Source organism: Sodalis sp. RH21, assembly GCF_047324175.1.
Lineage (GTDB): Bacteria > Pseudomonadota > Gammaproteobacteria > Enterobacterales > Enterobacteriaceae > Acerihabitans.
Genome location: NZ_CP178732.1, coordinates 285,214 through 514,956 on the forward strand (window position 1 = coordinate 285,214; position 229,743 = coordinate 514,956).

General features: G+C 56.4%; 209 protein-coding genes, 1 tRNA gene, 1 other RNA gene, 3 pseudogenes and 1 riboswitch (2 of these 215 cut by a window edge). Of the genes and pseudogenes, 110 read left to right on the forward strand and 104 right to left on the reverse strand.

What is annotated here, in order from left to right:
* The 5 genes in view from ACL2XP_RS01370 to ACL2XP_RS01390 are tightly spaced (at most 26 nt apart) and all read right to left on the reverse strand, a layout consistent with a single transcriptional unit that may run on beyond the window.
* On the reverse strand, positions 1–140 hold the 5' end (the start) of the coding sequence (locus tag ACL2XP_RS01370; RefSeq protein ID WP_413736794.1) for an ABC transporter ATP-binding protein. Its footprint begins 952 nt before the window's first position; 140 of the gene's 1,092 nt are visible here — the first part of the coding sequence; it begins with the start codon at positions 138–140; its stop codon lies beyond the left edge, outside the window.
* A 3-nt stretch (positions 141–143) separates the two neighbouring features.
* Complete coding sequence (locus ACL2XP_RS01375; RefSeq protein WP_413736795.1) at positions 144–1,094, reverse strand: carbohydrate kinase family protein; 951 nt, start codon at positions 1,092–1,094, stop codon at positions 144–146.
* A 26-nt stretch (positions 1,095–1,120) separates the two neighbouring features.
* Positions 1,121–1,960, reverse strand: coding sequence for a carbohydrate ABC transporter permease (locus tag ACL2XP_RS01380; RefSeq protein WP_413736796.1), 840 nt, complete (start codon positions 1,958–1,960; stop codon positions 1,121–1,123).
* Positions 1,957–2,859 (reverse strand): carbohydrate ABC transporter permease, encoded by a 903-nt coding sequence (locus ACL2XP_RS01385; RefSeq protein ID WP_413736797.1) that lies wholly within the window; start codon positions 2,857–2,859, stop codon positions 1,957–1,959. The genes ACL2XP_RS01380 and ACL2XP_RS01385 overlap by 4 nt, the downstream gene beginning before the upstream one ends.
* An 8-nt stretch (positions 2,860–2,867) precedes the next feature.
* Positions 2,868–4,115, reverse strand: coding sequence for an extracellular solute-binding protein (locus ACL2XP_RS01390; RefSeq protein ID WP_413736798.1), 1,248 nt, complete (start codon positions 4,113–4,115; stop codon positions 2,868–2,870).
* A 268-nt stretch (positions 4,116–4,383) separates the two neighbouring features.
* On the opposite strand from ACL2XP_RS01390, the gene ACL2XP_RS01395 reads away from it, so the two are divergent.
* Positions 4,384–5,556 carry an ROK family transcriptional regulator gene (locus ACL2XP_RS01395; protein WP_413736799.1) on the forward strand — a complete coding sequence of 391 codons (1,173 nt, stop codon included), beginning with the start codon at positions 4,384–4,386 and terminating at the stop codon, positions 5,554–5,556.
* 41 nt (positions 5,557–5,597) lie between these two features.
* On the opposite strand, the gene ACL2XP_RS01400 is transcribed toward ACL2XP_RS01395, so the two are convergent.
* The 4 genes from ACL2XP_RS01400 to ACL2XP_RS01415 form a co-directional block, all read right to left on the reverse strand.
* Positions 5,598–6,359 (reverse strand): amino acid ABC transporter ATP-binding protein, encoded by a 762-nt coding sequence (locus tag ACL2XP_RS01400; RefSeq protein ID WP_413736800.1) that lies wholly within the window; start codon positions 6,357–6,359, stop codon positions 5,598–5,600.
* 8 nt (positions 6,360–6,367) lie between these two features.
* A complete protein-coding gene (locus ACL2XP_RS01405) occupies positions 6,368–7,474 on the reverse strand; it encodes an amino acid ABC transporter permease (RefSeq protein WP_413739049.1) in 1,107 nt (368 codons plus the stop codon).
* Positions 7,475–7,489: 15 nt separating this feature from the next.
* Positions 7,490–8,668 carry an amino acid ABC transporter permease gene (locus ACL2XP_RS01410; RefSeq protein ID WP_413736801.1) on the reverse strand — a complete coding sequence of 393 codons (1,179 nt, stop codon included), beginning with the start codon at positions 8,666–8,668 and terminating at the stop codon, positions 7,490–7,492.
* 79 nt (positions 8,669–8,747) lie between these two features.
* Positions 8,748–9,773 (reverse strand): amino acid ABC transporter substrate-binding protein, encoded by a 1,026-nt coding sequence (locus ACL2XP_RS01415; protein WP_413736802.1) that lies wholly within the window; start codon positions 9,771–9,773, stop codon positions 8,748–8,750.
* Between the two features lie 558 nt (positions 9,774–10,331).
* Here ACL2XP_RS01415 and cspA point away from each other — a divergent pair.
* The 4 genes from cspA to ACL2XP_RS01435 all read left to right on the forward strand — a co-directional run bounded on the left by cspA (position 10,332) and on the right by ACL2XP_RS01435 (position 15,088).
* Positions 10,332–10,544, forward strand: a complete 213-nt coding sequence (gene cspA, locus ACL2XP_RS01420; RefSeq protein WP_162366208.1) for an RNA chaperone/antiterminator CspA — start codon at positions 10,332–10,334, stop codon at positions 10,542–10,544.
* 214 nt (positions 10,545–10,758) lie between these two features.
* Positions 10,759–11,121 carry a MerR family transcriptional regulator gene (locus tag ACL2XP_RS01425; protein WP_413736803.1) on the forward strand — a complete coding sequence of 121 codons (363 nt, stop codon included), beginning with the start codon at positions 10,759–10,761 and terminating at the stop codon, positions 11,119–11,121.
* A gap of 44 nt (positions 11,122–11,165) precedes the next feature.
* Positions 11,166–11,513, forward strand: coding sequence for a carboxymuconolactone decarboxylase family protein (locus ACL2XP_RS01430; protein WP_413739050.1), 348 nt, complete (start codon positions 11,166–11,168; stop codon positions 11,511–11,513).
* Between the two features lie 428 nt (positions 11,514–11,941).
* The gene (locus tag ACL2XP_RS01435; RefSeq protein WP_413736804.1) at positions 11,942–15,088 is read left to right on the forward strand and encodes a dermonecrotic toxin domain-containing protein; all 3,147 of its coding nucleotides are present in this window, start codon (positions 11,942–11,944) and stop codon (positions 15,086–15,088) included.
* 46 nt (positions 15,089–15,134) lie between these two features.
* Here ACL2XP_RS01435 and ACL2XP_RS01440 read toward each other — a convergent pair whose 3' ends face one another.
* Complete coding sequence (locus tag ACL2XP_RS01440; protein ID WP_413736805.1) at positions 15,135–16,271, reverse strand: MFS transporter; 1,137 nt, start codon at positions 16,269–16,271, stop codon at positions 15,135–15,137.
* Positions 16,268–16,810, reverse strand: a complete 543-nt coding sequence (locus ACL2XP_RS01445; RefSeq protein ID WP_413736806.1) for a TetR/AcrR family transcriptional regulator — start codon at positions 16,808–16,810, stop codon at positions 16,268–16,270. Before ACL2XP_RS01445 ends, ACL2XP_RS01440 begins: the two co-directional genes overlap by 4 nt.
* Positions 16,811–16,988: 178 nt before the next feature.
* Between ACL2XP_RS01445 and ACL2XP_RS01450 the strand changes: the two genes are divergently transcribed.
* Entirely contained in the window at positions 16,989–17,672 is a 684-nt protein-coding gene (locus ACL2XP_RS01450; protein ID WP_413736807.1) for a hypothetical protein, read from the forward strand.
* 112 nt (positions 17,673–17,784) lie between these two features.
* On the opposite strand, the gene fis is transcribed toward ACL2XP_RS01450, so the two are convergent.
* From fis to msrP, 10 genes are all read right to left on the reverse strand, one after another.
* On the reverse strand, positions 17,785–18,081 hold the full coding sequence (gene fis / locus ACL2XP_RS01455; protein ID WP_000462905.1) for a DNA-binding transcriptional regulator Fis: 297 nt from the start codon (positions 18,079–18,081) through the stop codon (positions 17,785–17,787).
* Between the two features lie 23 nt (positions 18,082–18,104).
* Positions 18,105–19,070 carry a tRNA dihydrouridine synthase DusB gene (gene dusB / locus ACL2XP_RS01460; RefSeq protein ID WP_413736811.1) on the reverse strand — a complete coding sequence of 322 codons (966 nt, stop codon included), beginning with the start codon at positions 19,068–19,070 and terminating at the stop codon, positions 18,105–18,107.
* Positions 19,071–19,325: 255 nt separating this feature from the next.
* On the reverse strand, positions 19,326–20,207 hold the full coding sequence (gene prmA / locus ACL2XP_RS01465; RefSeq protein WP_413736812.1) for a 50S ribosomal protein L11 methyltransferase: 882 nt from the start codon (positions 20,205–20,207) through the stop codon (positions 19,326–19,328).
* 21 nt (positions 20,208–20,228) lie between these two features.
* Positions 20,229–21,689, reverse strand: coding sequence for a sodium/pantothenate symporter (gene panF, locus ACL2XP_RS01470; protein ID WP_413739051.1), 1,461 nt, complete (start codon positions 21,687–21,689; stop codon positions 20,229–20,231).
* A complete protein-coding gene (locus tag ACL2XP_RS01475) occupies positions 21,679–21,921 on the reverse strand; it encodes a YhdT family protein (RefSeq protein WP_413736813.1) in 243 nt (80 codons plus the stop codon). The genes panF and ACL2XP_RS01475 overlap by 11 nt, the downstream gene beginning before the upstream one ends.
* A gap of 89 nt (positions 21,922–22,010) precedes the next feature.
* A complete protein-coding gene (accC, locus tag ACL2XP_RS01480; protein ID WP_413736814.1) occupies positions 22,011–23,360 on the reverse strand; it encodes an acetyl-CoA carboxylase biotin carboxylase subunit in 1,350 nt (449 codons plus the stop codon).
* A gap of 11 nt (positions 23,361–23,371) precedes the next feature.
* On the reverse strand, positions 23,372–23,836 hold the full coding sequence (gene accB / locus ACL2XP_RS01485; RefSeq protein ID WP_413736815.1) for an acetyl-CoA carboxylase biotin carboxyl carrier protein: 465 nt from the start codon (positions 23,834–23,836) through the stop codon (positions 23,372–23,374).
* 21 nt (positions 23,837–23,857) lie between these two features.
* A complete protein-coding gene (gene aroQ / locus ACL2XP_RS01490) occupies positions 23,858–24,310 on the reverse strand; it encodes a type II 3-dehydroquinate dehydratase (RefSeq protein ID WP_413736816.1) in 453 nt (150 codons plus the stop codon).
* Between the two features lie 241 nt (positions 24,311–24,551).
* Positions 24,552–25,151: a protein-methionine-sulfoxide reductase heme-binding subunit MsrQ gene (gene msrQ / locus ACL2XP_RS01495; RefSeq protein ID WP_413736817.1), complete on the reverse strand. Its 600-nt coding sequence runs from the start codon at positions 25,149–25,151 to the stop codon at positions 24,552–24,554.
* Positions 25,152–26,153, reverse strand: a complete 1,002-nt coding sequence (msrP, locus tag ACL2XP_RS01500; RefSeq protein WP_413736819.1) for a protein-methionine-sulfoxide reductase catalytic subunit MsrP — start codon at positions 26,151–26,153, stop codon at positions 25,152–25,154.
* Between the two features lie 244 nt (positions 26,154–26,397).
* Between msrP and csrD the strand changes: the two genes are divergently transcribed.
* The 8 genes from csrD (at position 26,398) to tldD (ending at position 38,954) form a co-directional block, all read left to right on the forward strand.
* Complete coding sequence (gene csrD / locus ACL2XP_RS01505) at positions 26,398–28,341, forward strand: RNase E specificity factor CsrD (protein WP_413736820.1); 1,944 nt, start codon at positions 26,398–26,400, stop codon at positions 28,339–28,341.
* A gap of 358 nt (positions 28,342–28,699) precedes the next feature.
* The gene (gene mreB, locus ACL2XP_RS01510) at positions 28,700–29,743 is read left to right on the forward strand and encodes a rod shape-determining protein MreB (protein WP_004385136.1); all 1,044 of its coding nucleotides are present in this window, start codon (positions 28,700–28,702) and stop codon (positions 29,741–29,743) included.
* A 94-nt stretch (positions 29,744–29,837) separates the two neighbouring features.
* Positions 29,838–30,893 carry a rod shape-determining protein MreC gene (gene mreC / locus ACL2XP_RS01515; protein ID WP_413736821.1) on the forward strand — a complete coding sequence of 352 codons (1,056 nt, stop codon included), beginning with the start codon at positions 29,838–29,840 and terminating at the stop codon, positions 30,891–30,893.
* A complete protein-coding gene (gene mreD, locus ACL2XP_RS01520; protein WP_413736823.1) occupies positions 30,890–31,378 on the forward strand; it encodes a rod shape-determining protein MreD in 489 nt (162 codons plus the stop codon). Before mreC ends, mreD begins: the two co-directional genes overlap by 4 nt.
* Before the next feature lie 8 nt (positions 31,379–31,386).
* Positions 31,387–31,959, forward strand: a complete 573-nt coding sequence (locus tag ACL2XP_RS01525) for a Maf family protein (protein WP_413736824.1) — start codon at positions 31,387–31,389, stop codon at positions 31,957–31,959.
* A gap of 9 nt (positions 31,960–31,968) precedes the next feature.
* Entirely contained in the window at positions 31,969–33,438 is a 1,470-nt protein-coding gene (gene rng, locus ACL2XP_RS01530; protein ID WP_413736825.1) for a ribonuclease G, read from the forward strand.
* Positions 33,439–33,560: 122 nt separating this feature from the next.
* On the forward strand, positions 33,561–37,385 hold the full coding sequence (yhdP, locus tag ACL2XP_RS01535; RefSeq protein WP_413736826.1) for an AsmA2 domain-containing protein YhdP: 3,825 nt from the start codon (positions 33,561–33,563) through the stop codon (positions 37,383–37,385).
* A 123-nt stretch (positions 37,386–37,508) separates the two neighbouring features.
* Entirely contained in the window at positions 37,509–38,954 is a 1,446-nt protein-coding gene (gene tldD, locus ACL2XP_RS01540; RefSeq protein WP_413736827.1) for a metalloprotease TldD, read from the forward strand.
* Positions 38,955–39,118: 164 nt separating this feature from the next.
* Here the strand turns inward: tldD and aaeR are convergent, their stop codons facing one another.
* Entirely contained in the window at positions 39,119–40,045 is a 927-nt protein-coding gene (gene aaeR / locus ACL2XP_RS01545; RefSeq protein WP_413736829.1) for an HTH-type transcriptional activator AaeR, read from the reverse strand.
* Between the two features lie 348 nt (positions 40,046–40,393).
* Here aaeR and aaeX point away from each other — a divergent pair, with 348 nt between their 5' ends.
* The 5 genes from aaeX to ACL2XP_RS01570 all read left to right on the forward strand — a co-directional run bounded on the left by aaeX (position 40,394) and on the right by ACL2XP_RS01570 (position 45,437).
* Positions 40,394–40,597 carry a p-hydroxybenzoic acid efflux pump operon protein AaeX gene (gene aaeX / locus ACL2XP_RS01550; RefSeq protein WP_413736830.1) on the forward strand — a complete coding sequence of 68 codons (204 nt, stop codon included), beginning with the start codon at positions 40,394–40,396 and terminating at the stop codon, positions 40,595–40,597.
* 7 nt (positions 40,598–40,604) lie between these two features.
* Entirely contained in the window at positions 40,605–41,537 is a 933-nt protein-coding gene (aaeA, locus tag ACL2XP_RS01555; protein WP_413736831.1) for a p-hydroxybenzoic acid efflux pump subunit AaeA, read from the forward strand.
* A gap of 15 nt (positions 41,538–41,552) precedes the next feature.
* Positions 41,553–43,511 carry a p-hydroxybenzoic acid efflux pump subunit AaeB gene (gene aaeB / locus ACL2XP_RS01560; RefSeq protein ID WP_413736832.1) on the forward strand — a complete coding sequence of 653 codons (1,959 nt, stop codon included), beginning with the start codon at positions 41,553–41,555 and terminating at the stop codon, positions 43,509–43,511.
* 104 nt (positions 43,512–43,615) lie between these two features.
* Positions 43,616–45,073 carry an NAD-dependent succinate-semialdehyde dehydrogenase gene (locus ACL2XP_RS01565; RefSeq protein WP_413736833.1) on the forward strand — a complete coding sequence of 486 codons (1,458 nt, stop codon included), beginning with the start codon at positions 43,616–43,618 and terminating at the stop codon, positions 45,071–45,073.
* A gap of 97 nt (positions 45,074–45,170) precedes the next feature.
* Positions 45,171–45,437: a hypothetical protein gene (locus tag ACL2XP_RS01570; protein ID WP_413736834.1), complete on the forward strand. Its 267-nt coding sequence runs from the start codon at positions 45,171–45,173 to the stop codon at positions 45,435–45,437.
* A 65-nt stretch (positions 45,438–45,502) separates the two neighbouring features.
* Here the strand turns inward: ACL2XP_RS01570 and yjgA are convergent, their stop codons facing one another.
* Complete coding sequence (gene yjgA, locus ACL2XP_RS01575; protein WP_413736835.1) at positions 45,503–46,051, reverse strand: ribosome biogenesis factor YjgA; 549 nt, start codon at positions 46,049–46,051, stop codon at positions 45,503–45,505.
* Positions 46,052–46,369: 318 nt separating this feature from the next.
* On the opposite strand from yjgA, the gene pmbA reads away from it, so the two are divergent.
* Together pmbA and cybC are read left to right on the forward strand one after the other, a co-directional pair.
* Positions 46,370–47,710 (forward strand): metalloprotease PmbA, encoded by a 1,341-nt coding sequence (gene pmbA / locus ACL2XP_RS01580; protein ID WP_413736837.1) that lies wholly within the window; start codon positions 46,370–46,372, stop codon positions 47,708–47,710.
* Between the two features lie 14 nt (positions 47,711–47,724).
* Positions 47,725–48,111, forward strand: a complete 387-nt coding sequence (cybC, locus tag ACL2XP_RS01585; protein WP_413736838.1) for a cytochrome b562 — start codon at positions 47,725–47,727, stop codon at positions 48,109–48,111.
* 6 nt (positions 48,112–48,117) lie between these two features.
* Here the strand turns inward: cybC and ACL2XP_RS01590 are convergent, their stop codons facing one another.
* On the reverse strand, positions 48,118–51,816 hold the full coding sequence (locus ACL2XP_RS01590; protein ID WP_413736839.1) for a dermonecrotic toxin domain-containing protein: 3,699 nt from the start codon (positions 51,814–51,816) through the stop codon (positions 48,118–48,120).
* Positions 51,817–52,519: 703 nt separating this feature from the next.
* On the opposite strand from ACL2XP_RS01590, the gene ACL2XP_RS01595 reads away from it, so the two are divergent.
* The 9 genes from ACL2XP_RS01595 (at position 52,520) to ACL2XP_RS01635 (ending at position 60,024) form a co-directional block, all read left to right on the forward strand.
* Entirely contained in the window at positions 52,520–52,864 is a 345-nt protein-coding gene (locus ACL2XP_RS01595) for a glycine dehydrogenase (protein WP_413736840.1), read from the forward strand.
* A gap of 19 nt (positions 52,865–52,883) precedes the next feature.
* Positions 52,884–53,249: a glycine-rich SFCGS family protein gene (locus ACL2XP_RS01600; protein ID WP_413736841.1), complete on the forward strand. Its 366-nt coding sequence runs from the start codon at positions 52,884–52,886 to the stop codon at positions 53,247–53,249.
* Entirely contained in the window at positions 53,249–53,545 is a 297-nt protein-coding gene (locus tag ACL2XP_RS01605; protein WP_413736843.1) for a DUF4312 family protein, read from the forward strand. Before ACL2XP_RS01600 ends, ACL2XP_RS01605 begins: the two co-directional genes overlap by 1 nt.
* A gap of 30 nt (positions 53,546–53,575) precedes the next feature.
* Positions 53,576–54,352 carry a DUF4311 domain-containing protein gene (locus tag ACL2XP_RS01610; RefSeq protein WP_413736844.1) on the forward strand — a complete coding sequence of 259 codons (777 nt, stop codon included), beginning with the start codon at positions 53,576–53,578 and terminating at the stop codon, positions 54,350–54,352.
* Between the two features lie 19 nt (positions 54,353–54,371).
* The gene (locus ACL2XP_RS01615; RefSeq protein WP_413736845.1) at positions 54,372–55,019 is read left to right on the forward strand and encodes a DUF4310 family protein; all 648 of its coding nucleotides are present in this window, start codon (positions 54,372–54,374) and stop codon (positions 55,017–55,019) included.
* 103 nt (positions 55,020–55,122) lie between these two features.
* Positions 55,123–56,265, forward strand: coding sequence for an amidohydrolase/deacetylase family metallohydrolase (locus tag ACL2XP_RS01620; protein WP_413736846.1), 1,143 nt, complete (start codon positions 55,123–55,125; stop codon positions 56,263–56,265).
* Entirely contained in the window at positions 56,249–57,367 is a 1,119-nt protein-coding gene (locus tag ACL2XP_RS01625) for a DgaE family pyridoxal phosphate-dependent ammonia lyase (protein ID WP_413736847.1), read from the forward strand. The genes ACL2XP_RS01620 and ACL2XP_RS01625 overlap by 17 nt, the downstream gene beginning before the upstream one ends.
* On the forward strand, positions 57,364–58,104 hold the full coding sequence (gene dagF / locus ACL2XP_RS01630; protein ID WP_413736848.1) for a 2-dehydro-3-deoxy-phosphogluconate aldolase: 741 nt from the start codon (positions 57,364–57,366) through the stop codon (positions 58,102–58,104). The genes ACL2XP_RS01625 and dagF overlap by 4 nt, the downstream gene beginning before the upstream one ends.
* Positions 58,105–58,107: 3 nt before the next feature.
* Positions 58,108–60,024 (forward strand): BglG family transcription antiterminator, encoded by a 1,917-nt coding sequence (locus tag ACL2XP_RS01635; RefSeq protein WP_413736849.1) that lies wholly within the window; start codon positions 58,108–58,110, stop codon positions 60,022–60,024.
* Here ACL2XP_RS01635 and npr read toward each other — a convergent pair whose 3' ends face one another.
* The 11 genes from npr to ACL2XP_RS01690 form a co-directional block, all read right to left on the reverse strand.
* Positions 60,025–60,297, reverse strand: coding sequence for a PTS phosphocarrier protein NPr (gene npr / locus ACL2XP_RS01640; protein WP_413736850.1), 273 nt, complete (start codon positions 60,295–60,297; stop codon positions 60,025–60,027). It lies immediately after the preceding gene.
* Positions 60,294–61,148 carry an RNase adapter RapZ gene (rapZ, locus tag ACL2XP_RS01645; RefSeq protein WP_413736851.1) on the reverse strand — a complete coding sequence of 285 codons (855 nt, stop codon included), beginning with the start codon at positions 61,146–61,148 and terminating at the stop codon, positions 60,294–60,296. The genes npr and rapZ overlap by 4 nt, the downstream gene beginning before the upstream one ends.
* Before the next feature lie 112 nt (positions 61,149–61,260).
* Entirely contained in the window at positions 61,261–61,740 is a 480-nt protein-coding gene (gene ptsN / locus ACL2XP_RS01650; RefSeq protein WP_413736852.1) for a PTS IIA-like nitrogen regulatory protein PtsN, read from the reverse strand.
* Positions 61,741–62,284: 544 nt separating this feature from the next.
* Complete coding sequence (hpf, locus tag ACL2XP_RS01655; RefSeq protein WP_413736853.1) at positions 62,285–62,572, reverse strand: ribosome hibernation promoting factor; 288 nt, start codon at positions 62,570–62,572, stop codon at positions 62,285–62,287.
* Between the two features lie 23 nt (positions 62,573–62,595).
* Positions 62,596–64,029 (reverse strand): RNA polymerase factor sigma-54, encoded by a 1,434-nt coding sequence (gene rpoN / locus ACL2XP_RS01660; protein ID WP_413736854.1) that lies wholly within the window; start codon positions 64,027–64,029, stop codon positions 62,596–62,598.
* Between the two features lie 47 nt (positions 64,030–64,076).
* Positions 64,077–64,802: an LPS export ABC transporter ATP-binding protein gene (lptB, locus tag ACL2XP_RS01665; RefSeq protein WP_413736855.1), complete on the reverse strand. Its 726-nt coding sequence runs from the start codon at positions 64,800–64,802 to the stop codon at positions 64,077–64,079.
* Positions 64,803–64,806: 4 nt separating this feature from the next.
* Positions 64,807–65,376 carry a lipopolysaccharide ABC transporter substrate-binding protein LptA gene (lptA, locus tag ACL2XP_RS01670; protein WP_413736856.1) on the reverse strand — a complete coding sequence of 190 codons (570 nt, stop codon included), beginning with the start codon at positions 65,374–65,376 and terminating at the stop codon, positions 64,807–64,809.
* The gene (lptC, locus tag ACL2XP_RS01675; RefSeq protein ID WP_413736857.1) at positions 65,354–65,923 is read right to left on the reverse strand and encodes an LPS export ABC transporter periplasmic protein LptC; all 570 of its coding nucleotides are present in this window, start codon (positions 65,921–65,923) and stop codon (positions 65,354–65,356) included. The genes lptA and lptC overlap by 23 nt, the downstream gene beginning before the upstream one ends.
* Complete coding sequence (gene kdsC, locus ACL2XP_RS01680) at positions 65,920–66,483, reverse strand: 3-deoxy-manno-octulosonate-8-phosphatase KdsC (RefSeq protein WP_413736858.1); 564 nt, start codon at positions 66,481–66,483, stop codon at positions 65,920–65,922. Before kdsC ends, lptC begins: the two co-directional genes overlap by 4 nt.
* 13 nt (positions 66,484–66,496) lie before the next feature.
* Complete coding sequence (gene kdsD, locus ACL2XP_RS01685) at positions 66,497–67,483, reverse strand: arabinose-5-phosphate isomerase KdsD (protein WP_413736859.1); 987 nt, start codon at positions 67,481–67,483, stop codon at positions 66,497–66,499.
* Positions 67,484–67,518: 35 nt separating this feature from the next.
* Entirely contained in the window at positions 67,519–68,475 is a 957-nt protein-coding gene (locus ACL2XP_RS01690; protein ID WP_413736860.1) for a calcium/sodium antiporter, read from the reverse strand.
* A gap of 250 nt (positions 68,476–68,725) precedes the next feature.
* On the opposite strand from ACL2XP_RS01690, the gene mlaF reads away from it, so the two are divergent.
* The 7 genes from mlaF (at position 68,726) to murA (ending at position 73,555) form a co-directional block, all read left to right on the forward strand.
* On the forward strand, positions 68,726–69,535 hold the full coding sequence (gene mlaF / locus ACL2XP_RS01695) for a phospholipid ABC transporter ATP-binding protein MlaF (protein ID WP_413739052.1): 810 nt from the start codon (positions 68,726–68,728) through the stop codon (positions 69,533–69,535).
* Positions 69,536–69,542: 7 nt separating this feature from the next.
* Positions 69,543–70,328, forward strand: coding sequence for a lipid asymmetry maintenance ABC transporter permease subunit MlaE (gene mlaE, locus ACL2XP_RS01700; protein WP_413736861.1), 786 nt, complete (start codon positions 69,543–69,545; stop codon positions 70,326–70,328).
* 4 nt (positions 70,329–70,332) lie between these two features.
* Positions 70,333–70,911: an outer membrane lipid asymmetry maintenance protein MlaD gene (mlaD, locus tag ACL2XP_RS01705; RefSeq protein WP_413736862.1), complete on the forward strand. Its 579-nt coding sequence runs from the start codon at positions 70,333–70,335 to the stop codon at positions 70,909–70,911.
* Between the two features lie 14 nt (positions 70,912–70,925).
* Positions 70,926–71,576: a phospholipid-binding protein MlaC gene (gene mlaC, locus ACL2XP_RS01710; protein ID WP_413736863.1), complete on the forward strand. Its 651-nt coding sequence runs from the start codon at positions 70,926–70,928 to the stop codon at positions 71,574–71,576.
* Positions 71,569–71,877 carry a lipid asymmetry maintenance protein MlaB gene (gene mlaB, locus ACL2XP_RS01715; RefSeq protein ID WP_413736864.1) on the forward strand — a complete coding sequence of 103 codons (309 nt, stop codon included), beginning with the start codon at positions 71,569–71,571 and terminating at the stop codon, positions 71,875–71,877. The genes mlaC and mlaB overlap by 8 nt, the downstream gene beginning before the upstream one ends.
* A gap of 92 nt (positions 71,878–71,969) precedes the next feature.
* Positions 71,970–72,230 (forward strand): BolA family iron metabolism protein IbaG, encoded by a 261-nt coding sequence (gene ibaG, locus ACL2XP_RS01720; protein ID WP_413736865.1) that lies wholly within the window; start codon positions 71,970–71,972, stop codon positions 72,228–72,230.
* A 65-nt stretch (positions 72,231–72,295) separates the two neighbouring features.
* Complete coding sequence (gene murA / locus ACL2XP_RS01725; RefSeq protein WP_413736866.1) at positions 72,296–73,555, forward strand: UDP-N-acetylglucosamine 1-carboxyvinyltransferase; 1,260 nt, start codon at positions 72,296–72,298, stop codon at positions 73,553–73,555.
* 86 nt (positions 73,556–73,641) lie between these two features.
* Here murA and ACL2XP_RS01730 read toward each other — a convergent pair whose 3' ends face one another.
* The 4 genes from ACL2XP_RS01730 to zapG form a co-directional block, all read right to left on the reverse strand.
* On the reverse strand, positions 73,642–75,342 hold the full coding sequence (locus tag ACL2XP_RS01730; protein ID WP_413736867.1) for a hypothetical protein: 1,701 nt from the start codon (positions 75,340–75,342) through the stop codon (positions 73,642–73,644).
* 210 nt (positions 75,343–75,552) lie between these two features.
* Complete coding sequence (gene degS / locus ACL2XP_RS01735; RefSeq protein WP_413736868.1) at positions 75,553–76,620, reverse strand: outer membrane-stress sensor serine endopeptidase DegS; 1,068 nt, start codon at positions 76,618–76,620, stop codon at positions 75,553–75,555.
* An 86-nt stretch (positions 76,621–76,706) separates the two neighbouring features.
* Positions 76,707–78,086, reverse strand: coding sequence for a serine endoprotease DegQ (gene degQ, locus ACL2XP_RS01740; protein ID WP_413736869.1), 1,380 nt, complete (start codon positions 78,084–78,086; stop codon positions 76,707–76,709).
* 188 nt (positions 78,087–78,274) lie between these two features.
* Positions 78,275–78,679 (reverse strand): Z-ring associated protein ZapG, encoded by a 405-nt coding sequence (zapG, locus tag ACL2XP_RS01745; protein ID WP_413736870.1) that lies wholly within the window; start codon positions 78,677–78,679, stop codon positions 78,275–78,277.
* 227 nt (positions 78,680–78,906) lie between these two features.
* Here zapG and zapE point away from each other — a divergent pair, with 227 nt between their 5' ends.
* The 5 genes from zapE (at position 78,907) to sspB (ending at position 82,616) form a co-directional block, all read left to right on the forward strand.
* Positions 78,907–80,037: a cell division protein ZapE gene (zapE, locus tag ACL2XP_RS01750; RefSeq protein ID WP_413736871.1), complete on the forward strand. Its 1,131-nt coding sequence runs from the start codon at positions 78,907–78,909 to the stop codon at positions 80,035–80,037.
* Positions 80,038–80,295: 258 nt separating this feature from the next.
* Positions 80,296–80,724: a 50S ribosomal protein L13 gene (gene rplM / locus ACL2XP_RS01755; RefSeq protein ID WP_162366274.1), complete on the forward strand. Its 429-nt coding sequence runs from the start codon at positions 80,296–80,298 to the stop codon at positions 80,722–80,724.
* Positions 80,725–80,739: 15 nt separating this feature from the next.
* Complete coding sequence (gene rpsI / locus ACL2XP_RS01760; protein WP_162366275.1) at positions 80,740–81,132, forward strand: 30S ribosomal protein S9; 393 nt, start codon at positions 80,740–80,742, stop codon at positions 81,130–81,132.
* Between the two features lie 339 nt (positions 81,133–81,471).
* On the forward strand, positions 81,472–82,113 hold the full coding sequence (gene sspA / locus ACL2XP_RS01765; protein WP_413736872.1) for a stringent starvation protein SspA: 642 nt from the start codon (positions 81,472–81,474) through the stop codon (positions 82,111–82,113).
* Between the two features lie 5 nt (positions 82,114–82,118).
* Complete coding sequence (gene sspB / locus ACL2XP_RS01770) at positions 82,119–82,616, forward strand: ClpXP protease specificity-enhancing factor (RefSeq protein ID WP_413736873.1); 498 nt, start codon at positions 82,119–82,121, stop codon at positions 82,614–82,616.
* A gap of 81 nt (positions 82,617–82,697) precedes the next feature.
* Here the strand turns inward: sspB and ACL2XP_RS01775 are convergent, their stop codons facing one another.
* Together ACL2XP_RS01775 and gltB are read right to left on the reverse strand one after the other, a co-directional pair.
* Complete coding sequence (locus ACL2XP_RS01775) at positions 82,698–84,116, reverse strand: glutamate synthase small subunit (protein WP_413736874.1); 1,419 nt, start codon at positions 84,114–84,116, stop codon at positions 82,698–82,700.
* Positions 84,117–84,126: 10 nt separating this feature from the next.
* Entirely contained in the window at positions 84,127–88,587 is a 4,461-nt protein-coding gene (gene gltB, locus ACL2XP_RS01780) for a glutamate synthase large subunit (protein WP_413736875.1), read from the reverse strand.
* 675 nt (positions 88,588–89,262) lie between these two features.
* Between gltB and ACL2XP_RS01785 the strand changes: the two genes are divergently transcribed.
* From ACL2XP_RS01785 to mtgA, 4 genes and pseudogenes are all read left to right on the forward strand, one after another.
* Positions 89,263–90,192: a TIGR01212 family radical SAM protein gene (locus ACL2XP_RS01785; RefSeq protein WP_413736876.1), complete on the forward strand. Its 930-nt coding sequence runs from the start codon at positions 89,263–89,265 to the stop codon at positions 90,190–90,192.
* 77 nt (positions 90,193–90,269) lie between these two features.
* Positions 90,270–92,724, forward strand: a pseudogene (gene arcB, locus ACL2XP_RS01790) (aerobic respiration two-component sensor histidine kinase ArcB).
* A 124-nt stretch (positions 92,725–92,848) separates the two neighbouring features.
* Positions 92,849–93,502 carry an isoprenoid biosynthesis glyoxalase ElbB gene (elbB, locus tag ACL2XP_RS01795; protein WP_413736877.1) on the forward strand — a complete coding sequence of 218 codons (654 nt, stop codon included), beginning with the start codon at positions 92,849–92,851 and terminating at the stop codon, positions 93,500–93,502.
* Positions 93,499–94,230 carry a monofunctional biosynthetic peptidoglycan transglycosylase gene (gene mtgA, locus ACL2XP_RS01800; RefSeq protein WP_413736878.1) on the forward strand — a complete coding sequence of 244 codons (732 nt, stop codon included), beginning with the start codon at positions 93,499–93,501 and terminating at the stop codon, positions 94,228–94,230. The genes elbB and mtgA overlap by 4 nt, the downstream gene beginning before the upstream one ends.
* Positions 94,231–94,753: 523 nt before the next feature.
* Here mtgA and dolP read toward each other — a convergent pair.
* The 4 genes from dolP to ACL2XP_RS01820 are packed head-to-tail and all read right to left on the reverse strand — an operon-like array spanning position 94,754 to position 98,335.
* Positions 94,754–95,329 carry a division/outer membrane stress-associated lipid-binding lipoprotein gene (gene dolP / locus ACL2XP_RS01805; protein ID WP_413736879.1) on the reverse strand — a complete coding sequence of 192 codons (576 nt, stop codon included), beginning with the start codon at positions 95,327–95,329 and terminating at the stop codon, positions 94,754–94,756.
* A gap of 9 nt (positions 95,330–95,338) precedes the next feature.
* Positions 95,339–95,929: a DnaA initiator-associating protein DiaA gene (gene diaA / locus ACL2XP_RS01810; protein ID WP_413736880.1), complete on the reverse strand. Its 591-nt coding sequence runs from the start codon at positions 95,927–95,929 to the stop codon at positions 95,339–95,341.
* Positions 95,930–95,966: 37 nt separating this feature from the next.
* Entirely contained in the window at positions 95,967–96,362 is a 396-nt protein-coding gene (locus tag ACL2XP_RS01815; RefSeq protein WP_413736881.1) for a YraN family protein, read from the reverse strand.
* Entirely contained in the window at positions 96,320–98,335 is a 2,016-nt protein-coding gene (locus ACL2XP_RS01820; protein ID WP_413736882.1) for a penicillin-binding protein activator, read from the reverse strand. Before ACL2XP_RS01820 ends, ACL2XP_RS01815 begins: the two co-directional genes overlap by 43 nt.
* Before the next feature lie 62 nt (positions 98,336–98,397).
* Here ACL2XP_RS01820 and rsmI point away from each other — a divergent pair, with 62 nt between their 5' ends.
* Both rsmI and rnpB read left to right on the forward strand, forming a co-directional pair.
* Complete coding sequence (rsmI, locus tag ACL2XP_RS01825; protein WP_413736883.1) at positions 98,398–99,267, forward strand: 16S rRNA (cytidine(1402)-2'-O)-methyltransferase; 870 nt, start codon at positions 98,398–98,400, stop codon at positions 99,265–99,267.
* 25 nt (positions 99,268–99,292) lie between these two features.
* Positions 99,293–99,669: RNase P RNA component class A (rnpB, locus tag ACL2XP_RS01830), an RNA gene on the forward strand.
* A 67-nt stretch (positions 99,670–99,736) separates the two neighbouring features.
* Here the strand turns inward: rnpB and ACL2XP_RS01835 are convergent.
* A complete protein-coding gene (locus ACL2XP_RS01835; protein ID WP_413736884.1) occupies positions 99,737–100,435 on the reverse strand; it encodes a pirin family protein in 699 nt (232 codons plus the stop codon).
* A gap of 200 nt (positions 100,436–100,635) precedes the next feature.
* Here ACL2XP_RS01835 and ACL2XP_RS01840 point away from each other — a divergent pair, with 200 nt between their 5' ends.
* Positions 100,636–101,526, forward strand: a complete 891-nt coding sequence (locus ACL2XP_RS01840; protein WP_413736885.1) for a LysR family transcriptional regulator — start codon at positions 100,636–100,638, stop codon at positions 101,524–101,526.
* 20 nt (positions 101,527–101,546) lie between these two features.
* On the opposite strand, the gene ACL2XP_RS01845 is transcribed toward ACL2XP_RS01840, so the two are convergent.
* From ACL2XP_RS01845 to ACL2XP_RS01890, 10 genes are all read right to left on the reverse strand, one after another.
* The gene (locus ACL2XP_RS01845) at positions 101,547–102,548 is read right to left on the reverse strand and encodes a glutathione S-transferase family protein (protein ID WP_413736886.1); all 1,002 of its coding nucleotides are present in this window, start codon (positions 102,546–102,548) and stop codon (positions 101,547–101,549) included.
* An 86-nt stretch (positions 102,549–102,634) separates the two neighbouring features.
* Complete coding sequence (locus ACL2XP_RS01850) at positions 102,635–103,027, reverse strand: DoxX family protein (RefSeq protein WP_413736887.1); 393 nt, start codon at positions 103,025–103,027, stop codon at positions 102,635–102,637.
* 53 nt (positions 103,028–103,080) lie between these two features.
* Positions 103,081–103,341, reverse strand: coding sequence for a hypothetical protein (locus ACL2XP_RS01855; RefSeq protein ID WP_413736888.1), 261 nt, complete (start codon positions 103,339–103,341; stop codon positions 103,081–103,083).
* A gap of 7 nt (positions 103,342–103,348) precedes the next feature.
* Complete coding sequence (locus ACL2XP_RS01860; RefSeq protein ID WP_413736889.1) at positions 103,349–103,633, reverse strand: YqjK-like family protein; 285 nt, start codon at positions 103,631–103,633, stop codon at positions 103,349–103,351.
* Positions 103,630–104,082 carry a phage holin family protein gene (locus ACL2XP_RS01865; RefSeq protein ID WP_413736890.1) on the reverse strand — a complete coding sequence of 151 codons (453 nt, stop codon included), beginning with the start codon at positions 104,080–104,082 and terminating at the stop codon, positions 103,630–103,632. Before ACL2XP_RS01865 ends, ACL2XP_RS01860 begins: the two co-directional genes overlap by 4 nt.
* Complete coding sequence (locus ACL2XP_RS01870) at positions 104,082–104,387, reverse strand: DUF883 family protein (RefSeq protein WP_413736891.1); 306 nt, start codon at positions 104,385–104,387, stop codon at positions 104,082–104,084. Before ACL2XP_RS01870 ends, ACL2XP_RS01865 begins: the two co-directional genes overlap by 1 nt.
* Before the next feature lie 355 nt (positions 104,388–104,742).
* Positions 104,743–105,126, reverse strand: coding sequence for an EnvZ/OmpR regulon moderator MzrA (gene mzrA, locus ACL2XP_RS01875; RefSeq protein WP_413736892.1), 384 nt, complete (start codon positions 105,124–105,126; stop codon positions 104,743–104,745).
* Complete coding sequence (locus ACL2XP_RS01880) at positions 105,123–105,797, reverse strand: DedA family protein (RefSeq protein WP_413736893.1); 675 nt, start codon at positions 105,795–105,797, stop codon at positions 105,123–105,125. Before ACL2XP_RS01880 ends, mzrA begins: the two co-directional genes overlap by 4 nt.
* Before the next feature lie 420 nt (positions 105,798–106,217).
* Complete coding sequence (gene exuR, locus ACL2XP_RS01885; RefSeq protein ID WP_413736894.1) at positions 106,218–106,994, reverse strand: transcriptional regulator ExuR; 777 nt, start codon at positions 106,992–106,994, stop codon at positions 106,218–106,220.
* Positions 106,995–107,240: 246 nt separating this feature from the next.
* The gene (locus tag ACL2XP_RS01890; RefSeq protein ID WP_413736895.1) at positions 107,241–108,539 is read right to left on the reverse strand and encodes an MFS transporter; all 1,299 of its coding nucleotides are present in this window, start codon (positions 108,537–108,539) and stop codon (positions 107,241–107,243) included.
* 569 nt (positions 108,540–109,108) lie between these two features.
* On the opposite strand from ACL2XP_RS01890, the gene uxaC reads away from it, so the two are divergent.
* From uxaC to ACL2XP_RS01910, 4 genes are all read left to right on the forward strand, one after another.
* Positions 109,109–110,518 (forward strand): glucuronate isomerase, encoded by a 1,410-nt coding sequence (uxaC, locus tag ACL2XP_RS01895; RefSeq protein ID WP_413736896.1) that lies wholly within the window; start codon positions 109,109–109,111, stop codon positions 110,516–110,518.
* A gap of 92 nt (positions 110,519–110,610) precedes the next feature.
* Positions 110,611–112,062 carry a tagaturonate reductase gene (locus ACL2XP_RS01900; RefSeq protein ID WP_413736897.1) on the forward strand — a complete coding sequence of 484 codons (1,452 nt, stop codon included), beginning with the start codon at positions 110,611–110,613 and terminating at the stop codon, positions 112,060–112,062.
* A gap of 14 nt (positions 112,063–112,076) precedes the next feature.
* The gene (locus ACL2XP_RS01905) at positions 112,077–113,567 is read left to right on the forward strand and encodes a UxaA family hydrolase (RefSeq protein ID WP_413739053.1); all 1,491 of its coding nucleotides are present in this window, start codon (positions 112,077–112,079) and stop codon (positions 113,565–113,567) included.
* A gap of 96 nt (positions 113,568–113,663) precedes the next feature.
* Positions 113,664–114,206 carry a YgjV family protein gene (locus ACL2XP_RS01910; RefSeq protein ID WP_413736898.1) on the forward strand — a complete coding sequence of 181 codons (543 nt, stop codon included), beginning with the start codon at positions 113,664–113,666 and terminating at the stop codon, positions 114,204–114,206.
* Here ACL2XP_RS01910 and ACL2XP_RS01915 read toward each other — a convergent pair.
* The 3 genes from ACL2XP_RS01915 to ACL2XP_RS01925 all read right to left on the reverse strand — a co-directional run bounded on the left by ACL2XP_RS01915 (position 114,203) and on the right by ACL2XP_RS01925 (position 117,134).
* Complete coding sequence (locus ACL2XP_RS01915; protein WP_413736899.1) at positions 114,203–115,144, reverse strand: TerC family protein; 942 nt, start codon at positions 115,142–115,144, stop codon at positions 114,203–114,205. The genes ACL2XP_RS01910 and ACL2XP_RS01915 overlap by 4 nt on opposite strands.
* Positions 115,145–115,380: 236 nt before the next feature.
* A complete protein-coding gene (locus tag ACL2XP_RS01920) occupies positions 115,381–116,136 on the reverse strand; it encodes a glutamine amidotransferase (protein WP_413736900.1) in 756 nt (251 codons plus the stop codon).
* Positions 116,136–117,134: a Gfo/Idh/MocA family protein gene (locus ACL2XP_RS01925; protein WP_413736901.1), complete on the reverse strand. Its 999-nt coding sequence runs from the start codon at positions 117,132–117,134 to the stop codon at positions 116,136–116,138. The genes ACL2XP_RS01920 and ACL2XP_RS01925 overlap by 1 nt, the downstream gene beginning before the upstream one ends.
* A 212-nt stretch (positions 117,135–117,346) precedes the next feature.
* On the opposite strand from ACL2XP_RS01925, the gene rlmG reads away from it, so the two are divergent.
* A complete protein-coding gene (gene rlmG / locus ACL2XP_RS01930; protein ID WP_413736902.1) occupies positions 117,347–118,474 on the forward strand; it encodes a 23S rRNA (guanine(1835)-N(2))-methyltransferase RlmG in 1,128 nt (375 codons plus the stop codon).
* A gap of 107 nt (positions 118,475–118,581) precedes the next feature.
* Positions 118,582–118,881 carry an MbeD/MobD family mobilization/exclusion protein gene (locus ACL2XP_RS01935; RefSeq protein ID WP_413736903.1) on the forward strand — a complete coding sequence of 100 codons (300 nt, stop codon included), beginning with the start codon at positions 118,582–118,584 and terminating at the stop codon, positions 118,879–118,881.
* A gap of 16 nt (positions 118,882–118,897) precedes the next feature.
* On the opposite strand, the gene ACL2XP_RS01940 is transcribed toward ACL2XP_RS01935, so the two are convergent.
* The 5 genes from ACL2XP_RS01940 to ACL2XP_RS01960 all read right to left on the reverse strand — a co-directional run bounded on the left by ACL2XP_RS01940 (position 118,898) and on the right by ACL2XP_RS01960 (position 124,883).
* Positions 118,898–120,214 (reverse strand): hypothetical protein, encoded by a 1,317-nt coding sequence (locus tag ACL2XP_RS01940; RefSeq protein ID WP_413736904.1) that lies wholly within the window; start codon positions 120,212–120,214, stop codon positions 118,898–118,900.
* A gap of 1,010 nt (positions 120,215–121,224) precedes the next feature.
* Positions 121,225–121,620 carry a RidA family protein gene (locus ACL2XP_RS01945; RefSeq protein WP_413736905.1) on the reverse strand — a complete coding sequence of 132 codons (396 nt, stop codon included), beginning with the start codon at positions 121,618–121,620 and terminating at the stop codon, positions 121,225–121,227.
* A 343-nt stretch (positions 121,621–121,963) separates the two neighbouring features.
* Positions 121,964–122,605: a glutathione S-transferase family protein gene (locus ACL2XP_RS01950; protein ID WP_413736906.1), complete on the reverse strand. Its 642-nt coding sequence runs from the start codon at positions 122,603–122,605 to the stop codon at positions 121,964–121,966.
* Between the two features lie 163 nt (positions 122,606–122,768).
* On the reverse strand, positions 122,769–123,977 hold the full coding sequence (locus tag ACL2XP_RS01955; protein ID WP_413736907.1) for an MFS transporter: 1,209 nt from the start codon (positions 123,975–123,977) through the stop codon (positions 122,769–122,771).
* 165 nt (positions 123,978–124,142) lie between these two features.
* Entirely contained in the window at positions 124,143–124,883 is a 741-nt protein-coding gene (locus ACL2XP_RS01960; RefSeq protein ID WP_413736908.1) for an SDR family oxidoreductase, read from the reverse strand.
* Between the two features lie 438 nt (positions 124,884–125,321).
* Between ACL2XP_RS01960 and ACL2XP_RS01965 the strand changes: the two are divergent.
* From ACL2XP_RS01965 to ACL2XP_RS01980, 4 genes and pseudogenes are all read left to right on the forward strand, one after another.
* Positions 125,322–125,525, forward strand: a pseudogene (locus ACL2XP_RS01965) (helix-turn-helix domain-containing protein); the annotation flags it as partial.
* Positions 125,526–125,570: 45 nt separating this feature from the next.
* Positions 125,571–125,948 (forward strand): TetR family transcriptional regulator, encoded by a 378-nt coding sequence (locus ACL2XP_RS01970; RefSeq protein ID WP_413739054.1) that lies wholly within the window; start codon positions 125,571–125,573, stop codon positions 125,946–125,948.
* A 648-nt stretch (positions 125,949–126,596) separates the two neighbouring features.
* A pseudogene (locus ACL2XP_RS01975) lies at positions 126,597–126,924 on the forward strand (integrase); the annotation flags it as partial.
* A 4-nt stretch (positions 126,925–126,928) separates the two neighbouring features.
* Positions 126,929–127,540: a Fic/DOC family protein gene (locus ACL2XP_RS01980; protein WP_413736909.1), complete on the forward strand. Its 612-nt coding sequence runs from the start codon at positions 126,929–126,931 to the stop codon at positions 127,538–127,540.
* On the opposite strand, the gene ACL2XP_RS01985 is transcribed toward ACL2XP_RS01980, so the two are convergent.
* Entirely contained in the window at positions 127,537–127,695 is a 159-nt protein-coding gene (locus tag ACL2XP_RS01985) for a hypothetical protein (protein ID WP_413736910.1), read from the reverse strand. The genes ACL2XP_RS01980 and ACL2XP_RS01985 overlap by 4 nt on opposite strands.
* A gap of 423 nt (positions 127,696–128,118) precedes the next feature.
* Positions 128,119–128,195, reverse strand: a tRNA-Ile gene (locus ACL2XP_RS01990).
* 133 nt (positions 128,196–128,328) lie between these two features.
* Here ACL2XP_RS01990 and mug point away from each other — a divergent pair.
* Positions 128,329–128,835, forward strand: coding sequence for a G/U mismatch-specific DNA glycosylase (gene mug / locus ACL2XP_RS01995; RefSeq protein ID WP_413736911.1), 507 nt, complete (start codon positions 128,329–128,331; stop codon positions 128,833–128,835).
* A gap of 120 nt (positions 128,836–128,955) precedes the next feature.
* Here the strand turns inward: mug and rpoD are convergent, their stop codons facing one another.
* The 3 genes from rpoD to rpsU all read right to left on the reverse strand — a co-directional run bounded on the left by rpoD (position 128,956) and on the right by rpsU (position 133,037).
* Positions 128,956–130,797, reverse strand: a complete 1,842-nt coding sequence (gene rpoD / locus ACL2XP_RS02000) for an RNA polymerase sigma factor RpoD (RefSeq protein ID WP_331120536.1) — start codon at positions 130,795–130,797, stop codon at positions 128,956–128,958.
* Positions 130,798–130,948: 151 nt separating this feature from the next.
* Positions 130,949–132,697 (reverse strand): DNA primase, encoded by a 1,749-nt coding sequence (gene dnaG / locus ACL2XP_RS02005; protein WP_413736912.1) that lies wholly within the window; start codon positions 132,695–132,697, stop codon positions 130,949–130,951.
* A gap of 124 nt (positions 132,698–132,821) precedes the next feature.
* The gene (gene rpsU / locus ACL2XP_RS02010; protein ID WP_001144069.1) at positions 132,822–133,037 is read right to left on the reverse strand and encodes a 30S ribosomal protein S21; all 216 of its coding nucleotides are present in this window, start codon (positions 133,035–133,037) and stop codon (positions 132,822–132,824) included.
* A 456-nt stretch (positions 133,038–133,493) separates the two neighbouring features.
* Here rpsU and tsaD point away from each other — a divergent pair, with 456 nt between their 5' ends.
* Positions 133,494–134,507, forward strand: a complete 1,014-nt coding sequence (gene tsaD / locus ACL2XP_RS02015; protein ID WP_413736913.1) for a tRNA (adenosine(37)-N6)-threonylcarbamoyltransferase complex transferase subunit TsaD — start codon at positions 133,494–133,496, stop codon at positions 134,505–134,507.
* Positions 134,508–134,541: 34 nt separating this feature from the next.
* Here tsaD and plsY read toward each other — a convergent pair whose 3' ends face one another.
* The gene (plsY, locus tag ACL2XP_RS02020) at positions 134,542–135,183 is read right to left on the reverse strand and encodes a glycerol-3-phosphate 1-O-acyltransferase PlsY (RefSeq protein WP_413736914.1); all 642 of its coding nucleotides are present in this window, start codon (positions 135,181–135,183) and stop codon (positions 134,542–134,544) included.
* Positions 135,184–135,288: 105 nt separating this feature from the next.
* Here plsY and folB point away from each other — a divergent pair, with 105 nt between their 5' ends.
* Entirely contained in the window at positions 135,289–135,648 is a 360-nt protein-coding gene (gene folB / locus ACL2XP_RS02025) for a bifunctional dihydroneopterin aldolase/7,8-dihydroneopterin epimerase (RefSeq protein ID WP_413736915.1), read from the forward strand.
* Positions 135,649–135,794: 146 nt separating this feature from the next.
* A complete protein-coding gene (gene bacA, locus ACL2XP_RS02030; protein WP_413736916.1) occupies positions 135,795–136,613 on the forward strand; it encodes an undecaprenyl-diphosphate phosphatase in 819 nt (272 codons plus the stop codon).
* A gap of 85 nt (positions 136,614–136,698) precedes the next feature.
* Here bacA and ACL2XP_RS02035 read toward each other — a convergent pair whose 3' ends face one another.
* The gene (locus ACL2XP_RS02035; RefSeq protein WP_413736917.1) at positions 136,699–137,952 is read right to left on the reverse strand and encodes a multifunctional CCA addition/repair protein; all 1,254 of its coding nucleotides are present in this window, start codon (positions 137,950–137,952) and stop codon (positions 136,699–136,701) included.
* A gap of 112 nt (positions 137,953–138,064) precedes the next feature.
* On the reverse strand, positions 138,065–138,688 hold the full coding sequence (locus ACL2XP_RS02040) for a TIGR04211 family SH3 domain-containing protein (protein ID WP_413736918.1): 624 nt from the start codon (positions 138,686–138,688) through the stop codon (positions 138,065–138,067).
* Positions 138,689–139,124: 436 nt separating this feature from the next.
* Here ACL2XP_RS02040 and ACL2XP_RS02045 point away from each other — a divergent pair, with 436 nt between their 5' ends.
* The 3 genes from ACL2XP_RS02045 to hldE all read left to right on the forward strand — a co-directional run bounded on the left by ACL2XP_RS02045 (position 139,125) and on the right by hldE (position 144,847).
* Positions 139,125–140,432 (forward strand): inorganic triphosphatase, encoded by a 1,308-nt coding sequence (locus ACL2XP_RS02045; protein WP_413736919.1) that lies wholly within the window; start codon positions 139,125–139,127, stop codon positions 140,430–140,432.
* 39 nt (positions 140,433–140,471) lie between these two features.
* The gene (gene glnE, locus ACL2XP_RS02050) at positions 140,472–143,306 is read left to right on the forward strand and encodes a bifunctional [glutamate--ammonia ligase]-adenylyl-L-tyrosine phosphorylase/[glutamate--ammonia-ligase] adenylyltransferase (RefSeq protein ID WP_413736920.1); all 2,835 of its coding nucleotides are present in this window, start codon (positions 140,472–140,474) and stop codon (positions 143,304–143,306) included.
* Between the two features lie 107 nt (positions 143,307–143,413).
* Positions 143,414–144,847: a bifunctional D-glycero-beta-D-manno-heptose-7-phosphate kinase/D-glycero-beta-D-manno-heptose 1-phosphate adenylyltransferase HldE gene (gene hldE / locus ACL2XP_RS02055; protein ID WP_413736921.1), complete on the forward strand. Its 1,434-nt coding sequence runs from the start codon at positions 143,414–143,416 to the stop codon at positions 144,845–144,847.
* 100 nt (positions 144,848–144,947) lie between these two features.
* Here hldE and ubiK read toward each other — a convergent pair whose 3' ends face one another.
* Complete coding sequence (gene ubiK / locus ACL2XP_RS02060; protein ID WP_413739055.1) at positions 144,948–145,328, reverse strand: ubiquinone biosynthesis accessory factor UbiK; 381 nt, start codon at positions 145,326–145,328, stop codon at positions 144,948–144,950.
* A 129-nt stretch (positions 145,329–145,457) separates the two neighbouring features.
* Positions 145,458–145,633, forward strand: a riboswitch (FMN riboswitch).
* Between the two features lie 117 nt (positions 145,634–145,750).
* Here ubiK and ribB point away from each other — a divergent pair.
* Complete coding sequence (ribB, locus tag ACL2XP_RS02065; protein WP_413736922.1) at positions 145,751–146,404, forward strand: 3,4-dihydroxy-2-butanone-4-phosphate synthase; 654 nt, start codon at positions 145,751–145,753, stop codon at positions 146,402–146,404.
* A gap of 170 nt (positions 146,405–146,574) precedes the next feature.
* Here the strand turns inward: ribB and tehB are convergent, their stop codons facing one another.
* The 3 genes from tehB to norV all read right to left on the reverse strand — a co-directional run bounded on the left by tehB (position 146,575) and on the right by norV (position 150,319).
* A complete protein-coding gene (tehB, locus tag ACL2XP_RS02070) occupies positions 146,575–147,447 on the reverse strand; it encodes an SAM-dependent methyltransferase TehB (protein WP_413739056.1) in 873 nt (290 codons plus the stop codon).
* A gap of 151 nt (positions 147,448–147,598) precedes the next feature.
* The gene (gene norW / locus ACL2XP_RS02075; RefSeq protein WP_413736923.1) at positions 147,599–148,759 is read right to left on the reverse strand and encodes an NADH:flavorubredoxin reductase NorW; all 1,161 of its coding nucleotides are present in this window, start codon (positions 148,757–148,759) and stop codon (positions 147,599–147,601) included.
* Positions 148,760–148,768: 9 nt separating this feature from the next.
* On the reverse strand, positions 148,769–150,319 hold the full coding sequence (norV, locus tag ACL2XP_RS02080) for an anaerobic nitric oxide reductase flavorubredoxin (RefSeq protein WP_413736924.1): 1,551 nt from the start codon (positions 150,317–150,319) through the stop codon (positions 148,769–148,771).
* A 186-nt stretch (positions 150,320–150,505) separates the two neighbouring features.
* On the opposite strand from norV, the gene norR reads away from it, so the two are divergent.
* Together norR and ygiD are read left to right on the forward strand one after the other, a co-directional pair.
* Positions 150,506–152,026: a nitric oxide reductase transcriptional regulator NorR gene (norR, locus tag ACL2XP_RS02085; protein ID WP_413736925.1), complete on the forward strand. Its 1,521-nt coding sequence runs from the start codon at positions 150,506–150,508 to the stop codon at positions 152,024–152,026.
* A gap of 148 nt (positions 152,027–152,174) precedes the next feature.
* The gene (gene ygiD / locus ACL2XP_RS02090) at positions 152,175–152,963 is read left to right on the forward strand and encodes a 4,5-DOPA dioxygenase extradiol (protein WP_413736926.1); all 789 of its coding nucleotides are present in this window, start codon (positions 152,175–152,177) and stop codon (positions 152,961–152,963) included.
* Between the two features lie 46 nt (positions 152,964–153,009).
* Here ygiD and ACL2XP_RS02095 read toward each other — a convergent pair whose 3' ends face one another.
* The 3 genes from ACL2XP_RS02095 to tolC form a co-directional block, all read right to left on the reverse strand.
* The gene (locus ACL2XP_RS02095; RefSeq protein WP_413736927.1) at positions 153,010–154,170 is read right to left on the reverse strand and encodes a glutathionylspermidine synthase family protein; all 1,161 of its coding nucleotides are present in this window, start codon (positions 154,168–154,170) and stop codon (positions 153,010–153,012) included.
* 8 nt (positions 154,171–154,178) lie between these two features.
* Complete coding sequence (locus tag ACL2XP_RS02100) at positions 154,179–154,835, reverse strand: DUF1190 family protein (protein ID WP_413736928.1); 657 nt, start codon at positions 154,833–154,835, stop codon at positions 154,179–154,181.
* Positions 154,836–155,026: 191 nt separating this feature from the next.
* Positions 155,027–156,574 carry an outer membrane channel protein TolC gene (tolC, locus tag ACL2XP_RS02105; protein ID WP_413736929.1) on the reverse strand — a complete coding sequence of 516 codons (1,548 nt, stop codon included), beginning with the start codon at positions 156,572–156,574 and terminating at the stop codon, positions 155,027–155,029.
* 223 nt (positions 156,575–156,797) lie between these two features.
* Here tolC and nudF point away from each other — a divergent pair, with 223 nt between their 5' ends.
* From nudF to ACL2XP_RS02165, 12 genes are all read left to right on the forward strand, one after another.
* Positions 156,798–157,430 (forward strand): ADP-ribose diphosphatase, encoded by a 633-nt coding sequence (nudF, locus tag ACL2XP_RS02110; protein WP_413736930.1) that lies wholly within the window; start codon positions 156,798–156,800, stop codon positions 157,428–157,430.
* A complete protein-coding gene (locus ACL2XP_RS02115; protein WP_413736931.1) occupies positions 157,430–157,855 on the forward strand; it encodes a DUF1249 family protein in 426 nt (141 codons plus the stop codon). The genes nudF and ACL2XP_RS02115 overlap by 1 nt, the downstream gene beginning before the upstream one ends.
* A 27-nt stretch (positions 157,856–157,882) precedes the next feature.
* Positions 157,883–158,710 carry a 3',5'-cyclic-AMP phosphodiesterase gene (gene cpdA, locus ACL2XP_RS02120; protein WP_413736932.1) on the forward strand — a complete coding sequence of 276 codons (828 nt, stop codon included), beginning with the start codon at positions 157,883–157,885 and terminating at the stop codon, positions 158,708–158,710.
* A complete protein-coding gene (gene yqiA / locus ACL2XP_RS02125; protein WP_413736933.1) occupies positions 158,710–159,291 on the forward strand; it encodes an esterase YqiA in 582 nt (193 codons plus the stop codon). Before cpdA ends, yqiA begins: the two co-directional genes overlap by 1 nt.
* Before the next feature lie 95 nt (positions 159,292–159,386).
* The gene (gene parE, locus ACL2XP_RS02130; RefSeq protein ID WP_413736934.1) at positions 159,387–161,282 is read left to right on the forward strand and encodes a DNA topoisomerase IV subunit B; all 1,896 of its coding nucleotides are present in this window, start codon (positions 159,387–159,389) and stop codon (positions 161,280–161,282) included.
* Positions 161,283–161,368: 86 nt separating this feature from the next.
* Positions 161,369–162,112: a GntR family transcriptional regulator gene (locus tag ACL2XP_RS02135; protein WP_413736935.1), complete on the forward strand. Its 744-nt coding sequence runs from the start codon at positions 161,369–161,371 to the stop codon at positions 162,110–162,112.
* 332 nt (positions 162,113–162,444) lie between these two features.
* A complete protein-coding gene (locus ACL2XP_RS02140; RefSeq protein WP_413736936.1) occupies positions 162,445–163,395 on the forward strand; it encodes a DUF6772 family protein in 951 nt (316 codons plus the stop codon).
* The gene (locus ACL2XP_RS02145) at positions 163,392–163,727 is read left to right on the forward strand and encodes a hypothetical protein (RefSeq protein ID WP_413736937.1); all 336 of its coding nucleotides are present in this window, start codon (positions 163,392–163,394) and stop codon (positions 163,725–163,727) included. Before ACL2XP_RS02140 ends, ACL2XP_RS02145 begins: the two co-directional genes overlap by 4 nt.
* 3 nt (positions 163,728–163,730) lie before the next feature.
* A complete protein-coding gene (locus tag ACL2XP_RS02150; RefSeq protein WP_413736938.1) occupies positions 163,731–165,029 on the forward strand; it encodes an MFS transporter in 1,299 nt (432 codons plus the stop codon).
* A gap of 207 nt (positions 165,030–165,236) precedes the next feature.
* Positions 165,237–165,851 (forward strand): methylthioribulose 1-phosphate dehydratase, encoded by a 615-nt coding sequence (locus ACL2XP_RS02155; protein WP_413736939.1) that lies wholly within the window; start codon positions 165,237–165,239, stop codon positions 165,849–165,851.
* Complete coding sequence (gene mtnC, locus ACL2XP_RS02160; RefSeq protein WP_413736940.1) at positions 165,848–166,537, forward strand: acireductone synthase; 690 nt, start codon at positions 165,848–165,850, stop codon at positions 166,535–166,537. Before ACL2XP_RS02155 ends, mtnC begins: the two co-directional genes overlap by 4 nt.
* Positions 166,534–167,106 carry a 1,2-dihydroxy-3-keto-5-methylthiopentene dioxygenase gene (locus tag ACL2XP_RS02165; protein ID WP_413736941.1) on the forward strand — a complete coding sequence of 191 codons (573 nt, stop codon included), beginning with the start codon at positions 166,534–166,536 and terminating at the stop codon, positions 167,104–167,106. Before mtnC ends, ACL2XP_RS02165 begins: the two co-directional genes overlap by 4 nt.
* 63 nt (positions 167,107–167,169) lie before the next feature.
* Here the strand turns inward: ACL2XP_RS02165 and mtnA are convergent, their stop codons facing one another.
* The gene (gene mtnA / locus ACL2XP_RS02170; protein WP_413736942.1) at positions 167,170–168,201 is read right to left on the reverse strand and encodes an S-methyl-5-thioribose-1-phosphate isomerase; all 1,032 of its coding nucleotides are present in this window, start codon (positions 168,199–168,201) and stop codon (positions 167,170–167,172) included.
* Positions 168,202–168,295: 94 nt separating this feature from the next.
* Between mtnA and mtnK the strand changes: the two genes are divergently transcribed.
* The gene (mtnK, locus tag ACL2XP_RS02175) at positions 168,296–169,507 is read left to right on the forward strand and encodes an S-methyl-5-thioribose kinase (protein WP_413736943.1); all 1,212 of its coding nucleotides are present in this window, start codon (positions 168,296–168,298) and stop codon (positions 169,505–169,507) included.
* A gap of 258 nt (positions 169,508–169,765) precedes the next feature.
* Here the strand turns inward: mtnK and ACL2XP_RS02180 are convergent, their stop codons facing one another.
* From ACL2XP_RS02180 to ACL2XP_RS02210, 7 genes are all read right to left on the reverse strand, one after another.
* Positions 169,766–171,016, reverse strand: coding sequence for an LVIVD repeat-containing protein (locus tag ACL2XP_RS02180; protein ID WP_413736944.1), 1,251 nt, complete (start codon positions 171,014–171,016; stop codon positions 169,766–169,768).
* Between the two features lie 12 nt (positions 171,017–171,028).
* Entirely contained in the window at positions 171,029–172,099 is a 1,071-nt protein-coding gene (locus ACL2XP_RS02185; protein ID WP_413736945.1) for a sugar ABC transporter substrate-binding protein, read from the reverse strand.
* Positions 172,100–172,404: 305 nt separating this feature from the next.
* Complete coding sequence (gene glpT / locus ACL2XP_RS02190; RefSeq protein ID WP_413736946.1) at positions 172,405–173,760, reverse strand: glycerol-3-phosphate transporter; 1,356 nt, start codon at positions 173,758–173,760, stop codon at positions 172,405–172,407.
* A gap of 244 nt (positions 173,761–174,004) precedes the next feature.
* The gene (locus tag ACL2XP_RS02195) at positions 174,005–175,003 is read right to left on the reverse strand and encodes an ABC transporter permease (protein WP_413736947.1); all 999 of its coding nucleotides are present in this window, start codon (positions 175,001–175,003) and stop codon (positions 174,005–174,007) included.
* A complete protein-coding gene (locus ACL2XP_RS02200) occupies positions 175,000–176,523 on the reverse strand; it encodes a sugar ABC transporter ATP-binding protein (protein WP_413736948.1) in 1,524 nt (507 codons plus the stop codon). Before ACL2XP_RS02200 ends, ACL2XP_RS02195 begins: the two co-directional genes overlap by 4 nt.
* 793 nt (positions 176,524–177,316) lie before the next feature.
* Positions 177,317–177,628, reverse strand: coding sequence for a putative quinol monooxygenase (locus ACL2XP_RS02205; RefSeq protein ID WP_413736949.1), 312 nt, complete (start codon positions 177,626–177,628; stop codon positions 177,317–177,319).
* Between the two features lie 44 nt (positions 177,629–177,672).
* The gene (locus tag ACL2XP_RS02210; RefSeq protein ID WP_413736950.1) at positions 177,673–178,254 is read right to left on the reverse strand and encodes an NAD(P)H-dependent oxidoreductase; all 582 of its coding nucleotides are present in this window, start codon (positions 178,252–178,254) and stop codon (positions 177,673–177,675) included.
* Between the two features lie 221 nt (positions 178,255–178,475).
* Between ACL2XP_RS02210 and parC the strand changes: the two genes are divergently transcribed.
* From parC to ftsP, 3 genes are all read left to right on the forward strand, one after another.
* Positions 178,476–180,764, forward strand: coding sequence for a DNA topoisomerase IV subunit A (gene parC, locus ACL2XP_RS02215; RefSeq protein WP_413736951.1), 2,289 nt, complete (start codon positions 178,476–178,478; stop codon positions 180,762–180,764).
* 162 nt (positions 180,765–180,926) lie between these two features.
* Positions 180,927–181,676, forward strand: a complete 750-nt coding sequence (locus tag ACL2XP_RS02220; protein ID WP_413736952.1) for a 1-acylglycerol-3-phosphate O-acyltransferase — start codon at positions 180,927–180,929, stop codon at positions 181,674–181,676.
* 123 nt (positions 181,677–181,799) lie between these two features.
* A complete protein-coding gene (ftsP, locus tag ACL2XP_RS02225; RefSeq protein ID WP_413736953.1) occupies positions 181,800–183,212 on the forward strand; it encodes a cell division protein FtsP in 1,413 nt (470 codons plus the stop codon).
* Positions 183,213–183,269: 57 nt separating this feature from the next.
* On the opposite strand, the gene dkgA is transcribed toward ftsP, so the two are convergent.
* Positions 183,270–184,100, reverse strand: coding sequence for a 2,5-didehydrogluconate reductase DkgA (gene dkgA, locus ACL2XP_RS02230; RefSeq protein ID WP_413736954.1), 831 nt, complete (start codon positions 184,098–184,100; stop codon positions 183,270–183,272).
* 288 nt (positions 184,101–184,388) lie between these two features.
* Between dkgA and ACL2XP_RS02235 the strand changes: the two genes are divergently transcribed.
* Positions 184,389–185,303 (forward strand): AraC family transcriptional regulator, encoded by a 915-nt coding sequence (locus ACL2XP_RS02235; protein ID WP_413736955.1) that lies wholly within the window; start codon positions 184,389–184,391, stop codon positions 185,301–185,303.
* 46 nt (positions 185,304–185,349) lie between these two features.
* Here the strand turns inward: ACL2XP_RS02235 and ACL2XP_RS02240 are convergent, their stop codons facing one another.
* Together ACL2XP_RS02240 and metC are read right to left on the reverse strand one after the other, a co-directional pair.
* On the reverse strand, positions 185,350–186,015 hold the full coding sequence (locus ACL2XP_RS02240) for a DedA family protein (RefSeq protein ID WP_413736956.1): 666 nt from the start codon (positions 186,013–186,015) through the stop codon (positions 185,350–185,352).
* 110 nt (positions 186,016–186,125) lie between these two features.
* Positions 186,126–187,337 carry a cystathionine beta-lyase gene (metC, locus tag ACL2XP_RS02245; protein WP_413736957.1) on the reverse strand — a complete coding sequence of 404 codons (1,212 nt, stop codon included), beginning with the start codon at positions 187,335–187,337 and terminating at the stop codon, positions 186,126–186,128.
* Positions 187,338–187,634: 297 nt separating this feature from the next.
* Between metC and exbB the strand changes: the two genes are divergently transcribed.
* On the forward strand, positions 187,635–188,600 hold the full coding sequence (exbB, locus tag ACL2XP_RS02250; RefSeq protein ID WP_413736958.1) for a tol-pal system-associated acyl-CoA thioesterase: 966 nt from the start codon (positions 187,635–187,637) through the stop codon (positions 188,598–188,600).
* A gap of 4 nt (positions 188,601–188,604) precedes the next feature.
* On the forward strand, positions 188,605–189,030 hold the full coding sequence (gene exbD / locus ACL2XP_RS02255) for a TonB system transport protein ExbD (protein WP_413736959.1): 426 nt from the start codon (positions 188,605–188,607) through the stop codon (positions 189,028–189,030).
* An 89-nt stretch (positions 189,031–189,119) separates the two neighbouring features.
* Here the strand turns inward: exbD and ACL2XP_RS02260 are convergent, their stop codons facing one another.
* Positions 189,120–190,019 (reverse strand): SDR family oxidoreductase, encoded by a 900-nt coding sequence (locus ACL2XP_RS02260; protein WP_413736960.1) that lies wholly within the window; start codon positions 190,017–190,019, stop codon positions 189,120–189,122.
* 237 nt (positions 190,020–190,256) lie between these two features.
* Positions 190,257–191,003 carry a carbapenam-3-carboxylate synthase domain-containing protein gene (locus ACL2XP_RS02265; protein ID WP_413736961.1) on the reverse strand — a complete coding sequence of 249 codons (747 nt, stop codon included), beginning with the start codon at positions 191,001–191,003 and terminating at the stop codon, positions 190,257–190,259.
* A gap of 205 nt (positions 191,004–191,208) precedes the next feature.
* Between ACL2XP_RS02265 and ACL2XP_RS02270 the strand changes: the two genes are divergently transcribed.
* Entirely contained in the window at positions 191,209–191,838 is a 630-nt protein-coding gene (locus ACL2XP_RS02270; RefSeq protein ID WP_413736962.1) for an acyl-homoserine-lactone synthase, read from the forward strand.
* A gap of 221 nt (positions 191,839–192,059) precedes the next feature.
* Here the strand turns inward: ACL2XP_RS02270 and ACL2XP_RS02275 are convergent, their stop codons facing one another.
* On the reverse strand, positions 192,060–192,788 hold the full coding sequence (locus tag ACL2XP_RS02275) for a LuxR family transcriptional regulator (protein WP_413736963.1): 729 nt from the start codon (positions 192,786–192,788) through the stop codon (positions 192,060–192,062).
* A gap of 253 nt (positions 192,789–193,041) precedes the next feature.
* Here ACL2XP_RS02275 and ACL2XP_RS02280 point away from each other — a divergent pair, with 253 nt between their 5' ends.
* From ACL2XP_RS02280 to ACL2XP_RS02310, 7 genes are all read left to right on the forward strand, one after another.
* Entirely contained in the window at positions 193,042–193,263 is a 222-nt protein-coding gene (locus ACL2XP_RS02280) for a hypothetical protein (protein WP_413736964.1), read from the forward strand.
* 103 nt (positions 193,264–193,366) lie between these two features.
* A complete protein-coding gene (locus tag ACL2XP_RS02285) occupies positions 193,367–194,926 on the forward strand; it encodes an EAL domain-containing protein (RefSeq protein ID WP_413736965.1) in 1,560 nt (519 codons plus the stop codon).
* A gap of 336 nt (positions 194,927–195,262) precedes the next feature.
* The gene (locus tag ACL2XP_RS02290; RefSeq protein ID WP_413739057.1) at positions 195,263–196,195 is read left to right on the forward strand and encodes an autoinducer 2 ABC transporter substrate-binding protein; all 933 of its coding nucleotides are present in this window, start codon (positions 195,263–195,265) and stop codon (positions 196,193–196,195) included.
* Between the two features lie 99 nt (positions 196,196–196,294).
* Positions 196,295–197,776 carry a sugar ABC transporter ATP-binding protein gene (locus ACL2XP_RS02295; protein ID WP_413736966.1) on the forward strand — a complete coding sequence of 494 codons (1,482 nt, stop codon included), beginning with the start codon at positions 196,295–196,297 and terminating at the stop codon, positions 197,774–197,776.
* Positions 197,769–198,749 (forward strand): ABC transporter permease, encoded by a 981-nt coding sequence (locus ACL2XP_RS02300; RefSeq protein ID WP_413736967.1) that lies wholly within the window; start codon positions 197,769–197,771, stop codon positions 198,747–198,749. Before ACL2XP_RS02295 ends, ACL2XP_RS02300 begins: the two co-directional genes overlap by 8 nt.
* Positions 198,746–199,717 (forward strand): ABC transporter permease, encoded by a 972-nt coding sequence (locus ACL2XP_RS02305; protein WP_413736968.1) that lies wholly within the window; start codon positions 198,746–198,748, stop codon positions 199,715–199,717. Before ACL2XP_RS02300 ends, ACL2XP_RS02305 begins: the two co-directional genes overlap by 4 nt.
* 594 nt (positions 199,718–200,311) lie before the next feature.
* Entirely contained in the window at positions 200,312–201,220 is a 909-nt protein-coding gene (locus ACL2XP_RS02310) for an alpha/beta hydrolase (protein ID WP_413736969.1), read from the forward strand.
* Between the two features lie 81 nt (positions 201,221–201,301).
* On the opposite strand, the gene ACL2XP_RS02315 is transcribed toward ACL2XP_RS02310, so the two are convergent.
* From ACL2XP_RS02315 to ACL2XP_RS02330, 4 genes are all read right to left on the reverse strand, one after another.
* A complete protein-coding gene (locus ACL2XP_RS02315) occupies positions 201,302–201,808 on the reverse strand; it encodes a heme-degrading domain-containing protein (RefSeq protein ID WP_413736970.1) in 507 nt (168 codons plus the stop codon).
* Positions 201,809–201,871: 63 nt separating this feature from the next.
* Positions 201,872–203,188, reverse strand: coding sequence for an MFS transporter (locus ACL2XP_RS02320; RefSeq protein ID WP_413736971.1), 1,317 nt, complete (start codon positions 203,186–203,188; stop codon positions 201,872–201,874).
* Between the two features lie 96 nt (positions 203,189–203,284).
* Positions 203,285–204,238, reverse strand: coding sequence for a 2-hydroxyacid dehydrogenase (locus tag ACL2XP_RS02325; RefSeq protein WP_413736972.1), 954 nt, complete (start codon positions 204,236–204,238; stop codon positions 203,285–203,287).
* 144 nt (positions 204,239–204,382) lie between these two features.
* Entirely contained in the window at positions 204,383–205,375 is a 993-nt protein-coding gene (locus tag ACL2XP_RS02330; RefSeq protein WP_413736973.1) for a substrate-binding domain-containing protein, read from the reverse strand.
* A gap of 342 nt (positions 205,376–205,717) precedes the next feature.
* Between ACL2XP_RS02330 and idnO the strand changes: the two genes are divergently transcribed.
* Both idnO and ACL2XP_RS02340 read left to right on the forward strand, forming a co-directional pair.
* Positions 205,718–206,482 (forward strand): gluconate 5-dehydrogenase, encoded by a 765-nt coding sequence (gene idnO / locus ACL2XP_RS02335; RefSeq protein WP_413736974.1) that lies wholly within the window; start codon positions 205,718–205,720, stop codon positions 206,480–206,482.
* A gap of 81 nt (positions 206,483–206,563) precedes the next feature.
* On the forward strand, positions 206,564–207,037 hold the full coding sequence (locus tag ACL2XP_RS02340) for a YhcH/YjgK/YiaL family protein (RefSeq protein WP_413736975.1): 474 nt from the start codon (positions 206,564–206,566) through the stop codon (positions 207,035–207,037).
* 91 nt (positions 207,038–207,128) lie between these two features.
* Here the strand turns inward: ACL2XP_RS02340 and ACL2XP_RS02345 are convergent, their stop codons facing one another.
* Entirely contained in the window at positions 207,129–207,425 is a 297-nt protein-coding gene (locus tag ACL2XP_RS02345) for a putative quinol monooxygenase (protein ID WP_413736976.1), read from the reverse strand.
* Between the two features lie 103 nt (positions 207,426–207,528).
* On the opposite strand from ACL2XP_RS02345, the gene ACL2XP_RS02350 reads away from it, so the two are divergent.
* Positions 207,529–208,491 (forward strand): DUF808 domain-containing protein, encoded by a 963-nt coding sequence (locus tag ACL2XP_RS02350; RefSeq protein ID WP_413736977.1) that lies wholly within the window; start codon positions 207,529–207,531, stop codon positions 208,489–208,491.
* 78 nt (positions 208,492–208,569) lie between these two features.
* On the opposite strand, the gene ACL2XP_RS02355 is transcribed toward ACL2XP_RS02350, so the two are convergent.
* A complete protein-coding gene (locus tag ACL2XP_RS02355) occupies positions 208,570–208,725 on the reverse strand; it encodes a hypothetical protein (protein WP_413736978.1) in 156 nt (51 codons plus the stop codon).
* Positions 208,726–209,191: 466 nt separating this feature from the next.
* Between ACL2XP_RS02355 and ACL2XP_RS02360 the strand changes: the two genes are divergently transcribed.
* From ACL2XP_RS02360 to ACL2XP_RS02405, 10 genes are all read left to right on the forward strand, one after another.
* On the forward strand, positions 209,192–209,377 hold the full coding sequence (locus tag ACL2XP_RS02360) for a general stress protein (RefSeq protein ID WP_413736979.1): 186 nt from the start codon (positions 209,192–209,194) through the stop codon (positions 209,375–209,377).
* A 290-nt stretch (positions 209,378–209,667) separates the two neighbouring features.
* Positions 209,668–210,033, forward strand: a complete 366-nt coding sequence (gene arsC, locus ACL2XP_RS02365; RefSeq protein WP_413736980.1) for an arsenate reductase (glutaredoxin) — start codon at positions 209,668–209,670, stop codon at positions 210,031–210,033.
* Between the two features lie 150 nt (positions 210,034–210,183).
* Positions 210,184–211,593 (forward strand): bifunctional threonine/serine APC transporter ThrP, encoded by a 1,410-nt coding sequence (thrP, locus tag ACL2XP_RS02370; RefSeq protein WP_413739058.1) that lies wholly within the window; start codon positions 210,184–210,186, stop codon positions 211,591–211,593.
* A gap of 679 nt (positions 211,594–212,272) precedes the next feature.
* Positions 212,273–213,265: an N-acetyltransferase DgcN gene (gene dgcN, locus ACL2XP_RS02375; RefSeq protein WP_413736981.1), complete on the forward strand. Its 993-nt coding sequence runs from the start codon at positions 212,273–212,275 to the stop codon at positions 213,263–213,265.
* A 21-nt stretch (positions 213,266–213,286) separates the two neighbouring features.
* The gene (locus ACL2XP_RS02380; RefSeq protein ID WP_413736982.1) at positions 213,287–214,147 is read left to right on the forward strand and encodes a D-amino-acid transaminase; all 861 of its coding nucleotides are present in this window, start codon (positions 213,287–213,289) and stop codon (positions 214,145–214,147) included.
* Positions 214,148–214,612: 465 nt separating this feature from the next.
* On the forward strand, positions 214,613–215,734 hold the full coding sequence (locus ACL2XP_RS02385; RefSeq protein WP_413739059.1) for a branched-chain amino acid ABC transporter substrate-binding protein: 1,122 nt from the start codon (positions 214,613–214,615) through the stop codon (positions 215,732–215,734).
* 223 nt (positions 215,735–215,957) lie between these two features.
* Positions 215,958–216,872 (forward strand): ABC transporter permease subunit, encoded by a 915-nt coding sequence (locus tag ACL2XP_RS02390; protein WP_413736983.1) that lies wholly within the window; start codon positions 215,958–215,960, stop codon positions 216,870–216,872.
* Between the two features lie 11 nt (positions 216,873–216,883).
* Positions 216,884–218,170 carry a high-affinity branched-chain amino acid ABC transporter permease LivM gene (gene livM, locus ACL2XP_RS02395; protein WP_413736984.1) on the forward strand — a complete coding sequence of 429 codons (1,287 nt, stop codon included), beginning with the start codon at positions 216,884–216,886 and terminating at the stop codon, positions 218,168–218,170.
* Positions 218,167–219,042, forward strand: coding sequence for an ABC transporter ATP-binding protein (locus ACL2XP_RS02400; RefSeq protein WP_413736985.1), 876 nt, complete (start codon positions 218,167–218,169; stop codon positions 219,040–219,042). The genes livM and ACL2XP_RS02400 overlap by 4 nt, the downstream gene beginning before the upstream one ends.
* A complete protein-coding gene (locus ACL2XP_RS02405; RefSeq protein WP_413736986.1) occupies positions 219,039–219,755 on the forward strand; it encodes an ABC transporter ATP-binding protein in 717 nt (238 codons plus the stop codon). Before ACL2XP_RS02400 ends, ACL2XP_RS02405 begins: the two co-directional genes overlap by 4 nt.
* Positions 219,756–219,934: 179 nt before the next feature.
* Here ACL2XP_RS02405 and ACL2XP_RS02410 read toward each other — a convergent pair whose 3' ends face one another.
* The 4 genes from ACL2XP_RS02410 to ACL2XP_RS02425 form a co-directional block, all read right to left on the reverse strand.
* Positions 219,935–220,672 (reverse strand): hypothetical protein, encoded by a 738-nt coding sequence (locus ACL2XP_RS02410; RefSeq protein WP_413736987.1) that lies wholly within the window; start codon positions 220,670–220,672, stop codon positions 219,935–219,937.
* A gap of 196 nt (positions 220,673–220,868) precedes the next feature.
* A complete protein-coding gene (locus ACL2XP_RS02415; protein ID WP_413736988.1) occupies positions 220,869–221,858 on the reverse strand; it encodes an Ig-like domain-containing protein in 990 nt (329 codons plus the stop codon).
* 202 nt (positions 221,859–222,060) lie between these two features.
* Positions 222,061–223,005: a hypothetical protein gene (locus ACL2XP_RS02420; RefSeq protein WP_413736989.1), complete on the reverse strand. Its 945-nt coding sequence runs from the start codon at positions 223,003–223,005 to the stop codon at positions 222,061–222,063.
* A 118-nt stretch (positions 223,006–223,123) separates the two neighbouring features.
* Positions 223,124–223,624, reverse strand: a complete 501-nt coding sequence (locus tag ACL2XP_RS02425) for a hypothetical protein (protein WP_413736990.1) — start codon at positions 223,622–223,624, stop codon at positions 223,124–223,126.
* A gap of 205 nt (positions 223,625–223,829) precedes the next feature.
* On the opposite strand from ACL2XP_RS02425, the gene ACL2XP_RS02430 reads away from it, so the two are divergent.
* Positions 223,830–224,171, forward strand: coding sequence for a hypothetical protein (locus ACL2XP_RS02430; protein WP_413736991.1), 342 nt, complete (start codon positions 223,830–223,832; stop codon positions 224,169–224,171).
* Positions 224,172–224,302: 131 nt separating this feature from the next.
* On the opposite strand, the gene ACL2XP_RS02435 is transcribed toward ACL2XP_RS02430, so the two are convergent.
* Positions 224,303–229,743: the 3' portion of an Ig-like domain-containing protein gene (locus tag ACL2XP_RS02435; protein ID WP_413736992.1), read on the reverse strand. The gene runs 1,312 nt beyond the window's last position; only the last 5,441 of its 6,753 coding nucleotides appear in the window; the start codon falls outside the window, past its right edge — the gene reads right to left on this strand; the stop codon is at positions 224,303–224,305.

Genomic DNA, 229,743 nt, shown 5'->3' on the forward strand with positions numbered 1-229,743 from the left:
CGCAGCAGGGTGGATTTGCCACAGCCGGAAGGGCCGACCAGCACGGTAAAACTACCGTCGGCAATGGTTAAATCCAGCGGGTTGAGTACGTTATGTTTGCCATAACGTTTGGCGACTTTCACTAATTCTACGCTAGCCATGGATTACTCCTCCCCGGCAAAGGATTGTAGGGAAGCCCGGTCAGGGTACTGACGTGGCGAGCTGCTGATGGCCTGGCTGGCGACACGTATGCCCCAGCGCAGCGCCTGTCGTCGGTTATAGCCGTAAAGCAGGGCGCTCAGGAAACCGGCATTAAAGCTGTCGCCGGCGCCGATGGTATCCACAATGGTCACCGCGTCGGCGGCGCAGGACAATACGCCCTGCGCATCGCATACCATGGCGCCGTCGCCGCCGCGTTTGATCACGCAGGCGCCGCCGGCGGCCAACTGCGCCGCCAGACGCTGGCCGGCCAGGGGCAAATCGGCGCCCTGCGCCAGCCCAAGCGTTTCCACTTCATTTAACAATAAATAGTCGCAATAGCCGAGCCAGCCGGCGATTTGCCGGCGCAGCCCGTCGCTCCAGCCTTCCGGCGGCCAGCCGGTATCCACCGCGATTTGAAATCCCCTGTGGCGCAGCGCGGCCAGTAGTTCGGGGTAATCGACGAATAGCCGCAGGCAGAGGAACGTGCCGCACAGCAGTACGATATCCCCCGGCGCGGCGCGGGGCGGCAGTTGCATCAGTACGTCTTGCCGGCACAGGCGCACGATATGCCCCTGGTTGCTGAAAAAGGTGCGTTCGTTGTCTGGATGGGTCAGGCCCACGGTCAAGGATGTTTCGCAGGCATAACGCGGCCAGAAGGGAGCGCTGTCGGCAAAATAACCCGCCAGCCAGCTGGAAAAATGATCGTCCCCCTGGTTGGCCACCGCCCGGTGCGGCGTACCCAGCGCCGCCAGCGCCAGCGCGCAGTTGCCGGCCGAGCCGCCCGGACGCAGCGCGCTGTGCTCCAACATCGCCTCGGTTCCCCGGGCAGGCCATTGGTGCAGCGTGCCCATAATCAGATCAATATTGATATTACCGACCACATACAGCGTGGCGTCGCTCGCAGGTTTTAGCATGGCAGTGTCCACATCATCCTTTATTTTTAACCTTTACTGCCGCCGCTGGCTAAACCGCTCACCAGGGACTTTTGCAGCCAAATAGCGATAAACAGCGGGGGCGCCGAGGCCAGGATACCGACGGCGGCGATCAGGCCATCGTCCGTCGCCCTGCCGGCGGTAAAGCCTGCAATAGTGACCGGCAGCGTTTGCGCCGCGATATTATTGGTAAACAGCAGGGCGTAAAAAAATTCATCCCAGGCCAGCAGCCAGCCGAACACCGCCGACGCGGCCACCGCCGGCTTGGCCAGGGGGAGGGTAATGCGCAGCAATACCTGCCAGAAACGCAGGCCGTCGAGGCGGGCGGCTTGTTCAATATCCAGCGGCAAGGCGTCGAACTGATTTTTCAGCATCCAGGTCAGGAAGGGCAGGATCAGCGAACAGTAAACCAGAACCAGCCCGAGATGCGTGTTAAGCAGCGACAGCTGTTGCAGGACAAAGTAGAGCGGCAGCACGAAAGCCACCGGCGGCACCATATAAATCGCCAGGCTGCCCATTAGCCAGCCTTCGCGGCCGGGATAGCGGGAAAAACCAAACGCGGCCGGCAGGGCCAGCAGCAAGGAAATCACCGTGGCGCCGGTGGCGGTAAGAATACTGTTGCCCAGGGCATGCAAAAACAGCTCGCCCGGCTGGCCCGGCTCCAGCGATAACAGCCGCATATAACGGCTGAAATCCCACTGGCGCGGCAACCATTCCAGGGGAACGCGCGCCAGGTCCGCCGACGAGCTGACGCTCATCAAAAACAGCCAGAGCATGGGCGCCAGAATGGTGATTGCCAGGATGATGGCCGCCGCGTAGCGTAAAATAACGCGAATATGACGTTTCATTCTTCGATCCCCCGCCGGCGCCGGCGCGCTAACATCAACATATAAATGGCAATCAGCACGCCGCACAAGATAGTCATCAGGATGGCATAGGCGGCGCCGCTGCCGGCGCGCAGGTAGCTAAAGGATTCCTGATAGACAAAAAAGCTCAGGGTCTTGGTGCTGTCCACCGGACCGCCGCGGGTCATGACATAAATGATGTCGAAGATTTTAAACGCGTCGATGGTTCTTAAAATCAGCGCCACGCCCAGCGGCGCCAGGATAGCCGGCAGGGTAATGGCGCGAAAACGGCGCCAGGCGCCGGCGCCGTCGATGCGCGCCGCCTCGTACAGGTCCTCTGGGATGGATTGCAGCGCCGCCAGCGTCAACAACGTCACCAGCGGGTAGTTCTTCCAAATATCGGCAATCATGACCGAATTCATCGCCGAGTCGGGGGACCCCAGCCAACTGCGGTAGTGGTCTATCAGCCCGGTTTGGGTCAGCAGCGCGTTGATGCTGCCGTAGTCGGGATTAAAATTAAGCCGCCACATCATGGCGTTAACGATGGTCGGCAGCGCCCAGGGCAGGATCACCAGTACGCGCAATACGCCGCGGCCATAGAAGTGCTGATTGAGCAGCAGCGCCACCAGTACGCCCAGCACCCCTTCCACCGCCACCGATACCACGGTGAAGTAAAGGGTACGCGCCAGGGATGCCAGGAAATCCGGATCGGTGAGGGCATACAGATAATTGGCGAAACCGATATAGGCGGGCATAACCCCGCTGTCAATCAGCGCGGCGTCGGTAAAGCTGAGCCAGAGGGTCCTGGCCAGCGGCCAGGCGGTCAGCAAAAACATCATCACCAGCATGGGTGCTAACAGCACCCATGCCTGACGACGCTCACGTTGTGGCAAACTGAGCATACACATCCTTAACGCAAACGTTCCGCGCCTTTGGTGGCCGCCTGCATGGCCGCGTCCGGCGTCGCCTGATTTTGCAGCACTTGCTGCAGATTTTGTTGCAGCAAGCTGGACAGCTGTGAATAAGCGGGGATTTCAGGACGCGATAACATCACGTTCAGGGATTGTTTCGCCGCGGCGATGACCGGTTCCTGGCCTTGCTGAACTTTCGGATCGTCATACGAGGACTTCCAGATGGGCAGGCTCAGCCGGGAGTATTTATCCTGTACCGGCTGCGACGTTATATAGCTGATGTACTGCCACGCCTGGTCGGGATGCTGGCTGGCTTTGGCAATGCCCAGGCCCATGGAGCCATTGACCGCGGAGACGCCGCCGGCCGTGGAACCCGGCGCCGGTACGATACCGACATCGCCGGCTACTTTACTTTGCTTCGGATCGTTGGCCATGTTGTACATGTAGGTCCAGTTCAGCGCAAAAGCGGCATCGCCGTTGGAGAAGGCTTTACGGACATCTTCTTCCAGATATTCGCGGGAATTAGGGTTGGTCAGGCCTTTATCCAGCGTCTCTTTCATATAATTGACGGCCTGCATGGCGCCGGGATTGGTAAAGTTCAGTTTGCCTTGTTCGAAGAATTGGCCCTTGAAGGCCGAGACCAGCGTGGTGTAATCGCAAATCAGCGCTTCGGCCTGCGACCAGCTCCAGACCAGCGGATATTTAACAATGCCTTTTTGTTTTAAAATCTCGGACTGCTGCTCCACCTGTTGCCAGGTTTGCGGCGGGGTGGCGATACCGGCCTTGGCGAGCATGGCTTTATTGTAATACAGATATTTGGTGTCCAATATCCACGGCAGGCCCCAGACTTTATCCTGATAGGTTACGGTGCTCATGGCGCCGGGGAAAATCTTTTGGCTATCGGCGGTATTAATCCGCGCCGTAACGTCCTGCAATAAGCCGAACTTGGTGAATTCCGCCGGCCAGATGGCATCGAACAATACAACATCATAACCATTGCCGCCGGCGCCGCGGGCCGCCACGATTTTATCGTGCAAGGCTTCGTAAGGTACGAATTCCAGGTTTACGTCGATATCCGGATGCTGCTGGGTGAAATCGGTGGTCATGGCGCGGATATCGCTTTCGCTATAGGCGGCCTGGGTCATAAACAGCGCGTTGATCCTGGTGTTTGCCAGGGCCGATGCCGACAGTCCCAGCGAGATGACCGACAGCGCGCACAGCGTCAGGGCGGGATATATTCTCTTCATTTTCATTATCTCTCTCCGGAATCAGATTGCAGGGGTGGTAGTTATTAAATCAATTTGATTGCTTTAATGGCCGAAAGCAATGGCCAACATCTCACCTTGTGACCGATATCTCGCCACATTTTTTTAACATTAAGGCTCATATTGCCGTTACTGGCGATAAACGGTGCAATCCTCATGCCGAAATTTGCCCAAGGCGATTAATAAATCAATTTGATTGCTATAAAACATCTGCACATACTGACGCAACGGTAGCAAGCGGTAGGGACTAATGAGAACATCGGGAACCAATCTGGAGCATGCCAGGGCGCATAACCGCCGCGTGGTCATCGAGGCTATCCGGCTGAACGGCGAATTAACGCGCGCCGAGCTGGCGCGCCTGACGGCGCTGACTCCCCAAACCGTGTCCAACATCGTGGCGGAACTCGGGCAAGCCGGAATTTTGTCCTCCCATCTGCCGCGCCGCGTGGGAGGCAGGGGGCAGCCGGCGGTACCCGTTACCCTTAATCCGGACAGCGCCTACTCCATCGGCATCCATCTCGATCATCAAACCTTATTGATTGTGCTGGTGGATCTTACCGGCAATGTGCGCTTCAGGCGCCTTTGTTTGGTGCAAAAGCCCCAGCCCGGTGCAACCCTGGGATTGATTAAGATGCTGTTGGCGGAAATGAAACAGCAGGCTCCCATCGACTGGGGCAAAATGCTGGGCATCGGCGTTGTGATGCCGGGGCCGTTTGGCGTCGAAGGGCTCTCGTCCCAAGGCCCGACCACGCTGCATGGCTGGGAAAACGTGGATGTGGAGGCGGAGCTGGCGGCCGCCACCGGATTGCCGGTCACCCTGGAAAATGACGCCACCGTCGCGGCCATCGGCGAGCGGTTTCACGGGGTGGCCAAGCAGCTGGATTCATTTATTTATCTCTATATAGGTACCGGGCTGGGCGCGGGGATCTTTACCGACGGCCATATTTATACCGGCCACGCGCATAACGCCGGAGAAGTGGGGCATATGGTGGTACAGCCGGAGGGACGGTCCTGTTATTGCGGCAATCATGGCTGCCTGGAACGCTATCTCTCCCTGCAAGCGGCTTACGAGGCCTGTGGTCTGGACCCGATGACCGCCATGCCCGAAGATTTGCTGGCGGTGGATGAAACCTGTTTTGATCGCTGGGTCGAGTCGGCGCTGCCGGCCACCCGCCAGGGGATCAATATCCTGGAATGCGTGTTTGATGCGGAGGCGGTGATTATCGGCGGCCTGATGCCCCAGGCGCTGCTGGAGAAAATCGTAAGGCGCCTGTCGCCGCTGCTGAGCTCGGTGCGCAGTAAATACCGGGACGGCAGCCGGGTAAGGATAGGTATGACCGGCACCGATACCGCGGCCCTGGGCGCGGCGGCGCTGCCGATTTTCGATGAATTCAATCCGCAGTATGAAGTGCTGCTCAAATAACCCGGCCATCCGATGGCGGATGGCCGGGCCGGCATGCGGGATCAGTGCAGGATCTGCGACAAAAAGGCGCGGGTGCGCTCCGATTTCGGCTGGGTGAAAAACTCGTCCGGCGAGGATTGTTCAACGATCTCCCCGCGATCCATAAAGATCACCCGATCGGCCACGGTGCGGGCAAAACCCATCTCATGGGTTACGCACAGCATGGTCATGCCGTCATTGGCCAAGCCGATCATGGTATCAAGCACCTCTTTCACCATTTCCGGGTCCAGGGCCGAGGTCGGTTCATCAAACAGCATGATTTTCGGTTTCATGCACAGTGACCGGGCGATGGCTACCCGCTGCTGCTGGCCGCCGGATAGCTGGCCGGGAAACTTATGGGCATGCTCGACAATCCGCACCCGTTGCAGGTAGTGCATGGCCAGCTCTTCGGCCTCTTTTTTCGGCATCTTGCGCACCCAGATCGGCGCCAGGGTGCAGTTTTGCAACACCGTTAAATGCGGGAACAGGTTGAAATGCTGGAATACCATGCCGACTTCGGTGCGTACGCGTTCGATATTGCGCAAGTCATCGTCCAGCAAGGTACCGTCAACCACGATTTTCCCTTGCTGATGTTCTTCCAGGTGATTAATGCAACGGATGGTGGTGGACTTGCCAGACCCCGAGGGGCCGCATAATACGATGCGTTCGCCGGCTTTCACATGCAAATTGATATCTTTCAATACATGGAATTGACCATACCATTTATTGACATTTTCCAGCGTAATCATCAAGCGGTCAGGCTGGTTGGCGTTATTTTCGCTCATGTGGTACCTCAATGCGTGGAGGAATGTCCGGTTTGAAAGCGCTTTTCCAAATGTTGGCTATAGCGGGACATGCTAAAACAAAAAATCCAATAAACAGCCGCGGCAAAGACATAACCTTCCGTCGACATTCCGAGCCAGGCCGGGTCAACCGTGGCCTGCTGTACGCTACTGAACAGATCAAATAGCCCGATAATTACCACCAGGCTGGTATCTTTAAACAGCGCGATAATGGTATTGACCAGGCCGGGGATTACCATTTTCAGGGCCTGCGGCAAAATCACCAGCCCCTGGGTTTTCCAATAGCTCAAGGCCAGCGACTCCGCCGCCTCGTATTGGCCTTTGGGCAGGGCCTGCAAGCCGCCGCGCACCACTTCCGCCACATAGGCGGATTGGAACATGATGACCCCTACCAAAGCCCGGATCAGCTTATCAATATTGGTACCTTCGGCCAGGAACAGCGGCAGCATGACCGACGACATAAATAACACGGTAATCAGCGGCACGCCGCGCCAGAACTCGATAAAGATGATGGAAAGCCATTTAACCACCGGCATATGCGAACGCCGGCCCAACGCCAGGATGATACCCAGGGGGAGCGCGCCGGCGATACCCACCGCCGCGATGATAAGCGTCAGGGTCAGCCCGCCCCACTGGCGGGTTTCCACCCGGGATAAGCCGAAAAATCCGCCGTACAGCATCACCCAGGTAAAAATGGGAAATACCACCGCCCAGCAGGCGATATAACGTCCACGCCTGGGCATGGCGCGCCAGAACATGGGCAGCAGGCTCAGCAGCCCGACCACCAGGGTCAGGTTAATGCGCCAGCGTTCGCCAAAGGGGTAGAGGCCATACATAAACTGGCCGAAGCGGGCGTGGATAAACACCCAGCAAGCGCCGTCGCGGGTGCAATCAGCGCGGGTGGAGCCTACGAAATTTGCCTGTAGTATCAGCCAGTTAATCAATGGCGGAATGATAATCCATAACAGCCACAAGCAAAACAGCGTCAACAGGCTATTGCCGATACTGGAAAATAAATTCTGGCGCATCCAGAGCATTGCAAGGGCCAGCCGGCTTCGCGACGCTGTCGCTATGGGTTCTTGCGGATTCAAGGTCATAGTCATAAGTGTCCCTTAGCGCTCAACCAACGCTTTACGCTGGTTGTAAATATTCATTAAAAACGAAATCGCCAGGCTGATAATCAAATATACCGACATGGTGATGGCGATAGTTTCAATGGCTTGTCCGGTCTGGTTGAGCACCGAACCGGCGAACAGGGACACCATATCCGGGTAACCGATGGCGGCCGCCAGCGACGAGTTCTTGACGATATTCAAATACTGGCTGGTCAGGGGAGGAATGATGACGCGCATTGCCTGCGGCAAAATAACCTGATTGAGGGTCACCGGATTCGGCAAACCCAGCGACCGGGCCGCTTCGTGCTGGCCGTACGGCACGGATTGAATTCCTGAGCGGATCACTTCGGCGATAAAGGTCGAGGTGTAAACCGACAATGCCAGGGTCAACGCCGCCAGTTCGGGAATCAGCACCATGCCGCCGCGAAAATTAAATCCGCGTAGCTGCGGCAAATCCCAATGGATGGCCGCGCCGGCCACTAGCTGGGCTATGCCGGGCAAGGCAATCAGCAGTACGATGATCCAGGGCCAGCTGCGCCGCAGTTCACCGGTCGCCATCTGATGGCGGCGGTTCACCCGGAACAACGCCGCCGACACGACGATGGCCAGCACTAGCGCCGCCAGCGTGGCGATAGCACCTTCGCCCGCCGCAGGCAAGGGCATATACAAACCGCGGTTGCTCAAAAACATCAGGTCAAAAGCATTAACCGCCTGACGCGGACCGGGCAAATTGCGCAGTACGGCAAAATACCAGAAAAAGATTTGCAGCAGCGGCGGGATATTACGGAAAATTTCGATATAAATCGTAGAGAGTTTGCGTAACAGCCAATTCTCCGACAGCCGGGCGAGCCCGACAAAAAAACCGATAAAAGAAGCAAATACAATGCAAAGAGCGGAAACCAATAAGGTATTCAGTAATCCGACTATAAACACCCGGCCGTAGGTGTCGCCCTGTTCAAACGGGATCAGATGTTGCACGATGCCGAAGCCGGCGGAGTCGGTTAAAAAGCCGAAACCGGAAGTAATGCCGCGGTTGTTGAGATTGGTCAGGGTATTGTGCAGGATGTAGCCGCCGAAAACGAGAAACACCACGACGGCCAATATCTGGTAAATCCAGGCGCGAACCGCAGGGTTGGTCAACGAGAAGGCACCTTTTACGGTTTGGCGTTGTTGCATGTGGGAAGCCTCAGAGTGAAATAATCTGACAGAAACACCGGCATACGATGCCGGTGTTTCTGCACTGTGGCTGGGGTGATTAACGAACCGGCGGCGCGTATTGGATGCCGCCTTGATTCCATAATGCATTCAGGCCGCGTTTGATTTTCAGCTCGCTGCCCGCACCAACGTTACGATCGAAGATTTCACTGTAATTGCCGACTTGCTTAACGATTTTAAACGCCCAATCGTTCGGCAATTTCAGCTGTTCGCCGAAGTTGCCTTCTTTACCCAGCAGATGGGCCATATCAGGATTCAGCGGGTTGGCGACCATTTGGTCGACATTTTTCGAGGTCACGCCCATTTCTTCCGCGTCCAGCATGGCATACAGCGACCATTTGACAATGGTAAACCAATCATCGTCACCGCGGCGTACCACCGGGCCCAGAGGTTCTTTGGAAATCACTTCCGGCAAGACGACATAATCATCCGGTTTGCCCAATTTGATACGTAGCGCGTAAAGCTGGGACTGGTCGGAGGATAAGGTATCGCAACGGCCGGATTCCAGCGCTTTGGCGCTTTCGTCCGAACGGTCGAAGGTCACCGGCGTATATTGCATTTTGTTGGCTTTGAAATAGTCGGCCACGTTCAGCTCGGTATCGGTGCCGGCCTGGATACATACGGTGGCGCCGTCCAAATCTTTAGCGCTTTTCAGCCCGGCTTTCTTATGGGTCAGGAAGCCGATGCCGTCGTAATAGTTAACGCCGGCGAATACCATGCCCATGGACGAGTCGCGGGAAGACGTCCAGGTGGTATTGCGCGACAGGATGTCCACTTCGCCGGATTGCAGGGCGGTGAAACGCTCTTTGGCGGTCAGGGGGGTATATTTAACTTTGGTATCATCGCCAAAAACGGCCGCGGCTACGGCGCGGCAAACATCCACATCGATACCGGTGAATTTACCGTTGGCATCGGCATAGGAAAAACCCGGCAAACCATCGCTGATACCGCATTGCACAAAACCTTTCTTTTTCACCGCATCCAACGTCGTGCCTGCATGTGCCTGGTTGGCTAGCGCAAACAGCGTGGCCGCGGCAACCAACGTAGAAATCATCATTTTTTTCATAAAGCATCCTGTGAGGCAGAAAATTAAAGCTAATGGTTTTGATGCACCTTTGCTGCGCATCCTTAAAAGGCGGTTGGCTTAGCGCCACTGACCGTACGACGAACTTGATATAGCAAATGGGATGCCAAAATGGCAGCAGCCCGCCCAATCAGTGAACTAACATATTTTTAACATGGCATTAGGTCATAAACTGGGCAATGGGGCACATTTTTGGTGCGCGCATGGAGGATTTGCACCAATGTGAGGCGGCTGGGCTTCCCAGCGGCGGGCTATTATCCGAGCTTTGGGTCTGGCGCGAGGCGCGGCGTTAGTTCCCCCTGCCTGAGCGCCTATGATAATAAAGCTTGCGCTGACCCGGGGATTATGAGTAAATAGCGTCAACGGTTTGTAGTACAGACCTATTTATGTAAGCCATTTTAGTAAAGTTGTTCAAGTAAAAGCGATAGTCTACCATCACTTCTTCGACGAATTTCCTTCTTAAGTGCCCATAAGTAATCCCTGGCAAACAGACCTCTTTAACGCCACATCGTGGCACAAATAATTATGAAGGAAGTATCTATGTCTGACAAAATGACTGGTTTAGTAAAATGGTTTGACGCTGGTAAAGGTTTTGGTTTCATCACTCCTGCTGACGGCAGCAAAGACGTGTTCGTACACTTCTCCGCTATCCAGAGCAATGATTTCAAAACCCTCGACGAAGGTCAGCGTGTTGAATTCACTATCGAAAAAGGCCAGAAAGGCCCATCTGCTGCTAACGTGGTTGCTCTGTAACCCACAGCGGACCCAGACTACCGGAAGCCATTTTACGGTATTAACCGTCTGAGTATGTTTTGTTCCCGGTATCTGAAAAAATTTAAGACCTCGACTCTGTCGGGGTTTTTTTTTGCCCTAAAAACAGCTTTTGTTCCTTGACTTAGAGCATGCTCTAAGCCGTAGCATAACTGTTGTCCGTACCATGTATGGCCGGCACACTACGAAGGCGAGTATGAAAATTGGCGACATTGCAAAACAGACGGGGCTGACGGCCCATACCCTGCGGTACTACGAACGCATCGGCCTGCTGCCCTACGTTCCGCGCGATGCTTCCGGCCAGCGTGATTATGATAATTCGGTCCTGATCTGGATTGCGTTTTTGCAGCGTTTGAAAACCACCGGCATGCCCCTGAGTGAAATGCTGCGCTACGCCCAACTGCGCGCGGACGGTCCGGCAACAAACGCCGAGCGCCAGCAGTTGCTGGAGGAACATCGCGCCAGGCTGCGGATGCATATTACCGATCTTCAGGCCGCCTTGCGGGTGCTGGATGACAAAATTGCCGGTTATGCCGGCTCACACATTAATCAGGAGTGAATATGACGATCCAAGGAAACGAATCAACCAGGTTGGAACGGGGAATGGCGGCGCTGGCCGCCATCGATGGCGAAGCGGGTAAGCACGTGGTCGACTCGCTGGCCGATATCGCTCCGGATTTTGCGCGTTATGTGCTGGAATTTCCATTCGGCGATATTTATTCCCGGCCGGGCCTGGACCTGCGCGCGCGCGAAATCGCCACAATCGCGGCGTTAACCGCCCTGGGCAATTGTGCTCCGCAGTTAAAAGTTCATATCCAGGCCGGGCTTAACGTTGGTCTGACGCAGGAGGAAGTAGTCGAGATAATTATGCAAATGGCGGTTTATGCGGGTTTTCCCGCCGCCCTGAATGGTTTGTTCGTGGCGAAGGAGTTATTTGCATCGCAGCCTTAATATTTCATTAACCACAGAACGCTAATTGCCGGCCGGTAATCATCTCTAGCGCTGATCTTATACAATGTTGATTGTTCGTAAGTTAAATAATAACTATATTCTAACTATGTACGTTAAAATAAAATGAGGGGTATATGTGGGTTTTATAATTTATTAGGCATGCATTAATGATTTCAATAAATGATAATTATAGAAAAACAATCGGAGATTATAATAACAGACGTAATGATAGATATGTTCTCCCTTGGCAAGAACAGCGGTCGATCGATCGCCTGGCGCGAAATCCGGGTGATGCGGAAAAAAGAGCCAGAGCGCTGCTGCTTATTAATCTTATCGCGGTGCTATCCAATGTATCCCAAGTCCATGGCGATCGATCCGTGGCCGACCCCTCGGCGAGCGCGCACCGATCCTCCCCGGGCCGGCGATGCGTGTCCATTGAGCCGGTTGCCCGTGCAACCGCAAGCCGCTCTGGGACCAGCGGTTCGGCTGTCGCCGCCGCGGGGCCGGCCGCCGGCTGCGGCAGCGCCGGCATTATCTATTCCGCCGCCGGTTTTACGCGGGCCAGCCATAAGTCCAGCCTGAAAAAACCGCGTGCGGTCCATTCGCTCATTAATTGGCATAGGCCACGCCGCGCCGCCCAATATGCGCAGAAACCAGTTGAACCTGCCGTCACTATTCATGATAAAGCCATACCGGTTAAAGTCCTGTTCGAACGGTATTATCAATCCTTCCCGGATATATTGAGTACGGCTGCGCAAGTAATGAAATCGGCGATAAGCCGATATACCGGACAGGAGTTTGACCCTGATAAAATATATTTCCATCGGTTTAGCTCGGCGCAAAACGACCCCGCTGCGCTCACCGGCTGGCGGCATTGCGGCAAGACCCTGATCGAGACCAGGTCTGTAACGGAATGCCTGTTGACCAATTTTCCGGCGGATGCCCAGGATAATATGGATGTGGTAGACCAAATGACGGGGATCTATAGCGTCGCCGCAGGCCGGGCGGACTATTTCGGCGGGGAGAATCAAATACCCATCCTGCCGTCTACCATTGCTAAAATAATTTTTGATATTGATTTTTACCAGCTTTTTACGGATAAACTGAACCAGTATTGGCAAAAAGATATACAGGAAATGATGAATCTCACCATCTTAATCCTGAGTCTGCATGACTTAAAATTAAAAGGAGGGGGCGAAGAGACGCTATACCTTGATGCTTTTAATCTCGGCATCAAAGAAAACCATCATATCAAAATATTCATCTTTGATATAAATGGCTATCAGGCCACCGATATGATCATGCTTACCGAAGATTCGTCTACGCGCGTGGCCGTGTATATGCCCAGGAGCAAACAGAAATTCCGTATTTTTGATCATCGGCGGGATTTCACCGGATGGTTTATCCGTTATTGCCGGGATGAAAACGGACGTGAGGACATTGCCAAGCATTTTTCTATCCGCACTCGTCAGGATGGCTGGCTATACGCGGGGATCGATTATTGGCTCGGGACCTTTGCCAAAAAGCCTGTCGCTGAAAGCCACGTGAATAAAATCTGGCGCGGGCAATACATTCTGCCGGGCGACTTGAATACCCATCTTCTTGCAAGGCAAGCACAAAGAACCTATGACGATGCTGATAACGGCATAAAGTCCAACGCCGAAATCGGTAGGGATATGGCAATACGCTATTTTTCGGTGGTGAATATGCTGCTGCCAAACCCCATAACGCCGTTTATTTCCCTGGGATTGGATATCGATAAAATGATTAATGGCGATAATGAGCTGGAGCGTAAGCAGGGTGCGTCGTTCGTGCTGAACGACGGCTTGAATATTGCTCTCATGGCGTTAAGCGAGGCCATCGCAGCCAAATTATCGCTGAAAATCCAAACGGGCGAACGGTTGGCCGGCGGCAGCCAAACCGGCCGGAGTTTCACGCAATTAATCCGGCAGGAAATGAGCGGCCTCGCTGCTGCGCCTGCCCGCTTGACTATCTCGTCGCGGTTAAAGGTCGCGCTGGACCGGCATATTCATTTAGGCATTAACGCGGCGGAACTGGAATCGGCTTTGGTGGTTGATCCTGCGGGGGAAATATTTATCGATCCGGCTACCCAGCGGCGTTATATCAAATATGCGGACAAATTTTTCCTGATCGAGGACCAGCCGCAGCAGCGCTATGTCCTGTCTGGCTTGACCAAAAAAGGCAATAAAAAATACATCTGCCGGGTTGGTTTTAGCCAAGCCGGAGGTCGGTCTTCCCTGTCCATGCAGCATGAAATGCCGAATATAGCAGCGCAACGCTCGCGGCCTTTGGCGAAGCGGCCCGCGGCGAAAGTCAGACTTACCCTGACCGACGGCGAGATCAATTCTCTGGATAAATATGTCACTCTCAATACCGACCGGGTCAATGCTTTGATGATGACCATGGCCCAGGCGCATCCCGAGGCAGCGGCCGGTGACGGGCTGATGGAGCAGATCGTGGCCATTCGCTCCGCATTGCAAAAAATGCCTTCGTTCCAGGGAACGGTGTTTCGCAGGTGCGTCATGTCCAAAGACGATTTCAGCCGGTTACAGCGGGGTGAGATGTTTTTCAACCCAAGTTTTATCCTGGCCTTTGCCGATAAATCTATGGGCAAGAAACTCGCTCCGATCGTCGAAGATGGCTTTGTCCGGGTTTTTTTTAAAATCCTGCTTAAAAACAATGCCCATGCCATTGATTACAGTAACGAGGTGCTGTCGGACCATGCTGTAATCATTAACGATCGGACCCGTTTTCAATTGGTGGATATTAAACCCCACCGATTAACCCTGAAAGAAATTGCGACGGCGCCAGATTATCATCACGTCGCGCCGGGCAAGATTAAACGGGTGCTGGATGCCGGTATCACCGATGCCGATGCATGGCGGCTACAGCAGCGGGGGGATGAAGTACGGCGGCTGTTGCAGCAGAATATTGATGACATCACGCTAACCGAGCAGCAGAGAGAGCAAATCTCCTCCCAGCTAATGGAACTGGCGCGACAGCAGGTTGCCTCCACCGCTATTGACGAATACACCGAGGCGGGCAGCGACGTTATCAACGACTGGCTGCGTTTTGGCCGCGATGCGCTCATCAATGAAATACCGACCGCCAGGGATGAAGCCCAGAATATGCTGGCCGCCGCCGGCCGGCTTAAGGATTTCGGCGGGTATGCCTATCGTTCCGTCGAGTGCCCGCGCGCCGTCTACGCCAACGCCATAAAAGAGGGCGATATGATTATGGATCGGGGGTTTATGTCCGCCTCGGCCATCCCTATCAATTGCCTCAAATGGCGCGGCGGCTGGACCAGGAATACGTCAAAAGTAACAGGGGTGTCGGTCATCACGGTTTTTGACGCGTCGGTGCCGAAGAAAATCGCCAGCACCTCTTTCCTGGTGGATCATATTCTGATTCAACCCCGCACGGCGTTGCGGGTAATGAGCATAACCTCCGCCGTGGATAATAAAGGTGAGCGCGTAACGATCGTCTGCGTCAGCAAAGGGTGGACCGGCGGCGTGATTAAAGATATTTTTTCCGGCGCGCAGATAACGCGCTAGATAAAATATGGCCGGGACGATGATGGATTATGGCCCGGTGCCGCTATCAACGTCCGTTCTTTGACGGGGGCAAAAACATCATCAGCACGGAGAGAACGGAAAATGCCGCGAGCGCCGGCGCCGCCCCCGTTTGCGCATAAAGCAAGCCGAAGATAACCGAACCCGCGGCCTGGCCCGCCGCCATCATGAAAAACACCACGCCCACGCCTGAAGCCGGCGCGTCTTGCGCCGCTGAAGCCCCACAGACCAGCAGCACGCCGGACAGCGTGACGTAACCCGCGCCGCACAGCGCAACGGCAGGAAAGAACCACCACGAGAACCCGGGACTGAACGCCAGCAGCATAAGCGGGGCGGCCATACACAGCTGTGAAATACGATAGACCTGATTCAGCCCGGTATACGCCACCGCGGGACCGGTGAGTGCGCCAAGTATTCCCGCGCCACCGCTTGCCAGCCACAGCAGACTGGTGATTTTTTCATCCACGCCCGAATGATGGCGCAGCACGTCCGGACCAAAGCTCCACCATGCCGCGCTGGCCATTCCGCTGACGAATGCGATGATGGCGAGACGCGCCAACTGACGCCGGAGAAGGGTCTCACGCCAGCTTTTTTTCTCCATACTGATATTTTGACAACCGCTGGGCAGGTACCGAATAACCGGTACCAGGCAGGTCAGCGCCGCCAGGCCAAATACCACGCAGGCCATGCGCCATCCGCCGGGTAGAAAGATCAACACCGGCACGGACAGGATGATGCCCGCCCCGGTTCCGGCGTTGATGATGGTATTCACCAGCGGCTGTCGTGATACAGCAATGACGCGGCTGACCGCGGCGGCAAGGGAAGGCGATGCCAGACCGGGACTCAGGCCGGCAATGAAAAGTCCGGCTGCCAGCATACCGGGAGAAAAGGAGAGTGCGAGCAACAGCAGGCCGGCAGCCGCGCAAAAAGCCGCCGCCGCAGCCGGTAACCGCGGGCCAAAACGTTCCGCCAATACTGATGCACAGATAATGGACAGGCAATAAGCCGCAAAGCTGCAGGCAGAAATGACGCCAGCCAGTCGGGGACTGAAGGGAATATCGCGCATTACCGCAGGCAGCATCAATCCCCATGAGAATCTGGCCATCCCGTAGGTTACCGCAATTAGCGAGAAACCGGTCATTCCGAGCGCCACGGACGCTTTCATCGCCATTCCCCGGCGCTGCCGATAAGCAGGGCGGCGGCCTCTCCCGCACGGATGGCCGCTTCGGGACCGATAATGAGCGCCGAGGTGATGGCGCCTTCGGACAACATCCATATGGCATCTGCGAGCGCGCCGCTGTCGACGCCGTGTGAATGTCTGATGCAGGCCGTTATGTACTCTCGCAGCGCATAGCGATAGTCAAGGGCCTGCGCCGACAGCCTGACATCCTGCTCCGCATATTCGCCCCAGGCTTTCAGGAAGAAGCATCCCGATGCGCCGTGTTCCCGCATCCATTGCCCGAGCACGCCAAAAAGCCTGCTGATAGCCTCAGGATGCCGGGGATGATGAAGCATCGAGAAGAACCGGTATTTACGGTCGGCCATCACCGCCTCCGTCAGTTCTTCCCGGGAAGGAAAATAACGATACAACGTGCGCGTTGATACGCCAGCCTCGCGGCAGATCCGGTCCGTGCTGGTGGCGTGAAAACCGTTGGTATAAAACAGCCGCTCCGCAGCCTGGATAATATCCTGTTTTTTATGCATGTCATCAAAAGTAAACCGATCGTTTTACTTATGCAATAATAACAGCGCAAAAAATTTCCGTAACCGGGTTATCCGAGTTGAATTTCTGTTACAGATAAATATTAATTAGCATAGATAATCAAACAAACATCATTTTTTCTGGCTATAAATACCGCTCTTTTTTGCAGGGAATTCGATCATGTCCCCATTTGATCTACCACGCTTTTCGGTCTGGTTTGCCGCGGCGGTATCGCTTTTTACCCTTCTGCTCTGGTGCGTTATGCCGACGGATGCGTTGGTCCATTTGGTCGAAGAGGGGCAATTGGTGGAAAACCTGACGTTGGTGTTTTATGCGATAACCATTGCGCTTTTAATAGTGCTGCCGATCCCGCACTTTACCCGCAAGACCCGCTGGGCGATCATTATCGCTTTACTGGCCATGATGGCGCGCGAAGCCGACCTGCACAAATATATCGATCATATAAGCATGCTTAAGCTGCGCTTCTGGACCGGCAGCCTGCCGGGGCTGGATAAAGTGTATGCGTTTCTTTCTCTTGCTCCGATTATCGTGGCCTGCCTGTATTTGGTGATTCGCTTTGCCGGTCCTCTTTGGCAGGGTATCAAAGCCGGCAAAAACTATGCGGTGACCGTGACGACGTTTATTTGCCTGATTTTCCTGACCAACGGCATCGATCGCTCATTGGGCATCATCAAGGAGATGCTGGGCTGGCATGCGCCGGAGTGGCTGGTGGCGTTGCAAACTTCCCAGGAGGAGTTTCTGGAACTGGCTTTGCCATGTCTGGCGCTGGTGGCGGTGCTGCAATATCGCCGCCAGATGGTCAGTAGCCTGGCGATCCTTGAGCGGCGGCGCGTAGGGCAATAGCGCCGCAAATAGGCGCGGCCCGGGCCCGGGACGGCCTGGCGGTGACGAAAATAAAAAGGCGCTAATGGTTGCCCATTAACGCCTTTATCTTTAATTCGTTTAAGTAATGGTATTAATTCATACCGTACTTTTTCAATTTCTTACGCAGTGTACCACGGTTGATCCCCATCATCAGGGCCGCGCGGGTCTGGTTGCCGCGGGTGTATTGCATGACCATGTCCAACAGTGGCTGTTCCACTTCAGCCAGTACCAGCTCATACAAATCATTCACGTCCTGACCGTTTAATTGAGCAAAATAGTTCTTCAGTGCTTGTTTCACCGAGTCCCGCAGCGGTTTTTGAGTTACCTGATCCTGAGAGTTAACGGTGGAAACGGTCAGTACGTCAGAATTTACGCGTTGTTCGAACATAGTTCTGTCAGCTCTTTTTTCTATTACGCAAGATTTTCAAAATATGCCTTCAACGCCTCCAGCTGTTCGCTGGCATCCTCAATGGCGTTGAATGTGCGCCTAAACTGGTTGTCGGGGGCATGCTCCTGTAAGTACCAGGAGACGTGCTTACGAGCAATGCGGAATCCCTTGCCTGGACCATAAAAGTCGTGCAGTTCCCGTACATGCTCTATCAACAAACGCTTCACCTCGCTTAACGGCAGCGGTGGCAGCAGCTCCCCCGTATCCAGATAATGCTGGATTTCCCGGAAGATCCAGGGTCTTCCCTGAGCGGCACGTCCTATCATCAAGGCGTCAGCCCCGGTGTAGTCGAGTACCGCTCTGGCTTTTTGCGGGTCAGTGATGTCGCCATTCGCGATAACCGGAATGGAAACAGACTGTTTAACTGCCCGAATACTGTCGTACTCCGCGTTGCCGTTAAACAAGCAGGCGCGGGTGCGGCCATGAATCGTGATGGCCTGTATACCACAATCTTCGGCCAATTGGGCAATTTCTACACAGTTACGGTGTTCCGGCGCCCAGCCCGTGCGAATTTTCAGCATAACCGGCACGTCTACCGCCTGTACTACGGTAAGCAGGATCTGTTTCACCAGATCCGGATACTGCAATAAGGCGGAACCCGCCATTTTCCGGTTAACTTTCTTGGCGGGGCAACCCATATTGATATCGATCAGCTGGGCGCCGTTCGCTACGTTAATAACGGCGGCGGCAGCCATATCACCTGGGTCGCATCCGGCAATCTGCACGGCCCGGATACCGGGTTCATCACTATGTACCATACGTAGACGCGACTTATCCGTGCGCCATACCTCAGGATTCGAGGAAAGCATCTCGGAAACTGTCAGCCCGGCCCCCATCGCATGACATAACGCCCTGAACGGCCGATCGGTTACTCCGGCCATCGGTGCGGCTATCAGGCAATTGTCGAGCTGAAGGTGTCCAATACGCATAGACAAAGAAAGACCATACTGTGTCCGCAAGGGCGCGTATATTACGCATTTTTTTCTTCAGATGAAAGGCCAAACTTTGAACAATCCGATGCTATAGATCAATGAAATTGTCGTTTGAATGGCCATCTTTTCACTTTTTAATGTAAATACAATAAGTTATATAAAAAAGGACCTTTTGTGCGATCAAGGTTTTTTCTCTAATCGCACAATGTTCGTTCCGGTCACGACGCCATGGCCAGACGTTTCGACGCCCGATCAGCGGCGATAACCGGTAATCCGGCACCACTCGTCTTTCTCGGCGATCGGGTCCAGTTCAAACGCGCCGGCATACGCCGCCGCCACCCCCGACGCCTGGCTGGCGAGGATACCCGACAATCCCAGGGCGCCGCCGGCTTTCGGCAGGGCGGAAAGCAGCGGTGCCAGCTCGCGCAGCGGGCCGGCGAGAATATTGGCCACCACTACGTCCGCGCTCAGCGAATCGGGTTTATCCTGCGACAAATACAGCTCCAGCCGGTCGGCTACCCCATTGCGCTGGGCATTGTCGCGGCTGGCCTGTATGGCCTGCGGGTCGATATCGATGCCGATGGCGCGCGCGGCGCCCAGTTTCAGCGCGGCAATCGCCAGAATACCGGAACCGCAGCCGAAATCGATGATGGTTTTGCCCTGGAGATCCAGCCCGTCCAGCCATTGCAGGCACAGGGCGGTAGTAGGGTGGGTGCCGGTGCCGAACGCCAAACCGGGATCGAGCATCACGTTTACCGCGCTTTCATCGGGCACCGGCCGCCAGCTCGGACAAATCCACAGGCGGTCGCCAAAACGCATGGGATGAAAGTTATCCATCCATTCCCGCTCCCAATCTTTATCTTCCAGCTGTTCGATCTTATGGGCAAAGCCGGCCCCCAGCAGCGGATGGCCCGCCAGGGCGTCTATAACCGCCGCCATATCGGCGTCGGCCTCGAATAGGCCAATGACATCGGTATCGCCCCACAAACGCGTCTCGCCCGGCAGCGGCTCGAATACCGGATTATCATGCGTATCCTGGAACGTGACCGAAACCGCGCCGCTTGCCGCCAGGGCATCGCTGAGATTTTCGGCATTGCGGCCGGTAGTATTGATTTTGAGTTGTATCCAGGGCATTAGCTGCTCCCAATTGATAAATTAAATACCCGACCGGTCTATGGGGCGGTCTATAGGCCGCTTCGCGGCCGGCGCCAGCCAATTACCGGCTAAAAACGCCATCAGGCTCAGCGCCAGGGCGGGAACAATCGGGTGGAAACCGCCGATATGCACATCAAAAGTGGCCAGCAGGGCGTAACAAACGCCTCCGACGATCATTGAGCTCAAGGCGCCGGCGGCGTTGGCGCGCTCCCAGTATAACCCCAGCACCAGCGGCCATAAAAATACCGCCTCCAGCCCGCCGAACGCCAGCAGGTTGAGCCAGATTATCATCTCCGGCGGCCGCCAGGCGGCCACCAGCAGCAGCAGCCCCAGCACCAGCGTGACCATGCTGGACATGCGCGTCAGCAGCCGCTCGTTGCGCGCCTGTTCCGGCCGCAGGCTAAGATACAGATCCTTGACGATAGTCGCCGAGGATTGCAGCAGTTGGGCGTTAATCGTCGACATAATCGCCGCCAGCGGCGCCGCCAGGAAAATACCCGCGACAAACGGCGGCAATATGGTGATCATCAGCGTCGGGATTACCTGGTCGGGGATGGCCAGGTCGGGCAGTATGGCCCGTCCCAGCGCGCCGGACAAATGCATGCCGAGCATTAAAACGCCGATCACCAGGGTGCCGAGAATCATACCCCGGTGCACCGCTTTGCTGTCTTTGTAGGAGATACAGCGTACGGCGGTATGGGGCAGGCCGATCACCCCGAAACACACCAGTATCCAGAACGACGACATAAACTGCGGCGTCAGGATATGGTCTACGCCGGTGGGTGAGATCAGCGCCGGTTCTATGTGCTGCAATTTCTCCACCGCCGCGGATAGCCCGCCGGCGGCATGAATTACGGCATACAGCAGGATAAAGGTGCCCAGCAGCATCACCAGCCCCTGGAACGCATCATTGAGCACGCTGGCGCGAAAGCCGCCAAAGGACGTATACAGCGCGATGCTGACGCCGAAGATCAGCAGGCCGGTATCATAAGGAATGCCCGCCGCGGTTTCCAGCAGGCGCGCGCCGCCGATAAACTGTACCGTCATGGCGCCGATAAACGCCACCAGCAGGCTGATGCTGGCCAGCCAGACCAGCAGCGGGCTGTTATAGCGGGCCAGCAGCATATCGTTGAGCGTCACCGCGTTATAGCGCCTGGCGAGGATGGCGAATTTCTTGCCCAGCACCCCGAGCGACAGCCAGACGGTAGGCACCTGAATCATCGCCAGCAGCACCCAGCCGAGTCCATATTTATAGGCCGCTCCCGGCCCGCCGATAAACGAGCTGGCGCTGATATAGGTGGCGGTCAGCGTCATGGCCAGCACAAAGCCGCCCATCGACCGGTTGCCCAGGAAATACTCGGCCAGGAACTCACCTTTCTGGCGGCGCCGGTAGGCATAGAAGGAAAGCGCGAACACCAGCGCCAGATAAGCCACCAGCGGCGCTATGACCTCAATTTGCATCATGGTCCTCCAGGGGGATATCTCGATAAATAACGCGTACCATCAGCCAGCAGAGCAGCAGGAAGACCAGCGGCACCAGCAGGCAGGCCATTTCAAACCAGTGGGGCAGGCCGGTGATGCCCTGCTGGCTGTCCGGCAGATAAGCCGCCAATGACCAGGCGATCAGATAAGCTACCGCCAGGCCAAACGCCCACCGGGCTTCACGGTGAGCCTGAAGAAATCGTTTATCCATGATGTATGTATGCCGAAATGATTAATATGGAAAAGGCCGGTGAAAACCGGCCTTAACGACTGTCTGAACAACTCCGGATATGGTTGGGTTTATTTTTCCACTAAACCGAGTTTTTTCTCCAGATAGTGGATATTGGCGCCGCCATGCTGGAAGTTTTCGTCGTTCATGATTCTCAGTTGCAAATCGATATTGGTCTTGATGCCGTCGATAATCAGCTCCGCCAGCGCATTTTTCATACGGGCGATAGCCACATCGCGATTTTCACCGTAACAAATCAATTTACCAATCATCGAATCATAATACGGCGGTACGGTATAACCGGCGTAGATATGGGATTCCCAGCGTACCCCGAAACCGCCTGGGGCATGGAACCGGGTAATTTTGCCGGGACTGGGCATAAACGTATTGGGATCTTCGGCATTGATACGGCATTCCACCGCATGGCCCTTGACCACCACTTCTTCCTGCTTGATGGATAAGGGCTGGCCGGCGGCGATGCGCAACTGCTCTTTAATCAGATCCACGCCGGTAATCATCTCGGTTACCGGATGCTCCACCTGGATACGGGTGTTCATTTCGATGAAATAAAACTCGCCGTTTTCATACAGGAATTCAAAGGTGCCGGCCCCGCGATAGCCGATATCCCGGCAGGCTTTGGAGCAGCGTTCGCCGATGTAGCGGCGCATATCTTCGGTAATGCCCGGCGCCGGCGCTTCTTCCACCACTTTCTGGTGACGGCGCTGCATGGAACAGTCGCGTTCCGCCAGGTAAATCGCGTTGCCCTGGCCGTCGGCCAATACCTGTATCTCGATATGCCGAGGATTTTCCAGGTATTTTTCCATATAGATGACGTCGTTATTAAACGCCGCCTTGGCTTCGGCGCGTGTCATTTTCAGCGATGATTCCAGCTCATTGTCGCTTCTGACCACGCGCATGCCGCGTCCGCCGCCGCCGCCAGAGGCTTTGATAATCACCGGATAACCGATGCGCTTGGCCACCGCGCGGTTTTTTTCCATATCGTCGCCGACCGGACCGTCGGAGCCCGGGACGCAGGGCACGCCGGCTTTTTTCATCGCGCTGATGGCGGAGACTTTGTCCCCCATCAGGCGGATGGTTTCAGCCCGCGGGCCGATAAAAATAAAGCCTGAACGCTCCACCTGCTCGGCAAAGTCGGCATTTTCGGAGAGAAAACCGTAGCCGGGGTGGATCGCCACCGAACCGGTGATTTCCGCGGCTGAAATAATCGCCGGGATATTCAGATAGCTTTTGACCGAGGGAGGCGGCCCGATGCAGATGGTTTCATCCGCCAGCAGGACATGTTTAAGATCGCGATCCACCGTGGAATGTACCGCCACGGTTTTAATGCCTAATTCCTTGCATGCGCGCAAAATACGCAGCGCAATTTCACCACGGTTGGCGATAACAATTTTATCTAACATGTGGCGCCTCGTTATTCGATGACGACCAGCGGCTCGTCAAATTCAACCGGTTGACCGTTATCCAGCAAAATGGCTTTTACCACTCCTGCTTTATCGGATTCAATCTGGTTCATCATTTTCATCGCTTCGACGATGCACAATGTGTCGCCGACGTTGACCTTTTGTCCGACTTCAACAAAAGGCTTGGCATCCGGGCTCGGGGTGCGATAGAAAGTGCCAACCATCGGGGAGCGCACCAGATGGCCGCTCATGGAGGCGGGTACGGCCGCGGCTTGTTCGGCGGCGGGCGCGGTGGTGGCGACCGGGGCGATTTGTTGCTGGGCGGCGGGGATATAAGCCTGTTGCATCATCGGATAGGCCGGCGCTGCCGGAGCGCGACTGATACGAACCGATTCTTCACCTTCGGAGATTTCCAGCTCTGAAATGCCGGACTCTTCTACCAGTTCAATCAGTTTCTTGATCTTACGAATATCCATGAGTGGGGTTCCATACTCTAATTAATTGGATGCAGATAGGCGTTTAACCGCCGTCTGAAAAGCAAAATTATAACCATCGGCGCCTAGGCCGCAGATAACGCCAACCGCAATATCGGAGAGATAGGAGTGATGACGGAAAGGCTCACGCGCATGCACATTGGATAAATGGATCTCGATAAACGGGATGTTTACCGCTAACAGCGCATCACGCAGTGCTACGCTGGTATGGGTAAACGCCGCGGGATTGATTACGATAAAATCAGTATTGCCCCGGGCCTGATGGATGCGATCTATCAGGACGTGCTCCGCGTTGGACTGCAGATGACTTAACGTCACATCGAGTGCCTGCGCCTGTATCTCAAGACTCTTGATGATATCGGCGAGCGTGGTATGGCCGTACTTATCCGGCTCGCGTGTCCCCAACAGATTAAGGTTTGGGCCATTTAGGAGCAAAATGTGTAATTTATCCGCCATCGTGCCGCTATCTCCGGTAAATTAACGATGCCCCGTAAAAAATAACCTCAGGCGGGGGATTTGTCACCTGTTTGATGAAAAATCCGTCCCAGACTGTTAGCGGGGTCATGCATTATAATGATATCGCAACTTTTCGCAGCTAAATACTGGTGTTTTCTGCGAAGATGACCTGGACGTGGTCTCCAAAGTGGGAAGCAAGATAGCGCATTTTGAATGGGGATTGAAATAAAAAATTCTGCTTTCACCGCCGCCATAGCCGGAATTTTTTGTAACGCAGCGCCAACAGTACCGCCGCGATCAGTGCGTAGAACACCGGTTGCGGCGACAGGATTTTCACCGACCAGAGATAATGAATCGGCGCCAGTATGGCCACAACATAGATCAGGTTATGCAGCGTTTGCCACCGGTTTTTCAATTTACGCTGGGCCCGCTGGGTGGATGTAGCCGCCAGGGCCAGCAAAATCAGCCAACTGACGATCCCAAGCGTCAGGTATGGACGGGTAATCAGCTCCCGGCCAAGCAAACCGATATTATCGATGCCGAGTTCCAGCAGCGAATAACTGACCAAGTGCAAGGTCACCCAGGCGAAACACCATAAGCCAATCAGGCGGCGGCACCGGATCAGCAAAGGCTGGCGGGCGTAGCGCGCCAGGGGAGTGACCAGCAGCGACGCCAGCAACAGCTTCAGGGCCATCCGGCCGGTAAAATGCTGAATATCCTTAGCCGGATCGGCGCTGAAATCCCCCTGGCCGACCGCATAAATCAGCCAGAGAAAGGGCAGGAATGCCGCCAGGTGGATCAGGACTTTGAGCCAGAAAATGTGCTTGAGGTTCAGTCGCACTTAGAAATTCTCCCGCAAATCGAGTCCATGATAAAGGCCGGCCACCTGCTCGGCGTAGCCGTTAAAGAGCAGGGTGGGCTGGCGTTTGACATCCAGAATGCCGCCGGAACCGATGACGCGTTCCGTCGCCTGCGACCAGCGCGGGTGGTCCACATGGGGATTCACGTTGGCGTAAAAACCATATTCATTGGGCGCGGACAGGTTCCAGGTGGTGGGAGGCCGTTCGCGGGTCAGGCGGATATGGACAATGGATTTAATTCCTTTGAAGCCGTATTTCCAGGGGGTGATCAGGCGAATAGGCGCGCCATTTTGCGGCGGCAGGGTTTTACCGTAGACGCCGACGGTCATCAGCGCCAGCGGGTGCATGGCCTCATCGAGGCGTAGTCCTTCCACATAGGGATAATCCAGGCCGCCGCCGAGATAACGGTCTTTCTCGCCGGGCATCTGCTGCGGATCGTCCAGGGTTTGGAACGCCACGAAGCGCGCCTGGCCGGTTGGTTCCGCCAGTTTAATCAATTTGCCCAATTCAAACCCGATCCAGGGCACCACCATTGACCAGGCCTCGACGCAGCGCAGCCGGTAGATGCGTTCTTCCAGCGCGAAACGCTTAAGGATATCGTCGATATCCAGCGTCATCGGCTTGGCCACCTCGCCGTCGATGCGTACCTGCCAGCCTGCGGTTTTCAAGCCGCCGGCGTTGGCGGCCGGATCGGCTTTATCCAGGCCGAATTCGTAAAAATTGTTATAGCCGGTCACTTTATCCAGCGGCGTCAACGGCAAATCGGCATGCCAGGCCGGCGGCTTGGTAAAGGTCAGATCCTTGCCGGGCGCCGCCTTAGGCGGCTTATCGCCCTTGAACCAGGATAAGACGTCGGCCCGGGCCGATAGCGGCAGGCTGAGCGAAGCGGCCGTGATGCCCAAGGCCTTTAATACTTTGCGGCGCTGAAAAAACACCTCTTCAGCGGTAACGTCGGCGTCCCGCAATTTGCGGTATCGGGTCATGGTAGGCTCCATCAAGCTGGAATAGTGGATCTGCACTAAGTATGACGTATAAGCGTCGTTTTTATTCCCGCGCCGCGCCGACTATTTTTCACCCGGCGGCGGCATGCGCCGCGATTGGCCGTGCCAGCAGTCATATTCTGCGCATAACGGCCGAAAATATGTCATTTTAGCCCGGGTGCCGATAAAATAAATCCGGACCGGCTAGCCCGGCTCTACCCCAACACTCATTTTTCAGGGCACAGGGATGCGATTACAAGTCAGACTGTCCGCGATGGTGGCCTTGCTGTGTTCGCTGGTGATGTTATTGATGCTGGCGGGCAGCGCGTTGAGTTTTTTTTACCTCAATCAACACCGCACCGATCGGCAAATGGCGGCGCTCGCCGCGCTGCTGGATGGCGCGCTGCCGACCCAAACCCCGGCGGAACTGGCGCGGTGGCTGCCCTACGTCATGCAAACCAACGATATCAGCGAGCTGGAGGTACGCCAGGGCGAGGCGGTGATATACCGCTTTTCGCCCCCCGCAGGCGAGACGACCGCCCGTACGCCCGCCGATTACCGCCAGCGGCGTCTGGCATTACCCCACCATCCCGACTGGCAAATTCAGCTGACGTATCCGTCCGCGTTGCTAAGCGAGGCCCGAACGCTGGCGATCACCGCGCCGGTCAGTATTGCCATCGCCTTGATAATATTGTCGTTATTGGGCGGTTTACGCTGGCTGCGCCGCCAAATCCAGCCGCAGGAGACCCTGGAATACCGGGCCAGGCGCATTATGCACGGCGAGCGCGACAGCGTACGCGAGAACGCGGGCGCGCCCCCGTCGTTGACCAGCAGCGCCATCGATCGTCTGCTGAGCGACCTGGCCCAGGCCCGTGAGCAGCGTAGCCGGATCGATATCCTGATCCGGGCTTTCGCGGCGCGGGATGCGAAAACCGGCCTGAGCAACCGGCTGTTTTTCGATAACCAGCTGGCATTGCAACTGGAGGAAGACCAGGAGATGGGCACCCATGGCGTGGTGATGATGCTGCGCCCGCCGGATCCGGAAATGCTGGAGGCCCGCATGGGGTCGGCCCAGGCCAACGAACTGCTGCAATCGTTGATTAATCTCATTTCAGCCTATGTCATGCGTTATCCCGATGCCTTGCTGGCACGCTATTTTCGCCGTGATCTGGCGGTTTTGCTGCCCCATTGTTCCCTGAAAGAGGCGGAATCGCTGGCGGCGCAGCTGGTAGCGGCCCTGGACACCTTGCCGGGGGGGCCCGGGCAACATCGCGAGGATGTGCTGCATATCGGAATCTGCGTCTATCGCAAAGACCAGACGGCGGTGGAGGTGATGGAATCCGTGGAGCAGGCGACCCGCGAAGCGGGGTTGCAGGGCAGCAACAGCTGGTCGGTTTACGATCAGCGGGTGCCGGAGCAGGTACGCGGCAATGTCAAATGGCGCACCCTGCTTGAGCAGACGCTGGCGCAGGGCGGACCGCTGCTGTTTGCGCGCGGGGCATATAGCCGCGATGGACGGCTTGATCACTACGTGATTATCAATCGCATCCAGGAAGGGGGACAAACGCTGGCCGCCGCCGAGTTTTTACCGGTTATGCGGCAATTGGGCCTGCTTGAGCGCTTCGATCGGCAGCAGTTGACCCGGATAATACCGCTGCTGGCGAAGTTGCCGGGCCAGGTGTTGTCCATCGGCCTTAGCGTGGAGTCCTTACTGCGGCGCGACTTTTTGCCGTGGCTGCGCAATACCCTGATGCAATGCGAAAAAACGCAGCGCCGGCAAATTATGTTTGAACTTGTTGAGGCAGATCTGTGTCAACACTTGGTGCAGTTGCGTCCGGCGCTACGTTTGCTGGATGCGCTGGGTTGTCGTCTGACCGTGGTGCAGGCGGGTCTGACCGTGATCAGCACCGCGTATATTACCGCCGCGCCGATATCGATGATTAAATTGCATCCGGGACTGGTCAGGGAAATCGACCGCCGCGCGGAAAACCGGCTCTTCGTCCAGAGTCTGCCGGAAGCCTGCATCGGCACCGCGACGCAGGTTTTCGCCACCGGCGTCAGAAGTAAACTGGAATGGCAAACGCTAACGGATAATGCCGTGGCGGGGGGACAAGGGGACTTTTTCGCGCCGATTGAGCCTCTGGAAGACTTGGTAAAAAAATATTCACGTCAGGATGCGCGATTAGTATAAAAGTTCGTGAAAATTTAACGTACAATACGCCCATTAACCGAAATGGTTAGTAGGCACTTACATTACCTGGATTCAGGTGCTCTGCCAGATTTCCCGCCTATTGTTGTTGATAACCGACCGTTGGTGACTGATAGTTAGCAGCGTGATAGTTAGTAATATGACGACAACCGGCGCAAGACATAATCTCGCATTTCATCTGACTAAAAACCGCGTCAGGGATTTCTTCGGTGTGTGGGAATGTTAACGAGGACGTATTTTCATTGAAGTAGCGCGTTTTTGCGCCTTGTCGCTGCTTCTCGTGGTTGGTAAAGTAGGCGGATTTTATTTTCGCCCCAGCTTGCAGGATTATCCTTCAGTTATGTTTAAAAAATTTCGTGGCATGTTTTCCAACGACTTGTCCATCGACCTGGGTACAGCCAATACCCTGATTTATGTAAAAGGACAGGGCATTGTCCTGAACGAGCCTTCTGTCGTCGCGATTCGTCAGGATCGCGCCGGCTCCCCTAAAAGCGTTGCTGCCGTAGGCCATGAAGCCAAACAAATGCTGGGGCGCACCCCCGGTAATATTGCGGCGATCCGTCCAATGAAGGACGGCGTCATCGCCGATTTTTTCGTTACCGAAAAAATGCTGCAACATTTTATCAAGCAAGTTCATAGCAATAGTTTCATGCGTCCCAGCCCGCGCGTCCTGGTCTGCGTCCCGGTCGGCGCCACCCAGGTGGAACGCCGCGCCATCCGTGAATCGGCCCAAGGGGCCGGGGCCAGGGAAGTCTTCTTGATCGAAGAACCCATGGCCGCCGCTATCGGCGCGGGGCTGCCGGTGTCGGAAGCCACCGGTTCGATGGTGGTGGATATCGGCGGCGGCACCACCGAAGTCGCGGTCATCTCCCTTAACGGGGTGGTGTACTCTTCTTCGGTACGTATTGGCGGCGATCGCTTCGATGAGGCTATTATTAATTATGTGCGCCGCAATTATGGCTCGCTGATCGGTGAAGCAACCGCTGAACGCATCAAGCATGAAATCGGTTCGGCTTATCCGGGCGATGAAGTCAGGGAAATCGAAGTGCGCGGCCGTAACCTGGCCGAAGGCGTGCCGCGGGGCTTTACCCTGAATTCCAATGAAATTCTTGAAGCGTTGCAAGAGCCTTTGACCGGTATTGTCAGCGCGGTTATGGTTGCGCTGGAACAGTGCCCGCCCGAGCTCGCCTCCGATATTTCCGAGCGCGGCATGGTATTGACCGGCGGCGGCGCGTTGCTGAGAAATCTCGACCGCCTGCTGATGGAAGAGACCGGCATACCCGTGGTGGTGGCGGAAGACCCCTTGACCTGCGTCGCCCGTGGCGGCGGCAAGGCATTGGAGATGATTGATATGCACGGCGGTGATTTGTTCAGCGAAGAATAACCAGCCTCGAAAAGGGGGGGACCACCCGGGTGAACGCTGAGATTTCTCATCCTGGTCGGCGCCCCCCTTTTTTGTTGAGGAAAATGCATAGCCTATGAAGCCGATTTTTAGCAGGGGACCGTCTCTGCAACTCCGACTGTTCCTGGCCGTAATGGTCGCCATTGCCGTCATTATCGCCGACAGCCGGCTCGGAACTTTTGTTCAAATCCGCACGTATATGGATACCGCGGTCAGTCCGTTTTATTTCCTGGCGAACGGCCCGCGCAAGCTGCTGGATCATGTTTCGGAAACGCTGGCCACGCGCGAACAGCTGGAACTGGAAAACCACACCCTGCGCCAGGAATTGCTGCTAAGAAACAGCGAGCAGCTGCTGCTGGGACAGTTCCGCCAGGAAAACGCCCGCCTGCGCGAGCTCCTGGGATCGCCCCTGCGCCAGGATGAGCAAAAAATGGTAACGCAGGTCATCTCCACCAGCACCGATCCCTACAGCGACCAGGTGGTGATCGACAAAGGGCTGGACAGCGGCGTGTACGTCGGCCAGCCGGTGATAAGCGATAAAGGCGTGGTCGGCCAGGTCGTCGCGGCCAGCAAGATGACCAGCCGGGTGTTGCTGATTTGCGATGCGTCCCACGCCTTACCCATCCAGGTGCTGCGTAATGATATCCGGGTGATTGTGGCCGGTAACGGCTGTACCGAAGATTTGCAGTTGGAGCATCTGCCGGGCAATACCGATATCCGCGTCGGCGATGTGCTGGTGACCTCCGGCCTTGGCGGCCGTTTTCCCGAAGGGTACCCGGTGGCGGTGGTTTCGACGGTCAAGGTCGATACCCAGCGCGCTTATACCGTCATCCAGGCCCGGCCGACCGCCCAGCTCCAGCGCCTGCGCTACCTGCTGCTGCTCTGGGGCGCCGATCCCCGCGGCGAAGTGCCGCTGCCGCCCGCTGAAGTTCATCACGTGGCCAATGAGCGCCTGATGCAGATGATGCCGCAGGTGCTGCCGTCCCAGGACAGTATCATGGGGCCGAACCCGCCGGCCGCGGCGCCTGAAACGACGCCCGCCGCGCAGCCCGCCTCCCCGGCAGCGAGCGGCAAAGCCGCGGCGCGCCCCGCCGCGCCGGCGCCTAACCGGGCCGCCGGGGAGCGACGATGAACCGTTATCGTCGCAACGGCGGCTGGGTAATTTGGCTCTCCTTTTTGATTGCCATCATTTTGCAAATCATGCCTTGGCCCGAACAGCTCTATTTGTTCAGGCCGTCATGGCTCAGCCTGGTATTGATTTACTGGGTCATGGCGATCCCGCACCGGGTCAATGTCGGCACCGGTTTCCTGCTTGGCCTGGTGATGGACTTGATCCTCGGCTCCATCCTGGGCGTCAGGGCGCTGGCGCTGAGCATCCTGGCCTATCTGGTGGTATTTAAATTCCAGCTGTTCAGGAATATGGCGTTATGGCAGCAATCGCTGATCGTGGTCTTGCTGTCGTTGACGACGCACATCATTGTGTTTTGGGCTGAATTTCTGGTAATTAATATTTCATTCCGGCCGGAAATTTTCTGGAGCAGCGTAGTGGACGGCGTATTGTGGCCATGGATGTTTTTACTGATGCGTAAAGTCCGCCGTCAATTTTCGGTGCAATAAGGGGCGTAATGACTGCAATATATTTAGCCTCCGGCTCCCCCAGGCGCAGGGAATTGCTAACCTTATTAAATTTGCCGTTCGACGTGCTGGATGCGCCGATTGAAGAACGGCGGCGGCCCGATGAACCGGCGGCGGATTATGTGCGGCGTTTGGCGCAGCAAAAGGCGCTGGCCGGGGTGGCGGTCGCTCCCGAACCTCGCCCGGTGCTGGGTGCCGATACCATCGTGGTGCTGAACGGCGAGATTCTGGAAAAACCCCGCGATGCCGCCCATGCCGCGTGCATGCTGGCCGCCTTATCCGGCCAGAGTCACCAGGTAATGACGGCCGTTGCGATTGCGGACGGCCGGTTTCAACTTTGCCGCAGCGTCGTGACTGAGGTCACTTTCCGGCGGCTGTCGGCGCAGGAGATTGATCGCTATATTGCTTCTGGTGAGCCTATGGATAAGGCCGGAGCCTATGGCATCCAGGGCCTGGGTGGAGTTTTTGTCAGGGCGATCAATGGAAGTTATCACGGCGTAGTGGGATTGCCACTGGTGGAAACCTCCGAATTGCTTTGTCAATTCATTGCGTTACGTAGTTAAGAGGACAACATGGCTGCTGAATTACTGGTCAATATCACGCCTTCCGAAACCCGGGTTGCCTACATTGATGGCGGCATCCTGCAGGAAATTCATATCGAACGCGAAGCCCGGCGGGGTATTGTCGGTAATATTTATAAAGGCCGGGTCAGCCGCGTCCTGCCGGGGATGCAGGCGGCATTTGTGGACATCGGGCTGGAAAAAGCGGCATTTTTACATGCCTCCGATATCATGCCGCATACCGAATGCGTCGCCGGCGAAGAGCAGAAAAATTTCCATGTGCGCGATATTGCCGAGTTGGTAAGGCAAGGGCAGGACATCATGGTTCAGGTGGTGAAAGACCCGCTGGGCACCAAAGGCGCGCGCCTGACCACCGATATTACCCTGCCGTCCCGTTACCTGGTCTTTATGCCGGGCGCGTCCCATGTCGGCGTATCGCAGCGTATCGACAGCGAAGATGAGCGCGAACGCCTCAAGCGCACCGTGGCGGAGTATTGCGACGAGCATGGCGGTTTTATTATCCGCACCGCCGCCGAAGGCATCGGCGAGGAAGAATTATCCCAGGACGCGGCGTTTCTCAAGCGTCTGTGGACCAAGGTGATGGAGCGTAAACGCCGCAACCAGAGCAAATATATGCTGTACGGCGAACTGGCGCTGGCCCAGCGGATATTGCGCGATTTCGCCGGCGCGGCGCTGGACCGCATTCGGGTTGATTCGCGGCTGACGTTTGATTTGCTGGTGGAGTTTACCAGCGAATATATTCCCGAAATGACCCATAAGCTTGAGCATTATAACGGCAAGCAGCCTATCTTTGATCTCTATGATGTGGAAAATGAGATTCAGCGCTCCCTGGAGCGTAAAGTCGAGCTTAAGTCGGGCGGTTATCTGATCATCGATCAAACCGAGGCCATGACGACCATCGATATCAATACCGGTGCGTTTGTCGGACATCGCAATCTTGATGAAACCATTTTCAATACCAATATCGAGGCTACCCAGGCGATCGCGCGCCAACTGCGGTTGCGCAATCTGGGCGGCATTATCATTATCGACTTTATCGATATGAATAACGAAGAACACCGGCGGCGGGTCCTGCATTCCCTGGAGCAGGCCATGAGCAAAGATCGGGTGAAAACCGGTATTAACGGCTTCTCGCAGCTCGGCCTGGTGGAAATGACCCGTAAACGCACCCGAGAAAGCATTGAACATGTGTTATGCAGCGAGTGTCCAACCTGCCATGGCCGCGGTACGGTGAAAACCATCGAAACCGTCTGCTATGAAATCATGCGGGAAATTGTGCGGGTGCATCATGCCTACGAATCCGACCGGTTTTTGGTTTACGCTTCGGCCGCGGTGGGCGATGCGTTGAAAAGCGATGAATCCCATGCCCTGGCGGAAGTGGAAATTTTCGTCGGCAAACAGGTCAAAGTACAGATCGAACCGCTCTACAGCCAGGAGCAGTTTGACGTTGTGATGATGTAAGGTTGATGGAGTGATGATATAGCCCAGATTAGCCCGGCCGCCAAACCAGCCAACCTGCGGATACGGGATAAAAATAAAATTTTTCCCGCGGGCGTTATGCGGCGGGAAGCAAGGAGAAAGGCGTGAAGCGACTGCCGGGGATATTGTTGGCCCTATGTGCAACCCTAATTGTCCTGGTGGCATTAGCGGTCAGTGGGTTACGCCTGGCTTTGCCCCATTTGGATACTTTTCGTCCGCGTATCGTCGCGGCGCTTAATTCCTCCACCGGCCTGGATATCCGCATCCGTGAGATGCACGGCAACTGGCAGTCGTTTGGCCCCACCCTGGATATCCGCGCCGTCGAGTCCGTCACTGCGGATGAACAGCTGCGCATCCAGCGCGTTACGGTGGCGCTGGATGTCTGGCAATCCCTGCTGCACTGGCGCTGGCAATTTCGCGATGTCACTTTTTACCGCCTGCAGCTCGATCTGAATACCACCCTGCTGGGCCGCGATCATCAGGGCAGCCCGATTAAATCCGATCGGCTCACCGACCTGTTCTTATACCAGTTCGACCATTTTATCCTGCGCGACAGCGAACTGTCTTTTCTTACCCCCTCCGGCGATCGCACCAAACTGTCGGTGCCGCAACTGACCTGGCTCAATACCCGTCAACGGCATCGGGCCGAAGGGCAGATCGCCTTGTCCAACGTGGACGTGCAGCAGGGGGCCATCCAACTGCGCATGGACTTGCATGACGAAAACGGGCTGCTTAATAACGGCAAAGTCTATTTGCAGGCCGACGACATCAATCTTAAACCCTGGTTCAGCCAATGGCTGCAGGACCAAACCGGCCTGAAAAACGCCGATTTCAGCCTGGCAGCCTGGCTCACCCTGGAGCATGGCGATATCACCCGGGGCGATGCATTTTTTAGCCAGGGCGCGGCGCGTTGGCAGGAAGGCGATCGGGAACATCGCCTGGACGTGGCTAAACTGGCCTTGCATCTCACCCGGCAAGGCGACGGCTGGCAGTTGGACGCGCCGGTGCTCAATATCAGCGCCGACGGCGAATCCTGGGCCCCCGGCGCGCTGTCCCTGTTCTGGCTGCCGGAAAAAAACCAACTATTCACCCCGGACCGCGCCAGTGAGATTCGCCTGCGGGCCAAAAATTTACGGCTACAGCAATTTACCCCATTCATGCCGCTGGTCTCTTTTATCACGCCGAATCTGCGCGCCCGCTGGCAGGACTTGCAGCCGCAGGGCACTTTATCCACCCTGGCGCTGGATATTCCGCTCAATAATCCCGAGCAGATCCGTTTTCAAAGCGACTGGCGCGACCTCAGCTGGCAGCAGTGGCAACTGCTGCCCGGCGCCGATCATGTTGCCGGCTCGGTGGCGGGTTCACTGGCCACCGGCCGGTTAAATCTAGCGCTCGCCAACAGCACGCTGCCCTATAAAGATATGTTCCGCGCGCCGCTGGAAGTGCAGGGGGCGCATGCCACGCTGGACTGGCAAAACGGCGATCGCGGCCTGGAACTGTGGGGCAAAAATATCGACCTGCGGGCCAGCGCGCTGTGGGCGACCGGCGATTTTTATTTTCATCAGCCGGTTAACGGCGCGCCGTGGCTGGATATCCTGTCCGGTATCCGCCTGTATGACGCCGCCCAGGCTTGGCGGTACTTCCCTGAGCCGCTGATGGGGACTCATCTGGTCAACTATCTCACCGGCGCCTTGAAAAGCGGCCGGGTGGATAACGCCACGCTGGTATTTGCCGGCAATCCCAAGCAATTCCCCTTTAAACATAACGATGGACAATTTGAAGTCCTGGTGCCGCTGCGCCACGCGGATTATGAATTTGAACCGGGCTGGCCGCTGCTGACCAACCTGGATATCGATTTGGATTTCCTGAATGACGGGCTGTTTATGCACACCGCCCAGACGCAACTGGGGGACGCCACCGGCACCGATGTCGCCGCGACCATACCCGATTATTCAAAACAATTGCTGCTGGTGGATGCGGGCATTAAAGGGTCGGGCAAGGCCATCGGGGATTATTTTAATAACACGCCGCTGCAAAAATCCCTGGGCGAGGCGCTGGAAGAACTGCAGATCGGCGGCGATGTTAGTGGGGACTTACATCTTTCCATTCCCTTGACCGGCCAGCCGGTCACCGCATCGGGTAAAGTCAATTTAGCCAATAACAGCCTGCTGATAAAACCGCTGGGCACCACCATGAAAGATCTGAGCGGCCAGTTCCGGTACAACAACGGCAACCTGGACAGCGATCTGCTGACCGCCCAATGGCTGGGGCAACCGGTGAATGTACGCTTTACCACCCAGGAACAGGAAAAAGGTTTTGATATCAAGGTAGACATGCAGGGCGACTGGGCGGTGAACCGCCTGCCCGGCGTGCCGGAACCCATTGAAAAGCTGGTAGGCGGCCATGCGTCGTGGCAAAGCATCGTGGCGGTGACCTTGCCGTTTAAAGGCAAAACCACCTACAGCGTCGATGTGACCAGCGATCTGAGAAATGTAAGCAGTCACTTACCTCCACCCCTGGATAAACCGGGCGGACAGGCATTTCCGTTGGCCGTCAAAGCCCAGGGCGGCCTGTCCGGTTTTAACTTAAGCGGCCGGGCCGGCAAGAACAATGCGTTTAACAGCGAATTTTTGCTGGGCAAACAGGTGGCGCTGACGCGCGGCGCGTGGGCCACCGATGGCGGCAAAATCCCGCCGCTGCCGGCGGGAAAAAGCCTGACCCTCGATTTGCCGGCGCTGGACGGTGAAAAATGGCTGGCGTTAATGACGCCACAGTCCCGCTCGACGGGCAAGGCGATGGCCAGCCGCTTCCGCTTCCCGGACGCCCTGACGCTCAACACCCCCGCATTAACCCTGGCCGGGCAGCAGTGGCGCGATCTGACGCTGACGCGCAGCAATACCCTGGGCGGCAGCCTGATCGAAGCCAAGGGCAAAGAAATCAACGGCAAACTGGCCATGGCGGATAACGGACCGTGGCATGCGGATCTCGGCTACCTTTACTACAACCCCATGTGGGCCAAAGGCGCGCAAACCGCGCCGGATGCGCCGCAAAATAGCCTCTTCAGCGACGACGATCCGACGATCTCCTTCAACGACTGGCCCGCGGTGCAACTACGCTGCCAGGAATGCTGGATCATGGGACAAAACCTGGGCAAGGTCTCCGGCGATATCGCGCCGCAGCAAAACACCCTGGCGCTTAGCCACGGCGTGGTGGATACCGGTAAAGCGCGCCTGACCCTGGACGGGGGCTGGACGCGCAACGGCAAGCACAATTTGACCTCGCTTAAAGGCAAACTTAGCGGTAAAAATATCGGTGAAGCGACGGATTATATCGGCTTTGAAACCCCGCTGCGCGACGCGCCCTTTGACGTGGACTACGATCTGCACTGGCAGGCGCTGCCCTGGACGCCCGATATACCCAGCCTCAGCGGCGTATTACACGCCGATCTCGGCAAAGGCAAAATAGACAATATCAGCAGCGGCCAGGCGGGGCGGTTATTACGGCTGGTAAGTTTCGACGCGCTGTTGCGTAAACTGCAGTTTGATTTCCGGGATACGTTCGGCAAAGGATTCTATTTCGATTCCATCAAAGGCACCGCCTGGCTTAAAAGCGGCGTACTGCATACCAACGATTTACTGATCGACGGACTGGAAGCGGACATTGCCATGAGCGGCAACGTTGATTTCACGGCGCAGCAAATCGACATGGAAGCGGTAATCGCGCCGGAAATCTCGGCCACCGTCGGGGTCGCCGCCGCCTTCGCCATCAATCCGGTGGTGGGGGCCGCGGTATTCGCCGCCAGCAAGGTGCTGGCGCCGCTGTGGAACAAAATCTCGGTAATCCGCTATCATATTACCGGCAGCCTGGACCAGCCGAGAATCGAGGAAGTGTTGCGCCAACCGCGCCAGCCAACCGCTAAAGGCAAATAATCAGTACCTATTTGACGTTGCCGGGGAATTGCCGCAGTCTATAAATATGACTATACAGATTGTTTGCAATTTTATTATTCCAGCCGTTGCTGGCCAATCCATCTTAAAAAAGAGTGAAAACCTATGAGTCTGGCATTTGTCAGTGAGCAATTACTCGCGGCCAACAACCTGAGTCACGAAGACCTTTTCTCCCTACTGGGCCAGATGACCGAACGCCGTCTGGATTATGCCGATCTCTATTTTCAATCCAGCTACCATGAATCCTGGGTCATCGAAGACGGCATCATCAAAGACGGCTCGTACAATATTGACCAGGGCGTGGGCGTGCGCGCGGTCAGCGGTGAAAAAACCGGCTTCGCTTATGCCGATCAATTAACCCTGAACGCGTTACAGCTCAGCGTCAACGCGGCGCGCAGCATCGTCAGCGAACAGGGCAACGGACGCGTACACACCCTGGGGGAAGTTCCCTATAAAACCCTCTACCCGCTGCTCGACCCGCTCAACAGCCTGCCGCGCGAAGAAAAAATCGCCTTGCTGCACCGCGTGGATCAAGTGGCCCGCGCCGCCGATGCCCGGGTACAGGAAGTCACCGCCAGCCTCTCCGGCGTCTACGAACAAATCCTGGTAGCCGCCACCGACGGCACGCTGGCGGCGGATGTACGGCCGTTGGTACGCCTGTCCATCAGCGTACAGGTTGAACAGGACGGTAAACGCGAACGCGGCTCCAGCGGCGGCGGCGGCCGTTTTGGCTATGACTTTTTCCTGGCGACCGCCGACGGCGACGTCCGCGCCGACAGCTGGGCCCGGGAAGCGGTACGCATGGCCCTGGTCAACCTCTCCGCCATAGCGGCGCCGGCCGGCGCCATGCCGGTGGTACTCGGCGCCGGCTGGCCCGGCGTACTGCTGCACGAGGCGGTAGGACACGGCCTCGAAGGCGACTTCAATCGCCGCGGCACTTCGGTATTCAGCGGCCAAATGGGCCAACTGGTGGCCTCTCCGCTCTGCACCGTGGTGGATGACGGCACTCTGGCCGGCTTGCGCGGCTCCCTGGCCATTGATGACGAAGGCGTGCCCGGCCAATACAACCTATTGATCGAAAACGGCATCCTCAAAGGCTATATGCAGGATAAACTCAATGCCCGCCTGATGGGCGTCCCCCCCACCGGCAACGGCCGGCGTGAATCCTACGCCAACCTGCCCATGCCGCGCATGACCAACACCTACATGCTCGCTGGCGCATCCACTCCCGCGGACATCATCGCCAGCGTCGAATACGGCCTCTACGCGCCCAACTTCGGCGGCGGCCAAGTGGACATCACCTCCGGTAAATTCGTCTTCTCCACCTCCGAAGCCTACCTGATCGAAAACGGCCGCGTCACCAAACCGGTCAAAGGCGCCACCCTTATCGGCTCCGGCATCGAAGCCATGCAGCAAATCTCCATGGTCGGCAACGACCTGGCGCTGGACAAAGGCGTCGGCGTTTGCGGCAAAGAAGGACAAAGCGTACCGGTGGGCGTCGGCCAACCCACCCTCAAACTCGACAACCTCACCGTCGGCGGCACCGCCTAACGCCGACCCGCGCTCGCCGCATCCGCGGCGAGCCGTATTAAAGGGAGACCGTGCCGTGGGGCCGAAGCGGGCAGGGTTTTCCCGCCCGCCGGAGCGCTCCCCGGTGCGGTAGGCCCGCCATCAGCATACTCGCGGCGAACCGTGTTAAAAGGCACCCGCGCCATTCACGAATTATTATCCTGCCGGAACGCCTGATACACCGACGCCACATTATTAAAATATTCCTGCAAATAATTAATACACACCTGCACCTTAAGCGGCAGCTTATCCTTCTGCGTATACACCGCATATACCGGCCGCGGATCCGAAAGATAACGATTAAACAAAATCTCCACATTCCCCTGCTTAATCTCATCCAGCACCCACATAATCGGCACATACGCAATCCCGGCCCCCGCCGTCAGCCAACGAATCAGCGTCTGCGAATCATTAGTAGCGAACCGCCCCTGCGGCGCCAAATGCAACGTAATCCCCTCCGGCGCAATCAGCTCGAACTCGCTATCCGGCCTTACGTCATACTCCAGCCACGAAAAATTCACCATATCGCTCGGCTTCTCCGGCGCACCGTGCGCCGCCAAATAACTCTTGGCGGCGCAAACCACCATCGGCATCGCCCCCAGCCGCCTGGAAAACAGACTCGAATCCTGCAACGCTCCCACCCGCACCACCAAATCCAAGCCATCGGCAATCAAATCCGGCGCGGGAATCCCCGTCACCAAATTCACCGACAACCCCGGATACTCCTTCAACATATCCGCGGTCATGGCCGCCAGCACATTATGCGCCATGGTGGACGAACTACCGACGCGCAGCGTCCCGATCGGCGTATTGTTAAAAGCATATAACTGTTCGTGCACCTCATTAAACTCCAGCAACATCCGCCGGCAACCCTGATAATAAATCTTCCCCGCTTCGGTCAGCCCGATACTGCGGGTACTGCGGTTCAGCAGCTTCACCTGCAGCTCGTTTTCCAGCTTGGCCACGGTCTGGCTTATGGACGAAACGCTCATCTGCAACTGCCGGGCCGCGGACGTAAACGATCCTCCCTCCACCACTTTGGCGAAGACCATCATGCGCTTCAGTCTTTCCATTATTAACTCTGAGTGAAAAGTGATTTAGATCACATAACATTGAAAATGTCAGGTATTAAGGGCTATTATACATCCGTCGGTTCATCAGATCGCGCACCTTCCCCGCAATGACTTTACTGTATTTATTGATTTGAAATAAACAGTAACATTCTGGGTAGGTCTTAGCCAATCTATCTTGACCCGCTACATCCGCCGGAAACCTCCATCGGTCAACTTCCTGAGAACTACACTCATCCGGCGCGTATGCCGGCAACCGCGATCCATGGCCGCGGGAATTATTGACGCTGGCAGACGCCGAACAGTGCGCAACGCCAGCCATGGGTCTAAAGGGAAAGGTAAGGAAAAGTAATGAGTTTGCTCCCGGTTATGGTGATATTCGGCCTGTCATTTCCCCCGGTATTTTTTGAATTGCTGGTCTCGATGATCCTGTTTTTTCTGCTACGCCGGTTACTACAGCCGACGGGCATTTATGACTTTGTATGGCATCCGGCTCTGTTTAATACCGCCCTGTATTGCTGTTTGTTCTATCTGATTTCTTGTCTTTTCGTCTGAGGTCGCTGTGAAAACTGTTGCAACAAAAATAATCAGAATCGCGATAACTCTGTTACTGGTGCTCATTGCCGCCATCGCTATTTTCCGGGCATGGGTGTTTTATACCGAATCGCCCTGGACGCGCGATGCGAAATTCAACGCCGACGTGGTGGCCATCTCCCCCGATGTCAGCGGCTTGCTCACCGAAGTGCGGGTAAACGATAACCAACTGGTGCAGCGGGGACAGGTACTGTTCGTGGTCGATCAGCCACGCTATCAGCAAGCCCTGGACGAAGCCCAGGCCGACGTGGACTACTACCAGTCCCTGGCGGCCGAGAAACGCCGCGAGGCGGGCCGGCGGCTGCGCTTAGGCACCAGCGCCATGTCGCAGGAAGCCATCGACCAGTCCAGCAATGACTCCACCATCGTGGGCCATCAGCTTGCCAAGGCGATTGCCGTGCGGGATTTGGCCAAAATCGATCTGGAGCGCACCACCGTGCGTGCCCCGGCGGAAGGATGGATCACCAATCTTAACGTCCATGCCGGCGAATTTATCACCCGCGGCACCGTCTCGGTGGCGCTGGTGAAGCGCAACTCATTTTATCTGCTGGCCTATCTGGAAGAGACCAAACTGGAAGGCGTGCGGCCGGGTTATCGCGTGGAAATCACTCCCCTGGGCAGCAACCGGGTATTCTACGGCACGGTGGACAGCATCTCCGCCGGCGTCACCAATAGCAGCAGTTCGGTGGATGCCAAAGGTATGGCCACGGTGGATTCCAATCTGGAATGGGTGCGTCTGGCGCAGCGGGTGCCGGTAAAAATCCGTCTCGATGCGCAGCAAGGCGACCTCTACCCCGCCGGCACCACGGCGACGGTGGTCATCACCGGCAACAAAGATCGCGATCAAACCCAACTCTCGCCGATGATGAAACTGATCCATCGCCTGCGCGAATTCGGCTAAGCGGATGACCCACTAATGTTCCAGCCGCTGTTTATCCGCTGCCGCTTCGCGGTCAAACTCACCTTCGCTATCCTGCTGGCGCTGTTTCTCGGCTTTCATTTTCAATTGGAAACGCCGCGCTGGTCGGTGTTGACCGCCGCCATCGTGGCCGCCGGACCGGCCTTCGCCGCCGGCGGAGAGCCCTTTGCCGGCGCCATCAGACACCGCGGCATGCTGCGTATTATCGGCACCTTCATCGGCTGCATCGGCGCGCTGGCCATCATCACCCTCACCATTCGCGCGCCGGTGGTCATGCTGCTGCTCAGCTGCATTTGGGCCGGGGTTTGTATGTGGATTTCCTCGCTGGTGCGGGTGCAAAACTCGTATGCGCTGGGATTGGCCGGCTATACCGCGCTGATTATTATCGTCAGTATTCAAAGCCATCCCCAGGTCACGCCGCAGTTCGCCATTGAGCGCTGCAGCGAAATCGTCATGGGGATCGTCTGCGCCATTCTTGCCGACATCCTGTTCTCGCCCCGGTCAATCAAACGGGATATCGACCGGGCGGTGGATACGCTGCTGCTGGATCAATACCGGCTGCTGCTGCTGTGCGTCAATCAGGCGCCCAAGGAAGATATCGATAAATCCTGGGGCGATCTGGTCAAATTCACCACCGCCCTGGACGCCATGCGCGGCAACCTGTTGATGGAATCAGCGCACTGGCAGCGCTGCAACCGGCGCCTGAGAGCCATTAATACCCTATCGCTGACCTTGATCACCCAAGCCTGCGAAACATTTTTGATTTTGCAGGTCCGCCCCGGATTTATTAAACCCCACCTGGTGCAACTGCTCAACGAACCGGTGGAAACCATGGCCGATATCCATAAACGCATGAAACTGATGCGCCAGGTGATTGCCAGCACCCCGTCCAAAGATACCCCGCAGACGCTTTATACCTGGGTGGGAACCGCCACCCGTTATCTCCTGCTGTCGAAAGGGGTCAAGAACAATTCGCGCATCAGCAAAATCGAAGAGCAGGTATTGGTCGATCAGGTGGTTATCACCGCGCCCTCGGCCGAACGCCATCATGCCATGATCAACGGCCTGCGCACCGGCGTCGCCACCGCGCTGGGCTGCCTGTTCTGGCTGTGGACCGGCTGGACTTCCGGCAGCAGCTGCATGGTGATGATTGCGGTGGTCACGTCGCTGGCGATGCGTTTGCCCAATCCCTGGATGGTATGCAAAGATTTTATGATCGGCATGTCGCTGGCGCTGCCCATCGGCGCCCTCTATTACATGTTTATCATGCCCGCCACCCAGCAAAGCATGCTGTTGCTGTGTATTGCGCTGGGCGTACTGGCGTTTATCATCGGCATCGAGGTGCAAAAACGCCGGCTCGGCACCCTCGGCACCCTGGCCGGCACCATTAATGTGCTGGTCCTGTCCAATCCCATGACTTTTCCGATCAATACTTTCCTGGACAGCGCCATCGGGCAGATCGTCGGCTGCGGCCTGGCGACGCTGGTGATTTTACTGATTAGGGACAGCTCCAAGGCGCGCATCGGCCGGGTGCTCCTGAATCGGTTTGTCTACGGCGCGGTATCGGCGCTATCCACTAACCGGGTCCGGCGGCAAGAAAACCATTTGCCGGCGCTTTACCAGCAGCTGTTTCAATTACTGACGCTATTTCCGGCGGATATCGCCAAATACCGGCTGGCGCTGACCCTGATTATCACCCACCAGCGCCTGCGTACGGCGGACATTCCCGTTAATGCGGATCTCTCGGCTTATCATCGGCAAATCCGCGCTACCGCCGATCGGGTGCTGGTGGCGCGCAACGAATTTCGCCGCAGCGAGCATTTTAACCAACTGCTGGACGAACTGGGCGTTTATCAGGAAAAACTGGCGTTATACCATGCGTCCGCGGATGTCACCGAACCGGTACAGCGCATGGCCGACACGCTGCGGCGCTATCGGCACGCCCTCAGCGATTAGCCTGGCGCCGGCCGATCATTCCCCACCCAGCATCTATACTTACTCCCAGCGTCCATGGCCTTTTCCAGGCTAATGGCCGACCCGCATATACCAGGAGGATAATAATGAGCGAACACACACATTTGCAGGACCATCCGCTGTTTAAGACCGGTTATCTGGTCAACGGGGAGTGGCGGCGCGCTCAGGATACCTTTGACGTGATCAATCCGGCCACCGGCGCGCTTATCGCCCAGGTGGCCAAAAGCGGCCGGCGGGAAACCGATGCCGCCATCGACGCCGCTTATGCGGCGTTTCCCGCCTGGCGCGCCAAAACCGCCAAGGAACGCTCGGAAATCCTGTACCGCTGGTATGCCCTGATTATGGACAACCAGCGCTATCTGGCCGAGCTGATGACGGCGGAACAGGGCAAGCCGGTAGACGAGGCCGCCGGCGAAGTGGCCTACGCCGCCAGTTTTATCCAGTGGTTCGCCGAACAGGCCAAACGGGCTAATGGCGAAATTATTCCCCCCGCCAAAGCCGGTTCCCGCATTTTGGCTACCCGTGAACCGGTAGGGGTGGTGGCGGCCATCACGCCGTGGAACTTCCCGCTGGCCATGCTGACCCGCAAACTCGGTCCGGCGCTGGCGGCAGGATGCACCGCGCTGATTAAACCGGCCAATAATACCCCGCTTTCGGCCTTCGCTTTACTGGCCCTGGCCCAGCAGGCCGGCGTGCCCGCCGGCGTGGTCAACGGCGTGGCGGGGGATACCCACGCCATCAGCGACGCCATCATGGCCAGCGGCAAAGTCCGCAAGGTCACTTTTACCGGCTCCACCGCGGTGGGTAAAACCCTGATGCGCAATGCCGCGGAAACCATGAAGAAAATTTCCATGGAACTGGGCGGCAATGCGCCCTATATCGTCTTTGACGATGCGGATATCGACGCCGCGGTAGCCGGCGCCATCGCCAATAAATTCCGCAACGCCGGGCAGGTCTGCGTCAGCGTGAACCGCTTTTATATCCAGTCGGGCGTTTATGATGACTTTGTTAGCCGGCTGGCCGATAAAGTCAGCCGGTTGAAGGTGGGCAACGGCATGGAGGAAGGCGTGGTGGTCGGCCCGTTGATCAACGGGGACGGCGTCGAAAAAGTGACGGCGCACGTTAACGACGCCCTGGCCAAGGGCGGCCGGGCGGTTACCGGCGGACAACCCCATGCGCTGGGGGGCAATTTCTACCAGCCGACGGTGATTGCCGAGGCCAACGAGACCATGACGCTGGCCCACGAAGAGACTTTTGGCCCGTTGGCGGCCTGCTTTCGTTTTGCTACCGAAGAAGAGGTTATCAACCGCGCCAATGATACTCCCTTTGGCCTGGCGGCTTATTTTTATACCCAGAATCTCCAGCGGGTGTTTCGCGTGGCGGCCGCGCTGGAAAGCGGGATGATCGGTATCAATGAGTGCGCGGTGTCCACCGAAGTGGCGCCGTTTGGCGGAGTCAAAGAATCCGGGCTGGGCCGTGAAGGGTCGGTGCTGGGAATGGATGATTATCTGGAAGTGAAAACGTTGCATCTGGGTGGTTTATGATAACTCTTTTTGCCATATCGCCGATAACCTGGGTGTGGCATGCTGGCAGGATAGTGGGTAATAGAACATTGATAACCTGTATTGCGGAGAACGCTTGATGGGGAAAGTATCCTTTGATTTTAACCAGATTCCCGATCTACCGGCTTTTTACCGTGATTTTGGCCGTCAGTTCGCACTGGCGGAACCGTGCGACGCCAATCTGGATGAGTTATGGCATACGGTGACCAGCCGGGTGCCGCTGCCGGTGGAGATAGAATTTATCCACCTTAGCGCCTCGAAAAAACGCCGTTTCGGCGCGCTGATATTGCTGTTCGATGAAGCGGAAGAAGAGCTGGACGGCCGGTTGCGCTTTAATCTGCGCTAGGCCGGATTTTCCGGCGGGCGCAGGGGGTGGGGATGTCGCGGTTGCTGCCCGCGGGGCGGCGGGGGTTATTTGTCCCCGGCGACGGCGCGCAGGTATTGGAAAATCTGCCGGGAGGTTTTGGCGGGTTTATTGGCCGCTTTCTCTTTTTGGGCATTACGCACCAGCGAGCGCAGCTGTTGCCGATCCGCGTCCGGGTAGAGCGCTATTACATCGTCCACCGCGTCGTCGCCTTTTTCAATCAAACGGTCGCGCAGGTTTTCCAGCTTGTGAAACAGGGTGATTTGCTGGTTGTGGCGGTTTTTGAGCTTGTCCAGCGCCTGTTGGATCGGTTCGGCGTCGCGGCTGCGCAGCATTTTGCCAATCAGTTGGATCTGGCGGCGGCGGCCTTCTTTTTTGATGCGCTGGGCCAGTTCGATGGCCGCGAGCAGCTCTTCATCCAGCGGAATTTTTTCCAGGGCGTTTTTACCCAGCTCGACTAATTCGACGCCGAGGACTTTCAGGGCTTCGGCGTCGCGTTTGATTTCGCTTTTGCTGACCCAGATTATCTCGTCGTCGTCTTCTTGCGCAGGGAGCTGCGGGTCTTCGTCTTGCCAGTCTTCCGGTTGCTTGCTCATGATACGGTTCCTCAAAAAGAGGCTAATCCTAACAGGTTGCGGGGGATGATCAACGGCATTATTGCACCGCGTCCACGTCATCGATAGCGGAATAGGGTTGGTATTCCAATTTTGGCAATAATAACACGGCTTGATGCCGGTGTGGTGATGGGGGCTCACGGTGCGCCGCGGGGAAAGTGAGTGCGGGCATGCCGTGCGAAATGTGGTGCGGACTGATAGACTGGATCAATAACCACGCGGCAGCGGTTTCAGGCCGGCTGGCGGCAATAATCGATTTTGTCCTCTCCGGCGGATAACCCAATAAATGATGGCGGATCAATGAACTTAGTCAATCAAGTTGCAGAACAGCGGAAATTATTGGAAAACGCGGTAGCGCAGGCACTGGAGTTGGCCGGCGCAGGGTCTGACGCGGCGGAGGTGGCGGTGACCAAAACCACCGGTATTGGCGTCAGCACGCGTTATGGCGAAGTGGAGAATGTGGAGTTCAATAGCGACGGCGCGTTAGGTATTACCGTCTATTACCAGCAACGCAAGGGCAGCGCGTCGTCGACGGATCTCAGCCCGGATGCCATTGCCCGCACCGTTGGCGCGGCGCTGGATATTGCCCGTTTTACCTCTCCCGATCCGTATGCCGGTACGGCGGATAAAGCGTTATTGGCCTTTGATGCCCCCGATCTGGATTTGTTTCATCCGGCGGATTTGGATGCCGAGCGGGGCGCCGATCTGGCCTCCCGGGCGGAGCAGGCGGCGCTGCAGGCGGATAAGCGTATCACCAATACCGAAGGCGGCAGTTTTAACAGCCATTACAGCACTAAGGTGTACGGTAATAGCCACGGGATGTTGGCAAGTTATAACAGCAGCCGGCATTCCATCTCCAGTAGCGTCATCGCCGAAAGCGGCGGCAATATGGAGCGTAACTATGCCTATACCATCGGTCGGGCGGTGGAGGATTTACGCACGCCGGAGTGGGTGGGCGAGGAGTGCGCGCGCCGCACCCTGGCGCATCTGAATCCGCGTAAAATCGCCACCATGCAGGCGCCGGTGCTGTTTGCCGCCGAAGTGGCGACCGGTCTGTTCGGCCATCTGGTCGGGGCCATCAGCGGCGGCAGCGTGTATCGCAAATCGACTTTTTTGCTTGATGATCTGGGTAAAACCATATTGCCGGATTGGCTGACGATTGAAGAACGTCCCCACCTGCTCAGGGGATTGGCTTCCTCCCCGTTTGACAGCGAAGGCGTGCGTACCGAGGATCGGGCCATTGTCAAAGACGGCGTGTTGCAAACCTGGTTGCTGAGCAGTTATTCGGCGCGTAAATTGGGCATGACCAGCACCGGGCACGCCGGCGGTATCCATAATTGGCGTATTGCCGGGCAGGGACTGGATTTTGCGGCCTTGATCAAAAAAATGGATAGGGGACTCGTAGTTACCGAGCTAATGGGGCAAGGTGTAAGCGCCATCACCGGAGATTATTCCCGCGGAGCCGCGGGTTTTTGGGTTGAAAACGGCGAGATCCAGTATCCGGTCAGTGAAATCACCATTGCCGGCAATCTGAAGGATATGTGGCGCAATATTGTTACCGTTGGCGATGATATCGAAACCCGGAGCAATATCCAGTGCGGGTCGGTGTTATTGCCCCAAATGAAAATCGCAGGTATTTAACTGGAAGCTCCTCCATGAAAATTAAAATAATAGCCTTATTGTCGTTTACTTTACTTATGAGCAGCCCCCTGGCGCTGGCGCGCGATCTTGGCGAGGATATGGATATCCTCGCGGCCAACTACGGCGCGGTGCAAAAAAGCGATGACGCCGCGACCCTCAAAAAGGCCCTGGCCGGTATGCATGAAGCGGCGCTGGACGCCCGCGAGGGCACGCCGCCCAAGCTCAAAGGGCAGCCGGCGGACAGTCCGCAGATGAAGGATTTCCGCCAGGGAATGACCAATCTGATCGGCCAGATTGAGCAGGCGCAGGCGCTGGTGGAGAAGGGCGATGTCAAACAGGCGAAGGTCGTGACCGCGCAATTCCAACAAACCCGCAATGAAAATCACGCCAAATTCCGTTAAGCCGCTTTACGCGCGATTGGATTGAAACGCAGTAGCGAACAGCAGCGTTTTTACCCAGCGGTCATGCTGAGAGTCGCCACGTTCGGCATTGACCGTCCGGTGCAGGTGGAGTAACAGCAGGCTGAACAGATCGGCGTGCTCCACGATCATCGCGATCCGGGGCACGGCGCGATGGCGAAATAGCTGCCGGGCCAGTTCCCGATCCGTCAGCAGGGGGGAGTTGTTTATTTTATGGACCTGCGGCTGGCCGATCAGGAAATTAACCTCGTTTTGCGTCATTTTTCCGTTCCACAGGCGCCCGAAGGCCGCCGGAAAATCCTCGCCCTCATCTTGCGGGGTATCGGACCCTGGCGCCAGGGTATCGATTCTGCCTGTCGCCGTGCCCAAGGCGGCGATGCCTCCATCGTCGGGGATTTCATGGCAGGCAAAACGGCAAAAGCGGATCTCGCGTTTTGCCGGCTTGCCGCCGGCGCGATCGCCGGATCGGCTATGGATCATTATTCTTGCCAGCGGATCGGTTTTAATTGCCAATATGTCGATATCTTCCTGCCGGAAAGCGGCCAGCCAAAGCCGGGAAAATTCATCCGCGGTATGGCTGTCGATGAGCGCCAGCATTTTTTCCATGCCCTGATTAATTAACCGCAGCGTTTTTTGCCGGAGCTTGTCCGACGCGCCGTGTAATTTTAACGATGAATATACTGTCTGCGTTAACCGGGACTGTTCGGCCCGCCCGGTGCTATAAAGGAGATCCCGGAGCAGATGCGCAGTAGTGGCCAGCGCTGTTTTCACCGTCAGGGCCAACACCATATGCGACGTATTATTTTGCGTTTCCAGCGGTGTTAAACCGTAATAAATAATATCCCGGACGCCGGCCTTGCGCATTATTTCATCCGCCGCCAGCGCGCGGCGGCATTGTTCCTCATCCGAATGCCTGAATCCCTGGCGATAGCCGAGCGTGGCGTTGATTCCGGCGGCGATAGTTATAGCGGGTATCGCGGCGGCGATGGAATTTTCCGGTAGCAGAACGAATTTTTGTATTTTGCGCTCTAATGCCACCCGCAGATGAAAGCGTTCCGGCGTCCCGAGTAAATAAATATTACCCCCCGCTAACTTTTTAATATTAATATAATGAGTGCCCAATTTTAAATAGGCGCGCCCCGCCGGGGATTGAGCGATGCCCAGGCTATTAATCGGCGACAAGGCCTTCACTTTACAACATAAGCTGTCCAGATTATTCATAATGAGATTAAACAGCCGTACCGAAACAAAATCGTAGTTGGCCATGGGGATTTCGCCATGACGGTGCCGGATATGGCGCTCGTCGGTCGCGCGGCCGAACCGCCACTGCCCATTATCGGGCGGTGGCGCGATATAAACCGGATAGCCCGGCCGGTGGCTATGGTTAATGTCATAGATCTCATAGAGCTTGAGACGATCGTTATAGCGCAGCGGGACCAGCGCGTAATGGATTCGAATCGCCATAACCTCCGCCTTGCGCCTGCCATTGGCCAGCGTCAGGCTGATGCTGAGATGCGTATGTAGTTTATCCTGTGGCCAGATAAAGGTTTGGCGCTTATAACCCTCGGGGGTCACGGCGAGGGGGGCGAGAATGCGCATTTCCACGGCGGTGGGCGGGGACATGGCTTGCCATAACGCGATCTCGTGATTGACGATCTGGATATAACCGGCGATATCCGGCCGCGCCGCGGCGGTCGATACCAGGTCGCCCGCCGCATCCCGGGGCAGCATTTCACCCAGGGTGGCGCTGAGCAGGGTCAGCGCACAGCCCAACGCGCTGTGTCCGGCGCCGGGCCCGCAAGCCTCGCCCATGGTGGCGTTGGCATCAATGATCCCGTGGTTGATAGCCAGCCGCGGTGCGATATAAGGCACCAGCGGTTGGGCAAACAGGGTTGCGGCGTGATAAATGGTTGTTTTGCCGGTTTGCCGCAGCGCCGCGGCGCCCGACGGGGTTAACCATTCGGCGTCGCTGGCGCAGCGGGACCGCTGGCGGTTGGTCAGGATGTCTTGCCAGTCCTGCGTTAGCGGCTCATTGCGTTGAAAAATACGCCCGGGATATTCGTAAATATGCGTTAACCACCGGTCGACCCCCCATTTACCCAATAGCGTACTACCGTCCATCCGCTCGTTTAACGCAAAGTGCCTGGCTATTTCTTCACGCCCGGTTTCGTTGGCGCAGTGGTCTATTATCCATTGTCTTAAGGCCGGCAGTCCGTCGAATACTCTGAAGTGAACGGTAGCATGCGGCAGAAACAGAATATAATTTTCATTATGCGTAAGGTTGAATACCAGTAAATCAGTAGCTTGATAACCATTAATATCAAACAGATGCAGCGTCGACCGGTCGGCGCTGCCGATATCCAGGCCCAGGTGCCGGGATAAAGTAATGGTCGACCGTTCGGTAAGTACGTCCCGTGCGGCATAGAGCTGGGTTAATACATTCAGCAGCGTGCCCAGGCGATGATATTCATGGTTATGTTGCCAATAACCATCCAGGGCGCGGGTATAAGCGGCGATCGGTTCCTGTTGCCCGGCCGTCGCGGCCGGAACGGACGGGCTGACTATCGGAAACGCGTGGTGCAGATAGCGGTTGAGCCATTCATTGTTTAACGGTATTGACGCATCGCGCCGGGGAATGTAGGCGGTAGCCAGCGTTTTTCGCCCATCCGCGCCGGCGGGGAGGTCCACGGGCGCGGCTTGCGCCGCCGGCAGCAGGCATAAATCCAGCGGGAGCCAGCGCCGGCGCGAAGCGGGGATTGGCACTACCTCCCCCGGCGGCGTGCAATAGCCCGGGCCGTGCTGCGCCGCGGGCGCATAAAGCGGCCGGATTAATCCACCGTTACCGCCGGATACGCCGCCGCGGCCGGTAATTTGGCCGATGCCATAATAACGTTCGGCCGCGCGTTCAACCCAGCTCTGGTTGTGCCTGGACCGTTTGGCCCAGTTCCGGGCCAGATAGCGCCCCTGTAGCTGCCGGTTTTTTTCCAGCAGATCGAGCTTAAGCCGACCGTGCCCATCGACCGGTTGCGGCATATTACCGGCGGCGTTACATAATAGCTGCCAATAAAGGCAAGCCCGGGTAAATAGCCCCGCCAATATCGGCGGTAATGATAAATAACCGCGCTCGGGCAACGGATGCGGGCGGCTGTCGCAGAAATATTTACTGACCAGCGCCAGGATGCCCAGCCAGAGATAGCCTTGTCCATGTTCGATTTGGTTGTTGGTCAAGGTATTCATCAGCGCCACGCTAAGATGTTGTTCAAAGTAATCCTTAATCTGATTAGCCAAACCCTGCAAGCGATCCGTATAGGGTAAAATATCATGGATAAACAGCGGCAGGCCCGCCGCCAGCACGCTGCCGACGCCGTTACCCAGGGTAATGGCCCGATACAGCGCGGCCGACGTGTTTAAAACGCACAGCGGGATAGTCAGACCCGTTTTATAGAGCATTTCATTGCAAAAGCGATTGGCCTCATAGCCCACGGCTATTTTCAGCAAATGAAATAATGAACGCTGAATATCTTCAGACAAGCTTATAGGTTGAGTAGCGGTATTATCAATGATATCGATACAATCATGATATTCAGGTTCCGGCCATGCCACCTGCTCGGCGCAATCGAAAAATACATCCTGGCAATGATCGTCGGAAATATAAGCGTTCCTGTTTTCTCCAACAATAATTGGCATTGTTATTCTCCTTGAATTTATAATTTTTTATTTCAGTATTTAATTCGTAAATATAAAAAATGAATGATATTTAGAACAAAGTGTTGGTCACCGTAACGTTATAATAACCGGTTAAGCCATAGGGAAACACCGCGCCAGGCGGTAATAAGTCTTTTCTTCCCGAGGTCCTTCCAGCCGCAGCGGGTGGTTTTTATGCTGGCCATTTTTTGTTGTATTCATTAGCCGCCATTTCCGGCAGGACGAGGCAGCGCCATAATTTCCCTGGCTTGCCATTGTTTTGTCTTATCACCGCCGGGGCCCTGGTGCCGTTGCGTTATCCTGTCCATGCCGGCGCGGGATATATTATCCGCCTGATGGCGGGTAATGTGCCGATTCGATGCTACAAAAGTGGAAGATTTTAAAAATAAGTTATACTTATGGCATTATTTTGAAGCAATATCCCCTATCGCTGCCTTTACGCAACGCAATGAACTGCCTACTGGTCATGTGGCAGCGATATTGGCCGGTTTAAGGCAATTATGCGAATGAGATCACTTAACCCGTAATTATTTCCGTTTCAAAGTGGAAATATAACGGCTACAAACCCCAGAGCGCAAAAGTTAGGGTGAATCATCGTTAAAGCCGGTTGGAAGGTCGTTCTTAACCATACTGGATCAATATCATGCCGAATCAATTCTTATTATGGACGACGTAGGAGTAAATAGTGGGCGATAAAGCCGTATCCCCGGGCGAGCAAAACGATCGTGGCGACTTATCCGCAGCCCTGACCCAAAAGGTATTGGCGGAAATCATGACGATGATGCGGGAGCGACATATTCAGGTCAACCAGGTGCAGGAACAGATGCTGAACTCTCATGTCCGCGCCATGGTTATGCGTTCGCTCACCGGCGAGCCGTTGCCGGAGGTTGATATCAGCTTATTTGACGAAATTTCGGCAGATTCAATGGTAATGGCGCAAAACGTGGTGAACATATTCGATAACTTACCGATAGAAGAGGCTTATTTATTATCGGTGCACTTCGAAGTTGCCAAAGATAATAATCCTTAATCACAGCGGAGATAACCCCATGGCACAAGTTACGGTAGCGATTGGCGACAGATTGGGTAAAGGTCAGAAAGTGGCCCAGGGCGTAGAGGCGGCCGGTGGCAAAGCCATCGTGGTGCCGGGCATGGCGGCGGATATGAAACTTGGCGATGTGATGAACAGCGAACAGGTCGATTTCGGTATCTCATTTTGCGGCAGCGGCGGCGCCGGCGCCATTACCGCGCAAAATAAATACGGCTATAAAGCCAAATACGGCATGCGCTCAATCGATGAAGGCGTCACGGCTATTCAGGAAGGGTGCAAGGTCCTGGGCTTTGGTTTTATGGATAAAGAAGAACTGGGCCAGAAATTAGTGGAAGCCTGGTTAAAAAAATATGGCAGTGCCTGATGAAGGCGCAGTCGGTTTTAACCGTCCAGGTCGCGGGTAAGGGCGAAACGAAAAACAGCGCTTTCGCCGCCGCGTTAAGCCAGGTGCAAACGGCGGTAATGAAATCTACCGGTTATGTTCTGTTACGCATTGAACCGGAGGACGTCAAAATCATTAAGGCGGAAGAGCAGCGCACTACCGAAAAATTTCTTTTTTTCTTTCTGCCCCGCGAAAAGAAAAGCTTCAGCGTCGTGTTGGATATTACCGTCAGTATCACCATGATCGATACCGAAAAAGTCCATTTTACCCTGCGATAAAGCGCGGGTAGATAATGAAAGGATAATCCGATGTTTCTTATAATCTTAATAAAATCACTAATTATCGGCGGGTTGGTGGGCGTTGGGGTAGGGGCGGGGGCGGCGCGTATGTTCCATGCGCCGACCGTACAAGGCATGGGCGCCTTCCGTACCCTCGGGGAATTAAACTCCTGCGAAGGCGACCCCGCTTCCCACTTCTCTTTCGGCCTGGGCTTTTTCTTCAACGCCTGGGCATCGTCCGTGGCCGCCGGGTCATTTACCCAGGATGTCGATCATCGCATTATCCCCCATTGGGGCGCCGCGGCGTTGATGATCAAAAACCGCCAGCTCGGCGAAACGATGCACGATCCCAAACGCATGGCTATCGCCTGCGGCATTATCGGCATGCTGGTGGTGGCGTTCCTCAATACCACCGCGTCCGCCGTGCCGGCCGCCCTACAGGTTACCGCCGTTAAAGTGCTGGTGCCCGCCGCTAATATCCTGGTTAACACCGTGATGCCGGTTATTTTCTGGCTGGCGGCCATCGATGCCGGCAAGCGTTCCGGTTTCTGGGCCACCATTTTTGGCGGTTTGGCGCAGCTTATCATGGGCAACGCCGTGCCTGGCCTGGTATTGGGCATTCTGATCGGTAAAGGCGTCGAAGAGGGCGGCTGGAACAAAATCACCGGCATTATGATGGCCGCGATTATCGCGCTATTTGTCCTGAGCGGTTTCTTCCGCGGTTTTGATGTGAAAACTTTGCAGTCCTTCAGTCTGGGTGTTCCCGTCTGGCTGGACGCTATCCATAACACCCTGAGCGGTAAATAACCTCCCGAGGAGCCAGACAATGGAAGAAACAAAACGCGGCTTTTGGTATGCCGACTGGTCGTTCCCGATTTTCGTCGGGATACTGTCATCCGGTATTTTTGCCGGGACCCATATGTATTATCTCTATGGCATCGGGGCGTTTAACGAAGTGGCGTTCGTCGCCATGCTGCGCACCGGTATCGATACCGGTGTGTATGGCGCGGTGGCCGCGTTCGGCGCCAGCTTTCTGTTTGCGCGCATCATCGAAGGGTCGCTGGTGGGTATTCTGGATATCGGCGGCGCGTTGCAGACCGGGGTCGGCCTGGGCGTGCCGGCGCTGCTGCTCGGGGCGGGCATCGTATTCCCCCTGCAAAACTTTATCGCTTCCCTGGCCACCGGCATGGTGCTGGGCCTGGCGATTGGCGGCCTGATTATCCTGGCGCGCAAATTCACCATCAATCAAAGCAACTCCACCTATGGGGCGGATGTGATGATGGGCGCGGGCAATGCCTCGGGGCGTTTTCTTGGGCCATTGATCATTTTGTCCGCCATTACCGCCTCTATCCCCATCGGTTTGGGATCGCTGGTCGGGGCGCTGCTGTTTTACCTGTGGAATAAACCGATTACCGGTGGCGCGATTCTCGGCGCGATGCTGCTCGGCGCGCTGTTTCCAGTGGCCATCGGCTAGTCCCCGTTTTGGGCGTCCCATGGGCGCCGGATGGGCGTAATGCCTGTAGTCAATACCCTGCGCCGCCGCCCATGAGCGTGGCGCTGGGCGGTCAGGAGGAAATGTGGCACCCTTATATGACGTTATAATTAAACAAGCGAAACGGGTGGACGGTACTCTGATTGATATCGCCATCCATAACGGCCGCATCGCCGCCATCGGTTCGTTATCATCCGCCGCGCGGCGGGAAATCAACCTGGGGGGGCGTTGTTATGTGAGCGCCGGCTGGATCGACTCCCACGTCCATTGCTATCCCGCTTCGCCGATTTATCACGATGAGCCGGATCGAGTGGGCATCGACGGCGGCGTCACCACGGTGGTGGATGCCGGCAGTACCGGCGCCGATCAAGTGGACGACTTTTATCGCCTGGCGCACACCGCCAAAACCCGGGTCTATGCCCTGCTCAATATCGCCCGTACCGGCATTGCCACCCAGGATGAGCTGGCGGATATGGCGCGTATCGATAAACCGCTGGCCGCCGCGGCCATTGCCCGCCATCCCGGTTTTATCATCGGCATCAAGGCGCGCATTAGCAGCAGCGTGGTGGGCGCCAACGGCGTCAAACCCCTGCAGCGCGCCAAGGAGATCCAGCGCGAGAACGGTGATTTGCCGCTGATGGTGCATATCGGCAATAACCCGCCGGATTTGGGGCGCATCGCCGATTTGCTAACCGCCGGCGATATTATTACCCACTGCTACAATGGTAAACCCAACCGTATCCTGACCCCGGCGGGTGAACTGCGCGCCTCGGTGCGCCGGGCGCTGGGGCGGGGAGTGCATTTGGATGTCGGCCACGGCACCGCCAGCTTCAGCTTCGAGGTGGCGCGCCTGGCGATAGCGCAGGGCATCTACCCCCATACCATCAGTTCCGATATTTATTGCCGCAACCGGATCAAGGGGCCGGTGCATAGCCTGGCGGCGGTCATGTCCAAATTTTTTACCCTCGGCATGACGTTGCCGCAGGTTATTGATTGCGTCACGCAACATGCCGCCGGCATGCTGCGGCTGACCCAAAAAGGGCGTCTCGAACCGGGCTTCGACGCGGATTTAACCCTATTCGAGGTACGCCGCGCCCCCTGCGTCTTTACCGATGCACAAGGCCTGTCGGTCGATGGGGAACAACAATTAATCCCCCTGGCGGCCGTAGTGGCCGGCGAATGTCTGTTAACGGACGAAGGAAAAGCATCCCATGTCTTCAATTTATGAAAAATACCAGCTTAAGCAAGTTATCAACGCATCGGGCCGCATGACTGCCCTGGGTGTTTCCACCCCCCGGCAGGATGTGGTGGACGCCGTTAACCTCGGTTTGAATCATTATTTTGAAATCAAGGATTTGGTGGATAAGACCGGCGATTATCTGGCCGGTTTGCTGGGTGTGGAAAGCGCGGTGGTGGTATCCTGCGCCTCGGCGGGCATTGCCCAGTCGGTGGCGGCGGTGATCGTTAAAGACGATGCGGATCTGCTGGTTAATCTGCACAGCGCCCCGCTCGCCGTATCCCATGAAATCGTGCTGCCCAAAGGGCACAACGTCAATTTCGGCGCGCCGGTGGGCACCATGGTGGCCCTGGGCGGCGGTAAAGTGGTGGAAGCCGGTTATGCCAACGAATGCTCCGCCGAGCAATTGGCGGCGGCCATAACCCCGCGCACGGCGGCGGTGTTGTATATTAAATCCCATCATTGCGTGCAAAAAAGCATGCTGTCGGTAGAGCAGGCCGCCGAAGTGGCGCATCATCATCAACTGCCGCTGATTGTCGACGCCGCCGCGGAAGAGGACCTGCGGGTATATTATGGCCAAGGGGCCGATTTGGTGATTTACAGCGGCGCCAAGGCCCTGGAAGGGCCGACCAGCGGACTGGTTATCGGCAAACAACAGCCGGTGGCGTGGGTGAAACGCCAGGGGAACGGCATCGGCCGGGCGATGAAAATCGGTAAAGAAGGCATTCTCGGCCTGACCCAGGCCATTGAGAGTTACCTGGTGCGGGAAAAAGAATCCGGCAAAGAAATGGTGGAGAAGATGACGCCGTTTATCGAGGCGCTTAACTCTCTGCCGGGTATCAAGGCGCGCGTGGTGTGGGACAGCGCCGGACGGGACATCGCCCGTACGGAAATCCATTTCGACGAGCAGGCGTTCGGCCTGGCCACGCCGGCGATTATCGCCGCGCTGAAAAACGGCGACCCGGCTATTTATTTTCGCGGTTATAAAGCCAACGAAGGCATTATCGAAGTGGACGTGCGCAGCGTAACCCCTGAACAGTTAACTATTATTTCTTCACGTATCGCCGAATTAGGAAAAGGACGCCGCTCATGAAATTAACCCCCAATTATTACCGCGACCGGGTTTGCCTGAATGTCCTGGCCGGCTCCAAAGAGAATGCCAGCGCTATATATGCCGCAGCCGAAGGCCATGTGCTGGTGGGCGTACTGTCGAAAAACTATCCTGATGTCCCCAGCGCGATAGCCGATATGCGCGCCTATGCCGGTCTTATCGGGAATGCCTTGTCGGTGGGGTTGGGCGCGGGCGACCCCGGCCAATCGGCGATGGTGAGCCAGATTGTCGGCTCGGTGCAGCCGCAGCACGTCAATCAGGTGTTTACCGGGGTCGGCGCCAGCCGCGCGCTGCTCGGCCAATCGGACACCCTGGTCAACGGACTGGTTTCCCCCACCGGCCGCGTAGGCATGGTGAAAATATCCACCGGCCCGCTCAGCGCTAAAGCCCCGGACGGCATCGTACCGATCGAAACGGCTATCGCCCTGCTTAAGGATATGGGCGGCAGCTCGATTAAATTCTTCCCCATGGGCGGCCTGGAACATGAGGATGAATACCGCGCCGTGGCGCAGGCCTGCGCGCGCCATGATTTTTATCTGGAGCCGACCGGCGGCATCGATCTGGAGAACTTTGCGACGATCTTGCAGATCGCGCTGGACGTCGGGGTGAAACGGATTATCCCGCATATTTACAGTTCAATTATTGATAAAGCCACCGGCAATACCCGTCCTGAGGATGTGGCGACGCTGCTGGCGATGGTAAAAAATCAGGTGAAATAACCCATGGTAAGATTCCCTAATCAGCGATTGGCCAACTTATTCGACGCCCTACAGGCGGAATCGCTGCCGCAGGAAGAGCTGGCCAGGCGTTTTTCCGTATCGACCCGCACGGTGCGGGCCGATATTCACGCGCTTAATGCCATCCTGAACGGGCACGGCGCGCAATTTATTCTCAGCCGCGGCAGCGGCTACCAGCTCAAAATCGACGATGAGCAAAGCTTTGCCTCTTTGCGCCGGCAAACCCCGCGCCGCAACCGCACCCCGCGGTCCAGCGCGGAGCGTATCCCGGCCCTGATGGTGCGGTTCCTGAACTCGGCCTATGCCTTTAAAATGGAAGATTTGGCCGACGAATGGTATGTCAGCCGCGGCACGCTGCAAAGCGATATGGCCGAGGTGCGCGACCGTCTGGCCCGTTACGATTTGACTATTGAAACCAAACCCCGCCACGGCATGAAGCTGTTCGGCAAGGAGGCGGCTATCCGGGTTTGCCTGACGGATCTGATGTATTCCCTGTCGCTCGACGAGAGGGATAGCTATCTGCTGGCGAGCGGGATGCTGCCTTTTGAGATCCTGCCCCAGCTTACCCCCACCTGGCATCATTGCCTGGCCGCCGGAGGCGTCAAGCTCACCGATGAAGGGGAGCAATATCTGGCCCTGTACTGCGCCGTGGCGATTAAACGCATCCAGGAGGGGTATCCTTTACCGGATTTGCCGATGGAAGAGGTGGACGATCGGATCAAAGCCACCTCGGCGCAGCTGGCGCAGCTTATCGAGCCGTTAACCGGCAAGGGGTTTTCAGCGGCGGAAGAGAATTATCTGCGCATCCATATTGCGGCCCGCCGGGTGCAGGAAATCAATCCTTCGGCCATTAATGCCGACGATGACGAAGCGCTGGTGGATTATATCCTCAGTTATATCAACACCCATTATAATTACAATCTGCAAAACGACGCCCAGCTGCGGGCCGACCTGCTGACCCATATCAAAACCATGATTACCCGGGTGCGCTATCAAATCACCATTCCCAATCCCCTGCTGGCCAATATCAAGCAGCATTATCCCATGGCCTATGACGTTACCCTGGCGGCGGTAAACAGCTGGGGCAAATATACGCCGTATGTGATTAGCGAAAATGAAATCGGCTATCTGGTGTTGCATATCGGCGTCGGGCTTGAGCGGCATTACAATATCGGCTACCAGCGCCACCCCCAGGTGCTGCTGGTATGCGACAGCGGTAATTCCACGGTGCGCATGATCCAGGCGATGCTGGCGCGTAAATACCCGCAAATTGCCGTGACCCAGGTTATCTCGCTGCGCGAATATGACAAGCTGGCGACGCTGGAAGAGGATTTTGTTATTTCCACCGTCAGGCTCGGCGAAAAGAATAAGCCGGTAATGGTGCTGGCCCCGTTCCCCAGCGATTACCAATTGGAACAACTGGGCAAGCTGGTGCTGGTGGATCGCACCCGGCCCTATATGCTGGAAAAGTTTTTTGCTGAAGAACATTTCATGATCGTCGACCGGCCGATGACCCAGCAGGCGCTGTTTAAGCAGGTGTGCGCGCAGCTGAAGCGCGAAGGCGTGGTGGGGAAGGATTTCTATCCGTCGGTGGTGGAGCGCGAAGCCATTGTCAGTACACTGCTGGGGGAGGGGATTGCGCTGCCCCATTCCCTGGGACTGCTGGCCAGGCAAACGGTGATTTATACCATTCTGGCGCCGCAGGGCATCCCCTGGGGGGATAATGAGACGGCCTATGTGATTTTCCTGCTGGCGATCAATAAGACCGATTATGAAGAGGCGATGGCCATCTATGAATTATTCGTCACCTTCGTACGCGAGCGTTCCATGCCGCGCCTGCGTGACAGCCAGGACTTCGCCGGTTTTAAAGCGGTGGCCATCGACAGCCTGAGCCGGGTGTGATCAATCTTCGTCAAAGCCGGCGTTAAACAGCTCGATCACCGCCGCCAGGGCCTTGATTTCATCCGGGCCGCTGGCTTCCACTTCAATCACGCGCCCTTTGGCGGAGTCGAGCATCAGCAGGGCGATGACGCTGCTGGCTTCCGCTTCGGTACCGCTGTCGTTGCGCAATAATACCTCCGCGTCAAAGCTCTGCACCAAATCGAACAGCTTCATCGCCGGCCTGGCATGCATCCCCAGGCGATTTTTGATTTCCACCGATTGCTTGACCGTCATGATTTACGCTTTTCCAGGGTCCGATGTCTGGACTGAACATTTTTGCCGCGGGAACGAAAATAATCCGCCAGCTGTTCGGCGACGTAGACCGAGCGGTGCTTGCCGCCGGTGCAGCCAATCGCCACGGTAAGATAGCTGCGGTTATTGGTTTCCAGCATCGGCAGCCATAATTCAAGATAGCTGCGGGTCTGGTAAATAAAATTATGCACTTCGGTATGGCGATCGAGAAAGGCCGCCACCGGTTTATCCAGCCCGGTCATCGGCCGCAGTTTGGGGTCCCAGTGGGGATTGGGCAGGAAACGCACGTCAAACACGTAATCGGCATCAATGGGCAGCCCGTGTTTATAACCGAAAGATTCGAATACCATGGTCAGCTCGCGTTCGCGTTTGCCCAGTAAGCGGGTACGCAGCATCTCAGCCAGTTCATGCACCGACATTTCCGAGGTATCGATAATCAGGTCGGCCCGGGAACGCAGCGGTTCCAGTAGTTCGTTTTCCTCGTCGATGGCGCTTTCCAGCGACAGGTTTTTGCTCGATAGAGGATGCAGGCGGCGGGTATCGCTGTAGCGCCGTATCAAGGTATTGCGTTCGGCATCCAAAAATAACAGCTGCGGCGAAAAGCACTGCGGCAGGCTGTCCATGGCATGTTCGAAAATCTCCGGCGACTCAGGCATATTGCGCACATCGATACTGACCGCGGCGGAAATATTACGATCCGCCAGGGTGGTGGCCAACTGGGGCAACAACACCACCGGCAGGTTATCGACGCAATAAAACCCCATATCTTCCAGCGCGCGCAGCGCAACTGATTTCCCTGAACCGGATCGACCGCTGACAATCATCAGCACCATGACGACTCCCCTCTGGCATTTTTATTGACCCACATTGGCGACCACATCCGTTATCGCACCAATCATACCCCGCGGGTCGGTGCGGCGCCGGGCGGGCATCCGACCCGGCGCGTTACGACCCGGCTTCCGTTTCTGTCATTATGGCATACAGTTCTTCATCGCTTTGCGCCGCGCGCAGGCGGCGACAGACCGTTTTATCGGCCAGGCGCTTGGCCACCAGCGACAGGGTGTGCAAATGGGTTTTACACTGTTCGGCCGGCACCAATAACGCGAACAGCAAATCCACCGGCTGGTTATCTATCGCATCAAAGGCAATGGGTTGCTCCAGGCGGATAAACACGCCGACCGCACGCAGGGTGTCTTCTTCCAGTTTACCGTGCGGAATGGCGATGCCGTTGCCAATGCCGGTGCTGCCCATGCGTTCGCGGGTTAATACGGCGTCGAACACCACCTGGGGCGCCAGGTTAAGCTGCTTGGCCGCCAGCTCGCTGATAATTTCCAGCGCGCGTTTTTTGCTCTGGCAGTGGATGGAGCCGCGGGTGCATTCAAGGCTCAACACCGTATTTATTTGCATTGCTGTATCGTTAGTCATTTCATTTCACTTAGGCTCTGTATCACCTTTATGACTCATCAACCCGTCTTACCCGTCATCTTTCGGGCCGCAGGTACGTTGGCTACGTTCGTTCACCCGAATCACTTACCTGGGTAAGCTCATCGGGATTCACTCGCTTGCCGCCTGCCCGCAACCCGAAATCTATAGGGTAACCCGTCATCTTTCGGGCCGCAGGTACGTTGGCTACGTTCGTTCACCCGAATCACTTACCTGGGTAAGCTCATCGGGATTCACTCGCTTGCCGCCTGCCCGCAACCCGAAATCTATAGGGTAACCCGTCATCTTTCGGGCCGCAGGTACGTTGGCTACGTTCGTTCACCCGAATCACTTACCTGGGTAAGCTCATCGGGATTCACTCGCTTGCCGCCTGCCCGCAACCCGAAATCTATAGGGTAACCCGTCATCTTTCGGGCCGCAGGTACGTTGGCTACGTTCCGCCTGCCTGCAGCCCGAAATCTTTCGGGCGTTTTATCTACATAACGAGCCGATGTGAGGTTAGGTAGCGATGATGGCTACAGTGAATTTAGTACTGCTTCAGTTTGTCTTTATGTTTATTCAATTGGCGCGTCAACTTATCGATCAGCAGATCGATGGCGGCATACATATCATCCGCTTCTGACGTCGCATGCAGCTCACCGCCGTTAACGTGGATCGTCGCTTCGGCAATTTGCTGGACCTTTTCGATCTTCAGAACAATATATACCTGATTGATCCGGTCGAAGTACTGTTCCAGCTTGGAAAATTTCGTGGTCACAAAATCGCGCAAAGCATCGGTAATATCAACGCGCTGTCCGGTAATATTCAGCTGCATAGTGTCTTCCTTCTCTGTAGAGGTCAAACCAACTGTTTACGCTGGTTTGACGGCGGGATGGATAAAGACTCTCGGTATTTTGCTACGGTTCGCCGCGCCACCATGATGCCCTGGTCGGAGAGCAGGGTGGTCAGCTTGCTATCGCTTAGCGGCTTCGCCGGGTTTTCCGCGGCGATTAATTTTCTCACCAGTGCGCGAATGGCCGTGGAGGACGCTTCGCCCCCCCCTTCGGTACTGACGTGACTGGAGAAAAAATATTTAAGTTCGAATATACCGCGCGGACTGTGCAGATACTTTTGCGTGGTGACCCGCGAAATCGTTGATTCATGCATATCCACCGCCTGGGCGATATCCGCCAGCACCATGGGCCTCATGAACTCTTCGCCTTGCTCAAAAAAGGCCTGCTGCTGTTCAACGATGCACCGGGTGACTTTCAATAAAGTATCATTACGGCTTTCCAGGCTTTTAATCAACCAGCGGGCTTCTTGCAGATGGCTGCGGATAAACTGCCCGTCCGCGTCGCTGCGCGTGGTATTGCCCAGGGCGGCGTATTGCTGGTTGATCTTGAGACTGGGGACGCTGTCGGTATTGAGCTCCACGGTCCAGCGGTTGTGCACTTTGCGCACCAGCACATCCGGGATGACATACTGCGATTCGGTGGTATTGATCGATTGGCCCGGGCGGGGATCGAGGGACTGAATCAGCGTCATGGCGGATTTCAGCGCCTCTTCCTTGAGCCGGGTCGAGCGCAGCAGCGTGCGAAAATCATGGCTGGCCAGCAAATCGAGGTGTTCGCTGACAATCAGCCGGGCTTCGTTGATATAAGGAAAATCCTTCGCCAACTGGGAGAGCTGGATCAACAGGCAATCGCGCAGATCCCGCGCCGCCACGCCCACCGGATCAAAACGCTGCACGCGCTTGAGCACCGCCTCCACTTCATCCATGGTGACATTGTCATCGCCCAGGCACTCCAGAATATCTTCCAGCGGCACGGTGAGATACCCCGTTTCATCCACCGCGTCGACGATGGAGGTGGCGATGGCGATATCGGTATCGGAAAACGGCGTCAGTTCCACCTGCCACATCAGGTAATCCTGCAGGGTCTGGATGGTTTCACCCTGGTAAATCGGCAGTTCTTCATCGCGGTAGTCGGTACCGGTGCCGGACGGGGTGCCGGCCGAGTACATTTCGTCCCAGGTGGCATCGAGCGGCAGTTCTTCCGGCATGTCTTTTTGTTCCATCGCTTCGCGGGTATCAAGCGATTCGCTATCCGGGGTGTCGTGGGCCTCTATTTCCTCATGGACATCGGTTTGCTCAAGCAAAGGATTGCTTTCCAGCGCGGTCTGTATTTCCTGCTGGAGTTCAAGCGTAGACAGTTGCAACAGACGAATCGCCTGCTGTAACTGCGGAGTCATGGCCAACTGTTGACTAAACCTGAGTTGCAAACCTTGCTTCATATAATGCGTCAATTAACCTCATCGGCCTTTCACTTCAGGACACCTTATCAGAGGCGGAACTCTTCGCCCAGATAAACACGTTTCACCTGCTCGTCCTGCAGTATTTCCGCCGGAGTACCGTGGGCGATCAAATGCCCTTGGCTGACGATATAGGCGCGTTCGCAGACATCCAATGTCTCACGCACGTTGTGATCCGTGATCAGCACGCCCAGTCCGCTATCGCGCAAATGTTCAATGATTTTTTTAATATCGATAACGGAAATCGGATCTACCCCCGCAAAAGGTTCATCAAGCAGGATAAATTTTGGATTGGCCGCCAGGGCGCGGGCAATTTCCACGCGCCGCCGCTCGCCGCCGGATAACGATTGACCGAGGTTATCGCGCAGGTGGGCGATATGAAACTCCTCCATCAGGGCATTGGCCCGGTCCGCGCGCTGCGCGGCGCTGATATCGTTCCTGATTTGCAATACCGCCATCAGGTTATCATAGACGCTCAGGCGGCGGAAAATCGACGCCTCCTGCGGCAGATAGCCGATGCCGCGGCGCGCGCGGGTATGCAGCGGCAGCAGGCTGATATCGTCGTCGTCGATGATGATGCGTCCGGCGTCGCGCTGGATGATGCCCACCACCATATAAAACGTGGTGGTCTTGCCTGCGCCGTTGGGCCCCAGCAGCCCCACAATCTCCCCGGAGCTGACCTTAAGGCTGACGTCTTCCACCACGTGGCGGCCTTTATAGGCTTTGGCCAGGTTTTCTGCGATTAATGTAGCCATGCTCTTATTTTTTTCCGGTTTGGGGCGCGGGCGTCGCGGGCGTTGCCTTTGCCGGATTCTTATCCTGCAACTGGGACGGAACCAGCACGGTGGTGACCCGTTTGCCCTTGTCGCTGAAGGCTTCCATCTGCTGTTTTTTCACCAGATAGGTAATGCGGTCGCCCTTGACGTTGCTATCCAATTGCTCAAGGTAAGCGTCGCCGGTCAATACGACAAAATCATTGGCCAATTCATAGCGAACTTTCTGCGCGTGGCCTTTGACCGGCTTGCCGTTGTCCTGGAGCTGATAAAAGGTGACGGGATTGCCGTAGCCTTCCACCACTTCCTTGCCCTGCTCGCCGTTGGGACGGGTAATCACCACTTTGTCCGCCCGGATATCGATGGAGCCTTGCTTGACGATAACCGTACCGGTAAGGGTGACGGTGTTGGTCTGCATATCGACGGCCTGCTGCGCGGAATCGATATTAATCGGCTGATTGGTATCGTCGGTGAGGGCCAGGGCATTGGCGCTCACCAGCAGCAGCGCACCGGCGGCAAACGCGCTATGGATTTTATTTTTGGTTTTGGATTTCATAAGAGGTCTTGACCTTTTCAATCAGCTCGGCAGTCTTATTTCGCAGATTTCCGCGCATTTTCATGCCTTTAGAGTTAAAGCCGGTACCATATAAGGTTACCTCGTCATCGGAGGAGACATCCTGCGTAACAAGATTCACCACGGCGTTATCGGTCCTGATATGCTGCAACTGCGAGGTCGGCGTCAGGCTGTCCACCTCGACATGGCCATATAAATAAAGCATTTTATCATTGGTCAGCTTGGCCCGATCGGACCTGACTGTCCAGGTTGCAACCTTGTTCTCATCGTACATCGTCGCCACCGGGCGGGTAAACCAGGTGATCTGCTCAACGGCGAACTGCTGGACGTGTTCGGATATCAATTTGTAATTCAGGCCGCCCACCGGGTTGTACACCAGGGTGACGGTATGTTCGCTCTGATAAGTGGGCTCGCCGGTATCCGCCACCACCTGCTGGGCGTCGCCATCCGAATCGGTCAGATTCAGGCCGATCAATACCAGCACCACCAGCACCAGCAGTAAGGTAATCCACCATTTCGTTTTACTCATACCGACTGCCCTTTGGCATCCTCAAGCTTCCCTTGCGCCAGCAACACCAGGTCGCAGACTTCGCGAACCGCGCCGCGGCCGCCGGCTATGCGCGTTACGTAATCGGCCTTCGGCAGCAGCAGCGGGTGGGCGTCGGCCACCGCGACGCTCAACCCGACCTGCGCCATGACCGGCCAATCAATGAGATCGTCGCCGATATACGCGACCCGATCCGCGGTTAATGACAGTTTACCCAATAGGGCCTCAAAGGCCAAAAGCTTATCCGACTGTCCCTGGTAAAGGTGGGTAATCCCCAACGTTTGGCAGCGATCTTCCACCAGCTTGGCGGAGCGGCCGGTAATAATAGCGACCTCGATACCCGCTGTCAGCAAGCATCGGATACCGTAGCCGTCACGCACGTTAAAGGCTTTGAGTTCCTCGCCCTGGTTGCCCTGGTAGATCAGGCCATCCGACAGTACGCCGTCCACATCGCAGATCAGCAGCCGGATTTGGCCGGCGCTTAATAATACCTGCCCGTCAACCGGACCATAACAGGTGTCTATGCGGGGAGTATCATGCATGGCGCTTTCCTTGTTAAATTACGCCGGCTCGTAGCATATCATGCATATGCACCACGCCCACCAGCCGGTTGTTATCCGCCACCAGCACCGAGGTGATGTGACGGGATTGCATTAAATTGAGCGCATCGACCGCCAGGGTATTGGGGCTGACCCGGATGCCGCCGGCGGTCATCAGATCGACGATGCGCGCCTGGTTCAGGTCGATGCCCATATCAAACACCCGGCGCAAATCGCCGTCGGTGAAAATACCCTCGATGTTTTGCCGCTCGTCGCAAATAACCGTCATGCCGAGGTTTTTACGGGTCATTTCCAGCAAGGCGTCGCGCAGGGTCGCATTGCGCGGGGTCAGCGGAATTTCGTCGCCGTTATGCATGATATCGGCTACCCGCAGCAACAATTTACGCCCCAGCGCGCCGCCGGGATGCGAAAGCGCGAAATCCTCGGCGGTAAAGCCGCGGGCCTGCAGCAGCGATACCGCCAGCGCGTCGCCCATCACCAGGGCGGCGGTGGTACTGGTGGTCGGCGCCAAACCCAATGGGCAGGCCTCCAGGGGCACGTGAACGCAAATATGGATATCCGCCGCCTTGCCCATGGTGCTTTCCGGGTTGCCGGTCATGCAGATCAGGGGAATTTGCAGGCGCTTGAGTACCGGGATCAGGGCCAGGATTTCGTTGGACTCGCCGGAATTGGACAAGGCGATCACGATATCCTGGGTCGACACCATGCCCAGATCCCCATGGCTGGCTTCGCCGGGATGGACAAAAAAGGACGGCGTGCCGGTACTGGCGAACGTGGCCGCTATTTTGCGGCCGATATGGCCGGATTTGCCCATGCCCATCACCACGATTTTACCGCTGCAATAGAAAATCTTTTCGCAGGCGCGGCGAAAATCGTCATTGATATATTGATCCAGCTGCGCCAACCCCGCCCGCTCGTCGGCGAGAACCTGCTTACCGGCGGCCGGAAAGTCAAAGTCCGGCGCTAATGACATATGTGACATAAATTCATCCTGATCCGCCCGTCGGTCTGTCCGGGCTAAATAAACAACACCGCAAGATAGGCGGCAAAACCACATAATAACAGAGCGCCCATGGCGGAGTTGATCCTACGGCGCTTTCTCAGACAAAACGCCGTTAATATCACGCTCGCCGCCAGCATGACCCAATAATCCCGCGTAAACGCCACCGGATTAAACGGGCCGGGAGAGAGCAGGGCCGGCACGCCCAGCACCATAACACTGTTCACGATATTGGAGCCGATGAGATTGCCCAGGGCGATATCGTTTTCGCCTTTTATCGCGCCGGCGATGACGGTGGCCAGCTCGGGCAGGCTGGTACCGACCGCCAGCACCGTCAGGCCGATGACCAAATCGCTGACCCCGAGGTGGCGCGCCACGACGCTGGCGTTATCAATCACCATATGGGCTGAAATCGGCATGATAATAAAGGCCAGGGCCAGCCACAGCACCGCCACGGTATTGCTGCTATCCTGAGGCAACTCCGCCAGCTGTTCGCGGGTCAGGCTGTCATTGCCGTCGTTCAACGCCGGGCGGGAAATTTTCACCACGGCGGCAATATAACCCATCGCCGCGAGTAACAATATCACGCCGTCCAGGCGGCTCAGGTTGTGATCCGCCAGCACCAGGCCGCACAGCGCCGTCGCGATCAGCATCAGCGGCAGTTCCCGGCGCACGATATCCGAATGGAAGGCGATGGGTTTGATCAGCGCCGCGCCGCCCAATATCAACAATATATTGGTGATATTCGAACCGATGATATTACCCACGGTCATATCGATTTGATGATTCAGGGCGGCGGTCACCGAAACCAGCAGCTCGGGCAACGACGTACCTAACGCCACTACGGTGCATCCTATCAGCCAGGGCGCGACACCCAGCGAGCGGCTGATAACGGCAGCACTGTAAACCAATCTATCCGCGCCATAAACCAGTAGAATAAGGCCAATAACTAATAATGACGTGGCAAAAAACATGTAAAGTCCTTGATTCTTAAATAATCCTGAGCTATCTACGCCATCGCGGCTCCCTGCGCGGAAGACTATGTGGCAGACAAATTTGAACAAGGCCTAATTTTGACTGCCCGCCGGGCAAAAGTAAAATCGCGTAATTTCCTCTATCTTAGCCCCGATAGGGTAATTTTTTGTAAAAGTTCGATGAATCGGTCCTATTGCTTTAATATCTAGGGCAATGGGTTTCAGCGAGAAAGCAATGATCAGTGAAAACATGAATCACTCGGAGCATTTGGTGGACATCCGCGGCTTGAGTTTCCGGCGCGGCAATCGACCGATATTCGATAACATCACCTTGCAGGTCCCCCGGGGTAAAATCACCGCCATCATGGGCCCGTCGGGTATCGGTAAAACCACGCTGCTACGTCTGATCGGCGGCCAATTGCCTCCGGACAGCGGCGAGATTTGGTTCGACGGCGATAATATTCCCGCCTTGTCGCGCCGCCGGCTGTATGAAGTGCGCAAAAAAATCAGCATGTTGTTCCAGTCCGGCGCGCTGTTTACCGATATCAATGTTTTTGAAAACGTGGCGTTTCCGCTGCGCCAGCATACCCGCCTGCCGGAAGCCGTACTACGCACCACGGTGTTAATGAAGCTTGAGGCGGTGGGCCTGCGCGGCGCGGCGTCCCTGATGCCGTCCGAACTGTCCGGCGGCATGGCGCGGCGCGCAGCCCTGGCGCGCGCCATCGCCCTGGACCCTGAGCTGATCATGTTCGACGAGCCGTTTGTGGGCCAGGACCCCATCACCATGGGAGTGCTGGTCAAATTAATCGACGAACTGAATCACGCGCTGGGCGTGACCTGCATCGTGGTTTCCCATGATGTGCCGGAGGTATTGAGTATCGCCGATTACGCTTATATCGTGGCCGAACAGCATGTGATAGCCGAAGGAACGCCGGCCGAGCTGCGCGCCAACCAGGACCCGCGGGTACGCCAGTTTTTGGACGGTATCGCCGATGGTCCCGTGCCGTTTAATTTCCCCGCCAGAGATTATAAATCGCAGCTTTTAGGTTCAGGGAGTTAACCGAGCCATGCTATTACAACAAGCATTAGCGGCGCTGGGACGCCGGGGCATCAATGTCTGCTACGCTTTCGGGCGCTCGGGCGTGATGCTATTTAACGCGCTGGTGGGTAAACCCGCCTTCCGCCAGCAGTGGCCGTTGCTGATCAAGCAGCTGTACAGCGTCGGTGTGCAGTCGCTGATTATTATCATTGTTTCCGGCATGTTTATCGGCATGGTGCTTGGGCTGCAGGGTTATATCATCCTGACTACCTACAGCGCCGAAGCCAGCCTGGGCATGATGGTCGCCCTGTCGCTGCTGCGTGAACTCGGCCCGGTGGTTACCGCCTTGCTGTTTGCCGGCCGCGCCGGTTCGGCGCTGACCGCGGAAATCGGCCTGATGAAAGCCACCGAGCAGTTATCGAGCCTGGAAATGATGGCGGTGGACCCGCTGCGCCGTATCGTGGCGCCGCGCTTTTGGGCCGGGGTGATCAGTATGCCGCTGCTGACGGCGATTTTCGTCGCGGTGGGTATCTGGGGCGGCGGTATCGTGGGCGTGGATTGGAAGGGTATCGACAGCGGTTATTTCTGGTCCGCCATGCAAGGCGCGGTGGATTGGCACCAGGATTTGATTAACTGCCTGATAAAAAGCGTGGTCTTCGCTATCACCGTTACCTGGATCGCGCTGTTTAACGGTTATGATGCTATTCCGACGTCCGAAGGAATCAGCCGCGCGACCACTAGAACGGTCGTCCATGCGTCCCTGGCCGTGTTGGGACTGGATTTTGTGCTGACAGCACTGATGTTTGGGAATTGAGTTAATGCAAACGAAAAAAAGTGAAATCTGGGTCGGCGTATTTATGATTATCGCCCTGCTCGCGGTTATTTTCCTGTGCTTGAAAGTGGCGGACATCCGCTCGGTGGGCAATGTGTCCACCTACCGTATCTCAGCCACCTTCGATAATATCGGCGGCCTCAAGGTGCGCTCACCGGTGAAAGTGGGCGGCGTGGTCATAGGGCGGGTGGCGGATATCACCCTCGATCCTAAAACCTATGCCCCGCGGGTAACGATGGATATCGAAGATACCTATAACCAAATCCCCGACACCAGCTCGCTGGCCATCCGTACGTCGGGGCTGCTGGGCGAACAATACCTGGCGCTGAATATCGGTTTCGAAGACCCGGATATGGGAACGGCGATCCTTAAGGACGGCGGCACCATTCAGGACACCAAGTCCGCGCTGGTATTGGAAGACCTGATCGGTCAGTTCCTGTACAAGAGCGGCGGCAATGACAAAGATGCTCCGGCGGATGCCAAAAGCTCCCCGGACGGCAACGCCGACAGCACCCAGGCACCTGCAACCGGCGACGGCGCAGCTCCCGCCGCGACGGCTCATTAAGAGGAAGATAACCTATGTTGAAACGTTTATTGATGGCGGCCCTGCTGGCGATAGCGCCCCTGGCGCATGTACAGGCGGCGCCGGCGGTTGACCAAACCAACCCCTACGCGCTGATGAATGCGGCGGCGGATAAGACTTTCACCCGTTTGAAAAATGAACAAAGCCAGATTCGCCAGAATCCGAATTACCTGCGTAATATCGTACGCGAAGAGCTATTGCCGTATGTGCAGGTAAAGTATGCCGGCGCGCTGGTATTGGGCACCTACTACCGCCAGGCAACCCCGGCGCAGCGCGACGCCTACTTCAAAGCCTTCCAGGCTTATCTGGAGCAGGCATACGGCCAGGCTTTGGCCATGTATCACGGTCAAACCTACCAGGTTGCCCCGGAAAAACCCTTTGGCGACGCCACGATTATCGCTATTCGCGTGACCATCGTCGATCCGGGCGGCCGCCCGCCGGTGCGGTTGGATTTCCAATGGCGCAAGAACAGCCAGACCGGTAACTGGCAGGCTTACGACATGATTGCCGAAGGGGTGAGCATGATCACCACCAAGCAAAATGAGTGGGCTTCGACGCTGCGTCAGAAAGGTATCGACGGCTTGACCCAACAGCTCCAGTCCGCCGCCGCCCAACCGATTTCCCTGGATAAGCAGAACAATGGCTGAAACCCTGAGCTGGCAAGCGGAAGACGACACGCTGGTATTGCGGGGCGAACTCGATCGCGTCACGCTGCTGCAGTTTTGGGAGCAGCGCGACGCCGCCCTGGCGGGTATCCGTTTTCTGGATGTTTCCCGGCTGGAGCGGGTGGATTCCGCGGGCGTCGCCATGATGTTGCATTTATGCGCCCTGCAGACCCAGCGGGGCGGATCGCTGTTGCTGACCGGCGTCACCGAGAAATTACGTACCCTTATCGCCTTGTATAAGCTGCATAATATCCTGCCCTGCGCCGACGATCGCCCCGGCTGACGCGATGATTGAATGAATCCCTGTTTCCGATGACGGCGTATTCATCTAAGATATCGGCTTGATTCCCGACCCATGAAAGTGATTTGACCCTTATGGAAAACCACGAAATCCACGAAATATTGATGAGTGCCAATGACCTGGCGCTGCAAGAGGCCCATGTGACGGGTGACGGCAGCCATTTCCAGGTCATTGTTGTGAGCGAACGGTTTGACGGCATGAGCCGGATTAAAAAACAGCAGGCGGTATATGCTCCATTGATGGAGTATATTTCGGACAATCGTATTCATGCGCTCTCCATCAAGGCTTATACCCCTGATGAATGGCGGCGCGATCGCAAATTAAACGGTTTTTAAGCTGCTGAACCCGTCGTTTCACGACGTTCGGCAGCCCAGCCCCCGATAAACAGAGAGCAGTTGTGATGGATAAATTTCGTGTCCAGGGTCCAACCCGGTTAAGTGGTGAAGTGACAATTTCCGGCGCCAAAAATGCGGCATTGCCGATTTTGTTTGCCGCGCTGCTGGCTGAAAAGCCGGTGGAAATACAAAATGTACCAAAGTTAAAAGATATTGATACCACCATGCTCCTGCTCAGCCAACTCGGGGCGAAGGTGGAGCGTAATGGGTCGGTCCATGTGGACGCGAGCGGCGTTAATGTGTTCTGCGCACCCTATGATCTGGTGAAAACCATGCGCGCTTCCATCTGGGCGCTGGGACCCCTGGTGGCGCGTTTCGGCCAGGGCCAGGTTTCCCTGCCCGGCGGCTGCGCCATAGGCGCGCGACCGGTGGATTTGCACATTACCGGCCTTGAACAGCTGGGCGCGACCATCAAGCTTGAAGAGGGTTACGTCAAGGCTTCCGTCGACGGCCGCCTGCGCGGCGCGCACATCGTCATGGATAAAGTCAGCGTGGGCGCCACCGTGACCATCATGAGCGCGGCCACCCTCGCGGAAGGCACCACCATTATTGAAAACGCCGCCCGCGAGCCGGAGATTGTCGATACCGCCAATTTCCTGATTACGCTGGGGGCGAATATCAGCGGCGCCGGCACCGATAAAATTACCATTGAAGGCGTGGCCCATTTGGGCGGCGGGGTTTACCGCGTGCTGCCCGATCGCATTGAAACCGGTACTTTTCTGGTGGCGGCGGCCATTTCCGGCGGCAAGGTATTATGCAAGTCTACCCGTCCGGATACGCTGGACGCGGTGCTGGCAAAGCTGCGCGAAGCCGGGGCGGATATTGAAACCGGTGAAGACTGGATCAGCCTGGACATGCACGGCAAGCGGCCCAAGGCCATCACGGTGCGCACCGCGCCCCATCCGGGGTTCCCCACGGATATGCAGGCGCAATTCAGCCTGTTGAACCTGGTGGCGGAAGGTACCGGCGTGATTACCGAAACCATCTTTGAAAACCGCTTTATGCACGTGCCCGAACTGATTCGTATGGGCGCGCGCGCGGAAATCGAAAGCAATACCGTGATATGCCACGGAGTCGAGACGCTGTCCGGCGCACAGGTCATGGCTACCGACCTGCGCGCTTCAGCCAGCCTGGTACTGGCCGGTTGCATTGCGGAAGGCGTCACGGTGGTCGATCGTATCTACCATATCGATCGCGGTTATGATTGCATCGAAGCGAAGCTGCGCAAGCTGGGCGCCAATATTGAACGTATTTCCGGCGAGTAATCCGCGTTTACCGTGCCGATAGCCTCCCACGGCCATATTTGCCGCCGCGGGGGACTATCGCATATTCTTTCCCGGTCCAGGCCGGGTCAGTATTCCGGCTGGCCTTGCCCCGGCAAAGGTGCGTCAGCCATTGCCATTCCTTCCTCGAAATACCGCTGCAGCTTTTCCATATTGGCCGGTTCGCTAATGCCATATTTCTTGGCGATGAGCAGCGGATGCTCGCCGCGTAGGGCCTCAGTTCTGCCGACGCTGTTGGTGGAATAGGACTCCAGCAAGCATAATGTGGTCGATATCATGGATAATGTTGGGTGCGGCATTTTAAGTATCGTGGCCAGTCCATATTTTTCAGCCACTCGCCAGCAATGAGCGCCTTGCTCCACCTCTTTGCGGGCGACGTTTTCAACGCAAAAAATCTCAAGCTGAATAATGGACGGCGGGGATGAGATGCCATATCGCGCGGCTACCGCGGCACAGTTTATGCCTGCCGCGATGTCCCGTTTGCCGCAATATTCTACAGAAAGCGACTCCAGCATGCGGCGGGCGGGGGCAAACCGTATCCCGTACATCATGGCTATTTCATCGCAGCGGCGGCCGGCCCTGGCTTGCTCCCCCGCCGGTCCGTTTACGGCATGCCGCTCCAGTATTTCGCGGTTTGCCTGGGTCACTATGCCGTAGCGATGGGCCACTTCCTGGCAATTACCGCCGTTTATCACCTGCCGCGCGGCCACATGTTCGATACTGACCTGTTCCATTAACTGGCGCAAATGCAGTAACGAGATGCCGTAATGCAGGGCGATTTGGTTGCAGTTGTCTCCCGCCTCCACCGCAAGCAGGCCATGGCGGCTTAAAACCGTACTTTCCAGCTCATGCAGCGCGCCGGCAGAGTTGATCCCATAGCGGGCTGCAATGATAAAGCAGCTTACCCCGGACACGGCGTGATGCAGAGCCGGCCCCTTGAGGGCGAACCGCTCAAGCAATTCTATTCCCTCGCGCGTGCTGATGGCATAGCGGGCGGCAATGTCCCGGCAATTGCCGCCCGCCAGGGCTTCTTCCCCCGCCAGGCCGTCGATAAAGTGCTTTTCGAGCAATATCAGCACCGGATTGTCCTGGCCAATACCGAACCTGGCCGCCAGGCTCCCGCAATGGCGCGCGGCGATGGCCTGGGTCCCCAGCCATCGGGCGAAGACTGCTTGGCCGCTATTGAGCGCCGCCAGCAGTTCCGCCATGGCCGGAACGGTTGACAGCAGGGATTGCGCCGTGGTTGAAAACAGCCGTAGCGCCTGGCGCGCGTCATTAGCGGCCGTTACGTCCTGCGGCGCTAAACCGGCGCATAACCGAAACATTTTACCGCTGAGCAGCAGCAGCGCCGTGTTTTTAAGTCCGGCGGGCAGGGTGGCAATCTGCTTCAGGGCGGCCGCGAAGTCGGCGCCGGTCATCACCGCCGGGATCGTTTCAGCCATAATCTCGCCAAACTTGACCTCGTTGGTTATATAGTGCTGCTGCGGGAGCGGCAGCACCTCGGCGAAAGCCCGACGCATCCCGTAAGGCAGGTACCGGACGATATGCCCGATGACCAGCGGCGGCATGTCCGCCAGCGTCCGTCCGGGACGGCAATCGATCGCGGCGCCCGCGGTCTTGCGCGGGTGGACGGCGATGTTGGCCGCATGGGCAAGCGTCGCCAACGGCGATAATGCGGCATTTTTATGCCGGCCGGGGGCTGATTGGGTTAACGGGTGAAGGGAACCACAGAACAACGTACCGGCTATCGCATGATGGGCCACGAGCATGGCATTTTCCTCTTCATCATTACACCTGAGTTGCCGATTTTATACGACGGCGAATCCCTACCGGCAGGTAACATTGACATGAGCATACATATCAGGAGCGACGGCGATATGTGTCCGAACCGCCATTTTGACGGGGGTATTCTATAGGGCGGGGAAAGCGTTTCGGGATATTTTCGCGGTTTGTTTGTGAAATGTTTGGAATATCCGGCGTCAATCGGATGCCGGATATTCCTGAATGGTGACTTTTAATGTCAGTTTGGTACCGTTGCGCATAATCACGACCGGGATCGCGGACCCCGGTCTTATTTCCGCCACCTGATCCATGGTTTCGATAGCCGAAATCGCCGCTTTGTTATTGACGCTGAGGATGACATCGTTGATCTGGATGCCAGCCTGCGCCGCCGGACCGCCCGGCGTGACTTCGTTAACGATAATGCCTTGAATCCGGTCCATATTGGCGCCGGTGGTGTGCAACGGCGCCACTTCACGTCCGCCGATACCGATGTACCCGCGGATTACCCGGCCGTCGCGAATCAGCTTATTCATCACCTTGCTGGCCAGGGCGGTGGGAATCGCGAAGCCGATGCCTTCCGGGGTCTCGCCATTATTGCTTTTGTCGAACGACAGGGTATTAATCCCCACCAATTCGCCCAGTGAATTGATTAACGCGCCGCCGGAGTTGCCGCGGTTAATGGACGCGTCGGTTTGCAGGAAATTTTGCCGCCCGGACGGGCTTAGCCCAATGCGCCCGGTGGCGCTGATGATGCCCTGGGTGACGGTCTGGCCCAGGTTGTAGGGGTTGCCGATGGCCATGACCACATCGCCGATATGGGGGGCGCGGCGGGGATTGATGGGGATCACCGGCAGGTTATTGGCGTCGATTTTCAGCACGGCCAGATCGGTGAGGCTATCGGAGCCAACCAGCAGCGCCTCATAGACACGGCCATCCTGCAACGCCACGATAATCTGCTCGGCGTCGTTGATAACGTGTTTATTGGTTAGCAGGTAGCCTTTCTGGTTCATGATAACGCCGGAGCCCAGGGTATGGATCTCCAGTTCGTTATGGGAGTTGGTGTTCATGCTGCGATTATAGACGTTAACTACCGCCGGCGCGGCGCGGCGCACCGCCAGATTATAACTGACAGGGGTCTCGTCATCGCTGTCGTTGTGGCCCGCCAGCAGGGCGCCGGTGGTGGAACGCAGCGCAGGCACCGCCAGCAGCAAAATGCCCGCGATGATAAGACCAAAAATAACCGCACGTAACAGCTTAACCAGCATGATATCCGAACATGAGTATGACGATAGCGGCAGGATAGCATGAGTTAATCGGACACCCCATGGTCAGTGTCCGATTTTTTGTAAGATCAACGCAATAACAAGAAAATGCTCTCATCGCCGCGCATGATATTCAGCGCTATTACCGCGGGTTTGGCTTCCAGCACCTTGCGTAATTGCAGAATATTTTCCACCCGTTCGCGGTTGATGCCGACGATTACGTCCCCTTTGTGCAGGCCGATTTGCGCCGCCGGGGTGTCCTTGGCCACATCATCCACCATCACGCCCTTGGTGGTGCCGTCCTTCAATTGGCCGTTGCTCAGTGAGGCGCCTTGCAGGGCCGGGGTCAGGACTTCCGCGCTGGTGGTGGTGGCGGCGCTATCGTCCAGGGTTACCGTGACATCCACCGGTTTACCTTCACGCAGCAGGCCGAGCTTGACCGCTTTACCCGGCGCGGTGGTGCCGATTTTCACCCGCAGTTCCGCAAAGCTGGTGATGGGTTTGCCTTCGATGGAGACGATGATATCACCGGCTTTAACCCCGGCTTTGGCCGCGGCGGTGCCCGGCAGCACTTCGCTGACAAATGCGCCGCGCTGGGTATCAATCTTGAACGCCTTCGCCATGTCGGCGGTCATTTCACTGCCCTTGATGCCCAGCAGGCCGCGTTTCACCGCGCCGAATTCAATTAACTGCTGGCTGAGGTTCTGCACCATATTGCTCGGGATGGCGAAGCCGATGCCGATATTGCCGCCGCCGGGAGCCAGAATGGCGGTGTTGATGCCGATCAGCTCGCCGTTCAGGTTAATCAGCGCGCCGCCGGAGTTGCCGCGGTTAATCGAGGCGTCGGTCTGGATAAAGTTTTCCAGGCCTTCCAGGTTCAGCCCGCTGCGCCCGAGCGCCGAGATAATACCGGAAGTCGCCGTCTGGCCCAGGCCGAAGGGGTTGCCTACCGCCACGGCAAAATCACCGACCCGCAGGGTGTCGGAGTCGGCCATTTTCACCTGGGTGAGGTTTTTCGGCGACGGTAACTGCAACAGCGCCAGGTCGGTCTGCTCGTCGCGCCCCACGAGCTTGGCGTCGAATTCGCGCCCGTCGTTCAGCTGGACTTTGATTTTATCCGCGCCGTTCACCACGTGGTTGTTGGTGATGACATAGCCTTTTTCGGCATTGATGATGACGCCGGAGCCCAGCCCTTCAAACGGCCGGGAATCACCGGGCTGCTGGTCGGTCGGGGCGTTCGGCCCGAAAAAGTATTTAAATTCCTTGGGCAGATTTTGGCGCTGCACTTGCTGCGTGCCTTCGACATGCACGCTGACCACCGCGGGAAGCACTTTTTCCAGCATGGGCGCCAGGCTTGGCATGGTCTGGCCCGGCACCGCGGCGGGAAGCGCCGCTTCGACGGGCATGAACGAAGTAAGGCCGAGTCCGATACAAAGTGCCAGTGCGCTGAATAAAGGTGTTGTTTTCATTAAACTTGTTACTCTCTTGCTGTCCGTGAACGACGCCATTAATCATTAACCATGTTAAAACGCCACTTTGAGATACTTTATGACCCTGCCAAAGCGGCTAAAGTTCACTACCGGCGCGCGAAGATTGCCCCGACGGGAGCGTAACGCCGTCCGTCGGGCCGCCGGGTTTTCTTGCCGGCCCGATGCGCCTACTTGCGCGGTTCCCGGGTGGTTCTCAGCAGGCCGGTGGCGCTTTCGGGGTAATCGCGCGGCTGCATGCCCGCCGGGATCTGATCGTTATCCGCTTCGGCTTCGGTCAGGCGATAGCGGAACGGATTGTTTTCACCGGGCATATTCGGCAGCAGGCTGCTGGAGCCTTTCGCCATATGCTGATACAGCTGGCGATAATCATCGGCCATATTATCCAGCAGCTCCGCGCTGCGGGCGAAGTGCCCGGTCAATTCCTGGCGGTACTCTTCCAGTTCCGCCTTGCTCTTTTCCAATTCATGCTGCAGCGTCTGCTGCTGACGAAGTTTACGGTTGCCAAACCGCATTGCGACCGCACCGATGATGATACCGACCACTAATCCAATCAGCGCATATTCCCAGGTCATAATGACTCCTATAATTGACTTCGTTGTCCCGCGGGGATTCCTACACTCTATACTACCCACTATAACCGTTTACCCCGCCGGTGGGGAATCCCCATAGTATGATAGCCAGTATGGCGGCGGATAACGGCAGAAATTTGTGACTATTGTGTTCCGGCGCAGTGCTGTTTAGGATGTTGGCTCACAACAAAATCGTTACAATTATTCTTTGTCAGGGAATGTTGCCTACCATGCATGACACATCGCCGTTATCCCTTTATCAGCGGATGCTGGCGGAGGGGGAGTATCAGGCCGATGCCGTCCAGGCCGCGGCCGTCGCCAAACTGGACGTAATCCACCGCGCCTTGCTGGCGCGCCCCGCCCAGGCCGTCCCGGCCGGCGGCGGCCTGCTGGGGCGGCTGGGTAAAAAACTGCTGGGCAAAACTTCCCCCGCCGTATCCGAACCGGTCCGGGGATTATATATGTGGGGCGGGGTGGGACGCGGCAAGACCTGGCTGATGGATCTCTTTTTCCACAGCCTGCCCGGCGAGCGCAAGCTGCGTTTGCATTTTCATCGCTTCATGCTGCGGGTGCACGAAGAAATGAACCGGTTGCAGGGACGGGCGGACCCGCTTGAAATCGTCGCCGACGGTTTCAAGGCGCAGGCCGATGTGCTGTGTTTTGATGAGTTTTTTGTCTCGGATATCACCGACGCCATGCTGCTGGGTACGCTGATGCAGGCGCTGTTCGCCCGGGGCATCACCCTGGTCGCCACGTCCAATATCCCGCCGGAGAACCTCTATCGCAACGGCTTGCAGCGCGCGCGTTTTTTGCCGGCCATCGATCTCATCACCCGCTATTGCGAGGTGATGAACGTGGACGCCGGCATCGATTACCGCCTGCGCACCCTGACCCAGGCGGGCATCTATCTGACGCCCTTAAACAATCGCACCGCCGCTGAGATGGCGCGCATCTTCACCCGGCTGGCCGGTGAAAAGCCGGACGGCGCGCCGGTGCTGACGGTGAATCACCGCCCCATGCCGACGCTGGGCGCCCGGGCCGGGGTGGTGGCCCTGGACTTTACGACGCTGTGCGCCGAGGCGCGCAGCCAAAATGACTATATCGCGCTGTCCCGCCTCTATCACAGCGTCCTGCTGCATAATGTCCACGCCATGGGCCCCCAGGAGGAGAATACCGCGCGGCGGTTCGTGGCCCTGGTGGATGAGTTTTACGAGCGCCAGGTCAAGTTGGTGATAGCCGCCGACGTACCGCTTGAGCAGCTATACCAGGGCCAACTGCTGGCCTTCGAGTTCCAGCGCTGCCTGTCCCGCCTGCTGGAGATGCAAAGCGAAGAGTATCTCGGCCTGCCGCATCTTCCCTGATCCCGCGCGCGCCGGGGCAACTGGCCGGGGCATGAATAAGACAATACGGTAAATAACTGTCGACCTTTGGCGCGGTCTTCTCTATAATCTTGCGACCCCACGTTACAAGAAGTTTTTTTCCCAAAAACTTCGATCGCGCCAGCAACGGCTATTCGAAGGGGTAGGTTTGCTGGACTAGATAGCCGTGTGAGCCTCATAACTGTTCTTTGAAGCGTTTGGGTGTTCACCAACGTGTAACTTAATTTGGGTAAGCTTTTAATGAAAACATTTACAGCAAAACCAGAAACCGTAAAACGCGACTGGTATGTTGTCGACGCCAGCGGAAAAACCCTGGGTCGTCTTGCTACTGAACTGGCTAGTCGCCTGCGCGGGAAGCATAAAGCGGAATTTACGCCGCACGTTGATACCGGTGATTACATCATCGTATTGAACGCTGAGAAAGTCGCCGTTACCGGCAAAAAGCGTACCGATAAGATTTATTATCACCATACCGGTTTCATCGGCGGTATTAAAGAAACGACCTTTGAAGAGATGATTGCCCGCCACCCTGAGCGTGTGATTGAAATCGCGGTTAAAGGCATGCTGCCAAAAGGCCCGCTGGGTCGTGCAATGTATCGTAAACTGAAAGTTTACAAGGGTACCGAGCACAACCACGCGGCTCAGCAACCGCAAGTTCTGGACATTTAATCGGGATTATAGGCAATGGCTGAAAATCAATACTACGGCACTGGTCGCCGCAAAAGCTCTTCCGCACGCGTCTTCATGAAGCCGGGTAGCGGTAATATCGTTATCAACCAGCGTAGTCTGGATCAGTACTTCGGTCGCGAAACTGCCCGCATGGTAGTTCGCCAACCGCTGGAATTGGTCGACATGGTTGAAAAACTGGACCTGTACATCACCGTTACTGGCGGTGGCATCTCCGGTCAGGCAGGCGCAATCCGTCACGGTATTACCCGTGCACTGATGGAATATGATGAATCGCTGCGCGCAGAATTGCGTAAAGCCGGTTTCGTCACCCGCGATGCCCGTAAGGTTGAACGTAAGAAAGTCGGTCTGCGTAAAGCACGTCGTCGTCCGCAGTTCTCCAAACGTTAATTCCCAGCTGTTTTTACAGCTAGCAAAGCCCGGCACGGTCCGGGCTTTTTTATTGCCGCAGCGTTGATTTAACGCCAAATATCTGATTGCGTCCTTTTTTTCGACGTGATTTGCCACTCGCCACCCCCCTAAACGTGCAAAAATCTGGTAAACTGTTAAGCACTTTTATGCCTGTTTACTTAGCTGGCGTTTTGTCATGATGCCGCAAGAGGGTGCAGCAAGTCGGTTTTGCGGCGGGTGCGGTGGGCAAAAGCAATAGGTTAACGGTCAAACATTTCAGGATAGTAGCCGGGTAAGTTGGCTATTCGCGGTATTTTCTAGATAAACTTGGAGGTTTTCATGGCTGTCGCTGCCAACAAACGTTCGGTGATGACGCTGTTTTCCGGCCCGACCGACATTTTTAGCCATCAAGTACGTATCGTACTGGCGGAGAAAGGTGTCAGCGTCGAAATTGAGCAGGTAGAACTTGATAATCTACCGCAGGACCTGATTGACCTCAACCCTTACCGCACCGTACCGACGTTAGTCGATCGCGAGCTGACGCTCTATGAATCGCGCATCATCATGGAATATCTCGACGAGCGCTTCCCCCATCCGCCGCTGATGCCGGTATATCCCGTCGCGCGCGGCACCAGCCGTTTGATGATGCACCGCATTGAAAGCGACTGGTATTCCCTGATGCGTAAAATCGAGCAGGGCACCAACCAGGAAGCGGAAAGCGCCCGCCGCCAACTGCGCGAAGAGCTGCTGGCGGTGGCGCCGGTGTTTAACGAAGCCCCGTATTTTATGAGCGAAGAGTTCAGCCTGGTGGATTGCTACCTGGCCCCGCTGCTGTGGCGTTTGCCGCAAATGGGCATTGAACTGTCCGGCGCCGGCGCCAAAGAACTCAAAGGATACATGACGCGCGTATTCGAGCGCGATGCATTCCTGGCGTCATTAACCGAAGCTGAGCGCGAAATGCGCCTGCAAACCCGGGGCTAAGGGTCATGGAGGTCTCTCAACTTACCCCGCGCCGTCCGTACCTGCTGAGGGCGTTTTATGAATGGCTGCTGGATAACCAGTTAACGCCTCATCTGGTGGTTGATGTGGCGGTTGAGGGCGTATCGGTGCCAATGGAATTTGCCCGCGACGGCCAGATAGTCCTGAATATCGCTCCCCGGGCCGTGGCCAATCTGGAGCTGACCAACGCTGAAGTGAGTTTTAACGCGCGCTTCGGCGGCATCCCGCGCCAGGTGAACGTGCCCATCGGGGCGGTGCTGGCCATTTATGCCCGTGAAAACGGCGCCGGCACCATGTTTGAGCCGGAAGTCGGTTATGAACAAAATGGCGTGGCGGAAGATGCGTCGACCGTGGATAACGGCACGGAAACGGTGATGTCGATTATCGACGGCGATCGCCCGGATAACAGCGACGACAACAATCCGGATGACGAACCGCCGACCCCGCCGCGCGGCGGAAGGCCGGCGCTGCGGGTCGTCAAATAGCGGTAACAGCTTGACATTGCGCTTTTCCCGCCCATCCCGGGCGGGAAATATTTCATCCCGCGCTTCTTACACGCCGGTGCCTTACACTTCCAGGTAGTTCATGATGCCGTCGGCGGCCTTGCGGCCCTCGGCAATGGCCGTCACCACCAGATCGGAACCGCGCACCGCGTCCCCACCGGCGAAGATCTTCGGATTGCTGGTCTGGAAGGCGCTTTCACTGTTTTCCGGCGCGATAATCCGCCCCTGGCTATCCAATTCCACGCTGAAATCGGCCAGCCAGCCCATGCTGTGCGGGCGAAAACCAAACGCCATCACCACCCTGTCCGCCGCCAGCACGTGCTCGGAACCGGCAACGATTTCGGCGCGGCGCCGGCCGTGCGCGTCCGGTTCACCCATCTGGGTACGGACCATTTTCACGCCGCACACCTTACCGGCGGCGTCGATTTCAATACTCACCGGCTGCAGATTGAACATAAATTCAACCCCTTCTTCCCGCGAGTTTTTCACCTCGCGCTTAGAGCCGGGCATGTTCTCTTCGTCGCGGCGATAAGCGCAGATGACATGCGTTGCGCCCTGGCGAATGGAGGTGCGTACGCAGTCCATGGCCGTATCGCCGCCGCCCAGCACCACTACCCGTTTGCCTTCCATGCTGACATAGGGCGCTGATTCCGGGTTTTCATAACCCATCAACTGCTTGGTATTGGCGATCAGGAACGGCAGCGCGTCGACCACGCCCGGCGCGTCTTCATTTTCCAGGCCGCCGCGCATGGATTGATAGGTGCCGACGCCCAGGAATACCGCGTCGAATTCACCCAGCAGGTCGCTCATCATGACATCTTTGCCGACTTCGGTATTCAGGCGAAACTCAATGCCCATTTCGCTGAAGATTTCCCGGCGTTTGACCATCACGTCTTTTTCCAGCTTGAACGACGGGATGCCGAAGGTCAGCAGGCCGCCGATTTCCGGATGGCGGTCAAACACCACCGCCTGCACGCCGTTGCGGGTCAGCACATCGGCGCAGCCAAGCCCGGCGGGGCCCGCGCCGATAATCGCCACCCGCTTGCCGGTGGATACAATACCGGACACATTGGGCTTCCAGCCCATTTCAATGGCTTTATCGTTAATATAACGCTCGATATTGCCGATGGTCACCGCGCCGAATTCGTCGTTAAGCGTACAGGACCCCTCACACAGCCGGTCCTGCGGGCAGACGCGCCCGCACACTTCCGGCAGGCTATTGGTCTGGTGCGACAATTCCGCCGCCTCGATAATCCGCCCTTCGTTGGCCAGCTTCAGCCAGTTGGGAATATAATTATGGACCGGGCATTTCCATTCACAGTAAGGGTTGCCGCACGAAATGCAGCGATCCGCCTGTGCCTTCGACTGCGATTCCGAGAACGGTTCGTAGATTTCCACAAACTCAATTTTTCGGATCTTCAGCGGTTTTTTCGGCGGATCAACGCGCTGCAAGTCGATAAATTGATAAACATTTTGACTCATCTTTAACCTCTTACTGCGCTTGCACGCGAAGCTCAGCCGCGGAACGGCTGCGGTGGCCCAGCAACGCTTTCACATCACTTGATTTTGGTTTTACCAACGTAAATTTGGATGCCCATGCCGGCCAGTCGGCCAGAATTTCTTCCCCACGATGGGAACCGGTCAACTGTACGTGTTCCGTAATCAGACCGCGCAGATGCTCTTCATGAATGGCCAGTTGCTCGACGTCCAGCACTTCCACCAGCTCGTTATTCACCCGCTTGCGGAAATCGCCCTCTTCATCGAGAACGTAGGCGAAACCGCCGGTCATGCCCGCGCCAAAATTGACGCCGGTGCGGCCCAATACGCAGACGATGCCGCCGGTCATATATTCACAGCCATTGTCGCCGATGCCTTCCACTACGGTGATGGCGCCGGAGTTGCGTACGGCAAAACGCTCGCCCGCGCGGCCCGCGGCCAGCAGTTTGCCGCCGGTGGCGCCGTACAGGCAGGTATTGCCGATAATCGTCGCCTCATGGCTGCGGAACGCCGAACCTACCGGCGGGCGGATCACGATGCTGCCGCCCGCCATGCCCTTGCCCACATAGTCATTGGCATCGCCGGTCAGGGTCAGCTCCACGCCGCCGGCGTTCCATACGCCGAAGCTCTGGCCCGCGGTGCCGGTGAAATAGGCCTTGATCGGATCGGCGGACAAACCCTGGTCCCCGTGCCGGGCGGCGATAGCGCCGGACAGCGAGGCGCCTACCGAACGATCGGTGTTATGGATATCGTAATAGAACGTTTTGCTCTGGCGATTTTCCACATAAGGCATGGCCTGTTCCAGCAGGGTCTTGTTCATCAGGCCCTTATCGAACGGCGGATTGCTGCTCTCGGTGCAATAGAGCGCTTTGCCCTGATGCGGGGTGGCGGTCTTGAGCAGCGGCGACAGATCCAGCTTATGCTGCCGGGCTGAAATGCCGTCCAGCTCCAGCAGCAGATCGGTGCGGCCAATCAGATCCACCAGACGCGTAACCCCCAGTTCGGCCATGAATTCACGGGTCTCCTGGGCGATAAAACGGAAGTAGTTGGTAACCAGTCCCGGCAGGCCGTGATAGTGGTCGCGGCGCAGTTTCTCATCCTGGGTCGCCACGCCGGTGGCGCAGTTGTTCAAATGGCAAATCCGCAGATATTTACAGCCGAGCGCCACCATAGGGCCGGTGCCGAAACCAAAGCTTTCCGCCCCGAGAATGGCCGCCTTGATAATGTCCTGGCCGGTTTTCAGCCCGCCGTCCACCTGCAGGCGGATTTTATGGCGCAGGCCGTTGGCCACCAGGGCCTGCTGGGTTTCCACCAGCCCCAGTTCCCAGGGGCAACCGGCATATTTGACCGAGGATAGCGGACTGGCGCCGGTGCCGCCGTCGTAGCCGGCGATGGTGATTAAATCCGCATAGGCTTTGGCCACGCCGGTGGCGATGGTGCCGACGCCGGGTTCCGACACCAGTTTGACCGAAATCAGCGCCTTGGGGTTCACCTGTTTTAAATCGAAAATCAGCTGCGCCAAATCCTCGATGGAGTAGATATCGTGGTGAGGCGGGGGCGATATCAGCGTGACGCCGGGCACCGAATACCGCAGCTTGGCGATATAAGGCGTGACTTTATCCCCCGGCAACTGGCCGCCTTCGCCGGGTTTCGCCCCTTGGGCCACCTTGATTTGGATAACGTCGGCATTGACCAGATACGCCGGAGTCACGCCAAAGCGGCCGGACGCAACCTGCTTGATGCGCGAGACTTTATCGGTGCCGTAGCGCGCCGGGTCCTCGCCGCCTTCGCCGGAGTTGGAGAAGCCGCCGATGCTGTTCATCGCCTGCGCCAGGGATTCATGGGCATCCGGGCTCAGTGCGCCGATGGACATCGCGGCGGTATCAAAGCGTTTATACAGATTTTCCGCCGGTTCCACCTGATCCAGGGCGATCGCCTGACCGTTGGGTTTAATCGCCAGCAAATCGCGCAGCATGGCGACGGGACGTTCGTTCACCAGCCTGGCGTACTGCTGGTAATCGCGATATTCGCCGCTTTTCACCGCCAGTTGCAGGGTTTTAACCACATCCGGGTTGTAGGCATGGTATTCGCCGCCGTGCACATATTTAAGCAGCCCGCCCTGATCCAGGGGCTTGCGTTTGAGCCAGGCGCGTTTTGACAGGTTCAGCAAATCTTGTTCAAAATCACTGAAGCTGGCGCCGCCGATACGGCTTACCACGCCCTGGAAGCACAAATCGGTCAGTTCGCGATGCAGGCCCACCGCCTCGAATAGCTTGGAACAGCGGTACGACGCCACGGTAGAAATGCCCATTTTGGACATGATCTTGTACAGGCCTTTATTGATGCCGTTACGGTAGTTCAGCATCACGGTGCGGTAATCTTTTTCGATGGTGCCATTATCGATCATGGCCGCCAGGGTTTCATAAGCCAGATACGGATAAATCGCCGTCGCGCCAAACCCGATCAGTACCGCGAAGTGGTGCGGATCGCGGGCGCTGGCGGTTTCAACGATCAGGTTGGCGTCGCAGCGCAGGTTTTTTTCCACCAGGCGGGTATGAATCGCACCCACCGCCATCGGCGCGGGCACCGGCAGGCGGGTAGGGGAGATCGCCCGGTCGGTGAGCACCAGCAGCACCGTGCCCTGGCGTACTTTTTCTTCCGCGTCGTCGCACAGCTTCAACAGCGTCTGGTGCATATCCATCTGGCCGGGTTCGTAGGTAATATCCAGCTTATCGGCGCGGTAATGGTGCTCTTCCTGGGTGGTGAGCTGGGTAAAATCGGAATACAGCAGGATCGGCGATTTAAACGCCAGGCGGAACGCCTGGCCCTCGGCTTCGCAGAATACGTTCATTTCCCGGCCGATACAGGTGGCCAGCGACATCACGTGAGCTTCGCGCAGTGAATCGATGGGCGGGTTGGTCACCTGGGCGAACTGCTGGCGGAAATAATCGTAAATCACCCGCGGGCGGCTCGACAGCACCGCAAAGGGGGTATCGTCGCCCATGGACCCGGTGGCTTCCTGGCCGTTTTCGCCTAACACCCGCAATATGGAATCCAGCTCTTCGTTGGAGTAACCGAACTGCTTCTGATAGGTTTCCAGCAGGGTATCGTCCAGCTCGCGGTGGCCGACCTGATCGTCCGCCAGATCTTCAAACGGCGTTAAGCGACGGACATTCTTCTCCATCCATTCTTTGTACGGATGACGGCTTTTCAGGTCGTTATCGGTTTCCGCCGAGTGCAGTATGCGCCCGTTGCGGGTATCGATGACCATCAGTTCGCCCGGTCCGACGCGGCCCTTTTCCACCACTTCATCCGGCTGGTAATCCCAGATGCCCACTTCGGAGGCGCAGGTGATCAGCTTGTCGGTGGTAATGACATAGCGGGCCGGGCGCAAACCGTTGCGATCGAGGTTGCAGGCGGCAAAACGGCCGTCGGACATCACCAGGCCGGCCGGGCCGTCCCAGGGTTCCATATGCATGGAGTTAAAGTCGAAGAAGGCCCGCAGCTCCGGGTCCATGTTCGGGTTGTTTTGCCAGGCCGGCGGCACCAGCAAACGCATGGCGCGGATCAAGTCCATGCCGCCGCTTAAAAACAGCTCCAGCATGTTATCCAGGGAACTGGAGTCGGAGCCGGTTTCGTTAACAAACGGCGCGGCATCCTGCAAATCGGGAATCAGCGGCGTCTTTAATTTATAGGCGCGGGCGCGGGCCCACTGCCGGTTGCCGGTAATGGTGTTGATTTCGCCGTTATGGGCCAGGTAGCGGAACGGCTGGGCCAGCGGCCAGCGCGGCACGGTATTGGTGGAGAAGCGCTGGTGGAACAGGCAAATGGCCGACTCCAGCCGCAAATCCGCCAGATCCAGATAAAAGCGCGGCAAATCCGCCGGCATGCACAGGCCTTTATAAATCGTCACCAGGTTGGAGAGGCTGCAAACATAGAAGCTGTCGTCCGCCACGCGTTTTTCGATACGGCGCCGCGCCACGTACAGGCGGCGTTCCATATCGCGCGGACGCCAGCCGGCCGGGGCGTTAACGAAGATTTGCTCGATGCGGGGCAGCGAGGAGAGCGCGATTTCACCCAATACATCCGCATTGATGGGAACTTCGCGCCAGCCGACGATCGACAGCGTTTCGTTTTGCAGTTCCTCTTCGACAATCCGGCGGCTGGCGCGGGCTTCTTCTTCATCCTGGCTGAGGAAAATCATACCGACGGCGTAGTTCTTGGCCAGCCGCCAGCCGCGTTCCTGCGCCACCATGGTGAAGAAGCGATCCGGCTTTTGCAGCAGCAGGCCGCAGCCGTCTCCGGTCTTGCCGTCGGCGAGGATAGCGCCGCGATGCTGCATCCGGGCCAGCGCGTGGATAGCGGTGCGAACCACCTTATGACTGGGCTCGCCTTCTATATGGGCAATCAGGCCGAAGCCGCAGTTGTCCTTCTCTTGGGATTCATCGTACAACATATCATGGACCTCCCCAGGCTCCAGGTGACTCTCACAACCTCCGGCGAGAAGGCGTATCGGTATTGAGCGGCAGCGGGGTACTACTCCTGCTGTTCCACTCTCTCCGGGTTACCTTATCGTGGCGGTCTTACTTGATAAACGACTTGCTTTAAGAAGGAGTCTTCATAACTGCATAACTATGACGAGTCGTTGGCCCGTCCAGAATTCTTCCAGCGGCCTTCCAAATTAACGACAAACACCACGCAGGTCAAATCTCTCCGCCAAGCGTGTCGAAAGATACCTTATTATAAGTAGGTGATTGATTATTATTAAATTAATGACCTATTAACGGTGTTATACGCTGCCAAAGCATCCCCCGGCAATATGCGCTGTCTCACTATAGTGCAGCCTTGCTATCTCTGCACCATGCTAGTGCTCACGCCCACAATAGCAGGATGTGCTGGTTATCGCTATTTTTGCCCTTTATGTCACTGTTTTGACTGAACAGTGACAATATGAATAATTTACCCGTTGGGAATAAGAATTATTAATCAACGGTTGGTGATTTTATTTTCATCCAACTTGCATAAATATGCGGTTGTCAGAGGGCCGGTCGCGAGCATTGATCGATATCATCATCCCCAACGGCCGGATAAGGTAGCCTTTACGGCCTCGGCAGGCCAGGATAAACAGAATATGCAGTTGCTCCAGGTAGTCAATATGTTTGGCGGCGATCTCCTGCGCCGCTATGGGCAGAAAGTATTTAAACTCTCGCTGCATGGCGGGTTTAGCTGCCCTAACCGCGATGGAACCCTGGGGCGAGGCGGCTGTACGTTTTGCAATGTCGCCTCTTTTGCCGACGAACAGCGTCAATTCCAGAGCATCGGCGAACAGCTGGCCGGGCAGGCGGGCAGCGTCGATCGGGCGAAACGTTATCTGGCCTATTTCCAGGCTTATACCAGTACTTATGCAGAAGTCGCGGTTTTGGATCGTCTCTATCGCGAAGCGCTGGCGCAGGCGGATATCGTCGGGATCTGCGTGGGCACCCGGCCGGATTGCGCGCCGCCCGAAGTGCTGGAGCTGCTGGCCGGCTACCAGCGGCAGGGGTATGAAGTCTGGCTCGAACTGGGGCTGCAAACCGCGCAGGATAAAACCCTGCACCGCATTAACCGCGGCCATGATTTTGCCTGTTACCGGCAAACCGTCATGCGGGCGAGGCGATTGGGCCTGCGCGTCTGTACCCATTTAATCGTCGGCCTGCCGGGCGAGACGGCGATCGACTGCCGATCCACCCTGGAGCAAGTGCTTACGGCGGGGGTGGACGGCTTGAAGCTGCATCCGCTGCTGCTGGTGGACGGCAGCGTGATGGCGCGGGCATGGCGGGCGGGGCGGCTGGCGGAGCTGACCCTGGAAGGATACACGGCTATCGCCGGTGAGATGATCCGCCATACGCCGCCGGAAATTGTCTTTCACCGCATTTGCGCCAGCGCGCGGCCGCCGACCCTGCTTGCCCCATTATGGTGCGCCAACCACTGGACCGGCATGAATGCCCTCTATAATAATCTGCGCACCGAGGGCGGCCAGGGCGCCGCGCTGGGGACGCCTTTCCAGCCGGCGGCGGGTTAGTCGCGCCAACGCTGTCGCCCATTCAAAAGGTTTTTTTTACGGTATGATTGACGGTCTGGATATTCAAGGAAATCGCTATGAAGCAAATCCGCCTGCTGGCGCAATATTATGTCGACCTGATGGTCAAGTTGGGGTTGGTCCGTTTTTCGCTGCTCCTGGCTTCGGCGCTGGTGGTGCTGGCGATGATCGTGCAAATGGCCGTGACCATGCTGCTGCGCGGCGAGGTGGAAAGTATCGATGTGGTGCGCTCGATATTCTTTGGCCTGCTGATTACCCCCTGGGCGGTTTACTTCCTGTCGGTGGTGGTCGAACAACTGGAGGAGTCGCGCCAGCGGTTGGCCCGGCTGGTGGATAAGCTTGAGGAAATGCGCAACCGCGATTTGCAGCTTAACCAGCGGCTGCAGGACAATATCGGCCATTTAAACCAGGAGATCGCCGATCGCGAGAAGGCGGAAGATGCGCGCCAGCGCGCCATGGCCAAGCTTACCGAAGAGATGGCGCGGCGCGAACAGGCCCAGGTGGAGCTGGAGCAGCAATCATCGCTGCTGCGCTCTTTTCTCGATGCCTCCCCCGACCTGGTCTATTACCGCAATGAAAACAAAGAATTCTCCGGCTGTAACCGGGCGATGGAACTGCTGGTGGGGAAAAGCGAGAAGCAGTTGGTCGGCCTGACGCCCAGGGACGTGTATGCGACGGATATCGCGGAAAAAGTCATCGAAACCGATGAAAAAGTGTTTCGCCATAATGTCTCGCTCACCTATGAGCAGTGGCTGGTTTACCCGGACGGACGGAAATCCTGTTTTGAACTGCGCAAGGTGCCTTTTTACGATCGGATGGGCAAGCGGCACGGGCTAATGGGGTTTGGCCGCGATATAACCGAGCGTAAGCGCTACCAGGACGCGCTGGAGAACGCCAGCAGGGAGAAGACCACCTTTATTTCAACCATCAGCCATGAGCTGCGTACGCCGCTTAACGGCATCGTCGGCCTGAGCCGTATCCTGCTCGACACCCATCTGGATAAAGAGCAGCTCAATTACCTGAAAACCATTCACGTCAGCGCCATCACCTTGGGTAATATTTTTAACGATATTATCGAAATGGATAAGCTGGAACGCCGCAAAGTCCAATTGGATAACCAGCCGATGGATTTCACCGCCTTCCTGACGGATTTGGAAAACCTCTCCGGCCTGCTGGCGCAGCCCAAGGGGTTGAAGCTGGTCATGGAGCCGGAAGAGGCATTGCCGCGCAATATCGTCGCCGACGGCACCCGTTTACGCCAAATTCTCTGGAACCTGATTGGCAATGCGGTGAAGTTTACCCAGCGGGGCGAAATTATCATTCGCATCCGCCGCGGAGCGGGCGATTTGCTGTGCTTCGACGTGCAGGACTCCGGTATTGGCATTCCCGACGACGAGCAGGACAAGATTTTCGCCATGTACTATCAGGTTAAAGATCGGCAAGGGGGCAAACCAGCGACCGGCACCGGTATCGGCCTGGCGGTGTCAAAACGGCTGGCGCAGGCCATGGGCGGCGATATCCAGGTGAAGAGCCGGCCGGGGGAAGGTTCCTGCTTTACGCTGTCCGTGATGGCCCCGGAGGGGCTGGCCGCCGCGGAGGACGAGGAAGAAGACATGCCGCTGCCGGCGCTCAACGTGCTGCTGGTGGAGGATATCGAGCTGAACGTGGTGGTGGCGCGCTCGGTGTTGGAAAAGCTGGGCAGCAGCGTGGATGTGGCGATGAACGGCCGCGATGCGCTGGCGATGTTCGATCCCGATGAATACGATCTGGTGCTATTGGATATCCAGTTGCCGGATATGACCGGCCTGGATATTTCGCGGGAATTGCGCAAGCGTTATCAGGGGCAGCAGTTGCCGCCGCTGATTGCCCTGACCGCCAATGTCCTTAAAAATAAGCAGGAGTATCTGGACGCCGGCATGGATGATGTGCTGAGCAAGCCGCTGGCGGTGTCGGCCCTGACCGGCATTATCCAGAAATATTGGGACCGGCCGGACGATGGGCCGGAGGGCAATGGCGATGATGCCGCGCCTGTCCCGGCTACTCAGGCGATCCTCGATACCGCGATGCTGGAGCAATATATGGAGTTGGTCGGGCCGTCGCTGATCCATCAAGGCCTGGCGATGTTCGAGAAGATGATGCCGGGGTACATGGCGATTCTGTCGTCCAATATGACCGCCCGCGATCGCCATGGCATCACCGAAGAGGGGCATAAGATCAAGGGTGCCGCCGGTTCCATCGGGCTGGTGCATTTACAGCAGTTGGCGCAACAGATTCAGTCGCCCGATTTGCCGGCCTGGTGGGATAACGTTCAGGAGTGGGTGGATGAGTTGGGTCACGAATGGCGCAATGACGTGCAAACGCTGCGGGATTGGGTGGAGCAGGCTGAAACAAAAAAGGGAAAAAAATGACCCCGACCTAAGCCGGGGTGCGCGAAGATTGCGCCAACACCAGGGAAATCGATACTCGCCGTTAATTATGTGGCGTTTTGGTTGGCAAGGTAAAAAAATTCAGTAAACGTTATTTAACAACATAGCAAAAGAACACAGTAATGTTACAAGAACCATTAAAATTTGGGATGTAGAATAGACTTTGTCAATAGAAATAACATTTTCACCGGCGTGAGTTGAGAGGGGAATTTATGAAACGTGTTGGCGTCGTTTTGAGTGGATGCGGGGTAAATGACGGCAGTGAAATTCACGAAGCGGTGCTGACGCTGCTGGCGTTGGACCGGGCCGGGGTCGAGGCGGTTTGTTTTGCGCCTGATAAATTGCAATCCCATGTTATTAATCATTTTTCCGGCGATGAGATGAACGAGCAACGCAACGTGTTGGTGGAGTCCGCGCGTATTGCCCGCGGTCATATCCGACCGCTGTCCGAGGCGCGGGCCGACGATCTGGATGCATTGATCGTGCCCGGGGGTTTTGGCGCCGTCAGGAATCTGAGCGACCTGGACGTCAGGGGCGAAGAGGGCGAAGTGGATGCCGATTTGCGGCGTTTGACCCAGGCAATACATAAGCAATCTAAAGCTATTGGGTTCATTTGCATCGCGCCGGCGTTATTGCCAAAGCTTATCGATACGCCGCTGCGCTTGACCATCGGTACCGATGGGGATGCGGCTGAATTGGTCGAAAATATGGGCGGGATTCATGTGACGTGTCCGGTGGACGATATTGTGGTTGATGCCGAAAATAAGGTGATTACCACGCCGGGTTATATGCTGGCGACCTCCATTACCGAGGCGGCGAAAGGTATCGATAAGTTGGTGGCCCGGGTGCTGGACTTTACCCAATGAGGGGAAGGCAAGGCGCCAGGGGGCGGGTTATCAGGGGGGCGAAGTGGCTGCTGGCCGGCGCCGGGATTATTCTCGGCGTCTGGCTGGCGGCGGTGATCCTGTTTGCGTTTTTGCCGGTGCCGTTTTCGGCGGTTATGATGGAGCGCCAGGCGAGCGCCTGGCTGCATGGGGACTTTAGTTATGTCGCCCATTCCGACTGGGTGGCTATGGATGAGATTTCCCCGCATATGGCGTTGGCGGTGATTGCGGCCGAGGATCAGAAGTTTCCGACGCATTGGGGGTTTGATATTGACGCCATCCAGGCCGCGGCGGCGCATAACGAGCGCAGCCAGCGGATGCGCGGCGCGTCCACTATTTCGCAGCAGACGGCGAAGAATTTACTGTTGTGGAATGGCCGCAGTTGGACGCGCAAGGGGCTGGAGGCCGGCATTACCCTGGCGATGGAGGGGATCTGGACCAAGCGGCGTATTTTGACGGTGTATTTAAATATCGCCGAGTTCGGCGCGGGTACGTTTGGGGTGGAGGCCGCGGCGCGGCGTTATTTCCATAAGCCCGCGGCCCGCTTGACGCCGTCCGAGGCGGCGCTGCTGGCGGCGGTGTTGCCTAATCCTTTGCTGTTTCGCGCGGATGCGCCTTCCCGTTATGTGCAGATGCGCCAGCAGTGGATTTTGCGGCAGATGCGGCAGATGGGCGGGGAGGCGTATTTGCGGGCCAATCGGTTGCATTAAGGGACGCGCCCCTAGGCACGGTCTCCCTTTAACCGGCTCGCCGCGGGTGCGGTGATTGCGGGCATACCGCACCTAGGGGCGCTCTGGCGGGCAGGAAAACCATGCCCGCTTCGACCCCTAGGCACGGTCTCCCTTTAACCGGCTCGCCGCGGGTGCGGTGATTGCGGGCATACCGCACCTAGGGGCGCTCTGGCGGGCAGGAAAACCATGCCCGCTTCGACCCCTAGGCACGGTCTCCCTTCAACCTGGCTCGCCGCGGGTGCGGTGATTGCGGGCATACCGCACCTAGGGGCGCTCTGGCGGGCAGGAAAACCATGCCCGCTTCGACCCCTAGGCACGGTCTCCCTTTAACCGGCTCGCCGCGGGTGCGGTGATTGCGGGCATACCGCACCTAGGGGCGCTCTGGCGGGCAGGAAAACCATGCCCGCTTCGACCCCTAGGCACGGTCTCCCTTTAACCTGGCTCGCCGCGGGTGCGGTGATAGCTGTGGTGGTCCCCGCCGGTGGCGGCGGGGCGGGGGAGATTATTGTAGGTAGGTGAAGGCGGTGGTGACGTGTTTTACGCCGCTGACCTGGCTGGCGATTTCCGCTGCCGATTTGCCTTCCGCGTTGGTTACCAATCCCAGTAAAAAGACTTCGCCATTTTCCGTGGTGACTTTGACATTGGATGATTTCACCGAGTCGCTGGCCAGGAGCTGGGAGCGGATTTTGGTGGTGATCCAGGTATCCACGGAGGCGCGCCCCAGGGTGACCGGCTGGCCCTGGCGGATTTCGTTATAGACTTCCGTGGCGCCGTCCACGCCCATTACAATCTGTTTGGCCCGGTTGGAGAGTTCGGTGGTCGGGGATTGCCCGGTTAACAGCACTTTGCCCTGGTAGGCGGTGGCCACTATCCGGGTTTCTTTCTTGATTTGCTCATCTTTGGACAATGCGTTGGCTACGCGGGCTTCGAGCGTGCCGTCGTCGACCTGGGTGCCGACCGTTCGCGGGTCGGTGGCGGTTTTGGTCGCCACCGCGGCGCTGCCGACCACTACCGCACCGACGCATCCCTGGAGTAGCAGGGCGGTGAATAGCAGTACAAATGGGAAACGAACCTTCATTTGAGCTCCTTAGTCGTCCTGGTGAGGAAACAATGAATTATCAATAAGATCGCATAAGCAATTTACCGTCAGCATGTGCATTTCCTGTATGCGGGCGCTGCGATGGGAAGGAATTCGGATTTCGACGTCCTGTTGGCCGAGCAGCCCGGCCAGTTCCCCGCCATCGTAACCGGTCAGGGCAATAATGGTCATATCCCGGGTCACGGCGGCTTCGACCGCCTTCACGATATCACGGCTGTTGCCCCGGGTGGAGATGGCGAGCAGAATATCGCCGGCCTGGCCCAGTGCGCGCACCTGCTTGGCGTAGATTTCCTGATGCAGCCGATCGTTGGCGATGGCGGTGAGCACCACGCTGTCGGCGTTTAATGCCACGGCCGGCAGGCTGGGCCGTTCGGTTTCGTAACGGTTAATCATGCTGGCGGCAAAGTGTTGAGCGTTGGCGGCGGAAGTACCGTTGCCGCAGCATAAGATTTTATTGCCATTGAGCAAGGCCTGCACCAAGGCCGTAGCGGCTCGCGATATCGCGTCGGGTAGCGCTTCCGCCGCGGCGATTTGGGTTTGGATGCTCTCTGTGAAACAGCCTTTTATTCTTTCCAGCACGGTAATTAAGCCTAATAGGTTATAAATGGATTAGCAGTTATCCCGATTCGCCGAAGGCGTTGATCAGCCATTCTACGCGGCAACCGGTGATCGCCAAAATATCGAAACGGCAAGCGGATGTGTCAAGGCTTTCCCCCCGACGCGCCAGCCAAACCGCTGCCGCCAGCAATAAGCGGCGTTGCTTGCGTGACGTGATGCTCTCGGCGGCGCTGCCGAAGGCGCTGTTTTTGCGATAACGCACTTCGACAAACACCCAGGTGTGGTCGTCTTGCATGATTAAATCGATCTCGCCGCCGCGCACCCGCATATTGGCGGCGACGAAGCGCAATCCGGCCTGTTCCAGGTATAGGCGCGCCCGGCGTTCGGCCCGCGCCCCGGATTGCTGCCGATTTACAGCATTTGGGTCAGTTTCCCCTGTTGGTATTTCAGCCAAGACAATTTCCTGTTGATGACGCATTCCGGTGTCGCCGTCAGGACGCCGGTATCGCCGCTGACCTGGAAACCGGGGATTTGGCGCATTTCAGAGAAATGGTTGACCAATGTCCAGGCATCCATGCCCATGGCGTACAGCCTTACCAGCGAGTAGTCTTCCTTAAATTGCGCGCTGGTCTGCTGCAATAAGCCCGGATTGGCCCCTGCCAGCAAGGGTATATCGCTGAATTCCAGCCCTTCCATTTCCAGGCGGTAATCGGGGCCGGCGTCGGCCTGGTAGCTGCGCGAGCTGGCGAACAGCCCCAGCCTGGACCGCGAACTGCTGCGCATGTCGATCATGGGCTTGATCAGCGCCAGTTCGGACGGCGTGGCGATAATATAAACCGCGTCGACGCCGCCGTTACCGGCGGCGGAAGGAGAGATCGCCGCATCGCTCGGCGGGGCCGGGATGGTCAGGCCGGCAATGGTGACCGCCTGGGGCGCGGGGGCGGCAGTGGCGGAGGATACGGGCTGGCCGGCGAGCTGAATGCCCGCGCCGCTGTTAATCGCCTGTTTCAGTTCGCTGACCGAACCGATGCGCTGCTCCAGTACGGTACCGCCGCCCGCCTTGGTCCAGGCATCGGCAAAGGCTTTGACTACCCGATCGCCAAGGGAGCCGCGCGGAACCAGCAATAACGGCTGCTGCCGGTGCTGCTGGAAGATATGGTTGGCCGCATCGCGGGCCTCGTCTTCCGGCGACAGTGAGAAATAGCAGATGTTCGGCCGGTTTTGCAGATTCTCCGGCTGGTTCAGCGCCAGGATATTGATGGTGCTTTGGTTGGCATAAAGCTGCTCGACCTCGTTTTTCAGCAGCGGGCCGACAATCATGGTGGCGCCGTCCTGCTGAGCCTGGGCCAGCAGCGCCGGCAGCGGCTGGCTGGAGGTGTCATACACTTTTACCGGCGCGCTGCTGGCGGCATTGGCCGCTGGCGCCGCGACCGGGGTCTGGGCGGCGACAGGAGTGCTGCCGTCAGCGGGCGGTTCGGCGCCGGGCGCGGTCAAGGGCGCGGCCGCTGCCTGGTCGGGCGCCGAACCGCCGTCGGCCGGGGCGGGGGCCGGGGCGCTGGCGGCGGGCAGGCCGTTTTTGGCGGCGTTAAACCCTTGCTGGATGGCGTTGGAGAACACTTGCGCCTGGCCGTTCATCGGCAGGAACAGCGCGATCTGGCCCACCGACGAGGGCTGATAATTCAGCACCTGGTTCAACTGGGTGGGCAGGGTTTTGGCCGCCGGATTTTGCGGGTAGCGGGTTTGCCAATCCTTGATGCCGGCTTTGAGCAAAGCAGGGTCCTGCTTGTTGTCCTGGTAGACGTGCTGCAAATCCAGCCAGCCCTGCAAGACGTTTTCATTGGCGTTGATCACCAGGCTGGTTTGCGGCTGCGCCGCGAAAGCCAGCAAGGCTTGCCAGGTCTGGTCGATATTTTGCTGGTGGGCCTGGTCTTTCAGCAGCGGCTCCTGGGCAATATAGGCCCGCAGCAGTTCCAGGGACGGCTGGCCCTGATTGGCGGCGATGCGCACTTGCAAGAACCTGGCCTGCTGGTCGGAGGTAAGTTGGCCGGGGTCCAGCTTTTGCAGCGCGGCGGTGGCATCCTGCGGCCGATTCTGCGCCGCTGCCAGCTCGGCGGACAGCAGAAGTTGCTCGCGCTGTTGGACATCGCTCAGCGCTTGGGGTAGCGTGCCGAGCTGCTGCTGCGCTTGATCGGTCTTGCCTTCGGAAATCAGCGCGCGAATGGCGAGTAATTGAAAGTCGGTCTTGCTATCATTGCCCGCCTGCTGCATTTGCTGTAGGTAGTAATCTGAGTTGGCACCGGCTTTGGCTTGCGCACCGCCGGCCGGGGTTTGCGGCGCCTGGCCGGAACATGCAGCCAGAATCAATGCAGCCAGCACGGCGGGGAGAACACGCCCTGTTTTAAAACCCATGACATATGAGTAAAGCATTCTGTATCCAGTGATGTTTTTTTCAAGATGCTCAATATTAAATCGGCAATCCGGATGAGACAATGAATCAACACCAACAAGCAGATATTTCCGCATCAACGCTTTATGTGGTACCGACTCCCATTGGTAATCTGGAAGACATCACCCAACGGGCGCTGTCGATACTTCAGCGGGTTGATTTGATTGCTGCCGAAGATACCCGTCATACCGGTCTATTGTTACAACATTTTGCCATAAATGCGCGCCTGTTCGCGTTACATGATCACAACGAACAGCAAAAAGCGGACGTTTTGCTGGCAAAATTGCAAGAAGGACAGAGTATCGCACTTGTCTGCGACGCAGGCACGCCGTTGATCAACGATCCTGGTTATCATTTAGTCCGGCGCTGCCGCGAGGCCGGCATCAGGGTGGTCCCGCTACCCGGGCCCTGTGCAGCCATTACCGCGCTGTCCGCCGCCGGCCTGCCTTCGGATCGCTTTTGCTATGAAGGCTTTTTACCGGCCAAACGCAAGGGGCGCACCGATATCCTGCTGGCCCTGGAGCAGGAACCGCGCACCCTGATTTTTTACGAATCCACCCACCGCCTGCTCGACAGCCTGCAGGATATGGTGGCCGTGTGGGGGCCGCGGCGCTATGTGGTGCTGGCGCGGGAACTGACCAAGACCTGGGAAAACATTCGCGGTGCGCCGGTGGGAGAGCTTTTGGCCTGGGTCAGCGAGGACGAACACCGCGCCCGGGGCGAAATGGTCTTGATCGTCGAAGGCTTCCAGGCGCAGGAAGACGGCTTGCCGCCGGAGGCGCTGCGCACTCTCGGGCTGTTGCAAAAGGAACTGCCGCTGAAGAAAGCCGCCGCGCTGGCCGCCGAAATCCACGGGGTGAAGAAAAATGCGCTCTATAGTTATGCCCTTGGGCAGCTTGGGGATGACAAGTGAAGCAAAAGCACTTATACTCCGCGCCGGAGTTGACTAGACAATCGCCGCTTAACCGACCTTCTTTCGGGAAGCAAGGTTTTGGGGAGGAAAGTCCGGGCTCCATAGGGCAGGGTGCCAGGTAACGCCTGGGGGGTGCAAACCCACGACAAGTGCAACAGAGAGCAAACCGCCGATGGCCCGCTTTTGCGGGATCAGGTAAGGGTGAAAGGGTGCGGTAAGAGCGCACCGCGCGGCTGGCAACAGTTTGCGGCATGGTAAACTCCACCCGGAGCAAGGCCAAATAGGGGTTCACAAGGTACGGCCCGTACTGAACCCGGGTAGGCTGCTTGAGCCAGCGCGCGAGCGCTGGCCTAGATGAATGATTGTCCACGACAGAACCCGGCTTACCGGTCATCTCCACCATTGCGTTAACCCCATGCCCGACAATGGCATGGGGTTTTTTTTCGCCCGGCGTCCCTGCCCCGCGGCCTTATCCGGCCAAATCAATCAGCAGCGCCCTGAGCGGCGTCTGCGCCTGCAGCCTGACGTGTTGTTCATTGTGAATAAACGCCCCGTCCCCGCAGACCAGTATTTTAGGGTTCGCCTGCTGATTATCGATTTGCAGCGTGCCGTGGATGGATTGCAAATAAGCGCGGGAACCCCTGATATCCACCGCCAGGCTCTGGCCGGCGGCCAGCTCCACGTGGTGTACCCACGCCTGCTGGCGTAACTGCAGGCTGCCGCCTTCGCCGTCTGGGGACGCCAGCAGCGTATGGGGCCGCTCTTCTATCGCCAGACGCTGGGTTAACGGATTTTCCCTGTTGGGACAGGCATCCAGCCATAATTGCAAACGGGTCAGCGGCACCGTACCGATATTGTGTTCGCTATAGGTGACGCCGGCCTGCGCGGCCAGCAGGAGGGCATGGCCGGTTGCCGCCTGGATATGGTTGCCCAGGCTGTCGCGGTATTCCGCCTGCCCCTGCAGAATAATATTAAGAATATCGGCCTGTGGATAAGTCCGGGGCTGGAACGAGGCGCCGACGGCCAATATCTCCTGGTTTAGCACGCGCAGCGAGGCATAGCCCAGCATCTGCGGGTCGAAGTAATGGCCGAAGGAAAAGGTATAGCGCGCCTGGAGCCAACCGTAATCGGCATGGCCGCACTGTTTAGCCGTTCTGTTTGTAATCATGGCTCGGTCTGCTTATTGTTGTAATGAGCATGGCGCTCATTTTTTGCCCGTAGGTGAGGTTGGGTGCATGTCCCGATGTCGACGTGACAGGATGACCGCGGCACCAAAATCTTTACTTGATAAATAGTAAGGGTATGGACGCCGGATTGTTAGCAAGTTAATCTGGTCAGTATATTCAAAAATCCTGAATGAGAATGGGCATGGCTAGAGAACGGGCACTGACGCTTGAAGCATTACGGGTCATGGACGCCATAGACCGGCGCGGCAGCTTTGCCGCGGCGGCCGATGAGCTGGGCCGCGTTCCCTCCGCGCTGAGTTATACCATGCAGAAGCTGGAGGAAGAGCTGGACGTGGTCCTGTTCGATCGTTCAGGGCACCGCACCAAGTTTACCAATGTGGGCCGGATGCTGCTGGAACGGGGCAGGGTATTGCTGGAAGCGGCGGATAAACTGACCACCGATGCCGAAGCGCTGGCGCGCGGTTGGGAAACCCATTTGACGATAGTAACGGAAGCCCTGGTTCCCGCCGAAAGGCTATTTCCCCTAATAGATAAGCTGGCGCATAAAGCCAATACGCAGGTTTCCATCCTGACCGAAGTGCTGGCGGGGGCCTGGGAGCGCCTGGAGCAGGGGCGGGCCGATATCGTTATTGCGCCGGACATGCACTTTCGCGCCTCGTCTGAAATCAACAGCCGCAAGCTTTACAAGATACTCAATATCTATGTGGCCGGCCCGGATCACCCTATCCATCAGGAGCCGGAACCGTTATCCGAAGTGACGCGGGTAAAATACCGCGGCATCGCCATAGCCGATACCGCCCGTGAAAGGCCCGTGCTGACCGTGCAACTGTTGGATAAACAACAGCGCCTGACGGTCAGCACCATGGAAGATAAGCGCAGGGCGCTGTTGGCCGGCCTGGGCGTGGCGACCATGCCCTATCCGCTGGTGGCGGAAGATATCGCCGCCGGCAGGCTGCGGGTGGTCGGCCCGGAATATAATATGGAAAATGATATCATCATGGCCTGGCGCCGCGACAGCATGGGCGAGGCCAAGTCATGGTTTTTGCGCGAAATCCCCAAACTGCTTAACTGAACGGCTGGCGCCCCGTGCCGCTAGATATCACCGGCCTCGCCGAAACGGTCGTCCCGCCCGTGCGGTTCGTTCAGGTCTTGTTCCGGCCCGATGGATATGATGCCGTGCGGGTTGATCGTGGCATGGCTGCGGTAATAGTGGTTGCGGATATGGGCAAAGTCCACCGTATCGCTGATGCCGGGTATCTGGTAAATATCGCGCAGAAAGCCGGATAAATTCAGATAGTCGCCGATCCGGCGGCGATCGCACTTAAAATGGGTGACATAAACCGGATCGAAGCGGATCAACGTGGTCCACAAACGCAAATCCGCTTCCGTCAGCCGGTTGCCCGTCAGGTAGCGGTGGCGCCCCAGTATTTGCTCCAGCCGGTCAAGGGCGGTAAATACTCCTTCCACCGCTTCGTCATAGGCCGGTTGGGTGGTGGCGAAGCCGGCTTTGTATACGCCGTTATTGACCTGGTCGTATACCCACGCGTTGATTTCATCAATTTCGGGCCGCAGCGCAACGGGATAATAATCGCCCGCGTGGGCGCCCACCCCATCGAAAGCGCTGTTAAACATGCGGATAATATCCGCCGACTCATTGCTGACAATGGTGTGTTCCGCGGTATCCCATAATACCGGTACCGTGGTGCGGCCACTGTAGCGCGGGTCGGCCTGGAGATAGATCTGGTAGAGATAATCTTTATGATAGATCGGATCGCCGGTGGCCCCGGGAAAATCGGCGCCGAAGGTCCAGCCGTGTTCCAGCATCAGGGGGTGTACCACCGAGACCGGAATAATGGACTCCAGCCCTTTGAGCTTGCGCATCAATAGGGTGCGGTGCGCCCATGGGCAGGCCAGCGAGACGTACAGATGATAGCGGTGGTTGGCGGCTGCGAAACCGGCGCGCCCGGCGGGGCCGGCTGTACCGTCGGCGGTAACCCAATTACGGAACTGCGCGGCCGAACGCTCGAAATGTCCGCCGGTGGCTTTGGTATCGTACCATTCGTTTTGCCATTTACCCTCTACGAGCAGTCCCATAATGTGATCCTTATTTGCCAGAGATTAATGGGCGCCTTAGGCGCCCATTAAGTGTAAGTGTAGTCAATGTGTTTAACTGCGGCTTATTACCATTTTTTATTCAGGATGCGGTCGATACTGAAGTAGCCGGGTCCTTGTACCGCCAGCAGCAGGTAGCCGCCCGCGATGGTGAGGTTTTTCATAAAGTTGATCTGATTGCCCGCCTGGGCAAAATCGCTATGGAAAATAAAGGCGGTCAGTAGCGTAAAGACTACCGTAATCAGCGCCACCGAGCGGGTCAATAAACCGAACAGGATAGCCAGGCCGCCGCCAAACTCCAGCAAGATGGTCAGGGGCAGCATAAAGCCGGGGACGCCCATTGCTTCCATATATTGCTGCGTAGCGGCATAACCGCCGATTTTGCCGAAGCCGGCTACGATAAACAGGATTGGCATCAGGATACGTGCTACCAGAATTGCGCTATCATCTAATTTTTTCATCTTCTTCCCATCTCATTTTTTTCAGCGGCATTCATGATGAAAGCCAGATAACATTAGGTATTAAAGGCAGTTAAACCGTCTGTAATGGCCTTTACGTTTGATGAGGGGATATTATCCGTGAAATGATTTGGTGGATAGCGATTAAAATTGTCTGTTTCAATCAAAAAAACTGAGATAGCAATCGCAGGATAAAAAAGGCGGATTTTTCGCGCAGCTCGCAGGGCTTTTATCGCGGGAAGGCTTATGGAGGGTATGCCGGCGTCAGGAAAATCCGCGGCGGTGCAGGCGGACAAACGGCGTTTGCCCGCCTGCACCCAAAAATCAGCGGGATTGCAGGGTGGAGCGCAGAAGCTTGATGGTGCCTAAAATGCCCAGAACCCGTTTGGTCCAGCGGATCATGCGGCTGGGATGACTGATATTATACAGCGCCAATATGCTGGAACCGGCTATCAGATATTTGCGTAAACTCAACACGGTGTTCCAGCCGCGATCGTAACGGGACGTGGCGAGATACCATGCCCGTTTCTCCGCCCCCAGATCCAGCCGTTGTTGATGAATTTTGCGCAGCAGCTGGGTTTTGGTCGCTTTAGGATTCTGATGGCTCATCTGTTCTCTCGCTCCTTATCCCTTTTACGCGCTTTCTCTTCTTCCGCAATTTCGTCCTGCACTTTTTCCAATATATTGCGATCCACCTGCAATTCTTCGCGGGTGGAGCCCAGCAAGGTCGATTTGCGCGCTTTGCCCAAGGTCCAGACCGCGCCGATAATCGCCAACAGGAATAATACCCCGGTGGTGGTGGCTATCGCCGTCAACCGATATTGCGGGTCAATGGCCCAGATAACCAGGACCAGCAGGCTCATTAAACCGAAAGCGGCCAGCAACAGCGTAATGCCGGCCATCATCAGCATCTGGATGATATTGGATTTTTCTTGTTCCAGCTCCACCACTGCCAGACGCAGGCGGGTCTCCACCATACTTACGACAATGGTAACAATACGCTGGCCTATGGTGAAAATGCCCTTGCCAGGGCCTTGGCTTTGCTGTTCTATCATCATTAGCGCCGCGTAATCAATGCACCGAGGACAAAGCCGATCGCGGCGCCAATGCCGATGCCGGCCCACGGATTATCGTGGACATACTCATCGGCCTTTTCCGCAACCACTTTGGTTTGTTCGGCCAAACGCTCGCTGCCGTCGCCCAAACGGGTCCGGGTTTCTTTAAGGGCGCTTTCCGCTTTGCTGCGTAATCTGTCAAATTCAGCTTTGGGTTTCTGAGAGGAGCCGCGCAGCACTTCTTCCAGCGTATCCGCCAAAGATTTTAATTCGGCGCGTAAATGTTCAGAGGTGGTGTCTTTAACCATCTTGTTACTCCTTCGACGTTTACGAATGGTATTGGCCGTCCGGGGAGCTGTCGGTCGCGCTCTGCCGCCGGGCCGTTGTGTCGTTATAAATTATTTCTGCACTATTTATTTATTAGGTTATTTGGTTTTTTGGCTGTTTCTATGCCGTTGTTTTTACACAGCAAAACTGACTGGTAATGTTTCTGCAATTAAGCATGACAGCATTGGCGTCTACCGTTTGGCGCTTTAAGTAAGCTTAGCCGCGGATTTACCAAACCGCAAAAAAGTTATAGCGATTTCTTAGGGTTAATCAGGTTCCGGCGGGGAATTCCCGCGTACCCGCAGCCGCTTTAAACACCGCCGGCGCGTAATGCCGTCAGCCCAGGCGGGCGTTTTGCCCATGCCAATATGAAAGCCAGCGCCAGCGGGGATATTGGCGGCTGCGCGAGATGTAATAAGTGGACGGCAGAAGGTCCTGCAGGGCGTTTTGCGCCTCTACGGCTTGCTCGGGGGAGTCGAGTAAGATCACCAGGCTGCCCTTGGCCGGCGTAATACTTTTGATACGGATGCCGCGCTCGTCAAGCCGTTGATAAATGTAGAAACCATCCGGCAACGAGCCTTTTTCGCTGGCCAGCGTGATTTCCAGCGACGTTTCGTTGCCCAAACATAACGGCAATAGCAGTACCAAGGCCAACACAGACGCCAGCAGCACCATACCCGTTCGCCAGGAGAATCGGCCGGCGAGCCATGGGATTTTCACGGTTTATTCCCAAGATCCGGCGTACGCTTTTTGCGCCACAGGATCAGCAGCGATCCCGCCAGGCCTATTACCAGGAAAAACAGCGGCAATAACATCAGCCCGAGCATCAGCTCATCTTCGTAGTACTGGAACAGGGCGGTTTTGCCCAGCAGAAACCCAACGGTGGTCAGGATAAACACCCAGATAAATGCGCTTAGCCAGTTGAACAGCTGGAAGCGGGCATCGCTCAGACCGGACAGGCCGGCGATGGTCGGCAACAAGGTGCGCACAAAAGCCACGAAACGCCCGATAAGCAGCGCCGAAAGCCCGTGCCGGTGGAACATCAGGTGCGCCCGCTGGTGATATTGCGCGGGTAAATGCGACAGCCAGCTTTGCACCAGCCGCGTATTGCCCAGCCATTTACCCTGGATATAACTGATCCACGAGCCCAGGCTGGCGGCGGCGGTAAGCACCAACAGGGTCAGGGGAAAGTTCATGGTTCCTTTGGCTATCAGCACGCCGACCAGGATCAGCAGGCTATCGCCCGGCAAAAACGCCGCGGGCAGTAAGCCGTTTTCCAGAAATAATATGACAAACAATACCAGATAAATGGTCCAGACCAATGTCGGGTCGGCAAGCGTTTCAAAATCCTGTTGCCAGAGCGCATGTACCAGGGATTTTAGTATATCCATTCAGCATTCCTAACATGAAAGAGCATTTATTTTCTTCCCCATCCGCGCATCTTGAACGTGGATTAAGCCTGGGGTCGGCATTGCGAAAAGACGTCTTTTCTGAAAAAAATTCACCCGCTGAAAGGGTGCGATCGCGGCCAGTCCGGCTCAACGCCAGGCTTTGCATACGCATGCGATGGAATGGCAAGCGCAGCGCTGGGATTTAATGCTGACAACCGTTAAAATGTAAAAAAAGCGGTCTCACTGTAACAAAATCGAACTCATTGAGACAGGGAAATATACCCGACAATCGTGCCGAGAAAAGGATTAGTTGCATGAAAAAAGGGGGATTTTGCGATCCTTTACATGCCCTGACAGAAAAATAACACTTATTGACCCGATCCGGCCACGGTACCGCGGCCGGACCGGCGGGAAGGGGGATTACTTGGTGCCGTTGGCCAGGTTATCCAGATGGACCACCGGGTTTTCGGTAAACATGTAGCGATCGACGTTGAATTCGAAGTCATCGGTGGTGGCATGGAACAGCATCTGCTTGGTATTTTCCAGATGTTGCCACATGGCCAGTTTGGCCGCGTAGGGGTCTTTACGGATTAACGCCTTCAGAATGTGGTCGTGATCTTCGCACCAGCTTTCAATGGATTTATCATCGATATGCTCATGCAGTTTACGCCAGTATGGGTTATGCAGCCGCTGGCTCCACATTTGCTCGACGATGGTGGCCATGGCGGTATTTTGCGTCGCCAGGGCGATTTGCACGTGGAATTTCAGATCCCATTGCGAATCGCGGAATTTGTCTTCCAGCCGGGCGTTTTCCTGGATTTCCATCAGCAGCACGATGTCCTGGCGGGTCACCTGCGTGGCGGCGAATTCGGCGATATTGCTTTCAATCAGCTGACGCGCCTGCAGCAGCTCGAAGGGACCGGCGGTGGTGAACTGGAATTCTCCGGTGGGCAGCAGCAGGTTTTTTTGCTGGTTGGAAATAACGTGGATACCCGACCCTTTACGAACCTCAATGTAACCTTCCACCTCAAGCATAATGGTCGCTTCACGCACCACCGTGCGGCTGACATTCATTTCTTCCGCGATGTAACGTTCCGCCGGCAGCTTTTCACCTACCGGATAGACCCCGGATTCGATGCGTTTTTTAAGCTCTGCGGCCAACTGTTGATATAATCGTTGGGTTTCAGTGAATTCCATAATACATGCTCTTAAAGGTAGTGGAACGTTTCATCGGCCGTTGCGCCACTCATGCCCGGCTCGTCAAATTTGACTTATTTGTTATACCACTTATCAAAGTGTGCGCCTAGATGGCGAACTCTCATCCTGCGGTCTTTTCTACGGACTTTTGAAATGAAAATCCCCGGCGATGCTGTACGCATGTGCCGGGGAGATCTAACACGTTCAGATTGCCGCGCCCCGAGGATAACCGCCGGGCGCGGGCATTCAGCTATGGGCCGGTTTAAACGGCTCCTGCCCGGGAACCAGTTCGGCCACCGGACGGTTTTGCAGGATGGTCCACACGGCCAGCACGGCCAGCAGGTCAAATACCGACAATACCGCGAACAGCGGGCTGAAACCGAGGGTATCGGCCAAGGCGCCGACCACCAGGGCAAACATCGTACTGGCCGTCCAGGCCGCCATGCCGGTCAGACCGTTGGCGGTGGCGACTTCGTTACGGCCAAACACGTCGGAGGACAAGGTGATCAGGGCGCCGGACAGCGACTGATGGGCAAATCCGCCGATGCACAGCAAGCCGATGGCAACATACGGGCTGGTAAACAGACCGATCAGGCCAGGGCCAATCATCAGGAAACCGCCAAGCGTAACCACTAATTTACGCGAGACGATCAGGTTGACGCCGAAAATGCGCTGGAATAACGGAGGCATATAACCGCCGAGAATACAGCCGAGATCCGCGAACAGCATCGGCATCCAGGCGAACATCGCTATTTCTTTGAGATTAAAGCCATAAGCCTTGAACATGAACAGCGGAATCCAGGCGTTAAAGGTACCCCAGGCCGGTTCGGCCAGGAAACGCGGAATCGCGATGCCCCAGAACTGGCGGTTGCGGATAATCTGCCAGGCCGACATCTTTTTGGCGTTGTTCACCTGATGCTGCGCTTCCTGGCCGCCCAGAATATATTCGCGTTCTTCGTCGCTCAATTTTTTCTGGTTTTTCGGGTGCTTGTACAGCACCAGCCAGGCGATGGCCCAGGCCAGGCTCAGCGCACCGACGATGACGAAGGCCAGTTCCCAGCTATGGATGATAATCGCCCAGACCACCAATGGCGGTGCGAGCATCGCGCCGATTGACGAACCGACGTTAAAGTAACCCACCGCGATGGAACGTTCTTTGGCCGGGAACCATTCGCTGCTGGCCTTGAGGCCGGCGGGAATCATTGCCGCTTCCGCCATGCCGACGGCGCCGCGGGCTATCGCCAGGCCGCCCCAGCTACTGGCCAGCGCGGTCGCCATACACATCAGCGCCCAGACGATGGCGAACACCGCATAACCGACTTTCGTTCCCAGCAAATCCAATACGTAGCCGGCTACCGGCTGCATAAGCGTGTAGCATGCAGAGTAGGCGGCAATAATATAGGAATATTGCTGGGTGGTGATATGCAGTTGGTCCTGGAGGGTAGGAGCTGCCACTGCAATGGCGTTACGCGTCAGGTAACCCAGCACCGTACCAACGGTGACCAGGGCGATCATATACCAGCGTAACCCTTTTATTTTACGCATTACCACTTCTCCCAATGAGTATGAACCGTCATCACCATTACCCAGATATCATAGGGATGACGGATATAGAGTCAGCCGGAGAGCGCAGCACCCTCCGGGTATTGTTATAATCTGACGGCCCGTTTACCGCGCTTTAGCCACCCGCGCCTTGCCAACGCGTATGCCGCCGCCGTGATAACACCGTGCCGGATACCGCTCTTAGCACTCCCGGCCGATAACCGCCGGAAATCCTCATCGCCCTGGCCCGCCAGATACATTCATGACCCGAATTGCGGTCACTAAGACAAAATGATTGAGTCCAGACTCAATGTGGCGCTACGATAACTTGTCATACAGATTTAAAAGTTGAGAGCCATCACAAAAACCATTTTTTATTTAAGGGATAATAAATCGTCCCGTTAGCTGGGCGAATGCCCGTAAGCTGACTTATAAATGTTGAGTTTTTGTTGATTTCGACAGGAAATGGTATATCAGCCCCAGTAGGTACGGTAATTTTCTGCTAAATTGGTATAACATCTTTCAACAATTTAGATACATTGCTCAATAAAGATGAAGGTGAGGAGCCTGAAATGTCCCAGTTTTTGACTGAAGATTTTTTGTTGGATAGCGAGTTCGCCCGCCGTTTGTATAATGACTACGCCGTTGACCAGCCGATTTATGACTTTCATTGCCATTTGCCGCCGGAACAAATCGCCGGCGATTACCGTTTCAAGAATTTGTATGATATCTGGCTGAAAGGCGATCATTATAAATGGCGCGCCATGCGCACCAACGGCGTGGCGGAGCGTTTTTGCACCGGTGACGCCGGGGATTGGGAAAAATTCCAGGCCTGGGCAGAAACGGTTCCCCACACCATCGGCAACCCGCTGTTTCATTGGACGCATCTGGAATTGCGCCGTCCGTTCGGTATTACCGACAAACTGCTTTCCCCATCCACCGCGCGTGAAATCTGGGATCGCGGCAATGAAATGCTGGCTCAGGATAACTTCTCCGCCCGCGGCATCATGAAACAAATGAACGTGAAACTGGCCGGCACCACCGATGATCCGGTTGATTCCCTGGTCCACCACAAAGCCATCGCGGACGATGCCGGTTTCAACATTAAAGTATTGCCGAGCTGGCGCCCGGACAAAGCCTTTAATATTGAAGCTGCCGGCTTCAATGACTATATGCAGCGCCTGGAAGCCGCTTCCGATACGGCTATTACCGGTTTCGCCCAATTGTGCGACGCGCTGAAAAAACGCCTGGACCATTTTGCCGCCCTGGGCTGCAAGGTTTCCGATCATGCCCTGGACGTCGTGGTCTACGGTGAAGCGGATGAAAGCACCCTCAACGGCATCCTGACCCGTCGCCTTGACGGCACGCTGCCGTCCCAGGAAGAAATCGCCCAGTTCAGAACCGCCGTCCTGTTATTCCTGGGCAGCGAATACACCCGCCGCGGTTGGGTGCAGCAATACCACATCGGCGCGTTGCGCAATAATAACAGCCGTTTGCTGGCGCAGCTCGGTCCTGATACCGGTTTCGATTCCATCAATGATCAGCCGGTCGCCATGGCCTTGTCCCGTTTATTGGATGCGCAGGCTAAAAATAACGCGCTGCCGAAAACCATCCTTTATTGTCTGAATCCGTCGGATAACGAAATTATCGGTACCATGATAGGTAATTTCCAGGGGGAAGGCATGCCGGGCAAAATGCAGTTCGGTCCGGGCTGGTGGTTTAACGATCAGAAAGACGGCATGGAGCGCCAAATGCTGCAATTGGCCAACCTTGGCTTGCTGAGCCGCTTCGTCGGCATGCAAACCGATAGCCGCAGTTTCCTTTCCTATACCCGTCATGAATATTTCCGCCGCATCCTGTGCCGCATGCTGGGTCATTGGGTCGAGGCTGGCGAGGCGCCGGCGGATATTAATCTGCTGGGTGAGATGGTTAAGAATATCTGCTTCGATAATGCGAAAAGCTACTTCGCCATCGAACTGTGATTATTGGGGGCAGGCCGCAGGCCTGCCCGGTTATAGCTGTTGAGTTCTATTTTATTACCTGCAAACGGGTAATTTCGTAAGGTAAATTTCGCATGCAAACGTTAAATCGTCAAAACTTTCCTGGTCGCCAGTATACGGATCGCGTGATTCAATTCGGCGAAGGTAATTTTTTACGGGCTTTTATCGATTGGCAGCTTGACCTCCTCAATGAGCACACCGATCTTGATGCCGGCGTCGTGATCGTCCGGCCGATCAATACCGATTTCCCGCCGTCGCTGAGCACTCAGGACGGTCTGTACACCACCGTTATCCGCGGCCTGAACGAACAGGGCGAAGCGGTTCGCGAGCCGCGGCTGATTCGCTCGGTTAACCGCGAAATCAACATCTACCAGCAATTTGATGAATATCTGGCGCTGGCGCACGATGCCAATATCCGTTTCGTGTTTTCCAACACCACCGAAGCCGGCATCAGCTACCATGCCGGGGATAAATTGACCGATACGCCGCCCGCCAGCTACCCGGCCAAATTAACCCGCTTGCTGTTTGAGCGTTTCAGCCATTTTGACGGCGCCGCCGATAAAGGCTGGGTGCTACTGCCCTGCGAACTGATTGATTATAACGGCGAGGCGCTGCAGGAACTGGTGCTGCGTTATGCCCGCGAATGGGCGCTGCCGACGGAATTCACCACCTGGCTGCATGAGAACAATACCTTCTGTTCCACCCTGGTGGACCGCATCGTCACCGGTTATCCCCGCGGCGAAGTGGAAGAATTGCAGGCCGAACTGGGTTATCAAGATACTTTCCTCGATACCGCCGAATATTTTTATTTGTTTGTGATCCAGGGACCGCAATGGCTGGCCAAAGAACTGCGTCTCGACCAGCTTGACCTGAATGTACGCATTGTCGATGACATCAAACCCTATAAAGAACGCAAAGTCGCCATCTTGAACGGCGCCCATACCGCGCTGGTGCCCGTGGCGTTCCTGGCCGGCCTGGACACCGTCGGCGAAGCCATGAACGATAAGCTCATCAGCACCTTTGTGGAAAAAACCATTGCCGAGGAGATTGTCCCGGTGCTGGACTTGCCCCACGACGAACTGACGTCGTTTGCCCAGGCGGTATTAAGCCGTTTCCGCAACCCCTTTATCCAGCATCAATTGTTGTCGATCGCGCTCAACGGCATGACCAAATTCCGTACCCGCATTTTGCCGCAGTTGCTGACTTATCGCGAGCAACACGGCGAACTTCCTGCTCGCTTGACCTTTGCCCTGGCGGCGCTGATTGCGTTTTACCGCGGCAAGCGCGACGGCGAAGGCTACCCGTTGCAGGATGATGAAAAATGGATCACCCGTTACCAATCGCTATGGAGCGGTGTGGACCAAGGTGAAGTTGCGTTAAGCACATTAGTGAATGACGTATTAGGTGACACAGAGCATTGGGAACAGGATCTGCTCCAGGTTCCCGGCCTGGCGAAACGGGTAGAGCAGCAGTTGCAAGCCATTCTCGATCAAGGCATGCGAGCGGCCGTCTCCGCCTATTGCTAAAAGCAAAAAGGTTAATCATGAATATTATTAAAATTCATTCTTTAGACAATGTGGCGGTCGCCCTGCAAGACCTGGAAGCCAATGAGTCGGTAGAAATGGGGGGCGCGACGATCACGCTGCCCCAGCCCATCGCCCGGGGGCATAAGTTTGCCCTGGCGGCGATCGCTGAAGGCGAAATGATCGTCAAGTATGGCCTGCCCATCGGCCATGCGTTATGCGACATCGCTCCCGGGCAGCATATTCATTCCCAAAACGCCAAGACCAATCTCAGCGATTTGGATGAATATGAATATCTGCCGGACTTCAAGACCCTGCCGGAGCAAATGGCCGATCGCGACATCCAGATCTACCGGCGCGCCAACGGCGAGGTGGGTATTCGCAACGAATTGTGGATACTGCCCACGGTGGGCTGCGTCAACGGCATCGCCAAGCAAATTCAGCAGCGTTTTCTGAAGGAAACGTTTGGCGCCGAAGATATCGACGGCGTCCATTTGTTTACCCACCCGTTCGGCTGTTCGCAACTGGGGCAGGATCATGAAAACACCCGCACCATGCTGCAAAACATGGTGCGCCATCCGAACGCCGGCGCGGTGCTGGTCATCGGCCTGGGGTGCGAAAACAACCAGGTCGACGTATTCCGCACCACCCTGGGCGAATATGACCCGGAGCGGGTGACTTTTATGGTCTGCCAGCAGCAGGATGATGAGGTGGAGGCCGGCCTGGAATGTCTGCGCGCGCTGTATTTGGCGATGCGCGGCGATAAACGCCAGCCGGGTAAACTCAGCGAGCTGAAATTCGGCCTGGAATGCGGCGGTTCCGACGGACTGTCCGGTATCACCGCCAATCCTCTGCTGGGACGCTTTTCGGATTATGTCATCGCCAACGGCGGTACTTCGGTATTAACCGAAGTACCGGAAATGTTCGGCGCGGAACGCATTTTGATGAGCCGCTGCCGCGATGAAGCCACGTTTGAAAAAACCGTTCATATGGTCAATGACTTCAAACAATATTTCATCGCCCATGAACAGCCGATTTATGAAAACCCGTCACCGGGAAATAAAGCCGGCGGCATTACCACCCTGGAGGAAAAATCTCTGGGCTGTACGCAGAAAGCGGGCCAAAGCAAAGTGATGGACGTGCTGAAATATGGTGAACGCCTGCATGTCCACGGGCTAAACCTGGTCAGCGCGCCGGGCAACGACGCGGTGGCCACCAGCGCGCTGGCGGGCGCGGGTTGCCATATGGTGTTGTTCAGCACCGGTCGCGGCACGCCTTACGGCGGTTTTGTTCCGACGGTTAAATTGGCTACCAATAGTGAATTAGCCGCTAAAAAGCCCCATTGGATTGATTTTGATGCCGGCCAGTTAATTCACGGCGTGGCGATGGATGACGTATTGGCAAAATTTGTCGACCTGATTGTCGATATTGCTAATGGCAAACATACCCGTAATGAAGTCAATGACTTCCGTGAATTAGCCATATTTAAAAGCGGCGTAACGTTGTAATAACTTGGTTAAATCTTTAGAATAAGAACGGTGTTTCATTAATTTGAAGCACCGTTTTTTTTCGCTATTTCTCTGGATTAACAGGAATTTCAAGTCATGAGCCTATATTGGGTCGCCCAGGCGGTGGGGGGGTTGGCGTTTATCGTTGGCATCACCATGTTTATTAAACGTGACGATCGCAAATTCAAGCTACAGCTCGCTTTATACAGCTTCATTATCGGTTGCCATTTCTTTTTAATGGGCGCCAACGCCGCGGGCATGAGCGCGGTGCTTAACGCGCTGCGTACGGTGATCTCCACCCGTACCCGCAGCATTATCGTCATGTTCATCTTTATTGCGCTGACGCTGTCCCTGGGTCTATCGCAGATAAAATATGCCGTTGAACTGCTGCCGATCGCCGGCACGGTTATGAGCACCTGGGCGCTGTTCCGCACCCGCGGGCTGACCACCCGCTGCGTAATGTGGTGCTCCACCGCCGGCTGGGTCGCCCACAACATTTGGCTGGGTTCCATCGGCGGGTCGCTGACCGAAGGCAGCTTTTTAATCGTCAACGGCATTAATATTATCCGCTTCCGCCGTATGCAACTGCGCGGCATCGACCCGTTCCAGGCGGAAAACAAGGCCATCAAGGCGCGTTAAAGCGCCCGGCGATGATTGACCCAGGCGTTAATCAACAACGTGCCGGCCAGTATAGCGGCCACTACGCCGAGCGACAGGGCGATGGGAATATGAATAAAGTCCACGATCATCATTTTGACGCCGATAAACACTAAAATCAGCGCCAGCCCATATTTCAGCAGTGAGAAGCGTTCGGCGACGCCTGCCAGCATAAAATACATGGCGCGCAGCCCTAAAATGGCGAACAGGTTCGAGGTCAGGACAATGAAGGGATCGGTGGTGACCGCAAAAATGGCGGGAATGCTGTCAACGGCGAAAATCACGTCGCTGAACTCCACCAGGATCAACACCAATATCAGCGGGGTGGCGTACAGCAGCCCGTTTTGCCGGATAAAAAAGCGTTCGCCGTGCAGTTCGTCGGTCATGCGCAGATGGCTGCGCAGCCAGCGTACCAGCGGCTTCTCGCCCAAGGCGGCATCATCCTCTTTCGACCACGCCATTTTTATACCGGTAAACAGCAGGAACGCGCCGAACAAATAAAGCAGCCATTCAAACTGGGTCACCAGCCAACTGCCGCCGAAGATCATGACGGTGCGCAGGACTATCGCCCCCAATACGCCATAGATCAGCACGCGGCGCTGCATCTGCGCCGGTATGGAAAAATAGCTGAACAGCATCAGCCAGACAAACACATTGTCCACCGCCAGCGCTTTTTCAATCAGGTAGCCGGTCAGGAACGCCAGCGCCTGGGTATCGGCGACGGCCCGGCCTTGGGTGGTGGAGAGATACCACCAAAAGGCGGCATTGAACAGCAGCGACAACGAGATCCACACCAGCGACCATACGGCCGCCCGCTTGAACGTCATGGTACGGCCTTGCAACAACAAATCGATGGCCAGCATGATAACGACCACCACCGCAAAACCGCCCCATAGCAAAGGTGTGCCAACGGTATTCATAGCGATATCCTTTAAACAATAAAAAAACGGCTGACGTCGGAAGACGCGAGCCGTTTTTTCCCGATCCAGGATGTAAACAAACCTCGCCTTCCGGCAAGGTCTCACTTACAACGCAGATGATATCGCTTGGTCTGGTTGCCCGGTAGCCGGATGCGCGAGCATCGTATTGACGGCAAACCGACGAAGAAGTTACTCCCCTTTGCTGATGGTAACTGTAATGTAAAAAATTGCTACGGTCAATCCTGCCCCGCCGGGCGCGGCGACGGGCCGGTGCCGATGCATTGGCGCACGAACCGGGCCATCAGGGACTCGCTGTCGGGAGTATCGGCGATATCCAGGCCGATGCGCGCCAACTCAGGTTGCCGGTCCGGCTGCTGCTGCGCCATTTCCTGTAAAAAGTCCTGCATTACCCCGGCGGTGAATTCCGGATGAAACTGCGTAGTCACCACATTGGGCCGATAACGCAGGATTTGGTGCGGATCGCGGGCGGAGCGGGCCAGCACCGTCGCGCCGGCGGGTGGCGACACCACCGTTTGGGAATGGATAAGATTGGCCGCGAATTGCCGGGGCATGGCCGCCAGCAGCGGATCGTCCTGGGCATCGGGCAGTAGCTCGATAGGGTGGGTGCCCAGCTCCATGCCCCCGTCGAGAAAGTCCACCTTGCCGCCCAGCGCATAAGCCAGTAACTGATGACCGTAGCAGACGCCGAAGATCGGTATCTGCTCCGCCATGGCCGTCCGCAGCCATTGCGCGGCGAATTCGCTCCAGGCCAGCCGTTCGGTAACCATGGCCGCCGAACCGGTGATCAGCACGCCGCAATACGCCTGCGGCTCGTCCGGCCGCCCGCCGCTGGGCAGATGGATCACCACCACCCGATCCGGGGCCAGGCCGGCGGCGGCCAGGAACATGCGATCGTAATTGCCGTTGGCCTGGCGGACATCCGACGGCGCATCGCCGGTTTGCAGGATTAATATGGGTTTGGCCGCCGGCATTACGCTACCTTATCGATATCGGGATTATCGGCGGGAAAGACCACCCCGGTTTGGCGGCGAATTTCGGTCAATAATTTTGCCGTGCTGCGCGAGAGCGCCAAACCGGCATGATCAACCTCGCCGCCGTCCACCAGCGCGGCAAACCGTTCCGCCTCGTAGAGCATAGTATTAATATGCTGCGGTTCTGTCAGTTCTTGCTTGTTGCCGCCGCGGGGCACCAGGACGATCTGCTGGCATTCGGACATTTTTTCAATAATCAGCGAACCCTCCTCACCCTGGATTTCGCTGGGCAAGGCGGTCTGGCTAACCTTGGAATGGCATAGCGTGACGTCAAAGTCGCCATAATCCAGACATACCGTGCCGTGGCCGTCCACGCCGCTGGCCAATAAAGCGGCCGTCGCATGCAGGGCCAGCGGCTCGCCCCATAAAGCCACGGCGCTCGCCAGCATATAAAAACCGATATCCATGATTGAGCCATTGGAAAAGGCCGGATCAAAGGTATTGGGATGCTCCCCGGCCAGATACGCCGGATAACGGGACGAATATTGGCAATAATTCAGCAATACTTTGCGAATTTTTCCCACCCGGGGCAGCGCCTGCCGCAACGCCAGGAAATTGGGCAAATAGGCGGTCTTGAACGCCTCGAACAGCACTACCTGATGATCGCGGGCGCAGGCGATCATCCGCTCCACCTCCTGCAGGTTGGATGCCAGCGGTTTTTCGCAAATGACATGTTTTTTATGGCTGAGAAACAGCAGCGCCTGCGGGCAATGAAAAGAGTTGGGGCTGGCGATATAGACCGCGTCAATTGCGTCCGATGCCGCCAGCGCGTCCAGCGAATCAAAATAGTGCTGTACGGGATAATCCGCGCCGAGGTTATGGGCCTGCTCGATCCGGCGGGAGTAGATGGCGGTCAGTTTCAGTTTGCCGCTCTCATGCGCAGCATCAATGAATTGGCGGGTGATCCAATTGGTACCTATCACAGCGAAGCGAATCATACCGAATTATTTTCCTGCGCAATAAAAAAGTTTTTTTAGATTACCATGCTAATTGTATCAGGCAAGCATTGCGGTGCGGGGGAGGGCACGTTACCGCTTTGTGCTCAAATCCGCCCGATCGTCGACTTTCCGCCGGTTAACGCAAAAAGATGTTTACTGGCCCGGAGTTTTCAAGGATAAACACCACAATTTTATTTTTTCAGGAATGGCTTATGAGCCGCTTTGACTATGCCACCGGTGCGCTGGAGCTCGATCGTTATCCTCCCGATACGGCCGATGACAATTTACAGGCCTGGGATGCGGCGGATGAATATCTGCTGCAGCACTGCGCAACCCTGGCGCCGGCGGCCGGACCGACGCTGATATTCAACGACGCCTTCGGCGCGTTGGCCTGTGCGCTGCAACAGCGCTCCCCTTACAGTATCGGCGACTCCTACCTTAGCCAGCTGGCTACCCGCCATAATCTGCAAAAAAATCCGCTGGCCGGCGGCAATGTCCTGTTCCTGGACAGCCTGGCGCCATTACCGGCCGCTCCGGGGCTGGTCCTAATCAAATTACCCAAGACCCAGGCCCTGCTGGAGCGGCAACTGTATACCCTGCGCCTGGTCGCTACCCCTGACACGCTGATTATCGCCGCCGGCAAGGTGCGGGATATCCACAATTCCACCCTGCAGCGCTTTAGCGATATCCTCGGGCCCACCCGCACGTCCCTGGCCAAAAAGAAAGCCCGGCTGATTTTTAGCCAGCCCACGGCGCCGCTGGGAACAGTGCGCGAGCAAATCTGCGTCTGGTCCCTGGAAGACAGTCCGTATCAGATTCATAACCACGCCAACGTTTTTTCCCGCGCCTCGCTGGATATCGGCGCCCGCTTTTTTATGCAATATTTGCCCGCGGGGCTGGAAGGCACGCTGGTGGATTTAGGCTGCGGCAACGGCGTATTGGGCTTAACCGCGCTCGGGCTTAATCCGCGGGCGCAGGTGCATTTTGTCGATGAATCTTATATGGCAATTGCTTCAAGCCAGATTAATATTAAAACTAATCGTCCCGACGATCTGGCACGTTGCCAGTTTAACATAGGGAGCGCCCTGGCCGGTTATGAGGCGGATTGCTTACAGGCGGTGTTGTGCAATCCGCCGTTTCACCAACAGCAGGTTATTACCGATCATATTGCCCGTGAGATGTTCAGGGAGGCGAAACGGTGTTTACGCGCCGGGGGAGAATTGCGTATCGTTGCCAATCGCCATCTGGATTATTATCATAAGATCAAACAGTTATTTGGTAATTGCACTACACTTGGGTCGAATCAGAAATTCGTGGTATTACGCGCGGTCAAAACGTAATCCGCCTGGACGGGTCAAGGGTAAAAAAAGAGCGGCGAATTATAACGGATTTGTTGATAGGTTTAACAATCATTATACTTCGCCAATGTCATCTTTAAGGAACCATTATGTTGTTGCAAGAGTTCGAAACACGGCTAAACGATGCATTGACGGAACTGGAGCAGAGCTTTGGCCGTCACCATCAGCTGTGGCAGCAAGACCATCAGACTTTACAACACCAGTTGGATCAAAGCCTGCGCCGCGAAGCGAAACTGCGCGAGCAAAATGCGCTGTTGATAAGCCAGCTCAATAACCTTGATAGCTCTCCCGACCGCAATCCGCTGATTCATAAAATTAAAATCTTAAGCTCGCATATCGATGCGCTGGCCAGGGATGCATCGGCATTCCGACAATCCCTACCCATTTAGACAGCGTTCGGGCCGGTCAGGACTCGCTGTTCTTGCGCCTGGTCCAGGCATTGAGATTAAATGACGAACTGCGGCGCAACCTGCTCCATAGGCTGTCGATGCGGTTAAAGCAGGCCTTTTCCTCCTGCGTTGTCGTATCGGGTTCTTGCGAATCGTAAATCTGCGACAGCAAACAGGGATCGTTATATAAATTCCCCGTATAACCGGTTCGGATGCAATCCAAGGCGAAATAAATACGCAGCAGGCTGCTGGACGCCGTGGTATCGCCGTGCAGCCGGTCCCGGATCGTGGTTAAATTCGCGATATAGTCCTCAAAAACTTTTTGCATAGCGGTGGTTTCGCTAACCACGCCGGCCGGCGCGGCGCAGCATAATCTAAAGAAATTATACGTATGGATACCGCAGTCGTTATGCCATTGAAACTGTTGTCCATAATAAAACAGCTCACTATGACTGGATTGTTCGATCAGTTCATCGATTAGCCGCTCTTTATCCGTATGTTGAATGGCGTCATCGTTGCTATCAAAGATATTAAATCTGAAACCGCCGGCGACCCGTATGGCTAATATGGCGCTGAAATGGCTACCGGATGGATATTGGCCAGGCTGGCCCACCGAAAGCGATAGTAAAGGCATCATCAATTTTTGACCCGGCGCCAGCCGGACCAATTTCTTACGGGCCATATCTTTAAACCATTGTACATTCTCCAGCAGATGGGTGTGCGCGCTACCGATATCGTTTTCGCCGCCGGCGCTAAACAACAGCGCAGGCGTGGAAAAATAAGCATCATGTCCATTTGCCAGCAAATTAATAGCTATGTCTAACAATACCTTGTCGATAAGCTTGCCGGCGCGGATCACCGATTTCAATTCAGCGGGTGTCGTGTCGATACCATCCCCGAGCGAAGATGCGTGCCCAGTCGGGGATGCGTCTGTGAAATATGCAAATTCTTGGATCAAATCGCGGGACACGGCGTAGAATTTATGCCGGGTGTCTTCATCCGCCGCTATCGTCTCGAACCAGGCGATAAGTATTGAATCTAAAATCTCTTTTACCGCAGCAAGGGTTCCGGCCGATGGTGGTTTAACGCCATCCTCAGCGGGCGCGTGGGGGGGAAGTTGCAAGCCCAAGGTAAGATAATCCTCGGTTGCGGGACTGGCTGGCGGATCGGGCAATGCACTATTTTTCGAATTATATATATTTTTTATAATCTCTATATTCTTGCGTAAAACGTTGTCATTATATTTATTTTCCATTGATTGTTGTTCTAGGGAGGGATTGGAAGGAGGAGTGTTATAGTGGGTTATACCTTTACTGAGGTTGGAACTGAACATATTGGCCTCGTGTTATACTATGTTTCTTTATGTTATAAAAATGACGATGGTATCGACTGAGGTTACGGCGAGTCAACCATAAAAATAAGGTGTCCGCCTTATCGAATCATACCCTAAATAAATTAAAAAAAACGCCATTGGCGATGAAAATACATTTTACGCATTGACAAGCAATAAATCCGTAGCGCCGATCTTCACCCAAAAGCAAGCTGGCGGAGCATAGCCACGGCGTAATATTCCAGGCACTGGCATGGCATTTTTGTCCGGGCAGCGTTGGGTCTGTGCTGGGCTGCATGCTACCCTTTTCGGCAATCACCCCGACCTGATTTGCCTGCGGCCATCTGCCGGATAAAAGAAGCCCTGGCCATGAATAACGCCCATAGTAATATAGAAAGATAATATAAATTTCATATTATTTATTTGAATAACAATTGATGAATATGGTGTTGGCATTGATATATTTTGCTTGAAAATTTGTTTTTTTTAATTTATTTCCATATAAGATATCACGAAAAGGCGTGAATTTGATGGCAGTAAAAATATGTAAGGCATTAACATTTGTATTAATTGCAATGTACTTCAGATTAAAAATAATGGAGTCAATAAAGAATCGATTTTATGGGTTATATGGTGTTTATTTTTAGAAGACTTTATAGTCTTGTCTGATAATTTACTTATAGATAATAGCACCACAATCGATGTTGTTCTTTATCTCTTATCATCGATAATCACTATATTAATTGCGGTATGTTAATTGCGTTGGCAGTTTTGTTATTCTAGCGGTTTATCAAAAATGCGAAAAAATAATAATCAAATTTTAAGAAAAATAAGCAACGTAGAAAAAGCGGCACGACAGCGTGGTGGCTTGGCCGATGTTTTCGGGCAATACGGCCCCTGGCCAAGGCCTTGGGGCAAGTAAACGTTTAATCTGCCATTTGATTGCGTGGTTGACCGACGGCGCGGGGCATCGCCTTAAGTTCCTTTTCAGGTGGGTTCCGCTGTCGCTTTGGTCAATTCCGCTGTACGGCCACGCATTTGATCTCAACCAGCAAGCCCGGGTGCGCCAGTTCCGCTACGCCGATACGCGTCCAGGCGCAGGTTGCGCGGGGGAATACCCGGTTTTTAACTTCCCTGAAAATGTCCATATGCTGGCTCATATTGACGTGATACGTGGTCATTTCAACCACATCCTCAAAGGTGCAGCCGCCGGCTGCCAGTACCAGTTGCAGGTTTTCCCAGCAGGCAATAAATTGCTGCTCGGCATCCGCTATCACTTCCAGTTCGGCAGTACGCCCGATTTGACCGGCGCAGTACAGCACCGGACCCACTTTTACCGCAGGCGCGTATCCAGCGCGTTCAACCAGCTGGCGCATTGATTCGGGGATGATAATTTCACGATCGGGCATAAGGGGGTCCTGGGATGCGATTGATGATAAAAGGATAGCGATAAGCTTGAGAGCGAACGTGCTGAACCATTTGCTGAACTATTTGCTGAACTATTTGCTTAAAAACGTGCTGTCATCATGCCATGGCAACTTACGATATTTACCGCTTGGCGTGAATTTTATAAAACTATAACCGGAAATTGATGAGTAATACGGCTTGGCCCACATGTTTGTTAAATGACCTAATCTAATTAAAACCCGGAGCACGCTTTCTCCGGGTTTTCAGTGCCAGTAACGCTTGGTTTGCCTCGGGGTAATTAAACCAGCCCGCGCCATTCTTACTGGCATCCTCTTACGGATAAGGTTATAGCACCCTTAACTCTTCATATGCGACCATCACATGTTCCTGATAAGCCGGGCGGCAGGCCAGGCGATGATAATACTCATCCAGGTAAGGCATCGCGGGGCGGGGGATATCGATGTCATAATAGCGATAAAGAATGTGCCCGAACTGAATGTCAGCCAGGGTAAAATCATCGCCGGCCAGATAACGGTGCGCGGATAAACGTTTTTCGGCGATATTCAGCAGGGCCGCCAGTTTTTCCGCCGCGGCATTAATCGCCTGTTGATCTCGATGTTGAGGCGCGGTCCGCACTACGCGCCAGAATATCGGCGCGGTGAAACCAAGCGCCACATTAATTTTGGACCACTCCGCCCACATATCCACCTGCGATCGGCGGCCAGCATCCTGCGGCCAAAAAGACCTATCGCCATAACGCGCGGCAAGATAGCGCAAAATAGCGCCGGTTTCCCATATAGCCGGGTCCCCATCATCTTTCAACACCGGGACGGTACCGTTGGGATTCATGGCTAAAAATTCCGGCGTATCATTGCCGCCGTGCTTGTGCCCGACATCATAGCGCCGATAGTCAAGGGCCAGCTCGCCAACGCACCACATCAGCGCCTGTACATTGGACGAGGTTTTCCTTCCCCAGATTTGTAGCATCAACAATCTCCTGGCGATAACGGGAATCACAGATGGCTGGTGTATTGCAATTCATCCTATCAGAAACGAAATGCCTTTACGCTCGCCATGCTTCCCGCATACGCGGTACTACTTCATGCGGATGAGTGGCATGCCAGCGCAAAACTTCCTCGCGCCAGTCCGATCACCCTGACTGACCGCTTTGCGTTCGTGGATGGCCTGACCGTATCTGTCGAAGGTAAAGCGCCATCAGGAAACCAGCAACCGCCGCAATAGCGCCAACCAGAAATGTGCTGCCATAACCCGCGCGGTCAGCAATAAGCCCTGCCAGCGGACCGGTCAGTCCATAAGCCAGATCCTGGAAGGCGATGAAACCGCCTAAAGCCGCGCCGCGCAAGTGGGACGGGATCAGATGTACGACCTCCCGCCCCATGGCCGGAAAAATCATGGAGCAGCCCAGACCGGTAAGGAATGCGCCGACCAGAGCAAGCATCGGGTCGTAGGCCCCCCAGATTAGGAACTGTCCAATCGCCTCCATGGCGAGCGATCCAATGGCAACCGCTAGGCCGCCTAAACGATCCGGGAGGTGGCCGAAGAGCATCCGCATCAGCACAAAGCCTACTCCGAATGTGGTGAAACCAAACGCGGCATAGCTCCAATGTTGTTCAAGAAAATAAAGGACGAAGAATGCTTCAAGCGCCGCAAAACCGATGCCTTGCAGGCATACGATAAGCCCATACCACCTGATTTGGCCTATAACGCTAAAAAACGATGGGCGATCGGTATGGGGGGGCGGGGCGATACCTGGCAGACTCCAGATGGCCAATAGCCCCAGGCATGGCAGCAGCGCGCTAATGGCCATGGTCATCACAAAGCCGAGGCGCTCGAACAACGCCAGGCCAATCGGGGCGCCAACCGCGTAGGCACCATAAACCGCCGCGCCGACGAGCGCCATAACCTTGCCGGATTGAGCCGGCCCGACAATTTCTATGCCCCAGGCCACGATTCCGACACCGACCAAACTCTCGCCCAAGCCAATCAGTAGCCGCCCAATCAGCATTATCAGGTAAGCGGAGGTTGCCGCATCGTAGCGTATCCCGGCGCCTAATGTGACGAGGGCGCCGGCAGCATAGATAGCTAAACCGCGCGTCACCGCAACTTTAGCGCCTTTGCCATCCGCTAAGTTACCCGCGTGCCCGCGGGTGGCGATGGTCGATACAAAAGCGCTTCCCACCGCCAGCCCGGCCCAGACATTGCCAAGGCCGAGTTGCGCGGTTACGTATACGGATAGAATGGGAATGGGGATGGCGACGCAAAGATAAGAAACAAACAGAACCACGGTCAACAGCAGCAAGCGTGACTGCGCGGCTTTTGGTGTTAATGATGTAGCCATAGTATTCTCAGTATTCTTCGGACTGTACCCGCATCGGCGAAAAGCAATGCATGCATTTCCGTCGATGACAGGCGCTGGTTGCGTTGAATAACGTTGAACGCTTACGGCTTGAAAAAATCTGGCGATATTACCAAAGGCGCATACCCGGCCCGGACTTACACCTCGTCAGTTGCGGCCCCCATTCGCCTTAATCACCTGTCCGTTGATCCAGCCGCTCTGCGCGCTGGCTAAAAATGACACGATACGGGCGATATCCTCGGGTTCACCGAGTCTGCCCAGCGGGATGTCGTTGATCAGGCGCTTGATTAATTCTTCGGGCCGGTCGGCAAAAAGCAACTCGGTAGCCACAGGACCCGGCGCAACCGCATTAACGGTAACGCCGCGCGAACCCAGTTCTTTGGCGAGGGTATGCGTCAGCGCTTCCACCGCCGCCTTGGTCGCCGCGTAGATGCCATGGCCAGGGAGGTAGTTGCCGATAATGCTCGTCGATAGGTTGATGATGCGCCCGCCGTCGCGCACGCGCCTGGCCCCCTCGCGCATACCGTTGAACGTGCCCGTGAGGTTGACCGCAATCAGGCGCTGGTAATCTTCGTCAGTAACCTGCGACAGCGGCGACATCTTGCTGACCCCGGCATTATTCACCAGGACATCTACGGGGCCGTACTCGGCCTCTGCCCGGTCGAACAGCATCTTGATCGCCGATGCATCGGCGACGTCTGCTTTAATCGCTTTCGCGCGCCCGCCGGACGCCGCTATGACGGCAACCACCGCCTCGGCATCGGTGGCGCTGGCAGAATAGTTGACGATGGTCTGAAAACCATCCGCAGCCAGCCGCTTGGCCAGCGCCGCGCCGATACCTTTGGCGGCTCCGGTTACGATGGCGGTACGATTTTCTTGGTTGATCATATATCTTCCTTAAATTGGGGATTTGCGCCGTTATCAGATCCTGACCGAGCGGAGCACTTCACGGGCAACGCATAAGTACCGGCGGATCGAACAAGACGCTCGTTCATTAATTAATCAAGAATACGATTAATTAATCGCATTTCCAATTCGCATTCCTTTTGCCTCGTCAATCGTCCATGATCGGTGGCGCAATTCAATGTATTTACTACAAAAATCGGCCGGGTTGGGCCGTTGGGCCGGACTCGCAATCGCGATTTATGCAGTCGCTGCTCAGGTTTGGCGGCGGTGCCCGTTAAGCCATCGCCGTGAGGCCTCGTCAGCCCGAATTTTCGCTAAATTTGAGTGCTGGGTTGGCACAGGGCTGAAACAGGATGAATAATTCGCCCCGCCAGATTATGATTAATTCATCGCATTTTCATTACGCACCGGTATTCATTCATGACCAGCCTCCCGTCACCGCGCATTTCCTCGCGCAAACAGCCGAAACAGGCCCGTTCTACTGAACTCGTAGCCGCGATCCTTGAGGCCGCAGCCCGGGTGTTGGCGACGGAGGGCGCAAACAGGTTCACTACCGCGCGGGTAGCTGAGAAAGCGGGTATAAGCATTGGATCGCTGTATCAGTACTTTCCGAACAAGGCTGCGATCCTCTTTCGACTCCAAAGCGACGAATGGCGGCAGACGACGGAAATGCTGGGCAGTATTCTTGACGATGCCGGCAGTCCCCCGCTGCAACGGCTACGCAGTCTGGTTCACGCTTTTATTCGTTCCGAATGTGAAGAAGCCGAGATGCGCGTGGCGCTCAGTGATGCCGCCCCGCTGTATCGCGACGCACCCGAGGCCCTGGAGGCGCGGTTGTCGGCAGCGCGCGCCATGCAGGCCTTCTTGCAGCAAGCGCTGCCCAAGGCAACGCCGCAAAACTGCGAACTGGCCGCGGATTTGATCGGCACGACGCTCAGCGCCGCGGGAAAGCATTTTTCGGAAAGTCCCCGTACACCAGCGGAAATCGGCGCCTACGCGGATGCCATGGCGGATATGTTCTGCGCTTACCTGGAAAAGCTTGAGTAGGGGGACGACGTTCAGCGCATAAAACTGGAGTGTCTGATCTTTACTAATGAATACATCATCATCAATTTGTGCTTAACACATGATGAAATGTTTTGCTAACGAGCAGGATGCCATGCATCAGCAGAGTATGATAATGTTTGCAACTTCAGGTTGCTTAATTCTGGCCCGGCTTCGCTACTTTTAAAAATTATATAGTCACGTAATTAATTAATTTTAATGTTTTTATTTTTTTCTGCCATCAGCGTTAAGCAAAAGGGCTTGAGTTAGCCATTTTTCTCTCTTGCATTATGTCATATGGTTTTTTATCAAGAAATATATGCCATGATGATTTATAAGTCCTTTTTTTCTTATCCCATTCTGAATAATCTAATTTATCTATAATTGCAAAGATTAATGTTTCCTGGAAGGTTCTGAAAAAAATTGGTTCAAATATTGATGTTATAACCGATTATTTATTAATAATTATTACCTGTCATATGATTTTTATCGTGTGATTTTTTTTGAGTTACTGGAAGGAGCAAGCGTGATGGGGTCGGCTCCGCGCTGACAGTTACAAAGTAAGTTAAGCTGTTTCATAACAATTTTAACCGTGTTAAGGCCGTATAGCCATTAAGCACTGGATTTTTTTGTGCCCCTTGCTGGACTTGAACCAATGGCCAGCGCCCGGTGCGTACCGATAGTCTTGCTCGTTCCATCATGTATTTCCGAGCCTGCAACCCGGAGTTCAAGGTTTTCACGGCACTCGATTTACGCTGTACCTGTAAAATCCCGATGGGGGAGGCGGGCATTAGTCATTAGTAAGGAGATCCGTGATCGTATCCAGAATCACGCTCTGAATGATGTCAGTCCTAAACATTCTGATCGCTATGATTACCCAACCGAAAAGCGTAAGGCGCGTGAGTGTTGGGAGTCGCAGGTTAACAATCATCAACAGCAGCAAGAAAACAACGTTGTGAATTTGTTCGAACGGAGGTAAGTGTTTGTCAAAATATGAGCTTAATTCAGCGGAAGAGCGATATCAGCCAGGCTCCGGTGATACGGTGCTTGCTAACAAACTGGGCATTATTGATGAGCATGAAATGGAGGCGCTGGAGTCTGGCCTGCTGGTGATGCTGTATGAGAAGCTTTTTATCAGCGCTCAGCCGCCGGCAACGCTGGCTTTTAGCCATATCCGTGGGCATCGCCAATGGCTGGGGAATGTGTACGAATGGGCTGGGAGGCCGCGTAACGCTAATTTGACAAAAGACGGTTTCCAGTTTGCCGCTGCCGACCGAATTCCACTGTTAATCGCTGGCTTTGAGAAACAGTTTTTCTCTCGATCTGGTGAGTTGAAATCTTTACTTCGCCCAGACTTGGTTAGCTATCTAGCTGAATGCCATGTGGAATTTATTCTTATCCATCCTTTTCGGGAGGGGAATGGGCGTTTGTCGCGTTTGCTTTTTGTCGTCTTGGCGGTACAGGCAGGAGCGGGATTACTGGATTACAGCTTATGGGATGAGCACAAAACGTTTTATTTTAAGGCGATTCAGGCGGGTGTATCGGGCAACTATGCACCCATGGTAAGGTTGGTAGGTGATATTTTGCCAGATTAGCGGGCTAGACCGACGGCTTTTGCCTGCGCCTGATAGCGTTTGAGTTGTTGCTCAATTTTTTTTACAGAAACGCCTGTCTCGATAGCGGTTGAGCTGGCAACGGCACGGTAGATTTGAGTTTTAGTAATCTGATCATGTGCTGTTTTTTTTGTCATGCTAAGAGCCTCGTTATTTAAGCTTTGATTCTAGTTCGAATAGGGGCAGCTCGCAAGGCTGTTATCAGTCGGTAATTTCCCAGGGGGGAACTTAGGTTTTTCACGAAATTGGACTGCCCCCCAAAACCGTGGACATATCCTGTCCCCACGATGGGGCCCGTTCAAAGGCCTCGGGACTGACCCCGGCCGCGTAAATCCGGCGCCGCCCCATCCCAGGGCCAAGCAAGATGCGTTTTGGTTCTGAGCCAAGCCTGCGAGAGCAGGTTTTTTTACGCCTGCCGTTTGCCCGTTTCCGGTGTCAAAACTGCGTCACCGCTGAGGCACGATTTTTTCTGGTGAGACACTTTTGCGACACTCGGGTAAAACAGGGGAAATCGAAGCGAGGAAGGGTGGTTGTAATATGATGATTTATAACGTTTTTCTTGGTGGCCCCTGCTGGACTTGAACCAGCGACCAAGCGATTATGAGTCGCCTGCTCTAACCAACTGAGCTAAGGGGCCGAGTGGGCGTTGATTATAGAGTAACTCAGTTGCCAGATCCATAGGGCGGCGGTTTGCTTGGCGGATTTATCGCCAATTACGCGCTATTATTAACCGGCGATGATAGCATGCTGCATTTTCAGGAGTTTTCAAGATGATAGAGGACATTCTTACCCCGGGCCTAAGGGTGGTGTTCTGCGGTATCAACCCCGGGTTTTCCAGCGCCCACATGGGATTTCATTTCGCTAATCCTAATAACCGCTTCTGGAAAGTGATTCATTTGGCCGGGTTTACCGAGCGCCAGCTTAAACCCGAAGAGGAGCGGCAATTACTGGTTACCGGATGCGGCATTACCATGCTATCCGAGCGGCCAACGGTGGAGGCGACGGAGCTTACCCGCGAGGAATACCGCGAAGGCGGCAAGCGGCTGATTGAAAAAATCCAGGAATACCAGCCCACGGCCCTGGCGGTGCTGGGCAAGCAGGCCTATCGGCAGGCGTTCCGGGTGAGCAATGCGATCTGGGGCAAGCAGGAAGTCACCATCGGCAAGACCGAGATTTGGGTGCTGCCCAATCCCAGCGGCCTGAACCGCATGGGGTTCGAGACGCTGATTAAATCCTATCGCGAGCTGGATGCCATTCTGGCGACGCGCGGTCGTTAGCCGCCCGGTTAATCCGGGCGAACAAGATCGATTACGCATAAAAAAAGCCCCGCCGATGAGCGCGGGGCTTTTTAATGCCGTGAAACGCCGCGGCAGGCCTGGCTACGGGCCTGGCGGGGTTTAGTCGTCCAGGAAGCTGCGCAGCACTTCAGAACGGCTGGGATGGCGCAGCTTGCGCAGCGCCTTCGCTTCGATCTGACGGATACGTTCGCGGGTAACGTCAAACTGTTTACCCACTTCTTCCAGCGTATGGTCGGTATTCATATCAATGCCGAAACGCATGCGCAGCACCTTGGCTTCACGGGCGGTCAGGCCGGCCAGTACATCATGGGTGGCCGAGCGCAGGCTTTCCGAAGTGGCGGAATCCAGCGGCAGTTCGAGGGTGGTATCCTCGATAAAATCACCCAAATGCGAATCTTCATCGTCGCCGATCGGCGTTTCCATGGAGATAGGCTCTTTGGCGATTTTCAGCACTTTGCGGATTTTATCTTCCGGCATCAGCATACGTTCCGCCAGTTCTTCAGGGGTGGGCTCGCGGCCCATTTCCTGCAGCATCTGGCGGGAGATGCGATTGAGTTTGTTAATGGTCTCAATCATATGCACCGGTATACGGATAGTGCGCGCCTGGTCGGCGATGGAGCGGGTAATGGCTTGACGAATCCACCAGGTGGCATAGGTCGAGAACTTATAACCGCGGCGGTATTCAAACTTATCTACCGCTTTCATCAAGCCGATATTCCCTTCCTGGATTAAATCCAGGAACTGCAAACCGCGGTTGGTGTACTTCTTGGCAATGGAGATCACCAGGCGCAGGTTCGCTTCCACCATTTCCTTCTTGGCGCGGCGGGCTTTCGCTTCGCCAATGGACATGCGGCGGTTGATATCCTTCACCTGCTCGATGGTCAGGCCGGTTTCTTCTTCGATCTGACGCAGTTTTTGCAGGTTGCGATGGACGTCGTCGTCCACTTCGCGCAGTTTTTCCGACCACGGCTTGTTCATCGCCAGCGCGGCTTTGAACCAGGCTTCGCTGGTTTCGTTGCCGGCAAACAGCGTGACGAAGTTTTTCTTCGGCATTTTGCTGACTTCGACGCACAGCTTCATGATCAGGCGTTCTTGCGTGCGCACGCGATCCATCATGGAGCGCATGTTGCTGACCAGATAATCAAACTGTTTCGGCACCAGCCGGAACTGTTTGAACACTTCTGACAGTTTCAGAATTTCATCAGCCGATTTGGCATGACTGCGGCCGTTGGCTTTAATCACGTTGCGGGTGGCTTCGTACTGATCGCGCAGGTCGACGAATTTCTGGCGCGCCAGTTCGGGATCGATACTGTTATCGTCCTCGGCGTCGTCGTCTTCTTCCTCTTCGTCTTCGTCGTTATCAGCCAGCTCCGCCGTAGTTAACTCCGAGCCGATATGGGTCGCGGTAGGCGCCATTTCTTCTTCGGCGTTCGGATCGACAAAACCGGTGATCAGGTCGGACAGGCGCGCTTCGCCCGCTTCCACCCGGTCATATTGTTCCAAAAGATAGGTAATTGCCTCAGGGTACTCGGCAACCGAGCACTGCACCTGATTAATCCCGTCCTCGATACGCTTGGCGATATCGATTTCACCTTCACGGGTCAGCAATTCAACCGTACCCATTTCGCGCATATACATGCGCACCGGATCGGTGGTGCGTCCGATTTCGGACTCCACGCTGGATAAGACCTGCGCGGCGGCCTCGGCGGCATCCTCGTCGGTGTCGGAGGTGTTTTCGGCCAATAGCAGATCGTCGGCATCCGGTGCTTCTTCCATCACCTGGATGCCCATGTCGTTAATCATCTGGATGATGTCTTCGATCTGGTCGGAGTCGACGATATCCTCCGGCAGATGGTCATTGACCTCGGCAAAGGTCAAATAGCCTTGCTCCTTACCACGAGTGACAAGTAGCTTGAGCTGTGACTGCGGGTTTTGCTCCATAAGACGGTATCCACACTTCAGAGTATAATTCGGTGTTGGTCGGTGAAATTTCATCACCAACAAGAGATCAGGCCTTTGTTTAACGCCGCAGCCCAGTACGGCATCGCACAGGGCATTGCCCTGCCATTTATAGGCAATTAAGCCTCGTCATTCATTTTTTTCTGGCCAAAGCCATGTTCAAAGACCAAAGCTCTTTTCGTTCTTCGGCCGTCAATCCGTGAGTTCTGTCGCGTGCTATCAGCTCTTCCTGACGCTGTTCCAGTATTGAATCATAGAGACTGGCCAGGGTATCGACAAATGTCGCTTCGATCATATCTTCTATGATCATATGGTTCCAAACGGCCAGGGTTTCAAGCTGCGGGCTGGATTTATTATCCCGGTAATGCTCAAGCAACTGACCCGTGGTCAAGCCCGGCTGCGCCTGGCATGTCTGCACTAATTCGATAAACAGGGGCACGCCCGGTTGCTGGGCCTGCTCTAAACCTTGCACTGATGGTATAAGCGCGCTTAAGCGCGGGTTTTGCACCAGCAACCCTATAAGTATACGCATGGTTGTGCGTTTTATCCGGGGCTGCGGCGAAATATTTGTATTGCCGGCCTGCTTGGGCAGCAGCTTTTCCAGCTGATTATCGTCCAAAATGCCCAATTTATTACCCAACTGCTGGCGTAAATACATCCTCAACGTTTCGCCCGGCACCTGGCCGATAAGCGGCAGCGCCAGCGTACTGAGTTTGGCGCGCCCGTCCGGGCTGCTTAAATCCACCTGCGGCATCAGCGTCTCGAATAAAAACACCGACAGCGGCTGCGCCTGTTCCATACGCTGTTCAAACGCCTCTTTGCCAATCTGGCGCACCAGGGTATCGGGGTCTTCCCCGTCCGGCAGAAACATAAAGCGCAGCTGGCGCCCGTCGTTCAGGTAGGGCAGGGCGGTTTCCAGCGCCCGCCAGGCGGCTTCACGGCCAGCGCGGTCACCGTCGTAGCAGCAAATGACCTGGTCGGTGGCGCGGTACAGCAACTGAATATGTTCGGCGGTGGTGGCGGTGCCAAGGGATGCCACCGCATAATCGATGCCGAACTGCGCCAGCGCCACTACGTCCATATACCCTTCGACCACCAGCAGGCGCGATAATTCCGGGTGTTTCCGCTGTGCCTCATAAAGCCCGTACAGCTGGCGGCCTTTATGGAATATCTCGGTTTCCGGCGAGTTCAGGTACTTCGGCTGCCCGTCGCCCAGGATGCGCCCGCCAAACGCGATCACCCGGCCGCGCCGGTCGCGAATCGGGAACATCACCCGCTCGCGGAAGCGATCGTAGACCCGGCCCTGATCGTTAGTCACCAGCATTCCGGCATCGTTCAATGCGGTGCGATCGTCTGGCGACCGGCCGAAACGCTTTAACACGGTGTCCCAGCCGGCGGGCGCGTAGCCAATGGAGAAATGGCTGATGATCTCGGCGCTCAATCCCCGCTTGGTCAGGTAGGCATGCGCTGGCGCCGCCGTGTTTTGTTGCAACGCCTGTGAATAATAATCACTGAGCTTTTCCATTACCTGATACAGGCCCTGGCGCTGATGGCGTTCCTGCTGGTTTGGCCCGGCGCCCGCTTCGGACGGCACTTCCAGACCGTGCATGGTAGCCAGTTCTTCGATGGACTCGACAAATTCGAGCCGGTCGTAATTCATCAGGAAATCAATGGCGTTACCGTGCGCGCCGCACCCAAAACAATGATAGAACTGTTTTTCGCCATTAACGGTAAACGACGGGGTTTTTTCATGGTGAAACGGACAACAAGCGTGATAATTCTTGCCTTGTTTTTTCAGCTTCACCCGGGCATCGATGAGATCGATGATGTCGGTGCGAGCCAGCAAGTCGTTGATAAATACGCGTGGGATTCGTCCAGCCATAAGCCCTGATTGGTTAGCCTATAAACGAGAACAAGCCGCGCAATCCTTCCGGATCGCACGGCCTTCGTATGCAACTACTGAGTCTGCGGATTAATCACGCGGTTGGGGCTTTCACCCCGAAAAATTAATACAGACGAGTGCGGCGTGCGTTTTCGCGAGCCAATTTTTTTGCATGACGTTTTACTGCGGATGCTTTGGCGCGTTTACGTTCGGTAGTCGGTTTTTCATAGAACTCACGACGACGAACTTCGGCCAGGACACCTGCTTTTTCGCATGAACGTTTGAAGCGACGCAGTGCTACGTCGAAGGGCTCGTTTTCACGTACTTTAATTACCGGCATGTAACTCTCACCTCGATAGAATTCGGATTTTGCTGCTGACCTTGTGCCAGCCGTTTCAAAATGGTGCGGAATTTTACTTCAACCGCGACTGCTTTGTAAAGCGCCGCGGACAATGATCTTGCAAGCGCTGCGGCTATTGACCGCGCAATTTAACATTTCTGGGACTGATTATAGCGCAAATCGGCCAAATTTGCCGCACTCGATTGGCCTGCTCGATTAAAAAAGGCAAAATCAAGCGGTCTGGCCTTTCGATCCCGATGCCGATCCGCGATCGTTACCGCGATCCGGGATCGTATTCCCGCTCAAGGGAAGCGCGAGGGCAATACTTGTATCACGGTGTGAACGATAAAGACACTGAATTTACGCTGGCGGATTGCGCGCCTGGCGCCCACGGTGCGTGATTATGCTAGACTATGCGCCGCACTAAGCGGAGTTGGGTGGAATCGGTAAAAAATTATGCGTGTATTGGGTATTGAGACGTCCTGTGACGAAACCGGCGTGGCGATTTACGATCGGCAGGCGGGATTGCTGGCCAACCAGCTCTATAGCCAGGTGAAGCTGCATGCCGACTATGGCGGCGTGGTGCCGGAACTGGCCTCAAGGGATCATGTGCGCAAAACGGTGCCGCTGATCCAGGCCGCGCTGCGGGAAGCCGGGCTGGGCGCGGGGGATATCGACGGGGTGGCCTACACCGCCGGTCCGGGACTGGTGGGCGCCCTGATGGTCGGCGCCACCGTGGGGCGCGCCCTGGCATATGCGTGGCAAAAACCGGCCATGGCGGTACATCATATGGAAGGTCATCTGCTGGCGCCGATGCTGGAACGGGACCCGCCGGCGTTTCCTTTCGCCGCATTGCTGGTATCGGGCGGCCATACCCAACTCATCGCCGTGCAGGGAATCGGGCAATATGAATTGCTGGGCGAATCCATCGACGACGCGGCCGGCGAGGCGTTTGATAAAACCGCCAAATTGCTGGGGCTCGATTATCCCGGCGGCCCGATGCTGTCGCAAATGGCGCGGCGCGGCGCGGCCGGCCGTTTTACCTTTCCGCGCCCGATGACCGACCGGCCGGGGCTGGATTTCAGTTTTTCCGGTTTGAAGACCTTTGCCGCCAATACCATCCGCGCCAACGAGCAGGACGAGCAGACCCGCGCGGACGTGGCCCGGGCGTTTGAGGACGCCGTGGTGGACACGCTATTGATCAAATGCCGGCGCGCCTTGGATCAAACCGGGCTGCAACGGCTGGTGATTGCCGGCGGCGTCAGCGCCAACCGCACGCTGCGCGAACGCCTGGGTGAAATGATGCAAAAGCGCGGCGGCAAGGTGTTTTATGCCCGGCCGGAGTTTTGCACCGATAACGGCGCGATGATTGCTTATGCGGGGATGATGCGTTTGCAGGCAGGCACGCTGGGCGATTTGGCGATAACCGTGCGTCCGCGCTGGCCCCTGTCCGAACTGCCTGCGGTGTGACGCGCTGCGCGGTCCCTAATACGGGCAGGAAGGGTTATTTCCCGTTCTCCTGCCCGTCTTCGTGCCGATCGATATCCCGGTCTTTTTTACGTTTACGCCAGATGCGGCTCTCCTGGCCGCGCCAAAGCCGCTGGATATTGTCGTGATGGCGCAGCAGCACCAGGCATGACAGCATCGATACCGGAAAAGTGAACTGCGGTTTAAACCACCAGACGTAAAACGGCGCGATCAGCGCGCTGATAATGGCGCCCAGGGAAGAATAGCCGCTCAGCAGCACCGTCAGCAGCCAGGTGCCGGCCATCAGGCCGGTAAGATCCCAGCCGATGGGAGCGATGGCGCCAAACGCGGTGGCGACGCCCTTGCCGCCCTGGAAATGGAAGAACACCGGATAAATATGTCCGATGCAGGCGGCAATGGCGATCAGCCCCAGATAAAAAGGCGGAATCCCGAGCCGGTAACCCAGCCACACCGGCAGCATCCCTTTCAGAACGTCAAACACCATCACGCCGGCCGCAGCGGCCTTGCCGCCAAGACGCAGCACGTTGGTGGCGCCTGGGTTGCCTGAACCATGGGTTCTGGGGTCCGGCAGGCGGGCCAGTTTGCAAATCAGAATCGCGCTGGAAACCGAGCCGCAAAGGTAGGCGAAGATTATCATGCCAATCGCAATAGCATTCATAACCAAGTTCCGTCCCGTAATCATCGTTTTATTTGTCTAACTGTGGATAATACGCATATTCCATTGGAAGTGGTATCCGACAACCACAAAAACCGAGTATCGCGCATGGACATTGTATTTATAGAAGAGCTGACGGTAATGACGGTCATCGGCGTATATGACTGGGAACAAAACCGCCAGCAAAAGCTGGTGTTCGATATCGAAATGGGGTGGGACAACCGGCCGGCGGCGCGCAGCGATGATGTGGCGGACTGCCTGAGCTACGCCGATGTCAGCGAAATCGTGCTCTCTTTCGTGTCGTCCAACCGGTTTGCCCTGGTGGAACGGGTAGCGGAGGAGGTGGCCGATTTGCTGATGGCGCGTTTTGCCTTGCCCTGGGTGCGTATCAAGCTGAGCAAACCCGGCGCGGTGCCCCAGGCAAAAAGCGTTGGGGTGATTATCGAGCGTGATAACCGAAAAGTCTGAAAGTTTATGACTCTTAATCTAAAATTCATGCAGCCGAAACCTTTTTACCGTATGTTTGTCTCATTTTCCGTACTGTTTTAGCGGCTGGGTTGGTATTACTGAACCGCCGCTTTTTTGTTGTCGGTTGATTGAGGGGAACGTGTTGTATGGCAGACCTGCATGATTTGTTCATCGCATTTATTCTTGGGGTGGTTGAAGGGTTAACGGAATTTTTGCCGGTCTCCTCGACGGGACACATGATTTTAGTCGGCACCCTGCTGGGCTTCACCGACGATAAAGCGAAAACCTTTGAAGTTATTATCCAGTTGGGTTCGATCCTGGCGGTGGTGGTGATGTTCTGGCGCCGGCTGTTTGGCCTGATCGGCATCCATTTCGGCGAGGTCAAACATGAAGGCATCGGCACCGGGCGCCTGCGGTTAGGGCATATCCTGCTGGGGATGATCCCGGCGGTGGTTATGGGGCTGGTGTTTCATGAGCAAATCAAAGGATTGTTTGAAGCCAAATATGTCGTCTACGCGCTGGTGGTGGGCGGGGTTTTGCTGCTGGCCGGCGAATGGCTGAAGCCTAAAGTTCCGCGGGCGGCGGGGATCGATGATATCACCTATCTGCAAGCCTTCCTGATCGGCTGTTTTCAGTGTCTGGCGCTGTGGCCGGGTTTTTCCCGCTCCGGGGCCACGATCAGCGGCGGGATACTGGTGGGTGTCAGCCGTTATGCGGCGTCGGAGTTTTCTTTTATCCTGGCGGTGCCCATGATGCTGGGCGCTACGGTACTGGATCTATATAAAAGCCTGCCGTTTCTGTCCTGGCACGATTTCCCGATGTTCGCGGTGGGTTTTGTCACCGCGTTTGTCGTGGCGCTGATCGCCATCAAGCTGTTCCTGCAAATCATCAAACGCATTTCGTTTGTGCCCTTTGCCATCTATCGCTTTATTTTGGCGGCGGTGGTGTACTGGGTCATGCTGTAGGGCTCCAGGGAATAAAAAAAACGTCGCGACCGGTTAAGGGTTGCGACGTTTTTTTATGGGGCAAGCGGGACGCGATCGCGCCGTATCAGTCTTCTATAACCTCGGCCCGCGACCGTTCCTGCTGGCTTTTCCATTCCGTCAGGGCGCCCTGGCGGCGGCGGCGGATTTCGTCGCCAATCTCCGCGCCGCTAAAACCGGCTTCGATCACTTCGCGGTTGGTGATGGTTCCCGCCACGCGGAACGCTTCGCGCAGGTAGTCCCCCTGCGGGTAGGGGTTATTCTCGAACCCGGTGCGGCCGCGGGCGTCGGCTTCGCTGCACATAATCATTTGCTCCAGGCGTTCCGGCTTGCGCCAGGCGTCGATTACCCCGAACAGTTTCATCAGGGTTTTTGGCGTCAGGCGATCCACCGTGTGGATCAAATCGTGGTATTCGGCGACGATTTTTGCCAAATCCCGCACCTGATTTGGCACCCGCAGGCGGTCGCACAACGCCTGCACCAGCTTGACCCCCGCCGGACCGTGGCCGTGATGATGTGGCCATTGATCGCGCGGCGTCAGGCCTTTGCCCAGGTCGTGGCAGAGGGTGGCAAAACGTACGGCGATATCGGGCGTAAGCTGCGCCACCACCGACACCGTCATTAACGTATGAATGCCTGTATCGATTTCCGGGTGCCATTTCGCCGGCGCGGGCACGCCGAACAGCTGGTCGATTTCCGGGAACAGCGCCGCCAGGGCGCCGCAATCGCGCAGTACCTGAAAATAAACCTGGGGGTTGAGGGTGGCCAGCGCTTTTTCGGTTTCCTTCCAGACCCGTTCCGGCGAAATAAGCGGCAGTTCGCCGCTGTCCGTCATCTGCCGCATCAGCGCCATGGTTTCCGGTGCGATACGGAAGTTAAGATGGGCGAAGCGCGCGGCGAAGCGCGCCACGCGCAGCACGCGCAGGGGATCTTCGCCAAAAGCGTCCGAGACATGGCGCAACGTGCGCCGCTCAATATCTTCGCGGCCGTGATAAGGGTCGATCAGTTCGCCGTTCTCATCCTGGGCAATGGCATTGAGGGTCAAATCCCGGCGCAGCAAATCCTGCTCCAGCGTGACATCGGGAGCGGCGTAGCAGGTAAAACCGGCATAACCCCGGCCGGATTTACGCTCGGTGCGCGCCAGCGCATACTCCTCGCGCGATCGCGGGTGCAGGAATACCGGGAAATCCTTGCCCACCTGCTGATAGCCTTCGGCCAAAAGTTCGTCAGGGGTGGCGCCCACGATCACCCAGTCTTTTTCATGCACCGGCAAATGTAATAACCTGTCGCGCACCGCGCCGCCGACCAGATACTTTCTCACTATGAACTCCCGTTTATGTCGGTTTCGCCATCATCTATTAAGTGTAGTCGCATCCGCAATGCCGTTTTTCCACATTACGCGCGGTCAACACGAAACGTCCGGCTGGCCGGCCCTAGTTCATCCAGCGATTATCTTTTTTGCGGCGCGGGACCACGTGGGGCAGCAGTAACCCGAGGATCAGGCCGACGCCGGCAACCCCGCCGCCATACAGGAACCATTGCATAATAATGGCGCGCTGTTTGTCATCAAGCTGTACCGCTACGGCGTCCACTTTTTTCTTGGCCACTACGAGTTGATCTTTCAGGCTTTGATTTTCGTCACGCAGACCCTGGATGGTAGCGTCGCTTTCGGTAACTTTTTTTTGCATTTCCGCCGTACGCTGGTTCCAACTGGCGTCAATGGTATCGAGTTTCTGGGTCAGGGTTTGCACCTGCTGCTCCAGTGCGGGAACTTTTACCCGCAGGCTGGGCTGGTCGCTCAGTTGATCGAGCGGTATCCAGGCGGTGCGCCCTTTGGAATCGCGGACCTGGCCGTAGCTGTTTGCTTCGCTGACGCCGAGCAGTTCGACTTCTTCCCCTGAATTGAGCGTGCCGACAATGCGGTATTGATTGCCCGGCCCGCTGTGGATATAGGTAATCAGCTCATCGGAGATGTAGCGCTTCTCATCGGCGGCATGAGTGCTAGCGGCGAAGCTTAGACTCAATAACGCGAAGCAAATATGGCGTAATTTGTGCATAGTTCCGTCGTTTTTAATCAAAGGTGGGACGATAGTAGAGGGATCAGTTTGACGACGCAATGCTTAAACAGAAATGGGAACTATCTTACTATCAGGCGGCGCAGGGCGTCTGTTGCCGGGCCGCTGGCAATTAAGCCGGGGCCAAACCCGCTTGCGAACCGATCTTGAGCGATAAATTTGCGGCTCATGCCAATAAATTGGGTTGTAAGAGATAAAAAAGGCAGTATGGCCGTTTGGCTTGATGTATTTTTTGACATAAATTGGCATTTAAATTATTAACTGACTTGTCCCTATGAGGCATTAAGGTGATGATTATCTTATCAGATAGGATGCCAATGCTGGTTTATCGTCTTGCCCGGCGTAACGGCCGGGCGCCGAATCCCGCTTTCTCGTACAGCAACTACACGTACAGCAACTAATAGGTGTGGCCGAAGCTATGAGTGAAGAAATAGAATTAAAATTTATCGTCCATCCGGATGCGGTATCGTCGCTGGGGGAACGGGTTTCCGCCACCGGCGGCGTCCATTCGCCTGCGCAACACCTGGTTAATATTTATTTTGACACCGCCGGGCTTGATTTGCGCCGTCACGGCGTGGGTCTGCGCGTGAGGGGCAATAACGGTGGCTATGAGATGACGGCCAAAACCGCCGGCAAAGTCGTCGCCGGCCTGCATCAGCATCCGGAATATAATATTCCTTTGCCCGGCCCGGAGCTGGATATCGCGCTGCTGCCGGCGGAGGTTTGGCCGGAGGGCGTGTCCGCCGCTGCCTTGCAATCGCGCCTGGAACCGCTGTTTCGCACCGACTATCAGCGCGAAAAGTGGGTGGTCACTTATGGCGACAGCGAGATTGAAGTAGCGTTTGACCGCGGAGAAGTGGTGGCCGGCGATGAACGGGAGGCCATTTGCGAGCTGGAAATGGAATTGCTGCGCGGTAGTATTACCGATCTGCTGTCGTTCGCCCGGTCGCTCACCACCGACGGCGGTCTGCGACCGGGCAGTCTGAGCAAAGCCGCGCGCGGCTACCATTTGGCCGCGGGCAATCCGCCCCGGGAAATCCGCGCCTTGCCGCTGCTGCGTCCCGCGCCCAAGGCCACCGTGGAGCAAGGATTGAGCGAGGCGCTGTCGCTGGCATTATCGCACTGGCAGTATCATGAGGAACTGTGGCTGGCGGGCGTGCCTCTGGCCCGTGAAAGCATCCTCACCGCCATCACCCTGATCCGTGAAACCTTCGTGGTGATGGGCAATATGATCCCGCGCAAGGCCACCACCGTGCTGCGCGCCCAATTGGCGGAGGTCAGCGAACGTTTAGCGCTGCCGGACGGCGATCCCCGCATCCTGTGCTACGAGGCGGTTTATTTGCAATGTAAGTTGGCGCTCACCACATGGCTGATCCTCGCCGGCTGGCAAAGCAGCGTTACCGATGCCGCCCGCAAAAAATTGGACGGTTCCTTTAAACGCTTCGCCGATGTCATGTTGTCGCGCTGCGCCGCGGAACTGAAGGTCGCGTTCGGCCGGGCGCTTTCCCCCGAGGAATATCACCAGCAATTGCCGCGCCTGGAACGGCGGATCATGGCTTTTCACCTGCTCTCCGGCTCTTATCCCGCGAATAAGGTGTTGTCCTATATCCTGCATTGGCAAGGACTGCAGCAGGCCATTGTCCTGCCCGGCACCAACGACCTGGAGTTTATGCGCCGCCAGGCGGTGACGCAGGCGGGTTTTTGGCGCAGCGTCAATAATCGTTAGGCCATAGCCCGGGCGCGGCCCGCCATCAGGAGTTTGAACATGAAGCTGCCTTTACCGCCCCCGTTAAGCCGGCAGGCGCAGGAGATATCCGCCAGGCTGGCCGCGTCCGCGCGGGTGGATGACGCCATGGCCGTGCCGCTGGCCTTGAGCGATTTTATCAGCGAAACGCTGATTGCCCGGCCGGACTGGCTGGACGAGCTGCGCCAGCACCCGCCGGCCGCCGGTGAATGGCGCGGTTATGGTGACAGTTTGCGGGAGCAACTGGCGCAGGTGCGGGATGAAGCGGACCTGATGCGCGAGCTGCGGCTGTTCCGCCGCCGCGTCCTGGTGCGGATCGGCTGGGCGCAGGCGCTGGACCTGTGCGCCACCACCGAGATCCTGACCCAGCTCAGCCAACTGGCCGAAACCCTGATTATCGCCGCCCGCGACTGGCTTTACCGGGCCTGCTGCCTTGAATGGGGGACGCCGGGCGACGCGCAGGGGGCCGGGCAGCCGCTGCTGGTGCTGGGCATGGGCAAGCTGGGCGGCGGCGAACTTAATTTTTCTTCCGATATCGATTTGATTTTTGCCTATCCCGAGAACGGCCATACCCGGGGCGGGCGGCGCGAAATGGATAATGCGCTGTTTTTTACGCGCCTGGGGCAGCGGTTGATCAAAGTCCTGGACCAGCCCACCGCCGAAGGGTTTGTGTATCGCGTGGATATGCGTCTGCGCCCGTTTGGCGACAGCGGGCCGCTGGTGCTGAGTTTCGCCGCGCTGGAGGACTATTACCAGGAGCAGGGCCGCGACTGGGAGCGTTACGCCATGATTAAAGCCCGGCTGATGGGCGATGGCAACGATGGGTACAGCCGCGAACTGCACGGCATGCTGCGGCCCTTTGTGTTCCGCCGTTATATCGATTTCAGCGTTATCCAGTCCCTGCGCAATATGAAAATCATGATTGCCCGCGAAGTCCGGCGGCGGGGATTAAAGGACAATATCAAGCTGGGCGCCGGCGGTATCCGCGAAATCGAATTTATCACCCAGGTATTCCAACTGATCCGCGGCGGGCGTGAACCCCGCTTGCAGCAACATTCCCTGCAGCCCACCCTGTTGGCGATCGGCGAGCTGGGCTTGCTCACCCCCGATCAGACGGAGCGGTTAAGCCGGGCCTACCTTTATCTGCGCCGGCTGGAAAACCTGCTCCAGGCCATCAATGATGAGCAAACCCAGACCCTGCCCGCCGATGCGCTGAACCAGGCCCGCCTGGCCTACGGCATGGGCGTGGTCGATTGGCCGGCGTTGGGCCTGGAGCTGGATCGGCATATGCGCGGGGTGCGGGACATCTTTAATGAGCTGATCGGCGATGACGCGCCCGATCCGGCCGATCCTGCGGATTATGGGCGCTGCGGCGCAATGTGGTTTGATGCGCCGCAGCAGGATGCCGGACGGCCGGAACCTCAGTCGCCGTCGGACGACGCCGACGGCCGCGGGCAATTGCCGGCCCTGCTCGGCGAGTTCCGGCGCGATGTGGCCAAACGGACCATCGGGCCGCGCGGGCGCGAGGTGCTGGATCAGCTTATGCCCCGGCTACTGGCGCAAATTTGTATACAGCCCGCGCCGGATGCCGCCTTCGGCCGGGTGGCGCCGATGTTGCTGAATATCGTTTCCCGCACCACCTATCTCGAACTGCTGGTGGAATATCCCGGCGCATTGACCCATGTGGTCCGCCTGTGTTCCGCCTCGGCGATGATCGCCACCCAGCTGGCCCGACATCCGCTGCTGCTCGATGAATTGCTCGACCCGGCGACGCTCTACCATCCGCTGGAGCCGCAGGCGTACGGCGACGAATTGCGCCAATATTTAATGCGGGTGCCGGAAGAAGACGAAGAACAGCAGCTCGACGCCATGCGGCAATTCAAGCAGGCGCAGCATCTGCGTATCGCCGCCAGCGATATTACCGGCGTGCTGCCGGTGATGCGGGTCAGCGATCATTTAACCTATCTGGCGGAAGCCATGATCGCCGCCGTGCTCCAGCAGGCCTGGAAGACCATGGTGGCGCGCTACGGCCGGCCGTCCCATCTCGATGAACAAGGCGGGCAGGGGTTTGCGGTCATTGGCTACGGTAAGCTGGGCGGCTGGGAGCTGGGCTACGGCTCCGATCTGGACGTGGTGTTTTTGCATGATTGTCCGGCCGAGGTTATGACCGACGGCGAGCGCTGCATCGACGGCCGTCAATTCTACCTGCGCCTGGCGCAGCGGATCATGCATTTGTTCAGCACCCGCACGCCGTCGGGCATTTTATATGAAGTGGACCCGCGGCTGCGGCCTTCCGGCGCCGCCGGCATGCTGGTCAGCACGCTAGGGGCATTTGAAGAGTATCAGCAGCAGGAAGCCTGGACCTGGGAGCACCAGGCCCTGGTCCGCGCGCGGATGGTGTATGGCGACGAGGCGCTGCGCTCCCGCTTTGTGGCGATCCGCCGCGCCGTATTGTGCCGCGAGCGCGACGGCGAGGCTTTGCGCGCCGAGGTTAGCGGCATGCGCGCGAAAATGCGCCAGCATCTGGCCGGTAAAAGCGGCGGCATGTTCGATATCAAGGCGGACGAGGGCGGCATTACGGATATCGAGTTTATGGCGCAATATCTGGTGTTGCGCCACGCCGCCGCGATCCCCGAACTGACGCGCTGGTCCGACAATGTGCGCATTTTTGAGCTGATGGCCCGTAACGGCATTATCAGCGATGGGGAAGCGTCATCCCTGACCCAGGCGTATATCGCCCTGCGCGACGAGATCCATCATTTAACCCTGCAGGACCTGCCTAGCCGCGTGGAAAATCATCGGTTCCGGGCCGAGCGGGAGCTGATTACCGGTTACTGGCATAAGTGGCTGGAGTGAGATCCCCACGGCATGAAAAAGCGCGATTCTGCCGCCGTGAGCGAGAGAAATCACGCGGGCTATGCTACTATCTCGCGCAATAAAAAGGTTGAGTCTGGAGTAAGTGGATGAAAGTTACGTTGCCTGATTTTCGCCGGGCGGGCGTGCTGGTTGTGGGTGATGTCATGTTGGATCGTTACTGGTACGGTCCGACCAGCCGTATCTCACCCGAAGCGCCGGTGCCGGTGGTCAAAGTCGATACCATCGAGGAGCGTCCCGGGGGCGCGGCCAACGTGGCCATGAATATCGCCGCGCTGGGCGCCGCTTCGCGCCTGGTGGGCCTGACCGGCATCGATGACGCCGCCCGCGCCCTTGGCGCGCGTTTAAACGAGGTCAGCGTCACCTGCGACTTCGTGGCGGTGGCCACTCATCCGACGATTACCAAACTGCGGGTGCTGTCGCGCAACCAGCAGCTGATTCGCCTGGATTTCGAGCAGGGGTTTGCCGACGTGGACCCGGCTCCGATGCAGGAGCGGATTAAACAGGCGTTGCCGGCCGCCGGCGCCATGGTGCTGTCGGACTATGGCAAAGGGGCGCTGGACCGGGTGCAGGAGATGATCCAACTGGCGCGCGCCGCCGGGGTGCCGGTGCTGGTCGATCCCAAGGGCACTGATTTCGCCCGCTACCGCGGCGCCACGCTGCTTACGCCCAATCTTTCCGAGTTCGAAGCGGTCGCCGGGCGTTGTCGCGACGAAGCGGATCTGATTAGCCGCGGCATGCGGATGATCGCCGATTTTGCTTTGTCGGCATTATTGATTACGCGCTCCGAACAGGGCATGACGCTGCTGCAGCCCGGCCAGGAGCCGCTGAATCTGCCGACCCAGGCGCAGGAAGTGTATGATGTCACCGGCGCCGGCGATACGGTGATCGGCGTGCTGGCGGCGGCGCTGGCGGCCGGACGGCCGTTGGAAGAGTGCTGTTTCCTGGCCAATGCCGCCGCGGGCGTGGTGGTCGGCAAGCTGGGCACCTCCACCGTTAGCCCCATTGAGCTGGAAAATGCGATCCAGGGCCGCGGCGATGCCGGGTTCGGCGTCATGACCGAGGCCGAATTGCAGCAGGCGGTGGCGCAGGCCCGGCAGCGCGGCGAAAAGGTGGTTATGACCAACGGTATTTTCGATATCCTGCACGCCGGCCATGTGTCTTATCTGGCCAATGCCCGGCGGCTCGGCGACCGGCTGATCGTGGCGGTGAACAGCGATGATTCGACGCGGAGGCTGAAAGGCGAGTCCCGCCCGGTGAATCCGCTGGCGCAGCGCATGATCGTGCTGGGCGCGCTGCAGGCGGTGGATTGGGTGGTGGCCTTTGACGAGGATACCCCGCAGCGGCTGATTGGCGAGATACTGCCCGATTTGCTGGTGAAGGGCGGCGATTACCGGCCCGAACAGATTGCCGGCAGCCAGGAAGTATGGGCCAACGGCGGCGACGTCAAGGTGCTGAATTTTGAAGACGGCTGCTCCACCACCAATATCATCAACGCCATTAAAAGCGGCAGGCGCGGTTGATTCGCCGCGCACAAGCCGGCCGGGTTGGTGCTCTAGGCTCCGCCCGGAGGCTTGACGGTACGATGGGCGGCGGCGCCTATATCGTGGCGGCCGCGTCCGGTTAGAGGTCCTTGCCGGTTTGTTTGATGCCGTTCACCGTGGCATCCACCGACGCTTCGGCGTTGGTTTCATCAGCGGCCGGAGTCGCGGGGGCGGCGGTTGCGGCGCCCGCCGGAGTCGTTGGGGCAGGCGCAGCGTTGCCCGGCATGGTTTCCAGCGCGTTGATCCGCAGTTCCAGCTGGCTTAATTTTTCACGCGTGCGCAGCAATACCTGCGTCTGTACATCAAATTCCTCGCGGCTGACCAAATCCATACGGCTAAATTGGCTTTGCAATATTTGGCGGATTTTTTTATCCATATCATCTCCCAGATCGCGGATGCCCTTGGGCAAGGATTCATGGATCTGACGGGCGAGCTGTTCGATTTTTTTAGTGTCAATCATCATGGTTCCCTAACGGGTTAGTTTTGGTTAAGTGTAATGCCAGATCGGTAGATTAGAAACTAAAAGAACAAGCCAGAAATTATACGTTTGCTAATTGCCCTGATTATCCAATGGCGTTATAGTTATGGCGTTTATTCTCAGGGCGGGGTGTAACTCCCCACCGGCGGTAAACCTGTGTAATTATTGCTTAATGTGATTATCGCACAGGAAGCCCGCGAGCGCTCGGATTGCACCACAATCCGAGGTCAGCAGATCCGGTGTAATTCCGGGGCCGACGGTTATAGTCCGGATGGGAGAGAGTAGCGGTTTACAATGAGTCAAATTACCAACTCATTCTCGTTATCTTTTCAGCCTGTATAAGGCTCACTCCTAAGTCTGCCCTGGTTCTGGTAATCCATATACTTTATGAGGTTTTACTTACCATGAATCAGACGCTTCTTTCCGAATTCGGTACGCCGACAGAACGCGTGGAAAACGCGCTCGATGCATTGCGCCATGGCCGCGGTGTGTTGGTGCTGGATAATGAAGATCGTGAAAACGAAGGCGATATGATTTTCGCCGCCGAAAATATGACCGTTGAGCAGATGGCGCTGGCCATTCGTCACGGCAGCGGCATTGTATGCCTGTGCCTGACCGAGGAACGTCGCCAGCAGTTGGATTTGCCGATGATGGTGGAGCGCAACTCCAGTCATTATCAGACGGCGTTCACCGTGACCATCGAAGCGGCCGAGGGCGTGACCACCGGCGTTTCCGCCGCCGATCGCCTGACCACTATCCGTACCGCCATCAAGGATAACGCCAAGCCGAGCGATCTTAATCGTCCGGGCCACGTTTTTCCGCTGCGCGCGCAGCCGGGCGGGGTGTTGACCCGCGGTGGCCATACGGAAGCCAGTATTGATTTGGTGACATTGGCCGGGCTTAAGCCGATGGGCGTGTTGTGTGAAGTGACCAATGAAGACGGCAGCATGGCTCATGCGCCGGAGATTGTGGCTTTCGGCCGGGAGCATGGGATGCCGGTGGTGACGATTGAGGATTTGGTGCAGTATCGCCGGTCGTTGACCCGACAGGCGAGCTGAGGGCACTCACTTTTTCCCTTCAACACGGTTCGCTGCGGGTCCGGTGGCGGCGGGCCTACCATGCCATGAGGCGCTCTGGCGGCCAGGAAAACCATGGCCGCTTCGGCCTCGCTGGCATGGCCTCCCTTCAACACGATATTCTGTCGGTCCGCCGTTGGCTGGGCTCGCTGTTAATCCCCGGCTGGGCGTTTTTTGGCCAAGAGCGTGGCGAAGCGCAGTTTGATGCGGTTGCCGTCGGCGTCGGTTTTATGTAATTGCCCCATGTCTTCGTTGTATTTGATGATTTCCCAGTCGCGATAATAATTTTTCAGCTCGCCGGTGCCAAAGGTGAACGGGAAGGGCAGCGGGCAGGGGTAATCGTCGGTGGACATGGCGGCGACGATCAGGTTAAGTCCGCCGTCGTTGGTGCTTTGCTGGATATTGCCAATGACCCGCTCGATTTTGTCGGCCTGTAAAAACATCATCACCACCGTGGAGAGGATAAAATCATAGCGTCCGTCGATGAGCTGTTCGTTGATATCATAGATGCCGGTGCGGATATTGTGCAGTTGTTCCGTGGCGATAATGCCGTTGAGGGTGTCGATGCCCAGCGGGTTTTTATCGTAGGCGGTGACGTCGAAGCCCAGTAAATTAAGGTATAAGGCATTGCGTCCGGAGCCGCAGCCCAGGTCCAGGGCTTTGCCCGGCGGCAGATATTTGGCCGCTTCAATGACTTCGGAGTGCGTGCGGGTCAGATCGTGTTTTAAATGATAGAAGTCTTCCGGCAGGCAATAAAACGCCAGTTGGCATTCCATGTCCGGCGAAAAACCGGCAATGCGGTGCCATTGCTGCGGTTGCACCAGCGGCGGCGGGTTCTCCGGGGTGAATACCGCGGTTTCAAGGATTTCATCGTCGTCAGTTAAAAAGGCGAAGGTCAGCGTGCCTTGCAATACCTTGAGTTTGGCCCAGGCGCCCTCTTTGGTATTGTGCCGTTGTTGGAATACTTCCGGCAGGGTGCCGGCGTTCCAGACGGGCATGGTTTTATAACAGATCAGATCGCGCATGCCGGGTTGCATGGCCGGCTGAGGAACTATTTGAGTCTTATCCTGCATGGTTATCTCCGCCGTCCCGCAGGACGGTCAATAGCATTTAGCAAAAAATATCCCAATTCAGGGGCCGGGTAAACGTTTACCGGCCCGTATCGCGGGTGTGGGCTTAAACTACCGCAATGGGTTGATGGGCATTGATATCCAATTGCCGCAGCATTAAAAACGCTTCTTTCATGCGCGCCTCGCCCGCCACAAAGGCACAAAGTCGCCGCTGGTCATCCCAACCCCGGGCCAGTATGCCCTGGGCGTCAAAATCAACCTGCCAGCGCAGATCCGCGCGCTGGGTTTGCCCGGCCAAGTGCAGCGGCATGTCCGGGGTTTTGACTTTTATCAGCATCGGCGGCAGCAGCAGGCTGTCGGCACCCCCCAGCAGATTTTTCGCCAGTACCGCGGCGCTTAGCTGTATTGGCTGTAAAAAAGGCATTAACGCGCCGTTGATCTCCGCGCCATCGCCCAAGGCATAGATATAAGGGTCGGAAGTGCGCAGGCGGTCGTTAACCCGGATGCCCCGGCCGGTGGCCAGACCCGCCGCCGCGGCCAGGGCGGTATCGGGCCGCAGGCCGATGGCCGAGATGGCCGCATCCACGGTTAGCCGGCGGCCGCGCGGGAGGACCGCCGTCAGGCCCGATGCGTGTTGCTGCAGGTTCAGCAATCGGGTATTAAGGATCAGTTCCACTCCCTGTTCCACCAGCCGGTGCTGGAGGCGCGCGCTGACTTCCGCGGGCATCAGGGCGGCGAGGATGCTGGCGGCCCGATCGACCAGGGTCACCTGTTTGCCCGCCCGGGCCAAATCCATGGCCAATTCGGTGCCAATCAGGCCGGCCCCCAGCAGCAGTATCCGCTGTGACTGCCGCAGCTGGGTTTCGATTTGCCGGTATTGTTGCTGGCTATTGAGCGTCAGCAGCAGTTCCCGCCCTTCGATAGGCGGAACAATGGCTTGCGCGCCCGTGGCCAGAACCAGTTGCCGGTAGGGATAATCGCCGCTCTCTCCGTAGATCCGGCGGGCAAGGGGATCGATGCGGTTAATCCGCGAATGGCTGTGCAGCGCCAGCCGGTAAAGTTCGGCGAATTGCGCGGCGGTCATGCGCGTGAGGTCATCCGCGTTTTGTCCCCGGCTAATGACATGGCTCAGTTCCGGCTTGTGGTATTCATCGCAGCTATCGTCGGCGATCAGGCGGATAGGTACGGCGTCGTCCAGCTTACGGATATTTTTAATCAATTGCCGGGCGGCGAAACCCGAACCGATGATCACAATGTCCTGGCTCATGGCGTTTCCTTATCGCAGCGCGTCAAAAACATCTTTGCCCAGCCCGCATTCCGGGCATAAAAAGGTTTCCGGCACCTGCTCCCAGGGCGTGCCCGCGTCCACCGCCTGCATGGGTTCGCCGACGGCCGGGTCGTATATCCATTGGCATACGCTGCACTGCATTTTTACGCTGTCTGCGGCGGCGGGTCGCTCCAGGGTGGCCTGCGCTACGTCCGCAGCGGTGTTTTGCGATAGGGTTGCCGCGGGCTCTATTTGCGCCGGAGCCAAGTGCGCCGGGGTCTGGGGGCGGTATTGGCCCTGCACGGGTTCACGTTGTGCCGGAGACTGGGGACGCGCCGCGGTCCGTACCGGGGCGTCGAGGGGATGAAGCGCCCATTGGCGGGCGATTTCCCGGCCGTGTTCCCGGCAAATTTCCAGCGCAGCGCCGTCCGGGCGCCATTTGGTTTTTAGCGGCAGCGTGGTTTCAAAACCGGCATCCATCAGGCGCGTTTGCACCCGGTCCACCGCGCCGCCGTTCCAGCCGTAGCTGCCGAAGGCCGAGGCCTTTTTATCGCGAAAACGCAGGCCCGCCAGTTCTTCGAGCAAAGCGGCCACCTTGGGCATCATGACATTGTTCATGGTGGAGGACCCGGCCAGAACCCCCTTGGAACGGAACACCTGGGTCAGGATTTCATTTTTATCATGGCGGGCGACGTTATAGATTTTAACGTCCACGGCCGGGTCGGCCTCATTGATGCCCTGGGCGATCGCGTCGGCCATCATGCGGGTATTATTGGACATGGTGTCATAAAACAGGGTGATGCGATCTTCCTGGTAGCTGTCCGCCCATTGCAGATATTTGGCGACGATTTGCGTCGGGTTGTCGCGCCATACCACGCCGTGGGAGGTGGCAATCATCGCTAACGGCAGGTTGAACCCCAGTATCTCGGTGATTTTGGCGGTCACCAGCCGGCTGAATGGCGTCAGGATATTGGCGTAGTAGCGCAGGCACTGTTCAAATAATTCGTTCTGATCCACCTCGTCGTTAAACAGATGTTCATCGCAATAATGTTGGCCAAAGGCGTCATTACTAAACAATACCGCGTCGCCGGTGATATAGGTCATCATACTGTCCGGCCAGTGTAGCATCGGCGTTTCCACGAATATCAGCTGCTTGCCGTTGCCGATATCCAGGCTGTCGCCGGTATTAACCGTATGGAAATCCCATTCCGGATGGTGATGATGGCCGGTAATGGAATCAATGGCGTTGGTGGTGCAGTAAATCGGCGTATTGGGAATGCGCGCCATCAGCTCGCTGAGCGCGCCGGCGTGATCCTCTTCCGCGTGATTGATAACGATATAGTCGATATCGGCCAGATCAATTTCCTGCGCCAGGTTTTGTACAAAATCACGGCTGAACGAAAAGTCCACCGTATCAATCAAAACGGTTTTTTCTTCGCGAATCAGGTAACTGTTGTAGCTGCTGCCTTTGAGGGTTTTATATTCGGTGCCGTGAAAATCACGCACTTCCCAATCCCGCTGTCCTACCCAATAAATATTGTTCTTAACGTGAACCGTCATGATGTAAACCTTTTGGCTTAATGGGAAAAATGTTGTCTGGCAATAACACTGCATAACCGATGCCAATTAATAATTTATTGATTTTTAATAGTTTTTATTTTTATTTTGTCAAAATGAATATGGACTTATAGAGTCAATTTGATATAGTAATTATCATTTTGACAAAGCCTGACCAGGTACTTAGCCATGGCGTTATCCATCCAGACCCTGAGCCGTATCGCGATTGAACTCCAGGCGGGCATTTCCAGCCAGGACCGTTTTCAGCGGCTGACCGACAGCCTGCGGCGTCTGCTGGATTGCGATGCCTGCGCGCTGTTGAGCTATGAGCAGCAGCTGTTCCGCCCGCTGGCGATCGCCGGGCTGTCTCCCGACGTGCTGGGGCGCCGCTTCCGGCTGGCCGAACATCCTCGGCTGGAGGCCATTGCCCGCGCCGGGGACGTCGTGCGTTTTCCGGCGGATAGCCAATTGCCCGATCCCTACGACGGGCTGATTCCCGGTCATGAGACATTTAAAGTACATGCCTGCATCGGCCTGCCGCTGTTTGCCAATCAAAACCTGATCGGCGCGCTGACCATTGACGGCATGGACCCGCATCAGCTCGATCATTTCAGCGACGAAGAGTTGCGCCTGGTGGGAGCGCTTTCGTCGACGGCGCTGGGCAACGCCCTGCTGGTGGAGCGGCTGGAAAGGCAGGAACCCACTCCGGCGCCCGCTAATCGCCGGCCCGATACCGATGATGAGGACGAAATGATCGGCCTGTCCGCAGGGATGGCGCAGTTGAAAAAAGAGATCGATATCGTCGCCAATTCCGATCTGAATGTGCTGATCACCGGTGAAACCGGCGTGGGTAAAGAGCTGGTGGCGCGCGCCATCCATCAAAAATCTCCCCGGGCGGCCAATCCGCTGGTTTATCTTAACTGTGCGGCGCTGCCGGAGTCGGTGGCGGAGAGCGAGTTATTCGGCCACGTCAAAGGGGCGTTTACCGGGGCCATTCACCATCGCATCGGCAAATTTGAACTGGCGGATAATGGCACGTTGTTCCTGGATGAAATCGGTGAGTTATCCCTGACATTGCAGGCGAAATTATTGCGGGTACTGCAATATGGCGATTTGCAGCGGGTGGGCGATGACCAAAGCCTAAGGGTGAATGTGCGCGTTCTGGCCGCCACTAACCGGGTACTAAAAGATGCGGTATTGGACGGGCAGTTTCGCGCCGATTTGTTTCACCGCCTGAGCGTCTTCCCTATTCATGTGCCGCCCTTGCGCGAGCGCGGAGGTGATATCGCGCTTTTGGCCGGCTTCTTTTGCGAACGCAGCCGCGCCCGCCTGGGATTGGGGCGGGTGGCGCTCGCTCCAGCCACCCTGGCGCTGCTGTCGGCAAGCCATTGGCCGGGCAATGTGCGCGAGCTTGAGCACGCGATTTATCGCGCCGCGATATTGGCGCGCGCGGGCCAGGGCAATGGCGAAATATTGCTGCAGCCGGATAATTTCAGCCTGGAGACCGCGGGGCAGGGCATCCGTCCGGTCCAGCCGCCGGAGGATGCCGTGGAACCGGCCACGCTGCGGCACGGTACCGATGAGTACCAGCGCCGGCTGATTCGCCTGACGCTGGCGCGCTGCGGCGATAACTGGTCCGCTTGCGCCCGCGCCTTAGCCGTTAACCCTGGCAATCTGCACCGCCTGGCCCGGCGGCTGGGGCTTAAGTAGCTATTTTAATTTATCGTTTGCATAGAATTTTAGTTCAAATTAATTGAATATCATTATCATGCTTATCCGAGTTTATTTATTGCCCGCTTGGCGTAACGTAATCATCAAGATGCGCCTGGCGCGGCAAGATGATGAATAAGGAACCAACATGAGCGAACCCCGTATGCCCGCACTGTTTCTTGGACACGGCAGTCCGATGAATGTGCTGGAAGATAATGACTTTACCCAAACCTGGGAACGGCTTGGGCAAACCCTGCCCCGTCCTCGCGCCATCCTGGCGGTGTCCGCGCATTGGTACACCCGCGGCACCGCGGTTACCGCGATGGAAAACCCGCGCACTATCCATGATTTCGGCGGTTTTCCGCAGGCGCTGTTTGATGTGCGCTATCCGGCGCCGGGCTCCCCCGAACTGGCGAAAACCATCCAGGAACTGCTGCTGCCGATTGCGGTAACCGCGGATTTGTCAGAGTGGGGTTTTGATCACGGCTCGTGGGGCGTGGTGAAGAAAATGTATCCGGAGGCGGATATTCCCATGGTGCAGCTCAGCATCGACGGTACCCGGCCGCCGGAATATCATTATCAATTGGGACAACAACTGGCGGCGCTGCGCGACCAGGGCGTAATGATTATAGCCAGCGGCAACGTGGTGCATAATTTACGCATGGTGCGCTGGCAGGGCGACCCGGCGCCTTATCCTTGGGCCGAGTCATTCAATCAATTTGTACGTGATAATATCGCCTGGCGCGGCGAAGCCGGCGCCCATCCGCTGGTGAATTTTATGCAGCATGAAGGCGCGGCGCTGTCCAATCCCACCACCGAGCATTACCTGCCGCTGCTGTACGTCCTGGGAGCCTGGGATGGACGCGAACCGATTTCAATACCCGCGGACGGCATTGTGATGGGATCGCTGAGTATGATGTCGGTGCAGGTGGGGTAGCAATCTTCACGCAGCGGTTCAGGGCGCCGCCGCGTGAACGCCGGCGTCAGCCTAGGATAATATGCGGATAAAAACGCGACAGATCCTGCGTGATCATTTCTTTATCTTCGCGGATGCTGAGGCCGCAAGGTTGATCGTTAACCAGCCAGCTGCCGATAACGGTGTAGCTGTCGCCAAAGCGCGGCAGGGGGCAAAACTCCTGCACGATGGTCCCCTCTTCGCCGTAAGGTCCGTCCACATGGGCGGTTTCCTTGCCGTTTTCCACGATGCGGATATTGGCCCCTTCGCGGGAAAAAAGCGGCTTGACCACGTAGCGATCCATGGGAGGCGGGTTATCTTCGGCGAAATAGGCCGGCAGCAGATTGGGATGCCCCGGGTACATTTCCCATAGCATCGGCAGCAGCGCCTTGTTGGAAATGATGCTTTTCCAGGCCGGTTCCAGCCAGCGCACGCCGGCGTCTTCCAGTTTGGTGGAAAATATTTCCTTAAGCATGAATTCCCACGGATACAGCTTGAACAGGTTGCTGATAACCTGGTTTTCCGTATCGGTGAACTGGCCCCGCTCACCCAGGCCGATCTCTTCGATAAACAGGAACGCGTTAGGCAGGTCGGCTTCCAGCGCGCAGTCTTGCAAATACTGCACCGTGCCGCGGTCTTCGATGGTGTCCTGGCAGCAGGCGAAATGCAGCGAGCTGAAACCGTGCTGGTCTTTTAATTCCCGGAAGCGTTCAATCAGTTTTTCCTGCAAACTGTTGAATTGGTCGGCTCCGGGCGGCAGTTGGCCGGCTTTGAGCTGATCTTCCAGCCAGATCCACTGGAAAAAAGCCGCTTCATACAGGGAAGTGGGCGTATCGGCGTTATTTTCCAGCAGCTTTGGCGGCTGGCGGCCGTCATAGACTAAATCCAGCCGGGAATAGAGCGAAGGCTGATTGGCGTGCCAGGAATTGCGCACAAATTGCCAGGTGTGCTTGGGAATGCGGAACTTGGCCATCAGCGCATCGCTGGCCACCACCTTTTCCACGACCTTCAGGCACATCTGGTGCAGTTCGGCGGTGACGTCCTCCAGCGTTTCGATCTGGGCCAGCGTAAACTGGTAATAGGCGTCCTCGCACCAGTAGGGCTCGCCGTACATGGTATGGAACTCAAAACCATATTCGGCGGCTTTCTCACGCCAGTCCGGGCGTTCGTTCAGGGTGACTCGTTTCATGGCTGCCGTTAACCGCCCATGCTGCGGCGCGGCGCGGTGCTGCTGCTGCGCTGCATGGTGGCGTTCTGCTTGGCCACCGTCTCGCCGAACCCGCCGCGGGTCACGGTATTGGTGGTCGGCGCCTTGGGCGCCATGGCGGTTTTGGGCACGTTCATGCTGCGCCCGCCGGTGGCCGGGCCGTAATTGCGGCCGGTGGCGTCGACAAACTTGCCGTTGGCGGGGCTATTGGGCGCGCGGGAGGTGAACAGCGGCTGCTGCGAATAACCGCCGCCGCCCATCATGCGGCCCATCATGTAACCGGCCATCAGCGGCATCCAGAAGCTGCCGCTTTGCTGGGATTCGGCGGCCATGCCGGCCTGGGCCGGCGCCTGGGTACATTGCCCCTCGCCGAACTCGGCGATACAATCCTCGCGCGAGGCGTATTTGGGCGCGGTTTTCACCGCTTCTTTCTGCGCGTTGTTAAACGCGGTGGTGCACTGTTCGCTCATGGACGGATTGGCGCGGGTACAATCGTCGCTGTTCTGATACAGCGAGACGTTTTCGTCGCTTTTTTCGCAGCCGGCCAGAATGAACACCGCGCTGACCGCCAGCGCCGCCGGCGCTATGCGATAAGCACGCCATTGCTTGCGGAAACTGGCGTGGTTGATGTCTTTTGTCCGTTTCATTATTATCCTGCTTTATTAATGATTTAACATTCCCAGAGATCTTGTCTTAGAATAGGCGAAAACCGCCTAAATAAGAAGCATCCGCCGGCGTGGCGGAAACATCTTTACATAGTTATACATAACAATGGGACAGGCGCGGGCCCGCTGGCCGCCGGGAGAGCCAGGTGGACGCGTGGTCCACCTGTTCGGCCTTAGTTTCTGAAAGGATTGCGGCCGGTGGTGCCGGCGGATGATGCCGGCGCGGCGGCGCTGACCGCGGTGGCCTGCGTCCCCGAGGTTTGCTGCTGGGACTGGCTGCCCGCCCGGCTTTGGTTGGCGCGCGGCGCGCTGGCGGTCTGGCTGGGGCTTACGCCTTCGGCCTTGGCCACCTGGTCTGGGTTTTCCGGCGCGACCTGCTCCGGGCTGGTGGCGATGGGCTGGCCCAGCGACGCGCTCAGCGCCTGGATATCCCCTTCATTGAGGGTGCCGAGGGCCGATTTCAGGCTCAGCTGGTTGATCACATAGGTATAACGGGCATTCGACAGTTCGCGTTTGGCGTTATATAAGGTCGTGGTGGCATCCAGTACGTCGACGATGGTGCGCGTGCCCACTTCATAACCCGCCTGGGATGCATCCAAAGAGCTCTGCGCCGATACCACGGCCTGCTGGTACGCATCGATGGTGCTGATGGACGCCGAAATATTATTGAACGACGAGCGTACCGTCTGCACCACGCTGCGATGGGCGCTTTCCAGCTGCTCGCTGGCGCCGACAAAGCTATATTGGGCCTGCTTGACCTGGGACGTCACCGAACCGCCGGAATAGATTGGCACGCTCAGGCTTAGGCCAATGGCGTTCTGCCCGATGCGCTTGTTACTGTAAGTGGCGTTATTATCGGTTCTGGAACCGTTATAATCAGTGTTGGAAACCGACGAAGACGCGGTAAGGCCCAGCGTTGGATAATGGCCGGTTTCAGCCAGGCGAATCTCTTCGCGCGCCAAATCCTGCGCCAGGCGGGCGCTTAACAGGTTCAGGTTACGGTTTTCCGCCTGTTTGAGCAGGCCGGCGATGGGCTGCGGACGCTCGGTGGCGAAACGCTGGATATCCAGCGACGCCAGCTGCGGATAAAAGTTGCCGCTGACCTGGCGCAGGGTTTCCAGCGCATTGTCCAGATCGTTGCGGGCGGTGACTTCGTTAGCCAGCACCAGATCGTACTGGGCGCGGGCGTTATGCACGTCGGTAATGGCCACCAGCCCGACGTTAAAGCGCTGGGTGGTCTGGTCCAGTTCGCGATAAATCGACTGCTTTTGCGCTTCGGTATAAGAGAGGGTATCGATGGCGCTTAACACATTGAAATAGGCGGTGGCGGTATTGAGGATCAGGTTTTGCTGCGCGGTCTGGTAAGTGACGTCCTGCACCCCGGCGGTTTTTTCCTGGATCGTCAGCGCGCGCCACTTCGACATATCGAATATGGTTTGGGTCAATTGCAGCGAGCCGCTGGCCGCGGTGGAGTTGACATCCTTCATATCACGAAAACCGTTATTATAAGTGTAATCCGCGCCCAGGCCGAGCTGCGGTAATAGTGGACTGCGCGCTTCGTTAATCTTTTCAAATGCCGCGTCGCGATCGGCCGCGGACTGGCGCAGGTCCGGGTTGGACAATCGTGCCTGCTGATACACCTGTAGCAGATTTTCTGCCTGACTTACAGCACTGAAGCCGACGAGGCCCAGTCCAATAAGAAGGGGGAGCAGTTTCTTCATTTGCATTCCTTTTGATACAGCAAAATTGCTATGGTAGCGCTGTCGACAAAAAAGCCAGTAAATAGTGCCCGATTCTATCAGAGTCTGCCAGAAGTAGGAGGTGGCTTAATGTGCCATCTTAGATCTGTGATGCAAATTTATCACAATCCGGCTATTTAGCGAGAAATGTGATTTGCCCACCGGTGGCGATCTTGACAAATTAATCCCCCAAGGAGTCTTTAACATGACCTCACCAAAAAATACACCGGTAACTTTTGGTAAAAAAGATGTAGAAATTATTGCGCGGGAAAAATTATACAGCGGTTTTTTTTCTTTGGAACGCTACCGGTTTCGCCACCGCCTGTTCAACGGCGAAATGAGCGGGGAAGTGATCCGGGAAATTTTCGAGCGCGGACACGCCGTGGTCTTGTTACCCTATGATCCGGTACGTGATGAAGTTGTATTATTGGAACAAATACGAATTGCCTCTTATGATAGCAGTCCGACCCCCTGGCTGTTGGAGCTGGTAGCCGGTATGATCGAACCCGGCGAAACGCTGGAAGGCGTGGCCCGGCGCGAGTCGCAGGAGGAGGCGGGACTGGACATCGGGCGTTGTAAACCCATGCTAAGCTATTTGGCGAGTCCCGGCGGCACCAGCGAACGCCTGACCGTCATGGTCGGCGAGGTGAACGCCCTGGCTGCCGAAGGCATCCACGGATTGGTGGAAGAAAACGAAGATATCCGGCTTCACGTGGTCAGCCGCGAGCAGGCTTACCGCTGGGTTGAAGAAGGCGTCATCGATAACGCGGCCTCCGTCATTGCCTTGCAATGGCTGGCATTGCACCATGAATCCTTAAGAAAAGAGTGGGCCGATTAATGATCAAGCGCTACACCCCTGATTTCCCTGAAATGATGCGTTTGTGCGAAACTAACTTCGCCCAGCTGCGCCGCCTGTTGCCGCGTACCAATGAAGTGGGCGACCAGATAACCTATCAGGTCAACGGCGCGAGTTATCGCCTGACTATCCTGGAGGCGACCCGGTATACTACCCTGGTGCAGATCTTGCAGACCGAGCCGCTGGTCAGTTTCTGGAGCCTGCCGTCCATGAGCGTGCGGCTCTATCGCGACGCCATGGTTGCGGAAGTGTGTTCCAGCCAGCAGATCTATCGTTTCAAGGCAAGGTATGATTACCCTAATAAAAAGTTACATCAACGTGACGAAAAACATCAAATCAACCAATTCCTTGCGGATTGGCTACGCTATTGTTTAGCGTATGGGGCGATGGCGGTTCCTGTTTGTTAGACAGATTTCAATAATCAAGGATACCCTTTGGAAAGCCTGTTGACACTTCCTGCGGCGCATGGGGCCATTATCAGGATTTTACAAATCACAGACACTCATCTGTTTGCCGGTGAGGATGAAGCGCTGCTCGGGGTTAATACCTACCGGAGCTATAGCGCGGTGCTGGATGCGGTTGAAGCCGAAGGGCTGCCGTATGATTTGGTGGCTGCTACGGGAGATTTGGCTCAGGATCATTCGCTTGAGGCCTACCAGCATTTTGCCCGGGGCATTGCCCGCTTGCCCGCGCCCTGCGTCTGGCTGCCCGGTAATCATGATTTCCAGCCGGCCATGGTCAAGGCGCTGGATGAATGCGGCATTTCGCCCTCAAAGCACGTGTTGCTCGGGGATCAATGGCAATTGATCCTGCTCGATAGCCAGGTGTTCGGCGTTCCGCACGGCGAACTCAGCGACTATCAGCTGGAATGGCTGGATAAAGCCCTGCGTTCGCAACCGGAGCGCTATACGCTGCTACTGCTGCATCATCATCCGTTCGCGTCGGGCTGCATCTGGCTGGACCAGCACAGCCTGCGCAATGCGCATATGCTGGCGGCGGTGCTGGAGAATTTCCCGCGCGTCACCACCTTGCTGTGCGGCCATATTCACCAGGAACTGGATGTCGACTGGCATGGCCGGCGCGTATTGGCTTCGCCTTCCACCTGCGTGCAGTTTAAACCCCACTGTACAAATTTCACCATCGATCCCATCGCTCCGGGCTGGCGTTACCTCGATTTGCACCCTGACGGCACGCTGACGACCGAGGTTCATCGGTTAACCGCCGCCGAGTATTTGCCTGATACCGATTCGGAAGGCTATTAATGGCAGTCCTGCTTTATCTTCACGGTTTCAACAGCTCTCCCGCTTCCGCCAAAGCCACATCCTTGAAAGCCTGGTTGCAACAACACCATCCGGGCATCGAGATGCTCGTTCCGCAGTTGCCGGTTTATCCCGCCGAGACGGCGGAATTAATCGAGTCGCTGGTGATGGATCGGGCGGGCGAACCCCTTGGCATTGTCGGCTCTTCCCTGGGCGGCTATTACGCTACCTGGCTGTCGCAATCCTTTATGGTGCCGGCGGTGGTGGTCAATCCGGCGGTGCGTCCTTTCGAGCTGCTGGCGGACTATTTGGGCGAAAACCAGAATCCCTACACCGGCGAACGTTATGTGCTAGAGTCGCGTCATATCTATGATCTGAAGCTGATGCAGGTCGAAAAGCTGGAGTCGCCGGATCTGATCTGGCTGCTGCAACAAACCGGCGACGAGGTGCTGGATTACCGGCAGGCGCAGGAGTATTACACCCATTGCCGGCAAACCGTGGAGTCGGGAGGCAATCACGCTTTTGTGGGGTTCGACCATTTTTTCGCGCCCATTATCGACTTCCTGGGGCTGAACCCGGCCTGAATCGCCGCCGTCCGAGCCACGCGAATAACGCTTCCCGAGCGGGTGCGCTTTGCGGTAGGCTCTCCAACAATTTGTCACGAAATACGATCTAAGCCATGACTCAATCAAGTTATAACGCCGATGCGATAGAAGTGCTAAGCGGTCTTGAACCGGTACGCCGCCGTCCCGGTATGTATACGGATACCACCCGCCCCAACCACCTGGGGCAGGAAGTCATCGATAACAGCGTGGATGAAGCGCTGGCCGGGCACGCCCGGCGCGTCGATGTGATTTTATACCCCGACCAATCGCTGGAAGTCACCGATGACGGCCGCGGCATGCCGGTGGATATCCACACCGAAGAGGGCGTGCCGGCGGTGGAGCTGATTATGTGCCGGCTGCATGCGGGCGGCAAATTCTCCAACAAGAGCTACCAATTTTCCGGCGGGCTGCACGGCGTCGGCATTTCGGTGGTCAATGCGCTGTCCACCCGGGTGGATGTCACGGTGCGCCGCGACGGCAATATCTACGCCATCGCATTTGAGAATGGCGACAAGGTGGAAGACCTGTCGGTGATTGGCACCTGCGGCAAGCGCAATACCGGCACCAGCGTTCATTTCTGGCCCGACCCGCAGTTTTTCGACAGTCCGCGTTTTTCAGCCTCCCGCCTGGCCCATTTGCTTAAAGCGAAGGCGGTGCTGTGCCCGGGCGTGGAAATCGTGTTTGACGATCGGGTGAATAACACCGTAACCCGCTGGTGCTACGAGGCGGGCCTGACCGATTACCTCAACCAGGCGATCAATGGGTTGATTACCCTGCCCGAGGCGCCGTTTGTCGGCGCGTTCGCCAGCGAAACCGAAACCGTGGATTGGGCGCTGCTCTGGCTGCCGGAGGGGGGCGAACTGCTCACCGAAAGCTACGTCAACCTGATCCCCACTCCCCAGGGCGGTACCCATGTCAACGGGCTGCGCCAGGGGCTGCTGGACGCCATGCGCGATTTTTGCGAATACCGCAATATTCTGCCGCGCGGCGTCAAGCTGTCGGCGGAGGATATCTGGGAACGCTGCGCCTATGTCCTGTCGGTGAAGATGCAGGACCCGCAGTTTGCCGGCCAGACCAAAGAGCGCCTGTCATCGCGCCAGTGCGCCGCTTTCGTGTCCGGGGTGGTGAAAGACGCCTTCAGCCTGTGGCTGAACCAGAATACCCAGATCGCCGAGCAGCTGGCTGAATTGGCCGTGGCCAGCGCCCAGCGGCGCCTGCGCGCCTCGAAAAAGGTGGTGCGTAAAAAACTCACCAGCGGCCCGGCGCTGCCCGGCAAGCTGGCGGACTGCACCGCGCAGGATCTGGCGCGTACCGAGCTGTTCCTGGTGGAAGGGGACTCCGCCGGCGGATCGGCCAAGCAGGCGCGGGATCGCGAGTACCAGGCGATCATGCCGCTCAAGGGCAAGATCCTCAATACCTGGGAAGTGTCCTCCGACGAAGTGCTGGCCTCGCAGGAAGTGCATGATATTTCGGTGGCGATCGGCATCGATCCCGACAGCGACGATCTTACCCAGCTGCGTTACGGCAAGATCTGTATTCTGGCGGATGCCGACTCCGACGGCCTGCATATCGCTACCCTGCTGTGCGCGCTGTTCGTGCGCCACTTCAGCGCGGTGGTGAAAGGGGGGCATGTGTATGTCGCCATGCCGCCGCTATATCGCATCGATTTGGGCAAAGAAGTGTTTTATGCCCTCGACGAGAGCGAAAAAGCCGGGGTGCTGGAGCAACTGAAACGCAAAAAAGGTACGCCGAACGTGCAGCGCTTTAAAGGGCTGGGCGAAATGAACCCGCTCCAACTGCGCGAAACCACGCTCGATCCCAATACCCGCCGGCTGGTGCAACTGACCATCGACGAAGCGGATATGCAGCAGACCCTGTCGATGATGGATATGTTGCTGGCGAAAAAACGTTCTGAAGATCGGCGCAACTGGCTCCAGGAAAAAGGCGACGAGGCCGAAATCGACGTATGACCTCAACGCGGGCAGCGGATTTATAGAACTGCCCGCACCGCGTTTTGGTCCTGGCCATAACTCTGTTTAGCCGTAATGGAAATGCGATGAGACTCTACCAGCAGATCGGTCATAGATTGCGCGAAGCGATTAACCGGGGCGATTACCAGTCGGGGGACAAATTACCCCCCGAACGCACTATCGCGGCAGATTTTAATGTCAGCCGTACCGTGGTGCGCGAAGCGTTGATTTTGCTGGAGCTGGAGCAGGTGGTCGATATCCGCAAAGGCTCGGGGGTTTATGTCCTTCCCCCCCGCCCCCAGGCGCCGTCATCCGCCCCGGCGGCTTCCGACAGCGTCAGCTGCGGCGTTTTCGAGTTGCTGCAGGCCAGGCAACTGCTGGAAAGCGAAATCGCTTCGTTTGCCGCCCTTAATGCCACTAAATCGGATATTCTGGAACTGCGTAAGGCGGTCGAAGCAGAGCGCGATCAGCTGTCCTCCGGCATCATCACCGACGACACGGACGAACATTTCCACTATCTCGTCGCCGTCGCGACACAAAATAGCGCGCTGGTGGCCATTGTTGCGGAAAGCTGGAAATTGCGCCAGCGCGCCGGCATGTGGCAGGGACGGCATCACGATACCAGCGATTTCAGCGCGCGCTGGGAGTGGTTTGAAGATCGCCTGCGTATTTTGCAAGCTATCCAGCATCGCGACGCGAAAGGCGCAAAACGCGCCATGTGGCAGCATCTGGAAAATGTTAAAAATAAAATGCTGGCGCTGACCGATCGCGGCGCCGACGATTTCGACGGCTACCTTTTCCCCTCGACCCCGCTGGACCCCGACCGTTAACCCCGCCGTTTGCCGCTTGGGGCGGCACGCGATTATTGGTTTGACCAAAATAACAAGATTACCCTTTTGGGCGCCATTTTGCGTGCTATCTCTCATATTTTCATAAATTGGCTGTACCAAAATTTAGGTTCCAGGCTATGCTGGTTTATATCCCGGCCTCAAAGTCCCGATATGATGAAATAATACTTTCGTAATCCAGACCATGAAGTTTAACGCTGCCCTTTATATTGACCGGCAGACAATAATCACATCCGGACGTCAATACCCAATGCCATTACCAATTAACTATGGCAGCCATTGCTGCATCCATAATATGCCACAGGGGAAACATCATGCTCGACCCTTTATTATCAAAGTACAACCCGCTATCGCGTATTATTACGTCAGACCAATTTAATAACGGCTATTGCGGCTGGCTGGATCTACGGCCTAACTTTGTCAAAGCCGGGTTTGCCCCGCATTCGGAAGAAATCGATTTAATCCACTGGGGGCCGACCATGCTCTCTTCCGCCACGTTTCCGATGATGGGCACCCATGGCGCGATGAGCGGCGGCCGGTCGTTGAAATTAACCACCCGCGCCAACAGCGCTCCCATCGATCGGCCGCCGGCCCCGGGCAGCATGGGACTGGCTATCAAACGGATGGCGGTGCCGGGCAGCCTGCATTTATTACAGTTGGAAACCTGGTTTACCTATACGCCCGAGCCATCGGTGGCGGGGCTGGGGGACAGGGATGTACGGGCGTTTGGCTGCTTTTTCGACCTGCAGAGCCAGGGCAATCGCTGGATGCCCGGCGTTCGTTATGTTAATGCGGCGGATGGGGAATACATTAAGCGCTGGCAATATTTCCATGTGAATGAAGAGGTGGATCATCGGCGCTGGAATTACGGCCATGATGGCTGGCATAAGGTGGGCGTGGATGGGCAATGGTACGGGCAGCGCCAGGCCGACGGGTCCGGCGATGGGTTTCAGTGGATTGAAAATGGCGGCCAGGATTTAGTGGCTAACGAGGCTGACGATAAAATCAACTGGATGTATTTACGCCTTACCATTGATGTTTCGCGTCGCGAATATGTCGAATTGCAGTGTATGGATAAAGTCATGGATTTACGTGGCAAGCAACCGACCTTGGCTCCGGAATATAAAGGCATCACGGGATTATTAAACCCCGTATTCTTTATTGAAACCGGCGCCAACCGCCGGGTATTCCTATTCCTGGATTCGGTCGTTATTTCCACCGACGGCTACGTTGATCAAATTAATCGGCCAGGAGCCGGATCATGAAAGAGTTTTATACCTCAGTCGTAGAATTGCGCCAGCCCATCAATGCCGCCTTTGCCAGTGAACCCTATGAATGTGGTTGGGCCAATGAGGCGATTTTTTTTCTTAACCTGCATCCCGACCAGGCGAACTTCGAACGGGCTCTGGTCCAGCCGCAAATATCCCCCGATGGTATTCATTGGGTGGATGCGCCCGCAGGGGAACTTACCGTGGCGCACAGCGGGCTGTACGCATTGCGACAAACCCATTTCGGCGGCTGGCTGCGGGTGAAATTAACCCTGGAAGGCGCGGCCCGCACCGCTATGATTACGCTGCATCTTGCTCTCAAGGGGTAATGTATGTCCGATAGAAGACGTTCCGCACTGGCTTCCACCGTCGGCACCGCTTTGGAGTGGTACGACTTTGCGCTCTATGGCATGGCGAGCGCGCTGATTTTCCCGTATGTATTTTTCCCGGAGATGACCGGCGCGTATGCCATCCTCGCATCCTTCGCTACGTTTGGCGTCGGCTTTTTCGCCCGGCCTTTCGGCGGCCTTATCGTCGGATCGCTCGGTGATAGATTCGGGCGACGCGGCATGCTGTTTTTCACGCTGGTGCTGATGGCGGTGTCCACTACGGCAATTGGCCTGATCCCCGCTTATCACTCCATCGGCATAGCCGCGCCGGTGTTGCTGGTTATCTGCCGGCTGGGGCAGGGATTCGCGGCCGGGGGAGAATACTCCGGCGCGGTGCTGCTTTCCGCTGAGCACGCCGGGAAAAAAAATCGCGGCCTGTTCGCGTCGATTCCCGGCGCCGGCAATGCGCTGGGTTCGATTATAGCCAGCCTCGCCATTATCGCCGTTCAGCAGTTACCCAAAGACGATATGATCGATTGGGGCTGGCGTATTCCATTTGTCGCCTCGTTGCTGATCGGCATTGTGGGGATCTGGATTCGAACCGGCGTGGCGGAAAGCCCGGAGTTCCGCGCGGCCAAAGCGTCGGCGCCCCCCAAGCGTATGCCGCTGGTGGAAATGATCCAGCGTAAACCGCGTAATTTCATCGGCGCGTTTTTATTGAGCATCGGTCCCAACGTCTCCTCCTATTTGCCCTCCGCATTTGCCCTGACTTATCTGGTGACCCAGGTCGGAGTGGATAAAAATATCGGCGTAGTGGGGGTGATGATCTGCAATTTCATCAAGTTCGTTACCATTCCTTCCGCCGGCGCGCTGAGCGATAAATTCGGCGCTAAACGCGTGTTCCTGGCGGGGGCGCTGGGTCTGGCTCTGTTAATGGTTCCGTTCTTTTTATTGCTCAATACCGGCGAACAAGGCCTGATCTGGCTCGGCATGTTTTTGATTTATTGCCTATGCAACGATGCGATGCTGGGCGCGCAGGCCGCGATATTGTCGGAAGCTTTTCCGCCGCATATCCGCTATACCGGCATGGCGAGCAGTCGTGAACTGGCCGGGGCGATCGCCGGAGGTACGCTGCCCTTTATCGCACTGGCCCTGCAAAGCAGCGCCGGCGGTTCGTGGCTGCCCGTGGCATTTTACGCCATTGCGCTCGGCGTGCTGGCGGCGATTGGCGCCCTGATACTGCGCGGCGACGGCGCAAGCGAACCGGAGCGCATTACCCAAACCGCAACATCCGAATATTAACCACTCACCGCCCGTCGGGCGGTGGCAGGTTTTAACCGCTCGCCGGCACGTCTTTTACCTATAATCCTCCTTTGCTAACGTGGTGTTGCCGCCGCATTAGCCCGATGTTACTATTTGGCTATCAAGCCATTCAGATGGTTAAACGGCTAAAAACAGGCCTTACGGAAAATTCGTTCGGGGAAATAGCGCAACGGGAGAGGGACGAACATGGCAGACAATGGGCAATTAGCCGCGCTGGTGGACGCATGCCATTGGATCGGAGCCCGGGGATGGTGCCCGGCGACCGGCGGCAATATGTCGGTACGTTTTGACGCGCAGCGCTTCCTGATCAGCGAATCGGGTAAAAATAAGGGCGAATTGGGGGCGGACGATTTTCTGCCGGTGGATATCGCCACCGGCCGCGTCGACGACCCGCGCACGCCGTCCGCCGAGACCGGCCTGCATACCCTGGTTTATCGCAGCCTGCCGGCGGTGGGGGCCATTTTACACACCCATTCGGTCAACGCCACGGTGCTGTCCCGGGTTGAGCCGGGGCCGGGGCTGATATTGTCCGGGTACGAAATGCAAAAATCCCTCGCCGGGGTGCGCAGCCATCTGGAGACGGTGGCGATTGCCCTGTTTGACAACGACCAGGATATCGCCGCGCTGGCGGCGCGGGTGGCGTCCCGCCATGAAGCCGACCCGCTGCGTTTTGGTTTCCTGGTGCGCGGACACGGCCTGTATTGCTGGGGGCGGAACGTGGAGGAGGCGCGCCGCCATCTGGAAGGCCTGGAGTTCCTGTTTCAATGCGAGTTGCAGCGCCGGCTGCTGGAGGCAAAATGATTGCGGCCATCGTTACCGATATTGAAGGCACCACCAGCGATATCCGGTTTGTCCACCAGGTGCTGTTCCCGTACGCCCGTGAACGGCTGGCGGGTTTTGTGCGGCGGCATGCCGCGCTGCCGGAAGTGGCGCGGGCGCTGGCCGGGCTGCGCCAGGAAATCAGGCAAAGCGGCGCCAATACCGAAACCCTGATTGCCACGCTGTTTGGTTTTATGGATGAAGATCGCAAGTCCACCGCCCTGAAAGCCTTGCAGGGCCTGATTTGGCGCGAAGGTTACCTGCAAGGCGACTTTCTCGGCCACCTCTATCCCGATGTGGCGCCCGCGCTGGCGCAATGGCAACGGCAAGGGCTGCGGCTGTATGTTTACTCATCGGGTTCGGTAGAGGCGCAACAGTTGCTATTTGGCTATAGCGACGCCGGGGATTTGCGCCCGCTGTTCAGCGGTTATTTCGACACCCGCGTCGGCGCCAAGCGGGAGGCGGCCTCCTATCGCGCCATCGCCGGCAAACTGCGGCTGCCCGCCGGCGAAATACTCTTTCTTTCGGATATAACCCAGGAACTGGATGCCGCCCGCGCGGCGGGCTGGCGCACCTGCCAGCTGGTGCGCGACGAGCCGGTTGCCGGCTCTCTTCATCCCCAGGTTAACCGTTTTGACCAGATTGACTTACAGGAGATAGCCCGATGAGCGCATTAACCGTTTTTACCGATACCGATCCCGGCCAGCCGGTATGGCACAGCCGCGACGCCGACGCCATCCGCCAGCAGCTTAACGCGATCGGCGTGCGTTTCGAGCGCTGGCAGGCCGACCGCGATCTGGGCCAAAGCCCGCAGCCGGCCGACGTGCTGGCCGCTTACCAGCATGCCATCGACCGGCTGGTGGCGGAAAAAGGCTACCAGAGCTGGGATGTGATCGGCATGCGCGCCGATCATCCCCAGCGCGAGGAGCTGCGCGCCAAGTTTTTGTCCGAGCATACCCACGGCGAGGATGAAGTGCGCTTCTTTGTGGAAGGGGCCGGTCTGTTTTGCCTGCATTTGCAGGGCAAAATTTGGCAGATCCTGTGCGAGAAAAATGATTTGATCTCGGTACCCGCCGGTACGCCCCATTGGTTTGATATGGGGGCCGAGCCCCACTTCACCGCCATCCGCGTTTTTGATAACCCGGAAGGCTGGGTCGCCAAATTCACCGGCGATGCCATCGCCGATAGCTATCCTCGCTTAGAACCGCGCGTGGGGCGCGAGGCCGCCCCCCGGTAAACCTCGTCCGCCGGCCCGGCCTTCAGACCCCGTCCCCTACCGGCACGGGGAACGGGCGGCCCCCTACTGCGCCAGCGCCTGGCGGAAGATCCCCCCCTGCGCCTGCTGCGGCGTGACGATGCCGGTATCCAGCACCCAGCCGCTGATTAAAGCGGCGGGAGTTACATCAAACGCCGGGTTATACACCTGCGCATTATCCGGCGCCCAGCGGCAACTGCCGAAACTACCGCTGACCCCGGTCACTTCGGCGGCGGAGCGCTGCTCTATGGGGATGGCGGCGCCGTCCGGGCAGTGGGGGTCGTGCGTGGTGTGCGGGGCGGCGACATAAAACGGTATCTCGTGAAAACGCGCCAGCACCGCCAGGCTATAGGTGCCGATTTTATTGGCCACGTCGCCATTGGCGGCAATGCGATCCGCTCCGACCCAGACGGCATCCACCTCGCCCCGGGCCATCAGGCCGGCGGCCATGGCGTCGCAAATCAGCGTATACGGGATGCCCAGCTCGCCCAGCTCCCAGGCCGTCAGGCGCCCGCCCTGCAGCAACGGACGGGTTTCATCCACCCAGACTTGCCGCACCTTGCCCTGCTCTGCGGCTTGTCTGATAACCCCAAGCGCGGTGCCGATACCGGCGGTGGCCAGCCCGCCGGTATTGCAGTGGGTCAGCAAACGGCTGCCCGGCCCCACCAGCCCCGTGCCGTGCCCGGCAATGGCCAGGCACAGCGCCCGATCTTCTTCTACTAATCGCTGCGCCTCGGCGACCATGGCCCCGGCATATGCCTCCTGCTCCAGCGCCTGGCCCATGCGCGCGAGATTATTCATCAGGTTCACCGCGGTGGGCCTGGCGTCGCGCAACACCGACAGCGCCTGGCGCAGTTGCGCCCGCGCCATGCCCTTTTCGGCCAGCAGCGCCAGCAACAAACTGGCGGACAGGCCAATCAGCGGCGCCCCCCGCACCCGCAGTGCGCGAATATGATCCACCAGTTCCGCCACCTGGTCGGTGGCGCACCAAATCTTCTCCTGCGGCAATGCCTGCTGGTCCAGAATCCATAATCGGTTATCGCGAATTTGCAGGCTGGTGGCGTTAAGGGTTTGCATCAGATGTTAAGTCCTTTTGGGTTATTGCATCTATTTGCGTATTCTGCCAACATGGCGTAAAGAAGTATAGACGTCTAAACGTTTGAGGTGTTTTATGTCGGATTACCATACCCTTACCGCCGCCGGGGCCGTGGAATATGCCCGCCGTCATGCCCCCCGCTACAGCGGACTCGACGATCCGGCCAGCCTGGTGGATGCCCTGGAAGTGGGCGACGGCAACCTTAACCTGGTATTTAAGATCCTCGACGGGCAGGGTATCAGCCGGGTCATCGTCAAGCAGGCGCTGCCCTATGTGCGCTGTTTCGGCGAGTCCTGGCCGCTGACGCTCGACCGGGCCAGGATCGAAGCCGAAACCCTGCTGGTCCATGGACGCTTTTGCCCGCGGCATACGGCTAAAGTATTACATCATGACCCGGCGTTGGCGGTAATGATTCAAGAAGATCTCTCCGATTTCATGATCTGGCGGCAAGAATTGCTCAAGGGCGCTTATTACCCCCAGGCCGCCCGCCAATTGGGGGAATATCTGGCGCAGGTGCTGTTCCATACGTCCGATTTCCATCAGCCTCCCCAGGTAAAAAAAGCCGAGGTGGCTCGTTTTATCAACCCGGAAATGTGCCAGATTACCGAGGATCTGTTTTTCACCGAGCCGTATCGCGTCCACGAACGTAACGCCTATCCGTCCGCGCTGGAGGCCGAAGTGGCGTCCCTGCGCGGCGACGGCGCGCTTAAAGCGGCGGTCGCCGGGTTAAAGCACCGGTTCTTCAGCAAAGCGGAAGCGCTGCTGCATGGCGATGTTCACAGCGGATCGGTGTTTGTCGCCGAGGGCCGGTTAAAGGTGATTGACGCGGAATTTGGTTTTTACGGTCCCATCGGCTTTGATCTGGGCGTCGCCATCGGCAATTTACTGCTCAATTACTGCGGTCTGCCGGGCCTGCTGGCCATGCGCGAGGCGGCGGCCGGACGCGAGCAGCGGCTGCGGGACGCGCGCGAGCTATGGCTGGCGTTCAACGAAGGTTTTTTGGCGCTGGCGGCGGAGCAAACCGCGGACGTCATGCTGGCCGAGCCGGGCTATGCGCAGCGGTTTTTATCACAGGTCTGGCAAGACGCGGTGGGGTATTGCGGCACCGAGCTGATTCGCCGCACCATCGGTTTCGCCCATGTGGCCGATTTGGACGGCATAACCGATGAGGCCATGCGGCATGAATGCCAGCGTCACGCCCTGAGCCTGGGCAGGACGCTGATCCTGGCCGCGGGGCATATCCCCGATGCCGATGCGCTGATTGCCCGTATCCGCCAAAACGGATAACCCGGGCGGGCCGGCATTTTTTCCGCCGGTCCGCTGCATTTCCATTTTCTTCTTCTATACTGAAATAACGATATCATCGACTTAAGTACGATATAACAACAACCCAACCAAGAAGGAAAGGGAATGAAAATATTTCTGTGGATTATTGCGATTATCTTTATTGTTGGATTGCTGACCCTCACCGGTGTGTTTAAACTGATTTTCTAAGCCCTGCGCGGCGTCCGCGGGCCAACCTGCGGACGCCTGTCACCCCATGCTTCATCCCTGATATTCAATAATCGACAGCCCCGCGTTGTAATCCGTACAGTAGATAATTCCCTGTGCGTCCACAAATACGTCGCAAGACTGGATAACCTTCGGCCTGCCCGGACGCTGGTCCATCAGGACCGCCGGCGCCGCCGGCACCAGTGCGCCGGTCTCCCGGGGATGGTAGGGATCGCTGATATCATAGGCCCGCACCCCGGCATTTTGATAAGTGGCGAAGATAAGCGTAGAACTGATAAAACTGCCCGGCCGGTTTTCATGCAGGTTATGCGGGCCGAAATGCGCCCCTTTTTGCACGTAATCGATTTCATCGGGTTGGGGAAAGGTGGCGATGCTCACCGGGTTTGACGGCGTGCGAATATCAAATACCCAAATCAGTTTCTCCCCGTCCTCCTGGTTATCCAGCACCGCCTCGTCCAGCACGATCAGCAGATCCCGATCCGGCAGGGGCAAAGCGGTATGGGTGCCGCCGCCGAACGGCGGACTCCAGTTGCGATGGGCGATCAGCTTGGGCTGCGTGCGATCTTTAATATCCAGCAGGGTCAGACCGCCGTCGCGCCAGCTGCCGTAGGCGGTGTCGCCGCTAATAATGGCATGATGCAGCGCATAACGCTTGCCCTGGGGCCAACCAGGCTGCTCGCCCCCGGCGGTATACATGCCGGGCAGCCAGTAGCGTCCGGCCACTGCGGGTTTGGTCGGGTCCGCCAAATCGATGGTCAGGAAAATATAGTCGCTATAACCGTCCAGCAGGGCCGAGACATACGCCCAGCGCCCGCCTACGTACCAGATGCGGTGAATGCCGATACCGTTGAGGGACAAAAAGCCGATTTCACGCGGCCGATCGGGCACTGAAATATCAAAAATACGCAGCCCGGCGCTCCAGCCCCGTTCGGTACGGCCCGCGCTGACGGTATCCGCGACCGAGCGGGTGTAATAGACCTTTTCATCGGCAAAACGCGCGTCGGCAAACAGATCGCGCGCGTTGATCACCAGCAGCAGATCGTCATGGGCCTGTAAATGCACGTTCCAGGTACCGGGCGGGGCGGCGATAAAACCGGCCGGTCGCGGATGTTTCACATCGCGCACATCCACGATGGACACCCCCTGCGAAACCATATGCCCTATATAAGCATAACCGCGATGCACCATGACCTGTACGCCGTCGGGTTTACCGCCCTGGTCGCTGTGGCTAAGCAGCCGCATATTCCGGCTATAGTCGGGAGCGGCGAATTGCTGGTCTGCCATGGGGATGACTCCTTACTTCGTGGCGTGCGCCGCTTCAAGGGTGGCGAACCAGGGGGCGACGAAATCATCCGTCTGGCCCCATCCCGGAATAATTTTAGCCAGCGAGGCCATATTCACCGCGCCCGGCTGGCTGGCCACCAGGGCCTGGGGGATGGTGGCCGCGCCAAAATCATAGGTGGCCGGCGTCGCTTCGCCGGCGATTTTATTGGCGACCAGGCGCAGGTTGATCTTGCCGATCAGCTTGGGGTCAACCGCGACGCTGACTTTCCATGGGCTGCCGGATTCGCGCATGAGTTGCAAATCCTGATTGGAGATATCGATGCTGTAGAGTTTGATCTCCGTGCGGCCGTTTTCTTTCAGCGCCTTATAAGCGCCCTGGCTAAAGGCATCCCAGGTGCCCCAAATCGCGTCGATTTTCCCTTTGGGGTACTTGGCCAGCACCGCGCCGACTTTATTGGCGGTATCGCCCTGGACGTCGGACGACACGGCGCCGATGGATTCCAGTTCATGTATGCCCGGATTGGCCTGCAACAGGGTTTTGTAGGCGGCCTGGCGTCGCTCCATAGGCGGGAATCCGGCCACCCAGAGTTTGATGATATCGGCTTTGCCGTTGAAATCCTTGACCAATTGGCCAAAGGACGCCTGGGTGAGCGACGCGTCATCCTGCTGGGTGACGGTGACGCCCGGCACCGTGCCGTTAACCGCCGTATCGAATACCGACACCGCGATGCCGCTGGCGGTAATGCGTTTTACCAGTTCGGTGGAATACGGATCGCGGCCCTGGGACAGGATAATGCCGTCGTATTTCTGGGTAATGGCCTGATTAACGAAATCCTGGAAGCGGGCGTCGTCGCCGTTGCTTAAAAAGGTGCTGACTTTAAAGCCCAGCTTTTTCCCTTCCTCGATAACCCCCGAAACAAACTGCGTGGTGTTGTCATCCGATCCCAGGTTGCGGATGACCGCAATGCGGATCGGACCGTTATGCTGGGCAATGGCCGCGGGGATAGGCGCGGGGGCGGCGGCAAAGGCCGGCAGGCCGGCCAGCAGGCTCAGGGCCAGCAGCGGGGACAATATCTTTTTCATCAACGGCTCCGTCAAGTGTGCAAAACCATGCCAGGGTGCGGGCAACTACAACAGATGCCTTTATGTCTGGATGTCTGTTTGATAATGCCTTGCATCATAGCCGGAGCCCGGGTTACAGGAAATGCTTTCCCTTATGACTTTTTGGATGACGTTATGCCAATTAGTTTGTTTGCAACGGAAAAAAACCGTGGCGTTTCAATGCCACGGTTAGTGCCACGGTTAATGCCGCGGTTGCGCGGCCGGCTTCAGGCACGCGTCCGGCCAGCAATCGCGCCGCGCGGGGTCCCTGCCGGGGAGGACCGGCTTCAGGGCGTCGCCAGGGCTATCATCCGGCGATGTTTTTTCTCGCTCAGCATCGTCATGCCAAGCAGGATCACCGCCAGCAAACATCCGGCGATCATGACGATAAAACCGCCGTTCCACCCGCAGTAATCCACGGTATAACCCACGATGGCGCTGGCGGCCACCGAACCGCCAAGATAACCGAACAAGCCGGTAAACCCGGCGGCGGTGCCCGCGGCTTTTTTAGGCACCAGCTCCAGCGCATGCAGCCCGATCAGCATCACCGGGCCGTAAATCAGAAAGCCGATGACGATCATGCACAGCATATCCAGGCCGGGATTGCCCACCGGATTGAGCCAATAGACCACCGTGGCCAGGGTCACCAGCGCCATAAAAAACATACCGGTGGCGCCGCGGTTGCCCTTGAACACCTTATCGGACATCCAGCCGCACAGCAGCGTGCCCGGGATACCGGCATATTCATAGAAAAAATAGGTCCAGGAGGATTTATCCAGGGTGAACTGCTTCACTTCCCGCAGATAGGTGGGCGACCAGTCGAGGATGCCGTAGCGCAACAGGTAAACAAACACATTGGCCAGGGCGATGTACCATAACAGTTTGTTTGGAAATACATATTTTTGCAGGATTTGTTTAGTGCTGAGTTCAGCTTCGGCGGATTGCTTATCGTAATTGGCCGGATAATCGTGCTTATATTCCTCTATGGGGGGTAAGCCGCAGGATTGCGGCGTATCGCGCATCAGTACCAAGGCCGCCGCCGCGATGACGATGGCGGCGATGGCCGGCATATAAAACGCGCTGTGCCAGTCATTGAACCATATCATCCCCAACAGCAGCAGCAGCGGCGGAATACCGCCGCCGACGTTATGGGCGCAGTTCCACACCGATACCACCGTACCGCGTTCCTTATGGGACCACCAATGGACCATGATGCGCCCGCAGGGCGGCCAGCCCATGCCCTGAAACCACCCGCAGGCGAACAGCAGTACGAACATAATGGCGATACTTGAGGTGGCCCAGGGTACCAACCCCATAAACAGCATCACCGACGCGGCCAAAACCAGGCCGGCCGGTAAGAAGACCCGCGGATTGGAGCGATCGGAAACCGATCCCATGACAAATTTGGAGATACCGTAAGCAATGGAGATGGCCGAGAATGCGACGCCCAGATCGCCATGGCTGTAACCTTGCTCCACCAGAAAGGGCATCGCCAGGGCAAAATTTTTACGCACCAGATAGTAGGCGGCATAACCGAAAAAGATACCGAAGAAAATTTGCCAGCGCAGGCGGCGGTAGAGAGGGTCGATCCGTTGGTCTGATATGCGGGGTTTATGCACGGCGGGTTTAAACAAACTTAGCATTGAGTCTCCGGTGATGTTGAAAATGGTCTGTTCGAGGCATGACAGGGGCGAAAGTATGACGGGGGAGGGAGGCAAAGTCGCGCATCGGCGTCCCGAACCGTGGCGCCGGTCGGGGCGGATATTCATAAGCTGATAGAACCGGAGGGAATTTTGATAGTAACAGCGGCGGCGCCAGGGTTATCGGGCCGGGCCGTGCTCCGATGGTGGGCGACGCAGGCCGGTTATGGCGCGCGCCGCAACCGGTTTAGCGGCGCTGGATATAGGTGATGGCCAGCGCGGCGGCCAGCACCAGGCCCTTGATAATATCCATGGCATAATAGGGCACCGATATCATCACCAGGCCATTTTGCAATACGCCCAGGATGACCGCGCCGACCAGGGTGCCGAGCGCGTTGGGCTTGCCGGAACCGGCCAGCGAAAAACCGATATAGGCGGCCGCCACCGCATCCATCAGATAACCGCCGCCGGCGTTGACCTGGGACGAGCCGATGCGCGAGGCCAGCAAAATGCCCCCCAGCGCGGCCAGCAGGGAGGAGATGACGTAGGCGAGTACGCGGTAGCGGGCGGTGCGGATGCCGGCCAGCCGGGCCGCTTCGGGATTGCCGCCGATGGCGTACATCCGGCGCCCGTGTTTGGTCAGGGATAAACCGAGCTGTACCACCACCGTGACCGCCAGCATGATGATTACGATCACCGGTACCTGGCCCAGGGTCGAGAATATCGCCGGGATTTCCCCTTCCGCCATATCGCCGCTCGGCAGCACCATGTTTTGGGTAATCGAACCGCCAAAGCTGTAGGTCATGGCCACGCCCTGCACTACGAAGAGCGTGCCGAGGGTGGCCAGCATATCGGGGATCTTCAGCACCACGATCAAGAAAGCGTTAAACAGGCCCACCAGGGTACAGATGGCCAGGGTGAGCGCGATGGCGAACGTGGTATCCAGTCCATGCCAGACAAACATGGAAATCACCAGCGCATTGGCCAGCGAGGCGGTGGACCCCACCGACAGATCAAACCCGCCTACCGAGAGTGAAATGGACACGCCGATGGCAATCACCGTGACGATGGCGATGGAGCGCAGAATATTGATGATATTATTGGGATCGAGGAAGTTATCGGACGCGAGCCCAAACAGCGCGATCAGCGCGACCACCGTGAGCAGCATGCCCCAGCGGTACAAAAATTCGAATAGCTGATGACGCCATGGCAGGGCGCCTGCCTTCAGGGGTATCTCTTTGCTCACGGTAGCGTTCCTCCGGTTGAATACAGTAACAGCGTCTCTTCGTCCGTTGCATGCGCGTCCACCTGGGCCACGATGCGGCCGTCCCACATAACGCAAATGCGGTCGCACAGGCCCAGCAGTTCGGAGAATTCGCCCGACGCATAAATAATGCCCTTACCCTGGCGCGCCAATCCGTCAATCAGCACAAACAGATCCTGTTTGGCTTTGATGTCCACCCCTTTGGTCGGTTCATCAAAAATCAGCACGTCGGCGTGGCCGCGCAGCCATTTGCCGATGGCTACTTTTTGCTGATTGCCCCCCGACAAGCGCTGTAGTTTTTGATCCAGCCCGGCGGCGCGCACCCCCAGGCGATCCACCACTTGCTGCGCCCAGCGCCGCGACTGGCCAGCATTAAACCAGCCCCAGCGGGAAAAGGTATTGTCGGCGCTGACGCTGAGGTTCATGGGGATGGCTTCATGGATAAATATCCCTTCTTTGCGCCGTTCCTCGGGGATCAGCGCCAGCCCCTGCCTGACCGAGGCGTGCGGTGCGGTGGGCTTCCAAGGTTTGCCCAGCAGTTGGCCGCGGTTTATCCGGGCGGGCGAGGCGCCGAACAGGGCCTTGCACAGTTCGGTTTTGCCGGCACCCGCCAGGCCGGCCAGTCCCAGGATTTCGCCTTTGCGCAGGGTGAGGGAGATGTCGCGCAGCAGGGCGTCGTCGTGCAGTCCTTCGACCTGGAGCAGTGTTTCCCCGCCGCCGCCGGCGGGGCGCGGGGGCGGAAAAATGGCGTCCAGCGGGTGGCCGAGCATTTTCTCTATAATCTGTCCGCTGCTTAAGCCATCCATGGGGCCGTCGCTGACCCGGCGGCCGTCGCGCAATACCGTCAGCCGATCGCAGGTTGCGGCCAGTTCGTGAATGCGATGGGAGATAAATACGACGCCGATGCCTTCGGCCCGCAGACGCCGCGTGACGGCGAATAGGCGTTCGCTTTCATGCTGGTCCAGCGGGGCGGTGGGTTCGTCGAGGATCAGGAAGCGGCAGCGGTGGGACAGGGCGCGCGCCAGTAAGATTTGCTGTTTTTCCGCCAGGGTACAGCGGTCGATGCGCTGATGGATGTCGATGTCGGCCTGGAGCTGGGCCAGCAGGGCGCCCGCCTGGCGGTAGATCTGCGGCCAGCGGCAAAGCTGGCCGCCTTCCGCCAGCCGATCGAGCATGATATTTTCCCCGACGGTGAGGGTGGGCACCAGGGCGATATCCACTTCCTGTTGTACCAGGTGGATGCCCAGTTGTTTAGCCTGGCGCGGGGAGTGGATGGCGACCGGTTCGCCGTCGATCAGGATTTCGCCCTGATAGTGGTTGTGGGTGCCGGAGAGGATGGCCATCAGGGTGGATTTGCCCGCGCCGTTGGCGCCGATAAGTGCGTGAATCGAGCCGCCTTCGAGGGTGAAGTCCACCCGCTCCAGCGCCTGGAAACCCGCGAAGGCGATGGAGATGTTACGCATTTCCAGCCGGGCCGGAACTGTGGATGGGAGTGTAGCCATGAGCGCGAAGAACTCTTTTTCAGACAACCATTGCCAGGGAGAGCGTTAGGGAATGGAGGAATCTTTCATGAAAGCGGCGGTTTTGGCAATAACGGAAATGGCATAAGCTACATAAAAATGGTCTTGACCCGGGAGCGCTCTCCGTTGACCCGGCTCGCTGCGGGTCCGGTGGTCGCGGGCCTACCATGCCATGAGGCGCTCTGGCGGCCAGCAAAACCATGGCCGCTTCGGCCTCATTGGCATGCTCTCCCTTTAACACGGCTCGCTGCGGGTCCGGTGTTCGCGGGCCTACCATGCCATGAGGCGCTCTGGCGGCCAGGAAAACCATGGCCGCTTCGGCCTCATTGGCATGCTCTCCCTTTAACACGGCTCGCTGCGGGTCCGGTGTTCGCGGGCCTACCATGCCATGAGGCGCTCTGGCGGCCGGGAAAACCATGGCCGCTTCGGCCCCACTGGCATGCTCTCCCTTTAACCCGGCTCGCTGCGGGTCCGGTGGTCGCGGGCCTACCATGCCATGAGGCGCTCTGGCGGCCGGGAAAACCATGGCCGCTTCGGCCCCACTGGCATGCTCTCCCTTTAACCCGGCTCGCTGCGGGTCCGGTGTTCGCGGGCCTGCCATGCCATGAGGCGCTCTGGCGGCCAGCAAAACCATGGCCGCTTCGGCCTCATTGGCATGCTCTCCCTTTAACACGGCTCGCTGCGGGTTCGGTGGTCGCGGGCCTTGGGACGGCGTTTTGGGCAAAATAAAGGGGGAGCAGCCTGCTCCCCCTTTATTATTACCCGCCGTCGATAATCAGTCCGTACGTTTTTCCAGGATATGAAAAGTGACGTCCATTACATCGTTTCTGATATGAGCGCGGTGGTCATCCATATGCTGCGCTTGTTGGTGCTGTTCAAGATGGCGGATGCTTTTCCACTGCTCCAGCATAAAAATGGAGTCTGGAGCGGTCTTGCGCCACGGCACTTGCGCCTTATAGTCGGTCAGCAAAGTATATTCACTGCAACCATCTTCGGCCAATACGTTGGGCCGAAGGGCCTGGATGGCAGCTAAAACCGCTTCTCTTCGTCCCGGTTTCACTTTGATTTCTGCAATTACCGTGATCATCGATTCCTCAGTCTATGGGTGTATATGTCGGTTCGACGACATAGTTAACCAAAGACGCGGCCGAGATGCTCGCGATATTTTACGATGTCTTGCTCTATTTGCGGTTGCTTTATGACGTCGTTCAGGATAAAGGTCGGCAGCATCGACATGCCGAGGAACTGATTGGCCTTATGAAACGGCAGGTAAACCCCGTCCACGCCGACGCCGGTAAAGAATTGTTCCGGATCGGTGAAGGCTTCCATCGGCGCGTTCCAGGTCAGCGACAGCATATAATGGGTGCCCTGCAGCAGGCCGCCCGAACCATATTTTTTCGAGGCGTCCGAACGGGTGCGCCCGTCGCTGGCGTACAGGCGGCCGTGGCCGGCGGTGAAAACCTCATCGATGTATTTTTTCAGTATCCACGGTTGGCCCATCCACCAGCCGGGCATTTGGTAAATCACCGTATCCGCCCACAGGTAGTTATCGACTTCCTGTTCAACGTCATAGCCTTTATCCACCACCGTGACGCGCACGTCGTGACCGGCGGCGGTCAGCGTCGTCATGGCGACATCGGTCATGGTGTTATTGAGCGCGCCGTCGGAGTGGGCGAATTTTTTACCCGCGTTAATAATCAGTATCTTTTGCATAATATCCCGCCTTAAGTTCGATAACGGGCAGTGTAATCCCTAACGCGCCGATGAAAAAGCGCGCGGCAGGCAGAACATTTTTGCATCTGGCGCAATAAAGGCGCGCCATCAAGGCCTGTGACAGCCGGGGGGCGGATAAGGTAGTATCATGGGCTATTACACCAAACCAAAGGGCGTGGCTATCCACCAGACCACGCCGCGGTGAGAGGAAACAACGATCAATGAGTGATTTGGCTCATGACGGCGCAGAACGCCTGGCGCTGCATAAATTTACCGAAAACGCATACCTCAATTACTCCATGTACGTCATCATGGATCGCGCGTTGCCGTTTATCGGCGATGGCCTCAAGCCGGTTCAGCGCCGCATCGTTTATGCGATGTCGGAGCTGGGGCTCAACGCCAGCGCCAAGTATAAGAAATCCGCCCGCACCGTGGGCGATGTCTTGGGTAAGTATCATCCCCACGGCGACAGCGCCTGCTATGAAGCCATGGTGCTGATGGCCCAGCCCTTTTCTTATCGCTACCCGCTGGTGGACGGACAGGGCAACTGGGGCGCGCCGGACGATCCCAAATCCTTCGCCGCCATGCGTTATACCGAATCCCGTTTGTCCAAATACGCCGAATTGCTGCTGGGCGAGCTGGGGCAGGGCACGGTGGATTACGCCCCCAATTTCGACGGTACGCTGCAAGAGCCGAAGACGTTGCCGGCGCGGTTGCCCAATATCCTGCTGAACGGCACCACCGGTATCGCGGTGGGCATGGCCACGGATATTCCGCCCCATAATGTCGCTGAAGTCGGCGCCGCGATTATCGCGCTGCTGGAAAAACCCTCCACGCCGCTTGAAGAATTGCTTAATTATGTGAAGGGGCCGGATTTTCCCACCGAGGCGGAAATCATCACCCCGCCTGAGGAGATCCGTAAAATCTACCAAACCGGACGGGGTTCGGTGCGTATGCGCGCCCTGTGGAAAATCGAGGACGGCGAAGCGGTGATTATCGCCTTGCCCCACCAGGTTTCCGGCGCCAAGGTGCTGGAGCAAATCGCCGCGCAAATGCGGGCGAAAAAGCTGCCGATGGTGGAAGATCTGCGCGATGAGTCGGATCACGAGAATCCCACCCGCCTGGTGGTGGTGCCGCGTTCCAACCGGGTTGATTTGGAGCAGGTTATGCATCATCTGTTCGCCACTACCGATCTGGAACGCAGCTACCGCATCAATATGAATATGATTGGCCTGGACGCCCGTCCGGCGGTTAAAAATCTGTTGGAAATCCTGACCGAGTGGCTGGTTTACCGCCGCGATACGGTACGCCGCCGCCTGAATTACCGTCTGGAAAAAGTGCTGCGCCGCCTGCATATCCTTCAGGGGTTGCTGGTCGCCTACCTCAACCTGGATGAAGTGATTCATATCATCCGCACCGAGGACGAGCCGAAGCAGCAGCTCATGCAGCGCTTTGCGCTGAGCGACACCCAGGCCGATGCTATCCTCGAATTAAAACTGCGCCATTTGGCCAAGCTCGAAGAGATGAAAATCCGCGGCGAACAGGCGGAGTTGGAAAAAGAGCGGGATAAATTGCAGGGCATCCTGGCGTCGGAACGCAAGCTGAGCAATTTGCTGAAAAAAGAAATCGAAGCGGATATCGCCGCCTTTGGCGATCCCCGCCGTTCGCCGCTGGTGCAACGCGGCGAAGCCAAGGCCCTGTCCGAGAACGAACTGACGCCGTCGGAGCCGGTGACCATCGTGCTGTCCACCATGGGCTGGGTGCGCAGCGCCAAAGGGCATGATATCGACCCCAGCGCGCTGAACTATAAGTCCGGCGATAATTTCCTCAGCGCCGTGCATGGTAAAAGCAACCAGCCGGTGGTGTTTATCGATTCCACCGGGCGCAGCTACGCGCTGGAACCGTCGGTACTGCCTTCCGCCAGGGGGCAGGGCGAGCCGCTGACCGGCAAGCTGACCCTGCCGCCGGGCGCCACCGTTGAGCAGATGCTCACCGGCACCGAGGATCGCAAACTGCTGCTGGCGTCCGACGCCGGTTATGGTTTTGTCTGTACGTTTGACGATCTGGTGGCGCGTAACCGGGCCGGCAAGGCGATGCTGAACCTGCCGGATAACGCCAAGGTCATGCCCCCGCTGTGGGTCAGCGATACGATAGAACAACTGCTGCTGGTTATCACCGAAGCCGGGCGGTTATTGTTATTCCCCGTAAGCGATTTGCCGCAGCTGACCAAAGGCAAGGGCAATAAGATCGTGTCCATTACCGCGGCGGACGCGGCGGCGGGGGTCGATCGCCTGACCAGGATGTTGCTGCTGTCCACCAAGGCATCGGTGACGTTTTATGTCGGCAAACGTAAACTCACCTTACGTCCGGAAGACTTGCAGAAATACCGTGCCGAACGCGGCCGCAAAGGTACGCTGCTGCCCCGCGGCCTGCAGCGCATCGACCGGGTGGAAGTGGACGATCCGCTGGACGCGGCCACTAGCGACGACGCGCCGCCGTCAGGCCAGTAGCGATCCGCTTGCCGGCGCGCGCATCCAGCAGGGTGCGCGCGCCGGACTTGGGAGGACCAAAGCGCAGTTTTGCGCAAGTGTTATCGGCGCCGCGCCGGGAATAACCGTGTATTTTGTCATGAAGCCGGTATACTAGCGGCGGCTGATGGTTAAGAGGTTAATATGTTAGCGATAATTCGTACCATTGTGGTGGTGCTGCTTTCTATTTGTATCTGCGTATTTGGTTTGATTTATTGTCTTTTCAGCCCAAGAAATCCACGCCATGTCGCCACCTTCGGCCGGATGTTTGGCCGTATGGCGCCGCTGCTGGGGCTGAAAGTGGAACTGCGTTATCCCTCCTCCATGGTGACCCGGCAAAACTGTATTTATATCGCTAATCATCAAAATAATTACGATATGGTGACCGCCGCGAGCATGGTGCAGCCGCGCACGGTGACGGTGGGCAAAAAAAGCCTGCTGTGGATACCCTTGTTCGGCCAGCTTTACTGGTTGACGGGCAATTTACTGATCGACCGCGAAAATCGCTCGCGGGCGCACGGCACCATTACCGAAATCGTCAAACACATCAAAAAGAAAAACATCTCCATCTGGATGTTCCCCGAAGGTACCCGCAGCCGGGGCCGCGGGCTTATGCCGTTTAAAATGGGCGCATTCCATGCGGCCATCGCCGCCGGGGTGCCCGTGGTGCCGATTTGCGTCTCCAATACGTCCAATAAAATCAAGCTGAACCGCTGGTCGAACGGCCTGGTAATCGTTGAAATCCTGCCGCCGGTGGATACCGCGCCTTATGGCCGGGACCAGGTGCGCGCGCTGGCCGAACATTGCCGCGACATCATGGCGGCCAGGCTGGCGGAGCTGGATGCGGAAGTGGCCAGGCGCGAAGGGCGGCAAAAAACAGGGCGCAACAAATAGTCCGGGCAGTTTATAGTCAATACATTGTGATTTTATGGCCGATCCGGCCATCGATGAATTACCCCGGCAGCGGTTGGCGGGCGTAAGGTTGCATCGGGTTTACAGGCTTTTTACGGAGCAGATATGTCACTCAGTCGGCGTCAGTTTATTCAGGCATCAGGCGTTGCGCTTTGCACCAGCGCAATACCGCTGAGGGCACGTGCCAATGGGCAACCGACCGCTTTACCCATTCCGCCGCTGCTGGAGTCGCGCCGCGGCCAGCCGCTGTTTCTCACCCTGCAGCGGGCGCATTGGGAGTTTATTCCCGGCCGGCGCGCCGCCACCTGGGGCATTAACGGCGGTTATCTCGGCCCGACGGTGCGGGTGTATAACGGCGACGACGTCAAGCTTATCTATAACAACCGCCTCAACGAACCGGTGTCCATGACCGTCAGCGGCCTGCAGGTGCCCGGCACGCTGATGGGCGGCGCGCCGCGCATGATGTCGGCCAGCGTGGATTGGTCGCCGGTCATTCCGATACGCCAGCCGGCGGGCACCTGCTGGTATCACGCCAATACCCCCAACCGCATGGCGCCGCATATCTATAATGGACTGGCGGGGCTGTGGCTGGTGGAGGATGAAGTCAGTAAATCATCGCCGCTGCCCAATCACTATGGCGTGGATGATTTTCCGGTGATTATCCAGGATAAACGCTTGGATAACTTTGGCACGCCGGTGTATAGCCCTCCGGCCAACGGCGGCTTTTTCGGCGATACCCTGCTGGCGAACGGGGCGCAAAGCCCCTACGTCGAAGTCTCCCGGGGCTGGGTGCGGCTACGGCTGCTCAATGCCTCCAATGCCCGCCGCTACCAGCTGCAATTGAGCGATGGCCGCATTATGCAGGTGGTCGCCGGCGATCAGGGCTTTTTGCCCGCCCCGGTCCCGGTCAGCCAACTTTCGCTGGCCCCGGGCGAGCGCCGTGAAATCCTGATCGATATGTCGAAAGGGGAAGAGGTGTCCATTACCGCCGGGGTAGCCGCGGGGATCATGGACCGGGTGCGGGGCTTTTTCGAGCCTTCCTCGATGCTGATCTCGACTATCGTGCTGACCCTGAAACCCACCGGCCTGCTGCCCCTGGTAACCGATAATCTGCCGATGCGCTTATTGGCGGATCAGGTTATCGACGGCAATATCAGCCACACGCGCGAGTTCCGTCTGGGCGGTAGCCAGCCTGAGATCAATGGCGCGTTGTGGGATATGAACCGTACCGACTTCCAGGCGCGGCAGGGCAGCTTTGAGCGGTGGATCGTTCGTACCGATTCGCCGCAATCGTTCCATATCCAGGGCGTGGCGTTTTTAATCAAGCGGGTGAATGGCAATGCGCCGCTGCCGGAAGATCAGGGTTGGAAAGATACGGTGTGGGTGGAAAGCGAGGTGGAGTTGATGGTGTGGTTTCCGCAAGTGGCGGGCGATCATTTCCCTTTCCTTTATTACAGCCAGACGCTGGAAATGGCCGATCGCGGCAGCGCCGGCCAGTTTACCGTCAGCGCGCGGTGACGCGCCCGATCGCAGAAAGCCCCGGCGGCTCTCGCCGCCGGGACCTCACGGTACGGCTTAAGGTTTAACGAAGGTATCCGGGTTTGGCCCCAGGCGTTTGCCGCTATCCAATTGGGCGATGGCGTCCAGCTCGTCTTGCGCCAGTTTGAAATCCAGCACGCCGAAGTTTTCCTTGATGCGCGCCGGCGTGACCGATTTGGGGATCACTACCAGGCCCGAATCCAGGTGCCAGCGAATCACGATTTGCGCCGGGCTTTTGCCATATTTTTCCGCCAGTTTGCGAATGATTTCCTGATCGAACACCCCTTTGCCGCCTTGAGCCAGCGGGCTCCAGGATTCGGTCAGAATATGATGGGCGGCATCCCACGCGCGCAATTCACGCTGTTGCAGCAGCGGATGCAGTTCGATCTGGTTGATGACGGGGACCACGCCGGTTTCATCCAGCAGGCGCTGCAGGTGCGGCGCATGGAAATTACATACCCCGATGCTTTTCGCCAGGCCTTCTTCCTTAAGTTTCACCATATCGCGCCAGGCCTGGACATACGTATCCTGCGCAGGAACCGGCCAATGCATCAAATACAGATCCACATAATCAAGGCGCAGTTTCTTCAAACTCTCTTCCAGGGCCTTGGGCGCCACGGTTTGATCGGCATTCCAGAGCTTGGTGGTGATAAACAGCTCCTCCCGGGGAACCGAGGCCGCTTGCAGGGCCTCGCCCACGCCGGTTTCGTTCTTGTAGATAGCTGCGGTATCAATGGAGCGGTAACCCACTTTCAGCGCTTCCTGCACCGCCGTCAAAACCTCTTCATTGCTGGCTTGCCAAACGCCCAGACCCAGCTGCGGCATGGTACGTCCATCATGAAATTTTACCGTTGGTTGCGTTGACATCATTTCTCCTTGTATATCCATTTACCGCCCCGTAACCGGGCGGCCTAGGTTTATCGTTAGATCATTTATTCTAGTAGATGCTGCGTGGCTATGTGGCAAGTAAGGGTAAGTCGGTGGTCGGTACGCAGCAGATATGCGGCAGAAGATATAATGTATTGTGGGTAATTACGGGGGTGAACTCAATGCATATTCCTGCCTGCAATTTGCCTATTTCTCCAAAGGGCTATAGAAAAGTGGGCGAAAATGGCAAGATAGCTGCCGGATTATTCAAATCAGAGAATTCAGGCGATGACAGAAAACCTCTCCCTATGTACCCGCTTATCGCTGCGCGCCATGCAATTGCTGCAACAAAACAATCTGGTGGCCATCCCGCACGTCAAGCTACTGTTTGCCGATACGTACTATGCCCGTACGCCGGTCATGTACGAACCGGGGATCATCATTTTGTTTCAGGGAAGGAAAACCGGTTATCTGGGTAATAAGATTTTTACCTATGACGCCAGCCACTATCTGTTACTGAGCGTGCCGCTGCCATTTGAATGCGAAACCTTCGCCTCGCGGGACGAACCGCTGGTAGGCATGTCAATCGGCGTGGATACCCTGATGCTGCAGGATTTGATTATCGATATGGGCGACGAAGCGCAGTTCAAGCCGGTCACCCCCCGGTCCAGCGGCATCAATGCGGCGCCGCTGACCGAGCAATTATTCTGCGCCGCCGAACGCCTGCTGGATATCATGGACAAACCGCTGGATGCGCGGGTTCTTGGGCCGGCCATCGTGCGCGAGATTATCTATTATCTCCTGCAGGACGTCTGCGGCGACGCGCTATACGCGCTGGCGAACCGGCAATCCCATTTCAACCAGATTGCCAAGATCCTTAAAAAAATCGAGCGCCAATTCGCCGATAACCTGACCATCGAACAATTGGCCGCCGATGTGAATATGAGCCTCTCGGCGTTTCATCATAATTTTAAAGCGGTCACCAGCACTTCTCCCCTGCAATACCTGAAAACCTACCGTTTGCATAAGGCGCGTATTCTGATGCTTCACGATGGTTTTAACGCCGGCACCGCGGCCATGCGCGTGGGTTACGAAAGCCCGTCGCAATTCAGCCGGGAATTTAAACGTTATTTCGGCGTATCGCCGCGGGAAGACGCGGCGCGCATCCGGGTGCCGGGGCAGAGTCCCACCCTACAGGTCTAGGCGCAGGGCAGGAGACGGGGAAGGCAGGTAAAACGGGGAACGGGACTCAGGCGGCATCCTTGACTTTGCGTCTGCGCAAAAATAGCACCACGGTGCCCAGCAGTCCGCTGCACAGCAGCACCAGGGGCAGGATCATCAGAACCATCATCACCTGATCTTCATGATGCTTGACCAGCGGCACGTGGCTGATGGAAAACCCCAGCGAGAGCAGCGTGCCGACCCATATCAGCGCGCTTAACCAATTAAACAGCTGAAAGCGGGTATTGCTTAAGCCGGCGATGCCGGCCATCGTCGGCAGCAGCGTGCGGACAAACGCCAGGAAGCGGCCGACCAGCAGCGCCATTAAGCCGTGCCGGTTGAACATGGTGTAGGCGCGCTGGTGGTAATGGGCAGGCAGATGCAGCAGCCAGCTTCTGACGACGCGGGTATCCCCCAGCCAGCGGCCCTGCAAATAACTGAACCAGCAGCCCAGGCTGGCCGCCACGGTCAGTATGATCAGCGTGGGGAAAAAACCCATCACCCCTTTGGCCACCATGGCGCCTGAGAGCAGCAGCAGGCTGTCGCCCGGTAGAAAAGAGGCGGGTAATAAACCGTTTTCCAGAAATAGCGTAATGAACATCACACAATAGACAATCCAGATCACCCGCGGATGCGCCAATGCGGCAAAATCCTGTTGCCAAAGTGCGCGGACAATCTCATGTAATACGCTCATCTCAACCTGCTCATCTCATTTTATTGACAGCTTAGCGCCGATATTCCGGGCTGTCCTCGATCGCGAACGCAATTGAACAATTTTATTAACTATTTTAGACCGGTTTGGCATTATCGGCGATTAACCGCGCCGGCGGCTTGAATGCGGGCGAACCCGGCGGCCAGATCGGCGATCAGATCGTCGGTATTTTCCAGGCCGACATGAATTCTCACCAGGGTGCCGGTAAAATCCACTCCGCCGGCAGGCCGGATGGCCGCGATTTCTTCGGGTTGATTGGCTAAAATAAGCGATTCGAAGCCGCCCCAGGAATAGGCCATGCTGAAATGCTCGAAATTATCCAGGTAATGCTCCAACTGGGCCTGCGTCAGCCGATCTTTTAAGATAAAAGAGAACAGGCCGCTGGCGCCGGTGAAATCGCGTTTAAAAAATTCATGGCCTTTACAGCCAGGCAGGGCCGGATGATTGACCACCGCCACCTCGGGACGCTCGGCAAGCCATGCGGCCACGCGCATGCCGTTTTCGGCATGCTGCTTAAGGCGCACGCCCAGGGTGCGCAGGCCGCGGGCCGCCATATAGGCCGTATCGGCATCCACCATTTGCCCCATTAAATAGGACTGCTCGCGCAGTTGGTCCCAGCAGCGGGCATTGGCGACCGCCGTACCCAGCATGGCATCGGAGTGGCCGATAATATATTTGGTGCCGGCCTGGATGGAGATATCCACGCCCAGCGCCAGCGCCGGCAGAAGAATCCCGGCTGCCCAGGTATTATCCAGCATAATTACGATCTCGGGATTGATCGCGCGTACGGCTTTGACGATCGCCGGAATATCCTGCACCTCCATGGTGATCGACCCGGGAGACTCCAGAAATACCACTTTGGTATTTTCCTGGATCAGTCCGGCGATTTCCGCGCCGATGGTGGGCGCGAACCAGGTGGTGGCGACGTTCAGCTTACCGAGGATATGGCGGCAAAAATCGGTGGTCGGCTCATAAACCGAACCGGTAACCAGAATATGATCGCCGGCCGACACAAAAGAAAGGATAGCGTTGGTCACCGCCGCCGCGCCGCAGGGATAAAGCGCGCAGCCCGCGCCGCCTTCCAGTTCCACCATGGCTTGCTGCAGGGAGAAATGCGTCAGGGTCCCGCGTCGGCCGTAAAACAGTTCGCCGTTGGCGCGCTGCGCGGCGGCCTGTTTTTTTGCCTGCACCGAATCAAATACTAACGAGGAAGCCCGCTGAATTACCGCATTCACTGAACCCTGGGTATATTTCTTATCTCTGCCCGCGGTAATCAATGCCGTTTCAATTTTTTTTGCCGTCATTATCTGCGCTGTGCCTTTTACGAAATGTATTTTCTAAGGAGATCCCCAAGCCGAGCCATGCCTGGATGGACCCTGCTACGTTAGCATGAATGCGCGCCGCCGGCAGACGTTTTGCTGCCGCAGAAATGATTAAACACGATATTAATTCTTCCATAAAAAGACCGGGAACGGCAAAGCAAAATCGGTTCGCTATCGATACAAATAATAATGAGAACTACTATCAATTCCCGTCCTGTTTGCTATCATTCTCCCTGGATTATTTTTTAGTAAAGAATCAGGTGGAGGCACAGCGTGAAGATGGCTGTCATAAATTTTGTCCAGGACCTTGTGCGCCCGGCGCTTGGACGCGTTTTTTCGTTACTCGCACTGCCGCGCGGAATATTTGCCGCGGCGCTGCTGCTCTTCGGTCTGGCTGTATTCGGCCTGGCCGGGACGGCCATGGCCGCCCCGCCGAGCGTCGCCGCGCCGGACAACGCGACCGCTCTCGCTGCCCCGCAAATGCTGCCGCAAGTGGCGCCGACCGTCCCCGGGCAGCAGCAACTGGCGCAAATGGATTTATCAGTCTGGGGCATGTATCAACATGCCGACGTTGTAGTGAAGACGGTTATGATTGGTTTGTTGATCGCATCCATCGTCACCTGGGCGCTGTTTTTTGGCAAAAGCGCCGAACTGATGGCGGCTAAACGCCGTCTGCGCCGCGAGCTGGACGCGCTGAAAGATGTGCGCAACCTGGATGAGGCTTTCGCCGCCGCCGCGTCGTTTTCCGCCAATAGCGTCGGCGGCCGGTTGCTGGCCCAGACGCAAAACGAACTGGAACTGTCGGCCGAATCGTCGGACAGCAATGGCATTAAAGAGCGCACCGCGTTCCGCCTTGAACGCAGCGTCGCGGCCACCAGCCGGGCGATGGGCAAAGGGAACGGGTTCCTGGCCACCATTGGCGCCATATCGCCCTTTATCGGGTTGTTCGGCACGGTATGGGGCATCATGAACAGCTTTATCGGCATTGCCCATACCCAGACCACTAACCTGGCGGTGGTTGCCCCGGGTATCGCCGAAGCTCTGCTGGCCACGGCAATCGGCCTGTTTGCGGCTATTCCCGCCGTAGTGATTTATAATATCTTTGCGCGGACCATCGCCGGCTACAAAGCCATGGTCGGCGACTGCGCCGCGCAGATTCTATTGCTGCTTGGCCGCGATTTGGATCTGGCCGCCAGTTCCGATCGCCGTGCGACCCAGCCCATTGCTAAATTCCGGGTAGGCTAAACAGATGGCGATGCATTTAAACGAAGATATCGACGGCGACGGTGAAATGCATGATATCAACGTGACGCCGTTTATCGACGTCATGTTGGTGCTGCTGATTATCTTTATGGTGGCGGCGCCGCTGGCGACGGTCGATATCCGGGTGGATTTGCCCAACTCCTCCGCCGCGCCGCAGCCGCGCCCGGATAAGCCGATATACCTGTCGGTCAAAGGGGATAAGCAGCTTTATCTCGGCGAACAGCCGATCGCCATGGATACGCTGGGCAATACCCTTGACCAGCAGACCCAGGGCAATAAAGAGACCACCATCTTTTTCCAGGCCGATAAGAGCGTGGATTACGAAACGCTGATGTCGGTAATGGATAATCTGCGCAAGGCGGGTTATTTCAAAGTGGGTTTGGTCGGCGTGGAAGCCGCCGGGCAGCATTAAGTCGCTTTTTTCGCCGGCGACAAATAACCCCCGCAGCAGTAATGATGCGGGGTTTTGCGTTTCAGGCCGGCGGCATAGGCGCCGTCGCGTTAGCCTAAATGGTGGCCGCCGGTGACGCCGTGGACTTCCGCCGTAACGTAGCTGGATTCTTGCGACGCCAGGTAAACATAAATAGGCGCCAGTTCAGCCGGCTGGCCGGCACGGCCCAGCGGGGTTTTGGAGCCAAACGACGGTAGCGCGTCGGTGGGTTGTCCGCCGGATACTTGCAGCACGGTCCAGATAGGGCCGGGCGCCACGCAGTTAACCCGGATACCTTTTGCCGCCACCTGTTTCGCCAGCGCGCGGGTATAAGTGAGAATAGCGGCTTTAGTCGACGCGTAATCCAGCAGCGAAGCGCTGGGCTGATAAGCCTGTATGGACGAGGTGGTCACAATAGACGCGCCCGCCGGCAGAAACGGCAGCGCGGCCTTGGTAATCCAGAACAGCGAAAATACGTTGGTTTCGAAGGTCTTGCGGAACTGGTCGGTGGTCAGTTCGGCAATATCTTCAACCGCGGTCTGCTTACCAGCCACCAGCGCCAGGATATCCAGGCCGCCGAGTTGGTTGGCCGCATCTTCCACCACTTTCACATTCACCGACTCGTCGCTTAAATCGCCTGGGAGCAGCACGACTTTACGTCCGGCTTCTTTGACCAGCTCCGCCACCTGATCGGCATCTTTTTGTTCGTCGGGATGATAGGAGATGGCGATATCAGCCCCCTCGCGGGCATAAGCAATCGCGACCGCACGTCCGATACCGGAATCCGCACCGGTGATCAATGCCTTGCGTCCCGCCAGGCGACCGCTCCCACGATAAGTCTTTTCGCCGCAATCCGGCACCGGCGTCATTTCTGATTGTAATCCCGGCGCTGGCTGGCTCTGTTTTGGAAACTCTTCCTGAGTATATTGAGTCACGGGATTTTGCATTGTATATTGATCTAAATCGGCCATTGTTGTCTCCTTGTACTAATAGGCTGTCTATGCTAGAGATAAGCCTAGTCGATTTTCCGGGTTTGTCGAATAATCATGATTTGTTATAATAACATTTCTTATTTTTGTAATTTAATAATTAAAAATAAACCTGACGCCAGGCGTATTTGAAATTAATATAGCGACTTATGGAATTTTAATTAATATGAATTCGTGGATGGGCCAGGCAAGCGGCACATAAATAAGAATACTATTATATTAAAGTGAGCACCTGCCGGCACCGGGAGAAGGTTCGGGTTTTTCGTCCGTACCGACTTCTTTTAGTGCGGAATAGAGCGGGCAACGGAAGCTCTGAATAAATTGCAAATTATTATCATGCCAGCGCGTCACGGATATCCGCCGCTGGTTTTTAAAAATGCCGCGCGGGCACTGGCATGACGGCGCGGCGGCGTTAAGCTTGCCGCCTAAATCGGGATACTCTTTTAGCCTGCCTGCCGGGGATGGGGCGCGCCGATCGGTTCCATACCCCTGTTCGGACGGGGAAACTCCCTCGTCAATGGAATCCTCGACAACTATATGCTTCGCCATTTCAGCGGGTTGCTTTGATTGATCGTCTTCGGTGACCAGCGTCAGGTTCCCCTCGGCATCTTCATAGATGATGCAAAAATTACCTTTTAACAGCTCGATAATTTTCATGCCGTAGCGTTTGACGGCAAAACTAATTATTTCCTCACTAATTAAATCACCAGCGGAAGGGTAATAACTGAACAACAAGTAATTTAACAGCGGTAGATTGTCAATATGCCCTATGATATGCCATGATCCATCTTCCTGGTCATAGGATTTATAGGGGGTATGTTCACCAATCAGCAGGTGTCCCTGACGGAGCTTATGGAGTTTATCATGGGGGTATTTTAATACGGTTAATATATTATTTCCTTGGTTAAGAATGACACAGAAACGATTGCTCATACATCCTCTTATAACTATTATCAGTAAAAACAATTATCAGTAAAACAATGTCTGGAAAAAAATGACGTAATAGGCAGACGATACACGTTAATAAAATATATATAAAGCTGGTATTAAGTGTAGCTGTTAGCCTGAACTTTAGTACAGGTTGTTACGATTTTCTGTTACTGATACTATCAATTCACTTTGTATTTTGTTGAAGCAAAGGGTAGTCATTAATAATGATAAAGGATAGGTTATGTTTAATTTAATCAGTGTTAAGTACCAGGATATCATTAATGATAAGCTCGATGAATTGTATCTGCTCAGAAAAAAAACTTTCAAGGATCGTTTGGACTGGCAGGTCTCCTGCGTCGGCGAGCGTGAATTCGATCAATATGATAATGAGAACACAGATTATTTGCTAGGGTGTTATGACGGTTATATTGTTTGCAGCGTACGCTTTATCAGCATGAACCTTCCCAACATGATTACCGGCCCATTTAAAGAATTTTTCGATTACCAGGCGCCCGAGGATGAAATGCTGCTTGAGTCGAGCCGTTTTTTTGTCGATAAAGCCCGCGTGCAAAGCCTGGCGGATACCAGACTGCCTTTTTGCCATCTGCTATTCCTCGGCATGGTTAATTATGCCAGAACCCTAGGAAAAAACGCCATCATGACCGTGTGCAGCAAGTCTATGTATACTATCCTTAAGCGCAGCGGATGGAATATCACGGTCGAAAGCATCGGATTATCGGAAAAGAAAGAACCGGTTTATTTGTTGCGGCTTGGCATAGACGAAGGCAGTCAGGACGCCCTGATTAAATATATCCGGCGACGCCATTATTGTGAGGGGAGCTATCTGAAAAAATGGCCTATTTATCTTTAATAATGTATCGTCACTCGCTGTTACAGACAATATCGCCTGAATCCAGTTTTATCCAGCATGACCATCGATAAAATAAGGCCACTATATCATCAAGCCTTTCGGGTAATCATGCATCAATGGCGTGTATCTGCCGCAATGGCATGGATTAAAATTTATCCATAGATCATATTAACAATGCTCGCTGGATAATGCCGTTCATGCCATTGAATACCTTTAGGCCATTATTCATAAGCCGTGAAAAGCCGCAGATCTGACGCTTTTTTAATAGCATGTTTCGCGTTCACTACATCAAGTTTAACTATCAAATTGCCAATATGAAATTTCACGGTACTTTCGGTAATTCCCATAATGATGGCGATTTCACTGTAGGTTTTGCCAATGCTGGCCCAGCGCAGCGCCTCGATTTCCCGCGCAGTCAGTTTTTTTTCAATTATTTTCCGCTGTTCTTTATAAGACTGTACCCTGCCCAAAAGATACTTCTCATGAATTGACAGCAGCAGTAGCTGCATATTCGTTTTGTGTTCGTCAACGCATTGTTGCAACAACCCGCCGTCATCCTCAATATAGAGGCTGAGCGTTGCTAAATTGTTCTCATGGTCGTGCAGGGGGAAAGTATAGCCGCTGGAAATATTGTATTTTTTCGAAGATGAAAAAATATCATTATCATCTCTTCGGTCGAACGACTGCGTGTCGTCGCTCCATGGGAAGGGCATGATACGTTTGGTGGCAATAAGAATTACAGGATCATGTTTATATAATGTCATCCTTATGTATTTCTCTATCCATTCTTGCGGATAATTGGAATAAATGGCCGGCGTTTCAAAATATCGCTTATTAATGACGGAATAAGCGAAGCGGGTATGCTCCGGAAAGTTTAACTCACTGAAAATAAAATCGCTTATCTCATCGGCAATGAGCTGTTTGTCTCTGTCATTAATTGATGTAGGCATAAGGTGCATATGATGCTTATTATTTGATTTTAGCGGCATAGTGGAGTAATCAAAAGTAGCAGAAAGGAATTAGCATAAAATATTTTATTATCTAATATAATTAAACTTTATAATAAATTAAATACAGAAATTGGTCAATGAAATATTTCAACGTTAGATTAACGTAAGTGATATAAAGTTACCACCATAATTATGTGTTTTTTGAATATATTAGTCAACTTTATAATTAGCTATTATAGCTAAAGTAATATAATTGAATATCCGCATATTTTATGCCGCCCTTCACCCAGATCCTGATAAACGCGTAACGGCGGGTACGATTGGCGCGATTTTTGCGCGGTTTGGCGCCAGGCGCAGCGACTATCCAGGAACAACGGCGCTTGCCGGCTTACATGGCCACCCGTATAATCCGATCTTAACGGCATTTTTTCCAGCGGCTTTTCTTTTTCAAATTGCAATATTCAGTATTAAATAATTAGCTGCGTGTATACTTACATCCACTGCCAGCGGTTTCGCTCAGGCGGATAATCGGGATAATCTCTGCACCGCGCAAAGGGTTGACGAGTAGGGAACATTGAATGCCCATAAGTCTTAAAGCCAGGATCATCGCCTTCATTGCCGATAAACATCGCTCGATATTTTGGGTGATCATCCCTTTATGTTTTTTCGTTTTTTCCATTGCCATCATCGCTTTGTTCGCGCAGCAAGCGCTGAAAAACCGCGCGCAAAGCGAAGTGATCGGCACTATAGGTTTTATCGACACGGTGTTAAGCGATGCTGACGACACCGCTACCGAAGCCTTGACCTTATTAGGCCGACCTTGCGCGGCGGTAGTGGACCAGCTCAGGATCATGGGGATGCAGCACTCTTTGGTGCGCACGGTGAACCTGGCCCACCAGGGGCGTGTCTATTGCGCCCCCATTCCGCTAAAGCAAACCATGACCACCGTGCTTTATAATTCGGCCAGCGAAGATAAAATCCCCGATATCGGCTTTCGCACCGGCACCGCGTTATTTCCCGGCAGTACCGTTATTGTCTTGCGCAAACATCGGGGCGAGGATGGGGTGGGGGTGGTGGTCGATACCCAATACATGCTTTATCTGATGAACATTGTCGATACCAACAATAGTACGACCGTGACCATTAAAGAGAACTTTCTGACGCCTCAAGGCAAATTGCTGCCGGTGGCCGCTATGCGGGCCGGCTTTATCTCGGTGGCGCGCGGCTCGGAAAAATTCCCTTATAAAGTCGATATCAACGTATCAAGACAGCAATACTTGCATTACCTGACCGATACCTATGGCCTGGTTATCTTGCTGTCGATCATCGTCTGCCTCATCATGTCGCTGCTGATTCGCAACTGGCTCAAGGCGACTACCTCCATCCATTCCAATATGGCTCAGGGGCTCGAACGCGGAGAATTCGAACCTTTTTTCCAACCGGTAATGGATGCGCAAAGCAATAAGTGCGTCGGCATGGAAATTCTGACCCGCTGGCGCCATCCTACCGACGGTTTTGTTTCTCCGGATGTGTTTATCCCGTTAGCCGAAGAATCGGGTCTGATCATCCCTCTGACGCAGCAACTGATGCAGCGGGTGGCGGGAGTGGTCGCCGCCAGCCCGGCGCGGTGGGAGGAGCATTTGCATATCGCCATTAACATCTCCGCGGTGCATCTTGCCAACCGGCAGATCGTGGATGATTGCGAGACTTTCCTGCGGGCGGTAGAGGATAAGAATATCCGGCTGGTGCTGGAACTGACCGAACGGCAGCTAATCGAGGTCAACGATATCACGCTTGATGTCCTGGCCGCCTTGCAGCGGTTAGGGGTCGCTATCGCCATTGATGACTTCGGCACCGGCTATTCCGGCCTGTCCTACCTGAGCAAAATGAATATCGACTTTTTGAAAATCGATCAATCTTTTGTGGCGATGATTGAACAGGAAACCACGACGCGGATTATCGTAGATGTGGTGATTGATTTAGCCAATAAGCTTAATATGCAGCTGATCGCCGAAGGCGTGGAAAACGCGCGGCAAAAGAGCTATCTGTTGGATAAACACGTGGTGCTTCAGCAGGGATACTTTTTTGCCAAGCCGATGCCCATGATGCAATTTACCCACTACCTGGAGCAGCAATAAGCGGGACCGGCGGCAAGGCGCTAGCAGCATAATGCCATTTGCGCAGTGGAAACCAATCAATTTGTGAGCTTTAGCCCAAAGCCAAACAGTGGCTTTTTTATCCATGTATACAGCCAATATGTACATGGATAATTTCTTCGTCTTCATCCATATTCCAATCGACTTCGCCGTTAATTATTATTTTTTTTCAGAACGTTGCTAAAAAATACGGCAATTCCATATCGTTTATAAACGCTCTTTTTTTACCCTCTGTTGTTACACCCTATTTTGCTGCGTGAGGTTAAAATGAAAACCAAAACCCTGCAACACTGGCTTACCGCGGGCTGTCTGGGCCTGATGGTCAGCGCGGCTTCTGCGTCGGCGGCGCAGACCGAAATCGTCAATATCTCCAAAATCGCCGGTATGCCCTGGTTTAACCGTATGGGCGAGGGCGTAACCCAGGCCGGTAAAGATTTTTCCGTTAACGCCTACCAGGTCGGGCCGTCCAGCACCGATGCGCCGCAACAGGTAAAAATCATCGAGGATTTAATTGCCAAAAAAGTCAGCGCCATCACTATCGTGCCCAATGACGCCGACGTGCTGGAACCGGTGTTCAAAAAGGCGCGCGCCGCGGGCATCGTGGTACTGACCAACGAATCGCCGGGGCAACCCAGCGCCAACTGGGACGTGGAAATTATCGATAACCAGAAGTTTGCCGCCGATAACGTGGAGGAAGTAGCCAAGGTCAATGGCGGCAAAGGCGGCTATGTGATTTATGTCGGCAGCCTGACGGTGCCGCAGCACAATCTCTGGGCCGACCTGTTTGTAAAATACCAGAAAGAGCACTACCCCGATATGCATGAGGTGACCAGCCGAATGCCGGTCTCGGAAAGTATCGACGATTCCCGCCGTACCACCCTGGATCTGATGAAGGCCCACCCGGATATGAATACTATCGTGGCTTTTGGCTCCCAGGGACCCATCGGCGCCGGCCGCGCGGTAAAAGAAAAGCGCGCCAAAAACAAGGTGCATGTCTATGGCATGATGATTCCTTCCCAGGCCGCGTCGCTGATCAAAAGCGGTGATATCACCATGGGGGTCACCTACGATCCCGCATCCGCTGGTTACGCACTGACGGCGGTGGCGGCCGAATTGCTAAAAGGCTCAACCATAGGGCCGGATTTTGCAGTGAAAGACATGGGTAAAGCCGAGGTCGATAACGACAAAAAAGTCATTAAATTCCATAAAGTGCTGCGGGTAACCAAGGACAATATCGACAGCTTGTACTGATCCGCTACTGTTAATGGCGGCCTGACGCCAGCATCTGGCGAGGAAGGGCAGTATCTTCCCCGCCGCTTATTTGCCCGTACGCCGGACGGCGAGGTTGCCATGAAACCATTAATTGCCATTGAGAATATCAGCAAGACGTTTTATGGGGTGAAAGCGCTGGATAACATCGCCCTGACCCTGCTGCCCGGCGAGGTCCATTGCCTGGCGGGACAGAACGGCTGTGGCAAGTCGACGCTTATCAAGATTATTTCCGGCGTCTATCAGCCCGATCCGGGGGCGAAAATCACCATTGACGATCGGCTGTTCTCCCACCTTACGCCCGGGGAGTCGGTGAAGCGCGGTATCCAGGTTATTTATCAGGACCTGTCATTGTTTCCCAATCTCAGCGTAGCGGAAAATATCGCCATCAATCTTTACCATCACCAATTATGGGTAAACAAAGGCAGCCTGGCCAAGCTTGCGCGCCGCACGCTCGATGACATCGGTATTCAGCTGGATTTACATGCCCCCCTGGAAACGCTGTCCATTGCGCAACGGCAATTGGTGGCGATTTGCCGGGCCCTGGCGCAGGATGCGCGGCTGATCATCATGGATGAACCCACGGCTTCGCTGACCATGGTGGAAGTCAAAGGACTGCTGCGCCTGGTGCGCCAGCTCAAAGATCGGGGTATTTGCGTCGTGTTCGTCAGCCACCGCCTGGATGAAGTGATGGCGGTGTCCGATCGCATCACCGTGCTACAGGACGGCGAATGGATCGGTACTTTCCCGGCGGCCGAAATGGGCGGCAAGCAACTGGCCTTCCTGATGACCGGGCTGGCATTTGATTACCGGATATTGCCGCCCTATCCGGGAGGCCGGCCGGTGGTGCTTGAGGCGGCGCATTTATGCCGCCGCGGCCAATATCATGACGTGTCGCTGCGGATTCACCAGGGTGAAATCGTGGCCATCACCGGCCTGCTGGGCGCAGGACGTACCGAATTGTGCCTGAGCCTGTTCGGGCTGACCCGGCCGGACAGCGGCACGATCAGCATTGACGGCCGGCCGGTCGCGTTGCGCAGTAATCGCGACGCCATAACCGCCGGTATCGGTTATGTCTCGGAAGATCGCATGAGTACCGGACTGGTTATGGAGCAGTCCATCAGCGACAACATTATTTCCACGGTGCTGGCGCAGGTGAAAAGCCCCTGGCATTTGATCGATCGCCGGCGGGCGCAGGCGGTGGTGTCCGAAATGGTCGAACGCCTGACCATCAAGACGGATAATACCGCCCTGCCGGTAAACACGCTATCCGGCGGCAATGCCCAGCGGGTGGCCATCGCCAAATGGCTGGCCACCCATCCGCGGCTGCTGATCCTTGACTCGCCGACGGTGGGGGTCGATATTGCCAATAAAGCCGGTATTTATCATATTATCAACGTGTTGGCAGAACAGGGCATCGCGGTGTTATTGATTTGCGATGAAATCGAGGAAGCCTATTACAACAGCCATCGCATCCTGGTCATGCGCGCCGGCGAACTGGTGGCGGAATTTCTGCCGGCCGAAACCTCCGAAGCGGCGCTGGCGGAGGTGGTCAATGGTTAACAAGGCCGGATTACATCGCCAGGAGGGAATGCTGGCATTGACCATTTTGCTGTTGGGAGCGGTATTTAGCATCTCAAGCAGTGATTTTTTCACCTTCGGCAATTTCTACGATCTGGTCAACACGTATGCCATGTTGTTGATTCTGGCCTGCGGTCTGTTCATCGTCTTGATCTCCGGCGGTATCGATATCTCCTTTCCGGCGATGACCATTATTGCCCAATACATCATGGTCACCGTCCTGATGGAATATGGCGGTAATTTCCTGGTGGCCTTTCTGGTGGCCGGCGGGGTGGGCGTGGTGCTGGGCTGCGTTAACGCCATCCTGGTCAATCGCCTGAAAGTGCCTTCCATCATTATTACCATTTCAACGCTGAATATTTTCTACGGCCTGTTGCTCTATTTTTCCAAAGGGGTGTGGTTGTACAAATTCCCCGACTGGTTCGAAGGCGGTCTGACCCTGTTCAGTTTTACCGCCGCCGATGGGTATGACTATGGTCTGAATTTACCGATCATGACGTTAATCATAGTGCTGGCGGTTACCGGACTGCTGATGAAATACAGCAGCATCGGGCGTCAAATCTATGCGCTTGGGGGTAACCGGGAGGCGGCTTCGCGGCTGGGTTTCGGCATCTTCAAACTGCAGTTGTTCGTTTATGGTTTTATGGGGCTGTTGTCCGGCATGGCCGGGGTGGTGCAATCCTATACCGTGATGACGGTAGCCCCCGATTCCCTGCTCGGTTATGAGCTGACCGTGCTGGCGGCGGTGGTGCTGGGAGGAACCAGCATCATCGGCGGACGGGGCACGCTGCTCGGTACGGTGCTGGGGGTGGTACTGTTGGCCGTATTGCAAAACGGCATGAACCTGCTGGGCATTTCCTCTTACTGGCATACCGTGATTACCGGCCTGGTCATCGTGGTGAGTATCAGCACTACCGCCTGGAGCCAGCGCAGCCAAACGGAGACCTTGTCATGAAAAGCATCAATGTAAAAGACAATGTAGAGCTGTATATGGTGGTCTTATTGCTGGTGGTGATGCTGACTTTTAGCGCGCAAATCCCCGGCGTTTTCTGGTCGGCCTCGAATTTCCAGTCCATCGCGTCGCAAATGCCGGTATTGGGCGTTTTGGCTTTTGCCATGGCCATTACCATGCTGACCGGCGGCATAAATCTATCGATTATCGCTACCACTAACTGCTGCGCGCTGGTCATGGCCTGGGTGGCCACGCATTTTGCGCCATCGCCGGGCAGCGCGCTCCTGATGCTGCTTGCCGGCATCGGCATGGCCTGCGTGATCGGCACGGTGAACGGCATGCTGATTGCCGTTATCCGGGTGTCGCCCATCCTGGCCACGCTGGGCATGATGACCCTGCTAAAAGGCATCACCATTCTACTGTCCAAAGGGTCGTCGATTGCCAATTTCCCCGCCTATATCTTGTGGCTTAATAACACCAACTGGCTGGGCGTGCCGTTGCCGCTATACCTGTTTATCGCGGTAGCGCTGGGCCTGTGGGTGGTGCTGGAGCGCTCGCCCCTGGGGCGGCGTATCTATCTTATCGGCTCCAATCAGCGGGCGGCGCATTATTCGGGCATTAATACGCCGCGGACGCTGGTGGGGGTCTATATTATTTCCTCGCTGCTGTGCGTGGTCGCCGCGCTGCTGATGATGTCAAAACTGAATTCCGCCAAGGCGGCCTATGGCGAGTCGTATTTGCTGACCAGTATCCTGGCGGCGGTATTAGGGGGAATTAACCCCGACGGAGGGTTTGGCCGCATTATCGGCATGGTATTGGCGCTGATTCTGCTACAGATGCTGGAGAGCGGGCTTAATATCATGGGGGTAAGCAGCTATATCACCATGGCGCTGTGGGGCTGCCTGTTGCTGGCTTTCCTGGCTCTCAAAGGCGTCCGGATGCCTTTTTGGAGGCGCCAGGGCGACCGCTGAGCCTGGGGGGATGGGTTATTGACAAAATAACTTTTTCCATTATTCATTAACTATATTAAATATGTTATTTTTATTATTACCAGATTATTTAGTTTGATCTGCCATAAGCCTGCGCTAAAATAACATCGCATTGAAATAATGTGCACTATCAAGTGCGCTTTGCATCGGCCCTGCCTGGATAATTGTTGATATTAAATGGAAATAATTTTTTAACAATTTGAATAATTAAATTGCGAAGTAAATATAAGCGTGGTTAAGTCGTTGAACACAATGAATATATTGCGATACAATAGGCCTCAATTAGCGGAATCGATAAAAACAAATCCGGGTTAATAATATATTTCTTTTAAAAAAGACCAATAGGAGTATTTTATGTTTTAACCGTCTCGCTGAGCGAAGCTGAGTGCCGGAAGGTCTGTCGGCCAATAATTATTTATATAATAATTATCATGGAAATCATATGCCGGAACTTTAAATATATTTCAACGATTATTATTGGCTTAATAGAGTAATTAATTATGGCCGTTCACACCCCTTGGCCTTTTTTATCGCAATGATCGCGATTACGCGTGAATTATTTTATAAGGAGAAAATATGATGCATATTGAGCGACACTATCTGGACGTTAAAAACCCGGACGCGCAGCGTTTGACCACCGACCCGGTTAAATTGGCGGTACGGTTGCATCGCGGCGCGCGGGACCCCGAGTCGTCCCCCCTGCCGGCCATTCTGCTGTGCCACGGGTTCTGCTGTATCCAGGATGTACTGTTACCCGCTTTTGTACGGCTGTTCGCCGACGCCGGCTATAGGGTCGTGACTTTCGACTACCGGGGATTTGGCGATAGCGATGGCGAGGTCGGCCGCATCGTGCCCGAAGAGCAGATCGATGACATTATCACGGTGTATGAATGGTGTAAAACCCACCCCGGCATCGACGGCCGGCGCATCGCGTTATGGGGAACGTCCCTTGGCGGCGGCCATGTGATTGAAGTCGCCGCCCGCCGGCCGGATGTGAAGTGCGTCATTAGCCAGTTGGCGTTTGCCGACGGGGAGCAATTAGTGACCGGCGATATGGGCGCCGAGGAAAAAAGGCGCTTTACGGCGACCATGGTCCGCATGGCCGCCAAGAAAAAACAAACCGCCAGAGAGTTGTTCGTGCCCATTATCAAAGTTATGACGGATGAGGAATCTCGGGTGTTTTTTGAACGGCAAAAACAGACCTATCAGGCGCTGGATATTAAAATACCTTATCTTACGGTATGGGAAACCATGTGTTACCGCCCCATCAACGCCGCGCCCAGGGTAACCCAACCCACCTTTATGGTATTTGCGGAACAGGATAAGGTGATTGCGCTGGAATACGGCCTGGCCCTCTATGAGGCGATAAAGGCGGTCAAAGGTTGCCATATTCAGCCCAAGGCGCGCCATTATGAAGTTTTTGCCGGCGACCATCTCGACCAAATCAGCGAGCGGCAGTTGCATTGGCTGCGGGAATATCTCTAAATGGCGGCGGTAGGCATCCGCCGCGCCAAGGCTTAACCCGGAAATCTTCCGGGTTAAGCCTTGGCGCTCGTCGCCATGCCTTTATCTTTCGGGTGTGGTCAGCATCTCGATACTGCCGGCCGGCAACCCGCAGAATTCCGCCAATACGACCAGCAAAATATTATGATCTTCCAGATGCGGCGCGCCGGACACGGTAACGCTGCCCACGATGCCGGCGTTCGCCACCTGCAGCGGATACCCGCCACCGAGTGCGGCGAAGTCGCGGCTAGCCACGCCGTAGCGTTGCTGTAAGGTTTCCTGACGCAGTTCCAGCATCAGACCCGCCGTATAGGAACCCATGGCCAATAAGTCCACGACATTGCGTTTGCGCCTGGCCCAGTCCAGGTTTTCGGCAGTGGTGCCGGGCATGGCATAACTGAATATCCGGTGCTGGTTAACGGTAATATCAATTGCCAGCGCCAGCCCTTGATGTTCAGCATAGTGCTTGATGCGCTCACCCAGCCGCCAGGCAAGCTGGTGGGAAAATTGCGGCAAATAGAGCAACCGCTGGTGATGTTGGCAGAGGGCGAGCTGCTGTTGCACATTCATAAATGTTACCGTTGCGTGGTTATGTCAGGTGCCCAGATTTATTCGGGACACCTGTCGGGAGGATTAAAGGCGCTTGGCCCCGTCAATGGCATCAAGGGACAGCGCAGCCGGCGGCTGGGATGATGCGGGATCGCACTCTTTTGGCAGCCACAGGGTGATCAATCCGGCGATAATCAGCGAACCGGCCAGTACGCATACCGCAATACTCTGGCCGTAAAAAAAGATCATCACGCCGACGATATAGGGGCCGCAAAAACCGCCAAGATTACCCAGCCCATTGATCACGCCCCGGGCGCTGCCCGCAACTTCCGGCGCGGCAATCCTGCCGGGGATACTCCAAAACGGGCTGGTGGCCGCTTTGAGGAAGAATCCGCACACCACCAGCGAGATGTAGGATGCCACCACATTTTGCCTGAACCATACCGAGGCGAGCAGGCCGGCGGCGAAACAGAATAACGACAGCATGATAAAGGTTCGTCTTTTACCGGTTTTATCCGACAAGGCGGAGATGACGTAAATACCGATAATTGTCGCCACGAACGGCAGGATAGCCAATAAACCCACCGATGCCATGTTGGCGCCGGTCAGGTTTTTCAGGATGGTGGGCAGCCAGAGGGTATAACCATAATCGCCGGTTTGATAAAAAAAGTTGAGCAACACCAATTTTATCAGCCCCTTATTGCGAAATACGTCTCTTAGCGGCGCGTTGGAGATTTTTTTATCCAGGCTGCGCGCGGCTTTTTCCCGCGCCAATTCGGTGACCAAATAATCCCGCTCGGCCGTGGAAAGCCATTTTGCTTCCTGCGGACGGTCGCTTATCAGCGTCCACCATAGAATGAGCACGATAATCGACAGCAGTCCTTCAATAATAAATAACCACCGCCAATCCAGCACGTTAATGATGTAACCGGATACCGGCGCGGTAAACATGCCGCCAATAGGAGCAAACATCATGACAAAAGCGTTGGCGCGGCCGATTTCCTTTTCAGGAAACCAGTTGTTAACCATGGTCAATACCACCGGCAGCATACCGCCTTCGGATACGCCGAGGATAAAACGCAATACCAGCAACTGATAATGGTTGGTCACAAAGCCGGTGGCGATGGAAACCACCGCCCAGGCGGTAAGCGAATAAGCGATAAAACGTTTACCGCTGCCGTTAACCGCGGTACGGCCGCCCGGAACCTGCAGGAAAAGATAGCCGATAAAAAAGATGCCGCTGGCCAACCCGGCCATTTGGCTGGTGATGCCCAGGTCGCTTTCCATTCCGCCCGGCAGCGCAAAACTGATATTAACCCGATCCATAAAAGAAATAATACAGGCAATTAATATCGGTACAATCACGCGCAGCCAGCGGGCTTTAGGGATTTTATTATCCATGATGAACTCGCTTTAACATAATAGAGGATAACCTCTTATCCCAAACAGGGTAAGGGTAATAATAACGTTTAATAAAGTAATTATTATGAGGCGTGCTTAATACTCGACTGCCGTAGGCGCGGCGTTGCCGTTAAAAAAAGCCTCGATATTTTCATAAACTATATCGCTCATCTGAATACGTGTTTCCACCGTAGCGCTGGCTACGTGCGGTTGCAATACCACATTATCCATGGCTATCAGCGCTTGGGGAACATTAGGCTCGTCGGCGAATACATCCAGGCCGGCACCGCCAATCTCCTTATTTTGCAAGGCGCTGATTAAATCATCCTCATTAACTAGAGTGCCGCGCGCGATATTTATTAAAATAGCGTGTTCGGGCATTACCGAAAATATTTCCTGGTTAATAATGCCGATGCTGTTTTTACCGCCGGAGATGGCCACGATGAGAATATCGCTGCGCGCCGCCAGCGCCGGCAAATCCGGCAAATAAGTATAGGGTAGCTCGGTAATCTGCTGGCGGTCGGTATAACCGATCTGCATATCAAACCCGGCGGCCCGGCGGGCGATGGCCTGGCCGATTTTACCCATGCCGAATATGCCAAGTTTCTTGCCGGTGACTTTGGCGGCTAGCGGCATGCCGCCGTTAAGCCATTTGCCGGCCCGGACAAAGCCGTCTCCCAGGCATAGGCGGCGCGAGGTGGCCAGCACCAGGCCCATGGCCATATCGGCCACATCGTCGGTGAGTACGCCGGGAGTAATAGTGACGGTTATGCCGCGCTGCCGGGCGTAATCGAGATCCACCGCGTCGGTGCCGACGCCGAATATCGCGATTATCCCCAACCGCGGCAACCGCTCCAGTACCGAATTGCCCACGCCGATATCGCCGCGGGTCACGATACCCACGATCTCCTCGCCCTGGCGGGCAAGGAAAGATGCGCTATCGTCCATTTCGAACAGCTTGTAAACCTGATAATTGGCCGCCAGCTTCTCCATGAGATAATCCATCACCGGTGCCAGAATAAGTACTGCCTGAGTGTTCTTGCGGTTCATGATTAATCGCCCTGATAAATAACATGGCGTAATCAGACCCGTTTTTACGAGTTGGTTTTGTGATGGAGATCACTTTAAATTATGTTAAAAAATCATGTTACCCATAGCGTGATCTGCCCCTGTTTGCGCGACTTCCGTCCTGCCCTACAACGTGCCGCCAAGAGAGAGGCGATAGTGCAAATCTACATGACCAATGGTGGATATTTTATTGATTTTTTTAATTAATATTTCAGTCGCCACCTGACCCATCTCAAAACGTGGCGTAATGACGCTCGCCAGAGGAGGGGTGGTCACCAGGCCGATATCCAGGCCATGGAATCCGGAAATCGCCATACGCTCCGGCACCGGTATCTGCAAGCGCAGGCACTCTTGCAGCACGCCCACGGCGATATCGTCATTGGTGCAAAATATTCCATCCGTTTGTGGATACAGCTGGCGCGCCAGCGATAACATGCCGGCGCCAATGGACACGGACGATACGGTATTGGGGGAAATATTGCGGGGGAGCAACCCGGCGTTTTCCATCGCTTGCGCATAGCCCAGATAGCGTTTTTGATCGCGCACATCCGACATCGAACCGAAATAGACGATTTGCTTTTTTCCGCTGGCAAGCAGGGTGGAGGTCATATCAAAAGCCGCCTGGAAGTTATCGAAACCCACCGTGATGCGGTTGGCCTGCGGCTCGATATCCATTAATTGGGCGACCGGGATCTCGGCGGCATTCAGGTACTTATCGGCGCGCAGCGTATGGACCGATTCCGTCAGGATCAGCCCGGCGATATGGCACGAGAGCAAATGGATAATTTGCTCCTCTTCCCGATCTTTATTGTAGTCATAGTTCACCACCAGCGTCTCGTAACCGTGGACCGAGGTGACCGATTCAATCCCGGCCAGCAAATCGGAGAAAATCTGATTATTAAATGAAGGTACTAAAATGCCCAGGCGTGGATTTTTGGCGGCGGCAAATATCCTGTTTTCCGGATCGGCGTTGTAATTCACCTCTTCCATTACCTGGGCGATACGCTGGGCGGTTTCCGGTGCCACCTTATCAGGAGTGCGCAGATAACGACTGACGGTCATTTTGGTTACGCCGGCGAGTTGTGCGATATCTTGCAGAGTGACACGTTGAGCTTTCATGCAACCGACCTGAACCGGGATAGAGGGGAACGTAATTATGCACCGTTAACGCTGTTATGAGAATCCTGTTACGGACGCTGCGCCGGGCCATTCCGCTACATTACATTTTTAAATGATATAAATCAATAAATTATCTATTACTTCACGCTATTTGTTCGCTGTTGCCACCCGCCTGCCGGTACGTTTGCCGCCGTAACCTGCAGGCCGGATCACGTTACGGGTAACACCCCGTAGTAACATCATTTTAAGTGATCTTGATCACAGTTCATGGCCGGTTAAAACGTTTTGATAATACGCAGTTTCGCTCATTCAAATAGTTATATTGGCGGTCGGGTATAATCCATGAAAAATCTATTCTCATTGCAAAATAAAAAAGTATTAATCACCGGTTCCGCCCAGGGTATTGGCTTTTTATTGGCCAAAGGGTTGGCGGAATACGGCGCTGAAATTATTATCAACGATATTACGCCAGACCGGGCGGAGCATGCTGCAGCCCAATTGCGCGATAGCGGTTATATTGCCCATGCCGCGGCATTCAATGTCACCAATCATCAGGCGGTTAATGATTCCATCGCGGAGATTGAACAGAATTATGGCGCAATCGATGTATTAATCAATAATGCCGGCATCCAGCGGCGCCATGCCTTTACCGATTTCCCGGAAAAAGATTGGGATGATATTATCGCCGTGAATCAAAAATCCGTATTTTTGGTATCACAGGCGGTGGCGAGATATATGGTTAAACGCCAGCACGGTAAAATTATTAATATTTGCTCGATGCAAAGCGAATTAGGCCGCGACACTATTACGCCTTATGCCGCATCCAAGGGCGCGGTAAAGATGCTGACCCGCGGAATGTGCGTTGAGCTGGCTCGTTATAACATCCAGGTCAATGGCATTGCCCCGGGCTATTTTAAAACCGATATGACCAAGGCGCTGGTGGAAGATGCGCCTTTCACCGATTGGCTTTGTAAACGTACGCCCGCCGCCCGCTGGGGCGATCCGCAGGAATTGGTCGGCGCCGCCGTATTCCTCTCATCCCGGGCATCGGATTTTGTTAACGGCCATTTATTGTTCGTCGACGGCGGGATGGTCGTGGCGGTTTAACGCCATACCCGCAGCGCGTTGTCCCGGTTCCCGGATGTTGGTGATTGCGCTTGAACCCATTTTTGAGGCTATACAATTATTATGATTCTAGATGAATTGAAACTGGCGGTGGAAAACCCGCTCTATCACCCGGTTATTCGCCGCACCCTGCAAGCCATTGATCGGCTGGATTTAACCACCTTGCCGGCGGGGGAAGCGGAAATCGAAGGCCGGGATATCTACCTTAATCACATTCTGGCGCAGACCAAGCCATTGGCTGAACAGCGGCCGGAGCTGCACCGGCATTATATCGATGTGCATATTCTTATTGAAGGGCGGGAGATTATCGGCGCGGCGCCGAGCTGCCAGGGGGAGCGTCCGGCGGGTGATTTTGATCGGGAGAAGGATTTCGGCCTATATGAAGGCATCAGCCATGAAACGCTGTTTTGCCTGGCGCCCGGCGATATCGTGCTGCTGTTTCCTGGAGAACTGCACCGGCCGATGGCGACGCTGTCACAGTCCGCGCCCATTCGCAAAATCGTAGTGAAAATCGCCCAGCATCTGCTGCATGCCTGACGAAAAGCGGACGCTCGCCTTGGGCGGCCGCCTGTTATTTAATCCCTGCGCCGATAGTTTTTATGTGCAAGGCAGCCAGGGATTTTCTGCATTAAAACAGCTTTTTCAATACCGACACTTCCAGCGGCGTAGCCGTCAGATTGGCCAACCCATCAGCCAACGCTTTAAGGTGCGGCGCCTTGCTGTGCTTTTCCAAAACATCCTGGCTTGCCCAATGTTCGACAAAAATAAAGCGATCGGGACGCGCCTGGTCCTGATGAAAATCGTATTTCAGGCAGCCTTCTTCTTTGCGGGTGGTTTCGATACAGGGTTGGACCACGGCCTTGATAGCCTCGGCGCTGCCGGGTTTGCCTTCGATTACTGCGACGACATGTAGATCTGTTGACATGAACTTCTCCAAAATTACTTAGGTGATTTATTAACATTCTGGTTATAGCCTGCTTTAATCATAACGAGACTACATAAAAAAAACATAATTTAAGGAAAATGATATGGCTGGAACCAGCCTGCTGGCGCTGCTGGATGATATCGCCTCGCTATTGGACGACGTGGCGGCCATGAGCAAGGTGGCGGCGCGCAAGACCGCAAGCGTACTGAGCGACGATCTGGCGCTAAATGCGCAACAGGTCTCCGGCGTCAAGGCCAATCGCGAATTACCGGTGGTCTGGAAAGTCGCGAAAGGATCGCTGGTTAATAAAGCGATCCTCGTTCCCCTGGCGCTGATTATCAGCGCATTTATCCCCTGGGCGATTACGCCGCTGCTGATGCTGGGCGGCTGTTACTTATGTTATGAGGGCGTGGAAAAACTGGTGGAAAGCTGGCACCGCTATCAACGTAAAAAACACCCCGGTACCGGCGACGCGCCGCGGGTTGACGTACCCCCGGTCGCGTCAGCGGCGCCGGATGTGACCGTGACCGCGGCCGATGTGCTGGCGCTGGAGAATAAAAAGGTTAAAGGCGCGGTGCGCACCGATTTCATCCTCTCGGCGGAAATTATCGTTATTTCATTAGGCATCGTGGCCGGAGCGCCGCTGCTTAACCAGGTGGCGGTCATGGTGCTGGTCGCGGTGGCCATGACTGTTGGAGTATATGGCATCGTGGCGGCCATCGTTAAAATGGACGATGTGGGGCTGTATATGAGCGAACTTCCCGGCGCGGGCGGCCTGCGCGGCCCGTTGCGCGCCACCGGCCGGGGCGTGGTCCGCGCCGCGCCGCTGTTAATGAAGGCCCTGTCGATCATCGGCACCGTCGCCATGTTCCTGGTGGGCGGCAGCATTCTGGCGCACGGCCTGCCCTGGACCCATGGCTTATTGGACAGCATAACGGCGGGACACCAGGGTATCGTCGGCACGTTGATGACCAGCGCCACCGATATGCTGCTGGGGCTGGCGGCCGGCGCCATCCTCGCAGCGGTGGTGGGCCTGGGCATGAAGATGGCGGGTAAGGGGCATTAAGGCCGGGGCGGACGCTCTTGGTTCAAGGTTACAACGGCGATAACATGAGCGGGCGGCGTTTAGCCCGCAGTTATTTTATTATGGCTTATCAGGCAGTTTATCTCCGGACTCAGGCGCATCTGCCGGGTCGTCTTTGGGTTTTTTATCCGCGGGGTTTAATGGTGCCGACTGCCGGTCCTGCGCCACCGGCAGAGCGGTATTATGTGTGGCAGAGTAAGGTTGACGATAAGTCATAGCGTTCTCCTGTGAAATCAATTGCGGGGCTTAACTTAAGGTTATTCATCGATAATTTCATAACGCTGCTATAAGTATAGCTATAAAGCAGCGATTAAGCAGAGGTCCATCGGGATAATTTCGCGGTGGATTATTTTTCGTTTGTGTTGCCTGGCTGTGGAAATAATTCCCGGGCTGATTTTGTTTCAAGGTGTGAATATTCCTTGCCAGCCCGGGGTGGGCGTCTAGTATTAAAGGTACCGTCAGCATGAATTATGAATTTAACTACTGTTGTACGGTATAAATAATAGGGTTAACAATATGTATGATTGGCGTGAATTTTATAGTTATTTTATAAGGTTAACTTATAGAGTTATCTTGTTCCGTGCGATTAAACAGCGTTAACATCAGGCCTTATTGTTTAAAATAAAGATAATATTGCGAGTGAGTAATGAGTATGAGATTTTAATTCAACCGGAGGTTAGATATGGCAACGCACCGTGGTGGTTCAGGTAATTTTGCCGAAGATCGCGAAAAAGCATCCAGCGCAGGCAAAAAGGGCGGCCAGCAAAGCGGCGGCAACTTTAAACACGACCCGCAGCGCGCATCCGAAGCCGGCGAAAAAGGCGGACGCAACAGCCGCGGCGGCGGCAGAAAGCCCGCTAATTCATAGGTTACTACCGGCGGCTCAGGTCGCGGCTACATAATTATATTCTGTGCAGGCATCAGCCAGGTCATTTTTACAGAGTAATTAATTATGTATCAGCTAACGCAGCTACTTGCCGGGTAAAAGCCCGGCAAATTTATGATTCCCGCCCTACGCCCCCAATTTCCCTGCATGACCGCATACCCTGCCGTTCAAGCTTATTCTTGTGGCGCTTTTACGCGCGCATTGCGGTGTCCGCTTAACGATACTAATATCGGCCTTGGCCCCGCATTCCGCTAAACCATCAGGATAACGTTATGACTGACATTACCATTTATCACAATCCTAGCTGCGGCACGTCCCGCAACACGCTGGCCATGCTGCGCGATCGCGGGCTGGAACCCACGGTGATCGAATATTTGAAAACCCCGCCCAATCATGGGCAGTTGGCCAAGCTTATCAGCGATATGGGCCTGACGGCCCGCGCCCTGATCCGGACCAACAATGAACCCTACGAACAACTGGGGCTGGCGGAAGATAAATGGACCGACGATCGGCTGATTGATTTTATGGTGGAGTATCCCATATTGATCAACCGGCCCATTGTCGTTACGCCCGCCGGTACCCGCCTGTGCCGCCCGAAAGAACGGGTGCTGGAAATACTGCCGCCGGATGCTAAATAATCCGGTGTCGCGCGCCCGTCGATAAAAAGCGGGCAGGGCGGCTGAATCGGATCATGTTATGTCGCAAAAAATGCGGTAATCTCCTGTCCCTCGTTAATAATCAATGCAGCCCGTTCCGGCGGGAAGCAGGTCAATACCAACCGAGGGATGATAGTGGAACCGAAACAGGAGTTACAGCGCGGCCTTAAAGCCCGGCATATTGAACTGATCGCCCTGGGCGGCACCATCGGCGTCGGGCTGTTTATGGGGGCGGCCAGCACCTTGCAATGGGCCGGGCCCTCGGTGCTGCTGGCCTATATCATCGCCGGTCTGTTTGTATTTTTCATCATGCGTTCCATGGGCGAAATGCTGTATCTGGAGCCGGTCGCCGGGTCGTTCGCGGTTTATGCCCATCGTTACATGGGGCCGTTTTTCGGTTACCTCACCGCCTGGAGCTATTGGTTCATGTGGATGGCGGTCGGCATTTCCGAGATTACCGCTATCGGCGTCTACGTCCAATTCTGGTTTCCCGATTTGCCCCAATGGCTGCCGGCGCTGGCAGCCGTCGGACTGGTGGCCCTGGCCAACCTGGCGGCGGTCCGGTTGTATGGGGAAATCGAATTCTGGTTCGCCATGATAAAAATCACCACTATCGTGGTGATGATTGTCGTTGGACTGGGGATTATTTTCTTCGGTATCGGCAATCATGGCCATGCGGTCGGCCTGGCGAATCTTACCGCGCACGGCGGTTTTTTTGCCGGCGGCTGGAAGGGATTGCTGTTTGCCCTGTGTATCGTGGTGGCCTCTTACCAGGGGGTGGAACTGGTGGGCATCACAGCCGGCGAAGCCAAAGACCCGCAGGTCACCCTGCGGCGCGCGGTCAGTAAGATTTTGTGGCGGATATTGATATTTTACGTCGGGGCGATTTTTGTCATCGTTACCCTGTTTCCCTGGAATGAAATCCACCAGAACGGCAGCCCTTTTGTTCTGACCTTCGCCAAAATCGGTATTACGGCGGCGGCCGGCATTATTAATTTCGTTATTTTGACCGCGGCGTTATCGGGGTGCAACAGCGGCATGTACAGCTGCGGACGCATGCTTTATGCATTGGCCAACAACCGCCAGTTGCCCGCCGTAGTGGGGCGGGTATCGCGCAACGGCGTGCCGGCGGTGGGGGTGATGCTATCGATTTTGATGCTGCTGGCGGGGTCATGCCTGAATTATCTCATCCCCAATCCGCAGAAAGTGTTTGTGTATGTCTACAGCGCCAGCGTCTTGCCCGGCATGGTGCCATGGTTTGTAGTATTAATCAGCCAACTGCGCTTTCGCCGCGCCCACCGGCAGGCGATGGCCGCCCATCCGTTCCGATCGGTGTGGTTTCCCTGGTCTAACTACCTGACCATGGCCTTTTTGATCTGCGTACTGGCGGGTATGGCCTTCAGCCCCGATACCCGGTCATCGCTGATCGTCGGCAGCGGGTTTTTAGTGCTGGTATCGGTGATTTACCGCCTGCTGGGTTTTAATGGCAGCGCCATTACGCCCATACCCGCGGCCAAACCGAATGGGAAGCCCTGTGATTAATTTTTGAACATCATCACATAATGCAACCCTGCTCTCCTGCTGCGCTTGTGTAATCGCGGCGCCGGCGGCATTATCTAACCAGCTTTAGATTGTGCCGTTAATATTATGTAGTTGATGTACAGGTAAAACCTAAACTTCCTGTCGCTATCGCTCCCCCTGTGGACGGTGGTCGACAAGCGGTTTAGGTTTTTTTTCGCCTGCGGTTTTAGATCAAATAATCACCATCTCATAAGGCATCCAACCCATTTTTATCTGATTTTCAGCGCCGGAACCGGCCTTTACCCTATAAAACACGGCAAACCGCGCCGGAAAATGAGTTTTATATCGAACATGCGATTTATGTTCAGCCGTTTATGCCGTTAAAGCGCCGCTGGGTCAGCGTAATCTCGCGCTATTTGTTAATAAATTATTAATTATCACCATTACGGCGCAAAAAAGCAGTGTTAATGCCTGATGGTGGTGCAAAAAAACCGCCGCCGGCTGCGATTTGCGCGCTTCAGCAGCATAATGGCTTGTTTAATATATTGATATTATTATAATTTATCGAAATTCGCCAATCTGGCATAACCTGTGCTTGTTACTCTTATCGCGCTCGTATCCGCATCGGCCAATCGATCGTTGACCGCGGGCAAACGGCGGCGCGCACTTTTCACCAAGACTGTTAAATGAGGCGTTGATAATGGAAATTCAAAAACCTTACCTGCTGTTCCTGGCGGATGCGCACGACCGGCTGGCCGCCAAGGTCGCCACCGGCATTCGCCACTGGCACCCGGAATACTGCGTCGGCCAACTGCGTATGGCAGGGTGTCAGGTGGATTGCGGCCTGCCCGATCTTGATATCGCCGCCGCCAGGGCCAAGGGGGCCAAAACGCTGGTAATCGGGGTCGCCAATCGCGGCGGCGTAATTGCCGAAGGCTGGGTGTCGGTACTGCGCCAGGCGCTGGAAAACGGCATGGATCTGGCTGCCGGCTTGCACAACCGGCTATCGGATGTGCCGGGGCTCAAAGCCTTAGCCGACAGTTTGGGCCGCTCGCTGTTCGATGTACGCCATAGCAGCGCCGTCTTGCCGGTGGCCAGCGGCCGCAAACGCAGCGGTAAACGCCTGCTGCCGGTGGGCACCGATTGCTCATGCGGGAAAATGTATACCGCGCTGGCCATCGAAAAAGCCATGCTGGAACGAGGCATGCGGGCCACTTTCCGCGCCACCGGGCAGACCGGCATTCTGGTGAGCGGGGCGGGGATCAGCATCGATGCGGTAGTGGCTGATTTTATCGCCGGCGCGGTGGAGCAGCTGGCGCCGGACAACGAGCCGGAACATTGGGACGTCATCGAAGGGCAGGGATCGCTGTTCCATCCGTCGTTTTCCGGCGTCACCATGGGCCTGATCCACGGCGCCCAGCCGGACGCGCTGGTGCTATGCCACGAACCAACGCGCACCGCCATGCGCGGCGTGGATTATCCGCTGCCGGACCTGGGCGATTGCATGGCGCTGAACCTTAAAGCCGCGCAGCTGACCAATCCGCGGGCGCGCTTTGTCGGCATTTCCATTAACAGCGCCCACTTATCCGAGCAGGCGGCGCTCGATTATATGGCGGATCTTGAGCGGCGTTACGGCCTGCCGGCGATCGATCCATTTCGCCAGGGCGTCGGCCGGATCATCGATCAACTTTAACTGACAAGGCAAGGTATTGCGATGACCAGAATTGTGTATATCAACGGCGACTTGGTGCCGGAACATGAAGCCAAGGTCTCTATTTTTGATCGGGGCTTTTTATTCGCCGATGCGGTATATGAAGTGAGTGCGGTATTAAACGGCAAACTCTTGGAAAATGCCGGGCATATCGCCCGGCTGGTGCGCTCCTGCCGTGAGCTTAAGCTGGCGTTGCCCGTGACTCCGGCGCAGTTGGAAGCCATTCAACAGGAGCTTATCGCCGTCAACCAGCTTAAGGAAGGGGCGGTTTACCTACAGCTGAGCCGCGGCAGCACCGGCGATCGGGAATTCGAGTTTCCCGCCGCCGACGTTACGCCCACCCTGGTGCTATTTACCCAGGCGCGGCCGGTAATCGATCACCCCAAGGCGCTTACCGGCATTAAAGTGGTTACCCTGGAGGATATCCGCTGGCGGCGCCGCGATATCAAAGTGGTGGGGCTGCTGGCGCCCTGCCTGGCCAAAGAGTATGCCCATGCCCAGGGGGCGGACGATGCTTTTTTGGTGGAGCATGGCCTGATAACCGAAGGCAGCGCCTGCAATGCCTGGATTGTCACCGCGCAAGGCACATTGGTGACCCGCCCGCTCAGCAACGACATTCTGCACGGCATCACCCGCCAATCGCTGCTGGAGCTGGCAAAGCGCCATGATATCCCCTTCGAGGAGCGGGCGTTCGGCGTCGAGGAAGCCTATAACGCCCGCGAGGCGTTCATCAGTTCCGCCACTACATTTATCTGGCCGGTGGTGCAAATTGATGGCCGGGCGGTGGGCGACGGGACGCCCGGCCCGGTAACCCGGGCGCTGCGCGGGATTTACGTGGAAATGGCGCTGCGGGCTACCGCCTGAAACGCTATGTGCCGGCGGTCCGGATGTTTAAGTCGGAATATTCGTCCTCGCCGGCAGTTTTAAATGTGATAGATCTCTAGATTGTTAGCAAAATAAGCTATGTATGTTAAGGAAATGGTCTTTAATAGACTCTATCCCCTAACCGGGTCCTAAAGCCCCTCATTGGTGCAAGGGTATCGCCGCCGCGCCGAAGACCCGCGAAAACGCACCGCGGCAGTGCGTCGCGCCGGCCGCGCTAACCGCGGCTAAGCCCGGTTAAAGGGTTACCTCATGCAACATTGGCATACATTTGCGGATATGGCAGACAAATTGCTTAGCATTACTGCTTGGCCTGCATGCTGCCGTTTCCGCCAGCGGGCGGGCAGTCAGGCGATTGCCGCCGAATATCGGGTTGTACGTTTTAAGCTTCAGGATGATGGTCCACGCCCCGGGCGTTTTGCTAAAACTGTATAAAGGGTCCAGATGATGTCAATGAAACTGATAAAAACACCACTTTCCGTTTTGCTTCTCGGCTGTCTGGCGACGGCTTTCGCCGCTCATGCCGATATCGTCATCGGCGTCGCCGGGCCGTTTTCCGGGCCCAATGCCACCTATGGCGATCAATATTGGCGCGGCGCGTCGCAGGCGGCGGAGGATATCAACGCCGCCGGCGGGATCAAAGGTGAAAAAATCACCCTGGTCCAGGGCGATGACGCTTGTGAACCCAAGCAGGCGGTGGCCGTCGCCAACCGCCTGGTGGATCAATCCCATGTCAAGGCGGTGATTGGCCATTTCTGCTCGTCTTCCACCATGCCGGCGTCGGAGGTCTATGACGAAGCGGGCATTATCGCCATTACCCCCGGCTCCACCAACCCGCAGATTACCGAACGCGGCCAGACCGCCATGTTCCGCATGTGCGGCCGGGACGACCAGCAGGGCCTGATTGCCAGCAACTACATCATCGATAAGCTGAAAGCCAAGAAAGTGGCGATTATTCATGATAAAGACACCTATGGCCAAGGACTGGCGGACGCCACCAAAGCGGAGCTGAATAAGCGCGGCGTCAAGGAAGTGCTGTATGAAGGCTTGTCCCGCGGCGAAAAAGATTTTAACGCCCTGGTGACCAAAATCCGCGGGCTGGACCCGGATGTGGTCTACTTCGGCGGCTGCCATCCGGAAGCCGGCCCGCTGGTGCGCCAGATGCGTGAGCAAGGGGTGAAAGCCAAATTTTTCTCCGGCGACTGCGTCGTCACCACCGAACTGGTAACCGCCGCCGGCGGCCCGCAGTACACCAACGGCGTATTGATGACCTTTGGCAAAGATCCGCGCGTGATCCCGGAAGGCAAGGCGGTGATTGAAAAATTCCGCGCCGGCAAGTTTGAGCCCGAAGGTTATACCCTCTACTCCTATGCGTCGGTACAAGCGATAGCCGCGGCTTTCAACGCCGTCGGCGGCAGCGACTCCGCCAAGGCCAGCGCATGGCTGAAAGCCAATGCCGTGGATACGGTAATGGGCAAAAAAGCCTGGGACAGCAAAGGGGATCTGAAAGTTTCCGATTATGTGGTCTATCAGTGGGACGATCAGGGTAAATACCACGAATTACCCTAAATCAATGGCTTAGGGTGATGACGTCAGGCAAGGCCACGGCTCCGGCTGGCGTTATGCCGACCGCCATGGCCCGGCAGCGGGACATGCCCGCAGGCATTCGCCGTTGCCGGGCCTGCCCTGGCGCCACGTTTCCTCAGGTTGCACATTCTGCCCACGTCGTGCGGCCCCTTGCGGGCCGCACGGCCGCCGGGCTGCCGGCCAAACCAGACGAGACAGCTTAATTATGGATTCTTCCTTTCTGCAACAAATGTTTAATGGCCTGACGCTCGGCTCGGTTTACGGTTTGATCGCCATCGGCTACACCATGGTGTACGGCATTATCGGCATGATCAACTTCGCCCACGGCGAGGTGTATATGATCTCCGCATACCTGTGCGCCATCGCGCTGGCGCTGCTGTCCTTTTTTGGCCTGCACTCCTTTCCCCTGCTTATTCTCGGCACGCTGGTGTTTACCATCGCGGTCACCGGCGTCTATGGCTGGGTGATTGAGCGCATCGCTTATCGCCCGCTGCGCAACTCCACCCGCCTGGCGCCGCTGATTTCCGCCATCGGCATGTCGCTGATTTTGCAAAACTATGCGCAAATCAGCCAGGGGCCGCGCCAACAGGGCATTCCCACCATGCTTGACGGTGTGCTGAGGTTTCATATCGGCGACAGTTTCGTCCAGCTCACCTATACCAAAGTCTTTATCCTGATCGCCTCCCTGCTGGGCATGCTGGCGCTGACCTATATCATCGGCCATACCAAACTCGGCCGCATGTGCCGGGCTACCCAGCAGGACCGCAAGATGGCCTCGATCCTCGGCATCAATACCGACCGCGTGATCTCCTGGGTGTTTGTGATCGGCGCCGCCATGGCCGGGCTGGCCGGGGTATTGATTACCATGAATTACGGCACTTTTGATTTTTACGCCGGTTTTATCATCGGCATCAAGGCCTTTACCGCCGCGGTGCTCGGCGGCATCGGCTCCTTGCCGGGAGCGATGCTGGGCGGGCTGATCCTGGGCGTGGCCGAGGCGCAATTTTCCGGCATGGTTAACTCCGATTACAAAGACGTGTTCTCGTTTTCATTACTGGTGGTCATTCTTATTTTTCGCCCGCAGGGTCTGCTGGGCCGCCCCATGGTGGCTAAGGTGTAAAGGGAGGATTTATGTCGTTACCCGCAAAGCGCGCCGCGTTGAATATCCGGCAAAGTATTACCGAAGCCGTCCTGGCCGGGCTTATCGCGCTGATTGTCTTCGGCCCGATGGTGGGCGTGGTGCTTAACGGCTACAGTTTTGATTTCCACGCCCTGCGGTTGGTCTGGATTATTCTCACCGTGATGGCGGGCCGGCTGTTGATCGGCCTGTTTTTGCAAACCGCGCCGGGGCGGCGCTGGCTGTCGCGCTTCACCAGCGATAATGGCGGGGTCTATGTGCGCGAACCGGGCTATAAAAGCCGCCTGCGCTGGCTCCTTCCCCTGCTTATCCTCCTGGGCGCGCTGTTCCCGTTCGTGGCGACCAAATATCTGCTGACCGTGGCGATTCTCGGTTTGATCTATGTGCTCTTGGGGCTGGGGCTGAATATCGTGGTTGGCCTGGCCGGGCTGCTTGATTTGGGGTATGTGGCGTTTTATGCCATCGGCGCCTACGGGCTGGCGCTGGGTTATCAGTACCTCGGGCTGGGATTTTGGTCGATGCTGCCGCTGGCGGCCATTATGGCGGGCCTGGCGGGAGCCATTCTGGGTTTTCCGGTCTTGCGCATGCATGGGGATTACCTGGCTATCGTCACCTTGGGATTCGGCGAGATTATCCGTCTGATTTTAAATAATTGGCTGGCGTTTACCGGCGGCCCCAACGGGGTATCGGTACCGTCGCCGACATTCTTCGGCCTGGAATTCGGCCGCCGGGCCAGGGAGGGCGGGGTACCGATCCATGAGTTCCTCAATATCGCCTATAACCCCAACCTTAAATTTATCTTTATTTATGGCGTATTGATCCTGGTGGTATTGATGGTGCTGTACATTAAACACCGGCTGACGCGTATGCCTATCGGCCGGGCCTGGGAGGCGCTGCGCGAAGATGAAATCGCCTGCCGGGCCATGGGTCTTAATCATGTGCTGGTCAAGCTCTCCGCTTTCACGCTGGGCGCATCCACCGCCGGTATCGCCGGCGTGTTTTTCGCCACCTACCAGGGGTTCGTCAATCCCACTTCGTTTACTTTTTTCGAGTCGGCGCTGATCCTGGCCATTGTGGTACTGGGCGGCATGGGGTCGACGGTGGGGGTGGTGATTGCGGCCTTTGTGCTGACGGTGGCGCCCGAACTGCTGCGCAGCTTTGCGGAGTACCGCGTTTTGCTGTTCGGCATCCTGATGGTGGTGATGATGATTTGGCGCCCGCGCGGCCTGATTCGCATTAGCCGCAGCGGTTTTGCGCCGCGCAAGGGGGTGGCGCCATGAGCGATGCCATTCTCAGCGTCGAGCACCTGATGATGCATTTCGGCGGCATTAAAGCCCTGAACGATGTGAACCTTGAAGTGCGGCGGGGGTCGATTACCGCGCTGATCGGCCCCAACGGCGCGGGGAAGACCACGGTGTTTAACTGCCTGACCGGGTTTTACCAGGCCACCGGCGGCAGCATTATGCTCAATACGCGCCAGCGTCCCACGGATATTATCCAGGTGCTGGGACAAAAATTCCGCGCCGGCGACTGGATACATCCGGCGCGGCTGGCGACCCGCATTTTTTTCAAGATGTTCGGCGGCACCCACCGGGTCAACCGCGCCGGCTTGGCGCGCACCTTCCAGAATATCCGCCTGTTCCGGGAAATGTCGGTAGTGGAGAACCTGCTGGTGGCCCAGCATATGTTGACCAACCGCAACCTGCTGGCCGGCGTGCTCAATACCCCGGCCTACCGGCGCGCCGAAAGCCGCGCCTTGGACCGCGCCTTTTATTGGCTGGAAGTGGTGGATTTGGTGGACAGCGCCAACCGCCTGGCCGGGGAGATGTCCTACGGCCAGCAGCGGCGGCTGGAGATTGCCCGGGCCATGTGCACCAACCCCGAAGTCATTTGCCTGGACGAGCCGGCCGCGGGGCTCAACCCGGTGGAAACCCGCCGCTTAAGCGGCATCATCCGTTTCCTGCGCGATACCCACCGGATAACGGTATTGCTGATCGAACATGACATGGGCATGGTAATGGAGATTTCCGACCATATCATCGTGCTCGATCACGGCGACGTGATTGCCCGGGGCACCCCCCGTGAGATCCAGAATAATGAGAGCGTGATCGCCGCCTACCTCGGCGCCGACGAGGAAGAGGTGACCCTATGAGTGAACCTATGCTGGAATTTCGCGCGGTAGATGTGTTTTATGGTCCAATCCAGGCATTGCAGCAGGTCTCGCTGCAGGTCAACTCAGGGGAGACGGTGGCGCTGATTGGCGCCAACGGCGCCGGCAAGTCGACGCTGCTGATGTCGATCTTCGGCCAGCCGCGCATCGCCGCCGGGCAGATTTTATTTCGCGGCGCCGATATCAGCGCCAAATCCACCCATTATATCGCCGCCAACGGCATTGCCCAGGCGCCGGAGGGGCGCCGGGTGTTCCCGGATATGACGGTGGAGGAAAACCTGCTGATGGGCACCATTCCCATCGGCAACCGCTATGAGGCGGAGGATTTGCAGCGCATGTTCGAGCTGTTTCCGCGCCTGAGGGAGCGGCGCAACCAGCGGGCGATGACCATGTCGGGCGGCGAGCAGCAAATGCTGGCCATCGCGCGGGCGCTGATGAGCCGTCCCAAATTGCTGTTGCTGGACGAACCCAGCCTGGGGCTGGCGCCGATTATCGTCAAACAGATCTTCCAGACCCTGCGCGAGTTAGCCCAAAACGGCATGACTATTTTCCTGGTGGAGCAAAATGCCCATCATGCGCTTAAGTTGTCCGATCGGGGTTATGTGATGGTGAACGGGCAAATCCGCCTGAGCGGCACCGGAACAGAGCTATTGGACAACCAGGAAGTGCGCAAGGCGTACCTGGGGGGAATTTAGGCCGGCAAGGATTACGCGGGGTAATAGTTTGGACGATAAAGAAAGCAGGGATGATTTTCAGTAATCCATCATCCCTTTTCCCAATGGTTCAGAGTCAAAACCCACAGCGCCTAACGGGTGCGGCTACGTGTGTCCTCGCCGCTATTTTGCTGAGAACGGTTTATGTTCGCCAGCGGTTTTCAAAAGCCGCCAGGCGGAACGGTGTCGATATTGGCGCGAATCGTCCTGGAAACGAGATCGGCGCCGACGGGCTTGTCGATTTCATAATAGAAATCGCCGAATACCCCATCGTATCCCTGTAAGAAGGAATAAGCGACAACGACCGGAATGGCTGCGGTGCCGGCGATCGTACCAGTGTCAATCTGACGAAGATTGATTTCCGTGCCGCTATACTGGCTGGTGCGTAAATAGAGTTTCCAGGTATCGCCATCTGCAATTCCCGGCTGACCGCCCGGAATGGTTACCGTATAGTTATTTTGCGCGCTTTGCTGATTGATAATATTGTAAGATCCGGCGGGAAGGGTGGGCGCTAGCAGCGTCGGCGCCGTTACGGTGCTGCCTTGCACCGTAATGACAACAGGATCTGCACTTTGCTGATTGCCGACATTGTCGATGATATCATAAATTACATCATAGGTGCCGTCGCTTAATACTTCAGTGGTAACGAATGATTCCTTGATGTCAATTACCCAAGGAACATTACCGCCAACGTAGGCTTTTTCCACAAATTTATCGCCCCAATGGAAAGTAATGCGGTTACCAATCACGATATTGGTGGGCATATAAACAATGGCCTGAATGCCGGCGGCAATACCTTGAGCGTTAATAATATTACCAGGCGCGTTGGTGACATATACCGGGCGTAAATCACTTGCGAACGGATCGGGTGGTGTTGTATTAATAATATGGTTTGCCATGATGATTCCTTTATTAATAATGAGCGATTAACAGGGAAGCCATTACTTATTTCTGCATTGCTATTTTATATTCAACCAATAAAACAAAATAATCAATTTCCATTTTTGCCGCAGTTTACCTTTAAAAAAGGAAATTGCCTTAATTGCAAAGATTAGAATGAGTTTTGTATTTTATGCCGGCATTGTCTGAGTAATATTAGTATGCCGCTAATGCCACGCTGGTGGTAAATGAAACGAGCTTTTGTTCACCTCTACTTATTTCATAAAAAAATTGCCCCGATGCTGTATCATATCCTTGCAGCTCTTTGAGATTAACTGGTATTGCAATATCTGCTGCGTCCCCGAACTTTCCCTCTTTGACGGTAGTGCTGCGGATGGTTTTACCCCTGGGGTTTTTTATCACTAAAATCAGGCGATAGTCGTCATCCACCGCAACGGCAGGCTGATCGCCAGGGATAATAATATTCATATCGGCGGCGGTATCGGAAATATTCACCAAACCCTGGTGCTCCGTCGGCACCAACGGCGCCAGTAATGTCGGCACGGCCGCTGGCGAACATCGGACTTTTATTTCCAGCGGTTTGGCATCGGCGGTGTTGCCGACATTATCGCTTAAGCTATAAAACACCAGATAATCACCATTGCTTAATATATCGGCATCGTCGAATACCTCGGCGATATCTATGATCCAGGGAAAATTATCGCCATTATAAGCACGCTGAACGGATTTGGCACCCCAAAACAGAGTAATAATGTTACCCGGCAAGACGCTGTCAGGAATATATATAATGGCCTGAACACCGGCGGCAATGGACCTGTCATTAATAATATTGCCTGGCGCCAAATTGGTTATATAGGCCGGACGCAGGGCGCTGCTGTATAGGATTAACTCTACCGATGCGCCGTTCCCGCTGATGGATGCGCTGATGGGGAGGGTGGCACTTCCGCCCGTGCCGGGAGTAGCCGGGTAAGTTATAGTCGTATGCGCGATACCCTGACGATCGGTGGTTACCTGGGTATGGCTAAACCCCACCTGCGACACGCTGCTGTTAAAACCGACCTGGACGCCGGCCACGGGCTGATGGGTGCGGGGATTACGCACCGTTGCGGTAATATTGGCGGTGACGCCCGCAGGTCGCGCCTCCTGGAATTTGGGGTTGGCGGTAATGGTAATCTGGTTCGGCATGATGACTCCCTTAAGGTGAGCTAAACATTGATAACTCTCTCTATATAGATCTAATGGGTAACAGATAGAAATTCAATGTTCTTTTTTGCGTTTTGGGCCGGTTAAAAAAAGCATTTTCATCCGTTTATTTAGGGACTTTTTATTATTGTCATTTTTAACTAACCCCCTGATGCGTTATGCGGGAGATACCGGGTTACAGTCGTTAATTCCTTCCGGGCGGGACGGTATCTATAATGGCACGGGTGGAAAACGATAAATATCGCTGGGCGTTTTGTTTTACGGCTTCATAATAAAAATCGCCATAAGCGCCGTCATAACCTTGCAAAGCAGCATAAGGAACCGTGATCTCCAGGTTAACGCCGAGGGTTGTCACCGGTATGCTGCCCAACGCTATGCTGCGGACGTAAGCGCCGTTAAATGTGGAGGTCACTAAATTGATATAACATATATCATTTAACGCCAATTGCGCCTGCCCGCCGGGGATTACCACCCGGGTGCCCGCCAGCGCCGCGGCCTGGTTGATAATACCGTACGGATTGTCTGGCAGCGCCGGGCGTAACAGCACCGGTTGGGTGTAGGGGCTGCCGGTGACTTCAACGGACAGGGGAAATGACCCCATAATATTGGATACATTATCTTGAATGGTATACCATACTTTATATCTGCCATTGGATAATACCTGCGCTGGGATAAAAACCTCTTGTACATTTATCACCCACGCCGTATCTACACCAGTGTAGATTTTTTGTAAGGTGAAATTTTCCCAATGAAAATTTATAATATTGCCTATATTGATGTCAACTGGATAATAGACAACTGCCTGAATGCCGGCTTTAATGGAGTTAGCATCTATCTTAGTTATTCCCAAGTTATTCGAGGGGGCATTGGTAATATAAATCCGGCGAAAGTCAATGCTGTAAAAATTAATTAATATACCGGCACTTGCGCCGGTAATTGATGCGGTAACCGGTATCACCCCCTCCCCTGAAAGGCCTATGGCATTGCTGGTGGGATAGGTCAGCTGCGCCCGCGCCTGGCCTTGCGCATTAGTCATTCCCATGGCAGGGTTAAGATAGGTATAGCGCACGGTGGTGGTAAAATTTACCTGCGCGTCCTTCACCGGTTGGCGAGAAGAGCTGTCGATCACCGTTGCTATTATCTCAGCGCTGTTGCCGGCCGGTAGCGGCGCCAGCGACTGCGGCTGTGCGCTAAGGGAAATTTGTTGAACCATTATGCCCTCTGCGGTTAAAAAAATAACGGGCCGATCAGGCCACGGTGTCGATAATGGCCCTGGTGGTAAATGATGTTAAGAGTTTACCCGCAGCATTATTATAAATTTCGTAATAGATATCGCCATATACGCCGTTATATCCCTGCAAGTTATTAAACGGAATGGGTACCGTTATATTAACATTAGGCGTTGCGATTCCTATCCCGAACATAACGCTATTGAGCCGGGTACCGCTATAAGTGGAAGTAACTAAATAGGCTCTATATCTGTCGCCCGTTACAATATCAGGCTGGCCGCCGGGAATGGTGATGCTGACCCCCGCCGTCGCGGTGGCCAGGTTAATGGTATTGTACAGGCCGGCGGGCAGCAGGGGGCGTAGCAGCGTAGGGGTACTGAAAGGGCTATTGCGCACTGTAACCTCTATGGGTTCCGCGCCTGATATATTTCCAAATGGGTCTAGCAGGGTATACCATATAAGGTAAGCACCGTTGGATAATACCTGCGCGGAAATAAATGAAGCCAAAATGTCGATCACCCATACCAGGGCGCCGCCAGTATATACGTGCTGGACCGAATGCGCCCCCCAGTGTAAATCAATCACGGTTCCGATGCTAATCGTAGGGGGGAAATATACGATCGCCTGGATTCCAGAGTTAATGGACTCGGGGGTAATTATATTATTAAATGCATTGGTGACGTAAACCTTGGAGAGATCGGGGCTATAGAAATTCAGTAATACCGTGGCGCTGCCGTCGGCTATCGTGCCGGTCACGGGGACAATGCCTTGCCCTGTTTGGCCTGCCGCCGGTACGGGGAAAGTTACGCCGGTCTCAGCCACTCCTGAAGCGTTGGTAGTCGCATTAGGGGTGGCAATTACGGCATTGAATGTGGTGGTGGAGAATCTTACCGGTACGTTGGATTGCAGTGCGCCGGTTAAACTATCCGTGACCCTGGCAAATACCGTGGTTAATTTGGTCTCATTCGGGTTTGGCCTGATTGCCACAGGGATGGCGTATACCGTAACTTGGTTAGGCATGATGTTTTCCTTAGCATTTAATAAACCGGATGAAATTTTTAATTAATATAGACTTTACCGGGTGCATTGGATTATTCAATGTCCTTTTTTACCGCCGCGTCGGCTAAAAAAGGCATTGCCGATGATGAAACGGGCACAATGGTTAATTTATTGTGCCCGGTTCATCATCAAGTTGTATTAATAAAATTCAATCTCCTGGTTAGAACCCGTGCTATTCATCGTGCCGGTACCGTCTTCGTTTACATCCGGCATTGAGAAAATAAAGAAAAGATTGAATCCTGGGGTGAAGCTTACCGCTTCGGCGAAAGCTTGCCCCTGTCCATCGGTCGTGATGATCGCGGTGACCGGCGTAGCGGGGAAAGCAAATAATTGACCGGCCTGGCTGCGCATTATACTCACCGTCAGCCGGGTATTAACCGCCGGTTGGCCTCGCGCGGTGGTTACCGTAGGTATCGCCGAGGCGCGATCGGTGCCGTTGGCGGCGGCGAAATCTACAACGGCCTGTACGGATATGGTTGGGCTGGTAAATTGCCCGCCGGGGCCGGACAACGTTGCTCCCGCAGCGTCGCTGGCCGTTACGGTCAGGGAGCCCAGGCGCGTATACGTATATTGCAGGTTGATAATTCCCTGGGCGTTGGTCCTGGCGTCCGGCGGGGAAATCACCCGGAACGTGCCGGCGCTGTTATCAGCCGTTAAGCTGATGGCCACGTTCGCAGCAGGTAGGCCATGGGCATTGGCGACATGGACTTCCACGACGTTGGGTTCGATACCATCGGCCGTGGCGTTATCTTCCAGCAAATTAATGGCGGTAATAAAGATATTTTGGGCAAAGACGACACCCACCTGCCTGAATTTGCCGTTGTCCAAGGTGGCGGTGACCACGCTACCTCCCGCCGTACTGCTTACCAGATTGGCGATGGCTTCCCCATTGGCATTGGTGGCGACCTGCGCCACCAGAGCGGAGGCGCCGTTATTGGCGGTAAACGTCACTACCTGGCCTGGCATCGGCTGGCCGAAGGCGTCGGTCACGACTGCGCGCACCGTATTGGGGGTGGTGCCGTCCGCGGGTGAGTTATTGGTGGTTACCGTCAAGTTGGCCTCCAGTATTTCCGCGCCGGCGCTGTCGGGAATAAACGTCGTGTTCTCTGTCAGGGTGGCGCCGTTGCCCAGGGTGGCGGTTACCGCGCTGGTTCCGGCGACAGTATTGGTCAGGCTATTGTCGGCGATGCCGCCGGCTCCGGTGGTCACGCTGCCAAGGGCCAGGGCGGCGCCGTTAGTGGCGCTAAAGGTTACATTGATACCGATCAGGGGGTTGTTATGAGCGTCGGTGACCACCGCCTGCACCGTGTTGGCGTCGCTGCCATTAGCCGCCGAGCCGTCATGGGTAACCGTCAGGGTGGCGAGACGCGCGGTGGACGGGTCGGCATTAAAGCTGACAGAAGCCGTCTGGGTGCTGCCGGTAGCAAGGCTGGCGGTGATCACGCTGTCGCCGGCCAGGGTATTGGTCAGGCTATTGTCGACGATGCCGTCCGTCCCGGTGACCACGCTGCCCTGGGACAGGGTGGCGCCGTTGGTAGCGTTAAAGTTCACGTTTACGCCGATCAGCAGGTTGTTATGAGCGTCGGCCACCACCGCCTGCACCGTATTGGCGTCGCTGCCGTTAGCCAGGGAGCCATCGCGGGTGACCGTGAGGGAGACGATGCGCGCGGTGGCCGCGTCGGCGATAAAATGGGTAGTTTTCATTTCGCTTTGGCCATTGCCAAGGCTGGCGGTGACTACGCTGTCGCCTGCGACGGTACTGGTCAGCCCATTGTCGGCAATGCCCCCCGGCCCGGTGACCACGCTGCCCTGGGCCAGGGTGGCGCCATTGGTGGCGCTAAAGGTCACGTTAATGCCGGTCAGGGGATTGTTATGGGCGTCGGCGATAGTCACCCGCACCTCGTTGGCATCGCTACCGTTGGCCGCCGAGCCGTCTTGGACGACCGTCAGGGAGACGATACGCGCGGTGTTGGCGTCAGCGACAAAGTTTACATAGGCCGTCTGGGTGCTGCCATTGCTCAGGCTAGCGGTAACCGCGCTGATGCCGGCGGCGGTATTGGCCAGGGTGATGTCCGCCAGTCCGCCTGCGCCGGTGGTGACCATAGTCTGGGTCAGCGTCGCGCCGTTAGTTGCGCTGAATGTAATCTCTATCCCTGCCAATGGGTTGCCGTGGGCATCCACCACCAGGGCGCGCGCACCGTTGGTGGAGGTACCATTAGCCGCCGCGCCGTCATTCGTTACCGTCAGGCTGATGATGCGCGCCGTGGCGCTGTCGGCGATAAACGTGGTGTTGACCATCTGGTTGCTGCCGCTGCCCAGGCTGGCGGTAACCGCGCTGATGCCGGCGGCGGTATTGGTCAGGGTTTCGTCGGCCAGGCCGTCGACGCCGGTGGTGACCGTGGTATGGGCCAGGGTCGCGCCATTGGCGGCGCTGAAGGTAACGACCTGCCCGGTTAACGGGTTGCCGTTGGCGTCCATTACCAGGGCGCGCACGCCGTTGGCGTCAGTGCCGTTAGCCGCCGCGTTGTCTCTGGTCACGGTCAGAATGCTGATATGTGCGGTATTACTGTCCGCGACAAAATTGGTAAAGGCCATCTGGCTGCTGCCGTTGGCCAGGCTGGCGGTCACTGCACTGGTGCCGGCGACGGTATTGGTAAGGGTGGCATCGGCCAGGCCGCCGGGGGTGGTGTTGACCATAGCATTACTCAGGGTGGCGCCGTTGGTGGCGCTGAAGGAGACGGCCAGATTCGTCAGCGGATTGCCATGGGCATCGGCCACTTCCGCCCGCACCCCGTTGCTGGCGCTACCATTGGCCGCCGCGTCATTGTGCGTCACCGACAGACTGACAATATGGGCGGTGGCGGCGTTGGCGATAAACTGCGAGTTTTCCGTCCGGCTGCTGCCGTTACCCAGGCTGGCGGTGACTGCGCTGGCACCAGCCACAGTATTGGTGAAGGTGTTGTCAGCGATGCCGTTGGCATCGGTAACCACGGTGGCATGGGCCAGTATGGCCCCGTTGGCGGCGCTGAAGGCGACGGTCTGGCCGCTCAGCGGATTCCCCTGGCCATCAACGACCAGGGCCCGCGCCTCGTTGGCATCGGTGCCGTTGGCCACCGAGTTATCTTTTGTCACGGTCAGGATGCTGATATGCGCGGTATTACTATCTGCTATAAAGTAGGTGTCGACCGTCCGGCTACTGCCGTTGGCCAGGCTGGCAGTCACCACGCTGGCGCCGGCGGCGGTATTGGTCAGAGTGGCGTTGGCCAGGCCGTTGGTTCCGGTCACCACGGTGGCATTGACCAGGGCTGCGCCATTGGTGGCGCTGAAGGTCACGGCCTGGTTGGCCAGCGGATTACCATGGGCGTCGACGATCCTCGCCTCTACCACATTGGTATCCGTGCCATTGGCCAGGACATTGTTGGTGGTCGCCACCAGGCTGATGACGTGCGCGGTATTGCCGTCGGCGACAAACTCGACATCCGCCGTTTGAGCGCTGCCGTTGGCCAAGCTGGCGGTGACCGTGCTGGCGCCGGCGGCGGTATTGGTCAGGGTAACATCCGCGAACCCGCCGGCCACGGTGGTCACGCTGGTATGGGCCAGGATAGCCCCGTTGGTGACGCTGAAAACCACCGTCTGACCGACCAGCGGGTTGCCGTGGGCGTCAACTACTACCGCACGCACGCCGTTGGCACTGGTACCGTTGGCTACCGCGCTGTTTTCCGTTACCGTCAAATTAACGATCCGCGCGGTATTGCCGTCGGCGATAAAGTGAGCGTCAACCGCTTGGCTGCTGCCGTTGGTCAGGCCGGCGGTGACCGTGCTGGCGCCGGCAGTGGTACTTGTCAGGGTCACATCGGCGAATCCGCCGGTCACGGTGGCCACTGTCGCCTGGGACAGGTTGGCCCCGTTGGTGGCGCTGAAGGTTACCGTAAGACCGGCCAGCGGATTGCCGTGGGCGTCGACGACCTGCGCGCGCACCCCGTTGGCGTCGGTAGCATTGGCCAGCGCGCCGTCTTTGGTTACCGTTATACTGATGATGCGCGCAGTGGCGACGTTGGCGATGAACCGGGTGTCCACCGTCCGGTGGTTGCCGTTACTGAGGCTGGCCGTTACCGCGCTGGTGCCGGCCAGCGTGTTGGTCAAGGTAACGGCCGCGATGCCGTCCGCCCCTGTCACCACCGTGGTGGCGGACAGGTTGGCGCCGTTGCCGGCAATAAATGTCACGGTCTGATCGGGCAGCGGATTGCCTTGGGCATCGGTGATCCTCGCTTGCACCCGGTTGGCGTCATGGCTGTCGGCCAGCGCGTCGTTTTTGGTCACCATGAGATCGCCGTCCGCGATCCTGGCTGTGACGTTGTCGGCTACAAACCGGGTATCCACCGACTGATTGTTGCCGTTAGTCAGGCTTGCGGTGATATTGCTGATGCCGGCCACCGTGTTGGTGAGCGTCGTTTCGGCAATGCCGTGCGCGTCGGTAACCACTTGGATTACGGCCAGGGTGGCGCCGTTGGTGGCTTTGAACGTGACGGTCTGGCCGGCCAACAGGTTGCCTTGGGCATCGGTCACCTTTGCCCGCACGGCATTGGTTTGCGTACCGTCGGCGGCCGCATTGTCGCGTAATACCGTCAGATCGCCAGCGGCGATGCGTGCGGTGGCGATATCGCCGATAAAGGTGGTATCCACGCTCCGGTCGCCAGCGTTGCCGAGCGTGGCGGTGACCGTGCTGATACCGGTGCGGGTATTGGTGAGGATGACTTCGGCGCTACCGTCGGCGCCGGTCACCACGGTGGCGTGGGCCAGGGCCGCGCCGTTGGCGGCAGTGAAGGTAACCGTCTGGCCGGCCAGCGGATTGCCATGGGCATCGGTGACTTTAGCCTGCACGGCATTATTGTCGTGCCCGTTGGCCACCGCGTTATTTTTGGTCACCGTCAAATTGCCGTCGGCGATTTGCGCGGTGCCGCTATCGGCGATAAACGTGGTATTTACCGTTTGCCGGCTGCTGTTCAAGGAGGCGGTGACCGAGCTGACGCCGGCCAGGGTATTGGTCAGGGTGGCGGTGACGATGCCGTCAGCGCCGGACGTCCCGATAACCGTGGTGATGCTGGCGCCGTTGGCCGCCGTGAATGTGACGGTCTGCCCGGCCACCGGATTGCCGCCGGCGTCGGTCACCACCGCGCGCACCGCGTTGGCGGCGCTGCCGTTGGCCACCGAGCCATCCTTGGTGACGGTCAGGTTGGCGGCGGTAATTTCAGCCGCGGCCGGCAAGACTTCGATCCGCGTGGTAGCGCGGTTGGACGCGTTCTGTTTTATATCGTGGGCCACCGCGCTCAGGTCATAGATATTACTGGCCGCGCCGGCGCGCTGATAGGGCGGCAGGGTTATCGCCAGCGTGTTTTGCCCAATCTGGGTTATCCCGCCCCCGGCGGCTACCAGCGCCGCGGTATCCCAATCTATCCGATCCAGGCCGTACTTGCTGGTAACCTGGGCAACCACGGTAGCTTGTTCCCGCTCGCTGCCGTTCACTTCAGCCGGTAATCTCAAATGGATAACCTGCTGTTTCTGGTATTCCAGCACAATAT

Excerpts from the sequence above, each read along its gene's own strand:
- ACL2XP_RS01375 (WP_413736795.1), bottom strand. The coding sequence starts at position 1,094 with ATGCTAAAACCTGCGAGCGACGCCACGCTGTATGTGGTCGGTAATATC.
- ACL2XP_RS01380 (WP_413736796.1), bottom strand. The coding sequence starts at position 1,960 with ATGAAACGTCATATTCGCGTTATTTTACGCTACGCGGCGGCCATCATC.
- ACL2XP_RS01385 (WP_413736797.1), bottom strand. The coding sequence starts at position 2,859 with ATGCTCAGTTTGCCACAACGTGAGCGTCGTCAGGCATGGGTGCTGTTA.
- ACL2XP_RS01390 (WP_413736798.1), bottom strand. The coding sequence starts at position 4,115 with ATGAAGAGAATATATCCCGCCCTGACGCTGTGCGCGCTGTCGGTCATC.
- ACL2XP_RS01395 (WP_413736799.1), top strand. The coding sequence starts at position 4,384 with ATGAGAACATCGGGAACCAATCTGGAGCATGCCAGGGCGCATAACCGC.
- ACL2XP_RS01400 (WP_413736800.1), bottom strand. The coding sequence starts at position 6,359 with ATGAGCGAAAATAACGCCAACCAGCCTGACCGCTTGATGATTACGCTG.
- ACL2XP_RS01405 (WP_413739049.1), bottom strand. The coding sequence starts at position 7,474 with ATGACCTTGAATCCGCAAGAACCCATAGCGACAGCGTCGCGAAGCCGG.
- ACL2XP_RS01410 (WP_413736801.1), bottom strand. The coding sequence starts at position 8,668 with ATGCAACAACGCCAAACCGTAAAAGGTGCCTTCTCGTTGACCAACCCT.
- ACL2XP_RS01415 (WP_413736802.1), bottom strand. The coding sequence starts at position 9,773 with ATGAAAAAAATGATGATTTCTACGTTGGTTGCCGCGGCCACGCTGTTT.
- cspA (WP_162366208.1), top strand. The coding sequence starts at position 10,332 with ATGTCTGACAAAATGACTGGTTTAGTAAAATGGTTTGACGCTGGTAAA.
- ACL2XP_RS01425 (WP_413736803.1), top strand. The coding sequence starts at position 10,759 with ATGAAAATTGGCGACATTGCAAAACAGACGGGGCTGACGGCCCATACC.
- ACL2XP_RS01430 (WP_413739050.1), top strand. The coding sequence starts at position 11,166 with ATGGCGGCGCTGGCCGCCATCGATGGCGAAGCGGGTAAGCACGTGGTC.
- ACL2XP_RS01440 (WP_413736805.1), bottom strand. The coding sequence starts at position 16,271 with ATGAAAGCGTCCGTGGCGCTCGGAATGACCGGTTTCTCGCTAATTGCG.
- ACL2XP_RS01445 (WP_413736806.1), bottom strand. The coding sequence starts at position 16,810 with ATGCATAAAAAACAGGATATTATCCAGGCTGCGGAGCGGCTGTTTTAT.
- ACL2XP_RS01450 (WP_413736807.1), top strand. The coding sequence starts at position 16,989 with ATGTCCCCATTTGATCTACCACGCTTTTCGGTCTGGTTTGCCGCGGCG.
- fis (WP_000462905.1), bottom strand. The coding sequence starts at position 18,081 with ATGTTCGAACAACGCGTAAATTCTGACGTACTGACCGTTTCCACCGTT.
- dusB (WP_413736811.1), bottom strand. The coding sequence starts at position 19,070 with ATGCGTATTGGACACCTTCAGCTCGACAATTGCCTGATAGCCGCACCG.
- prmA (WP_413736812.1), bottom strand. The coding sequence starts at position 20,207 with ATGCCCTGGATACAACTCAAAATCAATACTACCGGCCGCAATGCCGAA.
- panF (WP_413739051.1), bottom strand. The coding sequence starts at position 21,689 with ATGCAAATTGAGGTCATAGCGCCGCTGGTGGCTTATCTGGCGCTGGTG.
- ACL2XP_RS01475 (WP_413736813.1), bottom strand. The coding sequence starts at position 21,921 with ATGGATAAACGATTTCTTCAGGCTCACCGTGAAGCCCGGTGGGCGTTT.
- accC (WP_413736814.1), bottom strand. The coding sequence starts at position 23,360 with ATGTTAGATAAAATTGTTATCGCCAACCGTGGTGAAATTGCGCTGCGT.
- accB (WP_413736815.1), bottom strand. The coding sequence starts at position 23,836 with ATGGATATTCGTAAGATCAAGAAACTGATTGAACTGGTAGAAGAGTCC.
- aroQ (WP_413736816.1), bottom strand. The coding sequence starts at position 24,310 with ATGGCGGATAAATTACACATTTTGCTCCTAAATGGCCCAAACCTTAAT.
- msrP (WP_413736819.1), bottom strand. The coding sequence starts at position 26,153 with ATGACCCGATACCGCAAATTGCGGGACGCCGACGTTACCGCTGAAGAG.
- csrD (WP_413736820.1), top strand. The coding sequence starts at position 26,398 with ATGCGATTACAAGTCAGACTGTCCGCGATGGTGGCCTTGCTGTGTTCG.
- mreB (WP_004385136.1), top strand. The coding sequence starts at position 28,700 with ATGTTTAAAAAATTTCGTGGCATGTTTTCCAACGACTTGTCCATCGAC.
- mreC (WP_413736821.1), top strand. The coding sequence starts at position 29,838 with ATGAAGCCGATTTTTAGCAGGGGACCGTCTCTGCAACTCCGACTGTTC.
- mreD (WP_413736823.1), top strand. The coding sequence starts at position 30,890 with ATGAACCGTTATCGTCGCAACGGCGGCTGGGTAATTTGGCTCTCCTTT.
- ACL2XP_RS01525 (WP_413736824.1), top strand. The coding sequence starts at position 31,387 with ATGACTGCAATATATTTAGCCTCCGGCTCCCCCAGGCGCAGGGAATTG.
- rng (WP_413736825.1), top strand. The coding sequence starts at position 31,969 with ATGGCTGCTGAATTACTGGTCAATATCACGCCTTCCGAAACCCGGGTT.
- tldD (WP_413736827.1), top strand. The coding sequence starts at position 37,509 with ATGAGTCTGGCATTTGTCAGTGAGCAATTACTCGCGGCCAACAACCTG.
- aaeR (WP_413736829.1), bottom strand. The coding sequence starts at position 40,045 with ATGGAAAGACTGAAGCGCATGATGGTCTTCGCCAAAGTGGTGGAGGGA.
- aaeX (WP_413736830.1), top strand. The coding sequence starts at position 40,394 with ATGAGTTTGCTCCCGGTTATGGTGATATTCGGCCTGTCATTTCCCCCG.
- aaeB (WP_413736832.1), top strand. The coding sequence starts at position 41,553 with ATGTTCCAGCCGCTGTTTATCCGCTGCCGCTTCGCGGTCAAACTCACC.
- ACL2XP_RS01565 (WP_413736833.1), top strand. The coding sequence starts at position 43,616 with ATGAGCGAACACACACATTTGCAGGACCATCCGCTGTTTAAGACCGGT.
- ACL2XP_RS01570 (WP_413736834.1), top strand. The coding sequence starts at position 45,171 with ATGGGGAAAGTATCCTTTGATTTTAACCAGATTCCCGATCTACCGGCT.
- yjgA (WP_413736835.1), bottom strand. The coding sequence starts at position 46,051 with ATGAGCAAGCAACCGGAAGACTGGCAAGACGAAGACCCGCAGCTCCCT.
- pmbA (WP_413736837.1), top strand. The coding sequence starts at position 46,370 with ATGAACTTAGTCAATCAAGTTGCAGAACAGCGGAAATTATTGGAAAAC.
- cybC (WP_413736838.1), top strand. The coding sequence starts at position 47,725 with ATGAAAATTAAAATAATAGCCTTATTGTCGTTTACTTTACTTATGAGC.
- ACL2XP_RS01590 (WP_413736839.1), bottom strand. The coding sequence starts at position 51,816 with ATGCCAATTATTGTTGGAGAAAACAGGAACGCTTATATTTCCGACGAT.
- ACL2XP_RS01600 (WP_413736841.1), top strand. The coding sequence starts at position 52,884 with ATGGCACAAGTTACGGTAGCGATTGGCGACAGATTGGGTAAAGGTCAG.
- ACL2XP_RS01605 (WP_413736843.1), top strand. The coding sequence starts at position 53,249 with ATGAAGGCGCAGTCGGTTTTAACCGTCCAGGTCGCGGGTAAGGGCGAA.
- ACL2XP_RS01610 (WP_413736844.1), top strand. The coding sequence starts at position 53,576 with ATGTTTCTTATAATCTTAATAAAATCACTAATTATCGGCGGGTTGGTG.
- ACL2XP_RS01615 (WP_413736845.1), top strand. The coding sequence starts at position 54,372 with ATGGAAGAAACAAAACGCGGCTTTTGGTATGCCGACTGGTCGTTCCCG.
- ACL2XP_RS01625 (WP_413736847.1), top strand. The coding sequence starts at position 56,249 with ATGTCTTCAATTTATGAAAAATACCAGCTTAAGCAAGTTATCAACGCA.
- dagF (WP_413736848.1), top strand. The coding sequence starts at position 57,364 with ATGAAATTAACCCCCAATTATTACCGCGACCGGGTTTGCCTGAATGTC.
- ACL2XP_RS01635 (WP_413736849.1), top strand. The coding sequence starts at position 58,108 with ATGGTAAGATTCCCTAATCAGCGATTGGCCAACTTATTCGACGCCCTA.
- npr (WP_413736850.1), bottom strand. The coding sequence starts at position 60,297 with ATGACGGTCAAGCAATCGGTGGAAATCAAAAATCGCCTGGGGATGCAT.
- rapZ (WP_413736851.1), bottom strand. The coding sequence starts at position 61,148 with ATGGTGCTGATGATTGTCAGCGGTCGATCCGGTTCAGGGAAATCAGTT.
- ptsN (WP_413736852.1), bottom strand. The coding sequence starts at position 61,740 with ATGACTAACGATACAGCAATGCAAATAAATACGGTGTTGAGCCTTGAA.
- hpf (WP_413736853.1), bottom strand. The coding sequence starts at position 62,572 with ATGCAGCTGAATATTACCGGACAGCGCGTTGATATTACCGATGCTTTG.
- rpoN (WP_413736854.1), bottom strand. The coding sequence starts at position 64,029 with ATGAAGCAAGGTTTGCAACTCAGGTTTAGTCAACAGTTGGCCATGACT.
- lptB (WP_413736855.1), bottom strand. The coding sequence starts at position 64,802 with ATGGCTACATTAATCGCAGAAAACCTGGCCAAAGCCTATAAAGGCCGC.
- lptA (WP_413736856.1), bottom strand. The coding sequence starts at position 65,376 with ATGAAATCCAAAACCAAAAATAAAATCCATAGCGCGTTTGCCGCCGGT.
- lptC (WP_413736857.1), bottom strand. The coding sequence starts at position 65,923 with ATGAGTAAAACGAAATGGTGGATTACCTTACTGCTGGTGCTGGTGGTG.
- kdsC (WP_413736858.1), bottom strand. The coding sequence starts at position 66,483 with ATGCATGATACTCCCCGCATAGACACCTGTTATGGTCCGGTTGACGGG.
- kdsD (WP_413736859.1), bottom strand. The coding sequence starts at position 67,483 with ATGTCACATATGTCATTAGCGCCGGACTTTGACTTTCCGGCCGCCGGT.
- ACL2XP_RS01690 (WP_413736860.1), bottom strand. The coding sequence starts at position 68,475 with ATGTTTTTTGCCACGTCATTATTAGTTATTGGCCTTATTCTACTGGTT.
- mlaF (WP_413739052.1), top strand. The coding sequence starts at position 68,726 with ATGAATCACTCGGAGCATTTGGTGGACATCCGCGGCTTGAGTTTCCGG.
- mlaE (WP_413736861.1), top strand. The coding sequence starts at position 69,543 with ATGCTATTACAACAAGCATTAGCGGCGCTGGGACGCCGGGGCATCAAT.
- mlaD (WP_413736862.1), top strand. The coding sequence starts at position 70,333 with ATGCAAACGAAAAAAAGTGAAATCTGGGTCGGCGTATTTATGATTATC.
- mlaC (WP_413736863.1), top strand. The coding sequence starts at position 70,926 with ATGTTGAAACGTTTATTGATGGCGGCCCTGCTGGCGATAGCGCCCCTG.
- mlaB (WP_413736864.1), top strand. The coding sequence starts at position 71,569 with ATGGCTGAAACCCTGAGCTGGCAAGCGGAAGACGACACGCTGGTATTG.
- ibaG (WP_413736865.1), top strand. The coding sequence starts at position 71,970 with ATGGAAAACCACGAAATCCACGAAATATTGATGAGTGCCAATGACCTG.
- murA (WP_413736866.1), top strand. The coding sequence starts at position 72,296 with ATGGATAAATTTCGTGTCCAGGGTCCAACCCGGTTAAGTGGTGAAGTG.
- ACL2XP_RS01730 (WP_413736867.1), bottom strand. The coding sequence starts at position 75,342 with ATGCTCGTGGCCCATCATGCGATAGCCGGTACGTTGTTCTGTGGTTCC.
- degS (WP_413736868.1), bottom strand. The coding sequence starts at position 76,620 with ATGCTGGTTAAGCTGTTACGTGCGGTTATTTTTGGTCTTATCATCGCG.
- degQ (WP_413736869.1), bottom strand. The coding sequence starts at position 78,086 with ATGAAAACAACACCTTTATTCAGCGCACTGGCACTTTGTATCGGACTC.
- zapG (WP_413736870.1), bottom strand. The coding sequence starts at position 78,679 with ATGACCTGGGAATATGCGCTGATTGGATTAGTGGTCGGTATCATCATC.
- zapE (WP_413736871.1), top strand. The coding sequence starts at position 78,907 with ATGCATGACACATCGCCGTTATCCCTTTATCAGCGGATGCTGGCGGAG.
- rplM (WP_162366274.1), top strand. The coding sequence starts at position 80,296 with ATGAAAACATTTACAGCAAAACCAGAAACCGTAAAACGCGACTGGTAT.
- rpsI (WP_162366275.1), top strand. The coding sequence starts at position 80,740 with ATGGCTGAAAATCAATACTACGGCACTGGTCGCCGCAAAAGCTCTTCC.
- sspA (WP_413736872.1), top strand. The coding sequence starts at position 81,472 with ATGGCTGTCGCTGCCAACAAACGTTCGGTGATGACGCTGTTTTCCGGC.
- sspB (WP_413736873.1), top strand. The coding sequence starts at position 82,119 with ATGGAGGTCTCTCAACTTACCCCGCGCCGTCCGTACCTGCTGAGGGCG.
- ACL2XP_RS01775 (WP_413736874.1), bottom strand. The coding sequence starts at position 84,116 with ATGAGTCAAAATGTTTATCAATTTATCGACTTGCAGCGCGTTGATCCG.
- gltB (WP_413736875.1), bottom strand. The coding sequence starts at position 88,587 with ATGTTGTACGATGAATCCCAAGAGAAGGACAACTGCGGCTTCGGCCTG.
- ACL2XP_RS01785 (WP_413736876.1), top strand. The coding sequence starts at position 89,263 with ATGCAGTTGCTCCAGGTAGTCAATATGTTTGGCGGCGATCTCCTGCGC.
- elbB (WP_413736877.1), top strand. The coding sequence starts at position 92,849 with ATGAAACGTGTTGGCGTCGTTTTGAGTGGATGCGGGGTAAATGACGGC.
- mtgA (WP_413736878.1), top strand. The coding sequence starts at position 93,499 with ATGAGGGGAAGGCAAGGCGCCAGGGGGCGGGTTATCAGGGGGGCGAAG.
- dolP (WP_413736879.1), bottom strand. The coding sequence starts at position 95,329 with ATGAAGGTTCGTTTCCCATTTGTACTGCTATTCACCGCCCTGCTACTC.
- ACL2XP_RS01820 (WP_413736882.1), bottom strand. The coding sequence starts at position 98,335 with ATGCTTTACTCATATGTCATGGGTTTTAAAACAGGGCGTGTTCTCCCC.
- rsmI (WP_413736883.1), top strand. The coding sequence starts at position 98,398 with ATGAATCAACACCAACAAGCAGATATTTCCGCATCAACGCTTTATGTG.
- ACL2XP_RS01835 (WP_413736884.1), bottom strand. The coding sequence starts at position 100,435 with ATGATTACAAACAGAACGGCTAAACAGTGCGGCCATGCCGATTACGGT.
- ACL2XP_RS01840 (WP_413736885.1), top strand. The coding sequence starts at position 100,636 with ATGGCTAGAGAACGGGCACTGACGCTTGAAGCATTACGGGTCATGGAC.
- ACL2XP_RS01845 (WP_413736886.1), bottom strand. The coding sequence starts at position 102,548 with ATGGGACTGCTCGTAGAGGGTAAATGGCAAAACGAATGGTACGATACC.
- ACL2XP_RS01850 (WP_413736887.1), bottom strand. The coding sequence starts at position 103,027 with ATGAAAAAATTAGATGATAGCGCAATTCTGGTAGCACGTATCCTGATG.
- ACL2XP_RS01860 (WP_413736889.1), bottom strand. The coding sequence starts at position 103,633 with ATGAGCCATCAGAATCCTAAAGCGACCAAAACCCAGCTGCTGCGCAAA.
- ACL2XP_RS01865 (WP_413736890.1), bottom strand. The coding sequence starts at position 104,082 with ATGATGATAGAACAGCAAAGCCAAGGCCCTGGCAAGGGCATTTTCACC.
- ACL2XP_RS01870 (WP_413736891.1), bottom strand. The coding sequence starts at position 104,387 with ATGGTTAAAGACACCACCTCTGAACATTTACGCGCCGAATTAAAATCT.
- ACL2XP_RS01880 (WP_413736893.1), bottom strand. The coding sequence starts at position 105,797 with ATGGATATACTAAAATCCCTGGTACATGCGCTCTGGCAACAGGATTTT.
- exuR (WP_413736894.1), bottom strand. The coding sequence starts at position 106,994 with ATGGAATTCACTGAAACCCAACGATTATATCAACAGTTGGCCGCAGAG.
- ACL2XP_RS01890 (WP_413736895.1), bottom strand. The coding sequence starts at position 108,539 with ATGCGTAAAATAAAAGGGTTACGCTGGTATATGATCGCCCTGGTCACC.
- uxaC (WP_413736896.1), top strand. The coding sequence starts at position 109,109 with ATGTCCCAGTTTTTGACTGAAGATTTTTTGTTGGATAGCGAGTTCGCC.
- ACL2XP_RS01900 (WP_413736897.1), top strand. The coding sequence starts at position 110,611 with ATGCAAACGTTAAATCGTCAAAACTTTCCTGGTCGCCAGTATACGGAT.
- ACL2XP_RS01910 (WP_413736898.1), top strand. The coding sequence starts at position 113,664 with ATGAGCCTATATTGGGTCGCCCAGGCGGTGGGGGGGTTGGCGTTTATC.
- ACL2XP_RS01915 (WP_413736899.1), bottom strand. The coding sequence starts at position 115,144 with ATGAATACCGTTGGCACACCTTTGCTATGGGGCGGTTTTGCGGTGGTG.
- ACL2XP_RS01920 (WP_413736900.1), bottom strand. The coding sequence starts at position 116,136 with ATGCCGGCGGCCAAACCCATATTAATCCTGCAAACCGGCGATGCGCCG.
- ACL2XP_RS01925 (WP_413736901.1), bottom strand. The coding sequence starts at position 117,134 with ATGATTCGCTTCGCTGTGATAGGTACCAATTGGATCACCCGCCAATTC.
- rlmG (WP_413736902.1), top strand. The coding sequence starts at position 117,347 with ATGAGCCGCTTTGACTATGCCACCGGTGCGCTGGAGCTCGATCGTTAT.
- ACL2XP_RS01935 (WP_413736903.1), top strand. The coding sequence starts at position 118,582 with ATGTTGTTGCAAGAGTTCGAAACACGGCTAAACGATGCATTGACGGAA.
- ACL2XP_RS01940 (WP_413736904.1), bottom strand. The coding sequence starts at position 120,214 with ATGTTCAGTTCCAACCTCAGTAAAGGTATAACCCACTATAACACTCCT.
- ACL2XP_RS01945 (WP_413736905.1), bottom strand. The coding sequence starts at position 121,620 with ATGCCCGATCGTGAAATTATCATCCCCGAATCAATGCGCCAGCTGGTT.
- ACL2XP_RS01950 (WP_413736906.1), bottom strand. The coding sequence starts at position 122,605 with ATGCTACAAATCTGGGGAAGGAAAACCTCGTCCAATGTACAGGCGCTG.
- ACL2XP_RS01955 (WP_413736907.1), bottom strand. The coding sequence starts at position 123,977 with ATGGCTACATCATTAACACCAAAAGCCGCGCAGTCACGCTTGCTGCTG.
- ACL2XP_RS01960 (WP_413736908.1), bottom strand. The coding sequence starts at position 124,883 with ATGATCAACCAAGAAAATCGTACCGCCATCGTAACCGGAGCCGCCAAA.
- ACL2XP_RS01970 (WP_413739054.1), top strand. The coding sequence starts at position 125,571 with ATGCTGGGCAGTATTCTTGACGATGCCGGCAGTCCCCCGCTGCAACGG.
- ACL2XP_RS01985 (WP_413736910.1), bottom strand. The coding sequence starts at position 127,695 with ATGACAAAAAAAACAGCACATGATCAGATTACTAAAACTCAAATCTAC.
- mug (WP_413736911.1), top strand. The coding sequence starts at position 128,329 with ATGATAGAGGACATTCTTACCCCGGGCCTAAGGGTGGTGTTCTGCGGT.
- rpoD (WP_331120536.1), bottom strand. The coding sequence starts at position 130,797 with ATGGAGCAAAACCCGCAGTCACAGCTCAAGCTACTTGTCACTCGTGGT.
- dnaG (WP_413736912.1), bottom strand. The coding sequence starts at position 132,697 with ATGGCTGGACGAATCCCACGCGTATTTATCAACGACTTGCTGGCTCGC.
- rpsU (WP_001144069.1), bottom strand. The coding sequence starts at position 133,037 with ATGCCGGTAATTAAAGTACGTGAAAACGAGCCCTTCGACGTAGCACTG.
- tsaD (WP_413736913.1), top strand. The coding sequence starts at position 133,494 with ATGCGTGTATTGGGTATTGAGACGTCCTGTGACGAAACCGGCGTGGCG.
- plsY (WP_413736914.1), bottom strand. The coding sequence starts at position 135,183 with ATGAATGCTATTGCGATTGGCATGATAATCTTCGCCTACCTTTGCGGC.
- folB (WP_413736915.1), top strand. The coding sequence starts at position 135,289 with ATGGACATTGTATTTATAGAAGAGCTGACGGTAATGACGGTCATCGGC.
- bacA (WP_413736916.1), top strand. The coding sequence starts at position 135,795 with ATGGCAGACCTGCATGATTTGTTCATCGCATTTATTCTTGGGGTGGTT.
- ACL2XP_RS02040 (WP_413736918.1), bottom strand. The coding sequence starts at position 138,688 with ATGCACAAATTACGCCATATTTGCTTCGCGTTATTGAGTCTAAGCTTC.
- ACL2XP_RS02045 (WP_413736919.1), top strand. The coding sequence starts at position 139,125 with ATGAGTGAAGAAATAGAATTAAAATTTATCGTCCATCCGGATGCGGTA.
- glnE (WP_413736920.1), top strand. The coding sequence starts at position 140,472 with ATGAAGCTGCCTTTACCGCCCCCGTTAAGCCGGCAGGCGCAGGAGATA.
- hldE (WP_413736921.1), top strand. The coding sequence starts at position 143,414 with ATGAAAGTTACGTTGCCTGATTTTCGCCGGGCGGGCGTGCTGGTTGTG.
- ubiK (WP_413739055.1), bottom strand. The coding sequence starts at position 145,328 with ATGATTGACACTAAAAAAATCGAACAGCTCGCCCGTCAGATCCATGAA.
- ribB (WP_413736922.1), top strand. The coding sequence starts at position 145,751 with ATGAATCAGACGCTTCTTTCCGAATTCGGTACGCCGACAGAACGCGTG.
- tehB (WP_413739056.1), bottom strand. The coding sequence starts at position 147,447 with ATGCGCGATCTGATCTGTTATAAAACCATGCCCGTCTGGAACGCCGGC.
- norW (WP_413736923.1), bottom strand. The coding sequence starts at position 148,759 with ATGAGCCAGGACATTGTGATCATCGGTTCGGGTTTCGCCGCCCGGCAA.
- norV (WP_413736924.1), bottom strand. The coding sequence starts at position 150,319 with ATGACGGTTCACGTTAAGAACAATATTTATTGGGTAGGACAGCGGGAT.
- norR (WP_413736925.1), top strand. The coding sequence starts at position 150,506 with ATGGCGTTATCCATCCAGACCCTGAGCCGTATCGCGATTGAACTCCAG.
- ygiD (WP_413736926.1), top strand. The coding sequence starts at position 152,175 with ATGAGCGAACCCCGTATGCCCGCACTGTTTCTTGGACACGGCAGTCCG.
- ACL2XP_RS02095 (WP_413736927.1), bottom strand. The coding sequence starts at position 154,170 with ATGAAACGAGTCACCCTGAACGAACGCCCGGACTGGCGTGAGAAAGCC.
- ACL2XP_RS02100 (WP_413736928.1), bottom strand. The coding sequence starts at position 154,835 with ATGAAACGGACAAAAGACATCAACCACGCCAGTTTCCGCAAGCAATGG.
- tolC (WP_413736929.1), bottom strand. The coding sequence starts at position 156,574 with ATGAAGAAACTGCTCCCCCTTCTTATTGGACTGGGCCTCGTCGGCTTC.
- nudF (WP_413736930.1), top strand. The coding sequence starts at position 156,798 with ATGACCTCACCAAAAAATACACCGGTAACTTTTGGTAAAAAAGATGTA.
- ACL2XP_RS02115 (WP_413736931.1), top strand. The coding sequence starts at position 157,430 with ATGATCAAGCGCTACACCCCTGATTTCCCTGAAATGATGCGTTTGTGC.
- yqiA (WP_413736933.1), top strand. The coding sequence starts at position 158,710 with ATGGCAGTCCTGCTTTATCTTCACGGTTTCAACAGCTCTCCCGCTTCC.
- parE (WP_413736934.1), top strand. The coding sequence starts at position 159,387 with ATGACTCAATCAAGTTATAACGCCGATGCGATAGAAGTGCTAAGCGGT.
- ACL2XP_RS02135 (WP_413736935.1), top strand. The coding sequence starts at position 161,369 with ATGAGACTCTACCAGCAGATCGGTCATAGATTGCGCGAAGCGATTAAC.
- ACL2XP_RS02140 (WP_413736936.1), top strand. The coding sequence starts at position 162,445 with ATGCTCGACCCTTTATTATCAAAGTACAACCCGCTATCGCGTATTATT.
- ACL2XP_RS02145 (WP_413736937.1), top strand. The coding sequence starts at position 163,392 with ATGAAAGAGTTTTATACCTCAGTCGTAGAATTGCGCCAGCCCATCAAT.
- ACL2XP_RS02150 (WP_413736938.1), top strand. The coding sequence starts at position 163,731 with ATGTCCGATAGAAGACGTTCCGCACTGGCTTCCACCGTCGGCACCGCT.
- ACL2XP_RS02155 (WP_413736939.1), top strand. The coding sequence starts at position 165,237 with ATGGCAGACAATGGGCAATTAGCCGCGCTGGTGGACGCATGCCATTGG.
- mtnC (WP_413736940.1), top strand. The coding sequence starts at position 165,848 with ATGATTGCGGCCATCGTTACCGATATTGAAGGCACCACCAGCGATATC.
- ACL2XP_RS02165 (WP_413736941.1), top strand. The coding sequence starts at position 166,534 with ATGAGCGCATTAACCGTTTTTACCGATACCGATCCCGGCCAGCCGGTA.
- mtnA (WP_413736942.1), bottom strand. The coding sequence starts at position 168,201 with ATGCAAACCCTTAACGCCACCAGCCTGCAAATTCGCGATAACCGATTA.
- mtnK (WP_413736943.1), top strand. The coding sequence starts at position 168,296 with ATGTCGGATTACCATACCCTTACCGCCGCCGGGGCCGTGGAATATGCC.
- ACL2XP_RS02180 (WP_413736944.1), bottom strand. The coding sequence starts at position 171,016 with ATGGCAGACCAGCAATTCGCCGCTCCCGACTATAGCCGGAATATGCGG.
- ACL2XP_RS02185 (WP_413736945.1), bottom strand. The coding sequence starts at position 172,099 with ATGAAAAAGATATTGTCCCCGCTGCTGGCCCTGAGCCTGCTGGCCGGC.
- glpT (WP_413736946.1), bottom strand. The coding sequence starts at position 173,760 with ATGCTAAGTTTGTTTAAACCCGCCGTGCATAAACCCCGCATATCAGAC.
- ACL2XP_RS02200 (WP_413736948.1), bottom strand. The coding sequence starts at position 176,523 with ATGGCTACACTCCCATCCACAGTTCCGGCCCGGCTGGAAATGCGTAAC.
- ACL2XP_RS02205 (WP_413736949.1), bottom strand. The coding sequence starts at position 177,628 with ATGATCACGGTAATTGCAGAAATCAAAGTGAAACCGGGACGAAGAGAA.
- ACL2XP_RS02210 (WP_413736950.1), bottom strand. The coding sequence starts at position 178,254 with ATGCAAAAGATACTGATTATTAACGCGGGTAAAAAATTCGCCCACTCC.
- parC (WP_413736951.1), top strand. The coding sequence starts at position 178,476 with ATGAGTGATTTGGCTCATGACGGCGCAGAACGCCTGGCGCTGCATAAA.
- ACL2XP_RS02220 (WP_413736952.1), top strand. The coding sequence starts at position 180,927 with ATGTTAGCGATAATTCGTACCATTGTGGTGGTGCTGCTTTCTATTTGT.
- ftsP (WP_413736953.1), top strand. The coding sequence starts at position 181,800 with ATGTCACTCAGTCGGCGTCAGTTTATTCAGGCATCAGGCGTTGCGCTT.
- dkgA (WP_413736954.1), bottom strand. The coding sequence starts at position 184,100 with ATGTCAACGCAACCAACGGTAAAATTTCATGATGGACGTACCATGCCG.
- ACL2XP_RS02235 (WP_413736955.1), top strand. The coding sequence starts at position 184,389 with ATGACAGAAAACCTCTCCCTATGTACCCGCTTATCGCTGCGCGCCATG.
- ACL2XP_RS02240 (WP_413736956.1), bottom strand. The coding sequence starts at position 186,015 with ATGAGCGTATTACATGAGATTGTCCGCGCACTTTGGCAACAGGATTTT.
- metC (WP_413736957.1), bottom strand. The coding sequence starts at position 187,337 with ATGACGGCAAAAAAAATTGAAACGGCATTGATTACCGCGGGCAGAGAT.
- exbB (WP_413736958.1), top strand. The coding sequence starts at position 187,635 with ATGGCTGTCATAAATTTTGTCCAGGACCTTGTGCGCCCGGCGCTTGGA.
- exbD (WP_413736959.1), top strand. The coding sequence starts at position 188,605 with ATGGCGATGCATTTAAACGAAGATATCGACGGCGACGGTGAAATGCAT.
- ACL2XP_RS02260 (WP_413736960.1), bottom strand. The coding sequence starts at position 190,019 with ATGGCCGATTTAGATCAATATACAATGCAAAATCCCGTGACTCAATAT.
- ACL2XP_RS02270 (WP_413736962.1), top strand. The coding sequence starts at position 191,209 with ATGTTTAATTTAATCAGTGTTAAGTACCAGGATATCATTAATGATAAG.
- ACL2XP_RS02275 (WP_413736963.1), bottom strand. The coding sequence starts at position 192,788 with ATGCCTACATCAATTAATGACAGAGACAAACAGCTCATTGCCGATGAG.
- ACL2XP_RS02285 (WP_413736965.1), top strand. The coding sequence starts at position 193,367 with ATGCCCATAAGTCTTAAAGCCAGGATCATCGCCTTCATTGCCGATAAA.
- ACL2XP_RS02290 (WP_413739057.1), top strand. The coding sequence starts at position 195,263 with ATGGTCAGCGCGGCTTCTGCGTCGGCGGCGCAGACCGAAATCGTCAAT.
- ACL2XP_RS02295 (WP_413736966.1), top strand. The coding sequence starts at position 196,295 with ATGAAACCATTAATTGCCATTGAGAATATCAGCAAGACGTTTTATGGG.
- ACL2XP_RS02300 (WP_413736967.1), top strand. The coding sequence starts at position 197,769 with ATGGTTAACAAGGCCGGATTACATCGCCAGGAGGGAATGCTGGCATTG.
- ACL2XP_RS02305 (WP_413736968.1), top strand. The coding sequence starts at position 198,746 with ATGAAAAGCATCAATGTAAAAGACAATGTAGAGCTGTATATGGTGGTC.
- ACL2XP_RS02310 (WP_413736969.1), top strand. The coding sequence starts at position 200,312 with ATGATGCATATTGAGCGACACTATCTGGACGTTAAAAACCCGGACGCG.
- ACL2XP_RS02315 (WP_413736970.1), bottom strand. The coding sequence starts at position 201,808 with ATGAATGTGCAACAGCAGCTCGCCCTCTGCCAACATCACCAGCGGTTG.
- ACL2XP_RS02320 (WP_413736971.1), bottom strand. The coding sequence starts at position 203,188 with ATGGATAATAAAATCCCTAAAGCCCGCTGGCTGCGCGTGATTGTACCG.
- ACL2XP_RS02325 (WP_413736972.1), bottom strand. The coding sequence starts at position 204,238 with ATGAACCGCAAGAACACTCAGGCAGTACTTATTCTGGCACCGGTGATG.
- ACL2XP_RS02330 (WP_413736973.1), bottom strand. The coding sequence starts at position 205,375 with ATGAAAGCTCAACGTGTCACTCTGCAAGATATCGCACAACTCGCCGGC.
- idnO (WP_413736974.1), top strand. The coding sequence starts at position 205,718 with ATGAAAAATCTATTCTCATTGCAAAATAAAAAAGTATTAATCACCGGT.
- ACL2XP_RS02340 (WP_413736975.1), top strand. The coding sequence starts at position 206,564 with ATGATTCTAGATGAATTGAAACTGGCGGTGGAAAACCCGCTCTATCAC.
- ACL2XP_RS02345 (WP_413736976.1), bottom strand. The coding sequence starts at position 207,425 with ATGTCAACAGATCTACATGTCGTCGCAGTAATCGAAGGCAAACCCGGC.
- ACL2XP_RS02350 (WP_413736977.1), top strand. The coding sequence starts at position 207,529 with ATGGCTGGAACCAGCCTGCTGGCGCTGCTGGATGATATCGCCTCGCTA.
- ACL2XP_RS02355 (WP_413736978.1), bottom strand. The coding sequence starts at position 208,725 with ATGACTTATCGTCAACCTTACTCTGCCACACATAATACCGCTCTGCCG.
- ACL2XP_RS02360 (WP_413736979.1), top strand. The coding sequence starts at position 209,192 with ATGGCAACGCACCGTGGTGGTTCAGGTAATTTTGCCGAAGATCGCGAA.
- arsC (WP_413736980.1), top strand. The coding sequence starts at position 209,668 with ATGACTGACATTACCATTTATCACAATCCTAGCTGCGGCACGTCCCGC.
- dgcN (WP_413736981.1), top strand. The coding sequence starts at position 212,273 with ATGGAAATTCAAAAACCTTACCTGCTGTTCCTGGCGGATGCGCACGAC.
- ACL2XP_RS02380 (WP_413736982.1), top strand. The coding sequence starts at position 213,287 with ATGACCAGAATTGTGTATATCAACGGCGACTTGGTGCCGGAACATGAA.
- ACL2XP_RS02385 (WP_413739059.1), top strand. The coding sequence starts at position 214,613 with ATGTCAATGAAACTGATAAAAACACCACTTTCCGTTTTGCTTCTCGGC.
- ACL2XP_RS02390 (WP_413736983.1), top strand. The coding sequence starts at position 215,958 with ATGGATTCTTCCTTTCTGCAACAAATGTTTAATGGCCTGACGCTCGGC.
- livM (WP_413736984.1), top strand. The coding sequence starts at position 216,884 with ATGTCGTTACCCGCAAAGCGCGCCGCGTTGAATATCCGGCAAAGTATT.
- ACL2XP_RS02400 (WP_413736985.1), top strand. The coding sequence starts at position 218,167 with ATGAGCGATGCCATTCTCAGCGTCGAGCACCTGATGATGCATTTCGGC.
- ACL2XP_RS02405 (WP_413736986.1), top strand. The coding sequence starts at position 219,039 with ATGAGTGAACCTATGCTGGAATTTCGCGCGGTAGATGTGTTTTATGGT.
- ACL2XP_RS02410 (WP_413736987.1), bottom strand. The coding sequence starts at position 220,672 with ATGGCAAACCATATTATTAATACAACACCACCCGATCCGTTCGCAAGT.
- ACL2XP_RS02415 (WP_413736988.1), bottom strand. The coding sequence starts at position 221,858 with ATGCCGAACCAGATTACCATTACCGCCAACCCCAAATTCCAGGAGGCG.